The organism is Ancrocorticia populi, from assembly GCF_003123745.1.
GTDB classification, from domain to species: Bacteria; Actinomycetota; Actinomycetes; order Actinomycetales; family Actinomycetaceae; genus Ancrocorticia; species Ancrocorticia populi.
This window is the reverse complement of record NZ_QETB01000005.1, coordinates 57,672-275,323: the sequence shown is the minus strand read 5'-3', so window position 1 is coordinate 275,323 and position 217,652 is coordinate 57,672. Positions and strand designations below refer to the sequence as shown.

Sequence of the window (217,652 nt, the reverse complement as noted above, 5' to 3'; positions counted from 1 at the left end):
GCGAGCCATACGCTCCTCGTACAGGCGTACCGCTCGATCCTGAAGCTCGCGATCATACTTTCGTGGTGTCGACATGAGACTATCCTTCCGTGTTAGCACACATCTCCACCAGACCCCGGCCACTTCAGTCGGTGCGGCCCAGATTATCTAGGTGTTCCAGGTAGTCGGCATAGAGCCTTTTGCCGACACCGAGGCCGCGGGTGGTGGAGGCCACGGCGAAGAGGGTGAGCTCATCGGTCAACGCCGCACGAGTCTTTTTGCGCAGGTTCCGGTAGATGGGTCCGAAGGCGAAGTACTGGCGCATCGACTTCCACTGCGGCAGCCCGAGGATGCCGGCACGGAGCATATGCCCCCAACTCAGCAGCCCGTTCTTCACCCTGCCGCCCAAGGTTGGTTCTCCGTCGACTTGGCCCATGATGACGCCCACCACGCGACTGTCTTTGACGGCCACACGGGTCCAGGTGCTGGCCAGCAGACGTTCGCGCAGGTAGAGCTCCAGGGCGCTATCGAGCACCAGACGTCCTTTGACGTAGCGGTGGATATAGAACGCCTCGTTGACGATCTGCTTGATGTCTCCGGCGTCGGAGTCCTGGTAGGGGCGGTAAATGATCTCACTCATGTCTTCTCGTTCCTTCGTCGTCACAGGATGGTCGTGGTTTCGCGGTCACTGCGGGTCAACGCGACGAGGTCCGCTTCGAGGGCCTGGCTGTCGGCATCAGTCAGCACCGCTCCCCACAGCGGGGCACTGTTAGCCCCATCGGTGGCAGCGATCACCATTCGGGTGACCGCCGGATCCAAACCATCGTAGGACAGGGCTTTGCGCCACTTTGCGGCGTCAGCCTGGGCTAGTGCTTCTAGTTCGGGTTCGAACATCAGATGCGCGGCCAGAGCAATGTAGTCACGCAACCCGGTAAAGTCACCGGCGTGAGCGAAGCTGACCCGGATGTAGGCGCGAGTCAGCCTCCCCGGGCCAGGCTCCTCCTGGTCGGCGATCTCCTCCACCTGCACGCGGAACCGTTCCATCAGCTCGGTGGCCAGCCCGCTCAGCAGCGCTTCCTTGTTCGGGAAGTGATAGAGCAGCCCGCCTTTGGACACCCCAGCGGCCTCAGCAATGTCAGAGACCGGCACCGCGGTCCCGTGCCGACCGATCAACCGTGAAGCAGCATCCAGGATCAGCCGTCTGGTCTCGCCCGCTCCGCGTCCTGCCTTGCGCCCCATTTCAGGTCTCCTAAGTTCGCCAAACTACTCAAAACTATACCGGCGGGACGGTATAGTTTCAAGCTTGCGCCAGAGGGGCCCTGATAGCTATCGAATGCCAGAAATCGGAATTCGCGCACGGACGAGAGCAACGCCAAGTCGCCGCACGCTTGAGATATCAAAGCTGTGTTGACTCAGGGCGTTCAAACCTTGCTTGAAAGACGTGTCCACGCTGATCGGGTAACGTGACGAACTCACCAACACCAGCACCGTCGGCGATTACGGTTCCCGGACGAACCAGCGCTCCATTCGGCGAGTCTCGATCCTGCCCGCTGACCAGCTCCGCACGATGCTGTTTGGTACGGCGGTGACGTTGTTGCGGGCCGCACCACCGTCACCGTCATCCATCTCGACACCGGAAAAGTCCTCAGCGAGCACGACATCAACCCCAACCACACCTACTGGAGAAACAGACTCAAACCAGCAGGACGATGGCCCAAAAAATGGCTGATGTCCCGAGACATGAATGGCACATGTCTCGGGACATCACATTTGTGGGCCCAAAGGGACTCGAACCCCTGACATCCACGGTGTAAACGTGGCGCTCTAGCCAACTGAGCTATAGGCCCTCAGAATCACCCCGCCGTAACGAAGCGACTCCGAAATCATAGCAGCTAGGACATTCCCGCCGCTCTTCCAAATGATGTGAGGTACGCCTACCGGCGTTCACCTTGCGGGCTGAGCCGCACACCCATCCATGTGTCGGACACGGCCGCACTTGTTGTAGCAAGGAGGCCAGCGGTCTCGGCGGCTTCTTCGATGACGCTGGTTTCTACGTAGCCGAACTGGCGTGGCCCAGGCACCAACAGCCAGAGCACGGCATCCTCGGAGTCCATATTGGCTTTCATATCGAGGAATAGATCGGTGAGGTCATCAACGTCACCGTCCTCTTCGCGCCACCATCCCAGCGCAGCATCGGCGATGTCGGGGTAATCCTCATCGACGAGTTCACGCCCTACATCTCCTTCGATGGCTGAGCGTACGCCGAAATCGACGTCCTCGTCATAACCGAATTCTTGAACAACACTTCCCTTGGTGAAACCAAACGATCCCATGGCTATAAGCTCACCGTATTCGCGCCAAGATCGCAAGCGAGCAGGGCATTTTGAGCCAAAGATCCGCCATTGCAGGCGTCACAGAGACGCGTCTCACACGTCTGCGCACTTTTAGACGGAAAAGCGCGTTCAAAGACGCAGTATTGCTCACAAAGTTAGGCCACCCCATCGGGCCAATTGCGCGTTAGACTAGAACCATCCCGGGACTTTCGTCCACTCATCTGGGCGCCCCGGTTATTTGGCAAGTATGCCCAGCTTCGAAACGAGGGAGATTCTGTGAGCGAGCCGATGGAACTATCGCCGCTAATTAACGGTCAGTTAGGACTTGTGCCTGACATTGATCCGGAAGAGACTCAGGAATGGGTTGATTCACTCGATGATCTGATCGAAAACAGCGGTGGCCCCCGCGCCCGATACATCCTGATGAGCATGGAGCGCCACGCACGCCGCAAGCGCATCTACGTGCCCACCAACCTAGTGACCCCGTACATCAACACCATCCCGGTGGAGGATGAACCCTTCTACCCGGGCGATGAATCAATGGAACGCGAGTTCCGCCGGTGGGTTCGCTGGAACGCGGCCGTCCAGGTGACCCGCGCCCAGCGCCCCGGAGTTGCGGTAGGCGGACACATCTCCTCCTTCGCGGCTCAGGCCACGCTGTACGAAGTGGGCTACAACCACTTCTTCCGCGGCAAGAACCATCCAGGTGGCGGCGATCAGATCATGTTCCAGGGGCATTCCTCCCCCGGTAACTATTCCCGAGCTTTCTTGGAAGGCCGCCTCTCTGAAGAGGATCTGGACAGCTTCCGCCAGCAGAGCTCGCGCCCCTCCGGCGGCCGCGGCCTGCCCTCCTACCCGCACCCGCGCCAGATGCAAGACTTCTGGGAGTTCCCCACGGTGTCGCTCGGCATCGGCCCGGCATCCGCGATCTATCAGGCCTGGTACAACCGCTACCTGCATGAGCGCGACATCAAGGATACGAGCCAGCAGCACGTGTGGGCGTTCATGGGCGATGGCGAAATGGATGAGGTCGAATCTCGCGGCCTTCTCCAGCAAGCAGCCTCCCAGCAGCTCGATAACCTCACGTTCGTCATCAACTGTAATCTTCAGCGCCTAGACGGCCCGGTTCGCGGCAATGGAAAGATCATTCAGGAGCTCGAGGCCTTCTTTAAGGGCGCGGGCTGGAACGTCATCAAGGTGATCTGGGGCCGCGAGTGGGATCCGCTTCTGGAAGCGGACAAGGACCGTGCGCTCATCAACCTGATGAACACCACGCTGGACGGCGATTACCAAGGCTACAAGGCCAACGATGGTGCCTACGTTCGCGATGCCTTCTTCGGTCGCGATCCCCGCACCAAGGCCATGGTTGCCGATTGGACAGATGAGCAGATCTGGGCGCTCAAGCGCGGCGGCCACGATTACCGCAAGATCTACGCCGCCTACAAGGCTGCCCTCGAGCACAAGGGTCAGCCCACGGTGATCCTTGCCCATACGGTCAAGGGCTACCTACTGGGCCGCAACTTCGCCGGTAAGAACTCCACGCATCAGATGAAGAAGCTGAATTCTGCGGACCTCAAGGGCCTGCGCGATACGCTCCATCTGGACATCGACGATTCCAAGCTAGAAGATCCGTACACCGCCCCGTACTACCGCCCGGATAACTCCCATCCCACGATGGAGTACATCTTGGATAAGCGTGCGAACCTTGGCGGCTACCTGCCAGAGCGCCGCGTCACGTCTCAGGGCGTCACGCTCCCGGCTCAAAAGCACTTCGATGCGATTAAGACCGGCTCTGGTAAGCAGAAGGTGGCCACAACGATGGCCCTTGTGCGCATGATCAAGGACATGGTCAAGGACAAGGAGTTCGGCTACCGGGTTGTCCCGATCATCCCGGACGAGGCCCGCACGTTCGGCCTTGACGCGATGTTCCCCACGGCCAAGATCTTCAACACGCTGGGCCAGCACTACACCGCGGTTGATCACGAAATGCTGCTGTCCTACAAGGAGTCCACGAAGGGCCAGTTGATGCACACCGGCATCACCGAATCCGGTTCTACCGCGGCATTCACCGCGGTGGGCACCTCGTACGCCACGCACGGTATACCGATGGTTCCGTTCTACATCTTCTACTCGATGTTCGGATTCCAGCGCACTGGCGATCAGTTCTGGGCCGCTGCCGATCAGATGGCCCGAGGATTCATCATCGGCGCCACGGCTGGCCGCACCACGCTGACGGGCGAGGGCCTGCAGCACCTTGACGGCCACTCCCCCGTGATTGCCTCCACGAACCCTGCCACGGTGATCTACGATCCGGCTTACGCCTACGAGATCGCCCACATCGTTCAAGACGGCATCACCCGCATGTACGGCGATGGCTCGGACGGCCGCGATCAGGACGTCATGTACTACCTGACCGTGTACAACGAGCCCATTCACCAGCCCGCCGAACCCGAGAATGTTGACGCTGACGGCATCATCAAGGGAATCCATCAGATCCAGAGCGACGAAGGCGAAGGCCCCCGCGTCCAGCTTCTGGCCTCTGGCGTTGGCGTGCCGTGGGCAAATGACGCCAAGCGCATGCTGGCCGAGGATTGGGGCGTTTCCGCTGGAGTTTGGTCCGTGACCTCCTGGTATGAACTACGCCGCGAGGCCCTGAAGGCTGACGATCACAACTTCCTCCATCCCGAGGAAGAGCCTCAGGTTCCTTACCTCACACAGAAGCTGCAGGGCTCCGAGGGTCCGTTCGTTTCATCTTCGGACTTTGAGCATCAGGTTCAGGATTCGATCCGCCAGTGGATCCCGGGCAACTACTACACACTGGGCGCAGATGGCTTCGGCTTCTCTGATACCCGCCCGGCCGCCCGCCGCGATTTCAAGATTGATGCCGCGTCCATGGTGGTCCGTTCGCTTCAGGCCTTGGCTGACGAGGGCAAGATCGATCGCTCCGTGGTCAAGGAGGCCATTGATCGTTACGACCTGTTCAATGTCCGCGCGGCCGAACCTTCCACAGAGGAAGAGTAAGTAGGTTGGTTCGTCGTCGTCGTTTTTAGTTATTAGCGACGACGACGGACCCCAACCTCGTCCAACAACATATCTTCCAGCTCATCAACGGAGTGAGCAACGCGCCACGCAAGCGACCACTCGTCCGGGCCTCCAGCGCCCCAGGCCACGAGGATTGTGGCGATCCCATTGGCGTTGGCACCCTCAAGATCGTGTATGCGGTCCCCCACCATGATGGCGCCAGCTGTGTCATAGCCCTGCCGGCCCAGCTCGGAAAGGGCATCCTCCACACGGTGCTGTTTTTGGGCACGAGGATCACCGTCGTAGCTCCCACACACAACTTTCATGTATTGGCCCACCCCTAAGCGGTCCGCGAGCATACTGGCGTAATCCGTGCGCTTAGAGGTGGCTATCGCCATGGGGACGCCAGCCTGAGCCAGTGTTGCCACCATCTGCTTAATCCCCGGAAAGAGCAGAGTCTCATACATGTGCTCGCGGTAGTGGGCGCGGTAGGTCCTCACATACCGATGAACGTCATCGGCTCCCATCGCGGCGAAGGAATCCTCCAGCGGTGGCCCAATAAACTGTCGAAAAAACTCCGGCGGGTAGTCCCTACCCTGTTCTTGGCGCAGCGTGTGAATGTAAGAGTCAGTGATAACCGGAGCCGAATCGGCGAGGGTCCCGTCGAAATCAAAGAGTACGGGCTTCACAACTCGATCCCGGCCGTGCTCCCAGCACCTTCGCGTGAAATCTTGCGCTTGACGAGGTTTAGTACCGTTGTAGGTCCGTCAGTTCCGCACGGACCCTCCACCACGATATCCACGAAGTTGCCGAGTTCATCGTTCACTTCCCAGCCGTCCGTCATGGGCTCCTCATGCCCGGGAAGGATGAGCGAGGAGGCCAAGAGCGGCTCCCCCATCTCCCCCACGATGGCCTGAGTGATCTTGTGATCAGGAATTCGCACGCCCACCGTATGCTTCTTCGGGTTCAGAGTACGGCGCGGTACTTCCTTCGTTCCCTTCAGGATGAAGGTGTAGGGCCCGGGGGTTAACGACTTAGCCAGTCGGAAATCAGCGTTGTCCACAATCACGAACTGGCCGAGCTGGGCAAAGTTGTGGCACAGCATCGTAAAGTGGTGCTTATCGCTCACGTGGCGCAGGGTACGGATCCGTTCTAGGCCTTCTTTATTACCTAGAGCGCACACGAGCGCGTAGCCGGAATCAGTAGGGATAGCGGCTACATCTCCGTTCCTAAGCCGCTCCACAACCGAGGTAACGAGCCGTGGCTGGGGGTCAACTGGGTGAATCTCAATGTAGCGTGCCATTACAACTCCTCTGCGATATCGATGGCTGACCGTAGGGCGCGGATCTGTTCTGCGTGCCCTTCCTCAGGTAACTGCGCGAGGAAGGTTCGGGCCTCTCCCACACGGCCCGCTTCCAGCGCCGCTCGCACGATCTGCTCCCCTGCCTCGAACTCCTGATCCTCGGGGCGCCAGCGGCCGAGCCCCAGACCAAGAGCGGCGCTGGGCAGCCCCGCCTCGCGCAGCACTCGAATGCCGGCGGCTAGGGCCCGCCCAGAGGTCTCCCGGTCGGAGGCAACGGTCAGGCGCCGCAGTGCGCTTTCCCGGTCCGAATCCACAGAGAGGCGCGCCAGCTCAACCAACGGGTACCACGCGTCAGGAGAAGCTCCGATTTCCTCCGCTAGGGCCCACATCGCCAGATCCGCCGTAACATCGATAGTTCCCGTCACATCCGCCGTTAGAGGATCGGCGGCTTCCTTGTTCTCTTCGGCGTCGCGGACGATCTGAGCGAGTTCCTCAAAAGCCATGACGTCGTTAGGATTCTCGGAGAGGCGTTGCCGCAACTCCTCGGCGCGTTGGGCGCGCGAATCCGATGTAGGAGAGTTTTTCAGCAACCGCTGGACGATATCGAGGAAGGCCATACCCTGAGCCTATCCAATTGCGAACGGAGATGTGATGGAGTCTAAGGATCCGAGCCAAGTTTTATTCGACGCATTCGCCGAAGAAGGCCACGAGAACGTTAGCCTAGACTTCGCGCTGAGCGAAGTAGACCGGATAACTCGCTGGGTTGGCGCCCACGCGCTAGAGGAAGCGCTGAATGTGAAGCTTGCCGATCAGGACATTGAGGAGGCCCAGACGGCTGGCGATCTTGTGGAACTAGCCTCCCGCTCTTAACCCACCCTGTGGAGCCATCGCACGGGCGCTCCGGCGCCCGCGTAGCGGAAGGGCTCCAGCTCATCGTCCCACGCCTGTCCGAGCGCCAAATTAAGCAGACGCTGGAGCTCGGCCGGATCGCCCGCAGAGTTCTGCATGGCGGCACGGATCCGGTTTTCGGGCACCACAACGTTGCCTGTAAGGTCCGTTTGCGCGTAGAAGATACCAAGGCCCGGGGTGTGTGACCACCTGCCGCCCTCACTGGTTGCGGTGGGCTCTTCGGTGATCTCGTAGCGTAGGTGCTCCCACCCGCGGAACGCGGTGGCCAGCATCGCACCGGTGCCAGATTCACCCGTCCACGACGCCTCGCCGCGGTTCATGCCGGCCTGTGCGGGTTGTTCGGTCCACTCAAAGTTGATCCGGTATCCGAGCAGCTTTGATACCGCCCACTCAACGTGCTTTTGCACGGGAGGCGGTACCGAATGAATGAATATGACACCACGAGTGGCGTGTTTAGTGCTCATAGCATCTCTCCTGCGGCTGGGTAACTTTCCCTTTGCCACCCAAATCACAGGCTGCTAGCACATACTGTACTACAGGTCACGGATCGCGCGCATGGCCTTCTTGCGCTCGGAGCGTTCCAAGCGGTCGATGTAGAGGTGGCCATCCAGATGATCCACCTCGTGTTGGATGCATCGGCCCATGATCTCTTCGCCTTCGACGATCTTCTTCTTCCCATCAAGATCGATTCCCTCCGCGCGCGCGTACCATGAGCGCTTCGTTGGGAACCAGAGGTCGGGAACGGAGAGGCATCCTTCGTCGTCGTCCTGAAAATGATCCTCCGAAATCTCAACGATCACGGGGTTCAAGATGTAATCAACCACGCCGTCAATGTTCCACGAAAACGCGCGTAGGGATACCCCAATCTGGTTGGCGGCCAACCCGGCGCGGCCCTCATCATCCACATTCTCCAACAGGTCCTCAACGAGCGTCCGGACGCCGTGATTGATGTCCTTGATAGGAGCGCAGGGAGTGCGCAGGACGGGATCTCCAACTATACGAATCGCGCGGTAAGCCATAGGCTCAATTCTCGCACAACTGTAAGGCGCGCTGCCGCCGTTGAGGGGAAGAGAACACATGAAAAAAGCCCCTCGCTTGTGGCGAGGGGCCCTTGGCTCCCGCGACTGGATTCGAACCAGTAACCGTCCGATTAACAGTCGGATGCTCTGCCGTTGAGCTACGCGGGATCAACAACAGATAAAAGATTAGCAGAGTTCTACGCGCTAGCAAATTCGGGCGAACAGGGCGCCACCCCACAAATTGACCAACCCCTAGTCCTCGGTAATCCCCGTAATGTCGCGCAAAGATCGCTCCAAGGAGGCCACCGCATCGTTATCTTCCGGGCCCGATACGCCATCGATAATCACTTGTGTGAAGAGACTCTCATCGCCGCTACGGCGAACCATACCGCGCGCCACGGCCCCCGAAGGCAGGTCCGCTGCCTCTTGAAGCACAATCGAACGCTGGAGCCTTTCGCGGATCACATAGGCGATCTTCTGCTTGGCTTCCGGAGCGAATTGGATTCGCAGCGACTCTGCCCCATCTACGTAAGTGATGGTTATCTGGCGCTTTTCCTCGCTCCAGCTCGCGTTCTCGAAATCAGACCACTCGTGGCGAAGCGTTTCCTGCTCTGGTTGGGTCACCGCGAGCGCATCAGCAAAGGTCACCACGTAGCCGCCACCGTCAAGCTCCGCCCAGTCGATCGGCCGGCCGCCCAGCGCACTAACTTCCTCTGGCTTCTTCTTTCCAAACACGATGATCTCCTGTTCCCTAGGCGGTTTTCGCTAGATTACCCAGTTCGTGGGCGCCATCGGCGCACCAGTAAGCAGCACGTCAAGACCGTCTGCCGCCGATTTCAGCGAGCTCAGGTTCTGCCCGGCAAGGAAGCCAAGGATAAGGACCACAATGCCCGCGATGATCACGATAACTAGGCGCTTCTTCTGCACACGCTCCATGTAGGCGATCTCTTCGGGGGTCAGGCCCGATTCTGTGGGCTGACTCCCCGTTTCATCTTCGGGCGTTGGGAGCTCTTCGGCCACGTTTTCTCCTCCGCAGGGTAGGTTTCTCACTCAGGATAAGCCTACAGGGATTGGACATAGCCTTGAACGGTGCGGTCGGTCCGTTCTGGCGCTTAACCAACGGCCCCCAACGCTGATGCCAGCTTGGGGTGCAGCGCCAGATCGTATGTTCCCACGTACTCTTCCACATAGCCCTGGAACTGGCTCTTGAAGTGAAGCACACCCGCGTCCGAGGCATTCTCCGAGAAATCGCCGGTCACCCCGTACATGTTGTAGCGGTGAACATCGTGGCTTGTTGCCCATTCGAACATCGCCCTGTGTATGAGGTAAATGCCGTAGTAGCTCTGGAACTGTGCGTAGGCTCCGGATACGAGGTAAACGAGTTCGTGCGGCGAATGGACGAAGAGGCTCGCAGCCAAAACCACTTCATCTCCGTGCTCTTCTTGCACCGTGAGCGTCTCCTGCTCGCGGCGAGCCAGCACATCTAGGCGCGCCCGATGCTCCTTGAGTTGGTTCCGCTGCTTCTTGCCAAGCTGGCGACCTTCCGCCTCCGCTGCCACTTCGAGTTCGGCGAGTTTCTCAATCTTCGGCTCGATGCCTTCGCGTTCTTCCCGAATCTGAGCTAACGCTGCTTCCGTGTTCAGTACGGCCACGGGCATCATCATTTCATCGGTGCCAAGCTTCTGCATGAGGTCGCGGTAATAATGGAAAGCAGAATCCGAAACGGCGTGCATTTCAGTGCGCTCGGCGGTGTGCTCGAGCACTTTCTCCAGCACATCGAACTCATCGGGACCGTAGAAGCGGACCTCCACGCCGTTCGTTCCGGCTCTGTTAAAGCCGGTGCGGACTACCTGACCACAGGAGGCCATCGCCTCCTTGAAGCTCATGCCGGCGATATCTTTGACGTAGCTATACCGGATCTGAACATCGGAGGAATCATAGAATTCCTTCTGGAGGCGCTCTCCGCCAAGCTTGTTCATGACCGCATCGAACCGCCGTGCTAGTTCGGACTCTGGCCCCGGTTCACTCCCCTCGAACTGGCGCCTTACGATAAGCGGGGCCACCCGGATGGACAGCACACGATTATCCTTGCGCACGTGCCGCGTCAGGGCCTCAAAGAAGGCCTCTACCACCTCTGGGTTCTCATCGTCAGCCAACACCGGGCCGTAAGAGATCTGAGCCCGTAGGAACGCTTTCTTCCACGGCTGGTAGACGATCGTTGCCGCCGCGAGGATCTTCCCCGCTTCACTCAGCCCCACCCGCTCAACGCGATAGCCTTCGCCCGCACGAACCTCCCCGTACTCGGGAAGCTGAGTGAAAAAACAGCGCTCACATTGGCGAACAAACGCCGAGTAATCCTGCTCGGCAAGTACATCGAACTGCATGGGGCTCTCCTGACGGCAGATCTATTCCACCCAAACTATAACAATGACTATTCGGGAACGCGGCTATCCTTAGGCGTCCCGCTAAAACCCTGAAGCGGTAGGCTCCGGATAAAACGCCTTCATCTGGCGATACTGGTTCACGTAGCTGAGCGCCCGATAGGCGTGCCTCCTAGGGTTCCTATCCTTAGAATACGCCAGCGGATTAACGGTGTTCTTCTTAGCTATCTTCACCTGAGCGCGCAGATCAGCATCCGTAAGATACCTCTTGGAAGCCAGTGCCATAGGTATCACTGTGTAGATCCCGTCTCGCGTATTCGTCTGGTATTGGATCCTCTCACCGCGCATATCCGCAAGCATCGCCGCGGCCAGATCGATACCACCCACCTTTAGGTAGTAGTGCCCCCGTCCGATCCGTGGGTTCAAATCTAGCCAGTATTCCGTGCCGTCGCGCGGATCTATCTTGACGTCCAGCGAAAAGAAGCCTGTCAGCCCAACTGCCTGGACAATTCGTTTGCCCGTCTCAATGAGGTGATCGTTACTGTCCAGAAGAATCATCCCGGCATTCCCAATCAGAGACGGCACGTGGAGCCCTAGGAGAACCCGCCCAGAACCAGCCGCCGTGATCTGCCCCGAACGATCCACATAGCCGTTTACAACCCACTGAGTCGTATCATCACCGGGTATCAGCTCCTGAACCAACAGCTTGATCGGAACGTCGTTGTCGCGGAGCTTGTTGAAAAGCGCTAGTGCGTCCTCACGTGTGTTGACTGGAGTGACCTTCTTCAGCCCCTTGTGTAGGTACAGGTTGAGAAGGGTTCCGTCTTCTGGTTTAACGACGACGGGAAACCTCACACGGTCCAGCCCCTCACCCCAAGACTGAGGGTCAGTCAGATCCACACTCACGCTGGGAATCGTGGGTAGTCCAAGGGCCTCCAAAATGGCAGCCATAGACGTCTTAGAGTTGGCCGTCTTCACGGCCTCCTCGCTCGCGTAAGGAAGGAACCAACGGCCCTCAAGTTCGGCGCGGTGCTTGACGGCGTACTCAACGCCCTCGTCCGAGTTGACACACAGGATCAACCGCTCGTCTGGATGCTGTGCCGCAATTTCGTGCAGAAGGGCGATAAACGAATCCTCATGCCCAAGCGTGCCTCTGGGCACCATCATGATGTCGAAGATAGACGAATCGTTGATGGGCCCGCGGCGGATTTCGGACACAACCAGGCTCCGCAACCCGCTGTTCTCGTGAAAGATCCGCGCGAAGGCATAGTCCGCGATATCGAATCCAAACACGACAGGAAGAATCTTCGTCACTTGTTGATACCCAACTTTCTCAGAACGCCACGAGCCGGGCCCTCAAGAGAGACAAGCTCGGGCATCTTCCACAGTTTCATCAGTCCGAAGTACATGATCGTAAGGATCGGCGCAAGGACAATCATGACAAGGACCGATGACATGAAGCTTGCTTCAGGATGGAACACGCCAGTTGCCCAGCGCATGGCAAGGATCCCTATCAACCCCACCACCAGAGAGATGGCGAGCAACTTGAGGTGTGTGATCAGTATCCTCTTCCCGTCAATCCGCCCCATCTTGCCTCGCAGCGCGTATCCCAGCAAGAACGCGGCTCCCGTATTCGTCAGCGTCATGACAAGGCCAATGCCAACCACCACCCACTGCGGCGGAAGCAGCCCGCACACCGCGAATCCAATTACCCCGAGGACTTGGAAGGGCAGATTAAGGATGAACGCGAGGCGCGTATCCTCGAAGGCATAAAAGGCACGGTCCAGCACATTCACCGCACCGATACTGACTAGACCGAGGGCCATGGCAATGAGCACCCGCGAGAGGGTTATCGTTGCTTCCGGGGCGATCGTGGGTGCGATAAACCGCGAGGCTGGGACCGCCAGTACCACGATCAGTACTGTGCAAAGCAACATCAGAGTGGAGACCATTCTCAACGTCTTCGACGTATCCCGTCGCATGGCCACCATATTGCGGTCCGCCGCATGCTTCGCGAGGCGCGTGAACATTGCGGTGGAAATCGATACCACGATAAGCGAGGTAGGGATCGAGTAGATCGTGTAGGCGGAAGTATAGGTTGCGTTACCCGCAACCTCATCGAACGGGATACCCATCTGTTGGGCCCGTGCCGTTGCGCCCGCCGCCATATTCGATTGGACCATCGTGGGAACCATTCCACCAATCATGGAAAGCAGGATCCACCAGGAGGCTCGGCCAGCATCCCCGAGTCCGGAGCCGCGCCACTTGAAGTCCGGGCGATAGCTAAAGCCCAGCCTCCGCAGGGGCCAAATAAGGATCACTGCCTGCATTATGATGCCGAGTGTATGGACGCCACCTAGCATGGCGATTCGGGTCCCGTCCCAAATACCCGTGTCACCGGCCGTTGCGGGATCGTGGGAACCATAGATCCCCAGTATGAGAACTAGGCCGAGGATTGCGATGACGTTGTTGAGAGCGGGAGCCCACATGTAGGGCCCGAAGTTCTCACGCGCGTTGAGGATCTGCCCAAGAACCGTATACATCCCGTAGAAGAAGATCTGCGGCAGGCACCAGTAAGCAAACGCCACCGTGACGTCAAACCATGGCGCGTCCATCGTTGAGGCGAAGAGCTTGACCACCAGCGGCGCCGCCAGTGTGATGACCAAGGTCGCGAGTCCAAGTAGCACGATGGCCACTGTCAGGAGCTTGTTGATGAATGCCTGACCGTCATCGTCAGATTGCTTGGTTGCTCGCACGATAGCCGGGACCAGCACGGCGTTTACCAACCCACCGATGATCACCATGTAGATAAGGTTCGGAAGCTTGTTCGCCACATCGAAGGAGTTGGCCACGGGAGCGTTGACGCTTACAACCGCACCCAGCAAGATCGGCGAACGTACTAGACCAAGAACTCGTGAGACGAGCGTTCCAAGGAACATGATTGCCGAGGAGCGGGCAACGCTCTTCTGCTCTTCCTGGGGCGGCTCAGTCTGTTCCGGGCGCTGTTCGGGCTGTACCCGCGGTAGTTGGCCGGTCTGGCGCACCCTGTCCTCGCGCGCCGCGCCACGGCGGCGTCGGGGAGGATCATCCGGACGTTGGGTTGGGCGAACGATTGGGATTTCTGTTGTGACGTCGGTCCTCGCGGCGGCTGCCGAACGCATGGCATCGAAGCGATCGGATAGATTTCCCCGTCCTGAGCCGTCCTCAAAGTGACGGCCCAACGGTGGCTTCGGACGAAAAATCATGGTTCGATCGTAGCCTCTTATGTGGGCCTATGAAGCTATCTACGCGCTTTGGAAGGTTGATGTTCCCCACGCTGTTCTACCCGAACCGGCTCATCCCAGCCGTTTGATTCATCGTTTCCGCCATGATGAGCGAACAATTACTCGCGTTGTTCGTTCCCATTTGTGGGCGCTTTTGGTGGTGTTCTACCGTTTTATAACGACGACGGTTTCTTATCTCCCAATCATCTTTAATACCGTTTGGGTGCGTTTAGGTATTGTGTTTCGAATGATCGTTCGGTACACTAGGGGTAGAAAAATCATTCGGACATGTAGCAGTCTTTTTGGAAATACACGAGGAGGTGGGTGTGGTGACCACAGTGGAAGATCAGGCTGGTGGAAGGCAGGTGTGTGTTGGCCAGCTTGCCCTCCTCGATGCCATGTCGGATCCACACGTGCAGATCGTTCCTCCCTCAGAAGAGGAATATGCGGCACATGATGCGGCGTGGATGGCTGACTCAGCCGCTGTGCTGGCAATGTTCGCCGGTGAAGATGCCGACAGCGCCGTACAGGTCCTCTCCCTCATCCGGGACCTGCTGCACGGAACCTTGACCGCTGGTAGCGAGGGTGCATGTATTGACCAGATCCGATTGCTCGAAGACATTAAAAGCGCTGCCGCCGGGGCGCAAGTGCTTGCGACCGAAGAATTCCGGGGCACCCGTAACCTGAACGAACAGGCCCGCGGGGTCAAGCCGGAACAGCGAGCCAGGGGCATCGGGAGCGAAATCGGGCTCGCTAAGAGGGTCTCACCCCAGCAAGGATCAGCGGCGATCCGCACCGCATATACTCTCACCACCGACATGCCGAACGCTCTGACTGCCCTCTCGGACGGACGACTGTCGGAGTACACGGCGGGACTGGTGGTTAAAGAAACCAGTCATCTTGCCGCTGAAGCACGCAGCGCGATCGATACCCATATGGCACACCGCTACGGCAAGACCGGCTCTAGGCGCCTCGCGGGTGAAGTGCGGGCGTTGGCCCAGCAGGCCGACCCGGTTGCTTATATTAAAGCCCACGCCGCCTCCAAGAAGGCCCGAGCTGTATCGATACGCCCAGCACCTTCCGGGATGGCCTACCTGACCGCCCTACTACCATTAGGTCAAGCCTTCGCCTGTAAGAAAGCCCTGCATGACGCGGCCACCGCGATGGCGTTCTCGAAGGAGACTGTGGACCGGAGCCCGACCCAGTTAGAGGCCGACCTACTCGTCGAACGCCTCACCGGACAGTCCCACGCAGAGGCAGTCAACATCGAAGTCCAGCTCGTCATGAGCGACGAAACATTGCTCACCACCGCCACTCACGCCGACGCTTCTACCGCCAGTTCGGTTGGACCACGCATTGATAACACGGGCCGGCACGCCGAGGACATCTTCACCTCGGCATGGATGCCCGGTTTCGGTCCCATTCCCGCCGCAATCGCCCGGGACATGCTCGACCCAGTCCACGACCACGAGACACCGGCCCGTGTCTTCCTCCGCCGGGTCTTGACCGACCCAGTCACCGGCGAAATCACGAAGATCGACACCCGCAAACGCGAATTCACCGGCGCACTACGCCGCGCGTTGATCCTACGCGACGAGCAGTGCCGGAACCCGTGGTGTAACGCCCCTATCGCCCACCTGGACCACGCCCACCCCTTCGTCAGGAACGGGCGGACCAACGCCTCGAACGGGACCGGGCTCTGTGCCAGGTGTAACTACACCAAAGAAAACCCCGGCTGGCACCACACACCAACCGGACCCAGCACCCGGGAAGTCACCACCCCCACCAGCCACACCTATCGCTCAATCCCACCACCCATACTCCCGAGTCTCAACAGGCGAATCTAGAGAGATATAAGCGACCTCTGAATAGTGCCCCCAGCAGGACTTGAACCCGCGACCCAAGAATTATGAGTTCCTTGCTCTAACCAGCTGAGCTATGGGGGCGTATCCGTTTCCGGACCAGACCATCATACCGGCACATCCCCACCCAAACGCCAATCGGCGGGCCATTCAGCCAAGTTGTTCCTCACAGGCACGCCGCTGGGCCTCCAGCTCCATAAGGCGGGCGAAGAGTTCGCCGTAGCCGTTGTCGCTGGACGAGGTCCGCTGCAGCTCTGAGCGCAGGTCTGCAATCTGGCGGGTAATTCCCTGCTTGATAAGCGTGACGGATATGGACCACACGTAGTTCGCTAAGCGATCCGGGCGCGATTCGGGCAGGTCGTCAACGGAAAGCTGCGTGATGATCGGAGCCACCACGGAATCGGCTTGCTCGGCCACCTGCTCCACATACCATCCGGCGGCGTCCCGATCAGCCGCCGAGCCTTCGATTCCGCGCGAATTCAGGTACCTAACGCGGTCTGTAAAGCACCGTGTGCCTCCGGCCGCCCGAATCGCCTCGTGCACCCGGCGGTGCATAGGAACAGTGAAGGTCTGAGATGGCAGATCGTCCATCCCGGCCTGTGCCGCATACCCGGGAAGCTGCAGGAAGATCTCGAGTGCCTCGCGCTCAATGCGCTCCACCGGGTCGCGCACCACACGCAGAGGCGCGAGCATCGCGGGCTTTTCGACCGACTGATCCATGGCGGGCTCAGTGTAGGGGGTCTGGTGCGGTTGCCGAGCAGCGCCTCCCACTGCGGCGCGCACGGTGGATTCGTCCATGCCGAGCCAGCCTGCGAGCTGGCGCGTATACTCCCCGCGCAGTACGCGATCCCTGATCGAGGCCACCATGGGCGCTGCTGCACGCAGTCCAGCTGTACGCCCTTCGGCGGTTTCCAGTGGAATCCCCTTAAGTGTGGAGGTGATAGCAAACTCAAAGAGCGGACGCCTGCCATCAATGATCTGGCGGACGCCCTCGTCACCGTAGGCCATCCGGACCTCACAGGGGTCCATACCCTCCTGAGCAACGGCCACGAAGGTTTGAGCCGCAAAAGACTGGTCCTCTTGGAACGCCTTGAGGGCCGCCTTCTGGCCCGCCGCGTCCCCATCAAATGTGAAGATCACTTCCCCGCCGTACGCTCGGCCTGAGGAAAGCATGAGACCGGCCGCTGGATTGGCTCCATCCCCCAAGAGCCGGCGCACGATCTTCACGTGCTCGGTCCCGAATGCAGTTCCACACGTAGCAACGGCACACTCGATCCCAGCAAGTTGCGCCGCCATGACGTCCGTGTAGCCCTCCACCACAACGATGCGCTTCTCAGTCGCAATTGCTTTACGGGCAAGGTTCAGCCCGTACAACACCTGAGATTTCTTGTAGATCGGGGTTTCTGGAGTGTTGAGGTATTTGGGGCCTTTATCGTCGTCGTTCAACTTCCTCGCGCCGAACCCAATCGGATCGCCAGTAATCGAGAAAATGGGCCACATCAACCGGCCGCGGAAGCGATCATAAAGCCCGCGGTTACCTTGGGTTGCCAACCCAGACGCGGCGATCTCCTTCTCGGAAAAGCCGTGTTCGCGCAGCTCCTTGAGCACGCCGTCCCAAGAATCTGGTGAATATCCGATGGAATAGTGTTCGATGGCGTCACTATCGAAGCCGCGATCCGCCAGCATGGCCCGGCCTGCCTCGGCTTGAGGAGTGTGCAGAGCCTTCTGGTAGAAATCGATGGCTACTCGATGGGCATCAATCAGACGCGCGCGGTTCGGGCCAGCCGGGCCCTTCCTGTCCTGGCCGCCCTCATAGTGCAGCTCCACGCCGGCCTTGCGGGCCAGAAGCTCGACGGCCTCGACAAATGTGATGTGCTCGATCTTCTCCACGAACGAAAAGGCATCCCCACCTTCGCCGCAGCCGAAGCAGTGCCAGCGCCCCACGCTCGGGCGCACGTGAAAAGAGGGCGTCTTCTCATCGTGGAAGGGGCAGAGCCCCTGCTGGGAATCAACTCCACCCGGCCGAAGTGAAACGTAGCCGGCAACGATGTCCTCAATACGCGTGCGGGCACGAACCTCATCGATATCCTCGCGCCTGATTAACCCTGCCATAGCTCCAGTCTAGTTCCAGAACATGCCGCACAGGCGCGAGTGCCACTGCCGCGCTGATTGGTCCGTGAGGGAAGCCACCTGATCAACAACTACGCGCTGGCGTGCGGCCTCATCTGCCGGCTTCCACATGTCAAAGAAGTGCGGCTCCATCTGCTCGGGACTGGCTTGAAGCGCGTCCACGAGATCGAAAAGGAGCGTGCGCTGTTCGAAGTAAAGGGGTTCGGATTCGCGCGGCATCATCACGTATTCCACCGCGATCCCTTTAAGCACCGTGATCTCGTCTTGAGTCTCTTGGGGGATTACCACGTTGCCGTCGTAGCGCACGAGAGGGCCGGTTCCGTGGGCTGCGTAGGTGGCTTCGCACACTGAGGAGATGAAACGGCCGATGAGATCGCTGGTCAGGTCCTTCATCTGAGCCAGATCGCGGTAGGAGCCGGCAAACTGTGTTGGCCAATCCTCCTCGGCGATCAGCCGCTGCAGAGCCGCGCCCAGCCTGTCCGGACTTGGGTGGTTGTACCACGCGCAGGTTGCTTCGACTATCTGTGCCTGCTGGCTGGGATCACGCAGGGTATTGGGTGAAACGAACTCGCGCACCACCGCGTCCTCAACATCGTGCACGCAGTAGGCGATATCGTCCGCCAGATCCATGATCTGAGCCTCGATGCACTTGGCGTGGGCTGCAGCGCCATGAATCCACTCAAATACGGGTGCATCGTCCCGATAGACGTTGAACTTCTTGCTGCCGGAGGGGCTCTCGCCAGCGAACCACGGATACTTCAGCACAGCGTCTAGGCTGGCGCGGGTGAGGTTGAGACCGGCGGGTTCGCCTTCGGGCGTCAAGCGCTTGGGTTCAAGGCGGGTCAACAGCCGAAGCGTTTGGGCGTTGCCTTCAAATCCGCCGATGTCCTTTGCCACCTCATCGAGGGCGTGTTCCCCATTGTGGCCGAAGGGTGGGTGCCCCAGATCGTGGCACAGACATGCTGTTTCCACAATGTCCGGGTCGCAGCCAAGATTCTTGCCAAGGGATCTGCCGATCTGGGCTACCTCAAGCGAATGGGTGAGTCTGGTGCGAATGAAATCGTCCGATTCGGGACCCAACACTTGAGTCTTGGCCCCGAGCCGGCGCAGAGCAGAAGAGTGCAGCACCCGTGCCCGATCACGTTCAAACTCAGTTCGGCTTGGAGACTTCGCAGGTTCTGCAACCCACCGGGCCTGATCTGCCGGTCCATAATGCTCACTCACAGTGCGAGCCTACCCGTTTTCCGCGGCTATCCACCAGAAACGTTCACCTCGGCCAGCGCGATCTTCGCGCGCTGAGCCTCGCTGAGCTCTCGCGAATCGAGCCAGCCGTCTGGCAGATGTGGCTGCTTTGGACTGCCTGCGCGTCCACGCGGCCCTTCAGCGGCCTCGGGATACGGCTGGTCCCCCAGTTCCGCCAGGCGCTCTCTGAGTTCATCGAGTGTGGAGACCAAGGCGAGCGCATTGCGCGCACTGCCCCCAACCGAAAAACCCCGCAGATACCAGGCCATGTGCTTGCGAAGTTCGCGCAGCGCCCGGTGTTCATCCCCGTTAAAGTGGTCAATCGAGAGCTCGGCGTGGCGCACGATGATGGCGGCTACTTCGCTGAGCCGCGGGGACGCCCGGTGCTCACTCCCGTGGTAAAAGGCAGCCAGATCGTGGAACAGCCATGGGCGCCCTTGACAACCACGCCCCACTGCAACGCCGCGGCACCCGGTCTGCTCCATGATCGCCTTGGCATCCTCCACCTCAAAAACGTCACCATTGCCAAGTACGGGCAGGCTGGTGGCGGCAGTGAGTTCGCCTATCCGGTCCCAGTGGGCGTGGCCCGAATAGTGCTGAGCAGTAGTTCGGGCGTGAAGAGTGAGCCCCACGATCCCTGAATCCTCCGCGATACGAGCGGCGTCAAGGAAGGTAGTGTGTCCATCGTCCACCCCGATACGCACCTTGGCGGTTACGGGCACAACGAAGTCACGATCGCGGCTGGCTTCCTCCGAGGCTCGCACGGCCGCCTGAGTGAGATCTTCGAACAGGTCCGTCTTCCACGGAAGCGCAGATCCCCCGCCCTTGCGAGTAACCTTCGGGGCCGGGCAACCGAAGTTTAGATCAATGTGATCAGCCCGATTTTCCGCCACGAGGATGCGCACAGCCTCCGCCGTTGTTTTCGGTTCCACGCCGTATAGCTGGATCGATCGCACCGGGTCACCCGGATCCGGCTTGATCATATTCATAGTTTCGACGTTACGTTCCACGAGGGCGCGAGTAGTCACCATCTCGCATACCCAAAGGCCGGCGGGAGCAAAGGTACCGGGGCACTCCTGCCACGTATAACCGGCAGCCTTCAGCCCGCTCTCCCCCGCCTCCCGGCACAGCTGCCTAAAGGGAGGGTTGGTTACGCCAGCCATGGGCGCCAACATCACTGGGGTTCCCAGCGTGAGTGCTCCAAGTTGAACAGGCGCGCTCATTCGCCTTCCCCTTCCAATTCTAGATATGACGTAGACGGTGCCACGGGGGCCATCCATGCTGCAATGGCCGTGGTGATTGGAATGGCGAGCACCAGCCCCACCGAGGCAGTCAACGTTCGCGCAATCTCCTCAGAGATCTGACTCACCTGCAACAGATCCACGGTGGAGCGCTGCATGAGAGCGGCCGACATGAGGATCGGCAACGCCGTTCCCACATAGGCAAAGGCCAGCGTGTAGACGGTGGACGCGATGTGGTCACGTCCCACAGCCATTCCCTGGGTGAAAAGGCGACGCCGGGCCATCGCGGGATTTGCGGCGTGCAGCTCCCACACGGTGGAGACCTGTGTAATTGTCACGTCGTTGAGAGCTCCCAAACCTGCCAACAGCATGCCACACAGCAGGATCGAACTCATGTCTAGCCCCGGGAACTCTCCCATGAGGACCAGCGCATCATCACTGGATGTCCCCGTCAGGCGCATTGAGTCCACGGCCCAGAGTGAAACTCCCAGCGTAATTAGCAAACCTCCGAAAGTCCCCAGCACAGCGGTGGTAGTCCGAATGGAGATTCCGTGTGCTAGGTAGATCGAGGAGAACATCATTGCGGCGGCGCCCACGAGGATGACGGCTAGCGGTTGGGATCCGGACATGAGTGCGGGAAGGATAAACACTCCCACTATCCCCAGTGAAACCCCAAGCCCCACCATCGCCATGAGGCCCTTCAGACGGGCCACGATGAGGACCGAAAGGAGGTAGATACCCGCTAAGACAGCAAGAGGAACAGTCCGCACGAAATCGCTGAACGCGTATGGAGTGCCTGTATCAATCGCGTGAGGATTGAACGTGGCCCAGATGTTGTCACCAACAGCCAGCCCGTTCTGGACTATCTCATAGGGAACGTGAACGGGAACCTCAGCGCCATCGGTTTCCATGGTGATCGGGGTTTGGCCAGTTTCGTCCATCTCACCGATAGAAGTGATTACCCCGCTGGTCCGCTCCACGCCCGTGGCATTGATCGGAACGGAACCAACCAAACTCTCACCCCGCGGCCACATCACGATCAGCAGTACAGCTGTCACGATGGCTAGAGGCAGCACCAGCGCCGCAAGGATCCATCGAACCTTGCGGCGCTGGCCAAGCGAGAATACCCCGCTCACGTCATGGCTATGGGACACGCTGTCTTAGCAGCCCACCAACCGCGTGGCGAGGTAGGCCTGAACTTCGTCGATCGGGATGCGCACCTGTTCCATGGTGTCGCGATCGCGCACGGTCACGGCGTGGTCATCGAGCGAATCGAAGTCCACCGTGATGCAGTACGGCGTGCCGATCTCATCCTGACGGCGGTAGCGGCGGCCCACTGCTCCGGCGTCGTCAAAATCAACGTTCCAGAACTGGCGAAGCTTAGCCGCCAAGTCTCGCGCCATCGGCGAAAGCTTCTCGGAACGGGACAACGGCAAAACCGCAGCCTTAACCGGGGACAGCCTCGGATCGAGCTTGAGAACAACGCGCTTATCCACTCCGCCCTTCGTGTTGGGGGCCTCGTCCTCAACGTAAGCCTCCACGAGGAAGGCCATGAGCGAGCGGGTGAGGCCAGCGGCTGGCTCCACCACATACGGGGTCCAGCGCTCACCGGTAGCCTGATCGAAATAGGACAGGTCCTTACCCGAATGCTCGGAGTGCGTGGAAAGATCGAAATCGGTACGGTTGGCGATGCCTTCGAGCTCGCCCCAATCGGATCCGGCAAAGCCGAACTTGTACTCGATATCCACAGTGCGCTTGGAGTAATGCGAGAGCTTCTCCTGAGGATGCTCGTAGAAGCGCAGGTTCTCCGGGTCAATGCCCAGATTGACGTACCAATCGCGGCGCTGATCGATCCAGTACTGGTGCCATTCCTCGTCGGTTCCGGGCTCAACGAAAAACTCCATCTCCATCTGCTCGAATTCGCGAGTGCGGAAGATGAAGTTTCCGGGCGTGATCTCGTTGCGGAAGGATTTTCCGATCTGCCCAATACCGAACGGAGGCTTCCGGCGCGCGGAGGTCATGACGTTTTGGAAGTTAATGAAGATACCCTGAGCCGTTTCAGGACGCAGGTAGTGCAGGCCCGATTCATCCTCGACAGGGCCAAGGAAGGTCTTGAGCATCATGTTGAAGTCGCGAGGCTCGGTCCACTGGCCGCGGTTGCCGCAGTTCGGGCAGGGCAGGACGGAAAGCTCAACGGTATCTGGATCCTCGATGCCCTTGCGTTCGGCGTACTCTTCCTGCATCTGATCGAACCGGAAGCGCTTATGGCACGATAGGCATTCGGTGAGCGGATCGTTGAACACACCTACGTGGCCGGAGGCGATCCACACATCCTTGGGAAGGATGATGGAGGAGTCCAAGCCCACCACGTCATCACGCGATGTCACCATGTTCTTCCACCACTGGCGCTTGATGTTCTCCTTGAGCTCTACGCCAAGGGGGCCGTAATCCCACGCCGATCTGGTTCCGCCATAGATTTCCCCACATGGGAAGACGAAGCCACGGCGCTTAGCCAGTGCAATAACGTTATCGAGGCGCGATGGTGCCGGTTTGGCCATCTGCGATCTCCTTTCATGACGCATCTGGATGATGCGTGGTTCTGCCGCATCTGGGCGATGCAGATCCCAGCCATCCTATCTACTTGGCAGAGGGTGCGCGACGAAGGTCCGTGTGAGCTTCACAGCTCATGCAATTGACAATCATTCTCATTCAAGGTGATAATCATTCTCATGAAAAGACTCGTGGCGGCACTGGCCGCAGGAACCCTAGCGTTGACACTGGGCGCATGCTCATCCACCAATTCATCGGAATCTGACACGGAGGGCCTGACCGTTGCCACCTCCTTCTATCCCTTGGCTTGGCTGATCGAAAGCATCGGAGGCGATGACGTCACCGTTATTTCCATGACGCCTGCGAACGTGGAGCCGCACGATTACGAGCTATCGCCGTCCGATATTGCCAAGATGAACGAGGCGGACCTCGTGGTGTACGTGGAAGGGTTCCAACCTTCCATGGACGCTGCCGTTGAGCAGATTTCCGGCCCGGAAGTTCTCGAGTTGTCCGATTCCGTGGGCCTTCTCCCGTTAGAGGAAGATCATGGCGACGACGACGACGAAGCACACGAACATGATCACGGCAACCTTGATCCACACTTTTGGCTAGACCCTGAGCGGATGAGTGACGCCGGTGAGGCAATTGAGGAATCCTTGAGCCAAGCAGATTCCGCAAACGTGACAACCTATCAGGAGGGCCAAGAGACCGTTGCGGGCCAGCTCACGGATCTGGACACAGAGTTCGCTGATGGGTTGGCCACGTGCGAGCGCCAGACTATCGTGACAACCCACGCCGCCTTCGGGTACCTCACCAACCGCTACGGGCTCACCCAGGTGGCCATCTCGGGTATTGATCCGGAAGCCGAACCGAGCCCCGCTGACCTTGCCGCGATCAAGAGCACCATCGAGGAGACGGGAACAACGACGGTGTTCACCGAGGAGCTTGCCTCCCCAAAGACCGCCGAGGCCGTTGCCAGTGAGGCTGGCGCCGATCTCGCCACTCTGAACCCTCTCGAGTCTCAGCCCTCGGATGGAGATTACGTCTCGGGCATGGAAGCCAACCTTGCCGCGCTTCAGGGCGCATTGGGATGCAACTAAACTCGTTAATTGAAGAGAAATATGACAGCAATATCCACACGGGACCTTGACGTGATTCTCGGCTCCACACGAATCCTCCACAATGTCAGCGTGGAGGTTGCCGAAGGCGAGACCGTCGCGGTGCTTGGCGCCAACGGGTCCGGCAAATCGACGCTCATCCGAACGATGGTGGGGATTGTGCCGCCGAGCCGGGGCGGAGTCGAGATTTTCGGCACCGATATCCACAAGCGTGGGAGCGTTCCGTGGAGCCGGATGGGGTATGTTCCCCAGAGGGTAGCCACAGCCTCCGGTGTTCCAGCCACCGCGCTCGAGGTGGTGCGTTCTGGCTTGCTCGGACCGCGGAGCCTGTGGGCGGATCGTGGGCCAAGCGCCAAGCGCAAAGCTCTGGCAGCCCTTGGAGCCGTTGGGCTTGAAGATCGCGCCAACGATCACGTTCAAGTGTTTTCCGGCGGGCAATCACAGCGGGTTCTGATAGCTCGCGCCCTCGTGCGCCAGCCGGACCTCCTCATTCTTGACGAACCCCTGGCAGGGATCGATCGCGAATCCCGTGAACAATTGGCCGAAACTCTAGAGGGACTGCACCGGGCGGGCGTCACGATCGTGACCGTCCTGCACGATCTAGGGGAACTCGCCCCGCTCATCGATCACACCGTCGTGTTGGAAGACGGCCACGTGACCTTCGACGGCCCTCCCGTGGGTGCGCCCGGAGAACATGGTGAGGATCACCATCACGTGGATGCGGAACCCACACCGCACCACGCGCCGGTCCTGCGAACGGAGATTTCATGATTGAGATGCTCTCCTCTCCCCTCATGCAGCGAGCGCTTATCGTTGCGGTGCTCGTGGGCATCTCCGCACCCGTTGTGGGAACCTACCTAGTGCAGCGGGGCATGGCGCTCATGGGCGATGGTATCGGGCACATTTCGCTCACGGGAGTTGCACTCGGGTGGCTCGCGGCAGGAGCTATGGGGCTGTCTCCCAATGACGTGTTGGCCATCCCCGGCGCCATCGTTGCCTCGCTGATCGGAGCGATTCTGATTGAGGTTGTCCGTTCGCGTGGGCGGACAGGCGGAGACGTTGCGCTTGCCATGCTTTTCTACGGTGGGATCGCGGGAGGCGTCTTGCTAATCCGCATTGCCGGGGGCACCACCACCAATTTGACCAGCTATCTGTTCGGCTCCATCGCCACTGTTTCTACGGCAGATGTTCGATACACCGTGGCCCTTGCCGCCGTGATCCTCCTGATTGGCTTGGGGCTGCGCGGGCCTCTGTTCTTGCTCTCCCACGATGAAGAATTCGCGCGCTCTAGCGGGTTGCCCGTGCGGGCGTTGAACATCCTCGTGGCAGTAGTGGCCGCGCTGACCGTTTCGGTTTCGATGCGGGTGGTTGGAGTCCTATTGGTTTCTGCCATCATGATCGTTCCCGTTGCGGTGGCGCAGCTACTCTCCTCCTCATTCGTCCGGACGATGTACATCGCTCAAGCTATCGGGGTAGTTGCGTGCCTAGCCGGACTCATCATCACCTATCATGTGGCTGCGTCTCCGGGTGCCACGATTGTCATGCTGCTAATCGGGCTCTACGCCGTCGTGGCAATTACCAACCTCAGTATCGAAGGCGTGAGGCGATCCCGGCGCGCGGCGGTTGTCTCCAACGAGCCTTGTTCAAGGGAGTCAGATGACTAGCAGAAACACAGTTCAACGCACGGCAATCATTGAGCTGATGAAGAGCACACCCGAGTTCATCAGCGCTCAGGAGCTGCACGATCAGTTGTCAAGCATCGGACAGAAGATCGGACTTGCCACGGTGTACCGCACACTAACGTCGTTGGCGAATGAGGGGCGGCTGGACGTTCTGCGATCCGATTCAGAGACCCTGTATCGGCACTGCGATACCGAACGCCACCACCATCACATCGTGTGCACACAGTGTGGGCGGACGGTGGAAGTAGCGGCAGATCAGGTGGAAAAGTGGATGCAGGAGGCGGCCGCGAATTCGGGTTTCATCGTCACCGCCCACACAATCGAGATCTGGGGACTGTGCGCGCAATGTCAGGCTGCCCAAGCGTAACCGTCCCTAACCAACTGGCATTCTACAGCAGAGATAGCCTGAGTCGGGCCGCGAGTGTCGCAAACAATCTGGAACCACTACACTCTTGAGTATGTCCATACCCGACTTCATCAGTGACGGTCCGTTCATCGGGGTATATCTCTTCCTCTTCCTAGTAGTTTCGCTTCGATCTACAGCCACCTACGGTCTGGGACGCTACGGCCACCACCTCGTATTTAAGGCGCAGCAGCCAGGCGGAACCTTGTCTCTAAAGGTCTGGAACTGGACCCACTCGGAATCCACCCAGCACGGCATCGAGATTGTTCGAAGCCGCGGCCTCATTGCAATTCCCCTGTGCTTCCTCACTGTTGGCGTTCAGACAGTTGTATGCATTGGTGCCGGCGCATTCGGAGTTACGCTCGGGCGCTGGATTGTGGCTGCAACACCCGGCTGGCTCGCGTGGGCCGCCATCTATTCCACAGTGGGCTTTGCCGTGTGGGGTGCGATGCTCTCTGCCGCGGCCGGCTCCCCCGCCGGCATCGCGGCCATCTGCCTACTAGTTTTGGGTATCCTTGTGTACGTGAAGGTGCGCCAGTCCAAGCGCGAACCCGTCCTCAGCGAAGTCCAGGAGTGACAGTGAATTCCATCGAAGTATCTCTTCCCATCAAGCTCGGCCAGTTCGTGAAGCTCGCTTCACTCGCAGAAACCGGCGGTCAGGCGCGGGAGATGATCGAGATGGGCGATATCACCGTGAACGGCCAAGTGGAGACGCACCGCGGCCATCACCTCAGCAACGGCGATATCGTCTCCCTTATTCTGGCCGACGGCGAAATCGCCGTCGAGGTAGCCGCGATCTAGACGAAGCAATGACGCCCCAACAATACCTTCAGGTCTGAGATCATTCCTGCCGTGGGGCTCACATAGAACTGCCGATCAACCTGAACAACGGTTGTGGTGCCCGGTTTCTCAATGTGCAGCCGCACAGGCGCCTGCCCTGGATAAGAGCGCAGAACATCAGCTAAAGACCCCATAAGTTGGCCCGTACACATGCGTTCGGGCAACCGTAGATCCAGCGGCGAATCCGGCATGAGGTCATTGGAAGGCAACTGCATTCCCTGAGCCGAAAGCTGGATCGATCCGTCCCGCACCTGTACCCGGCAGGTGATGATAGCTACAGTGTCCTGCACCAGCATGGTAGAAACCGTCGGGTACGTTTGCGGGAAGAAGTTGATATCCGTGCTCCCCGAGAGATCCTCCAGAGTAACGGTGGCCCACAACTTGCCGTTCTTTTTCGAGACGCGCGGTTGAACAGACGTGATGAGTCCGGCAAGGGAAACCGTTGAGCCATCCACCGGCTCTTCGTCATTCATAAGGCGAACGATCGTGGTGTCCGCGGCACGATCAAGCACGTGCTCCATACCGGAGAGCGGGTGATCGGATACGTAGAGCCCCAACATGTCGCGCTCATGATCCAGCTTGACCTTCTTGTCCCACTCCGGAAGATCGGGGATCACTACGTCCACGCCGTTCCCAAGGTCCGCACCCGCACCACCGAAGAGATCGAACTGGCCGATAGCCTCATTCTTCTTTAATGACACGACCGAATCCACAGCCTCTTCCACGCGGGAAAGAAGTGCGCGGCGGGTGTAACCCATTGAATCGAAAGCACCAGCCTTCACAAGGCACTCGATGGCACGCTTGTTGCACACGGGAAGCGAAACCTTATCGAGGAAGTCCTGGAAGGATGTGAAGGCGCCCTTCTCCTCGCGTGCCTTGATAATGCCGTCCACAACGTTGGTCCCCACGTTACGTACCGCGGACAGCCCGACGCGGATCTGCTCCCCGGAGGCCGAGAAGTTGGCAAGAGACTCATTTACATCAGGGACCAGCACCTGAATGCCCATACGGTGGGCTTCGGCCAGATAGAGTGCGAGCTTATCCTTATTGTCCTTCTTCGAGGTGAGGACGGCGGCCATGTACTCCACCGGATAGTTCGCCTTAAGGTAGGCGGTCCAGTACGAGATCAGGCCGTAGCAGGCCGAATGCGAGCGGTTGAAGGCGTACTGAGCGAAGGGAACAAGAACGCCCCATAGAGTGTCTACGCACTCCTTGGAGTAGCCGTTATCCATCATGCCCTTGGAGAAGGCCTCGCGCTGCTTCTCCAACACATCAAGCTTCTTCTTGCCCATCGCCTTACGGAGCGTATCCGCTTCTCCCATGGTGAATCCGGCACAGGTTCGAGCAATCTGCATCACCTGCTCCTGATACACGATCAGGCCGTAGGTGGTACCCAGAATCTCCTGGAACGGTTCCGCCAGCTCCGGGTGGATCGCCTCGATCTTCTGAAGCCCGTTCTTGCGTAGCGCGTAGTTCGTGTGGGAGTTCATTCCCATCGGGCCGGGGCGGTACAGGGCACTCACAGCGGAGATGTCCTCAAACTCCGTGGGCTTCATCTGCTTCAGGAGCACGCGCATTCCCGCGCCATCTAGCTGGAAGATGCCGAGAGTCTCCGCCCGCTGCAAAAGCCCGAATGTGGCCGGATCCTCGAGGGAAACCGATTCGATCTTCAGGGGTTCCTTATCGTTCATCTCGATGTTGTGGAGGGCATCGTCAATGACGGTCAGGTTGGACAGCCCGAGGAAGTCCATCTTCAAGATCCCCAGTTCCTCGCACAACGGGTACTCGAACTGAGTGATGACGGCGCCATCCGCGGGGCGTTTCATCACGGGAATCACGTCCGTGAGGGGCACCGAACTCATGAGGATCGCGCAGGCGTGCACTCCCCACTGCCGGGTCAGCCCCTCTAGGCCCGAGGCCAGATCAAACACGCGCTTCGCATCCGGGTCCGTTTGGACGAGCTGCCGGAAATCTCCGGCCTCCTGATACCTGTCATTGTTCTCATCGAAAACGCCGGAAAGCGGAATGTCCTTGCCCTGAACGCCCGGGGGCAGGGCCTTCGTCATCCGCTCACCCATCTCGAAGGGATAGCCCTGAACGCGGGCCGCGTCCTTGAGTGCCTGCTTGGTTTTAATCGTCCCGAAGGTCACCACCTGAGAGACCTTGTCCGCCCCATACTTCTGCTCAACGTATTCGATCACTTCGCCACGGCGGCGCTCATCGAAGTCCACGTCAATATCGGGCATCGAGACACGCTCGGGGTTAAGGAATCGCTCGAACAGGAGATCGTACTTGATGGGATCAAGCTCGGTGATCTCTAGGGCGTAGGCAACCATCGAGCCCGCGCCGGACCCACGGCCGGGTCCCACCCGAATACCGTGCTCCTTCGCCCACTTGATGTAATCGGCCACCACGAGGAAGTATCCCGGGTACCCCATCTGGGTGATCACGCCCACCTCGTAATCGGCGCGTTCGCGCACATCCTGAGTAATGTTATCGCCGAACCTCAGGTGCAGGCCGCGCTCAACTTCCTTGACGAACCAGGACGTAATGTCCTCTCCGTCAGGGACGGGGAACACGGGCATATAGTTCGCGCCCTCATCGGCGGTGGTGAAGGAAACGTTGCACCGTTCGGCAACCATGAGCGTGTTCTCACAGGCACCCGGGACGTCACCAAACAGATCCCACATGTCTTGGCTGGAACGCAGGTGATATCCCGTCCCATCGAACGTGAAGCGGTTGGGATCTTGCAGGTTGGAGCCCGAGTTAATGCACAGCATGGCATCCTGGATTGCGCCGTCCCCCGGCCCCACGTAGTGCGAATCATTGGTGGCCAGAATCGGGGCATCGATCTTCTTGGCAAGCTCAATCAGATCGTTACGCACCCGCCGTTCGATCTCATTGTCATGATCCATCAATTCGACGAAGTAATTGTCCTTACCGAACAGATCCTGCATCTTGCCGGCGGCTTCGAGCGCTTCCTTGTGCTGGCCCAGCCGGAGGCGAACCTGAACCTCACCGGACGGGCACCCGGCCGTTGCAATCAGACCCTCGTGGTACTGCTCCAGCAGATCCATGTCCATACGAGGATACTTGCCCATCTGACCCTCTAGGGAGGCCTGAGACGCCATCCGGAATAGGTTGTGCATCCCAGTGTTGTTCTCAGACAGGAGCGTGAGGTGCGTGTACGTGCCGCGAGCAGACACATCATCGGGCCGCTGCGATTCATCACCCCAGAGCACGCGGTTAGAAGTAAACCGGGACGTTCCCGGTGTCAGGTAAGCTTCAATACCAACGATCGGCTTGATGTCAGCGGCCTTTGCCGCCTTGTAAAACTCATAGGCTCCAAAGCAGTACCCATGATCGGTGATCGCGACCGATTTCTGGCCTTGCGCCTTTGCCTCGGCCACCAGCTTCTTGACTTTCGAGGCACCATCCAACATTGAGTATTCCGTGTGGACGTGAAGATGAGCAAAATCCTGAGCCATGGTGACAGTCTAATAGGCCCGTCCCACACGTTATTCACCAGTGGATGAGAGACTCACCTCTTGCGCCATGTCCTCATGCCAGATTCCCGCATCAAGATAACGTTTTCCGCTCACGACACCGTAGCCACACGCCCGGTAGAACCCCATCGCCTGTTCCTGCGAAGACAGTTCGATCCGTACCCGCCCAAGGGTATCCGCGCAGCGCTCCAATGCAATCTCACGGGCGCGGTCCATAAGCTCCCGGCCCACGCCCGTCCCACGTGCGAGTCCCGAAACCGCCACCCGCCCGATATGGCAGTGACCGGCTTCTTCCGGGAGGATCCGCAGTGTCCCCACGTCCTTGCCGTCCACCACGGCAAGCAGGTGGATAGTTGAAGGGGCGGTATCAAGCTGATCCACCTCTTCGTCTAGGGGGACCTGCTGCTCATCAACAAATACCGCAAATCGGATCGCCCAACACCGTTCCAACTGGGCACGGGTGGTCACTAGCTCGATCATCGATATACCCCCTCACGCATCAATTCCAAGCAACGAGTCAGCTCCGGAGGATAATCCGAGGAAAATTCCACCCACTCCCCCGTTCCCGGGTGCAGGAAGCCCAAAGATACGGCGTGCAACCACTGGCGATCAAGACCCACCTTGGCGGAAAGCGTCGGATCCGCCCCGTACATCTCGTCTCCCACGCAGGGGTGCCCAATGCCAGACATGTGTACGCGGATCTGATGGGTGCGGCCCGTCTCAAGATGAACCTCCATGAGGGATCCGCCAGCCATGGCCTCGATGGTCTCGTAATGCGTAATGGATCGCCGTCCATCAGCGCGAATGCCCATCTTCCACTGGTGGCGGTGATCGCGTCCGGTCGGGGCGTCAATTGTACCGGCGATAGGATCTGGGTGCCCCTGCACAAGTGCGTGGTAGATCTTCTTAACAGTCCGGTCACGGAACGCCTGCTTCAGCACGGAGTATGCCCATTCCGATTTGGCAACCACCATGCAGCCGGACGTGCCGACATCCAGCCTATGGACGATGCCTTGACGCTCGGGCGGCCCAGAAGAGGCGAGCTGGACACCCTGAGCCATGAGCGCGCCGAGTACATCCGGACCCTCGAAGTTGAGCGATGGGTGAGCGGCGAGTCCGGCGGGTTTGTTGATCACTACGACGTCGTCGTCCTCAAACAAAACCGGCAAATCCACCAAAGTGGGCTTCGGGCGGACTACAACCGGATCCGGCACCACTACTTCGATAACTTGGCCTTCAATAAGGCGCTCTGACTTCGAAGTTGGTACGCCATCCACTAGAACCTCTCCGGAATCCACCAGCTTCGCGCAAGCGGATCGGGACAGGCCGGTCAATCGAGCCACCACGGAATCAACGCGATCCCCAACAAGCCCGTCGGGAACCGGATAGAACCTCCTATCCGGCATCCGCGTCCTCCTCCGGCTCCGGAACGCTCCGGAACGAGAAACCGATTAGGAGGATAACACCGATAACTAGCGCGGCGTCGGCAACGTTTCCGATGAACCAATCAGAGTAGGCCATGAAATCCACGACGTGACCGCGGAACGCACCTGGTGCGCGCACCAGACGATCAATCAGGTTACCCGCAGCGCCACCCCAGATGAGGCCAAGGCAGATTGCCCAAGGTAATGACGGGATCCGTTTGATGATAAACGGTATCGCGATCACAACGATCGCGGCGATGATTGTGAAGATGATGGTGGAATCCGTGCCGAGGGAGAAGGCTGCGCCTGAATTGAAAAACAGCTGGAATCCGAAGAAATCTCCTAGGACTGAGACACGTTGGCCGCTAGTGAGGGCAGACAGGGCCCACTGCTTTGTCAACTGATCCAGCAGGACGGTCGCTAGCGCAATCGCGCTGGCCCACAGTAGCCGCTTCTTAGAATCGCTCACTTCTCTCCTGCATCCACGACGAACGGCGGTAGCTCATGCTACCGCCGTTCGATTTAAAGACTCTTAGCCCTGAAGGCCATCTGCCCCGTTTTGCCCTACTTCCACGTTGCTGAGCAACGACTCCAAGTAGCTCTTGAGGCGTGTGCGGTAATCCCGCTCGAAATCGCGCAGCTCGGAGATCTTCCGCTCCAAGAGGCCACGCTCCTGCTCCAAAGCCGTCAATGTACGGTTGTACTGGTCCTGAGCATCGCCGAGGATCTGCTCGCTTTGAGCGTTCGCCTCCGAGATGATGCGATCACCTTCAGCCTTACCCTCACTCACGTGCTTATCGTGCAGCTCCTGAGCCATCGCAAGGAGACCAGTTGCCGATTCAGCATCGTGGGTCTGTGCCGGGAATGACGCAGTGGACGTTGCAGAATCGGGTGCAGGCGCAGCTTCACCGGATCCACCCTCGAGCTCAGTAGCCCGAGCCTGAGCTACCTTAAGCTGATTCTCCAGCTCGGCCTTATCCTTCGTGAGCTGGGCGATCGACTCGGCAACCTCATCGAGGAAAAAGTCGACTTCGTCCTGATCGTAGCCTTCTTCAAGCGACCTAGGCTCCTTGAAGCGCATATTGACGACGTCATGTTCCGTGAGCAGCGCCATGAGTGTTCACCTCTATGTTCTGAGTCAAGTTTCTTATGTGGCCCGTTTGAGTCACTTATAGGGAAAGCGTACCTGAAAAATGTGGCAAGTGTTCATGTAGTGATTAAAGTTGAGCGCGTCGTGTCTACATATAAGACAAATAGACGAATATCCGCTGAAGGAACTGGACGCCAATGAAGAGCAGCAGGAAGCCCATATCGAACTGGACAGCCCCCAGTCGCAGCGGCGGGATGAACTTTGCAAGGAACCGCAGAGGTGGGTCCGTTAGAGCAAAAACACCATTAGCTATGACTAAAAGCGCACCTGACGGCGCCCAATCTCTAGAAATATTAACGACAAGGTCGATAATAATTCGCGCCACGAGGACAATCGTATAGAGCCCGCACGCGAGCGCGAGCAGCGTGAAAAGTGTTCCCATATTAGAAAGCTGAGGATTCCTCGGAATGGCTCGTTTCAACAGTGACCTGATGCGGCGTCATGAGAAACACATCATTGGAGATCTTGTTCACCTTGCCGCGTAGGCCGTAGCACACGCCCATGGCGAAATCGAGAATGCGGCGGCGCTCTTGGTCTGGCGCTGCCGTCATGTTCAGGATCACCGGGATCCCCTTGCGGTATGGATCAGCAAACTCCTGACCGCCATCAATGGACTTCGGCCACACCGTGATGATACGTGCGATGTCTCCACCCGATGCGACTGGCCGAATCGGAGTAACATCCGCTTCCTGCTCGTCATCGAAGTAATCTACATCCGCGAAATCGTCTTCGTAATACTCATCCTCGTAACCGTCCTCCGCAATGGAGGCCTTGTTCACGAGCCGTTGGAATGCGTTCTTAGCCATAACTTTCCCTCTGCCAGTTCAGTTCCTGCAATTTTCAAGGTATTAGACCCGCCTTGCAACCATGGCGAGGTTAGCTAGGTGTGTCGCGAAAAACCTGCACTATGCCAATAAACCGGCCCGTCTTATTCGCGGTCTGGCTAGCACGGCGATACGAGAAGAAATCGGGCGATTCGCGAGTACAGATGCCCGTGTTGATCACATCCGCTACGCCCAAGGAGCTCAGCTGTGCGTGAATCCCCGCCGGGATATCGATTGAGGGCGTGCCCCAACTCGTGTTGCTGGCCGCTGCTTCCTCTATGCGCCGCGACTCCTCGCGCATCGGTTCGGGAACCTCGTAGCAATTTCCGCAGATCGATGGCCCAATGATCGCCGTGACGCGCTCTGGGCGGCCGAGCTTCGAGATAGCCACACCCACGATTCCGCCCATGAACCCTGCCCTACCCACATGAACGGCCGCAGCTGCAGGGGCATCGCTGCGAACAAGGAGGAGCGGGACGCAGTCCGCCACCATGACGCAGGCGGCCTCTGTTGAGGGGGCATGTGCGGGGACTAGGTGAGGTTCGGCGAGAATAAGGCCGTCGGTCCGCTCGAGGGTTTCACCGGGGCGCGCCTGGCCGATGCACGTGCCGTGCACCTGATCCATCCATCCGGGAAGCGCGCCGATCTCTAGAGCAAGGAGCTGCCGGTTCTGGTGGACAGATTCGGCGTGATCACCCACGTGGAAACCAAGGTTAAGGCTGGCAAACGGGCTGGCGGATACTCCTCCCAGCCTACTCGTGAAGCCCGCGCGCACTCGGCCCTCAGGAACTCGGCGGTCAACGGTCCACGATACGAGGTTCATCGGTTCCCCATCGGTGTACGGATATATGTGTTGGTGGCCCGCGCCAACCGGTGCGGGCCACCTGAAGTCAGACACCCGAGGATGTCCCATCGGCGCTGGTGCGCCGAAGGCTAATTTTCCCTAGTTCTCCTCAAAAAGGAACAGGGGAATGTCTAGATCGTTTGTTTCCCGTGCGGGAGCATCTTCCTCTACAACCGGCGGGACCGCGGGCGCATCCGCAACGGGGCGTGCCGGCGTTGCCACCGCAGGCTCCTCGCGCTTGGCAGCAGGCTGTTCGGCGGAGGCCGCCGGGGCCGAAGGCACCGCCTGATGGGTTTGATGCTGGCGAGGTTCGCGCACCAAGTGATCGATGTGCTCGTCGAAGCCGGCAGCAATCACCGTCACACGCACTTCGTCGCCAAGCGACTCATCAACGATTGTTCCGACGATGATGTTGGCGTTGGGATCAACGGATTCCTTAACGAGCCGTGCAGCACCGGACATCTCCTTCATAGAGAAGTCAGCCCCGGCCTGGAAGGAGAGAAGAACTCCGTGGGCACCATCGATGCTGGCCTCAAGGAGCGGCGAAGAGATGGCGTTCTCGGTAGCCCGCATCGCACGGTCTTCACCGCTAGCAGCACCTATTCCCATGAGCGCTGTACCCGCGTCCTTCATGATGGCCTTAACATCAGCAAAGTCGAGGTTAACGAGACCCGGGATCGTGATGAGATCCGAAATACCTTTGACCCCAGACCTCAGCACGTCATCTGCCAGATGGAAGGCTTCAATGATGGAGAGGTTATCCTCAGCAATCTCGAGGAGGCGATCGTTCGGGATAACGATGAGCGTGTCAACAGCCTTGCGTAGGGAATCAATACCGGCCATCGCATTGTTGGCGCGCTGTAGGCCCTCGAACTCAAACGGGCGGGTAACAACGCCAACGGTCAGGGCCTCAAGCTCCCGGGCAATCGACGCAACGATCGGAGCCGCACCGGTTCCGGTGCCTCCACCTTCGCCGGCCGTCACGAACACCATGTCCGATCCCTCGAGGGCGGCCCGGATAACTTCAACGTTTTCTTCTGCGGCGCGCTTTCCAATTGCGGGGTCCGCGCCCGCCCCAAGCCCACGGGATACATCGCGCCCAATATCGAGCTTAGTGTCCGCTTCGGACTTCACGAGGGACTGGCCATCCGTGTTCACCGCGATGAATTCCACGCCCACCAGACCGTCTTGGATCATGCGGTCAACGGCATTTACGCCGCCACCACCTACTCCAATCACTTTAATGTTTGCAGCATTGTTCATAGCTGGCATGGGCACTTCCTTTCAGACCTCAAGGAGAACTTGAGGTATTCCGTATCTGACTTCGCGGAAAAGGTAGAGGGAAGTACTGCTCAGTTCAATGACCGGCGCGGTGTGTCGTGCAATTGCCAGTAATCAGGTAGGAAAACTCCCCTCAGCCGGTCACCGGGGCGCTGGGCACAGAGACATCGTAGCTGGAGGCTCCCTGCGTCATGAGAACCGCTAGTACCTCCGCCTTGAACTCGTTGTTCTCTGAGCGCCCCCAAGTCACTTCGGCACCATCCTTCAGCTCTAGGGTCATTTGAAGGGCCTCCCCTACGGAGATGGATTCGACCTGGCTGCGTGTATCTGGTTCAAGGGAATCAAGCACATCGATCATTTTCGTGGCGGCCTCTCCAGCTGCATCTTGCCCTTTCGCGAGGCTAAGATGCGGGAGCTCGCTGGTTGCCTCCTCGGAAACGGGGATCCTCACGCCCTCGGCGTCGATTGCCACGCAGGTCTTGTCTTCGATCAGGCACGCGATCGGTTCTCGCAGGCTCAAGGTTACGTTCGCGCCGTTGGGAAGCTTCCCACCAACTTGAACGCTCTCAATGAGTGGGAATGTGCTGACTAGCCCCTCTTCAATATCTCCACTAGGAAGCCGGAGTACCGGCGCCCCCTCCCACTGAGTCATTGCTTCCTGCACCTGAGACGCGGTGAGGTCCGCCTGCGAATCGAGACCGCTCACCTCCACCTTGTCCGCCTTCAATCCAAGAAGGGGGGAGAATAGCAGGGCCCAAACGAGGATGACAACGGCGAGAATGCCTCCTCCGATTATCGCTGCTCGCTTAGCGATGAGCTTTCGCCGCTCAGCCTGCTTTTCCACGCGCCGTGCCGATAGCTCAGTCCTCTGGGGCGCCTTCCTTCTCCGGCGCGGCAGCCGCAACTTCGGAGCCGTCACCTTAGGGCGGCTTTCCTTCTTCGCAATCTCCGAACTGGCCTTGTGCTCAGGCTCCTCCGGGCTGGGCGTCGAAGCAGGTGTTCCCCACTTTCCCACCACAGATTTCGCCACACGCTGAGCTTCATCTGGGCTAAGTTCCGAGGTGGGCGCCGCATCTTGCCGGGCGCGCTGGACGGTCTCCCGGCTTATCTCCCCGCCCTCGTGCCGCTCGCTCGTGACGCCGAGGCTGTGCGGCTTCCTTGGCTGCTTGGGAGCTCTCATCGGTGCGCGATTCTCTCGAGGATCACCGGGCCTAGCTCAGTCACGTCACCCGCGCCGATTGTCAAGATCACATCACCCGCGCTAGCCACATCTGCCGCGTGGGCCGCAGCTTCTGCCCGATCCTCTACAAATTCGCCCCCGGCCATTAGATCCGAAATAAGGCTGCCTTCAACGCCCGGAATCGGATCCTCACGTGCAGCGTAGACGGCCGTGACGATGGCCCGATCGGCCAAGGAGAGCGCCTGAGCAAACTCCGCCGCGAAGTTCTGGGTTCGCGAATAAAGGTGCGGCTGGAACAGAGCGATCACACGGCCCTCGCCCGCGTATTCCCGTGCAGCCATCAGCGTTGCCTCAACTTCAGTCGGGTGATGGGCGTAATCGTCTATCACGGTGATCCCATCGGCTTCGCCCCGCTTCTCAAACCGGCGTCCGGTCCCGGAGAAGCTTGCTAATGCGCGCGCCACATCTGTCCCGGGGTATCCCAGCTCCGTGGCCGCTGCCCAGGTCCCCGCTGCGTTGAGGAGGTTATGTGCTCCCACAATCTGCAGCTCTACGTCATAGGATCCAGTCGAATCACTGAATACACCCCGGGCCCGGCCGCCGCTATGAGACTCCTCGCTGATCCGCACGTGACGCTCCGCCGTGCTCAACCCCTCGCCTCTGCCGTATGTCACGAGGCGAATTCCGGCCGTTGCGGCGCTAGCCGCCAACCGTGCCGCCCCGGGATCGTCCGTGCACGCAACCAGAAGGCCGCCGGGCACGAGCCGATGGGCGAACTCAACAAAGGCCTCTTCAAATGCCTGAGCTGTGCCGTAGTGATCAAGATGATCGGGCTCTACGTTGGTGACAATCTCCAATCGAGGTGAATAGTTCAGGAACGAGGCGTCTGATTCATCCGCCTCCGCAACGAAAACCGAGCCGCTTCCCCGATGTCCGCCAGCCCCAATCCCTGTCACCGTTCCGCCAATCGCCCACGAAGGATCGCCCTCCAATTCTCGGAGCACTGATGCGAGCATCGCAGACGTTGTTGTTTTTCCGTGTGCACCGGCAACCGCTACGAACTGGCGTCCACGCGAGGCCAGCGCGAGAGCTTCGGACCTGTGCATAATGCTCTGTCCCCGCATCCTCGCGATGGCGAGTTCCGGGTTAGATTCGCGAATGGCCGAGGAGGTCACCACCGTTGCATCTTCTGGAACGTTACTTGCGTCCTGCCCGATAAATACGTTGATTCCAAGACCCGCAAGATAGTCCGTTGTGGTGCTCGCTTTGGCATCGGAGCCCGAGATGTTCTGGCCTTCAGCAAGAAGAAGTTCGGCGACGACGGACATTCCCGCCCCACCGATTCCAATAAAGTAATAACCCAACGGGCTACCTCCCAACTTTCAGCACAAGATCGGCGAGCTTCTCCGCGGCGTCCACGGGGCTGACACCCCGGGCAGCCTCACCCATTCCCGCGAGCTTCTCAGGGGCGGCGAGGAGCGGGATAACCTGCTGGGTCATTACCTGAGCGTCAAACTGTTTGTCGCGGACTAGGAGTGCGCCACCGGCTCGGATGGAATCCGCCGCGTTCAGCTCCTGTTCGCCATTCCCGATGGCGAGTGGAACGAAGAACGCGGGGATACCTAGCGCGCTCAGTTCTGCCACGGTTCCCGCTCCAGAGCGGCACAGTACAAGGTCCGCTACGGCGTAGGCATTCTCCATCTCGGACAGGTAATCAAGTACGTGGTAATCAGGCATGGACTCAGTGGCCTGACGAATAGCTCCATCTTTGCCACGGCCCGTGAGGTGAAGCACCTGAACATCCGCGAGAAGCGGAAGGCACTGCTCAACCACTTCGTTCAGGTGCTGTGCCCCGAGCGATCCCCCGGTAACCACGAGCGTTGTCTTATCCGGGTCCAGCCCGAGTTTCTGTGCCGCACTCACGCGAGCCCCACGAGGATCGGTCAAACGCTCCCAAGCAAGCTCTGCGATTGCGGGACGCAACGGTAGGCCAATAGCCACAGTCTCGCCATCTCGCGCCTTAAGGGAGGTAGAGGGAAACGTCAGGGCTACCACCTTGGCGAACCGTGCGCCATAGCGATTGGCTAGCCCCTGCTTCGCATTCTGCTCGTGAATGATCACAGGGATGCCCCGGCGCCTAGCCGCGAGATACATGGGAGTGGAGACGAAGCCTCCAAAGCCCACCATCACATCGGCGTTTCTGTTGGTCAAGATCTCGTCCGCGTGCGATACGGCCGCGCGGAACCTGCTTGGGAAAGCCAACATGGCTCCATTTGGCCGGCGTGGAAACGGCACCTTCTCGATTGTGTCCAGTTCGATTCCCGCCGCAGGGACAAGATCAGTCTCTAAGCCCTCAGGGGTTCCGACGGCACTCACCTCGACACCTCGGCCCTGAAGCGCAATCGCCGTGGAGAGCAAAGGGTTCACGTGACCAGCTGTTCCCCCTCCGGCTAGAACAGCATGAATAGTTTCACTCATTTCACTTTCCCCTCTTCAATACGGCACGGGCACCTTCAGCGATGGATCCGTGGACCTTAAAGGAATCGCGTACACCCGGAACAGATAGCATTGCGGACACACTGACCCCGATCCCTAAAAGCGCCGCGATCACCGCGGTTCCGCCTTGGGACATGAACGGCAGTGGGACTCCAAAAACCGGCAGCAGCCCTGTCACTACCAGCATATTGGCGAACGCCTGTCCGCAGATCCAGACGGCAACAAGGCCCACGAGGATTCGGCCAAACTTGCTGGGGTGGTTCATGCTTACTCTGATGAGGCTCCACGCCAACAAAAGGAACATACAGATAACAAGCGCGCAGCCACCCAAACCGAGTTCTTCACCAACCACGGCGAAGATGTAATCGGTTTGCGCTTCTGCAAGGTTACCGGGCCATTTCTCAGCACCTGTTCCGAGGCCCGATCCGCCAATACCTCCCGAGCCAAATGCCCACAGCGCGAAGTCCGGTTGGGTGGGATGCTGCGAGTCTGGCATCGCAAACAGGTTTCCCACGAAGTCAAAGACACGGGTGCGCCGAGAGTCCGAGATAGCCACGAGGAAGCCGGCCATCACCATGATCGGTGCCCCGATCACCACGAAGTAGCGGCCTGGCATATCGGCAAGCCAGAAGGCTCCCGCGGCGATGAGGATGAAAATCAGGCCAGTTCCCAAATCGCCGCCCAACATGACACAGATGAAGGCGGCACCGGCCCCGATGCCGCTCGGCACCATGTAATCACGCCAACCCCGATGTTCGGCATGAAGTTTGGACAACTGGGCGGCCAGCCACACAATGGTTGCCACCTTGAGAAGCTCGGACGGCTGGAGCTGGACCCCACCAATCTTGATCCAGTTTTTGTTGCCTCCCACGCCCACACCAAGCGGGGTCAGAACTAACGCCTGAAGCAAAATGCCCAGTCCAAACATCCAGTTGGCGAGGCGTGAATACCAGTGCACGGGGATGAAGGAGCAGACACCCCCAACGGCCACACCAACCAGAGACAATATGAGGTGTGTATTGGCCGTGCGAAAGGCCCCAATTGACACGCTTTCGGCATCCCTAATGCCGGCTGGAGCCGTGGCAGAGTAGACCATGACCAGGCCAAGGGTTAGCAAGACAAATGATGCAATCAGAGTGGAGATAACCGATTGGCGCATGATGTCACGCACCTCGGATTCACCCGTTGCCCGGCGCAGCCACGTTATACGGGAAGATTCACCATCAGCCACGTATCCTCCGAACCGCATCCGCGAACGCGCTCCCCCGGGCTGCATAGGACGTGAATTGGTCCATAGAAGCCGATGCGGGAGCCAGCAACACCGTTGCTGGCTCCCGTGCTATCCGATGAGCAGCCTGAACGGCTTCCCCCATGGGATCGATCGAATCTGGCGCAATCCACTCCACTGGGAGGTCGGTACCCTCTAGGGCGTCCCGCCAGGGTTCCTGATCCTTCCCAATCACGATCACCGCTTGGAGCTTCTCGCGAACTTGATCCACCAAATCGTTGAATCGCGAGCCTTTTGCTTGCCCTCCGGCAATCCAGACCACCGATGAGTCCGCGCAGCCCATGATCGAGGCGCGTGCGGCGTGTGCGTTGGTTGCCTTGGAATCATCCACGTATGCAACGCCATCCACAGTGTCGATTAACTCGATCCGGTGGTGTCCCCCCTGGAAGGAGGAAAGGGCAGCGCGGATGGCCCGCGGTTCAACACCAGCGCTGCGTGCCAGCGCCGCCGCTGTAAGCGCGTCCCACACGATATGTGCCGGCAACTCAGTGCCACTGGGCGCGAGGTGCTCCAGATCGGAGAGCTCGAAAAGCTCCACACCCTCGTTCCATCGCGCCGTTCCGAATGCTCGATCCACAGCGATATCGTTGACTAGGCCAACATCGCCCACTGATGGAATACCAAGGGTCACGCCAACAGCGCGGGCGCCCTCAACCACATCGGCACCATCAACCATCGATTGAACACTCGAATCGCCAACGGGATAAACGCACGCGACCTGAGTGTTTTCATACACCCGAGCCTTTGCACTCCAGTACGCCTCACGGCTCCCGTGCCATTCCAGATGATCGTCGGCGATGTTAAGACAAGAGGCACCTATTGGTGAGACGCTATGGGTTGTTTTGAGCTGGAAAGACGAAAGCTCAACCGCAAAGGCGCGTGGTGCATCCTGATCCAACCGGGTCACTTCGGCTACTGCGGGTGAACCCACGTTGCCGATCGCTGCACCAGAAAGGCCCGCGTGCTGAAGAATTTCTGCCAGCATGGACACCGTGGTGGTTTTGCCATTCGTGCCGGTGACGCAGAGCCACGGAGCGTATGCTCCTTCTCTCGCCGCGCGGAGCTGCCAAGCGAGCTCGATCTCGCTCCACAGCGGGATTCCCGCATCCTCAAGAGTGGTGAAGAGAGGGCTGACCTCCCGGATGCCCGGGGCGAGGATGACAATGTCGGGTTGCCAGCGAAGGATCTCGTGAGCGAGTTTCACGGGATCTTCGTCGCTACCGGAGCGATCCACGCCGATCTCTAATGAATCGATGGCTTGTACGCTCGAATCCCACGCGCTCAGTATCGCGCCCGTGTGCTCGGACAGAGCCTCGAGACTGGCAACACCTGATTTCCCCAATCCGAGGATCGCGACCCGACGGCCGTTAAATGATTCTGCCGCGGGGATGTTCACTGCTGGGCCAGCCATTCAGCGTAGAAGATGCCCATGCCCACCACGGCGAAAAGGGCAGCAACGATCCAGAACCGGACCACGACGGTGACTTCCTTCCACCCCTTCAGCTCGAAGTGGTGATGGAGCGGCGCCATTCTAAAAATGCGCTTTCGCGTGAGTTTAAAGAATCCCACTTGGATAACGTCTGACATTACTTCGAGGAGATACACTCCGCCAATGATGATCGCGAGGAACTCGGTGTGGGTGAAGATGGACAAGCCCGCAAATGCGCCACCCAATGCGAGTGAGCCAGTATCTCCCATAAAGATCTGGGCGGGAGAAGTATTCCACCAAAGGAAGCCAAAGCATGCTCCAAGGACTGCGGCGGAGAATATCGCGAGGTCGCGCGGATCGCGAATGTCATAGCAACCCGGGCTTGCGCCAAGCACACCCTGACATGCCTGATTTGACTGCCACGTGGTCAAAATCGCGTAGGCGCCAAAGGCGACCATCGAGACTCCGGTGGCCAAGCCATCGAGGCCATCCGTCAAATTGACAGCGTTAGACCAGGCCGTGATAAGAAAGTTCGCCCAAATAACGAAGAGTACAAGCCCAATACCAGCGCCCCAAAAGGCCAAGTCTAGATTGGAGTCTCGGATGAAGGACAGCCTAGTTGAGGCGGGCGTCCTGTTATCCGCGTTCCTGAACTGCAGCGCCAAAACCGCGAACGTAATGCCAATGGCGGCCTGCCCGATGATCTTGGCCCACGGCGTCAGCCCCTCGGACTGTTTTTGCCGGATCTTCGAGAAGTCATCGAGAAAGCCTATGGCTCCAAGCCCAACCATGAGAAAGATGAGGAGAAGGCCCGAAGCGTTCGGGGCACGGCCAGAGGTTAGGTTAGCGATGCCGTAACCGAGCACGGTGGCCAAGATAATGATAAGGCCGCCCATCGTAGGCGTTCCGCGCTTCGTGAGGTGAGTTGTTGGCCCATCTTGACGAATGAACTGGCCATACTGGCGGGATACTAAGAACTTGATGAGGAGAGGGGTTCCTGCAAGGGAAATAATGAGGCTAACTGCCGCCGCAATCATGATCGCTAGCATCTAGGACTCCTTCCCAAACATGGCGTCCGCTACTCGCCACAGCCCAGATCCGTTCGAACCCTTGAGTAATACTGCATCTCCAGCCTGAAGCAGGTGACGCAGTACCCCGATGGCCTCTTCGGGACTCGCCGCACTAAACACGTCGATTCCCTCCGCAGTAGCAGCTACATCAAGAGTATGCGAATCCCCCACGCATATCATGATCGCTACGCCGGCGTCCTTTGCCACTTTCGCGAGCGCCGCGTGCTCGTCGTTAGTTGCATCCCCAAGTTCTAGCATGGCTCCGATAACGGCGATGCGTCGCCTTTCCCGGCCCAAGTGCCCGAGGGCAGCAAACCCTGCCCTCATCGAATCAGGATTTCCGTTGTATGAATCATCGATAAAGGTGATGCCGCTAATCGTGCGCACGTCCATACGGTGGGGGCTTGCAGGACCCGTTGTGGAAAGCACGCGAGCGATAGTGTGGAGGTCGATCCCCATAACGAGGGCCACTGTTGCCGCAGCAAGGGCATTGGAAACATGGTGGGCGCCCACCAGTCTGAGGTTTACGCTTTCACGCCCCACTGATGTGACAAGGGTGAAGCTTGCACGCCCAGCGGGATCCACGCGGACTGACTGAGCGGAGACATCTCCGTTTCCAGACGGTGAAAACGTGGTGACAGGACCCTTTGCCAGATCCCTCATCCCGAAAACGCGAGGATCGTCCGCGTTGAGCACAACGGGACCCCCAGCGCGAGTTCCCACCACCAGCTCGGACTTGGCCCGCGCTACGTTCTCAATTCCGCCAAATTCTCCCAGGTGGGCGCGCGCGACGATTAACACGGCGCATATGTCCGGCGGCGCGATACTCGTCAAGTATTCGATGTTGCCAATGTGATCGGCGCCCATCTCCAGCACCAGAGTGGCCGTAGACTCGTCAGCCTTCAGAGCCGTGAGGGGTAAGCCCAATTCATTGTTAAACGATCCTACGGGAGCAATGATCGGCCCCCGAGAGGCCAGAATCGAGGCCAGCAAATCCTTCGTGGTTGTCTTACCCACTGAACCGGTGATAGCCACAATCTTAAAATCGGGGCGGCCCGTTGCCCGGGTACGCTCAAGGTTAGCGCGCGCAAGATCTCCGATTGCCCGCTGAACGTCGGGTACCACGATAATCTGATCATCCTGCACACCACTCTGAGCTGCCGTAGCCGGGTCGCTGGTCAGTACCGCCACGGCACCCGCCTGAAGAGCATCACCAGCCAGAGCGGCGCCGTCCACACGCTCCCCCTTGATGGCGGCAAACACTGATCCCGGCTCAATGGTCCGAGTATCAGTGCTCAAGTCAGTCACAAGGGACTCACCGGAACCGGCGAACGTCCCGTGAACATCCTCCACCAACTGTCCAAGAGTTACGGCAATCACGCTGTCTTCTCCTCTGGGTCAACGTCCCGCTCTGCCAGAGCGCGGCGCGCTTCAACCCGATCATCCAGTTCAATCTTCTGGCCAGCAACTTCTTGAATCGTTTCGTGGCCTCTGCCGGCAAGGAGAATTGTATCGTCTGGGTGCGCCCGAAGAATTGCCTCGCGGATGGCGAGACGCCTATCAGCGATTTCCTCGATCTGCGCAGAATGCCCCTTCGCCCCCGAAAGAACTCCGGCGCGGATGACACCCGGATCCTCGTCGTGAGGATCGTCATCTGTAATGATGCCAACATCGGCAAGCCTGCCAACCGTAGCGCCCATGGCCGGGCGCTTACCCTTGTCACGTTCACCGGCGGACCCCGTTACAACGATGAGCCGCCCCCTAGTTGTTGGCCGCAGCGCAGTGATGGCCTTGGCAAGCGCATCGGTATTATGTGCAAAATCCACGATTACGCGCGGACGGGAGGAAATGGACTCCATTCGCCCAGGCACCTTCGGGTCCACAGCCTCCGGAAGCTCGGCCGCCGAAACCCCGCCCACCACGGCCATCGTGGCCGCCAGCGCGGCATTTGCCACGTTGAACTTCCCGGGTAGGGAGGTGGAAAAACGCAGGTGCTGGCCCGCATGGCTCACTAGGTCGATTGCAGTGGCCTCGGGCCGCTCCTCGATCTCGGCCAGATCCCATCCTTGAGCGCCATCCGGTAACGGCGATGTGAGCGCCAACGCGTACACATTCTCCGGTCTCAGCGTAGTCCTAGAGAGGTGCCAGAGACGTAGGCCCCATTCGTCGTCGGTACAAATAACAGCCTTTTCACACCGCATCGGCGTAAAAAGGGAAGCTTTCGCCTCAAAATAATTCTCTAGAGTGTGGTGGAAATCTAGGTGGTCCTGCGTAAGATTCGTAAAACCGGCGACGGAAAAGCATACCGGATCCGTGCGGCCCTGAGCCAGAGCGTGCGAGGAAGCTTCCATTACGAGGTCTGTGCCGCCACGCGAAACGAGGTCCGCCAGAACCCGCTGCAAGTCCGACGGCATCGGGGTGGTGAGCGCGGCTGGAATCTCGGACCCGGCAAGCCGTACAGCCACCGTCCCAATCAACCCGGTGGTTCGCCCCACCTTATTGAGAATATCGTCCAGCATGAAGGCGGTAGTGGTTTTCCCATTTGTCCCCGTGATGGCAAAGGATGTCAGGGATTGCGCCGGATTTCCATACACTTCGGCGGCGATCTCCCCAAGCCGCGCCGCAATGTCTGGGACCACCAGGAGCGGAGGAACCGTGCTCATCTGTTCGGTGATGATTTGCTCGCCCTCAGCATCCGTGGCGATCGCAACGGCGCCGCTAGCAACCGCGCCTTGTGCGAACGTAGCGCCGTGAACGTGCAGCCCCGGAACCGCGGCGAAGAGGGCGCCGGCTGGCACGGCGCGCGAGTCAGACGTCACCTCGGTGATCGTTGCCCCGCCCACGCTCTTCCCACCGGAAATCTCGGCTAGCCTAGCGAGCTCAGTCATTGTCCACATCCTCTCCCGGATACCACTGTAAACGCACGAGCGGCTCGGTTGAGGGAGGAATGCCCAACTGGCGCACCGCGAACGTTGTCACATCCTTAAATACTGGGGCAGCCACATCACCGCCGTAGCCAGCACCCGATGCGTCATAGACAGCCACGGCAATCGCGATCTGAGGGTCCTCAGCCGGCACAAGGCCAACGAACGTTCCCACGCGCCTCGTCAGGTTACCGTTTTCGTCTGGCACCTGCGCCGTACCAGTTTTTCCGGCGATATTGTAGCCGGGCACCTTGGCTCGCCAGCCCGTGGATTGCGAATCCGTGACAGCCTGCATCATCTCGATCATGGTATCGGCCGATTCGGGGGAAATCACCTGTTCGGATTCCTCGGCAACAGTGGGATGCTCGGTTCCATCGGCGTCTGTGACGGTATCCACGATGTGCACTGGAGCCTTCACGCCGCCATTACCGATCACGGAAACCATCTGCCCCAGCTGCAGCGTAGTGGCCGCCCATGCTTGGCCAAACATCGTGGTGTAGTGAGTGCGGTTATCCCACGTAGACGGATCGTGCAGGATACCCGCCGATTCCGCGGGAAGTTCAATGCCCGTCTTGGAGCCAATCCCGAACTTCTTCATGTAATCGAACCGAGTATCATCCGAGATCGTATCGCCGATCTGGATCAAGCCCGTGTTGTAAGAAAGCGCAAGGATACCCGCCACGGTCATGTCCTCAGTGGCGTGAGTTTCGTTGTCCTTGATAGTTTCACCGTTGGGCATAGTCAGCGTCGAGGAGACCGTGAACGTGGAGAGCGGTTCTACCTTCCCTTGGTCAACCGCGGCCGCGAACGTCATAAGCTTGCCAGTCGAACCCGGCTCAACCGGAGCAGACACCGCCCGCGAGCCCCAGTTCGAGGAATCCGTGTCAGAGAGGTTTGATGGGTCCGGGGTATCAGAGTCCGCAAGGGCCAGAACGCTACCGGTCCCGATTTCTATAACGACGGCGGACGCCCACTTTGCCCCCTGATCCTCCACCGTCTTATCCACGGCCGTCTCGAGGTTATCCTGCAAATCCCTGTTGATCGTCAGCATCACGTCGGAGCCGTCCACGGCCGGAGTCTCGGATCGATCCCCGTTGGGGAGAACCGCCCCTCCAGCTATCTGGACGCTCAGCTCTCCATCTTCACCAGTTAGGACATCGTTGAGCGAGCGCTCGATTCCCGCCTGCCCCTGAGCGGTCTCAACAGTGTCATCATCCGTGGCCTCGCCGGTCAGCCCGGTGTAACCCAGGACGTTGCCCGCGACCTTTCCGTTGGGATATTCGCGCTTCATGAACTGCTCCGGTTCAATGCCGGGGATACGGAGCGCGCGGATCTCGCGCCACAGTTCGGGCGAAATGTCTTTCTTCAAGTACACGAACGTGCGCTTTTCATCCCCGCCAAGAAGCTTGCCACCAAGCTCTGCCTCATCCATGTCCAGAAGCGGCGCTAACTCCTTGGCCGCGGCAGCTGCGCCCGTCCCAACCGGGACAACCTCGCCCGATTCGTCTTCCTCATACTTGATGTATTCGCCAATGAGCTTCTGGTTAACTGCAACATTGTAGCGTTCAACTGACGTTGCCATTACAGCACCCGATGAATCCACGATGCTCCCCCGCCTGGCTTGGAGCGTATAGGAACGGGTACGAAACTCGGCTGCCGATTCAGATAAGTCATCTGCTCGCACACCCTGCAGGTCCACCAGGCGGATACCCAGCACGATGGAGCATACAAGAAAAACCGTCAGCAACATCCGCAGCCGGCGGCTGTGAGTGGAGGGAGCCTTCAACCTAGCTGATAGAGATTGATGATCTGCCATGGATTACGGCTCCGTCTTCACCTCGTGTCCCGCCATTCTTAGTTCCCCGATCCATCCGCTGCATCTGGGAACTGCGCATCGGGATCTGCGGGTAAGACTACGCTACCCGTTGTCAGATCGAGATGACGGATGTCCTCCGCGGGCACGAGACCTAGCTCATTTGCGCGCTTCTGCAGGCCTTCTGGAGTGGAGATCCCCACAACCTGATCCGTCAAAGTAGCCTCCGTGGCGGCCGCTTCGTTGATCTGCTGATTGACGCTCTGAAGCTCGTAGGCGGACGCCACCATCTGGGTATTGAGGAAGAACACTGTGCCAAATGCGCCCAAAAACAGCGAGGCGCACAAGAGAATCGTTCCGTACAGACCGCGTGCTGGGGCCGGAGTTGGGACAAGAGCAAGCTTCGGAAGCCCTCCGATAACCTGGCGTTCACCAGATCGGCGCGGTGCACCCGCTGGAATAGCGCTCATGAACTCGTCCCTCCCTCTCGCAACCGCTCTGCGGCCCTCAGACGAACAGAAGCACTTCGCGAATTCTTCGAAGCCTCCCCTGAATCAGCTTTCATTGCCCCACGTGTGAGCAATCGCAGGTACGGTTCATGGCCCGGCAGCTCAACCGGCAGGCCCGGCGGCGTCGTGGACGTAGCTCCCGCGGCGAATTCACGCTTGACGATCTTGTCCTCGAGCGAATGGTAGGACTCCACTGCGATGCGTCCTCCTACTCTGATCGAAGAAATCGCACGTGGTATCGCACGCTCCAGCACCGCAAGCTCATCGTTTACTGCGATGCGAAGCGCTTGAAACGTACGCTTGGCAGGATTTCCACCGGTTCGGCGTGTGGCCGCCGGAATGGAGGCCTTCACTAAATCAGCCAACTGAGTGGTACGCGTAATGGGGGTTGTCTCACGTTCGTCCACGATCCGGCGGGCGATCCGCGAGGCGAAACGCTCTTCTCCGTAGTGAGACAGGATTCGCGTGATTTCACGGACGTCAGCGGTGGCCAGAATTTCTGCGGCCGTCTGCCCCGATTCCGTATCCATCCGCATATCCAGAGGTGCATCGTGCGAGTAGGAAAACCCGCGCTCCCGCTCATCAAGCTGAAGTGAGGAAACCCCAAGGTCCATGAGTACGGCGTCAACAGTGCCTAGCCCAGCTCCTTGATGCCCAAGCTCCTTCGCCACGGAATCGATTTGATCGTAGGTGGCTTGAACCGCCTGAAACCTTGAACCAAACTTGGCAAGGCGTTCGCTGGCAAGCTCGATGGCTTCGGGATCTCGATCGATCCCAATCACCGTGAGGTGCTCGAACCGTTGGAGGAAAGCTTCACTGTGCCCGCCCATACCGAGGGTGCCGTCAATCATGATCGGATGCTCGGTCTCAAGAGATGGCTCCAGAAGCTCGATACATTCCTCAAGGAGGACGGGAACGTGCAAGGCATCACCAGCTGCACGAGGGTGGGTAGATGGCTCCATCCGTGTCCTTCCTCCTTCCACACCCCCTCATGGCCGTCCTGAAAAGTGGGCCACTCCTGCCCCTCTGAAACTAGGGAATTGCCTCAGATTGGCAGGAGAGACCACCACTCAGGGCTAGAAAAGCCCGGGGATGACTTCATCCTCTCGATCGGCAAATGCCGATTCTTGCTCGGTCAAGTACTGGCTCCACGCAGTCTGGTCCCAGATTTCAATGCGATTCCCGGTACCAATAACCGAAAGCTCGCGCTGTAGCCCCGCATACGTCCGTAGGTTCGCGGGGATAGTGATCCTTCCTTGCTTATCGGGCACCTCATCAACGGCACCAGAAAGGAACACACGCAGATATGACCGCGCTTCCTTCGATGCCAAAGGTGCCTGACGCAACTGCTGCTGCATCGTTTCAAACTCGGCTAGTGGGAAAACATAGAGGCAGTGTTCTTGCCCGCGCGTCATGACCAGCCCGCCTTGGAGCTGCTCGCGATACTTCGCAGGAAGGATGATGCGTCCCTTGTCATCAAGCCGCGGCTCATACGTTCCAAGAAACACGATCCACCTCCCCTACGTTTCTAATTCCTCCACTTTACTCCACATTGCACCACAGACAAGACTGTTTTGGCTAGTAAATCACGCGAAGACGCTCAAAATTCAGGAAAAGACTAGGAACGGAAGCCAGTGAACCTAGCCAACGGTGTACGCCATGTACCGGGTAGCAGCACCGGAATGCACTGAGATAACTGGGTTTCTGGAACGATTGGCCGCACCATGTGGGCCAAGTGGAGGGAAGTGGAGGATCCTTTCACCTAGAGATCTGGTGTGATCTGGGGATCCCCTCTAGCCCTGATACGAAAAAAGGAGCCCGAAGGCTCCTCTTTCGCGTATCACGTACTAGCTAATCTATCGGCGGTCATCTTTCCGGCGTTGCCACTGTTCGGCCTGTCGCGACATAAATCCGCCACCACCGGAGGGACGCTGCTGCTTGGACTGGTGATTCTGACCCATAGGCCCGGGACGGAATCCTTCGCTGATGTACCAGAAGCCACCAAACATCACGATCACACCAAGAACTCCCACGATCACGAGTTCGAGGGCGATTCCGCCAACTAGGACGGCAATGCCAACTACGGCAACCAGCAATCCAAGGACGAGGTGCCGTATAGACATGCGCATTGAAGAATCGGCCGCAGGTGGCTCCGGTTTCAAGGTATCCGCAAACTTGGGATCCTCGTCAGCCAATTGGGCCTCAAGCTCCTCGAGCATCTTGCGCTCGTACTCGGAAAGAGGCATCTTTTCTCCTCATCGGTTGGTGTTCCCCTATCCTATCGCGTCAAGAGCAAACCGAGAAAGTTGAATCAATATCCCAGCTGCGGCCCAGGCAACTATTCGGCGGAATCTTCGCGGGGTTGGAGGAGGCTCCCGGGTGAGATCGCGCCACGCCCAAACTTGCGGTCCACGAGGTCCATCACGCCTTCGGCCTTCAGGCGTCGCGGATCATCGTCCCACGCGAGTTGGATACCATCACCAGTGCGTACCATCTGTTCGGCTCGTAGCCCGACCAGCCGGAGGCCATCGGCAGGAATGTGAACGGCGCTGAGAAGGCGCTTGGCAGCCAGATAGATCTCTTGGGCAACGTTGGACGGACTAGGGAGCGTTATGGAGCGCGTAATCGTGGTGAAATCTCCGAACCTCACTTTGATCGCGACAGTCCGTGCCAAAAGGCCACGTTCGCGTAAGCGCCGCGCTGTCGAGTGTGCCTGATCAAGGAGTATGGCCTCAATCTGCTCCACCTCACTAATCCGATCAAACAGCGTGACTTCCTTGCCTATCGATTTTTCCTCATGCGAAGGCATCACGGTTCGTGCGTCGATCCCCATGGACAGTGCGTACAGGTGGCGTCCGCTGGCCTCGCCCAGCAGTTGGATGAGGCGGCCTTGCCCAAGTGCTGCAAGGTCCCCGACAGTTTCCACACCCTGCTTTTCCAGCCGCTCTCGCGTACGCTCCCCCACGCCCCACAGCGCACCCACCGGCAGTTCCGCGAGGAAAGCAACCGTGGCGTCCTTCGGGATAAGCAGCAGCCCATCGGGCTTGGCGTGGGCGGAGGCGATCTTGGCCACATGCTTGGTGGCGGCGATTCCGGCGGAGGCTGGAACACCCACCTCGGCCCGGATCCTCTCGCGAATAGACTGGGCGATCTGAACGGGGCGCCCGAAGATCCGCTGGGCACCTGAGACATCAAGGAAAGCTTCATCCACAGATACCTGCTCGCGCAGCGGGGTGTACTCATCAAGGATCGCCATGATCTGCCTAGATACCTCACGGTAGCGTTCGCCGTTCGGCGGAATCATGAGCAGTTGCGGGCACACTCGTTTCGCCGCGCCCACCGGCATCGCAGAGTTCACGCCGTAGGAACGCGCTTCGTAGGAGGCTGCCGCCACGACTCCGCGCTCGGTGCCACCCACGGCAACGGGAAGCCCGGCTAATTCAGGGTGTTCTAGCAGCTCCACGGACACAAAAAACGCATCCATATCGATGTGGATGATGGGCGTGGCGGAATCATCACTGCCCCAGTCCCGGCGCGCTGAACTGGATCGTGGTGCACGTGACATCGTTCCTCCTCCTGTCCAGCCTACGCCACGGAAGTTGGTAGGGTGATTGCGTGACTCGCTCGAAAAACAATCGGCAGACTCGGCCCGATGGGCAACGATCCAAGCGAGGATCTAATCCCCTTGACCGGCTTCCAACCTCACCCGTAACTACCAGCTTTTCACTCGCTGAGGTTGGGCAGAGCCCATACCGCCCCAGCCTCATCACCCTGTATCTGGACGGTGCCGAGTCCTCTGCCCTAGACCTTGAGGATCCCACCTATCTCGAGTTCGAGTACATGCAGCACATCGATCTCATCATCGGGGCAACGCTGGGAGATTCCGTTCCGCTCCGCGCCTTGCACCTAGGTGCCGCCGGCTGCGCTCTAGCCCGCGCGTTAGACGCTCAACATCCCGGTTCTAGACAGCTTGCGATCGAGCTTGATTCTCAGTTGGCTGCCGGCGTGCGCGAGTGGTTCGATCTTCCGCCCTCGCCCCGCCTGCGGATCCGGGCCGATGAGGCCCGGCACGCCCTGGATACCACGAACGCAAAGTGGGACGTAGTAATCCGTGACGCATTCCGGGTTCGCGACGTCCCGCTTCAGCTCCGCACCTCAGAGTGTGTGCGGCGGGCCCATGAGGTGCTCAGCCCGGGCGGCCTCTACATCATGAACTCCATTGCCTCCACGGGCTTTACCCGCTTGGGAGAAGAAATCGCGACAGTTAGTGAGCACTTTCCTCACCTCATCGCGATCGTAGATCCCTCGATCCTCAAGGGCCGGCGCTTCGGCAACATTGTGATTGCTGCTTCCGATGAGGAGTTCCCCGTGGCCGAGATTTCGCGTCGCGTCCGCAAGCTCTCGCTTCCGGCCAGTGTGCTTGACACCGCGACTTTGCTCCGGAAGGCCGCCGGTTCGAAGGTTTTTACCGACGACGAATTACAGCCCGGCATCCTCTGGTCATCAGCCGAACCGTCAAACTAGTTCTTACCGAACCCCCACGAATGGCGCCCCCAGCGCTTTCCCTTGCCCGAATCAGACGAATCTGGGTCATCGGGGGATTGTTCATCTTGTGATTCGGGCTCATCCTTTTGCTCGGGCTCAGGCGTATCGTCCGGCTTGCCGCTCTGAGCATGGGGCGCCGATGGCGGCTGCCACCCGTTTCTGCCCTGATCTTGCTGGTCCGAGCGCCATGAACGGGCTCGTCGAATCTCATCGATCCTGCGAGCTAGCCCCTGTGGATCGAATTCGTTTTCCACGTGAGGGCGTTCGTTGGCCGAATCAACCTGAGCCAGGAACTGCTCGGCTGCCCGCCCGATCTCATCCACAGACGGGACCGTGTAGTCCATGTCGGGTGCGGAGACGAATCCGGGTGTATCGCCCTTTTCGTCATAGTCCTTCTCAAACGCCCCGATCACTTGCCCGAGTTCTTGATTCTCCTCTGCAAGTTCTACAAGTCGCTCGTTTTGCCGCGCAACATCATGCTGTAAATCCCCTACGGGGAAACGCAGCCCCGAGATCTTGCCCACCATCGACAGTGCGCCCACTGCACCGGACGAATAGTGATGACCTGCCAGATACATCGGTACGCGGACGGCAACGTTCGTCATTGGAATATCCAGCCGGGAGGCGTGATACTCCAAGTAATCAGCGAAGGATGCCTGGAACCAGAAATTGGCATCCAGACCATCGGACTGAGCGTCCGGCTTAGTAGAGCGCACCATCATGTCTGCGGCCCGAGTATGCGGAACGGGCGCGGGGATAGCGGTGAAAGAGTAAATAGACTGAACGCCAAAGCGCTCAACCACATCCAACATGTCAGCAACCAACGAATCCCAGTGAAAATCGGGCTCAGATCCGTATAGACGAAGGAACTCCGTCCCCTCAACGTCTTTAACAACGGATAGGGCTAGGCCCTCTCTCCACATGCCAGTGAGCTGGCCAGCCTGGTAGTTCACCCATGGGCGCTGCGCACGATAGTCAATGAGTGGATCCGAATCGATGTTGGCCGCAACCTCGCTATCGAGTGTGCCGAGGGAGCTCGCAACCAAGCGAGCTATTGATCCGGCATCCGTCGCTGGGTCAACAAGGTTCAGGACCAACGTGCCGATGTGACCCGGCAGGTCCTCAGGAAACGAGATGTATTTACCCATGACCAAACTCCTTTCGCCCTCCATTGTCTCATGCTAGAGAAAGTGCGCATTCAGCACATCTTGTTCCCATTCCCGCCGTGAGCGAAATACAGAAATGTGAGAGGCCTAATTGAACGTGGATGAGAAAGAGGGAACAATAGACAACCGGATTTTCACGGTCCCCACCCCTTGTGGCCCGGATATCGAGAGGAAACGTCTTGTCGGATACATCGAAACCGCGCGAGCGCGCGATCGCCCGTGAGCAAAGCTACGTTGACTCCGCTTATGATGCGCTTGATCGGCAACGGCTGGGTTACGAGAAACGGCTAGCGGGCGTTCGAACTCAGAGTGAGCTGGAGAGCGCAGGAGCGCGCACCGAACGCGATTCTTTCGCCACCCACTATGAAGATAACCTGCGCCGTATCCGCAATGTAGAGAACCGGCTGGTTCTGGGCAGACTCGATTTCCAAGACGGCTCGCTCGAGCATATCGGCCGCATCGGCCTGCGTGATGAGGATCAGGAGATACTTCTCCTTGATTGGCGTGCCCCACAAGCCGAACCGTTCTACCGGGCAACAGCCGCCCAACCCGGGCCCGTAGTGCGCCGTCGGCACATCCAGACGCGCCTACGTCAGGTCACGGGTATCGAGGACGAACTCCTCGACACTGAGACAGAGAATAGCTCTGACCTTGAGCTCACCGGTGAAGGCGCCCTCATGAGTGCGATGAGTCAGGCGCGCGACGGGAAGATGACGGATATCGTCGCCACGATTCAGGCCGAACAAGACCGCATCATCCGGGCCGATTCCACCGGGGTGCTCGTGGTCCAAGGAGGTCCGGGAACCGGTAAAACTGCGGTGGCATTGCACCGTGCAGCCTACCTTCTCTATGCCCAGCGCGAGCGTCTCTCACGATCCGGTGTGCTGGTTATTGGCCCCACACCTACGTTCTTGCGCTACATCGATCAGGTCCTGCCCTCACTCGGCGAATCAGACGTTGTGGCCACCACCATTGGTGGTCTCATGCCAGGTGTCAAGGTCACGGGACAAGACGCACCCCTCGCCAACCAGATCAAGTCGAGTCTGCTGTGGCGGGACATCGCTGGACGTGCCATCACTCAATTGCTGGAAAAGCCACTCGAACGTTCGAAGAGCTTCCTCATAGATTCGGAGAAGGTAACGTTGCGGCGCAGGGACGTGGAAGCGGCCCAGAAGAAGGCGCGCCGGTCCGAGCTGAAGCACAACGAATCTCGCGATATCTACGCAAGGGCGTTGGTGGAGAACCTAGCGCGTCAGGTGGCCACCGCCAAGGAGCTGGAGTTAGAAGATAACCAGTGGATCGTTGCCGATGTAGCGGCCAATCGGGATGCGCGGCGCGAGATCAACCTACACTGGCTACCCACCTCCCCTGTCCAACTATTAGAGAAGATCCTTGCTGACCCCGCGCGCCTCGCGAGCGTTGCCCCCGAGCTCTCTCAGACGGAAAGAGAAGCGCTATATCGTCCCCTAGGCAGCGTGGTGACGGAGGCGGATATTGCTATCATCGACGAGTTTGCTGAGCATCTTGGGAGCTTCTCCACCGATTTCGAGAAGCATCAGAGGGAGGCCGCGCAAGCTCGAGATGCTGAGCTCTCAGATTACGTGAGCGAGACGATGAGCGCCATGAATCTTGGTGGCGGAATCGTTGATGCGGACTTGCTCGCGGAGCGCGTGGGAGCTACCGGCCCGCAGTCAACGCTCGCCGAACGAGCATCAAGCGACAGGTCTTGGACGTATGGTCACGTTGTGGTGGACGAGGCACAGGAGCTTTCACCCATGCAGTGGGAGATGCTTATCAGGCGCTGCCCCACCCGATCCTTCACTGTGGTGGGAGATCTGGATCAGCGGCCGGTCGGTTCGCCGGCGGGTGGATGGAAAGAGCTGCTGGGCAGGCTAGCCCCTCAGAGCCACGAGGAAGAGCTCACGATTTCCTATCGCACACCCGGTACAGTTCTTCGTGCCGCATCCAAGACGCTCGGGGAGGCTGGATTCCCGGTGCGTAGCGTCCGCCCGGCTCGCGATATCAGCGGTAGCTTTACCGCACGGCCCACAGAGCCCAAGAACCTTATCCCGTCAACGATCAGTGCCGTTTCGGACTGGGCCCGATTCCTTGACGGGGAATACGGACCCGGCGGCGGAACCATCGCGGTGATTACCCCTGAAGCTCTCACAGGGCAGGTCAAGGACTCCCTCGTAGACTCCTCCGCGCTGGACCAATGGAGTATCAATACAAAGGGCACGGATGTGAGTTCTCGCATTCACGTGATCGATTCAGCCCAGGCGAAGGGTCTGGAATTCGATGTGGTGATTCTGATTGAGCCACGCGAGATCCTTGTGGAGGGGCCAGGAAACCTCTATGTGGCCATGACTCGCCCCACTCGGCAGCTCCACGTTATCCACTCCACGCCACTTCCCGAGGGCATGGAGGAAGCTGAGAACTAGGTACCAGTATGCGGGCCCGTTTGCTCTTGAGCACAAGCTCACGCAGAGTTAATCTGTGGCACGCATACTTCTTTTGGAAAACCCTCACGTTTCAGCCGATGATTTGTTCGCGCGCGCGGACCACGAAATCGTCCGGATTGATCATGCACTGCAAGGCCAAGAGCTGATCAAGGCGCTCGACGGCGTCCAGATGCTTGGTATTCGCTCAAAAACTGCCGTAACACGCGAGGTCATTGAGGCATGTCCCGAACTCGTGGCCATCGGCGCTTACTGCATCGGCACGAACCAGGTCGATTTGGAAGCCGCGAATGAATACGGTATCGCCGTATTCAACGCGCCTTATGCAAATACCCGATCCGTGGTTGAGCTAGCGCTGTGCGAGGCCATCGCTCTCACACGCCACCTCCCAGAGAAAAATGCCGTGCTTCACGACCGGGTATGGGAGAAGTCTGCGGCGGGCGCACATGAGGTCCGCGGCAAGACTCTCGGTATCGTCGGATACGGATCGATCGGATCCCAACTGTCCGTACTTGCTGAAGCCATGGGCATGCGAGTGCTCTTCTTCGATATCGCCGAGCGTCTAGCGATCGGCAACGCCCGGCGCCTGCGCAGCCTCGACGAACTGCTTGCCAGCTCCGATATCGTCTCTCTGCACGTTGACGGCCGTCCCACCAACCGGAACTTCTTCGGCCGCGACCAGATGGACAAGATGAAACCAGGAGCGATCCTCATCAATCTATCCCGCGGATCGATAGTTGATATCAACGCGCTGTCAGACAAGCTAGCCGATGGCTCCATCTCTGGAGCGGGCATCGATGTGTATCCTGACGAGCCGGACGCTAACGGTGATCCTTTTGATTCGCCACTTATCAGGTTCCCGAACGTCTTACTCACTCCGCACATCGGTGGTTCTACCGTGGAGGCGCAGGAATCCATCGGATACTTCGTGACGGGCAAGCTCATGGATTACTGGCGCAAGGGTGCTACCGAACTCTCCGTTAACCTTCCACACATTGCTTCCAGCCCTTCGGTCGATTCGCTTTATCGGGTGGCGTGGATTCATCACAACACTCCCGGAGCACTCGCCCGAGTCAATCAGGTATTCGCGACTGCCGGGGCCAACATCAACCGGCAGATTCTGGCAACAGCAGGTGAGATTGGGTACATGGTCACTGATCTCTCGGGAGAGCTGCCCGCGCATACCGTCCAGCACCTTTCGGATTCCGAACAGAATATTCGCCTTCGCGTTCTGAAGAGAGAGTACTAGGGGCCGTAACCACATAGAATGGGCACGCAGTTACAACGATAGGCAGGATTAATCCATGAGCCAAAGCGAAGCCGCACGTCCTCATTACGCCCCCGGCGTCCCGGCCGAGATTCCACCGGTCACGCAGACGATCGACCAGTTTCTCTTTCGCTCAACCGAGGAGTTTCCCGAGCGCATTGCGATCGATTTCTTAGGACGCACGTTCACCTATCGCGAGCTGCGGCACACGGTCCGCAAGGCACAGGCGGCGTTATATCGGGCAGGTGTGCGGCACGGGGACGTTGTGGGGCTGATTATGCCGAACTGTCCGCAGCACATCGTGGCCTTCTATGCGGTGCTTTCGCTCGGTGCCACAGTTGCCGAACACAACCCGCTTGCCCCTGCCAACGAACTCAACGAACAGCTGGAGCGCCACGGCGCCACCGTTGTGATTGCGTGGGAGCAAACGCTCGAGCGGCTCACGGAAGACTGCGATTTCCGCGGCCGCACCTACCTGTCCGTCGATCTTTCGGTGGCGCTGCCCTTCACTTCCCGGATGCTTCTTAAGCTCCCCGTCAAGGCCGCCAAGGAGCAGAAGCAGCGGCTGCGCGGCAACGTCCCGAGCGAGATCCTCTCCTTTGACCGAATTGTCAGCAAAGCGCCGCTCCTGCCACGCGAGACGGTACTTCAGCCACCCGAACTGGATGAAACCGCAATCCTCATTCACACGGGCGGAACAACAGGCGTACCCAAGGCAGTTCAGCTGACCCACCGCAACGTTGTTGCGAATGTGTCACAAACAACCCTGTGGGTAAACGGCATCCAGACCGGTAAGGAAACGTTTGCTGGAGTTCTCCCCTTCTTCCATGCCTTCGGCCTTCAGACGATCCTGGGCATCGGGATCTCTCAAGCAGCAACGCTGGTGATCCTGCCCAACTTTGACGTCCCAGCATTCCTTGCAGCCCAGAAGCGTCGGCCAATCTCGCTCTTCCCCGGGGTAGCACCCATGTACGCCCGCGTGCTTCAGGCTGCCGAATCCGACCAATCGGCAGATCTCTCATCGATCAGATGGGCCTTTTCAGGGGCCATGGCGCTTTCGCCCACGCTGGCGGCCGAATGGGAAGAAGCCACTGGCGGCCTGATTATTGAGGGTTACGGCATGTCTGAGGCCAGCCCCATCATCGCGGGCTCCCCAGTTTCCGCCGAGCGCCGCCCCTCAACTTTGGGGATACCCTTCCCCTCCACCGAGGTCCGGGTTGCAGATCCTGACGATCTGTCCAAGGACGCTGAAGGTACCGGAGAAATCCTCGTCAAGGGCCCTCAGGTCTTCCAAGGCTATTTGGGTGAGCCTGAGGAAACCGCCTCCGTGTTTCACGACGGCTGGCTCCGCACCGGAGATCTGGCCCGGTGGGACGATGGCTACCTCGTCATGGCCGATCGTGCCAAAGAGATGATCATTCAGGGCGGCTTCAATGTGTACCCAACTCAGGTTGAGGACGTTCTACGCGCCATGCCTGGCATTCGCGACGTGGCGGTTGTGGGCATGCCGGATGATGAGCGTGGCGAATCCGTTGTGGCAGCTCTGGTTCTAGAGCCCGATACCACTGTTGATCTGGACATGGTGCGGCGCTGGGCATACGATCGCCTCTCCCATTACGCCGTGCCTCGCTCCATCGCAGTAGTGGAAGATCTCCCCCGGTCCCAGCTTGGCAAAGTCATGCGCCGGTCCATTCGCGAGCAGCTAGAAGACTTCGAGCTCACTGCGGGCCAATGGCGCGCGAAAGCAACCGCGGCCACGGACAACGCTAGCAACGCGATTGAGAATCTAGCCGCGTCCCTCAGCCAGCAGTACAACGCCACACGCGATCAGCTGCAAGAATGGCTCAGCTCGCTCGGCGAATCGCTGGAGGGTATCCAAGAAAACCTGTCTGGCAAGGAGAGCGAAAAGGATCTCTCAGATGAGCTGCGCGGCAAGGGTATCTCTAAGGAAGCGTTTACGCAGTGGCTCAGCAAGCTAACGAAGGAAGATTAGTCCTGCGCCTGCTGGCTTTTGTGCTGGCGTAGTTCTTCGATCGCTTCCTCGAAATCATCCAAGGTTTCGAAGCTCGAATACACGGAAGCAAATCGCAGGTATGCGATATCGTCCAACTCCCGCAGCGGCTCGAGGATAGCCAACCCGATTTCGTGGGCGTCGATCTGTGAACTTCCCGATGCGCGCACCTTCTCCTCAACCTTTTGGGCTAGGAGCGCGAGATCATCCTCGCCAACTGGGCGCCCTTGGCACGCCTTGCCAACCCCAGCAATGATCTTCTCACGTGAGAAAGGCTCACTTGAGCCGGAGCGCTTGAGCACGATGAGGCTAGCGGTCTCCATCGTGGAGAAGCGTCTCTTACAGTTCGGGCATTCTCTCCGCCTGCGAATCGCTTGCCCATCATCAGTAGTACGGGAATCGATGACGCGGGAATCGGGATGGCGACAAAACGGACAATGCATGCCCAAAAGTGTAGCAAGCCCCACGGGAAACCTCCGCCTTAGGCTAAGCCACCACCAAATACATCCGCCAAGGGTGCCACCTGATCGGTCAGTCCGGCAGCGACACTGCCGGCATCGGGAGCAGACACCGTTGCCAGCACCATACCGAGCACAAGCAAGGCCATCCCGATTACCACCGCCGCGGCAACATTAAACGCAATGTCAAAGCCCGAACGGGGCTTAGGGCGCTCCTCAAGTCGCACGATGCGCAGCGGCTGTAGCTTAACCTCTTCTTCATGGACAAGCCTTAAGGGCGATTCCACAGCAACGAGCGGCTGAACACTCATAGCAACTCCTTCGAACTAACGTTCATCGAACACCTGTTTGTAGAGTACACCCAACCCGTTCGAGTGTCCAGAAGTTTTGTTCGAAACTTCGCAACACGGTAGAACAAGTGTTTGGCCTACGCCGATTGAGCGATTACTCTATAAATAGAAGTCAAACAGGTGGCTCCCACACCTTTTGGATCCAGGAAGGACCCTCGCCATGGCAAAGGACAAACTGACCAAGCGGCAGGCGGCCATGCTCGTCTGCATTCGTGACCATATGTTGCGTAACCACTACGCCCCTACCATCCGAGAGATCGGAGAGGAAGTTGGCCTTTCCTCAACGTCCTCGGTCAAGTACCAGTTGGACGCCCTAGCCGACAAGGGATACCTCATCCGTGATGCCCGCAGGCCACGCACCATGGAGCTAACAGCCGCTGGAAGGAACTACGGGCGGCAAAACGGGGAGGTGGCGGAGAGTGTCTTCTACCCCAATGTCACTCCGATCGACCGCGGTGAGCGCATTCAGTATCAGGATGGCGACGAATCCATTTCCCTACCCCCGGCCTCCAACGTTCCGGTAGTTGGCCGCATCGCCGCGGGCCAGCCCATTCTGGCCGAACAGCACATTGAAGATGTGTTCCCGCTCCCTCGCCAGCTCACCGGAACCGGTGAGCTCTTTGCTCTGAAGGTCAGCGGAGACTCAATGATTGAGGCAGCCATCTGTGACGGTGACTGGGTAATCGTACGGCGCCAGAAGACCGCGGAAAACGGTGAGATCGTTGCCGCCATGTTGGACGGCGAGGCCACGGTCAAGGTGCTTTCGCGCACGAGCAGGCACTTGACTCTCCTGCCGCGCAACGCCGCCTACTCCCCAATCCCCGCTGACGATGCTGAGATTCTCGGCCGGGTGGTCACCGTGCTGCGGTCCATCTAGTCGCCATGTTCATCCCCCAAGGGTCCAAATGAAGAAGGGTGGGAGCTTGTGCTCCCACCCTTCTTCATACTCAGATTGCGATGAGTTACATGCCAAACTTCGACGCTACGTGCCGGATAGAATCGGCCGAGGCCCGCAGCCCACGGTACTCATCGGGGGTGACAACCGGAACTAGCCTGCGCCCAACACCGGAGCGCCCAACGAGCGTAGGAACGGACATGCAAACGTCTGAGATACCCATCCAATCGTCAAGCAGCGTGGAAACGGGAAGAACGCGGCGCTCATCCCGCAGAATGGTGGTCACGATCTGCGCCACGGACAGGCCAATGGCGTAGTTGGTAGCTCCCTTGCCTTCGATGATCGAGTAGGCGGAATTCACAACTTCATGGTGGATCGCTTCCCGAAGGCTCTCGTCCAGCTTCCGGCCATCCACAGTCTCTCCCCACTGCAGGAGCGGAACTGCCCCGATGATGGCCGAAGACCAGAGCGGGATCTCCGAATCGCCGTGTTCACCAGCGATGTATGCGTGGACTGTCTGTGCGGAAACGCCGCAGTGTTGCGCAATCAGGTAGCGAAGGCGCGAGGAATCCAAAACCGTGCCCGATCCAAAGAAGTGATCCGGAGTCATGCCGGAAATCTTTAGGCCAGCGTAGGTAACCACATCAACGGGGTTGGACACTAGGAGGAAGATGGCGTTGGGTGCCTGCTCGACGGCCTTAGGAATAACATCCTTCATGATGTTGATCGTTGCACCGGCAAGATCCAGACGGGACTGGCCCGGCTTCTGCTTGGCACCAGCGGTAATCACCACAACATCGGCGTCCTTGATTACGGCCATATCGGACGAGCCTTCAACGGTGGAAACCGGTGCGAATTGGGAACCCTGAGCGATATCCAGCGCCTCGGCCTTAACCTTGGATTCGTTGATATCAAAGAGGGCGTACTCGCGCGCCACGCCTTTGATCATCGAGGCATAGACGCATGCGGATCCCACAGCGCCAGCGCCGATAACGGCCAGCTTTGATCCCTTATCGGGCATCACGGCTGCGGGGATTTCGGGATCAATAACGGGATTAACTTCCGGCGTGCCAGTCACAGCAACTCCTCACACATTCTTGGTAGTGGTTCACCCACCAGATACCAGTTTACGAAATCAATGGCTCTGGCGCTCCCCTAACTTGCAAATTCACGAGGCGGGTTCATCCGCATCGCGTAACCGAGCGAGCGCTTTGCGGACCACAGCCCCATCCGTAGTCCGCCACATGGGGGGCAGCGAGGCCAAGAGGTACCCGGCATACCGCGCCGTGCGTAGCCGTGGATCCAACACGGCCACCACTCCCCGGTCATCGTGACGCCGCACTAATCGTCCGGCTCCCTGCGCCAACAACAGCGCCGCGTGGGAGGCCGCCACCTGCATAAATCCATTGCCACCGGCCGCCCCCACCGATTGGGTACGCGCCTGGCCCAGCGGATCGTCAGGGCGTGGGAACGGGATACGATCGATGATCACGAGCCGAAGGGTTCGCCCCGGCACGTCAACGCCCTGCCACAGGGAGAGGGTACCGAAGAGGGAGGCTTCGTCGTCGTCGGCAAATTCTCTCACTAACGTGGGCAACTGGTCCTCGCCCTGAACCAGAATCGGGGTCTTCACCCGGTCCCTGACGTACTCTGCGGCCCGTTCGGCGCCGCGCCGGGACGTAAAAAGCCCGAGGGCGCCCCCACCACTGGCCTCAATCAGATCAACAATCTCATCGAGCTGCTCATCCCCGTACCCGTCGCGTCCGGGCGTGGGCAAGCTGTCCGCAACGTAGAGGATGCCTTGCTTAGCATGGTCGAAAGGCGAACCGACGTCTACGCCGTCCCACGGGCCCTGACTCGGGTAGGCGAAACCCACTTCGGTGGCCGCGTGTTCGAAGGATCCCCCGAGCGCGAGCGTGGCGGAGGTCAGGATGGCCGGCTTCCCCTCGAAGAGCTCATCAGCAAGCGAGCTCGAAACATCTAGCGGTGCCACATGGAGAGAGGGCCGATCATCAAACCCGTGCTGAACCCAGGTGACCAACTTGCCGCTTGCCCGCTCATCTGACAAGAGCCGCTCCACAACATCCGCGAGTTCTTGGACCCTGCCACGTGCCAAGGACTTCGCGGCGGCGTCCGTTTCGTTCTTTCCGGGCAAGTCCGCAACGTCCGCGTTGGCCTGCTGAAGTTCACCGAGCAGCGCCAGCAGGGCATCCGAGAGCTCCTCCGGGAGCCGGGTTAGCCGTCCCTCGTCCAGATCTGCGAGCGCCGTCCCGATCGCGTCCCCCGCCGCTTCCAAGTCCGTAGCCAAGATCTTCTCCCGCCGAAGCAGGCGCGCAAGCCCGGCTACTTCGGGCGCGGATATCGAGGACGTGAGTTGGCTCGTGACCCGATCCACCAGATCGTGAGCCTCGTCCACGATGAATGCGCTGGCTTCGGGGAGAACCGGTGTTCCAGCGCTCTGGATTCCGAGCATGGAGTGGTTGGTAACCACGATGTCTGATTCCTCCGCGGCCCCACGCGCTAGCAGAGGGAAGCACGAATCGCGCAACGGGCACTTCGTGCCAATGCACTCTGGCTTCGTCACGGAAACTTGGCGCCAGGCGCGTTCACTCACGCCGGGAACTAGATCGTCGCGATCTCCCGTGTCCGTGGACATCGCCCATTCGCGCAGACGGGTCACTTCCTCGCCTGTAGCCGTGGCACCATATTCGCCAGCCGCCCGCGATATCAGCGCATCTTCTTCGGGGTAGCCACCGGTTGCCTTTCGCAGGCACACGTAGTTGTTCCAACCCTTCAGCAGGCCAACCCGTGGAGTTTTGCCCAAGACGGAGGTGACCGCTCGGGCAACGCGGGGGGCATCGTGAAGCACGATCTGACGCTGGAGGGCCAGCGTTGCGGTGGAGACGATTACTCGCTCACCGGACGCCATCGACCACTCCATCGCGGGAGCTAGATATCCGATCGACTTTCCCGTGCCCGTTCCTGCTTGGACCAGCAAGTGCCCGTCGGAATCGAGAGCCTCCGAGACTAGCTCGATCATCTGGACTTGGCCCTCGCGCCGCGATCCGCCCAGATCCTCAACTACGGAATCGAGGATCTCCTCAACCGGTTTGCTCATTGGGCGGTAGCCTCGCGCAAGGCGGATTCAAGTTCTTGGGTGACTAGGGCGTGTACCCACGTACCTTCCTCGCGGTACTGGACAGGCTCTAGGAGCTTTCCCGCGTCATGGATACGTGAAAGAAGCGAACCATCAGTGTACGGAATCACCGTTGTCATTTCGATGGTCGGGTGTGGAAGGGCTTCTTCGATGGTGGAGCGAAGTTCGCCAAGCCCCTCCCCCGTAAGGCACGAGACGGCCACGCTCCTAGGGAATCGTGAACGCAGGGCGGCCAGATCCACCGGATCAGCAAGGTCCGATTTGGAGAGCACGATGATCTCGCGGGCCTCCGCGGTGCCCGGAACCTCGCGCAGGACTTCGTGGACCGCCTCAACCTGACCCACGGGGTCCTCATGAGAGGAATCCACGACGTGCAATAGAACGTCCGCTTCCCCAGCCTCCTCCAGCGTGGAGCGGAAGGCTTCCACTAGCTGGGTAGGCAGTTGGCGCACAAATCCCACGGTATCGGACATCGTGTATTCGCGGCCTTCGGAGGTTTTCACGCGGCGGACCGTGGGATCCAGCGTAGCGAACAAGGCGTTCTCTACGAGAACGCCAGCGCCGGTCAGCTTGTTCAAGAGAGAGGATTTACCTGCGTTCGTGTAGCCAACCACCGCCACCGAGGGGACGCCCGTGCGGCGGCGTTCCGAACGCTGCTGCTCGCGGGCCGGGCCCATCTTAGCGATGTCGCGCCGCAACTTGGCCATGCGGGTACGGATCCGGCGGCGATCCAATTCAATCTGGGTTTCGCCAGGTCCGCGCGATCCGATGCCGGCGCCACCGGCCACCCGGCCACCAGCCTGCCGAGACATTGATTCGCCCCATCCGCGCAGGCGGGGTAGAAGGTATTCGAGTTGGGCCAGCTCAACCTGTGCCTTGCCCTCGCGGGACTTGGCGTGGCGGGCGAAGATATCGAGGATCAGCGCGGTACGGTCAATAACCTTGACGCCTACCACGTCCTCCAAGGCGCGGCGCTGGGAAGGAGCCAATTCCGAATCCACGATAACCGTATCGGCGGAGAGCGTAGCAACCAGATCCGCCAGCTCGTGCGCCTTGCCCTTGCCAAGATACGTGCTCGGGTCAGGGGTATCTCGATGTTGAATCAGGCCATCCAGCACCTCCGATCCCGCAGTTTCTGCGAGCGCCGCTAGTTCCCGAAGCGAATCCTCGGCTTGGCTTTGGGTGGAATCTCCCCAAATACCCACTAGGACAACGCGTTCAAGGCGGACCTGACGGTACTCAATGTCAACGCCCTCTTCGCGTTCTGCCCCGGTCTCTAGCCCTTCAACTCGCTGTAGTGCGGTTCGTTCATCACGCTGAAAGCTATCTCCTGCCCAATCCCCGAAGTACGCCGGGTCTGCCTGTAGCGCCGTTCCGCGACCGGACCGAATATCGGCAACGGCGCCGTGGGCCGTCGCGGGTGAAGCGGGCGTGTTGTGTTGTGATTGCGTCATATGCTCCTTTAGTCGAATCCATTTTCTCATGCTTAGGGCTGATAGTGGGGATCGGTCGCTGAGATTCCGCTCCCAGCACTTGGTATCCTTGCACGGTGAGCACCGATCACTATTTTTCTGAGAATCCCGCGAGCGCGGGTCCCGAAACCGAACATGCCATTCACCTGCGCGATCGCCAATACAAGGTGGTCACCCAAGCCGGTGTGTTCTCCCACGAGAAAGTGGATAAGGGAACCGCCGTGCTACTCGATAAGGTGCCCGCACCCGAACTACCCCAAGGCGATCTCGCGGTGGACGTGGGATGCGGCTGGGGACCGATCACACTCGCGCTTGCGCGGGAGGCGGGCGGCGCCGAGGTATGGGGCGTGGACGTCAACGAACGTGCCCGTGAGCTCGCCGCAAAGAACCTTGAGCGGAACAACCTCAAAGGGCGCGTCTACTCCCCCGAGGAAGCCGAGGCCGCGCTGGCCGGGCGCCAGATCAACCTCATCTGGTCCAACCCGCCCGTGCGGATCGGCAAGGAGGCGCTCCACAACCTGCTGGTCACCTGGCTAGATCGCCTAGCACCGGACGGAACCGCCTACCTTGTGGTCCAAAAGAATCTGGGCGCCGATTCGCTGCAGCGCTGGCTCGTTGGCCAAGGGTATGGCTGCGAAAAGATCGCCTCTGCGAAGGGCTACCGGATTCTGGCTGTGTCTTCGCGGTGAGGGCATCTTCGCAGCATCACTTCATACTTTGACGTGCAAGAATGGCATGACAGGCATACAAACGAGGAGAAGACGATGAGCATCCTGACAGAGACCTTCACACTCAACAACGGTGTCACAATCCCCAAGGTTGGCTTTGGTACGTGGCAGATGCCCGAGGGCGCTGAGACCCAAGAAGCCGTGGCAAAGGCGCTATCCCTCGGCTACCGCCACGTGGACACGGCTCACGCTTATGGCAATGAAGGTTCGGTTGGGCGGGCCGTGCGCGCCTCAGGAATCGACCGCGAGGAACTGTTCGTGACCTCCAAGTTGCCGGCCCAAGTCAAAACTCGTGACGGTGCAACCAAGACCATCGAAGAGAGCCTTCGCTCGCTCGGCCTAGATTATATGGATCTCTACCTGATTCACGCGCCATGGCCGTGGGCAACCCCCGATCAGTCCGATGATGAAGGCAATCTTCAGGCTTGGAGCGCGCTCGAAGAGGCACATGCCGCGGGGCAGATTCGCGCTATCGGTATCTCAAACTTCGCGGTGCCGGACATGCAGAACATTCTCGATCACGGAGACATCATCCCGGCTGTCAACCAGATCCTCTACTATTGTGGCTTTACTCAGCCCATCAACACGTCGTTTGCACAGGACCACGGCATGGTGGTGGAAGCTTATTCGCCGCTGGCAACCGGCGGACTCTTAACAGACCGCACTATCAACGAGATTGCCCACGCACACGGCGTGACGCCCGCGCAGGTAGCCATCAGATTCTGCATCGAACAGTATGTTCTGCCACTGCCTAAGGCAACGTCCGAGGCTCATATTTCCGCCAACGCCCAGCTCGACTTCTCACTGAGCCCAGAAGAGATATCCGCGCTTGAGGCTCTACCAGACTCCAACTTCGCACGCAGTCATTTCGATTCGCAGCGTTAAGGCCGCGCGATCTTAAAGCAGCGTCACCTCGGCAACAAGCTGTGCGGGGCCGGTGAGGTAGGCCCGGCCCGCCTCGATTCGGACGGATAGGTCCCCGCCCGGCGAGTGGATCGGGACTGTACCCTCACTCTTGCCACGAAAGCGCAGGAGGGCAATCGCAACCGCACAGGTGCCGGTGCCGCACGCGAGGGTCTCCCCCACGCCACGTTCCAGAACCCGCATCCGGGCACGTACCGGATCAGGCACCACGAGCTCAAGGTTCGTGCCCTCGGTAGGGATCGGATCGTAGGTAGGGACGGCGTGCAGATCGGCTGCCTCAAGCTGTTCGCGGTCCCGCAGGATCACAACGGTGTGCGGATTGGGCATCGTGACGCTCAGCGCCTCGAACTCCCCGATTCCCGAGACCTCCACACGCGTATCGGCCCCGCTATCGCCGAGCGGCAGCCCGTACTCCCCCATATCCACCGTGTAGGTATCGGCGGACTCACGGCGCACCTTCTTGTTGCCGCCTCGGGTGGCCATCGTCAGGCTCTCACCCACATCCAGCTTTGAGAGGCCCGCGTTTGCGAGATAGTGCGCGAACACCCGGACGCCATTGCCGCACATTTCGGCGATAGATCCGTCCGCGTTTCGGTAGTCCATGAACCATTCAGGCAGGCCCACCGCATCCGCAAACTCGCCGGAGGCCGCGCTACGCACAACCCGGATCAGGCCGTCAGCCCCGATGCCGGTGTGGCGGTCGCACAAGACAGCGACATCCTCAGGCCCAAGATTGATGAGCCCGTCGGGATCGGGCACCATGATGAAATCGTTGCCCGCTCCGTGGCCTTTCGTGAGCTTGATGTTTGCCGGTATCACGGGAGCTACTTTACCGAATCGGCAATCCGTTTCGTTGCCGCCGAGATGTCCCCGTTTGAAAGATCAATCCACGTGAGCCTCGGATCTGCCTTAAACCATGTCCCCTGCTTTTTTGCTAGGCGTCGCGTGGCAAACGTGATGGATTCTGCCGCCTCATCGCGCGTCATTTTTCCGTCGATCACCGCGATGGCTTCCGCGTAGCCCGTGGCCCGCGAGGAGGTGGGGGCGTCCCGCAGCCCCCGATCGATAAGACCCCGGGTTTCGTCTAGCAGCCCCTGAGCGAACATCGTCTGAGTGCGTGCCTCGATAGATCCCTCAAGGAGTGCCATGTCGCGCGTGACAGCGAACGAAACGAGATCGGGATAGTGGCTCGTGTGCCTCGGAAACTTGGGGGTGAACGGCTGCCCGGTGGCGCGAATAACCTCGAGTGCCCGAATCACCCGGCGTTGGTTGCGCGAATCGATGGTCCGATAGGACTCCGGGTCCCTTTCCGCCAGTTCGGCTAGCAGATCGCTGTAGTTGTCCTCCGCTTGGGCTTCCAGCTGCGTCCTGATTACGGGATCACGTCCTGGAAACTCCAGTTCGTCAAGAAGCGCGGATACATAGAGTCCAGATCCGCCGACGACGACGGCAACCTTCCCACGCCGTTGGGTCTCCGCCAGATCCTCGCGGGCGTATCTCTGGTAGGACGCAACGCTCGCAACATCTTGAAGGTCCAAGACGTCCAGTTGATGGTGCGCAATTCCCCGACGCTCGCCTGGAGTGATCTTTGCCGTTCCAATGTCCATCCCGCGGTAGAGCTGCATGGCGTCCGCAGAGATGATCTCCACGTTTTCCGCTCCCCCGAGGGCGTCGGCAACCTCGATAGAAAGAGCGGTCTTGCCGCTGGCGGTTGGGCCAACGATGGAGATGATCACGGTAGGCTCCTAGGCGCCCACTCTAAGTGTGGGCAAACCAATCGAGACGGGCAACTTTCCTTCGGCCTCAGCCTGAAGTTCGGCCTTACGGGCCTCGTGCGAGGCCCAGGCATCACCGGCGCGAGTCTGGCGAACCTCGAAGAGCTCACCAGCCAGAGCTGAATCAGCAACGAGGTGATGTGGCGCCCCATGCGTCACGGTGGCTCGGACCATATCGCCCGGCCTTGGCCGATCCGCTTCGCTCAATTCTTCGGGAAGTGCCACGTGGACTAGTCGGTTATCCGCGGCTCGCCCAGAGACTCTATGGGTCTGGGCGTCCTTGCGTCCCTCGCTCGCGGAAACTAGTACTTCCACCTCACGGCCCACACGGGCAGTGTTTTCTTCTTCGGCGATTCTGCTTTGGAGGGCGATCAGGCGGTTGTACCGTTCCTTCACCACATCGGTGGGCACCTGCTCCTCCATATCCGCGGCAGGAGTTCCGGGGCGTGGCGAATACATGAACGTGAAAGCGTCAGAGAAGCGCGAGCGCTCCACTACGTCTAGGGTAGCCTGAAAATCTTCTTCCGTCTCACCGGGAAAGCCCACGATGATATCCGTGGTGATAGCGGCGTCCGGAATCAGCTCGCGTACTCGATCGATGATGCCGAGGAACTTCTTCGAACGATACGAGCGCCGCATGGCCCGCAGAATCCGATCCGATCCGGACTGTAGTGGCATGTGCAGCGACGGCATAACGTTGGGGGTCTCGGCCATCGCCTCAATGACGTCCTCGGTGAACGCTGCCGGATGAGGCGAGGTGAACCGCACCCGCTCTAGACCTTCAATCTGCCCGCACGCACGCAACAGCTTAGAGAACGCCTGACGGTCCCCGAAGCCCACTCCGTACGAGTTAACGTTTTGGCCGAGTAGGGTCACCTCGATGGCACCCTCAGAAACGAGCGCCTGAACCTCATTGAGAACCTCACCGGGACGGCGATCGCGTTCTTTGCCGCGAAGGTGCGGCACGATGCAGAACGTGCAGGTGTTGTTGCAACCCACGGAGATGGATACCCAGCCCGCGTAGGCGGATTCGCGTTTGGTAGGTAGCGTGGAGGGGAACACCTTGAGCGATTCTTCGATCTCTACCGCAGCCTCGTTATTGTGACGCGCTCTCTCTAGGAGAGCGGGCAGAACATCGAGGTTGTGCGTTCCCAGCACGGCGTCCACCCATGGCGCTCGCTCGACGATGCCTCCGCGCATCTGCTGAGCAAGGCAGCCTCCAACGGCAATCTGCATGCCGGGCCGTTCTCTCTTGACGGACGCGAGTTGGCCTAGATTACCGAAGAGGCGGTTTGAAGCATTCTCACGCACGGAACACGTATTGAGGATCACCACGTCCGCGCCCTGATCCCCGGCCTCCGTGGCGCGCTCAGCCTTGGCGGGCACGTCAGCCACCGGCACATAGCCAGCTTCTTGCATGAGCCCCGCGAGGCGCTCGGAATCGTGGACGTTCATTTGGCATCCGAGAGTGCGGATGGCGTAGGTACGTGGTAGTTCAGACATCGCACACTAGTCTAATCCAGCTCAAGCTCCACCTGCTCCCGTGCCTGGCGCAGCGCCGAACTGCACATACCGGAGCTAAAGCCCCGCCGCGCAAGCAGCGCGTACGTACGCCGGTTCAGTGTCTCGGGATTTCCACCGCCTGCCCGCAGCTTTTTTGAGGCCAACTCAACAGCCGCCTGGAACTCAGAATCAGGATCAATCTGCGTGATAACCCGCTCGATGATCTCCCGATCAACGCCCTTTTGCTCCAGCTCGGCAGCAATGGCACGCCGGGAGGCGCGCTTCTGAGTGAACCGCGTACGCGTGAGCACCTCGGCGAAATGCTCGTCATCGATCAGGCCGATCTCCTCGTAGTGGGAGAGCACTTCATCGATCACGTCCTCAGGCATTCCCTTGCGTACCAGCGTACGTTCCAGTTGTGCGCGCGAACGGTCCATCATGGCCAGCTGACGCGTCACGATGTCCCGTGCCAGCCGGCCCTGCTCCTCTCGGTCTAGTTCGCCGATCTCAGGCTTTCGCCTGGAAGCCATCAGAAATCAACATCCTCTGGTTCCCCGGCGCCCTCACCCGATTCCTCGCCTTGCCTGACGCCTACCTCAACGAGGATCTTGTTCTCGATCTCATCGGCCATCTCGGGATTGTCCTTAAGGAACTGGCGGACCTTCTCCTTACCCTGTCCCAGCTGATCACCCTCATAGGTGTACCACGCGCCGGACTTGCGAACGATGTTGAGCTGAACGCCCATATCAATGATGCCGCCCTCGCGGGATATTCCCTGCCCGTACATCATGTCAAACTCCGCCTGCTTGAACGGCGGGGCCATCTTGTTCTTCACAACCTTGACGCGGGTGCGGTTACCCACGGGCTCGTTGCCCTCCTTGAGGGTCTCAATTCGGCGCACGTCAAGACGCACGGACGAATAGAACTTCAGAGCCTTACCACCGGTGGTTGTTTCTGGGTTACCGAAGAAGACTCCGATCTTCTCGCGCAACTGATTAATGAAGATCGCGGTGGTGCCCGAAGCAGATAGCGCGCCAGTGATCTTCCGGAGGGCCTGACTCATGAGCCGTGCCTGCAAACCCACGTGGGAATCGCCCATCTCCCCTTCAATTTCCGCCTTGGGTACCAGAGCCGCCACGGAGTCAATCACAATGATGTCGAGTGCCCCAGAACGGATGAGCATATCCGCGATCTCCAAAGCCTGTTCACCGGTATCCGGTTGGGAGACGATAAGAGAATCGGTATCCACTCCAAGCTTTCGCGCATATTCAGGATCAAGCGCGTGCTCTGCGTCAATAAAGCCCGCGATGCCGCCGTTCTTCTGTGCGTTCGCAACACTGTGAAGTGCCACTGTGGTCTTTCCCGAGGATTCCGGTCCGTAGATCTCCACAACCCGTCCGCGCGGAAGCCCTCCAATGCCTAGGGCGATATCCAATGCAACGGAACCCGTAGGGATAACCTCTACCCGGTTAACCGGCTGATCGCCCAGCCGCATGACAGATCCCTTGCCAAACTGACGATCGATCTGGCCTAGCGCTGCGTCAAGCGCCTTCTCACGATTATCCGTGGTGGCCTGACTGACCTTTTCGGACTTGGTGGCATTCTTGCTCGCCATATCTCTTCCTTCACGTAGTTGCCACATAAGCGGCACATTGACAGAACAGGTCTGTGACCGCGCCGCCCTCTCCGAGCGGCACTCGAGATCTTATGTCCGACCTCCGACATAAACTGTGGCACCCGCGCCATCTGTGGATGAACGCGTGCCGAGTTGATCTGTGGACAAGCCTACGCACGAACGCGCGTTCGAAGCCAATTCCGAAAGGGCGTGTCGAAAAAACAGACCCGCCAGTACTGGCGGGTCTGTTTCATCGGGATATCCGATCACGTTCTTCGGGTTTGACGCGGTGTATGTAGTAATACCATTCGGGCAAATCCATCGCCCTACACATCGCTTCCCACACCTTCTGAGGAGCAGCACCTTCCGCTAACGCCTCGGCTGGACTCTTATCACCCAGCTCGAAGAGCACGAGGTCCTGTGTCAGGCTGGTGCCTCTCCCATCCGGGAAGGTCCACTGGACTGCGCTCCAGAACTCGGATTCTCTCACCGATGTAGCTTAGACATTTCGGCACGAACCATCTCATCGGGTACCGAATCGGGCACCCTCATGTGTGCCGGTACGCGGCCCTGAGAAAAGTCGATGCGGTCAGCAACGAGGCGGAGCACGTGGCTGAGTGGCACGTTCAGTGCGGTGCAGATTGACGAGAGAAGTTCAGAGGATGCTTCCTTCTGGCCGCGTTCAACCTCGGACAGGTATCCAAGAGAGACGCGGGCGTCGGAGGAAACCTCGCGAAGAGTGCGGCCCTGACGCTGGCGATATTCGCGCAGCACCTCTCCGAGTTCGCGGCGCAGCAACGCCTGCTCCTCGTGAGCTGGCTCGGGCATACGAACAATCTTCCGTGCAGTTCCTTGGTTCTTCCGGTTAACGCCGGTTCGTAGTTCCATGCTCATCACTATCCTCAACGTAACTGGTTGGGAATTCATTCCCGGGGATTCCAGCTACTTCATCTCCATGAACTTGAGTCATCTACGCTCAAGTATATCCCCTAACAAGTCCTACGATGCCAAGTATTCCTGTGGGGAACCTGAGAACGCCTGAAGTAGTTCATATGGGCGCGGCTACACGAGCGGTTAATCAGCTTCTTTCAGCGCCTCGTCAAGAAGCTGTATTGCTGCAGTAACGCTAGCTTCTCGGATTTCCCCGCGATTTCCTTGCAATTGCAGAAGTTTCGCCCGCTCACCGAGAGTTCCAGCTATGGCGATCCACACGGTTCCCGCCGGCTGCCCGTCAGCAGGCCCAGGCCCGGCCACCCCCGTTGTTGCCAATGCCACATTTGCGCTCAGGAGCTTCCGGGCCCCACGAGCCATCTGTAAGGCAACCTGTTCATCAACAGGGCCAGTGGCGTCAATCTGCTCGGGATCTACTCCTAGTACGCTCTCCTTAACGTCAGTAGCGTAACTGACCACTCCGCCGCGGAACACGGCGGAGACTCCCGGGACGTTCACAATACGTGCAGCGAGGCCACCCCCTGTTAGGGACTCGGCGCACCCCAGAGTGATGCCACGCTCAATGAGCTTGTGGATCGTCTCGTCTTCCCGCGTACTCACTCGCCATCACCTTCTTTGTGCTCGCGTGAGATTGCCCGGGCATCCCGCACGTACTGCACGGCTGAGGAAATGGAGAAGTAGAGGGCCACGGCTATCATCGCGTAGCAGATCCAAATGAGCGCCGTAGCAACGCCGCTAGGCAGGAAGCTGGCCCACGGGATCACGAGGCCGCCAATACCCAGAGACTGCATGAACATCTTGATCTTGCCGCCCTGTCCGGCCGCCATGACTTCTTGGCGCACCATGTACATGCGCATCAGTGTGATGGCTAGCTCCCGGCCGATCATGACAACCGTGACCCACCACCACAGGTGACCGTGGATCGAGAGCATGATAAGCGCGGCTCCGATGAGGAACTTATCCGCGATCGAATCGGCAAGCTTCCCGAAATCGGTTATGAGTCCCCTAGTGCGGGCAAGATGGCCATCTAGTTTATCGGTGAGCGCCGCCAGTGCGAAAATCCCCCATGCAGCCCAAGCCCGCCCGGGAGTATCCACCCAGTACACCCACACGAACACCGGCACAAGAATAAGCCGAAGAACCGTTAGTGCGTTGGCGATGTTGAGGACCGGAACGTTATCGGGCTCACCGTTGTTACTGCTCATTGCCTCAGCCTACCGCTTTGGCCATCAAGTACACTCGGAGGCAGTCAATTCGAGGAGGAATCCATGCGCAGGCTCTACACTCTCACAGTGGCTTTGGCCGCCGCGGCCCTCCTCACAGCGTGCAGCCCATCAACAACTCAGCAAGATCCCACTCCCACAGCAGCTTCCCCCACCAACTCCGAGGATGCCTCTGCCGCCCCGTCGCCCACCACCACAGCCAAGTCCTCGCAGCTCTCGATCGTCTCCAGTGGGGACATCCTCCCGCACCTCTCAGTCAATTACTATGCTCAGCAGGCGGCCGGCGGAGTGCTTGACTACGGCCCGCTCTTCGAGCAGATCACACCTTGGATTGACGGGGCGGATCTGGCGCTGTGCGCCCTCGAAGTACCGATCGTTGCTCCCGAGGAGGAACCCTCGAATTATCCCTCGTTCGGCGCTCCCACGGAGCTCGCCGCCTCCCTGCAGGAAATGGGATGGGATGGTTGCGCAACGGCCACGAACCATTCCATGGATCGCGGCTTTGACGGGGTTACCTCCACACTGGACGCGCTAGATGATGCTGGTCTTGGCCACCACGGCACTGGCCGGACTGAAGAGGAGGCTGGCCAAACCCAGTACTACACTCTCGAATCCGGTGGACGCGACGTTGTGGTTGCCCACCTTTCCGCCTCCACCTTGACGAACGGAATTCCGCTGCCAACCGATGCCGAATGGTCTTGGAACGTGGTTGGCGATCTGGGCCAGCGTAGCGTGGATGATCTGATCGATGACGCTGCCGCGGCTCGCGAGGCTGGTGCGGACCTCGTGGTTGTCTCGATGCACTGGGGCACCGAGTACGTGAGTGAGCCGATCGAGGAACAGACGGAGATCGCTGATCAGCTTGCCGAATCCGGCCAGGTTGATCTGGTCTTTGGCAACCACTCGCACGTGCCCGAGCCAGTAACACAGCTCGATGAGGGTCCGGGCGGCAACGGGATGTGGGTGGTGTGGTCCATGGGTAATACCATCTCGGGCCAGACAATCGAGAGCCACGGCTACGCGGTCATGGCTGGCCTACTGACCACGGCCACCGTGGATGTGCCCGCTGAGGGCCCAGCTGCCGTAAGCAACCTCGAATGGACCGCTATCACGCAGGATGATCGCTCGTATCATCTTTATCCGCTGAATGCCCTAGAAGATGGCTACACCGATAGCGGGCTGACTCTCAGCAAATCCGAGATCGCCGCCCGCGCCGATATCACCTACCCAGTGATGGAGTCCAGCGGCCCCCAGCGCACGGAGCCTCCTGAGGCTAGTTCCACCCTTGTAGACCAGACCCGTAAGTAGCCTCTGTTTCCGAACTCTGGATGCCTCCGAAGAAGAGCCATGTGATGGCGTGGTTGATATCTTTGGGGTATTGGCCGCTCTGGTCATCGCAGGCATGATCGTTGTCAACGTTGTGAACTCGAGCAGAACGCCCGAAGCGGCCGTTGAGCGCTACTTGGAGTTAATCGCGGACGGTAAGGGCAACGAAGCCACCGATCTTGTGGACCCTGGCGTGGCCAACCCCGAGCGGGCGATGCTGACCGATGAGGTGTCCGGTGAGGCGGACACCGAGATGACGGTCCTTGACGTACGGACCGTTTCGAAATTCGGCAAAGACGCTGAGGTAGAGGCTCGATACTCACTCAACGGGGAACACTTTACCTATACATTTTCAGTAATAGAGGGAAAGAAAGAACTACTATTCCTCAAGTCTTGGGACGTCCAGACCGCATTAGTGGCGGAAGTTAACCTCAACTCCGATTCCTTCGCTGCTCTAAACGTCGAAGGACAGAACGTCCCACTAGTTTCCGAATCCGAAAACTGGTACACCGCTACGCTGTACGCCTATCCCGGTACGTATACCGTAGCGGCCCCGAGCGGTGGTACCGAATACCTCACCGCCGATTCACAAGAGGTAAAGGTTGCCCCGACGCATCCCGATGATTACTTCACCGCAGACGTGTACGCAACACCGACGGACGCGGCCAAGGAGGCGGTGCTGCAGCAGGTGACTGATCAAATGGATTCCTGTGCAACAGTTGCCGGAAACCTCAACGAGTTGTGCCCCTACCCGGTTCAAAGCAAGACTCTCGCTTCTCTAGAGATAAAGTCCACCCCGACGGACTTCCTCAGCTTCGATTCGGGATACTTTGAGAGCGCCGAAGGGACGATCACTCTGGTTGATAATCCCTCCGATTGGGAGGAAGACCCCGAACCGTACGATGTGGATTCCACCCTCTACGGTGAATACCAGATTGATGCAGACGGTGAGCTCACTGTGACGATGGACGGCAACTACTACAGCTCGTGGTGAGCGGCCGTTTACCTACCGGTGAGCTGCCAGGCGTCCTCATCGCCGTCGTCGCCCTCATCCTCGTACCAATCGGCGCTCGCACTACGGGGCGCCTCCGCTAGTGGATCACTCGCGTACCGGTTGTCAACAACTTCGGTGGCGTCCGCAGCGCCCTCCGAGTCTTCATCCCCATCGAAGATCGATTCGCGCTCCCCACGGAGCATAGCCAACGCGTTATCCAAGTACTCCGGCGAAACCAGAACGTCGCGGGCCTTGGAGCCCTCAGAAGCTCCCACAATCTCATACTGCTCCAGCAAATCCATCATGCGCCCTGCCTTGGCAAAACCGATACGCAACTTGCGCTGAAGCATGGAGGTGGAACCGAACTGGGTGGTCACAACGATCTCAGCAGCCTGTAGGAGCACCTCAAGATCGTCGCCGATCTCCTCGCGCTGCTTCTTCTTTTCCTGGACTTCCTCGAAATCGTCACGGTAATGCGGTTGGAGCTGCGCCTTACACTCGGCAACCACGCGCTCGATCTCTTCCTCGTCCACCCAAGCACCCTGCAAACGGATCGGCTTCGAGGCGCCCGCTGGCATGAACAGGGCGTCGCCCTGCCCGATCAGCTTCTCAGCTCCAGACATGTCCAAAATGGTGCGCGAATCGGCAAGTGAGGACGTCATGAACGCGAGACGCGAGGGGATGTTCGCCTTGATGAGGCCCGTGACCACGTCCACCGAAGGCCGCTGAGTGGCAAGCACCAGATGGATTCCGGCGGCGCGGGCCAGCTGAGTAATGCGCTGGATGGAGGCCTCAACATCACGCGGAGCAACCATCATCATGTCCGCAAGCTCGTCCACCACAACCAGCAGATACGGGTAGGGCGTGAGCTTCCTGTTCGGATTCTGCGGCGTGACGTTTCCGGCCCGGACCGCCTCATTGAAATCATCGATGTTTTTGAAGTGATAGGCCGCCATATCGTCATAGCGGGCGTCCATCTCCTTGACCACCCATTCGAGGGCCTCCGCGGCCTTCTTCGGATTCGTGATGATCGGGGTAATGAGGTGGGGGATCCCCGCGTAGATCGTCAGCTCCACACGCTTGGGATCCACGAGAATCAGCCGCACTTGATCCGGGGTAGAGCGCATCATGATCGAGGTGATCATCGAGTTGATAAAGGAGGATTTGCCAGCTCCCGTCGCGCCCGCCACGAGAAGATGCGGCATCTTGGCAAGGTTCGCAACCACGAACTTGCCTTCGACGTTCTTACCCACGCCCACTGTGAGCGGATGCGTGGCGCGTGCGGCCACCTGAGAGCGCAGCACGTCGCCTAGCAGCACCGTCTCGCGATCCGCGTTGGGGATCTCGATGCCAATCGCGGACTTGCCGGGGATCGGCGAAAGGATGCGGACATCGGCGGAGGCTACCGCGTAGGAGATGTTGTTGGACAGTGCGGTGATGCGCTCTACCTTCACACCGGGCCCAAGCTCTACCTCGTATTGGGTAACCGTGGGGCCACGGGAGAAGCCAACAACCTGTGCATTGATGCCGAACTCGGTAAAGACCTGAGTCAGGCGATCTACCACGTGATCGTTTGCCTCAGTACGCTCGGCGTGCTCGGCACCATGCTTGAGTGATTCTTCAGAAGGTAGCGTGTAGGTGACGGACGGATCCAGAACGAGCTGCTGGCCAGCAGGGATTACCGATGTGGAATCCGGGGCCGGGAGCCCAGCCGGATCAGTACCCTCGATTGGCTCGGGGCTGGGCGCTGGCTTGGGCGCGCCCTTCTTCTTGGCGCCTTGAGCCTTCTGACGGTCAAGAACCCGTGTGGCCGCGGCATCATCGGCGCCTTCCGTGGCGTCTAAGACCTTCGTTTCGTCAGGAGCATCGGAGGAACCGGACTTCTTCTTGCGAGGTAGGAGCCGCGAACGGCGCGGGACCTCCTCCTCGTCAACCGCGTGCGCCGAATCGTAGGGAACCGAGGCCGTGCCGCCCCTGTTGGCGAACTGTTCCGTCTCGGCTTCGCCGTCTTCTTCCGGAGACTTCGAGCGGACCTTCTGCCAGAGCTGGTGGACCGTGGTATTGGTCATGTACAGCAGCGCGAAGACGAGGAGGAGGACGAGAACCGGGTAAGCGCCATACGGCGAGAGTAGAGTACGAAGCGAGGCACCAACGCCCCAACCGAGCAGGCCACCCGCACCTTCAATCCCCTCGAAATCATCGACGGGGCTGGCTGGTGCCATGATCAGGTGCAGTATTCCGGCGATCGAGACGACGATGAGCGAGAGTCCGATTCCGATTCTCTTATTTGTGGGCGTCGGGGATGTGCGGAAGACCTGAACTGCTACAACTACGAGCAAAATGGGAACGAAGATGGACAGGGCGCCCACGGCGCCAGCGGTCACGTGGTGGATCAGAGTTCCGAGCAGGCCAGAAAGCCCGAACCATTCGCGCAGTGCCACGATGATGGCAAGCGCGAGGACGCCAAAAGAAATCCCTTCGCGCTTCAGGGCGCTCATGGGTTCGCGAGACTGTTCCTCCGCTTTCTTCTTCGGGGAGGAAGTACTCGTCTTCTTCTTGTTGGCGTCTCTGGGTACTCGTGGACTCACACCATTTACCCTAGCGCCGCACACGCCCCGCGGTGCACCCCGGCACGCCGCCGAGGGGCGCACACCACGCTAGACAGTAACAACCGTGGGGATAATCATCGGCGAACGACGCAACTTACGGGAAGCCCACCGGCCAACCACACGACGCATTGCCTGCTGCATGCCGTAGGTGTCCGATCCCTTCTCCAGAGCTTCCTGGAGAGCCACTGTGACCTCGGGCAGGATATCGTCAAACACGGACTGGTCCTCGGCCATGGCGCGAGCCTGAATATGCGGACCCGTAATGATCTGCTCCTCGGACTGGTCCACTACCGCGAAGATCGCAATGAAGCCTTCCTCGGACAGCGTGCGGCGGTCCTTCAGCTCGGACTCGGTAATGTCACCAACTGATGAGCCATCCACGTAAATCTCGTGGTAGGGAACGGAGCCGACAAGCGACACCTCGCCATCCTGCATGTCAATCACCGAGCCGTTTTCCGCGAGAATCACGTTCTCCGGCGGAACGCCCGTCTTCACGGCGATTCCGCCGTTGGCCACCTGATGGCGGACCTCCCCGTGGATCGGCAAAGCGTAGGCGGGCTCCAGGATGTTGTAGCAGTACAGGAGTTCGCCTTGAGCGGCGTGGCCGGACACGTGAACTTTCGCGTTGCCTTGATGCACCACGTGCGCACCGAGCTTCATGAGGCCGTTGATCAGCCGATACACGGAGTTTTCGTTGCCGGGAATGAGCGAGGAGGCGAACAGGACAGTGTCCCCGCCGCCCACGCTGATCTTCGGATGGCTCTTGTTAGCGATACGCGCCAGCACGGCCATCGGCTCACCCTGAGAACCGGTGGACATGTAGACCCGCTGGTTATCCGGCAGATCCCGCATATCTCCGAGATCACGGAGCACGCCGTCTGGAACCTCCAAGTAGCCCAATTCCGAGGCCAAGCCCATGTTACGCACCATAGAACGGCCAACGAAGGCCACCTTCCGCCCGTGACGCGCCGCTGCGTTCAGCACCTGCTGGACGCGATGGACGTGAGAGGAGAAGGAGGCCACCACAATCTTGCCCGTGGCGCGAGCAAACACATCGTCGATAACCGGGCCAATCTCTGACTCGGATCTGACAAACCCGGGAACCTCGGCATTCGTGGAATCACACATGAAGAGATCCACGCCCTCTTCACCAGCCTTGGCGAACGCACGCAGATCGGTCAGACGCCCATCAAGAGGTAGCTGATCCATCTTGAAATCGCCAGTAATAAGGATATTGCCCTCGGCAGTGCGCACAAATACGGCGAGCGCATCGGGGATCGAGTGGTTCACCGCGATGAACTCCATCTCGAAGGGCCCAACCTTTTCCACGTCGCCTTCCACTACAACGTGGGAGTGAGCGCGTATGCGGTGCTCTTGCAGCTTCGCCTCAATAAAGGCGATAGTCAACTGGGATCCGATAACGGGGATATCCGGGCGGAGCTTGAGCAGGTAAGGCACGGCGCCGATGTGATCCTCGTGGCCGTGGGTGAGCACGATGGCCTCGATATCCTTGACGCGATCCTTCAGGTAATCGATATCCGGAAGGATAAGGTCAACACCGGGCTGGCTTTCTTCGGGGAACAACACCCCGCAGTCCACCACTACGAGCTTGCCGCGGTATTCAAGGACGTTACAGTTTCGCCCGACCTCGCCAAGCCCACCAAGTGGAACAATTCGAACAGTGTTATCAGTAGGGGGCGCGGGCATTACGTGGTTAGTCACCTGCCCATTGTCTCATGCGAATGGCCCATCCGCCGTATCGGTTGCGAACGCAACCTCCTCTATGGACTTCTCCCCCGTCTTCAAATCGGTGAGATCGCCGAGGTAACGCAACACCTCTGTGACCATCGCGGCAGCTGGTACCGCGAGGAATGCGCCGATAATCCCAAACAGCCCGCTACCCACGGTAACGGACAAAAGGATCACAGCCGCATGCATCTTCATAGCCTTCGATTGCAGCACCGGCTGGAGGATATTACCCTCCAATTGCTGGACGGCGATGATAAGAATCAGCACGGCCACCGCGGTAGTGAATCCGTTGGCCACGAGGGCGATCAGCACCGCGAGCGCACCAGCCGTAAAGGCACCCACAATCGGAATGAACCCACCAAAGAAGGTAATGATCGCGAGCGGACCGGCCAGTGGGACGCTCATAAAGACAAGGCCGAGTCCGATGAAGAAGGCATCAATAAAGCTCACAATCGCCTGCGTACGGATGAAGCCTCCAAGGGTCTTCCAGCACCGCGTGGCCACCTCGCTCAGGTGCCAGCCCACGCGCCGGCCCGCCACCCGCCGGACCATTGGGAGGAACTGGTCGCCGTCCTTGAGGAAGAAGAAGGTGAGCACAATAACCATAACCAGCGTAACAATCACAGAGGTGGCAGCGGACGCACCGGAAAGGGCGGTCTCAGTGATCGTGGAGGCCTGACTCTTAATCCACTCTTGGGCCTGTTCAATAAAACTATCGAGTTGTGCTGTGTCAAGGTTTAACGGTGGCCCAGCGATCCAATCGAGCACCTGCTCAACGCCCTCAGTCCCGCGGTCATAAAGATCCCGGGCCTGAGAGGCAACCGATGGCGCGATTGCGACGAAGATTGCCCCGATGGCCACGAAGAAACCCACGATCGTGGTGAGCACAGCGAGCGCCGGTGGAAAGTGCCACCCGCGGAGCCGCCGGACTAGGGGCCACAAAATGGTGCATAGGATGATCGAGAGGACAACCGGCAGGATGCCGGACCACACCACGGAGGCTACTTCCCCCAGAACCCAAGCGGCCGCCGCGATCACGAGTAGCCGCAGGCACCATCCCGCGAGCCAGCGGCCAGATCGCCCGATCGCATCCCCGCGATCCATAGCGAGCCCGTCTGCCGGGTGGCTCTCGGGTTCAGAGCCCACAAGAGCATCGGCGAAATCGCGTTCTGACGTCGCTGTCTGGACAGTCTCTTCCGTTTCGTCTTCTAGGCTGACGTCTTCTGGACTGACCTCTGGCTCCGTGTTCTCTTCACTCACGAGGATCATTGTGCCGCACGTTGCGGCCAGTTGCTACATAAGTCCTTGTTCGCGCAGGGTATCGGCCAGCTCGGCCAGCTGGGCCTTGGAGGCACCAACCAGTGGCAAACGGAGTGTAGCAGAGGGGATAACGCCCGTGAGCTTCAGCGCCTCCTTTGCCATGACGGCACCCTGACCGCCACCCATAATCGCGTCGATCACTGGAAGCTGCTTGGCCGCTTCAGCGCGCGCCGTGGGCAAATCACCCGAATCCACTGCGCTCACGAGATCGCGAAGCTGGCTCGCGATGACGTGGCCAGCCACCGAGATCACACCAGAGGCCCCATGGGCGAGCCAGGCGAAGTTCAGGCCGTCGTCGCCCGAATAATACTCAAGCCCCGTCTGCCGCATCTTCACGAAACCGGCGGGAACATCTCCTGTGGCATCCTTAACCCCTAAAATACGGGGGTGCTCCGCAAGCCGGCGAAGCGTATCGAACTCCAACTTAACCCCGGTACGGCCCGGAATGTCATAAATCATCACGGGCAAATCAGTAGCCTCGGTAATCGCGAGGATATGTTGGTACACACCTTCCTGGGAAGGCCGGTTGTAATAAGGAGCGACGACGAGGAGTCCGTCCGCACCGGACTCCTGCGCACCCTGAGCAATTCGCACCGCGTGGGCCGTATCGTTCGAACCCGCGCCCGCCATCACGAACGCCCGATCCTTGATCGCCGCCTTGACCTCCCGAACAAGCTCATCCTTCTCCGGCTGATGGGTGGTGGGAGACTCGCCCGTGGTGCCCGAGAGCAGGATGGAATCACACCCCTCGCTGACGAGGTGATCGGCCAGCTTGACAGCCGAATCAATATCGAGGGAACCATCCTCGTGGAAGGGCGACACCATTGCCACAGAAACAGATCCAAATACACGTGCCGGAAGTGTAGTGAGCTCAGTCATGCCCCTGACCCTACCGCGCAAGCACTGGCAGCGGGTAGCCATGTCCAGATTCTTGCCCACATTTTTCTGATAGCAATTTGACAAATACCTAAATGTTGCTTGAAACACGTTTTTCTGTCTGTTACGTTAAACATATTCCTTTTTCGCTCTGAGCAGCAGAAAAGAGAAAATGAGGTAAGAATCAAATCCATCTCCCCGAAACAGACAAGAAGCGCTCAAGGAATTGATCGCCAATCGAAACACTCAGGAGAAATACGATGAAAATTAAAAGAAGCATTGGTATAGCAACGTTTGCCTTTGGATCACTAGCTATTGTGGGAAGCGCGGTTGCTTCCCCTTCCCTTCAAGAAACACAGCATTCTTTGGAGGTAGCCGATTTAACACCCGCCATTACACAATTGGCTGCCGACCAGGCGACCGTACCTGATTGGTTGGTGGAATCCGGAGTGGATCCTGAATCTATCCGCAACGTCGGAACATCAGAATTCGGTGAACACTGGATTGCTTCAGATCCTGATGGCAACATATGCATCGCAACACAACTTGGCGAAGAATCCCAAGATAACTGGATCGGGAGCGTTGGATGCACATCACCAATGGCATTTTACGAACATGGAGCCGCTGTCAGCTTGAATGGAGAGGGGTTTGACGGTACGGCCGCCTACATGCTGCCGCCCGATATTGACTCTAGCACGCTAACATCTTCAAAAGATGTTCAGATCCTCGCAGATACACCGCAAGTAATTGCTGTGAGCAGTATCGATCAGTCGGCCGCACTGCGGGATATCGAGATTCCGCGAGCAGATGGTACCGCCGTTCAGCTACCAGAGCTTGATACGGAGTAATGATATGACTCGCAGCAGAGACATCCTTTACGGTGTAGTGGCCGCGCTCATCGCGGCACTAGCTGTCGGAATCTTAGCGATCCGCGTTGAAGCCATCCAAACTGGAGTTACTGTTGATTGGGGCAATCAGATTGACGGTATCACCGAGGTAGGAAATCCATGGCTGCAACACCTTGCTATCGCCATCGTATGCGGACTTGTCCTCTATCCATTATTGAGCGGATCACGAACAAAGAACACGTGGGAAGGGCCAGTGACACTAGCAGTTGTACTGATTCTTCTTGCAGTATGGGCCCATGCCACCGCAGATTATTCGTCGGGTGAAGGCATCGCGGAGATGTACAAACTCGGCTCAGGCGCCCGAATGGAGGGCAACGCCATCATCACCTGGCTACGCTTTGGCGGCCTGAACCCCGCGATCCATGCGACCGCAGTTGCAAGTGCGTTGATAGGTGTACTTGCCTTTGGAAACCAAGAGAAGACTCGAAAGGAATAGCCTCATGAAACGTACTAGATTCAACGCTTTGCTTGGTGCAGCTGTAGTTACTCTGGCCGGGATCTCGCTTTCTCCCGCCGCAAATGCTGCCTACACAAGCTATTTCAACGGAAGTGTGGCAATGGGTGCCGAAAAGCAAAGCACAACGCAGTCTTCACTCATTGGTGGGCGGGTTCAATCTCCAGGCTATAACGGACCAGGAACGCTCCACATAACATCGTTCCATCCCGCTCCTGGATATAGGGAAGTCGCCAGCACGAGTGGTGGCGCTGGAGATTCTTCGTGGGTCAGTTTGTCACACGCTAAAGACACCAATGTGAATAGCAAATGCTCGTGGAACGCTGGTTCCAATATTGGTCCGATGAAGCTGAGCTGTCAGTACAACAAATAGCTCCAACCTCTGACAAAGCAAATAGACTGATTTCCTAATGTTAATAGGTGGACTGGTGTCCTGTTGCGTTGTGCGACAGGACACCAGTCCACCTTCTCGGTGAGGAGGAATTGTTCTGTTTTTTGTTAACTGGACCGAGGATCTACCTACCGAATTAACTCGTTGCGCCCGTCCAACCACCGCTGAGACCTTGAGAGTTTCGAGTCCGGTGTTCGAAGCTTCGCAGCGTTTGGCCACGTAATGTTTATCGGTTCTTCATAGTTGGAGGTGTAGGAAATGAATACCAGACGCTGTTTGTGTGTCGGCGTGGCGCAAAGAAGGCCTTACAGTGAGAATCGAAGTTGTCTTGGAGGCTCCTCGGAACGCCCTAGTCCGCAGGTTTCCTCATAAGCCGTCTGGATGGCAACCGACTACTCTGCTCTGCATCTACGCACCTGAAGCCACAAATGCACAGAATACAGCCATGTGCGGCATCAGGATACGAAGGCAGCGCCTACCTCGCACGAAATCTATTCCCTGACTAGGCTGTTCTGCGGTCTTTGGAGCGAGCCGTGTGCCAGCATCTCATGTTGTTCGTGTCGCTGAGTGTTTGGCCGTGTCCTAGGATTCCGAGAACGCCACTGTGATCGCTGGACGACGGCGGATTCATCGATAGCCCTGAGCACTTCGGAGGCGTGGACGCCATCGGGGTTAACGAAGACGTCCGTCGGTACACGTGCAAGAGCGGCAAGTACGGCATCGTCAACATCAATCTCACGCCCCTGACGGGCAAAACGGGCTCGGCACGCTTGATCGACATGGTCTAGCGGCGCTCGAAGAGCATCTCCAAGGCACAGCTCAAAGACAGACCTCAAGACTGGCGCGACTCCGTAGTAGTCATGGCGATGAACGGATGTTCAGCGGCTCCAAGACCACCGCCGAGACTCAACTACCTAACTCGAACGAACCCATTAACCCCATCCACGTGGTCCAACTTATAGGGAATGCTCTAGACCGGAATTGGCAGCGCATCCAACTGGATACCACCGGCACCACGGTCGCAAGGGTGATTTGCTCTGCGGAATTTGCCGGATCCAGTACACCGGTAGACGACGTGCTGACGAACAAACAGAGGACCAAGCTTATGGTCGCCCTCACCGACGACAAGTGCGCACAGGTCGAGGCGGGCGACTTGTGGCGTCTATCAAGATGTGTCGTGAACGCCTACCAGCACTCGACCTAATAGAGTGCAAACGCATCATGGCCCAGATCATCGATGTCGTCAGCGATGCAACAACCAAGGTCCTCAGCGAGGTCATGAAGCTGGAACGCACTCTCAAACGCTGAGCTGTGGATATTCTGGCATATTTCGATCGCTCTGGAACATCGAATCTCCCCGCCCAAGCGATCGACGGCAGACTTGAACACCTGTACATCTGCGCCCTCAGACTTCAGGACCTAGCCAACTACATAGCCCGCAGGCTGTTGTGGCCCCGTGGCTTCAGATGCCAATTACACGGCCAAATCCGAGGAACCGCCAATACCAACCTTCACCGTCAAGATGTGCCGAGCAAACTCTTGAATGCTCGTTATGACCATAGACAGAACTGTTAGATTGTAACTGAAGCTCTTTGAATTCTCATGCTGAATACTCTCGTCAACTGCGAGAGAGGCTGACAGTGGACCAATCCACCTGTTAGCCATCCGATGGCTAACAGGTAGATATCACCTACTCCAAGAAACCGCAGTCAGGAACCGTGATCGGACTGTTAGGATACTCAGTCGCAAAGCAGCCGGGGAGCGTCCATTCACGGTTTCTATTAACCACGATTTGACTTTGCTGCCCACCGCTCGCCGGGAAGCTTCGCTCTGTGTTCAACCCCATGCAGGCACTACCAGGTTCTTGTCCTAGATCATTACAGTCGTTCGAAACCGCTTGAGCGTACGCGCTGAACTTGGTGGAGCTTTCAACACCAACCTCTCCCACCACACGGGTCATCAATTCAGTAACACCAGAGTCACCTGCGGGAAGATTCTGAGGGTAGCCAATGCCTACGGTAATCGACTGCTCGCCACATCCGTCTGTTAGATCGTCCCAATCGAAATATGCACCAACTCCGCTCAACGATCCACCTTGAGGATCGTAGAAGTCCCACGCAATGTTTCCCGCTTTCGACGACCAGAACAATTCACGGAAATTCGTTGGCAAACAAGCCGGACGTGTCCCGGCTGTCTTGTGGCTGGTGTGTTGCATCAGATCATTTTCCATTCCCCAGTCGGATGGCATATTCGAAGGTTTACGCTCGGCGTACCACCGGTGCAGTTGTGCAACTGCAGCTTGTCCGTCGATATTCTGAGCCCAGATCTGAGTGAACTGCGGTGCCCACACAGCCTCGGCTGCCCGCGCATCCACAGCAGGCGGTTGGTCACTTTTCGTGTCTCGCGCTGCAGTGGCCATTGCTCCATGCTCAGAAGGCGCTTCGGGGGTAACAGCTTTCGCTTTGTCAAACTCTCCTTCCAAGGCGTCGGCGTTAACCTCATCTGTCGTCAAGTCTTGGGTTTCGCTTTGACTCTCACTACTCTCTAGAATGACTTCGGTTACGGCAGGTTGAACGCCGTAATCTCGCTCAAAGTCTGAGAGGTACTGCTCTACGGTGTACTTTTCTCCAGGGAATACTTCTCCAACCAACCCCGGTTGTTCAATCCTGAATCCTACGACTTCAGGAATACCTGCCCCAATCTCCGATGCCTCAGGCAGAGAGATCGGGTGCGCAAGGACTACGTGCTCTGCCTCTTGTGATGATCTAGGCGCCGAGTCATTGGGCATAACGCTAACTAAACTTGCCTGTTGGTCGTTGGCAAGTCCTTCCGGGGACGCACCGGCTGTTGTACCTACACCAAGCGCAAGAACCAGCAAAAATGCGGCTCCAGCCCCAAAGAAGCATCTATTGTTCTTCATCCCATCTTCAACCTGTTAGTGACTCTCAACACATTTAGGTTAAGCCCATTTAACTAGGTTCCACAAATTGGTCCACAAAATATGTTCCTGGCGTAGCGTGGAAGTATTGCGGCAAGCAGGATTGCACATGCCACAGAATTACCCAGATGTTTGTTATAAAGAGATACGAAAACAGGGCATCATAGGATCCGTAAAACATTGGTCGGAGATCCCGTCTCATCTCAGTTTGGAGTAGACAGTGAAAACGCTGAAAAGGTTCGCTACTCTCATTCTTGGTATCGGCGCACTTGTCTCCCTTGGAATGTGCACGCTTGTCCCGATTTCGGACATGCGTTCCGCCGGATCTCCAGCTGTGGCCTGCATAGAGATAGGTGGTACCCCTAACGGAGTCTCGGAGATGACGGTCCCGGATGCCGAATGGAGGATGTTGCCACCCTCGGTCGTCTGCGAATGGCCAACAGAAACGGGGCAGTTCATCACAACCGTAGAACCTCTCACTCCGTTCAGTTTCCCTCTCTTACTTGGAGTTCAAGTCGCATTCCTGATGGCGATCTATTTGCAACGCCGATTGAGAAAACCTACAGGCACAGACACCTAGCGCTGGCGTTCAAACCAAGCTTGCAGGCCACTGACCGTCCGCAACTTGAGGTCCGGGCTGGCGAGCAACCGGCCATCCACTGTCATGAAAACGGTGTTGAGCTCAGGATGCTGGGCGTCTAGGTGCATGGCCGCACTTAGTCCCATCGCAAGATAGGCGGTGGAGAAGGCCTCGCACGCCATACCATCGGCGCCCGTGACCACAACGCCGCATAGATCGGTGAGGGCGGGCGTGCCCGTGTCTGGGTTCAGCACGTGGCTGCGGCGCCGCTGGGCACCGATTCTCGTGCCGGGATCGGCGGAAACCGCGAGCGCCCCTAATTCCAGAGTCAGGGACCCGATGCGGTCCGGGCCGTGCCACGGACTCGCCAACCCGATCGTTGCGGGCGCGCCAGCTACGGAAATCGAGGATGTTCCAAGGGATACCAGAACATCGGTGGCCCCCATGCTTCGAGCAAGGTCACGCAGCTGATCGGCGGCGTATCCCTTCGCGATGCCGCCCAGATCAACGGGGCGCTCGGGAGCGTCAAGGATGCGGCACCGTGGCCCGTCTATTTCGATCTTGCCGCGCGTTGGCCGCGGCTTGGCGGCGTCTCCGCCAGCGATGGCCTCCCACTCGCGCATCTGGCGGCCAACAAGCACGCTGAAATGACCGCCAGTCTGGTGCTCATAGAGCTTGGCGGCACCCAACACGGCAGCGGTATCCGAGGACACCTCAACCCACTGGCTACCAAGACGAGATACCTCGGAATCCTCGCGAAACCTCGTCATGAGGCGCTCGAGGTGCCGCACTTTCTGATGGAGTGCTGCCGCAATACCGTGATTGTTCCCCGCCCAGGCAACCCGTAACAGAGTGCCCATGGTAGGGAACGTTGCCGAATGAGGCCGTTGGACGCTGGGGCGAAAGGAGCGATCGTCCATCAGGTCTTTATCAGGCGTTTGCGATGGCGTCTTCTACGGCGCCTTGGAAAAGGCGGTAGGACAGGGAGGCGCCGGCGATGGAATCCACCGTATTTTGGTCTCCCTCTTCCTCAAACTCACTCACGTATGTTTGCTCGGCATCGATGGCGTTCTGGGCACGCTGGTAAAAGTCCTTGTCCGCCACAGTGCCATCGGCCTTGAGCCCGTAGTTCTCATCGTGAGCGGTGCCATCCTCATCGAAGGCAGTGAACGTGACATCGGACAGGGCACCGCCAGCTACGGTGAATTCCACGACGCCATATGTGCCATCATCTTCGGCTGGCGAGGTCCCGGTGTACGTCCCGTCCGCTAGGGCATTCGCCGGATCGGCCGAGCTACCACCGCCCCCGCAGCCTGCAAGGAGCGCAGCACCAATCAGTCCAACGGCCAGTCCGATCCGATTACTCTGCTTCGTCACGGTTCTTCTGTCCCTTCGTTGGAGTGCCATCCACGCCGATAACTTCGCGGGCAATGCGCCCGTGCTCCAGAATGATCTGGCGCTCTCCTTGGGCGGCTACCTCGGCATCGTGAGTCACCACGATGAGAGTTGTTCCGCCGTCGTGGAGTTGATGGAAGAAATCGATGACGATGCGCTCGTTTACCTCGTCCAGGTTACCCGTGGGCTCGTCCGCGAGAATCACGTCCGGATGGTTGATCAGGGCGCGGGCAACGCACACACGCTGCTGCTCACCGCCTGAAAGCTCGCGCGGCAAGTGCGTTGCGCGATCCTTCATCCCCACACGCTCTAACGCATCGAGGGCCTCCTGACTATCCGGCATTGAGTGGTAGTACTGGGCAAGCTCCACGTTTTCCACGGCGTTCAGGTGCTGAACCAGATGGAACTGCTGGAACACGAGCCCAATCTTGTTACGCCGAACGTTGGCAAGCTCGGGTTCGCCCATTTTGTCCAGCCGGTCGCCTTCAAGCAACACAGTGCCCTCCGTCGGGCTGTCCATACATCCCATGATGTTCATGAGTGTGGACTTGCCGGAGCCGGAAGGTCCCACGATGGAGATCCATTCGCCCCGCCTGATGTCCAGGCTTACATCGTCCAACGCCGCGAGAGAGCCGTAGCGCCGGCTGACATTTTGAATGGAGTAGATCGATTCGTCTGTTGTGGCCATTACTCCCCACCTAGTACATCTACGGGATTAATTCTGGAAATACGGCGGGCCGGAGCTAGGCTCCCCACCACCGCAATAATGACGGAGAAAATCAGGGTGAGTGGAATAACCCACCACGATATGCTGATTTTGACGGCAAACGCCTCCATCGATATGAAGTTGGCCATCCAGATGCCAACCGCAGAGCCTACCGCCCCGCCGATGATACCCAGAAGCACCGATTCGCCAATGAACTCGCGCGTGATATCTCGCGCTACCGCGCCGAGGGCCTTCTTCAGGCCGATTTCTCGGGACCTCTCGGACACAACCGCGTTGAGCGTGGCGGAAATCGAGATGAGCGTCAGCACGCAGATGATGGCACTCACGATCCAGATGAGGGTCTGGAGGGTTTGGGCAATACCTGATTCGGATTCGGTCATTCGGCGAACAACCTCGCCTTCCATGCCCGAATCCTCGTCCGTCAGCTGATCGGCAATCTGCGTGAGGACCTCGCCCTTTGCATTCACCGAATATTCGATGAGGTTGTACTGGGCATCTGCGCCGGTGAACTCGCTGAGGGTATCGAATCCCATGACGATCAGCTCATCTTCGGCCCCGCCGGTGTGCAAGATCCCCGATACGGTCAGGTTTTCTGCCGCACCATCGTCTGTGGTGGGCTCAGAAAGGCCTACCGTCTCCCCCACCTTGAACCGGTAGGTTTCGGCTACCTTTTCTCCAACGAGAATTTCACCGGTTTCTGCCGGCTCCTTTCCGTCGATCTCCCAGTAGGGGCGCACCTTCTGCGCATCGTCCAGTTCTGTTCCCATCACGGAGATGGGCTGCTGGTTGTACACCAGGTTGGTGTATTGGTAGGGCGCACGCCCAAGATTTTCGCCGACGGCGGCATCTGCCTCCGCCAAACTATCGTCAGTCAGGCTATCGGAACCAGAGGGAACAACAATCAGATTGGCCCCGTATGAGCGAAGCTCCTTTTGCATCTGTGCGGGCACCGTGTAGGCGATGAGTCCCAGTCCCGCCAGTGTGGCTGCGCCTACGGCAATAGATAGGGACGCGATGAGGACTCGCGAGAGCCGCCCAAAGAACGAGCGCGTGATCATGCGCAAATACATTTGTGTATGGCTATTCATCTCATCACCTCCCGTGAAGAACTTGCGCTGGCTTGAGCTTGAGCAGGTATCGCATCGAGGGCAAACACCCCAAGATCACCGTGACAAAGATGATGAGGATCATGACGGGGATGAGCATCGGACGGATCGTTATCCCTGATCCGAACACAAGGTGGCCCACTATTTGGGCTAAGCCCACGCCGGCAAAGAAGCCCAGTACACCGCCGATGAGGGCAACCACAAATGTTTCCGTCAGGATCGTGGCCACCACGTTCTTGTTTCGGGCCCCGAGGGCCTTCATGAGGCCCACTTCCTTGGACCGTTCCATCACTGAGGCGGTCACGAGGTTCGCGATGCCCAGTGAGGCCGCCACCATGGCGAAAACAGCTACCACTGTCATGATGAGCTGTGTTTTGCCCAGAATTTCACCTTCCGTGTCCGCTACCTGCCGCACGGCACTCGCATCCACGTTCGTCATCGTCTCTTCGATTTGATAGGCGATTGAACTCACGTAGGCCGTGCAATACCACGTTTCCCATTCGCTCAGCGATAGCGTTGAGGGATCCCGCGCGGCGCGGCGCGCAAGATCGTTATCGGGCGTGGTGATTGCACGCACCTCAACCTTTTCCACATCACCGTCTCGCCCAGCAATCGATTGGGCCATATCGAGGGGAACGAAGAGCTGGCGATCTTCGTCCGATCCGGCCTGAATGATTCCCGCGATCGTGACATCGTAAGCCTGGCCATCAGCGGATACGGTGATCGTATCGCCGGCTTCCCATCCGTTGGCCGAGGCAAGCCTAGAGCCAGCCATCGCTTGATCGTCTGTTGCCCACGAGCCTGTGACGTCCCACCAGTCCCGCATGTGCTTGATGCCGGTTTCCACTTCCTCGCCAGTCTTGGTGGCGAGGAAGTGGTTGAACCATGTGCCAACAACGGTCACATCCTGGTTATCAACACTTGCAGACGTGGTCAAGAATGGCGTGAAGTCCTCGATGTTGTGACCCCAGAAGATCGTCTTGAGGTTACCCAGCTCATCCTCTCGGATCGCTCCTTGAGTTGTTGGGGCATCAACGTCATACATGTCCGAGACGATTGAAGCGCCCTGCGGAACGATCTGAATGTTGGCACCGAATGAGCTCAGCTCGGACTGGACCTTATCGCTCACATCCATCATGACGGCAAACATTGAGGTTGTCAGGCCAGATCCGAGCAAGATCGTGAGCGCGATCATCAGGCGTTTATTGACCTGGCGACGCAACGCACGGTTGATCATCCTCCAAAAAAACATTGTTAACTCTTAAACACCGAAACGTGGCTCTCGAGCTCCTCCACGGAGAACTTGAGCTTGTTTCCATCGATTTCGTACGTGATCGGTATCGGGTTGCATCCTCCGGCAAACCCGATGGTCTGGACGTTCATCATGACGTCGCATTCGCGGCAGATGACCTTACCCTTATCTTCGTAATAGCCTGAATCTCCGCAGATCTCACAGGCATCAAGTCCGGTGCCGAATGCACTCTCGTTTTTCTTGATGACGATGAACCGGACCTCGGTCGAATCCTTGGCCTCGTATGCGAACCGGTGAAGGTGCCCGTCGCTCACAAGATCTCGGGCAACGGTAACCCAATCGCCGTCAACCGTAGAGGGTTCGATTTCGGAGAGCTCCGGCACATACTCGGCGCGGGTCTTCCCCACTGTCAGCGCCCCCACGAACAGTACGGAACCCACAACGGACAGGCTAAGGAACTTGCGCCGGGAGATTTGATCGGCCTTCCGGGCCCGCCGCTCCGCGGCATTCTTGAACGGACCGCGGGGGTGAGTCCACAGGGCAATGATTCCGGGAACGGAGACAAGGAACGCAAGAGATATCTGAGTGGCTGCCTCGTTCTGTTGGATCCACAGAACCCAGCTGAACACAAGATTGCTGCGCGGAACCATCTGGCGTGTGGCAAACTGCTGATAGAGCAGGATCGCACGCGGAAGCACCATGGCAGCAAAAACGATGGTGGTGACGGCGGTGCGCACATACCAGGGAACCCGCGCGGCGGATACGACGTATCCCCAAGCAGCAACGATCACGAGCACCGTACCAAGGACGTAGCCAGCGAGGCGCAGAAGGCTATCCGTATCGAGGATGCCGGACCCCATCTGGACAATTCCAGAGGTATTGAAGAAGTAGGTGAAGCCGTAAGAGACCCCGGCAGTCACGATGGCGATAAGGCTCGTCACGGTGAGCAGATGGTGGCGCCACGTCTGCTCAATATCGTGAAGGTCCCGGCCACCAAAGAGCCACACGGCCACTAAGAAGGCCACGATGGCGAGGAACGTCACTGGACCAACGTAGGCATTAAACGTTGGGACATCGATGAGTTTGGTATTGAGGCGCAAGAACGCGACGACGGCTCCACCAATGAGTCCCACGACGCTGACCACCACCGTCCAACGCGCAACGATGCGGCGTTCTCGTGGTGAATAGGCGCGGCTGGCAAGCAAGATAGCCAGCGCAAGGCACAGCGGCAAGGCGCTTTGGACCGAGGTAACAAACAGTTTCAGCATGTGCGTGATAGACCTTAGAAAATCATCCGATCAACTTTGCAGCTATCAGCGGCGGCGCGATCCGTAGCGCGCCGCCGCTGCTTCTCCAGAAGGAGAACAGGGACTTAGATCAGCTGACCGTCCCACTGCCAGTTCTTGAACTCAAACTTCAGCGGCTCGTCCCAGAAACGGCCCTTAACGCCGGACGAATCGTTGCCCGTATGGAGCATGAAATCGTCAGCCGGGGAGGTGACGGTCAACGACACATCGTAGTTACCGGGCTCGAGCGAGATGTTGTTTCCATAGTGCGGGCCGTCGGAGGCGATCATCGGCATCATGGTTCCCAGATCGGTTTCCTCACCCGTATCGGTGTTGGTCACAACGGCCTTGATGTCGAGGTAAGGCAGGAACTGGTCCGCCTCGTATCCCCATTCGGTGGCTTCGTCCGTTGTGGCGATATCGATCTCGAAGTGCATATCCGATTCTGAAGCAGCTGGCATGGCCATGGAGCCCTGCTCTAGATCAATCGCCTGGAAGTAGACGGCATCTACCGTTAGCGGGCCATCGGTCTGAGGGCCCGAATCTCCCACAGGGAGTTCGTTGATGCCCGCGGTGTCCTTCTCATCATCCGCAACGGCTGCGGTGGTTTCCTCGGCGGTGTCCGCGCTGTCATCGTCAGACGAGCATGCGCTAAGAGAGAAGGCCATCGTTGCTGCGGCCACTAAGGCTAGAAACTTCTTGTTCTTCACCTTGTTTCCTTTCATTTCGTGTGGGTGGCTGCAGGGTCATCCTGTGTGGCCTGCTGCCTAGATTGGTTGGCGCTCCGGCGTTGGAGGACCGCGAGAATCACCAGAATGATAATCACGAATGCCTGAGCTGCCAACGTTTCGACGGTTGGGTAGAGACCCAACCAACTCACCTCGGGCACACCGCCAACTGCGGTGGCGTGCACGAGAGTTGCGTCTTGGAATTCCTTGATGGCCCCACCGGCGATGGTGACAGCGAGAATTCCAAGGAGTACTGATGTCCACTTGAAGAACGCCTTCATCGGTAGGCGTACTCCGAATACCCAGATGAGGGTGAACATGATCGCCAAGATGATCACGGCTGCTCCAATGCCTAGCCACATCTTGGCGTGATCCGCCCCCGTCTTGCTGGCGGCGATGATCGGGCTAAAGAAGAGGATCGTCTCCGCACCCTCGCGAAGCACCGCGAGGAATGCCACAGATGCTAGGGCGAATACTCCACCAGAGGACGTGCCTTCGCCTGCTGTGTGCTCAATGTACTTCTGCCATTTATTGCCCGATGATTTCGAGAGGATCCAGTTAGACACCCAGATGAGCATGACTACCGCGAGCAAGCCCGTGACGCCCTCGATTACCTCTTGCCCGAAGCCAGTAGCGGCAGAACTGGTGATCTTCGAGAAAGCGAAGGCGAGGCCGATGGAAATCGCGAGCGCTCCAGCAACTCCCACGAGGATGCCTACCAGCTGATCCTTACGTCCTGCCTTCATCGCATAGGTGACCACCGCGGCAACTACGAGCAGTGCCTCTGCACCTTCACGAAGCAGGATCGCGAACGAGGCCCAGAATCCAGTCCAGCCGAGTTCGCCGGAGGAGGTCAATGCGTCGAGTTCGGTTGCATCTTCAGTCAGGGCAGAAATCAGTTCGTCTGCCTTGGCGTTGAACTCATCGACGGATATTTCGCCATCTCGCCCCGTCTGGCGAAGCTGAGTAAACATGCTCTCGACCTCGCTGACTCGGCTCTGGCCGATGTAGGAGATCGTCGCCTTCTCAAGACCATCCGCTTCATAGTGGGCAAGGTAGGCATCGCGAGCCGCGTTCGCCGCTGTGCTGTAATCGCCCGCGGCATAGGCCGTTTTTGCGGCTTCAACCTGATCGATCGATCGGGTGGCTACGCGGGACCATTTGTCATTAATCTCGGGAGCATCCTTCAGGTCAGCTACATTTGTTTGGAGGAGTTCAATCGTTTCGCTCGTCGCAGCTTCGATCTCTTCCTGAGAGACACCGTTCTGGCTCAAGTCCCGGAGGGACAGGAGCTGGGATACAAAGGCATCGCTGCGATCTTCACCCAAACGGTGATCGATCTCAGCTTCCATCCCGCTAACTTGGTGGATCTCGTAATAAGCCTGCCGGATTGACGTTTCAACGCCGGAAATGTCCTCAGCAGCGTACTGATCTGGGATTTGCTCGATCTTCTCGATCATCTGGTCCGCGTAGGAATCCCAGTCCTTATCTGCCGCATACGACGGGGAGGAGAGGAAAGGTAAGAATACGATGCATAGCGCAATGACCATCGCGAACATACCACCGCGGCCCGCCAGTGGGCGCAGCTTTACCAGCTTCAGTTCAGACACTTGGTGCAATCCCCCATCGATTCCATCTTTAAGTCAGGTACGCCTAACCTCATGCTCTGAGAGCAACTGCGAGCAGGGACTAATGTCCGCATCGTCCATTAATGAGGCTGTGACTTGGCTCGCTCCCTGTATCGCGTATCCTAGAGACATGGGAAACCACGTTTTTGTCCGGCCCGCAACGGCACTAGACGCACAGTTTATTGGGGCCATTCACGCCCAAACCATGCACGATGCCATCGTGGCGGCATTGGGGAAGGATCCCGAGCCAGAAATTGCTCAGGTGTTTGTGCCCGAGGCCTTTTCGCGCCAATGGGAGCAGGCCATCACCGATCTCCCCAGCCCCGAGCACGCGGTCCTGACCGCGGTGGATGAGGGGAAGGTAGTGGGATTTGCCGCCGTCTCCCCCACCCATGTGGAAGCCGCGGATGGTGAAGAACCTGAGGAAGAACTTCCCGTCGTCGTCGAAATAACCGCCCTAGAGGTACCCCCGGAAAACGGGCGCGCGGGACACGGATCCCGTCTCTTGGCCGCAGCAACGGATCTGGCCAGCGAACAGGGCGCAACCATTGTGCAAATGTGGGTGCTGGCCGGAGATGACGCGCACACGGACTTCCTTCACAGCGCTGGCTTTGCGCCAACGGGCCTCCGGCGGAGCATGCAAATCGGATCAGAAGAGGCCACGGAGCACTGCTGGTACGCAATGCTCTCTGACGCCTAGATGCCCATTACCTCGTCGAGGCCGTAGGTGAGGCCGCCACGCCCGATAACAGCGCGCACCGCGAGCAGCACACCAGGCATGAAGCTGGAACGATCGAAAGAATCCTGGCGGATCACCATCTGCTCGCCGGGGTTACCTAGGAGGACTTCCTCGTGGGCATTCAGGCCGCGCAGCCGCACCGCGTGAACACTCACGCCATCGATCTTGGCCCCGCGCGCGCCGGCCGGATCAGTCTCCGTTGCGTCCGGGCTTTCCGGGAGGTCCCCACGCGCCGCAGCAACGCGCTGAGCCGTAGTCTTGGCCGTCCCAGAAGGAGCATCCACCTTGTCCGGGTGGTGCATTTCGATCACTTCAACCGATTCGAAGTAGGGCGCCGCCTTTTCCGCAAAGCTCATGACGAGGACTGCGGAAAGTGCGTAGTTGGGAGCAATGATGACGGAGCGGCCCGTTTCTTCGGCCTTGGTTCGAACCCCGGCCAGAGTTTCTTCGTTCCATCCCGTTGTGCCGACAACTACGTCAACCCCCGCCTCCAACACCGCGTGCACGTTAGCCTCGGTCACTGAGGGAACCGTGAAATCTACGGCGACTTCAGCGCCGTTCAACGAACCTGTATCAAGTGTATCGCCCACATCGAGGCGTGCCACGAGGTTCATGTCCGGCGCATCCTCGACGGCCGAACAGACGGTTGTACCCATGCGCCCCTGGGCGCCTATCACTGCGACGTTGATCATAGGCACTAGCCTACCGCGGGACCCACCGTAACCAGCGAACGCGGCTGAGAAGCGATGAACTGGGCAACCTCTTGGACGTCCGCGGCCGTGACAGCGCGGGCCTTGCGCAGTAGTTCGGACTGGGAGGTGAGCGAGCCCCGAATCAGCTCCGCGTTTCCCAACCGGTTCATGTGGGAGCTCAAGTGCTCATTAGAAAAGATGATCTCGGCCCGAATCCTGCGGTAGGCCGATTCCACCTCGGCATCGCTCACTCCGTCTGCGGCGATCTCCTCGAGGCAGGCTGCCAACAGCGTGGCCACCTCGGATGCGTTGGCCACCGCACATCCTGCGTACATGCCGTACATTCCGCCTTCTGGGAACAGGCTCGGGAATGAGTACGTCGAGTAGGCCAAACCCCGCTCTTCACGAATCTTCTGGAAGAGGCGTGACGAGGTACCGCCGCCCAGAATCGCGTTCATGGCGAAAAGCGCACGGCGCCGCTCATCGAAAAGGTCAAAGCTAGGGGCCGCGAGAATCACGGCGGCTTGTTCGACGGGGCGCTCAATATACCGGGTTGCGGGTTCCACTGGCGCGATCAGTGAGGCGGTACGCCGGGGTTCGGGAACTCCGGGGCCGCTCATGTCCCAGCCGCCGGCCTCTAGCTCGGCGTGCACACGTTCGCACAGTTGCTCGTGATCCACCGCTCCGGCGGCGGTGACTACCAGTTCGCTCGGGCCGTACATCGCCGAATAATGATTGTGGAGGCTCTCGTTGGCCAAGGCGCTCACGGATTCGCGGGTACCACCCACGGGGCGTCCTAGCGGGTGATCGCCAAACACCATGGAGGTGATGGCCTCGTGAGCAACTTCAGCGGCGTCATCGTTGTACATCGAGAGCTCTTCGAGGATCACCCCGCGCTCCATCTCCATATCGCCAGCGTCCAGCCGCGCGCCAGTGACCATATCGCTCAGAAGGTTGAGGCTGGGGGCCACATCTTGCTCGAAACAGTGGCCGTAATAGCAGGTGTACTGCTTGGCGGTGGCGGCGTTGAAATCTCCGCCCAGATAATCGATGCGCTCTGCGATCTCCTTGGCACCACGATTGCGTGTGCCTTTGAACAGGAGATGCTCTAAAAAGTGAGTGGATCCGCGGGCCTCATCGCCCTCGTCACGTGAGCCGGCACCGATCCACAGGCCGATACTGGTGGAATGGGAATGGGGAATTCTCTCGCTCAGGACCCGCACACCGCCGGGAAGGACGGAGCGGCGCAGGAGCTTTCCCTCTTCCTCTAGGGATAAACCACCCCGCGAAAAATCCAGATCAAGGGGCGCTTCAGTGTAATCGATAGATTCGCTCACCCCTCCAGCCTAACCGAGGCAGCGGGTCATATGCCTAGATTGCGGCCAATCCCACGGCATGACTGTGGGCCCCAACGCTCTTTCGAACGTTGGGGCCCACAGCTGCACTTGGTGCCTAGTACTTACTCGGCGTCAGAGGAGCCTTCGTGCGTACGGCGGCGCTGGCGGGAGCCACGGCGCGAACCGCGCTCGGGACGCTCGCGGCGTGGCTGCTCCTGCTTCTGCTCTTCAGCGGGGGCTTCTTCTTCGCCCTCGACAACCGCGTGAAGCGAGATCTTGCCACGCTGATCCAGCTCGGCAATTTCCACCTCTACGCGATCTCCGACGTTGAGGACATCCTCCACGTTCTCCACACGCTTGCCGCCAACGAGGCGGCGAATCTGGGAGATGTGGAGGAGGCCGTCGCGGCCCGGGGTCAGGGAAACGAATGCACCGAACGTGGTGGTCTTGACCACTGTTCCGATGTAGCGCTCTCCGGCTTCGGGCAACTGGGGGTTGGCGATCGCGTTGATCGTGGTGCGGGCGGCCTCTGCGGAGGTCCCGTCCGATGCACCGATGAACACGGTGCCATCGTCCTCGATCGAAATGTCGGCGCCAGTATCCTCTTGGATCTGGTTGATCATCTTGCCCTTGGGCCCGATCACTTCGCCAATCTTATCTACCGGGATCTTCACCGAGATAATGCGAGGTGCGGTCTCTGCCATCTCGTCCGGGCCATCGATGGCTTCGCTCATGAGGTCCAGAATCGCGAAGCGTGCATCGCGGGCCTGGCTGAGAGCGGCGTCAAGAACGGCGGCGGGGATGCCAGCCAGCTTGGTGTCCAGCTGAAGGGCCGTTACGTACTCGCGAGTTCCGGCAACCTTGAAGTCCATATCGCCAAGCGCGTCCTCTGCACCGAGGATGTCGGTGAGGGAGACGTAGCGGGTTTCACCGTCGATCACGTCGGACACGAGGCCCATAGCGATTCCGGCCACGGGGGCCTTGAGCGGAACGCCCGCGTTCAGAAGCGAGAGCGTAGAGGCGCAGACCGAGCCCATCGAGGAGGAACCGTTCGATCCCATGGTCTCAGAGACCTGTCGGATCGCGTAGGGGAACTCCTCGCGCTCGGGTAGCTGGGACTCCAGAGCGATCTCTGCGAGGTGACCGTGGCCGATCTCGCGACGCTTGGGGGAACCAACTCGGCCGGTCTCACCGGTGGAGTAAGGCGGGAAGTTGTAGTGGTGGATGTAGCGCTTGCGGGTGACCGGAGAAAGGTTATCCAGCTGCTGCTCCATCTTGAGCATGTTGAGCGTGGTGACACCCAGAATCTGGGTCTCGCCGCGCTGGAACAGAGCGGAGCCGTGTACGCGTGGGAGCACGCCGGCCTCTGCCGAGATCGAGCGGATCTCAACGGGGGTACGGCCGTCCATACGCACGCCCTCGGTCAGCACGTGGCGGCGCATGACCTGCTTGAAGTTGGCGTTCACGGCGAGGGCAAGCATGCCCTCTTCCTCCGGGAACTGCTCGGCAAGCTCGGACACAACGGCCGAGGTGAGCTCGTTAAGAGCATCATCACGTTCAGCCTTGGCAACGATGCCGAGGATCGGCTGGAAGCGATCGCCAACCTGCTTCTCTACGGCAGCGTACTGCTCTTCCGTGTAATCGGGGAAGAACGGGTAATCGCCGGTGGGCTTCGCATACTTCTCGATGAGCTCAAGCTGAGCCTCGCACAGGGTGCGGATGACCGGCTTGGCCGCGTTCAGGCCCTGAGCCACAACGTCTTCGGTGGGCTTGGCGCCACCGGACTTGATCGTGGCATCGGCGTTCTCAGGAGCTGAGGCTTCCACCATCATGATGGCAACGTCATCTTCGGTGAGGCGGCCAGCAACCGACATGGAGAATGTGGCGCGATCCAGCTCGCTCCAGTGCGGGAAGGCGATCCACTGGCCATCAACAAGGGCCATGCGGGTGCCACCAACTGGGCCGGAGAACGGCAGACCAGCGAGTGAAGTGGATAGCGATGCGGCGTTGATCGCAAGCACATCGTACTGATCATCCGGATGAATGGACATTACGGTGGCAACGATCTGGACCTCGTTACGCATGCCCTTCTTGAAGGCGGGACGCAGCGGGCGATCGATCTGGCGGGCAGCCAGAATCGCCTCCGTGCCAGGACGGCCCTCACGCCGGAAGAACGATCCGGGGATGTTGCCAGCAGCGTAGGAGCGCTCCTCAACATCAACGGTCAGCGGGAAGAAATCGAAGTGTTCCTTCGGCTTGCTGGACGCCGTGGTGGCGGAGAAGACGGTTGTCTCTCCGTCCAAGTAGGCGAGAGCCGAGCCGTTGGCCTGCTGGGCTAGCCGGCCGATCTCGAAGCGAATGTTGCGTGTGCCGAAATTGCCGTTATCAATAACGGCTTCTGAACTATGTACGTCAGGACCCTCCACAGGGACCCCTTTCTTATCTTGGCACGGCCATCAGTTGAAACCCACGGAAACCTTCCGGAGGACACAACCGACAACCGGGCCTAATTCAACTTGTAGAAATACAGTAAACGGCCCGGGCTAGGCCCGGGCCGTCACTTCGTCACCGGCGCAGGCCGAGACGGGAAATCAATGAACGGTAACGCTCAATATCTTCTTCGGCAAGGTATGCCAGAAGGCGCTTGCGCTGGCCGATGAGAAGCATCAGACCACGACGTGAGTGGTGATCGTGATGATGAGTGCGGAAATGCTCCGTAAGTTCGCTGATTCGTGCACTCAGAAGTGCTACCTGAACCTCAGGTGAACCGGTATCGCCCTCATGCGTTGCATACTCAGCGATGATCTTCTGCTTTTCTTCAGGCTTCAGGGCCATGTTTCTCCTTTAAGGTTCCGTTGCACGGAGCTCCGGGGCATGTTCTCCCAGGCAATGACGCATCCGTGGCCGATCTGACGGCTCCGCTAGTCTAACACTGGTAAATACGTGCGAGTCCTTGCTCCAAGTGTGAAGTTGCACGCCGCACTAAATCGCCGTGACCTCATCGGGATCAACACGCCCTGCGGTTGGCACGCCCAGAGTTAAGGCCGTATTGCGCAGATCCTCATCCATCTGGGAGAGCAGCCCGTCCACCGATTCGAAGGAAACCATCGGGCGAAGGCGCTTAATGAAATCAACGGCTAGCTCTTCGCCGTAGAGGTTGAGATCAGCACGGCCCAGCACGTGGGCTTCAACCGTGCGTTCAACACCATCGAACTGCGGGTTTGTGCCTACGGAGATGGCGGCCGGGAGGTATTCGGCCGCACTTGTGCCGGGTACGTTTCTCACCAGCCATCCGGCATACACACCATCGGCTGGGATCTCGCCCAACTCCTCGCCTTTGAGATTAGCGGTGGGAAAACCCAATTCTCGCCCACGCTGGAATCCGTGCACTACGGCGCCGCGTAGGCGGTGGGGCCTGCCCAAGATTTCTGCAGCCTTTTCTACGTCACCCGCGGCTAACAGCTCGCGCACCCATGTCGAGGACCACCGGCGTCCAGCGGGTTCGCCAAGATCATTGAGGAGGATCACCTCGAAGCCGAGTTTGCTGCCCATATCGATCAGCAGGTCCCCATCCCCGGCGTTGTTCCTGCCGAATCGGGCATCCTCGCCCACCACGATGAGGCTCGCGTGCAGGCCACCCACGAGTTGATCGCGCACGAAGGATTCAGCGGTGGCCTGAGCGTAATCAAGCGTGTAGTGCTGAACGTATACGGCATTGATTCCGGCAGCCGCTAGGCGATCGATGCGATCCTCCAGAGTCGCAACCAACTTGACCGGATGATCCGGACGGTGCACGGTAGCCGGATGCGGGTCAAATGTGAGGGCAACGGACCTTTGCCCCCGTTCCCGGGCGTTGCGCACCGTCTCGGAGAGCACCGCGTGGTGCCCGCGGTGGACTCCGTCAAACACGCCCACAGTCACAACAGTTGGGCCGAGGTCCGCGGGAATATCCTCGGGGTGGCGCCAGACGTCTATTCTGTTCACTTGGACGCCCGCAGCCCCAAATTCAATCGACCATCAGATAGGTCAGCGAATCCCTGAGCCGCCTTTTCCTTGGCTGCAGGGCCGTCAGTGTGGCGAGCAGGACCGCCAGCTTGCCGGGCCCCCGATCCGTGGCCGCCGCACGCTCCGCCGCAACCGCACGTGGATTCTTGCTTCTTCTCATTACTCACGAGTCATACCTTATCGCTTCGGTGGCCCCTCACTGCACGAGTAAGAGATCCGGTTTCATTTTCGATCCGCGCCGGGAGATCAGAGCGACGGCTCGGCCGTTGCATAATGCTGCCGCAGGGGTGTTTTCAGTCTCGCGTCCCGCGATGAACTGGCCGTGGGCAAGCGCGGTTGCTTCTTCCTCGCTCACCTCCACGCACGGCAAGAGCTGGGTACAGAGTGTTGTTATACCGACGACGGGAAGTTCCTCCCCGGCTCGAACCAAGCTCGCGAGCTGAGCCACCGAGTTGGCTTGCCCAACCTCCCATGCTCCAACCCGGGTTCGCCGAAGGAAAGTCAAATGAGCACCGGTTCCGAGCGAATCTCCGACATCACGGGCAAGCGCGCGAACGTAGGTGCCTGCCGAACACCGGACCAAAACGTCCACGTCCAGCACGGGCGTTACCCCGTGCAGTGCCGGGCGGGGTTCACCCACCCGCTCGAATCCTTCGATGTGCACGGGCCTGGCAGCAAGTTCAACCTGCTCACCGGCCCGCACGCGGGCATACGCCCGCTGGCCATCCACCTTCACCGCGCTCACGGAGCTCGGACGCTGCTGGACATCTCCACGTAGCTGCCCGATGGCTCGATCGATCGCAGATGTATCCGATCCGAGGCTCGAAACTCCGCGCACGGCGGTCACCTCGCCCTCGGCGTCCTCGGTGTGGGTGTTCACACCCAGCCGGATGGTCGCGCGGTACTCCTTGTCCGCGCCCGTGACGTACTGCAGCAGTTTCGTTGCCTTACCGATGCCGATGCACAGCACTCCCGTGGCCATGGGATCGAGGGTTCCTGCGTGTCCCACCTTTCGAGTGGCCGCTAATCGCCGCATCGCTCCAACCACATCGTGGCTGGTGACGCCCTGATCCTTATCCACGACGATCAGCCCGTCGGGCGCAGTTGCCTCAGCGCGAGGCAACTCACCCCAGGGCCGTGGCGGCCGGTCAGGCATCTAACTCGTCGCCCTCAATATCCTCGGGCTTGCGGTAGGGATCGGACTCCCCCGCCCACGCAGCTCCCTCGGCGGTCTTCGCAATCTGCTCATCACGGAACTTTGCCGCTGTCAGGGCATCCTCGAAGGTTCGGGCAGACTCCGGCAGTGCGTCCGCAACGAACTCAATCGTTGGTGTCAGGCGAAGACCCAGCTGGTGGCCCACCTGCGAGCGAATGTTCCCCTTGGCCGATTCGAGACCGCGCCGGGCATCTGCCTGCTTCTGGTGATCGCCGTAAACGGTGTAATAGACCGTTGCATGCTGGAGATCGCCGGTCACCTTGACATCGGTGATCGTGACCATGTCCAGCCGGGGATCCTTCAGTCGTGTTGTCACAAGGGAGGCAACAATCTGCTGGATGCGCCCCGCGATACGTGTTGCTCGTGGATTTGGCATGATGCCACCTTTCGGTCGAAACGGCGGGCCACCACTAGGGTAGCCCGCCGCCGATGCTTGCGCGATATGTTAGTCGCGCGCCTTCTCCTGCATTTCGAAGGTTTCGATAATATCGCCTTCTTGGATGTCCTTGTGGCCAAGCGTGATACCACACTCGTAGCCCTCGCGGACCTCCGTAACATCGTCCTTCTCGCGGCGAAGCGAGGCGATCTCCAGTTCTGGAGCAATCACAACGCCATCGCGGACCAAGCGAGCCTTTGTGCCGCGCTTGATCGTGCCGGAGCGCACGATAGAACCAGCAATATTGCCGAACTTGCCTGAACGGAAGACCTGACGGATCTCCGCGCTTCCCAGCTGGACTTCCTGATAGATGGGCTTGAGCATGCCCTTGAGAGCATCCTCCACATCCTCGATCGCCTTGTAGATCACCGAGTAGAACTTCATCTCGATACCCTCGCTGTCAGCAAGCTCCTGAACGCGCTCGGCGGGCCGAACGTTGAAGCCGATGATGACCGCGTTATCCACGGTGGCAAGGTTGACGTCATTCTGAGTGATGGCGCCAACGCCGCGGTGGATGATCTGCAGCTGAACTTCATCGCTGACCTCGACCTCCAGAAGAGAGGACTCCAGTGCTTCGACAGAACCGGAGGCGTCACCCTTGAGGATGAGGTTGAGCGTCTGGACCGTGCCTTCCTTAAGCGCCTCGTTGAGGTTCTCGAGGGAGACGCGCTTGCGGCGCTTGGCCAGTGTCGCGGCACGCTTGGCGGCCTCTCGTTTATCAGCGATCTGACGGGCCGTGCGATCATCGCTCGCAACGATAAAGCTATCGCCTGCGGACGGAACCGCGGACATGCCGAGGATCTGGACGGGACGCGACGGCCCCGCCTCTTCCACGTTAGCTCCAGACTCATCAAACATAGCGCGAACGCGACCGTGAGCGGCGCCCACAACAAGTGGATCGCCAACTCGCAGAGTGCCGGTTTCAACTAGTGCGGTGACAACCGCTCCACGGCCCTGATCCAGCTTTGCCTCGATGGCAACGCCACGAGCGGGCCTGTCCGGATTGGCCTTCGGATCAACCTCTGCGTCAGACGTGTAGAGCACGGCCTCCAGCAGATCGTCGATACCGGTGCGCTGCTTCGCGGAAATATCCACGAACATCGTATCGCCACCGTATTCCTCGGCAACCAAACCATATTCGGTCAGCTGTGCGCGCACCTTGGCGGGGTTGGCCCCCTCCACGTCGATCTTGTTGACCGCAACCACGATCTTGACTCCGGCGGACTGAGCATGGTTCAACGCTTCAACCGTCTGGGGCATCACGCCGTCATCTGCCGCAACCACGAGGATCGCAACGTCCGTAATGTCGGCACCGCGAGCACGCATCTGCGTGAACGCCTCGTGACCAGGGGTATCGATGAAGGTGATGGCACGATCCGTGTCCTCATAATCGATGTGCACCTGATAAGCGCCGATGTGCTGGGTAATGCCGCCGTGTTCGGTCTCCAACACGCGTGCGTGGCGGATCGCGTCCAACAGCTTGGTCTTACCGTGATCAACGTGGCCCATAACCGTGACAACCGGCGGGCGTGCGACAAGGTTCTCATCGTCTTCTGCAGCCTCTTCGGCATCCAGATCGATATCAAACTGCTCGAGGATCTCGCGATCCTCGTCCTCAGCGGACATTACCTGAACGTCGTATCCCAGTTCTGCGCCTAGCAGCTTGAACGTGTCCTCGTCCAGCGACTGGTTCATGGTTGCCATCTCGCCCATACGGAACAAGACGGTGATCAGTGCTGCGGGATCCGCGCCGATACGCTCCGCGAAGTCCCCAAGAGAGGCGCCTTGGCGCACACGCACAACGGTGGTGCCATCGCCGTGGGGAACCTGAACACCCTGAACCATGGGCGAACTCTGGTTCTCCCATTCTTCGCGCTTGACCCGCTTGGACTTGCGCCCACGGGTGGGGCGCCCTCCTTGACGGCCGAACGCGCCGGCGGTTGAACCGCCACGCGACTTACCACCGGAACGGGTGAAGCCACCACCGGTACCCGGACGGCCACCACGGCCACCGCCGCTATTGCCGCCGCGCCCACGGCCTCCACCACGGCTGGGTGAAGAAGGCTGCTGCTCCAAATGATTAGGCATCATGTTGGGGCTGGGGCGAGGACCGCTCGGGCGTGCCTTACCCGCGCCGCCGGAGCGCGAACCGCCGCCCTGCGGGCGCGGGCCGCCGCCTTGGCCTCCGCCTGGACGGGGCATTCCCTGATTCGAAGCGAACGGGTTGTTACCCGGACGCGGAGCATGGGGACGCGGACCGGCTGGGCGGGGCATTCCCTGATTCGAAGCGAACGGGTTGTTACCCGGACGCGGAGCGGAATTGCGTCCGCCACCGCGCTGACCATCGTTCTTGTGACGCCGATCATCGCGACGGCGATCATCACGCTTGGGCTTCGGCGCGTGCGGCTTAGGTGCCGATTTGGCGGCCGACTGTGCGGCGGACTTCGGTGTAATTGGTGAACCACTCGCCTGTGTGGGGTGCGGCTCAGCAGACTCGGTCTTCTCTTCCGCTACTGGCTCCGCAGGGGCGGGCTTAGCCTCAGTTTCAGCGGGCTTGGCCTCAGGTTCAGGCTTTGGCGCAGCAGGCTTAGGGCCTGGCTTCGCCTTGGATTTCGGGGCGGCCTTCTTAGGCTCGCTCTTCTCAGCCTCACCGCTTGGCTTTGCCTTCTTGGCGGCAGGCTTCTTGTTGGAAAGCTCGGGATGAGCTTCCACGTATTCGCGTGCTTTTCGCACAACAGGTGCCTCGATTGTTGACGAGGCTGATTTGACGAACTCACCGGATTCCTTGAGCACTTCGAGCAAGTTCTTACTCGTAATGCCCAATTCTTTCGCGAGCTCATGGACGCGTAACTTGGCCACAGTTCTCCTTCGTAGGGTCTGCGCCACGCGTCAGACCCTTATTGCTGGCAGCTCATCGCTGGGTACTCATTGGGTGCCCATCGGGTTCCTACCCGCTTTCTTTTTCTCGGGTCAGCTCGGGCGCATCCACGCCTGAGCTCTTGTTGTCTAGCCATCGGCTTACGGGCTCACAATCCAGCCCGCTCTTGCGGAAGGCTCGATCAAATCCATGAGTCCGTATTGCACGGTTCAAGCAGCTTGAATTCGGATGAATCCACGCTCCCCTACCCGCAGCATTGCCCTTCTCATCTACCTGACAGGCAGTGTTAACGGCAACGATCCGAACTAGATGTTTCACGGCATCGACCTCACGGCAGCCCACGCATGTGCGCTGTGTTTGAGTCACAGAGGCTCCCACCTATTGGTCAACCGTATGTATCCTAACGTGTTTGGGCACAAAATGCCCACGGCCGAGCGCAAGGTCACTCAATGGCCGGATAGAGGGCTAGATCTCCTGCTCCTCCTCCGCCAGAGGATCCTCCGACTTCTTGCGAATGTCAATGGACCAGCCGGTCAGCTTAGCTGCGAGCCGAACGTTCTGTGCCTCTTTCCCAATGGCAAGTGAAGTCTGCTCATCCGGGACAATGGCGCGGGCCTGCCGCTGATCGCGGGAGAGGATATCCACACGCAAAACCTTTGCCGGGGAAAGGGAGGCAGCGATAAACGTTGCCTGATCATCGTCATAATCAACGATATCGATCTTTTCCCCATTGAGCTCTGTGGTGATGGCACGTACGCGCTGACCGTTATGGCCGATGCAGGCACCCTTAGCGTTGAGATCGGCATCAGCCGTCCACACAGCCACCTTGGAGCGGTGACCAGCTTCGCGCGCCAGAGCAACCAGTTCTACCGTACCGTCCTGAATTTCGGGAACTTCCTGCTCGAAGAGTCGACGGACGAAATCTGGGTGGCTGCGCGAAAGCCTCACTGAGGCGCCGCGCGGAGTCACGGTTACATCCAGCACGAGCGCTCGAATGTGATCGCCATGATGGAAATGTTCGGTTGGAACCTGCTCCTCGGAGCGCAGTACCGCTTCGTGTTCACCCACATCCACGCGGATGTCGCGGGATTCGCTGCGTGTACTGGCCTGCTGGACCACGCCGGAAACGATTTCGCCCTGCTTGCCCTTGAATGAGCCGAGCACGCGATCCGATTCGGCATCCCGCAGGCGCTGAGCGATGATCGACTTTGCAGTGGCCGTCGCGATTCGCCCGAAATCTCCTGGAGTATCGTCGAACTCCCCGATCTTGTTGCCCTCATCGTCAACCTCGGGTGCCCACACAGTCACTTTGCCGGTTGTCCGGTCCATTTCTACGCGGGCTTCACGGATAGCTCCGGGCACACGCTGGTAGGCGTGCAACAGGGCATCCTCGATGGCCTCGACCAAGACGCCAACGCTGATTCCCAGCTCACTCTCCACGATGCGGAGTTCATTCATCTGAATATCCATGGCGTTTCCCTAGTCCTCCGAGTCCGCTTGAGAATTGCTCAGTTCAACGTGAACGCGCGCGCTCTCAATATCTGACAACGCCCAAGTATATGTTCCTTCATCGCCTTTGAGGTACAGAGTGTCTCCCTCAACCGATTCGAGGCGCCCGATCTTCGCAGTTCCGTCAGCACCTCGGATGGAGATGAGCCGTCCAACAGAACGGGAGAAATGACGCGGCGTTGTCAGCACCCGATCAGCCCCGGGCGTTGAGACTTCAAGCGTGTAGGCGCCTTCAACAAGATCCACATCGTCCAGCCTAGCTGAGATCAGCCGCGAAACGGCCCCGAGTGAATCCGAATCTACTCCGCCCGGGCCGTCGGGCAGATCTACCACGATCTTCACAACCGCCCGGTTCCCGGCCCTGCCCACTTTAACGGACTCCAAATAGAGATTCTCTCCGGTCACGATGGGTTCAATAGCCACAGCGATCGACGACGACAGTGCGTCATTGTCGCGGCGCTTATCGGTATGCGGCTTGCGATTACGTTGTGAGGACTTTGCCATGGGGTCAAGACTACCCGCCCCCATAGCGTCCGTTGAAATGAGTCCTTCGTGTGTAACAACACCCGGCATGGCAAGATGGCAGCATGCAGCAATCACAGGAGAAGGGCTCAACCCTCCGATTCATCGTTGGAGTCCTCATCGGAATCGCCATTTTCGCCGGAGCCATCGTGGCAATGGGCGGCCGCTGGGAAAATGTGGATCTCACCCCCGAAGAACCCACAGCCGAAGAAAGTGCCCGCCAGTCACTGGCCGTTGAAGCTCGCAACATCAGCGATTCTGCTCAACATCTCCTCGATTCATCTCCAGATTCGATGGAACTTGCTGCGATCCATGACACCGCTTCCGCCTACGTAGAACAGTTAGGCGGAGTATGGGTACCGTGGCCCTCCGGCGCCCCGTCCGGATATACCAACCCGCCCCTAGAGACGGCGGCACCAGCCGAAGCCTCAGGAGATCAACTGCTGACGGCCCTAGAGGAGTTCTCGGACTCCGCCCTAGCAACCATGGATTCGGCCGAACCGGAAAGCCAGACACTGCTGGCCTCGATGGCCCTCAGCTCGAAGCTCTTGGCGGGCAACTACGCGGATAGCAGAGGCTCCAGTGCAAGCTGCGGAGAGCTGGACATCACCGCGGCTGCCCAAGTGTCCGCCACCCCCGAACTCCTGACCGTGGCAGATAACTCGCGTCAGTGGATCGAAACGGACACGGCCCGCATGGACTCCGATTCTAGGGAAGCAGAAGTTGCCCGAGTCGAATCCCTGAACTCCTTCATCGAGGCGATGCTAGCCACCGGCCTAGCTGATGATCGCGAGGCGTTCGCAGCTTACCCCACACTCTCCGAGGAAGAGACCTATACGCAGGTGGGACTGAGCGACCTTTCGAGTTCACTCGTCTCCGCAGCAGCGAGCGCCAGTGGAGATGATCGCAGCGCGATTATCTCCTACGCCTGCTCGCTGTATGTAAGCCCGGCAGAGCGTTCCGCGGCCCTGCCATTCCCCGGCCTAACTACGCCTTAAACTCCGCGAACTTCGCAACGGCCTCGCCCACGGGAACCTCAACGCGTTCCCCGGTGCGCCGGCTACGCAGCTCCACGGTGCCATCGGCAAGCCCGCGGCCCACCACCACACCATATGGAACGCCAAGCAACTCGAAGTCCTTGAACTTCACGCCGGCAGAAACCTTCTTGCGGTCATCGACCAACACCTCGATACCTTCGGCCTCAAATTCGCGAGCAAGCGCGTCCGCCTTCTCGAAAAGCTCATCGCCCTTGCCCGTCACGAGGATCTGTACGGTAGCCGGAGCGATCTCCTCGGGCCACACGAGCCCAGCCTCATCGTGGTTGAACTCCGCTAGCGCGGCCAATGTCCGCGTCACGCCCAGTCCATAGGAACCCATGGTGACGATCTGACTCTTGCCGTTCTGGTCGAGCACCTTGAGGTCAAGGGCCTCGGAGTACTTCCGGCCCAGTTCGAAGATGTGGCCGAGTTCGATACCGCGAGCGATCTCAAGCGGTCCCGAGCCATCAGGGGCCTCATCTCCGGCCACTACCTCCGCGGCCTCGATGGTTCCGTCCGCTTCGAAGTCGCGGCCGTACACGAGATTGAAGACGTGCTTGTTGGGCTCGTTGGCGCCGGTGATCCATGCGCTGCCACGGGCCACGTGAGGATCGATGAGGTAGCGTAGCGCCATCGGTTCATCCTCGGAGCGCCGCGCGCTTTGCGGCCCGATTACCTCTGGGCCGATATACCCCGGTACTAGTTCGGGGAACGCCTTGAGATCCTCGGGCGTTGCCATCTCTACTTCGGCGGGGGCAAGGGACGCCTCCACGCGCTTCATATCCACATCGCGCTCACCCGGTAGCCCGATGATGAGGAGCTCGCGCTCCCCCGCTGGGTGCGTCAAGGTCACCACAACGTTCTTCAGGGTGTCTGCGGCCTCCCATGCACGGTCAACGCGGGGACGCAGATCATTGGCCACCGCCACAAGAGTCTCAATGGTTGTCGCGTCGGGCGTATCCACCGGCTCCGGCGCTGGAACACCCGCGTAATCCAGCTCCGGCAGTGGCGGCGTCGTGACGGCTTCCGTGTTGGCGGTGTAGCCGCCCGGAGAGCGAACGAAAGTGTCCTCGCCGATCTCGCACGGGAACAGGAACTCCTCGGAGCGCGATCCGCCCATAGCCCCGGACATTGCCCGGCAGATGGCGATGGGCAGCCCCAGCCTCTGGAAGATCTTCTGATAGGACTCACGCATGGTGAAGTAGGTGGCGTCAAGCCCGTCGTCGTCGATATTAAACGAGTAGGCGTCCTTCATCACGAACTCGCGCCCACGAATAACCCCCGCCCTCGGGCGGGCCTCGTCCCGGTACTTCGTCTGAATCTGGTACAAAACAACCGGAAGATCCTTGTATGAGGAGTACAGATCCTTGACGAGAAGCGTAAACATCTCCTCGTGGGTTGGCGCCAGAAGATAATCGGCTTCCTTGCGGTCTTTCAGCTTAAACACGGTGGGCCCGTACTCAGTCCAGCGGTTTGTAGCCTCATAGGGCTCGCGCGGAAGAAGGCCTGGAAAAAGCACCTCTTGGGCACCCATGGCGTCCATCTCTTCGCGGACGATCGTCTCCAGCTTGGAGAGGACCTTCAGCCCGAGCGGCAACCACGTGTAGATTCCAGGGGCGACCCGGCGGATATAACTACCCCTGACAAGGAGCTTGTGGCTTGCCACCTCTGCATCGGCAGGATCCTCGCGCAGGGTGCGGACAAATAGCGTAGACATTCTGAGCACGTCACTAGCATACTCAACCAAGCCGATTTGCCTAATATCAGACCGCGCATCGGCCCTAGAGCAACACCGTTGCCCATTCACCCACGATGCGGAAGCCAACACGCTGATATACCTTGACAGCGGCCGGGTTGAAATCGTTGACGTACAGCGCAACCAACGGACTGAAGGTAGCGCGCACCTGATCCACAACGGACGCCATAGCCGCCCCACCAATACCCCGGTTTCGCATGTCGGGAGCCACCCACACACCCTGAATCTGGGACACCCCGCCAGCCAGAGCCCCCACATCCGCTTTGAAAATCACACGCGATCCCGGGCCATCCAACGCAGGGCCAAGCTTCACGTACGTCATGCCATCGCGAATCAGACGCGCCGCGCGGCTCGCGTATGAATTGCCGTAAGCGGTGGGATCGTAGCCTACCTCCTCGGTGAACATGGCAACGGATGCGGGAAGAACAAGCCCGTGTTCGGCCGGGCGCGCCGGGCGGACCTCGGGATCGGGCTCCAAGAGCGGAGGATGATCGATCACCATGGAGAACTGACGCGGCCTCACCTCGCGCGCGGGCCCCCACGTATACTGCAACAGATCCCAGAGGCTGAGGACCTGATCGGCCGGGCCCACGAGCGAACCGCCCAGCTTTCCGTGCCCCAACACAGTATTGGCCAAGCTCTCCAAGCCATCGCTGTCAAAGCCCAAAGGAATAAGGTTGCCCGAATCCCAGGCAAGCGCCTGGATGTCGCGGCTTCCTGGTGCCAGCTGCGCGAGCGCGCTGGAAGGGCCGATCCCCATACGGTCAACATTTGCGCGAGCCAGCACGGAATCTACCGGGTTCCGATCAAGGAACTCGATCGCTCTGGATTTGTCCGCTCCGTACAAGCGGCGCAGAGCCGTGGTAGATCTACTTGGCCAACGCATCAAACTCCAACCTGGGTGGTTAGTACGCCACCACGTCTACATGTCCATCGCTGCCTTCGCCCATATCCTCCGCCATCTGATTGGCGTAGCGCAGCAGCGTCTCAACAATGGCATCCTCGCGCACGGTTTCCACCACTTTCCCGCGTACAAAAATCTGGCCCTTGCCGTTACCGGAAGCACACCCGAGATCCGCCTCGCGCGCCTCCCCCGGTCCGTTCACCACGCAGCCCATCACTGCCACGCGGATGGGGGCGGTGATGTCCTTCAGACCATTTTCGACCTTTTCGGCAAGCTCCCACACATCAACCTGGGCGCGGCCGCATGAGGGACACGAGACGATCTCCATCTTGCGCTCGCGCAGTCCCATGTATTCCAAAATCTTCGTACCCACCTTGACCTCCTCAACGGGAGGCGCGGACAGGGAGACTCGGATAGTATCGCCGATTCCCTCGGCCAGAAGCGCTCCGAACGCGGTGGCAGACTTAATGGTGCCTTGGAAGGCAGGGCCGGCCTCCGTCACACCTAGGTGCAACGGCCAATCCCCCTGCTCAGAAAGCTGGCGGTATGCCTCCACCATCGTCACCACGTTGTGGTGTTTAACAGAGATCTTGAAATCCTTAAATCCCTGCTCCTCGAACAGGCTCGCCTCCCACACCGCCGATTCCACGAGCGCCTCGGGGGTTGCCGATCCGTACTTCTTCAGCAGCCGCGGATCCAGCGATCCAGCGTTAACGCCGATACGCAACGAGACCCCGTGGTCCGTTGCGGCCTCGCAAATCTCCTTGACGCGATCGTCAAACTTGCGGATGTTTCCTGGGTTGACGCGCACGGCGCCACAGCCGGCTTCGATGGCGGCGAAGACGTACTTGGGCTGGAAATGGATATCCGCAATCACGGGGATACGCGACTGCTTCGCGATAATGGGGAGCGCCTCGGCATCCTTATCGGTTGGGCACGCCACGCGCACGATATCGCAGCCAGCCGCCGTTAGCTCGGCAATCTGCTGGAGCGTGGCTCCGATATCATGCGTTTTCGTGGTTGTCATTGACTGCACGGAAACAGGCGCGCTGCCGCCCACGGCAACGTCACCAACCTGAATCTGACGGGTCGTTTTTCGTGGGGCCAGCACGGGGGCTTCGGGGCGCACGCTTGGCATTCCTAGAGCAATACTCACGCGCCCCAGTATTCCACTTTCTCCAGCGAGGTGGGAGTCAGAAGATCGGGTTGACAATGTCTGCAACAATCAGGAGAACAGTCATGAGAATAAAGGCGAAAGCCACGATATAGCCGAATGGCATGAGGCGCGCGATGTCAACGGGGCCTGGATCTGGTTTCCCTCGCAGCTGAGCGAAGCGGCGTCGCACTCCTTCGTAGGCGGCACCCACGATATGCCCGCCGTCTAATGGGAGCAGCGGAAGCAGGTTGAAGAGGAAGAGGCTGATGTTAAGTGAGGCGATAAGGAGGAGCAGGTCACCTATCCGAGCCGATAACCCATAGGCGTCCTGATCGGAGCTCGTGATGTTCCCGGCAAGATCGGCCGCCCCCACGATGCCCATAACACCGCTTGACGCCCGGTCATCCCCCGTAATCAGCCCGGTCGCGGTATTCCATAGGTCTCCAGGCAGTTTCGCGATTACCTGCGCGGTACCGCTTGTGAGATCCCACAGTTCGCCCGGGATTTCGGTAAGGGACACGCGTTCGTGGGTGTAGGCCGGGCCAATACCCACGTAGGGTCGTTGTTCGGTCAAGACTTCGCCGTTGGCATCCGTAGCCACTTCGCCGTTTTCGCCGACGACGGGACGTTCCGCCAATGTCGGCGTAACAACAAGGGTCTTCTCTGTGCCATCGCGCTCAACCACAACGTTGACGGGATTCGCGTCACCCGCCGCGATAGTCTGCTGGATATCGTCCCAATCAGAAACGGGCGTGCCGTCCCACGAGACAATGACGTCCTCCGGCATAATCCCGGCCTGCGCCCCTGGAGCGGGTGGATCACCCTCTTCACACCTATCGGAATCGGTGACGCACGTGCTCACCGTGGAGATCTGATTGGAAGGTTGAAGAATGCCAATGCCACAGAACACCACCGCGAGCAGCACGCCGGCGATAAGGAAGTTCATGACCGGGCCGCCAAACATGACGATAAGGCGCTTGCCAGCGCCGAGCCTCCAGAATGCATGGGGTTCCTCGGTGAGGGTAAGTTCGGCGGCGCTCGCGCGGCGGGTTTCTTCGGCGATAGTCACTTCGCCCTTGCGATTGACCTGCTTACGGCTTTCTGCGCCGGGCCATACCATTCCTGCAAGCCGGACGTAGCCGCCCAACGGAAGAGCTTTCAACCCGTACTCCGTACCACCCTTCGTGGTGGACCAGATCGTTGGGCCGAACCCAATGAAGTACTGGGGAACCTTAACGCCAAACTTCTTGGCTGGAAGCAGATGTCCCACTTCGTGTAGCCCAACTGATACCAGAAGGCCAACAATCAATAAGAGGATTCCGGGAAGCGATCCCACAATCTATCGCCTCCTGAGTTAAGCGCGGCGTGCCATCACCTCATGGGCGCGTGAGCGTGCCCATCTTTCGGTGCCAAGCACCGTTTCCAGATCGAGGATGCCTCGTTCTCCTGAGAATTCACTCAAAACCTCGGACACGGTATCTGTGATGCTGAGGTATGGGAGCTTGCCCTCCAAGAAGGCGGCCACGCATTCCTCGTTGGCGGCGTTGAGGACTGCCGGGTGCAACGGTGAGGCTGTCACCGCTGCCCGGGCCAGGGACACAGCGGGAAAAGTCTCATCGTCAAGAGGCTCAAAAGTCCACGAAACGGGCGCATCCCACGCGTTGGGCGTGCTGATTTGCTCTAGCCGCTCGGGCCACGAGAGCCCAAGCGCGATCGGCAGGCGCATGTCTGGCGGCGATGCCTGCGCGATTGTTGCCCCATCGGCGAACTCCACCATGGAGTGGATCACCGATTGGGGATGCACAACCGGCACGATGTTTTCCGGGGCCACATCGAAAAGGTAGGCGGCCTCGATGAGTTCCAGCCCCTTGTTCATGAGTGTCGAGGAGTTGATGGTGACCACGGGTCCCATCTTCCACGTAGGGTGGTCTAGTGCCTCGGCGGGCGTCACGCGCGCGAGTTCGCTGCGATGGCGGCCCCGGAATGGCCCTCCCGAGGCGGTCAGGATGATTCGCTTGACCTCGCTGGTCCCATCCACGTGTTGCGAACACAGGCCGCGGTGATGCACGCCCGAACGCAGAGATTGGACGATGGCCGAATGCTCGGAATCCACAGGCACGATCTGGCCCGGGCGCACCATCGCCTCTGCAATGAGGCCGCCACCCACCACGAGTGATTCCTTATTGGCGAGTGCAAGAGTGACTCCGCTAGCTAAGGCCGCGAGTGTTGGACGCAGACCCACAGATCCGGTGATGCCGTTGAGCACCACCGTTTGGACTGGGTCAACGGGCCGATTCTGCCCAGCGCCGGCCGCGATTTCAGACATCGCGTCTGGCCCGCCGATCACGCGCGCGCTCGCGCCCAGATGCTCACTCAGCTCGGGAACGCGCGCCTCATCTGCTACCGCAACAACCGGAACTGCGAATTCTTGTACCTGTTGGGCTAGGAGATCAAGGTTGGCACCGCCTGCACCAAGGGCCACCACATCGTAGCGTGCCCTATTACGCCGTATAACATCGAGCGCCTGCGTGCCGATCGATCCGGTGGAGCCGAGGATGATAACGCTGCGTGTTCGCGATGATTCAGTCACGGCCCGGCCCCTATTCCACGGCAACAAGGACCGTGATAGCTCGCTCGATGTACACATCCACTACGGAGACGTCGTAGCCCTTACTATCCTTGGCCTGATCAAACACGGCGTCTCGTAGTTCGCTCGACGTCAGAGAACGCTTACCGTCAAAGTATTCCATGAGCCGATCCATGAGCTCATCGACATCCGATTTGAGGTAGCCCCATCCCGTGGCATCAGAAAAGCGTTCCCCTTGGGGGCGGAGCAGGCGCGGATAAAGGCTCTTGGCATCCTCATAGGTCTTGTTTAACCACGTGCTTTCACCGCGCTCACGCACCACGTTGGCGCGCCTGCGCTGAATAAAGGCTGCTTCGAGGCGATCCATCGCCGCATCAACAAGCTTTGGGTCATAGCCGTGGCGCACGCGAGAGAAACCTGCGTTGCGGACAGACTGTTCGTTCAGATCGTAGTTCCCCCGCCCCGCATAGGCCGTTTTAGCTTCGGCTAGGAATTCGTCAACTTCAATAGGGTCATAGCCCCAACCAAAGCGGCCAACACGCTCGAAGGTATCGTTACTCATCAGCCTCGTGCTCCTCCCCATTATTAATCGCGGCCATCACCCGCTCGGCCGCTGCAGCAGCCTTCTGGGCACGGGCAGAATTTCCCTTGACCTCGGCGGCAAGCTGCCCGCATGCGCCATCGATATCAGAACCACGGGTATCCCGGATGGTTGTAGGGATACCTGAGGCTTCAAGAGTATCAACGAAAACCTGTTGGGTTTCCGGCAGGCTCGCCGTCCAAATGGATCCGGGAGTTGGGTTCAACGGAATTGGATTGACATGAACCCAGCCGCGGCCACGCGCGTTCAACTCATCAGCAAGAAGCTGGGCGCGCCACTGGTGATCGTTCATGTCTTTGATGAGTGCGTATTCGATCGAAACACGCCGCCCGGTCTTTTCGAAGTAGCGGCGCGCCGAATCCAGCAGCTTCTTCACATTGAAGCGGGAGTTCAGTGGAATCAGCGGATCACGCAAGCCGTCATCGGGAGCGTGAAGAGATACGGCAAGCGTTACGGGAAGGCCCTCATCGGCAAGCTTGTCGATAAGGGGAACCATGCCCACCGTGGATACGGTGACGCCGCGAGCAGAGATACCTAGTCCAGACGGGGACGGCTCGATCATGCGGTGCAGGGCGGCCTGAACCTGACGCCAGTTCGCCAGCGGTTCTCCCATTCCCATAAAGACGATGTTGGACACGTGGGTGGGCCCACCGGCCAGATCCCCAGATTCGGCGGCCACCATGCCCATTCTGACCTGTTCAACGATCTCCCCGGTGGACAGGTTGCGGGTAAGCCCTCCCTGTCCGGTGGCGCAGAATGGACAGGCCATCCCGCAGCCCGCCTGAGACGAGATGCACAGCGTGGCGCGCCCCGGATAGCGCATGAGGACCGTTTCCACCATCGCACCATCAAACATCCGCCAGAGTGACTTAATGGTCTTTCCCTGATCGGCCCGAAGATCGCGAACCTTCGTCAGAAGGGGCGGCAGAAAGGAGTCAACGATCTCCTCTCGCTTACCGGCCGGAAGATCGCTCATCGCATCAGCCGTGGCCTCGTGGCGCTCAAAGTAGTGGCGCGAGAGCTGGTCCGCACGGAAAGCTGGCAAACCCGCCTCTTTCATGGCCTTCTTACGTGCGTCAAGAGTGAGGTCCGCAAGGTGCGTGGGCGGCTTGCCCTTGCTTGCGGGCTTCATGGTGAAAACGGGCATGGGGCCCGATTCAACTGCGGGCATCACTTGCCGCGTGGATGCCTTCGGATACTTCGGAGAATTCATAGCCCTGCTATTGTCCCACGGAAGGCCGCCTTGCGGGATGTGGCAGTGCTCCTACCATGACATGATGAGGTAGCAGAATGGCGCCCACATAAGTATCGAATCAATACGATCCATCATGCCGCCGTGGCCAGGAAAGATCGATCCCATGTCCTTCACGCCCAGATCGCGCTTCAGTAGGGACTCGCACAGATCGCCCAAGGTGGAGCATGCTACCGCCGCAAAAGCCACGATTAGCGCTAAATACCAAGGCTGGCCAAGAACGCCGTACACCAGCACGAGCGCCACCGCCAGAGCACAAACTACGGAACCCGCGAACCCTTCCCACGATTTCTTAGGAGAAATACTGGGGCTCATGGGGTGCTTACCCCAAAGGACTCCGAATGCCCAGCCGCCGGTATCGTTCGCTACAGGCATGAGGATGAGCAACGTGACCATCCATACCGGATCATTCAGAAACGCGAGGGCAACCGCAAAGCACCCGAGCAAGGCAATCCAGGCCAGAGCAAAGATCGCCGCCAGAACATCCCGGGGCGCCCGCTCAGAGCCGTCGATTACGCACCATAGGAACACAGCCGCAACCGAGAGCAGGAAGGCGATCAGTCCCCCGCCCAAGCCCTCGATCCAAGTGGCCGCAACCATCGTGATCGCCCCAACCCACTGTGGCACTACCGGAATGCGTACGTTACGCGCGAGGAAGGCGCCAGCGATCTCCCAAAGGCCAATGCAGATCGCAACGGCCACCAGAACCGCGAAGAGCTCCATGCGCCACAGTACTGAGAGCGCAACAAGTCCCAGTAGAACAACTGCCGTAGGTACGGCGGCTTTAAGGTTTCGCCCCGCCTTGGAGGTTGATTTAGCCGGAGGCTGAGGAGGGTGAGGGGCAAGCCGTTCAAACACCGGTTAGACCTCTAGAAGATCCTTCTCCTTGGCCTCAAGCAGCTTATCCACCTGATCCACGAAACGCTTCGTGAGCTGGTCAAGTTCGGATTCGGCGCGCACAACGTCATCTTCGCCAGCGTCCCCATCCTTCTTAATCTTGTCTAGGGCTTCCTTCGCCTTGCGGCGAATGGAGCGGATTGAGACTCGGGCGTCCTCTGCCTTCGCCTTAGCCATCTTCACGTAGTCCTTGCGGCGCTCTTCGGTCAGAGAGGGCAGCACGCATCGGATCACGTTGCCATCATCCGTGGGATTCACACCCAGATCCGCGGCCCGAATGGCCTTATCGATTGCGGCCATCGCCGTGCGGTCAAACGGGCTGATCAGCACGGTACGTGCCTCGGGAACCGTCACCGAAGCGAGCTGCTGGAGCGGTGTGGGCGCGCCGTAGTAATCCACGAGTATTGGCGTGAACATACCAGCGTTGGCCCGTCCGGACCGGATATTGGTGAAATCATGGCGGGCCACATCAATGGCCTTCTCCATCTTCTCCTCGGCTTCAAGGAGCTCATCATCGATCATTACTACTCTTCCTCCTGCTTATCTTCAGTGACAAGCGTACCGATCTTCTCGCCGCGAAGCGCTCGGGTCACATTGGTTGATTCGCCCATACCGAAAACGCGCATGGTCAGGTGATTGTCGCGGCACAGCGAAAATGCCGCTGCGTCCACCACGCGCAGGCCCTGAGCTAGGGCATCGCCGTAGGTGAGACACTCCAGTTTCTGAGCGGTGGGGTCCAGCTTAGGATCCGCGCTATAGATCCCGTCAACGCCGTTCTTCCCCACAAGGATCTCATCGCAGTGCAGCTCTAGAGCGCGCTGAGCGGAGACGGTATCCGTGGAGAAGTAGGGCATTCCCGCGCCCGCACCGAAGATGACCACGCGTCCTTTCTCCAAATGGCGAATAGCCCGGAGCGGAACATAAGGTTCGGCGATCTGCGTCATCTGGATGGCGGTCTGTACACGAGCTGGCGTTCCCGTTTTTTCAATGAAGTCCTGAAGCGCGATCGCGTTCATCACGGTGCCCAGCATGCCCATGTAGTCCGCGCGCGCACGGTCCATACCGCGCTGCTGGAGTTCGGGGCCGCGGAAGAAGTTCCCGCCGCCCACCACGATGGCAACCTGAACGCCATCGGCCACCGCCTCAGAGATTTCGCCCGCGATGCGAGTCAGAACGTCAGCATCGAGCCCAACGGCACCTCCGCCAAACATTTCGCCTGAAACCTTTAGTAGTACACGCCGCACGCTATCCTCGTTGTGATCGCCTAATACTGAGCTCACGGGCTAATTCCTTTCATTAGGATGATGCCGGGGAGCAGATGCCCGTCAGTAAGCCTACCAGCGAGCACAGCGTTTGCCCCACTACCGCCAGACTTCTAGAATTCGCTCCTCGTCCAAATCCCGCATGTAATGTAGCGGATCCACGCCGTTTTCCAACACATAGTCGGTCAGAAGCTCCCGGACCACTTCACATAACTCGCCCGCTTCCCACGGCTTAGCAACGTAGTAGTCCAAGTGAGCCTTGTTAACCGCCCGCACAGTATCGTCCAAATACGCTTGCCCGGTCACAAGAATCTTCTTGGCGTCCGAAACTCGATCGTCTTCCGAGAGGGAAATAAGGAAATCCACCCCGTCCCGATCAGGTAGCCGATGATCGGACAAGACGAGCGCAAGCTCATCCTCCGATTGGACGATCTCCTCCACTACATCCCACGCGTCCGCATAGCTTTCAGCAGACTCAAGCTGGAACCGATCGGCGAACGGTTGAAGATCGCGTTCGAGCGCATGGCGCACCTCGGGTTCATCCTCGAGGATGAGAATACACAATGTCATGAGGGCCTCCTCGCCGGACATCGCCGTCTTTCTACTACAGGGTGAGTTTAGATAACGCCGAGCATATCCCATAAATGAGGCATGACGAACGCCAACAGCACAACCCCAACTCCACCAATGACCAAGCCCACCTTGACCATGTCCTTGGTCTGAACTGCGCCGGTGGAATAAGCGATTGCGTTGGGTGGCGTGGAAATCGGCAGAAGCACTCCCATGGAACACGCTAGTGCCACAACAACGGCAATTTGGGCGGTAGTACCTTCCAGTCCCGAAGAGATACCGATCGCCATAGGGATCAGCAGATTGGCCGCAGCCGAATTAGACAAGAACACACCAACAACCGCTGTCAGCGCCGCCAGAGCCAAGAACACAACGGAGGAGGGAATAGACTCCCACGCAATCGAACCGATCAGCCATTCGTCCAGCCCCGTCAGCCCAACACCACTTCCTAGAGCAATACCACCGGCCACCAGCCAAAGGATCGGCCAATCCAGCTTGCGGATATCACCTCCGTTCATTACACCCAGCAACAAGAGCGCAACAACTGGCAGGAATCCCACGGTATTTGAGGAAACGCCGTGCAGGGGCTCGGTCATCCACAACACAATCGTTGTGATCGCGACGATATAGAAAGCGATCGCCCGCTTAGACGTGTTGAACTTAGCGAAAGTGTCTATTTCCATCTTGAGGTCCGCTGGGATAAACGAGAACGCGATAAACGCCCACACCGCGATCATCATGATGATCGCCAGCGGAACCGCGGCAATCATCCATTCAACGAACGTGATGTGGATTCCATTGTTTTCCAGTGCTGCCAACGCGATGGCGTTTGGAGGTGAGCTCACGGGCGTGGAAATACCACTCACGTTCGCCGCCGCCGGGATCGAGAGCGCTAGGCCCGCCCTCGCCTTTCCCTCCGGAAGCGCCTTCATCACGGGAATCACCACCGCGAACATGGCGGCGGTGGTAGCAGTGTTAGACATGAACATGCCCAACAACGCGGTGATGGCCATGACGCCCAACACCGTCAAGCGAGCGCTTTTCAGGAACGGCCGCAACAGTACGGCCGCGAGAGCTCTATCTACCCTGAACTTTGCGGCACAATCGGCCAGAAGAAAGCCACCCATGAACAGGATGATGACGGGGTTAGACAGGGAGTTAAAGAATGTTTCGGCGCTCGGAGCGTCCTCTGCTACGGGCAGGATCGCCTGATCGGAGATCAAGAGCACCTGAGCAAATATCACCGCTACCGCAGTTGCATAAAGGGGCACCGCCTCGGTTGCCCACAAGAGGATGGCGGCGATGAAGATACCCAGCATGCGCTCGCCCGCTGGTCCTAGACCTGGGATGTCCACCAAGAGCGGGATGAGGAGGCCAAAGCCCGCCCCAACGCGCCCCAGTAGCTGGGACCGCGTGAGGCGGGACTTGGCTCGGCGCTTTTTGAGTTTGGACCGCGTACTGATTTCTGCTTCGCCCGTGCGATGCCGTTCTGCGACCTTCCGGCGGAATCCCCGAAACGGCTTGGCGTTCCCGTCTGATTTTGAAGGCGGGATGGTATTCATGGTGGGCTGAGTCCTCACGTTGAGCGGATGACCGCCACCAGTTTACACGATGACCATATTTTCCCCGACGACGACGTCACCTCTCACGCCATACTCACCACACACCGATAATGTTCCACCAAGCAGTCCCGATCACAAGCCAGACAACAAGGTGCATTACTCCAATGATGAGGCCGTTCACCCACCACGCCCGGAGTTCAACATAGCCGGACCCAAAGTAGATTGGCGCCGGACCGTTTCCGTAATGGGTAAGGCAACCCATGATGGTTGGCAAAGCGCCTAGGAAAACTACGAGCGGTACCGCTGGAAGCCCAAGGGCCAACCCGACCGCGAGGAATACGGCGAACATCGAAGCTGCATGCGCAGTTCCAGATGCGAACAAGTAGTGGGAGAGAGCGTAGACCACTGTGAGCGCAACAAAGGCGATAATTGGACTCATTCCTTGCGCTTCCAGCCATCCACCCACGCCGTCTCCGAACCACGAAATGAATCCGGTGGTGTTAAGGTAAGTTCCCATCATAACCAGCGCAGCGAACCACACAAGGGTGTCCCATGCGGCCTTTTCAGACTTCATGTCTTCCCAAGTGAGCGCCCTACCAATGAGCAGAGCAGCAAGCCCGATGAAGGCAACCGTGGTGGCGTTGAGAATGTCCGCGCCGAACACCCAAAGGACGATGATCACAACGAATACTGCAAGGGTTGTCCATTCGGGTCTCGTGACCTTCCCGAGTTCCTTGAGCTTCTCCACAGCTTCCTTGGGCGCCTCTGGGGTCTTCTTCACTTCAGGAGGATAGGTGAAGTAGAGGATAATCGGCACCAGAATGACGCCAATGATACCCGGCAGCAAAGCTGCCATCAGCCACCCGGTCCACGAGATATCCACACCTTGCTCCATGGCAAGTTGAACTGCCATGGCATTTGGCGCCGCACCCGTGAGGAAAATGACCGAGACGGCCAGATCCATGTTGTATCCAGTGAGCGCTAGGTAGGAACCAACCTTTCGGTGCGTGGACGGATCCTCCGTATGCGAGCCAGCCTGCTCGGCAATCGACTTGGTGATCGGGTAGACGATTCCGCCAGCGCGGGCCGTGTTCGAGGGGATGAAGGGAGAAAGAGCCAGATCCGTCAGTCCCAGCCCGTAAGCTAGACCAATTGTGCTCTTACCAAATACCCGGATGAACAAGTAGGCGAGCCTCTCACCCAACCCCGACTTTACAACGCTTCGCGCGATAAAGAAGGCCGAGACGATGAGCCAGATGGTCGCGTTGGAGAACCCACTGAGCGATGCCTCAATGGACCCCTTGGCGTCCCCGGGGACCAGAACCTGAGTTCCGGCGCAAAGCGCCATGGCCACGACAGACAGCGAACCCATCGGGGCGGCCTTCATGATGATGCCTACGATGGTTGCGAGGAAGATGGCAAAAAGGTGCCAAGCGTTGTCTTCAAGGCCGTTCGGCGTGGGGATCAGCCATAGAGCTACGCCCAATAGAACGCATATTGCAAGTTTAAGCGGGCTAACTTCCGCCTTGAGCTTCCCGGCCGCCGAAGTAGCAGTGGCCTGAGCGCTCATTTAATGTACCTAACCTTTTCGTACAAGGACGGGAGAACAGCATCCTTCCTGATGTTGTACTCAACCTTCTTCTGCTCGAAGATGTTGTTGCCCTGTGTATCGATCGAAACGATGAGCGGTCCAAACTGCTTGACACGTAGAACCCATAGCGATTCCGGCATACCAAGTTCGGGCCAATACCTGCCTTCAACTTCCTCTACGGACGTAGCAGCGATCACCGCGTTGCCCGCAGGGAACACGCAGTGAAGCGCCTTGTATTCTGTGCATCCGCGTTCGGTGTTAGGACCCATGCCTCCCTTGCCAACAACTAGCCTCACACCGGTCTTACGGATGAACTCGTCCTCGAACTTCTCCATCCTCATCGAGGTTGTGGGGCCAACCGATACACACTCGTACTTTTCTTCCTCGCCCTCATTTTGGCCTGATACCTGCCGCATGATCGGGCCTGCATGCAAGATGGCACCCTCGGAGATATCGATGGGCAGCTCACGATCTAATTCAACAACACGTCGGTGAGGAACGTCCCGGCACGTCACAATGTATCCGTCGAGGAATACAACGTCCCCGACACGAAGATCTTCAACATCTTCCGGCTTGATTGGTGTGGTCAGTGTGGTGGTCACAACTCCATCCCCTTGTGTGTGAGTAGCTCATAGCTAAGATCGCTTTTGATTCGAATTGTTCCGCGGCGGTGCGACCAACAACCGGTGTTGACCGCAACCGAGAGAACCGATGGATGGCGTGCAGAGTTCTCGATGTGTACTCCCATGACGGAGCGGTTCCCACCAAGGCCCTGAGGCCCAAGTCCGATGGAATCAATCGCATCCTTTAACAGGACTTCAAGCTCAGCGGCCTTCGAATTGGCCGAATGGCTTCCGACTGGACGCATGAGTGCCGCTTTGGACATGTAGGCGGCAGAATCGATGGACGTACCGATACCCACTCCCACAAGCAATGGCGGGCATGCATTCACGCCGTACGACGTCATGACATCAAGCACAAACTTGACGGCGGCCTCGTAGCCTTCGCCTGGCATCAGAGTCTTACCCTGTCCCGGGAGGGAGCAGCCACCGCCGGCCAGATAGACGTCCACTTCCAGTTCATCCGAGTTCGAGATCATCTGGGAGTAGATCCATGGCGACTTGGTTCCGGTGTTGGTACCAGTGTTCACTTCCTCAAACGTCTCAACTGAGTTGAGACGCAGTGGAGCATCTGCTGTGGCCTTATCAACTGCCTTTTCCAAAACATCTTCCATGACATCGATGTACGGAAAATGTGTTCCCACGCGCATGAACATCTGAACAAGCCCGGTATCTTGGCATGAAGGGCGCCGCAGATCCCATGCGAGATTCTGGTTCTTCACCATCGTCTCATAGATCATCTTGGCCATCGGCTGATCTTCTTCCTCAGCCAATTCGCGGAGCTTCTCTGTCACATCATCAGGTAATTTTTGGCTGACGATCGTCGTGAACGTCCCGATCATATCGATTAGACGTGCAGCTCCATCATCTAGCTCCATGCCCGGTTGGCTCTCAACCTGTGTACTCATAACCCGAGACCTCCCTTGCTATAGGTGGGGTATGTGTACTCCTAGTATTTCGAGGACCGCCAGACGGCGCTGTGCTGATCTTCGGCAAGAGACACTCTGATGCTCGCACTAACACCGTGTGCGCGAACACACTAAGGCAGCCGCGACAAAAGAATTCCCCAGACAATTCGGCGTGTTTTCAGGGCTTCGCGCGTAAACGGCAAACTAGGAGGACCAGCAGTTCCGAATTAATGCCCATTCAGCTTGGGCTACTGCACTCCGGAGAGCTTCTCGAGACGAGAGATCAGATCATGGGCCAAATCGATTGACTCGGCAATCGATCCCTCCACCAGTGGTCCAAGCGCCGGACGTGGGCACACGCTGGGGCAGGACCCCGCCATCTGAGCGAAGCTCCGAAGTACCCGATTGATTCTCTCACTGGAGCGAGGAATAAACTGCTCGTGGAACGACTCATCGACCAGTTGGATCCGGTCACCAAGCTCGCGCAAATGCTGCCGGTACTGCGATGGGGTCTTACCAAACGCTTGGTGAAAAGCGGCGTTAAACGATTTCACTTCGGGAAACCCGCTTTCTATCGCCACATCGCTGATACGTTTTCCCGTCTGGCTAAGTTCGGTGACCGCGTGTGCCAGCCGGACTCGGCGAATATACGCCGAGGTTGTCATCCCGAGAGTCTGACTGAACAGCTCGGATACGTAACTCGGAAAGTATCCCGTAACCTCGCTGAGCTGTTTGAGCGTAATCCGTTCACAGTGGTGCCGTTCAATGTACGCCGTGGCTCGGGTCAGCGCGGTATCACGCCCAATCGTGTCAGCTCGGAGTGTGGGCGCCTCTTCTACCACAAAGTGTTCGAAGAGTAACTGAACAACCCGAGCAAGCCCCGACTCATACGAGGCGATAGCTCCCGGAGAATCTGCGGGGGTGCCCAGCATCATGCCCGCGAGAATTCGCCGCAATTCGGTGAATCCGGGGTCCGACCGAGTGACGGGGGTACTCCGGCAAGCGAAAGTCTGCGCCGCACCGTCAGGTGTGAAGCCTGCCAAGTAAGACTGGTCCAAGTGGAGGAGGAGTACTACAGAGTTCGGCGTCTTGGCGAGCGTTGCGTGCCCTTCACCCGAGTTAATGAGGACGAGATCCCCAGGCCCCAAAACCGATGTTGATCCATCTGCACATACTTCAACCTCACCGGTCAGAACGAGCAGCAATTCGAGAGCGGGGTGCCAATTATAGTGATAGGAGCCGATTTCATACACATATTGCCATGCGTGGATCCCACGTGAGGGCGCGAGATGCTCATAATAGAACTCATCGTTTCTGCCCTGTCCCATGGCTCCAGTGTGCGCTGGCAACAGCGAAAATACGTGGGCCAATGGTCTCACCATGGAGCGGACAACGCCTTCATCCAGCGGCGGTACATCGGCGCCGCCCAGTCAGGATCTACGGACAAGGCAAAGGAGAGGCATCCCCCAACATAGCCGATCATCGCCGACGGATCATCGAAGCCCCTGTGATCGGCGTGGTGGCGAACGCCAAAGCCCTCAACGCCGCGCACGTGCTGCTCAATCCTCCTCCTGATTTCGGGAAGAAGCCGCACGTTGTTTTCCGTTACCAGAAGCCCCAAGACCACATGCCTCGCCCCAGGCGGGACCACGTGCGTCTTCTTCTTGTGCACCTGAAAGCCGCAGCTCTGCACGACTCCAGTCACTTGGCTAATGAGGTCACTCGCGCGCACGCGATCGAAACCATCGCGTGTAGAGAACGTAAGATCGTCGCTGTATCGGGTATAGGTGATACCTCTATCCCCCAACAGTCCAGAGAGGGCGCGGTCAATCCGTGTGGCCACGGCATTCGCGAGCGCTCCCGATGTTGGCGCACCCTGCGGGAGCACTCCGATGGTTCCGGAAACGTAAGAGGGCACGGCCGTGTAACGAAAGCCTGGTGCACGGGTGGACGATTTCATTTCTTCACGTGTGCACAAACGCGCCATTTCGAGGCTTATGAGACGCTCATACCCAAGGTCACGGAACACCTTGTAAACGCGTTGTTCGGTTACCGTCCCGAAGAAGTTATGGATATCCATCTTGACGAGCCAGCGGGCTCCCACGTGGGCCTTCGCGCAGTGAGCAATGGAGCGGCCCCTGCGGTACGCATAGCTCGCACTGTGCTCATCGAGTCCGTCCAACACATTGTGCAGGATCCAGCGTTGTACATGCATGAGTGGCGGCTCGGGAGCCGAGATGGGGCGTACCCCTCCCCCGCGTTTAGCTCGCTGTAGGCTCATATAGGGGTCCGTGCGCCTCTCCACGATGGACCTGAGGTACCAATACGGGGTTTCAGTGAGCGTGGCAAGCTCACCGAGGCTTGCTACGCTAGCCGGGTCTTTGCTCATGAGAATGCCTCCTGGGCCAGTGGAGGATCGCAACTAACTTTGATCTCGACGTTGTCAAACGGAGAGTTGCCGGAACGGGGCGGGACGGCAGGTAGATGCGTAGCAGATAGCTGCCGCCGCCCAACCATTGCGGAAGCTCTTCCGTAGAGCACGGTCAGCCGCACCCCAGATTGAGGGGAATCCCCTCAACCCTTCGAGCCAGAAAACTGGCACAACCGCTTCGCTGCGATCTCTCCAACTGGTTCAATAAGCCTATACCGCAGTGACTGGCGTGTGAAGGGAAAAGTGGCAGGCTTCGTGACAGACTAGGTTTCATGCGCGCAATTATGACGGTCACCGGTATTGACCACACAGGCATCATCGCGGCAATCGCGACCGGGCTCGCCGAACACGATGCCAACATCACCAACGTCTCACAGACGCTCATGGGCGAATACTTCACCATGATCCTCCAAGTGGACTTCGAGGAAACCGATATCACGCTGCCAGAGCTTCAGGCCGCCATGAGCAAGATCGGTACAAGCATCGGAATGGAAGTTCACATGCAGTCCGAAGCCATCTTCAACGCAATGCACAGCCTGTAGGGAGGATCTTGTCAATGGCCATGGACACGGCTGACAACATCTTGGAGACCATCCAGATGATCTCCGAGGATAGACTCGATATCCGCACCGTCACGATGGGTATCTCCCTCATGGATTGCGCCGATAGCGACGGGGAAAGGGCCCGTACCCGCTGCTTTGACCGCATCACCGCGCAGGCTGCTCGCCTCGTTGAGGTGTGCGAGGAACTCGAAGCCGAGCTGGGCATTCCTATTATCAACAAGCGGATTTCCGTCACCCCTATTGCACTCGTTGCAGCAGCCTCACACGAATCCGACCTACTCCCGTGGGCCCGAATGCTCGATGACGCCGGAAAACAGGCCGGCGTAGATTTCATTGGAGGATTCTCGGCTCTGGTAGAGAAGGGTGCCACATCCTCCGATCAGAATCTCATCTCCTCGATTCCGCAAGCCCTGGCCCAGACGGATATCGTGTGTTCCTCGGTGAACATCGGATCCTCCCGCGCCGGTATCAACATGCATGCCGTTGCCGATATGGGACGCGCCATCGTAGAAACCGCGTCACAATCAGAGGGCGGCCTAGGCGCGGCGAAGCTGGTGGTGTTTGCTAACTCCGTTGGGGACAACCCCTTCATGGCCGGTGCCTTCCATGGACCCGAAATGCCCGACTGCGTGGTCTCGGTTGGGGTATCCGGCCCCGGAGTAATCAAACGTGCCATCGAGGCCGTGCCCGACGCTCCTTTTGACATAGTTGCCGAAGCGGTTAAGAAGGCCGCCTTCAAGGTGACCCGAATGGGTGAGCTGGTGGGCAACCTCGCAGCGGAGCGTCTAGGTGTCAAGTTCGGTATCGTGGACCTCTCGCTGGCACCCACGGCCGAAGTGGGAGATTCCGTAGCCCGCGCTCTCGAGGCCATGGGCATCGAACGAGTTGGTGCTCACGGGACAACAGCGGCACTCGCCCTGCTCAACGATGCGGTGAAGAAGGGCGGTCTCATGGCCTGCTCCCACGTGGGGGGCCTCTCCGGATCGTTCATCCCCGTGTCCGAGGATGAAGGAATGATTGAGGCTGCCGCGATGGGAGCTATCTCGCTCGCGAAGCTCGAAGCGATGACGGCTATCTGCTCCGTGGGGCTGGACATGGTGGCTGTACCCGGCGATACGCCCGCGTCTGCCATCGCCGGCATGATTGCTGATGAGGCCGCCATCGGAGTCATGAATCATAAGACCACCGCGGTCCGCGTGATCCCCGCACCCGGCACTCAGGAAGGCGATATGGTCGAATTCGGTGGGCTCTTAGGGCAGGCTCCCGTCATGCCCGTCAGCCCGTACTCCTCTGAGGCCTTCATTGCTCGCGGCGGTATCATTCCCGCACCCGTGCACGGTTTCAAGAACTGAGGGGCGATTCGTCGTCGTCGACAATGAAAAAGCCGGGGTACATGACGTACCCCGGCTTTCTAGCTACTAGCGCCGATTACTCAGCGGAAGCACCCACGCGCAGGCGAACAAAGCCAGTGACCTTGCCGCCGGCGGCCTTAGCAACCTGGCCCACGGAGACCTTGGGATCGCGAGCGAAGCCCTGATCCTCCAGCACCACGGACTTGTAGAAACCGTTCATGCGGCCCTCAACGATCTTCGGGACAGCCTTCTCGGGCTTGCCCTCGGCGATCGTGGTTTCGGTGGCGATGCGGGTCTCGTTATCCACGACATCCTGCGGAACCGATTCACGGTTCAGGTAGGAGGGGGACAGAGCCGCGATGTGCACAGCGATATCGTGAGCAACGGATGCTGCTCCTGCATCGGTGGACACAAGAACACCAACCTGCGGCGGCAGATCTGGGTTCGTGCGGTGCATGTAAGCCTCAACGTGCGCACCTTCAAGAACCTCGACGTGAGAGATTTCCATCTTCTCGCCGATGATGGCAATCATGCCATCAATGCGGTCCTTAACCGTGCCCTCGCCCAGCTTGGCGCCAAGGAGGGAATCAACGTCAGAAGCACCCGAAACCACAGCGGCTTCGATGATCTCTTCCGACATCTCGATGAACTTCTCATTCTTAGCCACGAAGTCAGTCTCCGCGTTCACCTCAACGAGCACGCCGCGCTGGCCTGCCGCAGAATCGCGAACTGCGGACACTACCAAGCCGTTCGCGGCCGTGCGGCCCTCACGCTTGGAAATGGACTTCATGCCCTTGACTCGAAGGATCTCCTCGGCTGCGGTGACATCGCCATCCGCTTCGTCGAGAGCCTTCTTCACGTCCATCATGCCTGCGCCGGTCTTGTCACGCAGCGCCTTGACGTCAGCAACAGTAAAGTTTGCCATCTACGTTCTTTCTACTGAGTTTTCGGGGAATCAGGCCTGAGGAGCGTCCGCTGCGGGAGCTTCTTCTGCCTCTGCCGCGGGAGCTTCTTCTGCAGCCGGAGTCTCTTCAGCTGCGGGTGCCTCTTCGGCCGCGGGAGCCTCTTCGCCTTCACTGGCAGCGAGAATCTCGCGCTCCCACTCGGGCATGGGCTCTTCCTCAGTGGCAGCTCCGCCGCCACGTGCCAAAAGGCCATCAGCCACGGCATCAGCAATCACGCGGGTCAACAAGCCAACGGCGCCAATGGCATCGTCATTGCCGGGGATCGCGTAATTGACATCATCCGGATCACAGTTGGTATCGAGGATGGCAACAACGGGGATATTGAGCTTGTGTGCCTCAGCAACTGCCAAGTGCTCCTTGTTGGTGTCAACGATCCACACGGCCGAGGGAACCTTGGTCATGTCGCGGATACCGCCGAGCGTACGCTCGAGCTTTTCCTTCTCGCGGCGCATCATGAGGAGTTCCTTCTTGGTGCGGCCAGATCCTGCCACATCGTCGAAGTCAATGAGCTCCAGCTCCTTGAGGCGGGAGATACGCTTGGAGACTGTCTGGAAGTTGGTCAGCATGCCGCCGAGCCAGCGCTCGTTCACGTAGGGCATGCCAACGCGCTCAGCCTGCTCCTTGACGGCCGTCTGAGCCTGCTTCTTCGTGCCAACGAAAAGGATGTTGCCACCGTGAGCAACGGTCTCCTTGACGAAGTCGTAGGTCTTGTTGATGTAATCAACGGTCTGCTGGAGATCGATGATGTAGATCGAGTTACGATCGGTGAGGATGTAACGCTTCATCTTCGGGTTCCAGCGGCGGGTCTGATGCCCGAAGTGGACACCAGCTTCAAGCAGCTGGCGCATGGTAACGACTGCCATGGTCGTCCTTTCTCAGGCGCGCGTGTGCGCGCGGTTTGGTTTGTACATCGGGCGGTTGCTCGATGCCCTAGTGCCCCACCGGCCACCTCTCTGACGAGACCGTGGAGGCCGAGCGCCCCGCCGAAGCGAAGCGAAAAAGGCACGCGAAGTCAGCCAGCTCACGCTAGCTGCCCATCAAGTTTATCCGAGGCGGGCTCCGCCATCTAGGCGGGAAGGGGTATCAAATGGTGTTCTTGGCTACATACCCGGGGCGCCGAGGTTTCCCCAAGCATGTTTCGTGTGAGGTCTGTCCACAGGGAGACGGACGGCGGCTGGCGATGGATCGCGTACCTGAGATGCTCGTCACATGAGAGCACCAATGACTTTAGGGGCCGCCGCTATTCTCCTTTCCTCTGCCGCGTGGCTATGGACAGTTCAGCCGTCTATGGATAACCAGGAAGAGCCTACCGAGTCTTCCCGGGCCGCGACATCCTCGGCCGAGGCAGGTTTGCAGACTATGGCGCAGGGGGCCAACCCCTCACAAGACTTTCAGTGGCCCAGCGGGTCCGAGGTACCTGTGATTCGGAAGTTCAACAATCCATCCGAGCGGTGGCTGCCGGGCCATCGAGGGGTGGACTTGGGAATGTCGGAGGCAGCGGACATCAAGGCTGCAGCATCCGGCACCGTCATGTACGCGGGGCGGCTCTCCGACCGCAACGTAGTCTCCATCGAGCACCAGAACGGACTCCGAACCACATACGAGCCAGTGACCCCGACCGTCAAGAAGGGCGAATCAGTAGCCCGAGGGCAAGTAATCGGCCAGCTCGATTCTGGCCATCTCGCGGGTTCCTGGGTTCTACACTGGGGTGCGAAGTATTCTGGGGACCGCTACATCAACCCGCTCTCCCTCTTGGACTACTCCCCAATCAGACTGTGGGAGTAGTCAGGCGCGCGGGTGAGCCTGAACGAAGCTCTGGCGTAGGCGTTCGGCGCTCACGTGTGTGTAGCGCTGGGTTGTTGCGAGCGATTCGTGTCCCAAAATCTCCTGAACCGTTCGCAAATCCGATCCCCCGTCCAGCAGATGGGTGGCTGCCGAATGCCGCAGATCGTGGGGAGAGATGTCAGGAACGCCCGCCTGACTTGCGAGCCTATGTACGGTGTCACGCACCGTGCGCGGATTGATTCTCTTTCCACGTGCGCCCACGAAAAGCGCCTTTTCAGTGGCGGGCCCACCAGACGTAGGTGCGGCAACCAGTTGGCTTCGAACATCAAGGTAGGCCATGAGCGCACGCATTGCGGGGACTCCGTATGGGGCGATCCGTTCCTTGTTCCCCTTGCCAATCACCCGGACCGTGGAGTCCGGCCGGAGCGAGGATACGTCTAGTTCACATAGTTCACTGACCCGTAGACCCGCCGCGTAAAGCAGTTCCAACATCGCCGAATCTCTCACGTGGAGTGGATCGCCATCGGCGGCGCGATCGTGGACGAACCCGAGGAGGTCTCGGGCTTGATCTTGGGTGAGGACGTGCGGAAGCTCGTTAGAGGCGCGCGGTGCCTTCAGCCGGGCCGCCGCATCCACATCCGTAAATCCACTGCGGTACAGCCACGAGGAAAAGGTGCGGATAGAGGCGGAGTGCCGCGCCATCGAGGAACGGGCCTCCCCGCTGCTTGCTTCGGCCAGCCAAGAACGCACGTCCTCGAGGTTAAGCCCAGATAGATCGATGGGCTCACCCGGGTCCGCATCGATTGACCGCGTGATGAAAGCGCACAGCGAACGCGCCTCATAGAGGTAGGCCACCACCGTATTCTCGGAAAGCCCACGCCTAAGCCGCAATTCTCGCTCGTATTGAGAGAGCAGTTCGTTGATCATCACCCGTTGTCCCACTCTTCCAGCTTAGTTGCTCGGCCCGGCACGGTTGGCTATCACGCACTCCTCTTGGCAAGGCGCCATTTCCCGCCTACCGATTCGGCGATCCCCTCCATCTCTAGGTTTCCCAGTCCCCTCATCGTTTCTTGCGCGCTCAGTCCGGCAGTGGCCGCTATCTTCTGGAGTGTTGCCGCGTGTGTGACGGGCAATGCATCCTGCACACGCAAAGAGAGAGGGTTGTTTGTAGGTCCTCTTCGGTAAACAACGTCCAGCGCCCCCTGGACACCGTTGGCGATAGATGTATAGCCCAAGAGCTCCGCAGCTTCGGCCGCCGTGGTGATACAGGTGGCGTTTTCACGTAGGAGGCGATGGCATCCCGCAGATCGCACGGAGGTGAGCGGGCCAGGTATCGCCCCCACCTCGTGCCCGATCTCGAGCGCATGCCGAGCGGTGTTGATCGCGCCCGATCGATAGGGGGCTTCAGCAACCACGGTGGCGCGCGTGATACCAGCGATGATCCTATTTCTCGCGAGAAAGCGATGCCTGTGTGGCGACGCCCCCGGGGGAACCTCTGACAGCAAGAGTCCGCCCCCGTTCAACATGGCAGAGAACAGGTTCTCATTGCGCAACGGATAGGGCCGATCAATCCCGCCCGCCAGAACCGCAATCGTTCGCCCCTGAGCCTGTAGAGCTCCCCGATGGGCGGCCGCGTCGATACCGAAGGCGCCACCCGAAACAATTACCACCCCCATCTTCGCCAGTTCAAAGGCGAAATCGGTTGCAACGCGGCTGCCGTATTGGGAAGCATCGCGAGTTCCCACGATGGCGATGCTAGGGCTGGCGAGAGCAGTCACGTCACCTCGGTACCAGAGGCCGAGCGGACGGCGCTCCCCGAGATCTTCGAGGCTCTGGGGCCAGTTAGGATCCGACGGAATAAGGAAGCCTCCCAGCCCTTGCATGGTCCGCCGATCGCGCTGAAAAGCATCATCGCTTATCCGCCCGGCCCAACGTTCGGCCACCTGCGCGTATTCTCCCCAGTCAGATCTCTTCTTAGGAGCTCTGAGCCACTCAAGCGCCCCGGCGTATCCCCTCTCTTCGATGAGCTGGTACGCCCGAACATCCTCGCCTTCGCATATCCGGGTCCATGCCATGGCGGCATCGCGTTCACTGAGGCTAGACATGGGACACTCCCCGTGATCGCAGTGCGAAGGCCTCATGTATATCCTCCTCCGCGGGGCTCTCACGCCCGGCAAGATCGGCAAGAGTCCACGCCACGCGAAGTATCTTTGCCACGCTCCTCATGGAGAGCTGGCCAGTGACCAGCACATTATTGATGAGATCATCGGCGCGATCCGGCAAAACGGTGTTGTCACGCAACCATGCGGGCGAGGCCTCGGAATTCTTCGTCCATCCCGAACTCTCGAGCCTGCTCACCATCCGCTCCTGCGCACCATAAACACGTTCGGCAACTAGCCGGGAAGGTTCACCGATGCTAGGCGAGGCAAGCTGAGCCCGCGAGAGCCTGTGTAGCACGATATTGAGATCGAACCGATCTAGCATGGGCCCACCGATGCGTCGGAAGTAGTCCCTACGTTCACGGGGACTACATGTGCACTGCAGAGAATCCTCATAAAACATGCCACATCGGCAGGGGTTAGCGGAGCCAATCAATTGGAACTTCGAGGGGAAACGAACCGAATGCTTGGCTCGGTGAATATCTATGTAACCTTCCTCCATCGGCTGACGGAGTGCCTGCAACACCGAACGGGGAAACTCTGGGAGCTCGTCGAGGTACAGTACACCGCGGTGCGATCGCGAAATCGCTCCCGGCCGCGGATTCGTTCCTCCGCCAATGAGTGCTATCGCGCTCGCGGTGTGGTGTGGAGTGCTCATCGGAGGAATACGCGAGAGCGCTCCGGCAAAATCCCCGGCAGCCGATGCAATCGTGGCCACCTCAACCGCCTCCGCGGTGGTCAGCGGTGGCAGGATCCCCGGGAGACACCCCACTAGCATTGACTTCCCAATTCCTGCCGAACCAGTCATAAGAAGATGGTGTCCGCCAGCAGCGGCAATCTCTAGCGCCCTGCGCGCCTCTTCTTGGCCGCGAACGTCCTCGAGGTCAGGGATTAATGGAGCAGGCACCGTGCCAGTGGCATCGATTTCCGGTCTCTCAGGCACACCCGCGCAATCCACCCCGGCGTCCTGTGCAACTTGGCTCAGATGCCACAGTGCTGAGACATGTACCTGAGCAAGCGTGGCTTCACCTCGAGATCCATATGGAACAACGAGGTGTGCATCGGGGCGGCGCGCCGCCCAGAGAGCAGCCGGAAGGATTCCCCGCACCTGTCGCACTGATCCATCCAGCCCGAGTTCCCCGATCCACGTGATGTTCTCGCTTACCCTCCAAGAAGACATTGCGGAGATGATTGCCACTGCGATACCAAGGTCAAAGCCCGTCCCAGATTTGGGAGTATCGGCGGGTGATAAGTTGACCGTAACTCGGGCGGTCGGGAAAGAAATACCTGCCGCGGCGAAGGCCGCCCTGATTCGCTCTCTCGATTCCGATACGGCGGCATCTGGAAGCCCAACAATCGTAAAGGCCGGCAACCCGCGTAGGAGCGCTACCTCAATCCGAACACCATGGCCCTCCACCCCCAGAATCGAGACGGCGTGTGCGATCCCAAGTTTCATAAGACTCCCTCGATATGGCAGAGGTTCCATGAATGGTCCGCGGATACCGTGATAGCAATGACGTCAATTTCAAGGAGTTCGGCATGCATGTTGTGAGTAGAGATCCAGAATGCCAAGAGTTGGCGCAACCGTGCCAATTTGGCCCGAGAAATGGACTCAATGGCCGGGACACGGCCATGATCGCGGCGCGTCTTTACTTCGCACGCGAATATCGAACCGCGGGCGGGATCGTAACAGATGAGATCAATCTCCCCGCGCCGGCAGCGCCAGTTCCGCTCTAGAATCTGGATGCTTCTGGCCCTGAGGTGGCGATAGGCCACCTCTTCTCCCCACACACCAAGTTCTTGTGTGGTGGATCCGCATCTTAACTCCGGCGGATCCCACTCCTTGCCAAGATCAATTTGCTCATCCCGATAAGGTGGTCGAAGAATGTGGGGCGTTTCTACTGCCGAACTCGCTGTACTCATGCTTCAAGCAAAGCCGACCGCTAGTGCTTACACGGCCACCGTCGCCTCCCCTGTGGAGAAAGACCACACGAAGGCTCACTGGGGAAACGCCGGGAACCTAATCCGTGATATCAAGCTCCCGGGTGATGTCCTGTTTGTTGAGCTCCTCAACGTTCACGTCTTTGAACGTCACAACCCGTACTGAGCGAACGAACCGGCTGGAGCGGTAGATATCCCATACCCACGCATCCGTTAAGTTCACTTCGAAGAATACGTCTCCACCCCCGGAGGCGCGGACTTTCACGTCCACGTCATTAGCAAGGTAGAAACGCCGCTCCGTCTCCACAACAAACCGGAAGATCTTGATTACATCCCGATACTCGCGGTACAGGGCAAGTTCGGAATCGGATTCGAAACTCTCGATGTCACTCACTGCTTTTGCCTCCCACTCCCGGTAGTTTCCACGATTGTCTGTGCAGCTGGCACGGGCCAAGCTGGCTGAGCGCCTCGATATGGGTCGGGGACGAATACCCTTTGTTCTTAGCCCAATCGTAACGCGGGTAGCCTTGGGACAGATCGCTCATGAGATGGTCGCGTTCCACCTTTGCCGCCACGGAAGCCGCGGCAACAACGGCGCAGTTCGCATCGCCCTTCACCTGAGTATGTACAGGTAGATTCGGTAGCTCCCCCGGATCCCAGAGGCTTGCAGCAGACCACCAGTCATGCGTGCCATCAAGCAGTATCGCGTCCGGAGCGTGGCCGCGTTCGGCGAGCTGCCGATAAGCCGCCCCCGCCGCCGCGCGCAACGCCCCGATAATCCCTAGGCGATCAACGATTTCGGGTCCCGCGTGCCCAACGGCCAAATCAACGGGCCACTGCCTGCACTGCTCTACAATCCGCTCTCGCGCTCCAGCGGAAAGCATCTTGGAATCACGTAGTCCCGCCGGAAATTCGTCTGGGGTTGTCCCATCCACTACAGCGATCCCCACGCTGACGGGACCGGCGAGCGCCCCGCGCCCTACCTCGTCCACTCCGCCCAGCCGCGCCTCTGGTCCAACGCCAGATTTAAGCTTGGCCAGCATGGCTAGTTCGAGTTCGCGTGTGGGTACCTTAATCACCATTAGACGGAACTGACTCAAATGATTCTGTGTGCCCCGTCCCGCCTATCCGGGAGAACGGGTAGAAGATGGACCAAACCCTGCCCTCCACGTTGTCCACGGGCACGAACCCATTGCCTTCCACCAGTTCGTGGTAGCGGGAATCCTGTGAATTCGAGCGATTATCCCCCATCACCCACAGCTCTCCATCGGGAACGGTCACGCTAAACTCTTGAAGTGAGGGCTCCATCCCGGGGGCTAGGTAGTCCTCTTGGATGGGCTCACCATTGACGGTAAGCAGACCCTGGTCGGTACAGCACGCCACTTCATCGCCACCAATCCCGATAACGCGCTTAACTAAGTGATGCCCGCTATCCTGCGGGAGCAGGCCAACTGCCTGAAGCACATCAGAGGTCAGTCTCTGGAAGCCACCGCGGGTATCGGGCTGTTCATCCAGCCACCCCCCGGGGTCAACAAACACAACGATGTCCCCGCGATGGATATCCTCCGCGTCACGCGCTAGGCGATTCACGGCGATCCGATCGTTTTCCTGAAGGGTCTGCTCCATCGAACCCGAGGGCACGTAATACGCCTGCATGAGGAAGGCTTTGATCAGCACGGAAAGTAGTAGGGCGGCGGCGATCACGCCAACGAATTCGAGGACACTGCGTAGCAATGAGGATTTGTTCTCCTCGGCCCCGCTTTCCTCGTCTTCAGCATTAGCCTCGGTCTCCTCCGGTGGCCTGCGAACGGGATCCTTTGGTGAGGGCCGGCTAATATCTGCTTCGTTCAACGGGTCTGGAGGAAATGAGGGAGGTAACTCATCTGCCATTACGTGCCCCTTTCCTGCTGCCACTCAGATGCTACCCAATTTAGTTCGGGCTTCGCGCGCGCCACGGCGTGAGGAGATGAGTCTCTCCTCATACCCCCTAAACACGTGTGGGGCCCCATCGGGACCCCACACGAGAAAAACGCTGCCTACTAGGAGCGGCGCTCCTTGATCTTCGCGGCCTTACCGTGGCGATCACGCAGGTAGTAAAGCTTCGCGCGGCGAACGATGCCACGAGAAACAACTTCGATCGATTCAATCGTCGGCGAGTGGAGCGGGAATGTACGTTCAACGCCTACACCGAAGGACATCTTGCGAACAATGAAAGTCTCACGAACGCCTGCGCCGGAACGGGCAAGCACAACACCAGTGAAAGCCTGAGCGCGGGTCCGGTTGCCTTCAACAACCTTCACGTTCACGCGTACAGTATCGCCGGGACGGAATTCTGGGATATCGCTGCGCAGGGACGCTGCATCAACAAAATCGAGAGTCTGCATCTTTCTTCACTTTCCGCTCGTGCACGCAGGTCACAAGCGATCTCGGAGCACACGAGGTGCTGGCGATTAAAGCTCACCGATGCGCGACCCCCTGCGGCAGGTCCAGCGCACTGTAATGGCGAGAAGCCTATTAATTATGGCATACGCAATCCTCGAGCAAAAACAATATCGTGGTTGTCTTGCTCACCTACCATGAATCGGCGCTCGCCTACTTCCTCAAAACCGAGCTTGCGGTAGGCGTGGCGTGCCCGCCGGTTTGCCGCGTTGGTTCCTAGGAAAACACCCGGATTGTCCCATTGATCGCATGCTTGGGCCAGCTCGGCAATCGCGTAATCCCAGAGCATCTGGGCACCGCCGGTTCCGCGCCAGTCCCGATCAATGTAGAACTTGGAGAGTTCCGTCAACGGGCCACGGCGTTCGGCGCCATCGATGAGGGCATCAACGGGAGCCCCCTCATCGAGCCCCGCAACACCATCCGCTTCAGGCACAATCGCCAAGGTATAGCCAATCAGGCCCTCCTGCCCGGCATCGAGCACACACACCTGACAGTGTTCGTCGGCTAGATAGCCCCGGAATGATTCGAGCGAGAGATTCTTCCCGATAAAACTCTCCACGGATTCTCTTCGCAGATAGGCTGGCGCCGCATCCGGGAAGGTTCGGGCCGCTAAGTCAGTCAGTCCACACAAATCCTTGTGCTCCGCCACTCGCGCATGAACCTTCACCGGATGCTCCGCCCCGCGAGGGGTGAGGTAGCCGAGCCGCGAAAGTGTTGCACGATCCTTCTTATCAAGCCCTTCTGCATCAATCACCGGGATCATATCGGGCCGCCGCGTGGCGGTCTTTTCGAGGGCTCGGTCCTTCCGCCATCTGGCGGCTGCTCCGTGATCTCCGGAGAGCAGAACCTCGGGGATATGCGCGTCCCGCCACGAGACGGGCCGGGTATAGACGGGATATTCGAGAAGCCCGGCCGCACCGTGGGATTCCTCTACAAGGGATTCTGGATTGCCCACCATCCCCGGCAGAAGCCGCCCCACGGCCTCTACGAGTGCCACCGCAGCCACCTCGCCACCGTTAAGCACGTAGTCACCAAGTGAATACTCGATCACCCGGACGCCCTTGGCCCCATAATGTTCGGCCACCCGTGCGTCGATTCCCTCGTAGCGCCCGCAGGCCACGATCACATGCTCGGCCTCGCGCGCGATCCGTTCGCATGTGCGTTGAGTGAGTGGGTAGCCAGATGGGGTTGGTATCGCGAGTACGGTTGGGCCGACGACGACGTTTTCGCCGCCATCTGGCTCCATGACCGCATCAATTGCCTTGCCCCATACATCTGGGCGCATCACCATTCCCGCTCCGCCACCGGCCGGGGTATCGTCCACGGTTCTGTGTGGATCGTCCGTCCAATCCCGCAGATCGTGGCAGCCGATCGAAAGGATCCCGCGCTCCTGCGCTTTCCCGATCAGCGAGAGATCTAGGACGCGGAAGAACTCAGGAAATACGGAGATGATGTCAAATCTCATCAATGTCCATCTCTTCCTCGCTAAACAGGCCGGCCGGCGCATCAACCACCACGCACTCATCGTCCAGATCAACCTCGGTCACGATGTCTTTGACGAACGGAACGCGGGTGATGATTCCATCCGGTTCACGAACTACAAGGAGATCTTGAGCTGGCATCGGCTCCAGACCAATTACCTCGCCGAGCGTGTAACCGTCAGGGTCTAGTACCTCTAATCCCTTCAGTTCGTGGGCGTACCAAGCATTATCCTCGCTACCATCTTCCTCGTCTGTTTCGATGACCAGCTTGGTACCGGCTAAGGCCTCAGCCCCGCTTCGATCGTGACACTCCTCGAAGATGACATGGAGGCTGCCCTTGTGGGTACGTGTGCGCTCAACGGTCAAGGGGCCAAATTCTGGAGGCTCCGTCTCCAGCATGGAGCCAACGGCTAGGCGCTTGTCTGGCGAATCTGTCCGGACGTCTAAGCGGACTTCTCCCTTGAGCCCGTGGGGCGCCCCGATAATCGCAACGGTTAGTTGCACCTAGTTCTCCTGTCGAAAGTGTGCTTGTAAAAAACCGGCCCGCAACCAAAGGCTGGGGCCGGTTCTTTTCGCGAAGTTAGCGTTGATCGGTTTCGATCACGTCAACGCGCACAGAGCCCTTACCGGACAGTGCGCCAATAACGGATCGAAGCGCCTTCGCTGTGCGCCCATTGCGTCCAATGACGCGCCCGAGATCTTCGGGATTCACCCGAACCTCGAGGAGCTCACCACGGCGGGTATTACGTGACCGCACCGTAACATCGTCAGGGGAATCAACGATTCCACGAACGAGGTGCTCCAGGGCTTCAGCAAGCATCAGGCTTCCTCTCCGGCTTCTTCTTCGGCGGACTCTGCTTCGGCGGCCTTCGCGGCCGAAGCAGCAGCACGCTGCTTCTCAGCATCGTTCTGTACGGAATCAACAGCGGACTTACGCGCTGCCTCAACATCTACGGTGTCCTTGACCTTGAGACGGCCTTCAGCCCCGGGCAAGCCCTTGAACTTCTGCCAGTCGCCGGTAATCTTAAGCTGCTGCTTGACAGTATCCGAGGGCTGAGCACCAACAGAAAGCCAGTACTGCGCACGCTCGGAATCAATCTTAATAAGCGAAGGATTCTCGGTAGGCTGGTAAACGCCGATCTCCTCGATCACAGCACCGTCACGGCGCTTACGGGAATCGACAACAACAACACGGTAGAAGGGTGCACGGATCTTACCCATGCGCTTCAAACGAATCTTGACTGCCACTTTTGTGGTCACTCCTGGTTCTATCTTGGGGTGAACTCGCCATCAGGACGGGGGACCATCCGATGAAGAATTCGACAAGGGCGCACCGAAGTTGAGAGGGACTCCGCTTTGCCCAAGTACAACGCATCATTCTGCCAGAATCTGCGCCCCCACGGCAATTGCTTCCACGAAGCATCACGGTGTCCTCTCCCACAGAACTGATTCGGGCCTCCGAACATCGTGTCATCGGCTTCATTCGCCATGGCACGCTTGGATCCCCTAATCCGATGCACCACAATGTCTAGGTGGCAATTTCCGATCAGCATCAGCACCCCCGATCCCTCGTCCGGTTCGCTTGGCTCTCCATAGCGGCAGCAATTATCACGCTTTCTCTGAAGACTGGTGCCTACCTTCTCACAGGCTCCGTTGGCCTACTCTCCGATGCCGCGGAATCGGTGGTGAATGTTGTTGCCGCCCTCGTGGCGCTGCTAGCCCTGATCCAGGCGGAAAAGCCCGCCGATTCACGCTTCACCTATGGGCGGTCTAAGGCAGAGTACTTCTCGGCAGCTGTTGAGGGCGCAATGATATTTGCCGCGGCTCTCTTCATCATCGGTAGTGCCATACACCGCATCGTCAACCCGCAACCCATCGAGAACGTGGGCACGGGCCTCCTCATCTCGGTGGCTGCGTCCGTTCTGAACGGCGCCGTGGGGTTGATTCTGATTCGGGCGGGAAAGAAGTACTCCTCTCCCACCTTGAACGCAGACGGCCGTCATCTCATGACCGATGTTGCCACCAGCGCTGGCGTTCTGGTAGGAATCGGGCTTGTTGGCATCACACAGTGGGACGTTCTGGACCCGATTGTCGCGCTGGTTGTAGGTGTGAACATCACGGTGACGGGCATCCGGCTCATCAGTCAGTCACTCCAGGGCCTGATGGACGTCACGCTGCCCGCCGAACACAACGAAGCCATCATCAAGGTACTACAGAGCTTTTCCAACGATGACGTCACCTTCCACGGGCTACAGACCCGCGTTTCCGGCCGGGAGTCATATGCCAATGTAGACCTGCTGATCCCCGGAGAATGGAGCGTTCGCCGGGGCCACGATCTGGCGGAAACCGTCAAGACGGAGATGAAGCGCGCCGTTCCAGATCTTGGCGTCCTCATCCACGTGGAACCGATCGAAGATCCCAGCTCGTACGAGGATATCCCAGACGGGTTCGTACCAATCCCGGGGTTCTAGCGCAGGAACCGCTGCAGCTCTTCCATGCTGGCAGGGTCAAGCGACTGCTGCTGCTTGGCGCCGCCGCCAAATGCACTGCCCTGATTATCCTGCGTCTTGAGATTCTCTTGGGCTGCTTCCTCTGCCGCCTGGCGAGCGCGCTTCGCGGGATTGCCCGAGCGGCCCTTTTTGTTGCCCGAGCTCTTCTTCTTCGCTCGCTTGGCCTTACGCGATCCGCCTGCCCCAGCACCGGGCATTCCTGGCATTCCCGGCATACCGGGCATTCCCCCGCCGCGGGAGGCCTGCACCATGAACTTCTTGGCCTGCATGAAACGGTCGATGAATGAGTTGATCTCCTGAACGGTGGTACCCGAACCGTTCGCAATGCGCAGGCGGCGCGATCCGTTGAGGATTTTCGGATCGTCCCGTTCGGCGGGAGTCATGGAATTAACGATCGCTTCGATCCGATCCACTGAGCTCTCATCAAAAGCATCGAGCGCATCGCGGTACTGGCCCATGCCCGGCATCATTCCCATGAGCTTCTTCATTGAGCCCATGCGCTTGAGCTGGTGCAGCTGCTCAATGAAATCGGTGAGCGTGAAGTCTCCACCGGCCATCTTTGTGGCCAGCTCGGCCTGCTGCTGTTCGTCCCAGGTTCGTTCGGCCTGCTCAATGAGCGTGAGAATATCGCCCATATCGAGGATGCGAGAGGCCATGCGATCCGCATGGAACCGCTCGAAATCTTCGAGCTTCTCGCCATTGGAGGCAAACAGGATCGGCTTGCCAGTGACACCACGAACCGAAAGCGCAGCACCGCCGCGGGTATCGCCGTCCAGTTTCGAGATCACCACGCCGGTGAATCCCACGCCCTCTTGGAAGGCGTTCGCCGTGGCTACAGCGTCCTGCCCGATCATGGCGTCTACCACGAACAGGGTCTCGTTGGGGTGCACAGCATCGCGAATATCGATCGCCTGCTGCATCATCTCCTGATCAACGCCCAGCCGGCCCGCAGTGTCCACAACCACCACGTCGTATCCGTTGGTCTTACCAAACTCCACGCCGGTCCTGGCAACCTCCACCGGATCGCCCACGCCATTGCCCGGTTCGGGCGCCCAGACGTCCACATCGGCGCGCGTGCCCACAACCTCCAACTGCTGAACCGCGTTCGGGCGCTGGAGATCGGAGGCAACTAGTAAGACTTTGTGCTCGCGTTCTCGCAGCCACAGGCCAAGCTTTCCGGCCAGCGTGGTTTTACCAGCTCCCTGGAGGCCCGCGAGCATAATGACGGTTGGCGGGGTTTGCGCCATGTTGAGATCACGGGTTTGCCCGCCCAAGATCTCCACCAGTTCATCATTGACGATCCGGACAACCTGCTGACCAGGATTCAGCGCCTGAGAGGCGAGCGCTCCCGTTGCATTCTCGCGGACCGCGGACGTGAACGAACGCACCACGGGCAGCGCCACGTCCGCGTCCAAGAGGGCGCGGCGAATCTCGCTAATTGTTTGCTCAACGTCCGAGGCGGTGAGGCGCCCCTTGGAGCGCAAGTTCTTAAACGAGCCGGTAATGCGGTCGGAAAGCGTATCGAACACTGGCCTACCTTCGAGTTGCGGATTGCGGACAATAGACTGCCCACCATCCTACGCTAGGCGGACTGGTCCGGCCTATGCACGAGGCTGCTGTACGCCTCACTTACCAATGAGGTAACCAGGCTGGCCTTCCACGGCCCCCATGCCTCCGGCTTGCACGAGGAGGCGTCCGCCCCAGTCAACAGGTGCAGGCACACGAGCAGTTCCGGATCTGCGTCGACGGCGTTCGAGAGTATCTCCCACGTTGCTGGATCGTAGGGATCCTCGGACGTGGCGAGATCCCCCAGTAGGAGGTGGTGGCGCGTAAGCGTCTCCACCTCGCGTACTACCTCACGTGAGTATCCCATCGGCGCGAGTATCTCCGATACCATCTCCGCCCCGCGTTCAGCGTGATTCGGGAACCCAGGGCGCTTGCCAATATCGTGAAAGAAGGCGGACAGGAGTAGTGCCGAACGGCGCCCCGCCGTTAACGTTCCAAGCCCCTGCCCTTCAACGCTCACCATGCCAGGCACAAGAGACGCTACTTCAAACTGGTGCCGATCCACGGTATGACGGTGGATGACCGATCGCTGGGGCAGGTTTCGGATCTCCGCCCATCGCGGAACCATCTCCGTCAAAAGCCCCGCGGTATCGAGAGCCTCCCACACAGAGATCTGGTTTCTCCCAGATCCAAGAACTCGCTCGAACTGCTCGCGATTCCAATCCTCGTGAGCCGCACGCCCGGCCCCGGCGCGCTGCATGTGGACGAGCGTGCCCAATCGAATCGGTAAGTCGCGCTGCGCGGCCTCCCCCACCAGTGCCCACAAAACAGCGGGATCATCGGGGCCGGCCTGCCCAGTCAGCACCAGTTCTCCCGCAAGTTCGCCCACCCCGGCTGCAACTTCCTTCAACCGCGGAGGAACGGCACGGCCGCGCACGAACCGCGGCCCACGCCACCGCCCGGTCGGAGCCAGCCGGCCCGAGGCCCTCCGCTTTACGTCCGAATACGCCGCGCGGATAGTGCGCGCAGCCTCGGATACAGCTGCCAAGAGCTCATCCGCCGGATCAGCGCCGCCGCTCCCCAAAAAACCCAGCATCTGGGCAACATCGTCTTGGTATGCCAAACGAAGCACGTTCTGGTGGCGCCCGGTGGAAATCGCGAGCGCGTCACGAACGTCCAAGAGAAACTCGTAGGAATCCTCGTAGTTGATAGAGGGGCGTTCGGCCAGCCAAGAGGCCACGACGGCCTTGATGAGGAGCGCATCGCGCATACCTCCGGCTGCTTCCTTGAGGTCCCCCTCAATCAGGTACGCAAGCCGCCCAAAAGTCGCGCGCCGCCCCCGCTGCTCCGCAACGATGTCATCGAAACGCAGCCGCGCTCCGGCCCGCCAATCGGCCAGAACGGTAGACGCCGCTTCTTGCACAATCTCACCGTCACCCGCGATAACTCGCAGGTCAAGCAGGGCCATGGACGCCGAAAGGTCCGCCTTGGCCACTCCCCGGCAGTCCTTGATGGATCGCACCGAGTGATCAAGCTCTAGATTGGCATCCCAAATCGGATACCACAGGTCATTTGAGAGTCCCGTGATACCGCCGGAAAGCTCGGGGTGGGCGCCGTCGTCGTGAATAAGAACTAAATCCAAATCGGACTGGGGCCCGGTATCCCGGCGCCCCAGAGAACCAACCGCGGCAAGTCCGATCCCTGAAACCTGGCCATGAACGCCCTGATTATCTAGAGCTTGGTCCCACAAAACTTGGACGGCGGCGTCGATGTCTTGGCTCCAACGCTCTCGTGAGGCACGCCCAACAGTTGCTGGCCGTGCCTCACGAAGAGTTTTCAAGTTAGAGCGCATCCTCGCCCGAGTCACCGGTTCGTACCCGGATCACCTCTTCCACGGGAGTGATCCAGATCTTGCCGTCTCCGATCCGGCCGGAGCGCGCCGCCCCGGCTAGGGTCAGTGCCAGTTCAGAGGCCTGATCGTCCGCACACACGAGCTCGATCTTGACCTTGGGCAGAAGATCCACGGTGTATTCGGCGCCACGGTAAACCTCGGTGTGGCCGCGCTGGCGTCCATATCCGTTCACCTGAGAAACCGTCATTCCCTTAACGCCCTCGGCCATGACGGCCTTCTTAACCTCGTCGAGGCGGTGGGGCTGAATAATTGCGGTAACAAGCTTCATGTTCAGATCTCCTTCGAGTATGCGCCAACTAGCTGATCGTATGCGGATTCACCGTGTTCTGCTGAATCGATCCCGCGTTCCTCATCCTCTTCACTGACGCGCCATCCCATCGTTGCCTTGATGGCAAATCCGATGATGGCGGTAACCACTCCAGAGTAAATGATAGCCACCAACGCGATCGCGATTTGGACAACCAACTGCTTGATACCGCCGCCGTAGAACAGGCCGGTATCGGTTGCGAACAGGCCAACCAGAACAGTTCCGATGAGTCCACCAACAAGGTGCACTCCCACCACGTCTAATGAATCGTCGTAGCCGAACTTCGTCTTGAGAGACACGGCCAGCGAGCACACGGCTCCGGCGATGGCACCCAGCATGATCGCACCGAATGGGCTCACGGATCCAGCAGCCGGCGTGATGGCTACGAGCCCCGCTACAACTCCGGAGGCCGCACCAAGCGCGGTCATGTGACCGAATCGGATCTTCTCCGTGAGGATCCATCCGAGGATAGCGGCGGCGGTAGCGGAGGTGGTGTTCACCCACGCTAGGCCGGCAGCGCCGTCAGCAGTGAATGCTGACCCCGCGTTAAATCCGAACCATCCGAACCAGAGCAGGGCAGCACCCAGCATGACGAACGGGATGTTGTGCGGGCGGAAGGCCCCTTCTCCGAAGCCCTTCCGTTTGCCGATGATGAGCGCCAGAGCTAGGGCCGCTACACCGGCGTTGATGTGTACAACGGTACCGCCAGCGAAGTCGATCGGCGCAACGGTGGCCGCCCCATCCGTAGTGCCAAAGAGCATCGCCGCCAAGCCGTTCTCCGAATCGGAGAGGAATCCGCCACCCCAAACCATGTGTGCCATTGGGAAGTAGGCCAGCGTGGCCCACAGTCCGGCAAACACGAGCCAGGAGGAGAACTTGGAGCGGTCCGCAATGGCGCCGGAAATCAGCGCCACAGTGATGATCGCGAAGGTGGCTTGGAATGCCACGCCCACAATCGCGGGTACGCCAAGATCATCTAGGAGGAACTCACCTCCATCGCCATAAATGAGGCCGGAAAGGTTAAAACCGTCAAAGGGGTTGGCGAAGATCCCGCCAACCGAGCTCTCCCCGTAGCTCATTGAGTATCCCCACAGCGGATAGATCACGCCGATGACGGCCATTGTGCCGATGGACATCATCATCATGTTGAGAACGGACTTCGTTCGGCTCATTCCCCCGTAGAAGAATGCGAGTGCAGGCGTCATAAGCAGCACGAGGGATGCCGAGGTTAGCATCCACGCGGTCGCGCCCGTGTCCAGGGCTTCCATGGTGGCCTCCTTGCGTCCGGCACGTTCGGCCGGCTCCGTGCCACCAAGATTTCCCTAACGCCGTTTCACTGTGGAGGCGTGTTCGTTTCGGGTATGTAACAGTTAGGCGCCCAGAAGGGCATCCACGAAACCTTCCGGATCGAAAGGCGCGAGATCATCCGCGCCCTCGCCCAGTCCCACGAACTTCACTGGGACACCCAGTTCGCGTTGCACCGCAATGACAATGCCGCCCTTTGCGGTACCGTCCAGCTTGGTCAGGACGATCCCTGTAATTCCTGTAACTTCCGCGAAAACTTTCGCCTGCTGAAGGCCGTTTTGGCCCGTTGTGGCGTCCAACACAAGGAGAACTTCACCTACGGGGGTGGTCCGCTCCATGACGCGCTTGATCTTCCCCAGTTCGTCCATAAGGCCAGCTTTGTTCTGGAGGCGCCCGGCGGTATCGACGACGACGACATCACTACCCTTATCACTCGCCGTCTTCACCGCTTCGAAGGCCACCGAGGCGGGGTCAGCGCCCTCGCGATCAGAGCGCACCACCTCCACTCCCACACGTTCGCCCCACGTGGCCAGCTGGTCTGCTGCGGCCGCGCGGAACGTATCTGCCGCTCCCAGAATCACTGTTTTCTCTTCGGCAACCAGAAGGCGGGCGAGCTTGCCCACCGTTGTGGTCTTACCCGTGCCATTAACACCAACCATCAAGATGGCGGCAGGTTGGCTCTTTCCTTCCTCATCCGCCACGGGATCCGTGGCCAGAGACCTGTCCATCGAGGGATCCACCAGGCCGAGGAGCTGTTCGCGGAGGATCTCACGCACACGCTCGGCATCACGGGTTCCCTCCACCTTCGTCTGAGTCTTGAGTGCATCCATGATCTGGCTTGTGGGGTCCAGTCCCACGTCCGCCATGAGGAGCGTATCTTCGATTTCTTCCCAGTCCTCCGGGGAAAGGTCCCCGCGCGAGACAATGCTAAGAATCGATTGGCCAAGGCCGCCCGATCGTGCAAGGCGGGCGCGCAGGCGTTGCATGCGCGAAGGCACCGATTCCGGTAGCTCGATCGCTGGAACGGTAAGTTCGGGCGCTTCTTCGGCTTCTGGGGCTTGCGGAGCTTCGGGCGCTGGTTCTGCGGGCGATTCTTCACCTACTGGCAGCGTGGGAGGCTCCGGGGCCGCTTCCAGCTCCTCGCGGCGGCGATTCTTCACCACGAAAAGTGCCACTACCCCGATGAGTAGAAGCGCGGCTATGACGATGAGGACGATGTTCTGAGTTTCCACGGTCCCAGTCTTGCGCAATCAGTCAGCCATTTTCTACACCCCAATATCCCCCACATGTGAACTAAAACACTTAGGGTAGTGAGTATCGCATTCAAAGATGAATCTGAAAGGTGGCGCTATGCGCGCTTTGGTCAAGCCTCACAAGGGCCCCGGGCTGGAACTTCGCGATGTCCCGGAACCTCACACGGGACGTTCGGAGGTGAAGATACGGGTATTACGAACCGGCCTGTGTGGAACCGATCTCCACATCGAATCGTGGGACGATTTCGCGCAAGCCCACGTGTCCCCCGGCCAAATCATCGGCCACGAGTTCTACGGCGAGATCGTCGAGGTTGGCGCCTCCGTACCCGAGGGTGAAGGCATTGATGAACTTCACGTGGGCCAACGCGTATCTGTGGAAGGACACGTGGTGTGCCGGCGCTGTTCGAACTGCCGGCGCGGGCGTCACCACATGTGCCTTCGCACGAAGTCCGTGGGCGTTGATCGCGATGGTGCCTTTGCCGATTACGTAGTGGTTCCGGCTCGTAACGTGTGGGTACAGCCCGATGAAATCGATCCGGATCTGGGCGCCCTCTTCGATCCGTTCGGGAACGCCGTACACACGGCTTTCCAGTATCCACTGGCCACGGAAGACGTATTGATTTCGGGCGCGGGGCCGATCGGCACGATGGCCGCCGCGATTGCCCAACAGATCGGCGGCCGCCAAATTGTTCTCACGGATATCAATCCGGCGCGGCTCGAACTTGCCAGCGGGATCGGGGTCACCACAGTCAACGTTGCTGAGGAGGATCTTCGCGGCGTAATGGCGGCCTTGGGTATCCGCGAGGGGTTTGACGTGGGCCTAGAGATGTCTGGCAGCCCGGCGGCCATGGCTCAGATGATCGAGCTGTGCAATTTCGGCGCGAACATCGCGATGCTTGGGCTTCCCTCGGGGCCATACTCCATCGATTGGAACACCGTCATCACGCGGATGCTTACCCTGCAGGGCGTGTATGGCCGAATGATGTTTGATACCTGGTTCAAAGCCACGAACCTCCTCACGAGTTTCCCCGGCCTGCGCGAGCAGGTCCGTTCCCTTATTACCCATAGGTTGCCCGCACAGCAGTGGCAGGAAGCATTCGATATAGCCCGCTCCGGGAGTAGCGGCAAAGTGATTATGGATTGGAGTGTGTGATGTTTAATATCGCTGAAGAAATTGCAGCAGATCTGGATCAGATTCGCGCCGGGGGCCTCTATAAAGCGGAGCGTCCGATTACTTCTCCTCAATCCGCACACATCGCCACGGACTTGGGTGAATGCCTGAACTTCTGCGCGAATAACTACCTTGGTCTTGCTGACCATCCCGATATTATTTCTGCGGCCAAGACTGGGCTAGACGAATTTGGCTACGGCACGGCATCAGTGCGCTTCATCTGCGGGACCCAGATGATTCACCGAGAGCTGGAATCCGCGATTGCCTCCTTTGTGGGCATGGAGGACTCAATTCTGTTCTCCTCGTGTTTCGATGCGAACGGTGGGGTTTTCGAGGTGCTCCTTGGAGCAGAGGACGCCGTGGTATCAGACGCGCTTAACCACGCCTCGATCATTGATGGCATCCGGCTGTGCAAGGCACGGCGCTTCCGCTACCAGAACTCAGACATGGATGATCTGCGGGCCAAACTGGAAGAGGCACAGGCAGGCGGTGCGCGGCGGATCCTCATCGCCACAGACGGCGTGTTCTCAATGGATGGATATTTTGCCAAGCTGCCCGAAATCTGCGATCTCGCGGATGAATATGGCGCCCTCGTGTTGGTTGATGATTCTCACGCAACAGGAGTTGTGGGAGAGCATGGCGCGGGAACCCCCTCTATGTTCGGGGTGGCGGACCGCGTGGATATTCTGACCGGGACGTTGGGTAAGGCCCTCGGCGGCGCCTCGGGCGGGTATGTGGCCGGGCCACACCTAGTCATCGAGCTACTCAAGCAGCGGGCACGCCCCTACCTATTCTCGAATGCCGTTGCACCCAGCGTTGTTGCCGGGTCCTTGCAAGCGTTGGAACTTGCGCGAAACGGCGATCACCTGCGCCGGCGAATTGACCGGAACGCACGTCTCTTCCGCTCGCTCATGGAGGAAGCAGATTTCACCCTTCTTCCCGGGAATCATCCGATTGTCGCGGTGATGTTCCCCGGCAACGACGGTGCGCGCCAAGCAAGCGATATCGCTTCGGCCATGCTCAATCGTGGTGTCTACGTGACTGGCTTTTCCTACCCCGTAGTGCCTTTGGGGCAGGCCCGAATTCGAGTCCAACTTTCGGCTGCGCACAGTGAGGATGACGTCCGTGAGTGTGTGCAGGCGTTCATCGCCTGCCGTGCAGAGGTTAACGAGACGAGTTAGGCTTCCTCGGGAGTGGCTGAGCTGGCCGCGCTGCGGCGGAACTTTCCCGCCGCCGAAACCGCGGAAGCCGTGATGTTCTCGGCTGCTCCGCGCTCGAATGACACAACCTCGTTCCACACCTGCCCAATCTCATCTGGACTGTAGGTGCCGCCAGCATCTACCGGGAAGTCTGCAAGATCTCCGAGCCGGCCATCAATCATGTGGACGTCAAAATGGTCATTCACGTCAAGCTCATCGGCCTGCCATGCCGCCACCGAATCGGAGACCCAACCCGTCATATTTCGTGAACGGAGGAAGAGCAGGCAAAGGTAAGAAACGATAACCGCGAGAACAACCAGCATAATCAAGATTGCGACAACCACGTGTTCTATTATTCACTAATCTCGCCCTCGGCGGAAGGGACTACACGGATGTAGCAATGAGATTGCTACCACGCTTTTTAGGCGCGAACACGCCAATATAACGAAAATGTATCATCCAGTTTCAGCACAATAACACTGCGCTCTGGAGTGCCCTCGTGGGACGTGGTCTTAGCGACACCTACGAACCGGTTGCCTCGGTCAGTTCGGAAAGCCTCTGCGAGATCACGGAAGACACTCCCGAATCCTGCATCGAAATGCCGTACAGTGTATCCGCGATTTCCATCGTCCGCTTCTGGTGCGTAATCACAAGCAATTGAGAGTTTTGCTGAAGTTCGCGAAACACATCAAGAAGCCGCGAAAGGTTCGTATCATCGAGGGCCGCCTCCACCTCGTCCATCACATAGAAAGGTGATGGGCGCGCCATAAAGATAGCGACGAGGAAGGCGATTGCGGTGAGCGAACGCTCCCCTCCCGATAGCAGAGAGAGCCGCTTGACGCGCTTACCCGGTGGGCGGGCCTCGATCTCTATGCCGGTTGTCAGTGGGTTATCGGGGTCTGTAAGCACCAGACGGCCCTCTCCCCCCGGGAAAAGCCGTGCGAACACTTCGATGAACGTTGCCGAAACATCGGCCAGTGCCTGCGTGAGAATTTCGTGCACGTGGCGATCTACATCCTTGACGATACTAAGCAGGTCCTCACGGGACTTCTTCAAGTCGGCAAGCTGATCGCTGAGGTAGCGCTGGCGCTCCTCCAGCGCGGCATGCTCTTCGAGCGCCAGCGGATTGATCTTCCCCAACCGCGCGATCGCTCGCTCAGCCTTTCCAAGGCGCTGCTCCTGCTCGGCACGGACGTATGGAACCTCTCCATCGGGCATAGGTACCGGGAGCTGTGGGCCATATTCGTCAACTAGCACCTGAGCATCAATTCCTAGCTCCTGAGAAGCCCGCGCCGCGAGCTGCTCGTATCGCAGACGGTACTCCGCTTGCATGAGCTCGCTTTGATGGCCAGAATCTGCAAGTTTTGCCGCCTCCTGCTGCAAGGCATCCAGTTCACGCCGATTGTCCGCCAATTGGTTTTCAATGCCTTCTTGGTCCCCTAATCGTAGGGCGCGTTCGCTCACTACCGATTCGCGCAGTGACTGCACCGCAGCTAGCGCGCGGGCACAGTTACCGGCCACCTGCTCTGCAACATGAGATGCTTCCTCACGCCGGAACGCAGCACGCTTAGCCCGCGCAATCCGATCCTCAGCGGCTTCGGCCTGCCGCATGAGGGCCTCAGACTTGCCAGTAACGGCGCGCAAGCGCTCCTCGCTGGTTCGTAGGGTAAGCCGTGCCTCCGTCTCTCGCTGACGCTCGGAACGCGTGGCCTCGTGGGCTCCTCCCATACCCTCTTGAAGTTCGGCCAGTTGCAACGTGGCTTCATCGGCAGATTCGGGTTGATCGTGTTCCTGCATTCGGGAAAGCTCCACGCGCCGGTCACTCAGTTCCGCCTCGATAGCCGCTGTGCGATCAGCGTTACGCTGCGATTCGGCCTTCGCGTTCTCCTCAAGCTGCTGGGCGTAGCGCAGCTGGGATTTCTGCTCGTTGTATGCTGCCACGGTCTCCTGTTGTTGGGCCTCGAACGCCTCTACGCGTGTGGTTAGCGAGGCTACTTCGGCCTTCACTCCTTCGAGCGCTTCACGCACAGTGTTAAGGTTCTGGGCGGCCTCAGCCACGGCGTCCCGCGCTGCCTCGTAGGCGCTCTTCCGCGCCAGAACCGATGGCGATTCCCCGCCTGCCGAAACGTGGTGGGCCGTCATCACGTCTCCAACGGCGGTAACCGCACGCGGGGCACCCGATCTCACCAACTCGTAAGCCGTCTCAGCATCCGCTGCAAGGACTGTCCCGGCAATCCAACCAGCGAGCGCCGCTCGAACTTCCTCGGGTGCCTCGATCGCGTCTATCGCTCTGATGGCCTTGGTTGCCGGCAACCTAAGTGTCTTGATCGCGCGGGTGGCGCTATCTGCTGCAGCCTCTGCGGATTCATCCGCATGGGCATTCCCGAGTACCGTCATCACAACGTGGCCCTGATTCGCCTCCCGCAACTGCGCCAGAATCTCCATCGCCCGATCGAGGTCCGGGAGGATCAAGCCTCCAGCAGCACCCAACAGCGCAACGTCTAGCGCCGATTCCCAGCCGGACCGTGCCCCAAGTGATTGTGCTAGAAGCTTGGCATCATGCCCATGTTCCATAACCCATGCGGTGGCGTCCTCCGGTTCAAGGGACATGAACAGTACATCTACCCTTGAGGATAAGCTGGCCAGCTCCTCGCGTGCCGCCTGTTCCTCGCCGCGGAGCTCACGCAAGCGCTCTCGCGATTCGGTGAGCTGACTCATGGCCTCGTCATACTCTGGCGAACGCTCATCCGATTCGAGGAGAGCCAACCCCTCCGCGATCTCCGTCGCCTTCTCTGCGGCAGCCGCTGCACGATCGTGAGCACTCTGAGAGGAAACGGATACGCGCTCATGTTCAGCCGTCAGTGCCTCGATTCGCGCCTGAGTGGTGGAGATCTTGCCCTGATGCCGTACAGCCCTCTCCCTACTCTGGGCTATCTCCTTATTCAGCCGGGAGATCTCCTGCTCTAGCTCCCGCTCTTTGCTCTCCAGCTGTTCGCGCAACGCCACATGTATCTCAAGGTCCGCGGCGGCTTCGCGAACCGAGCTATTGAGCTGTTCTTCTTCAGTGCGCGCACGTTCCGCGCGTTCGCGAATCTCACTTGGCTGCTCGCCCCGATAGTCCGGGCTGGCTGCCTGCGCGAGCGACCTTTGCCGCTCACGCGCTAAATCTCCGAGCGACCTATAGCGTTCTTCGAGGGATCCCAGCTTCTCCGCCTGCTGGCCCAGATAGGCCGTTGCCGGGCGTGACTGCGATGCAAGGTGTTCTAACTGGCTGAGCTCAGAGCGTGCCTCCTCCAGCTTCTGGGAGTTCTCCGCCCGCGCGGCCGCAATCTTTTGATCGTTGACCGAATGGGAGGCAAGCCGAGCCTGCTGTTGCGCCAGGTCATCGGCAAGAATTCTGGCCTTGGCATCGCGCAGTTCAGCCTGAATTACGCCGGCTTTGCGGGCCGCATCTGCTTGCCGGGCGAGCGGGCCCATCTGCCGACGCAACTCAACCGTGAGGTCCTCTATTCGAGTAAGAGATCCCTGCATTGAATCAAGCTTACGTAGCGCCTTTTCTTTTCGCTTGCGGTGTTTGAGGAGCCCGGCCGCCTCTTCCACGAAGCCCCGCCGGTCCTCCGCTGAGGAAGTCAGAACCTCGTCGAGCTTTCCCTGCCCGATGATCACGTGCATCTCCTTGCCCATACCGGTATCGGAGAGCAACTCTTGGATATCGAGGAGACGGCACGCTGTCCCGTTGATCGCATATTCCGATCCACCTGATCGGAAGAGGGTGCGCGAGATAGTGACCTCGCGGTAATCGATTGGTAGGGCACCATCCGAGTTGTCAATGCTCAGCGACACTTCGGCGCGCCCCAGTGCGGGTTTTTGGGAGGTGCCGGCGAAGATGACGTCCGCCATCGCTCCCCCGCGCATGTTCTTGGCGCCCTGTTCACCCATTACCCAGGCAAGCGCATCAACAACATTGGATTTGCCCGAACCGTTGGGGCCAACAACACAATTAATCCCCGGTTCGAAACGCATGGTTGTTGACGAGGCAAAGGACTTGAAGCCCCGAAGCGTCAAAGATTTAAGGTACATGCACGGATCCTCACGAAAGGGAGGAACCCGCCGCGAGGGCCGGGTTCCTCCCTTCTGTGAATGGTTATTACGAGAGCCCGCCGGCTATGGCTGCAGCAATCCTCTTGACTGATTCCTCGGATCCACGGTCCGGGCTAGAGACAATGACGCGCTCACCCTTCTGAACCCCGAGGAGCAAGATCTCCATCATGGAATCGCCAGCCACGTTGTTGATGAAGATCCTTACCGGCTCTTCCATCACCAACTGTGCGAGAACTGCGGCCGGACGGGCGTGAAGTCCCGCATCGTCCACTACCATGACCTGAGTCTGAAAACCGTCCGATGTCTTTTCCTCGGTGTGTTCCTTCTCCGGGAGCTTGTAATCACGCCAGTAAGCCAACGCGGAAGCGATTGCACGCACTACCTGAGCGAGGCGCGCACCTCCCTGCGCGGCCGCAGTTCCAGAAACCGATCCTTCGAGGAAGGGACCGGGACCCATCACGCGGCGTGGCGTCCCATCGGAGGCATTGATGCCAGCCTCAACCGCCATTTCGGCTGCCATACGGGCCGAACCAAGATCCGCCATGATGATGACCCGTTCACAGTTGATCTCTACGGTATCGCACGCATCGAGAACCTGAGCAACATCGGTTCCAAAGCCCCCGTCAGAGTTTCCTCCAACGGGAACTATCTGCACATCCGGTGCCATCTCCGCGGCCAGCTTAGCGACGGCTTCGGCCGCCTCCTTTGAATGAGAAACTAATACGAATCCGATTGTCATGCTTTATCAGCCGCCTTCAATGCTGCGTCGAGTAGATAGGATGATGAGACCGCTCCGGGATCAAGATGACCCGCGGACCGCTCCCCTAAATATGAAGCTCGCCCTTTGGTTGCTACCATATCGAGCGTGTTCTGAGCTCCGTTGGCCGCGGCACTTGCCGCCGCCTGAAGAACGCCCACGCAATCGGCACCCGATTGGGCTGCCTCCTGCGCGGCGCGTGAGGCCGGTGCCCATGCATCGACCATCGTCTTTTCGCCCTCGGTTGCCCGCCCACGAGCTTGAATACCAGCGCTCGCAGCCTCAATCATCGCGGCAACGTCGCCAGCCTCCATCGCGGGCTTCGCCGCCGAGGATAATCTCAGATAGGCCGTTCCGAGGAGCGGACCTGCTGCCCCTCCAACTTTAGACATGAGGGTCATGGCAATCGTGCGGAAGGTCTGGGCTGGATCTTCCTGCGGAGTCTGACTCAGCGCCTCAGATACTGCCGTGAATCCACGGTCAAGGTTCTCACCATGATCAGCATCCCCGATTGCTCGGTCGAGTGCCGTGAGTTCCTCTCGGTGGGTTTGAGCGGCCCTGGTGGCCAGCTCCGTCCACCGTAGAACCCACTCTTGATTCAGAGCCATTCTCAGCATCCCTTTCGCCATGCCGGCGTGTGAACTGGCGCGTCCCAGAGTGCCAGCACGTTCTCGTCCGCTTTGGCGATCGTGATGGACACGCCTTCCATGTCCAAACTAGTCACGTAATTGCCAACGAGGTTACGAGCAATAACGATTCCCGCATCGTCCAAACGCTGCGCTACGCGCCGGAACACGATATCGAGTTGGTATCCGGGAGTTGCACCCATGCCGTTAACTAGCAAGATAACGGCATCACCCGCGTCCAGAGGCTTATCCGCGAGGATGGCGTCCATGAGCTGATCAGTCAGCTCATCGGCGCTCGCCATATCAACGCGTGACCGCCCTGGCTCGCCGTGAATCCCAACTCCCAGCTCAACCTCTTGGTCCGACAGCTCGAAGCCCGGTTCACCCACGTGAGGCAACGTGCACCCTCGCAGGGCGAGCCCCATCGAACGTACCGACTCAGCCATGGCGTTAGCCGCCGCCTCTACCTCGTCGAGAGAGCCACCGGATGCGGCAACTGCGCCAGCAACCTTCTCCACGAGAAGCGTTCCCGCAACCCCGCGCCGTCCAGCGGTAAACGTGGAATCCTCAACCGCAACGTCATCGGCAACGAGCACGCTGCGTACCTCGTGTCCGCTCGCTTCTGCAAGTTCGGCAGCCATCTCGAAGTTGAGGACGTCTCCGGTGTAGTTTTTCACGATGCACACCACACCGGCACCGTTGTCAGCACCTTCGATTGCAGCAAGAACCGCGTCCGGCGTGGGAGAGGTAAACATCGGACCAGGCACGGCAGCATCAAGCATTCCGTCCCCAACGAATCCCGCGTGAAGCGGTTCGTGGCCCGAACCTCCACCCGAAACCACTGCGACTCCCTGGCGGGGCGCCGCACGTCCCACCCAGTTGGGATCCTTGTACAGAGATACAAGATCGGAGTTTGCACGTGCAAATCCCTCTAGTACTTCTACAACAACGTCTTGAGGATTATTAATTAATGCCTTCACTGGTGTGCCTCCCTGCAATCGCCAGTGGCTTGCCTATCAGGCAAACCAAAGAGCAATTTCTCTTTCTGCGTTTTCGGGACTGTCGGACGCGTGAACGATGTTCTCGACATTCCCATCTCCCCAATCGCGGGCAAGATCGCCACGGATTGTTCCCGGAGCCGCACTGGTTGGATCGGTGGCTCCGGCGAGGTTGCGAACGCCCTTTACGATCTGCGCACCGTTGAAGACGGCGGCCACGATCGGCCCGGACGTCATGTAGGACACGATGTCAGGATAGAAGGGCTTATCAACCAACTCGTTGTAATGCTCGGCTAGAAGGTCCGATGTGGCGTTCTTCCAAGCGATGTTTTCTAGGGTGTACCCCTTGGCTTCGATGCGGCGCAGAACCTCTCCAACGAGGTTACGACGAACACCATCTGGCTTGACCAAAATCAAAATGCGTTCTGTACTCATGGGATTTATTGTCTCACCTCACAGTACGATTTATGGGCCGTTTGTCTGCCCTTGATCAATTCAGTGATGCCACACGCATCGCCACAATCATATGCGCTGCGTCACGAAACTAACAGCAGGAGTTCTACGCCCCGTCGGGAGCTGGCTTGCCCATGAGCGTTCGCGCCTCGGCAACAAGCTGAATGGAGCCGGTAACAATAACGGCGGGAGAGACCATCGGCTCGGAATCATCGGATTCGGCGATACCCGCGGCCTCATCGATCGCCGAAAGGAGATCGTCCACCCGATGTACACGGTCAGGCCCAAACACTCGACGAGCAATCTCCTCGAGTTCCTCGCTCGGCATAGCACGGTCAGACGGCATACCCGTCACCACAACCTCTTCAAGGACGGGTTCCATCTCTCCGAGATAACTCTCTACGTCCTTATCAGCCATCATGGCGATAACACCTACTCGGCGCCCCGGGTAGTACTCATCAAGAGCGCGTGCCGTCGCTGCGGCCCCATGGGGGTTATGAGCGGCATCCACTACCACCGTGGGCGATGAGCGGACCACTTCCAAACGCCCGGGTGAGGACACTGACATGAGTGCGTGTTCCACCACGAGGCCATCAAGCGCTTGTCCCCCGAAGAAGGACTCGACTGCGGTGATGGCCAGCACCGCGTTATCCGCTTGGTAATCGCCTCGCAGTGCCAGAGGAATGTCCTCGTACCGCGCAGCCGGGGTCTGGACCGAAATAAGCTGGCCGCCAACGGCGGTCTCACGCGAGATCACGTGCATACTAGGCCCAGCCATTACTAGCTGAGCCCCTACTTCGGCGGCACGATCAATCGCCATCTGCCCAACCGTCTCCGTCTGCTCAGCGCACACGAATACGCTGCCGGCCTTGACGATGCCCAGCTTCTCGTGCGCGATGTCCTCAATGGCGGATCCGAGCCAACGCTCGTGGTCCATCGCCACGGGAGCGAGTACCGCAACATCCGCATCAATGACGTTGGTGGCGTCCCACAGGCCGCCCATCCCAACTTCCACCACGGCCACATCGATAGGCGCCGCAGCGAACGCGGTGTATGCCATAACAGTGAACACCTCAAAGAAGCTCATCCGAGGCCCACCGCTGGCAACCGATGCCGCATCCACCATCTCGATGAAGGGTGAGACATCCTCCCACGCCTGAACGAACGCGTCGCGTGAAATGGCTATTCCGTCGATGCAGATCCGCTCGCGCACCGTTGTCAGGTGTGGGGACGTGAAACGTCCGGTTCGCAAACCTCGCTCGCGCAGCAACGCCTCGATCATCCGGGCGGAAGACGTCTTCCCATTGGTCCCCGTAATATGGATCGCCCGGAAGGAATCCTGCGGGTTGCCCATAAGGTCCAGGCAATCCCGTACGCGGTCCAAAGACGGCTGCACCTTGTGCTCGGGCGCCCTAGTGAGAATCGATCGGTAAATCCGATCCACTTCCATGTCCGCCGAGAGGTCGTCAGCCATCTCTTGGGTGGGATCGGGACCGTCCTCCTGCGCGATCTCATCCACGATGGAGGGATCAGGACCAGCGATCAAGCCGGAGGACACAACTGCCTTGATGGCGGCATCGAACTCCGCATCTTCGTGCTCCTCGGCACTTGCGGCGCTTGGCGTACTGGTCTGATCATCCATAGCGTTACCCATTGGACTTAGCGCTCCACCTTTTCTACGTGAACCTGAATATCGCTGGCCCCGCCGGCCACCGAGGCCGCGAGGGCAAGAGTTTCGGAGCTGATGAACTCCAGATGGCTCTGAACCGCCGCAACTCGATCGTCTGGGACGGTCAGTGTCAAGGCGATACGATCTGCCACGTGCAGTCCGGCGCGCTTGCGCTCATCCTGCACCGCACGAACGACGTCGCGGGCATACCCTTCGGCTTCTAGCTCCGCATCGATCTCCGTATCGAGTGCGATGAAGGCGCCCGAAGGCAGCATCGAGGCCACGCTTCCCTCTTCGGACACAACCTGACTGGTGAGGGTGTACTGGCCCTCGCCCAAAACCACGCCGTCGCCCACATTGAGCCGTACCCCGCCGTCAACTTCCTCCCAGTCGCCTTGCTTGGCGGCTTTGAATAACGCGGAGGTCAGTTTACGCATGGCCGGATCCAGCTCACGCGGCAAGACTGCGAGCTCATGATTCACCTTCATGCCCGAAGACTCAACGTCCTTGAGCGCCACGGACTTCACGTTCACCTCACCCGCAATGAGGCCGGTGTAGTCACTCAGATCCTGATCGGTCACAACCGTCAGCGTGCGAAGCGGCTGGCGCACACGCAGCTTATGCGTTTTCCGCAGCGAATGCGCGGCGGAAACAATGGAGCGGACCTCATCCATCTGCGCCAACAGTGCATCGTCGGCCACTGATTCGGGGAGCTCCGGCCAATCCGTCAGGTGCACCGAGCGTCCACCGGTCAGCCCACGCCAGATCTCCTCGGAGAGCAGCGGAAGTAGCGGAGCAGAAACCTCGCTAAGCACCTTGAGCGCGGTGTAAAGAGTATCGAACGCCTGAGTATCCTCGCTCCAGAAGCGATCGCGCGAGGTGCGCACGTACCAGTTCGTCAGGATGTCGAGGTACTCGCGCACGCCAGCGGTTGCCTCCGGAATGTCATAGGCGTCCAGCAGCTCGCGCACGGAATCGGACAGACGCTTCGTATGTGCCAGCAGGTAGCGGTCCTGAACGTCCAGTCCAGCCACATCCGCCGCGTCTACTTCCTTGGCCACATAACCATCACCATCGTTGCAGGCTCCTGCGTACAGCGTGAAGAAGTAGTAGGCGTTCCACAGAGGAAGGATGATCTGGCGAACGGTATCGCGGATCGCATCCTCGGTCACGATCAGGTTTCCGCCGCGAACCACCGGCGAGCTCATCAGGAACCAGCGCATGGCGTCCGAACCGTATTCGTCAAACACGCGCAGCGGATCGGGATAGTTGCGCAGGGACTTGCTCATCTTCCGCCCGTCATCCCCCAGAACGATGCCGTGGGAAACGCAGTTGAGGAAGGACGGCTTATCGAAGATCGCTGTGGCCAGCACGTGGAGGTTGTAGAACCATCCGCGAGTCTGCCCGATGTACTCAACGATGAAATCGCCCGGGTAATGATCTTCGAACCAGTCCTGGTTCTCGAACGGGTAGTGCACCTGCGCGTAGGGCATGGATCCGGAATCGAACCACGTGTCCAACACGTCCGGCACGCGCCGCATCGTGGACTTGCCTGTGGGATCATCCGGGTTCGGCCGAACGAGCTCGTCAATGTAGGGCCGGTGGAAGTCCACTTCGCCGTCGTCGTTACGCGGAACGCGCCCGAAGTCTCCCTCAATCTCCGCAAGGGAACCGTAAACGTCCACACGAGGATACTCTGGGTTATCGGACTTCCATACGGGGATAGGGGAACCCCAGAACCTCGTACGGGAGATGGACCAATCGCGAGCGCCAGCGAGCCAGTTACCGAAGATGCCGTCCTTGATATGTTCGGGCACCCAGGTGATCTGCTGGTTGAGTTCAACCATGCGGTCGCGGAACTCGGTCACGGCCACGAACCAGGAGCTCACGGCCTTGTAGATGAGGGGCTCGCGGCAGCGCCAGCAGTGGGGATAGGAGTGGGTGTAGGAGGCCTGCTTGACCAAAACCGCACGCTCGGCCCCGTCCCGGCCTGCCAGATTCCCGGTCCCGTCGCGCAGATCGGCAATCACGAGGCGGTTCGCGTCAAACACCTGCTCGCCGGCATAGTCCGGCACCTCGGAGGTGAACTTGCCGCTATCGTCTACTGGCACAACGGGGCGGATGCCGAGGGCGCGGCATGCGTTCATGTCATCTTCACCGAAGGCTGGTGCGATGTGGACAAGGCCGGTGCCGTCCTCAGTGGTGACGAAATCGCCGGGGATGATGGTCCATGCGTTTGGGCCGGGAGCCTCACCTTCGGCGCGGCGCTCGGGCGTATCGAAGTAGTCAAAGATCGGGGCGTAGCGCCGCCCGACCAGCTCGGAGCCCTTGAAGCGCGCGAGCACCTCGGGTTCCTCGCCAAGCTCCTTCGCGTAGGACGGCAGAAGCGCCTCGGCCAGAACGACACTTTCGCCCGCGAGCACACCCTCGGACGGGCGGACCGTCACGTAATCGATATCCGGGCCCACCGCGATGGCAAGGTTTGAGGGCAGCGTCCACGGTGTGGTGGTCCAGATCAGCGCCAGCTCACCGGTCTCAAGGCGCAGGCCCACCGTGACCGTCTGATCGGTGCGATCCTGATAGATGTCATCATCCATCTTGAGCTCATGGTTGGCCAGCGGGGTTTCATCGTTCCAGCAGTATGGCAGAACCCGGAAGCCGTCATAGATCAGCCCCTTGTCATACATCTGTTTGAACGCCCAGATCACCGATTCCATGAACTCGGCGTCCATGGTCTTGTAATCGTTCTCGAAATCCACCCAGCGCGCCTGCCGCGTCACGTAATGCTGCCACTCGGTTGCGTACTTCATGACGCCCCCGCGGGCCGCTTCGTTGAACGCGCGGATGCCGATACCGTTCGGTCCCTCGATCTCCGATTTATCGGTGATCCCAAGGGTCTTTTCCGCTTCTAGTTCGGCGGGCAGGCCGTGCGTATCCCAGCCAAAGCGGCGCTCCACGTGCTTGCCGCGCATCGTCTGGTAGCGCCCCACCACGTCCTTGACGTAGCCGGTCAACAGGTGGCCGTAGTGCGGCAGGCCGTTGGCAAATGGCGGGCCGTCATAGAAAACGAACTCGTTGGAGCCGTTGGGGCCGGCGGGACGGTTATCAATCGATGCTTGGAAGGTGCCGTCCTTTTCCCAATACGCCAGCACCTCCTCTTCCATCTGCGGGAATGAAGGTGACGCGCTCACATCGCCATCGCGGTGGAGCGGGTAGTGGGCTTGCTCGGCCATGTCTCTCCTCGTCGTGTTCTGCCACACGAGGACGATCCGGCTTCTCGCCAGGCCGCGGTACCACCTCGCTTGCCGCTGCCGCGGCCGCTCATTGGGGACGATTCGAGTCCATCCGTCCGGTTCTACTAGGGCGCCGTTTTATTGACGACGACGGCAACCCGTTCTTCCGAATGCTCCCCGGTGATACCTAGACGTCAAGCGTCTAGCCGGATCAACACAACTGGGGCCAGTGTAGCCGTGTGGGCTCACCGGCTTCCACTCCCCGGGGGTGTGCGGTTTGCTACTTGATCCCTACTTGATCGAATCCAGCGCCGTGCGCGGGATCTTCGCGGGAGCGGCGTCCGGTTCGCGGGCCACCGTCCAGCTGTTGGCTTGGGCCACGGGGCGCACCTGAACCAGATCGATATTCACGTGCTTGGGACGGGATAAGGTCCAGAAGATGATGTCTGCGATGTCCTCGGCCACCAGCGGCTCGGCAACTCCTTGATAGACCTTCTCGGCTGCAGCTTCCCCGCCCAGGCGGTTCTTCGAAAACTCTTCCGTCTTCACCATTCCTGGCGCGATCTCAACGATGCGGACGGGTTCTCCCACCAGCTCGATTCGCAGCGTGTTGGCGATCATGCGCTCCGCGTGCTTGGCGGCCGTATAGCCGGCGCCCCCGGGATAGGTTTCGTGGGCGGCTGTGGACGTGAGGAACACTAGATCGCCGCCTTTCTCCCTGAACTGAGGTAGGAGTGCTTGCGTGAGGCGCAGGGTGGCAATCACGTTGATCTCGTACATCCGCTGCCAATCGGTGACCTTGCCCTCGGCCACGGGGTCTTGGCCGAGTGCACCGCCGGCAACATTGACTAGGCCGGCAACCGGGCCATCTCCGAGGAATGCGACCAGAGCATCGATATCCTCTTGCTTGGTCAGATCCGCGGCGAAATGGCTGCATCCCGTCTGCTCCGACAGGCTGGTAAGCCGGGCCTCGCGGCGAGCCGTTGCTATAACCTCGTAACCTTCTGCCGTCAGGCGCCGAACCGTGGCCTCTCCGATCCCGGTTGATGCTCCTGTTACAACGATCCTTGCCATGATGTCCTCCCGTTTTCGTTAGCCATATTCCACCACGTTTTGCCGCGTCTCGCTGTATCCCCAGATGCCCGTGCGCGAAAGTTTTCCACAGATGGCGTGACGTCAGAGTTGCGCGCGGCGGCACTCTCCCATACTGACCTCATGACGGAATATCGAGTCTTTTCCCGGAGCGAACTCCTCGCCCAGTACAGCTCACGCGAGATTGGAGAGTTCGTGGCAGCGGGGCTACTCCAAAGAATTAATCGAGGGTGGTACACGCTCGAATTGGCTGCCTGTCAGGATGCGCCGCCCACGGGCTCTGGGTACCAACATTTCGAGGAACACACGTTGTGTATAGCGATGGGCGCAAGCCGTGCCTCGGCTCGGATTACATCGTTCATCATTCCTCCGGGCCTCTTCCCGCATCTGCCGTCTGCACCCTATCCGATTGCATTACTCAAGTCTGGAAGCACCACGATTCAGAAACCGGGCTGGTTGTAGCCGAATCCGGCATCAATTTAGGTCTCCTAGCGCGCGGGGAAATCGCTACAATCATCGCCGAATTACCACAACGCACCCAAGTTGTCCGGCACTACCTAGATTGGGCCCAATCCGGCAGCGAGACGCGTGTTCGTTACCTCTTTCAGCGGATGGGCGTGAAGGTTCGGGCGCAAGTGGAGATCGATGGCGTGGGGCGTGTTGACCTAGTGGTAGGCGACTGCCTCGTAGTGCAGTGCGACAGAAAGAGACACCACTCAAATCGGTACACATATGAGCAAGACCGGAGGCGCGACCTTGCACTCCGGGATCTGGGTTTCACCGTGACTCAGTTGAGCTATAAACAGATCTGGGACCAGTGGGAGGCAACCCAGCAATCGCTCAGGCGGCAGATCCGACGGCACGAACACCGGGCGGCTCGTAACCAGCAGGCCTATTTTGCCTCACTCACGGGATTCTGTCCTTGAATAATGCGTTAGGCTCGTTATATACGAGGCAATGTCAACATTCAAGAATGAAACGTGCTGATCGGGAGGAAAAGCGATGATCGGGTTCATTGGAGCTGGCGCGATGGGGAGCGCCATCATGCAGGGGGCTATGAGCAAGGGGCATTCTGACATCGTGTTCGCTGAGGCGAACGAAGAACGGGCCCGCGCGCTAACCGAGGAGACTGGTGCGCGCCATGCCACCAACATCGAGGTTGTCCAGGAGGCCAGCGTGGTGATTCTGGCGGTCAAGCCGAACGTCATCAGCTCGGTGCTGGACGAGATCGCGAGCGCAGCCGGCTCCACCGTGTTGGTATCCATCGCGGCGGGAACTACCATCGAAACCCTCGCCGCCCACCTCGAGCCCGGCCAGCCGATCGTCCGCGTAATGCCAAACGTAGCCGCGCAGATTGGCCAATCGATGAGTGCCCTGTGCCCGAACGATCACGTCTCCGCGGACCAGCTCGCTGAAGTCCAAGAAGTGTTTGATGCCGTAGGGCAGACGGAGATTCTCGCGGAGAAGGATTTTGCAACGTTCGCCGCGATCGCGGGTTGTTCGCCGGCCTTCACCTTCGAGTACATCGATGCGATGGCCCGCGCAGCCGTGGCCAACGGCCTACCTAAGGCTCAGGCCGTGCGGATCGCCACCCAGGCGGTAGTAGGAGCGGCCTCGCTAGTTCAAGAGCGCGCCGAGACCCCAGCGAACCTCGCTGACCTGGTCCAATCCCCCGGCGGCACTACGGTTGCCGGCGTGGTAGCGCTAGAGGAAGCGGGCTTTGGGCGCGCCACGGTCAAGGGTGTTCAAGCCGCAATCGACCGCGATATCGCGCTCCAAGGCAACTAGTCCTCCCACTTCAGGATCCCCTGAGCCCCACGGATAACCGCAACGGGGCAGTCGGGGAATTGGTTCATCGCTAACCCTCCCATCGCGGCCAGCGAATCAACGATGGCCTCGCCAGCCTCGGTTGTTAGATCGATCCCGGCGCTCCCGAGGGCCACATCCCGCCGGCCGCGCCCCCGCGAGCGTTCCTTTTCGGACCCAGAGATGATCACACCGGGACGCCCACCAAAACGTGCGGCGAATCCGCGCCGGATCGTTGCTGCCTCCTCATCGGGGTTCTCTGGCCGGAAAAGCGCCATCCGCCGGGGCACATTCCGGAACATGAGGAGGTTGCGGGAATCGAATTCCTCGAACCGCTCCACCATGAGTTCGTCACGATGCGTGTACCGTCCCTGCGCTTTCGCGATGATCTTGCCCGCGATCACAATGACGTCGTCGCCCCAAACGGATAGTCCTCCGTCCGGCCAGACGAGTGTGTTCAGGGATGCGGAGATAACGGCGCATACGTCGTCACCCATCGTGAGGGCAGGGATGCCGCGAACTGGGGCCACCATGTACATGTGTCATAGCCTACTTGTCCGGCGCCCAGCTGGGGGAAGCGCTTCGTTCGTGGGAGAATACTCAACATGACTGATTCGACGAATAAGAAGCGGTCCGAACTCCTCGCTCACACGGAGGTACCGGATCGTGCGAACCTCGATGGCATCGAAGAGCGGTGGACCAGCCGCTGGGACGATGAGCAGACCTACGCGTTCGATCGGAGCGCCACACGTGAGACGGTGTATTCGATCGATACTCCCCCGCCGACGGTTTCGGGTTCGCTCCACATCGGTCACGTATTCTCTTACACGCACACCGATACGGTTGCGCGCTACCAGCGCATGCGCGGCAAGTCCGTGTTCTACCCCATGGGCTGGGATGATAATGGCCTACCCACCGAGCGCCGCGTCCAGAACTACTATGGCGTGCGCTGCGATCCCTCACTTCCGTACGATCCGGACTTCGTCGCGCCGCACGATGGCGGCGACGGCAAGTCCATTAAGTTCGCCGATCAGCAGCCGATCTCACGCCGTAACTTCATCGAGCTCTGCTGGAAGCTGACGGAAACCGATGAGGGCCAGTTCGAGGAGCTGTGGCGCCGCCTCGGCCTTTCCGTAGATTGGCATCAGCATTATCAGACTATCGGCGCGAAGGCTCAGAAAGTTGCTCAGGCCGCATTCCTGAAGAACCTAGAGCGTGGCGAGGCCTATCAGGACCAGGCCCCAGGCTTGTGGGATGTCACATTCCAGACCGCGGTTGCTCAGGCGGAGCTTGAAGCCCGCGAATACCCCGGCGCCTACCACGCCGTTGCCTTCCACGGTGAGGATGGCGAGGACGTCATCATCGAAACCACTCGCCCCGAGCTTCTGCCCGCGTGCGTGGCCCTTATCGCCCATCCCGATGACGATCGCTACCAGCACCTGTTCGGAACCTACGTAACCTCTCCGGTGTTCGGCGTGCGACTGCCCGTTGTGGCCCACCCTGCGGCGGAGATGGACAAGGGCGCCGGCATCGCCATGTGCTGTACGTTCGGTGACCTCACGGACGTCCAGTGGTGGCGCGAACTCTCACTGCCCACTCGCCCAGTTCTGGGGAAGGATGGCCGAATCATCCGCGATACCCCGGACTGGATCACAGATCCGTCCGGACGCGAGATGTACGAGCAGATGGCTGGCAAGACCACCTTCTCCGCCCGCAAGGCGCTCGTTGAGGCGCTTCAGGCTTCCGGCGAGATGATTGGCGAAGCCAAGCCCACCCAGCGCATGACGAACTTCTTCGAGAAGGGCGATAAGCCGCTCGAAATCGTCACCTCCCGCCAGTGGTACATCCGCAACGGCGGCCGCCCTTACGCAGAAGCTAATGGCAAGGATCTGCGCAAGAACCTGATCTCGGCCGGTAACGAGCTCGCCTTCCACCCCGATTTCATGCACGTGCGTTATGACAACTGGGTCAACGGCCTTAACACCGATTGGCTCGTGTCCCGCCAGCGCTTCTTCGGCGTGCCCATCCCGGTTTGGTACAAGGTATCCGATAACGGCGAGGTCCAGTTCGATTCGGTGATCGCCCCGGCCCCTGATCAGCTCCCGATCGATCCGTCCAGCGACGTCCCGGCGGGCTACACCGCGGACCAGCGCGACCAGCCCGGCGGATTCTCCGGCGAGATTGACATTATGGATACGTGGGCTACGTCTTCGCTTAGTGCGCAGATCGTTTCCGGTTGGTTGAACGACGACGATTTGTTCCAGCGCGTCTACCCGATGGATCTTCGTCCTCAGGGTCAGGATATTATCCGCACTTGGCTGTTTAGCTCAATGGTGCGGGCACACCTCGAATTCGGGGAGAACCCGTGGAAGCGGGCGGCGATCTCGGGCTGGATTCTTGACCCCGATCATAAGAAGATGTCCAAGTCCAAGGGCAACGTGGTCACACCGATGAATCTGCTTGAAAAGCATGGTTCGGATGCGGTGCGCTACTGGGCCGCCTCGGCGCGCCTAGGCGTTGACGCTGCGTTTGACGAGCAGCAGATGAAGATCGGGCGCCGCCTCGCCATGAAGGTTCTCAACGCCTCGAAGTTCGCTCTGTCCATGGCTGGCGAGGGCGCTGCGGTTGATCTGGATCCCTCGGCCGTGACCGAACCCGTGGATCGCGCAGTTCTGGCAGGTTTGGCGGACGTGGTGGAAGGAGCAACCAAGGCCTTCGATTCCTATGATCACACTCGCGCGCTCGAACTGACAGAAACCTACTTCTGGACGTTCTGCGACGATTATCTCGAGCTGGTCAAGGACCGCGCTTACTCGGATGATCCCGCGGCCAAATCCGCTCAGGTTGCCCTGAACATCGCGGTGGACACCTTCCTCCGCCTGTTGGCTCCGTTCATCCCGTTTGCCACCGAAGAGGTCTGGTCCTGGTATCGCACATCTTCAGTGCACCTAGCATCTTGGCCCGAGGTGGAGCCACTCCGGCAGGCGGGCGCGGGCGCTGATCCCGAGCTTATTCGAGTGGCTGGCGAGGCCCTGACCGTGCTGCGCAAGGTAAAGTCGGAGAACAAGGTCTCTCAGCGCACCTCGTACGCGTGGGTGAACCTCGCGGTTGATTCGGCAGATAGGGACTTGCTGGATCTGGTCCACGGCGATCTGGTCAAGGCGGCCCACGTGCGCGGCGAACTCGGAATTGAGAATTCCGAAGGCGGCGACGTAACGATTGGCGCTTACGAGCTAGACCCGCCCGAGCCTAAGAAGCCGCGGAAGTAGCGGACCGAAAGCCGAAGGTCACTGCACACACTGTGAGGAGCGAGAAGCAAAACATTACCGTGCCAACTGATAGCGGGGAGATTGCGCCACCGATTTGAACAAGTGGGGCCGTTGAAGCCGCAACAAGCGCTTGGCCTGTTCCGATCACCGCAGATCCACTGCCCTGAGACTCCCGTGGGAGAGCCGCCAGCCCGAGGCTGGTGAGATTCGGCAACACGTGTGCAACCCCAAGCGACGCAATAGTCACTGCGCCCACAAACAGGGCGAGATTGGGATAAAGAAGGCCGCTGACAGTCGCAGCCAGACATCCGGCAACCAACGCGTATGTTCCCGCAATAGTGAGTTGACGCTGTGTAAATCGTCCCAGTAGGCGGGCGTTGATCGCCGAACCCGATACCATCGCGAGCGCGTTGATCGTAAAAACAAGGCCGTATCCGGTCTGACTCAGCCCGAAGACGCTCTGGAGTACAAATGATGATCCTGAGATATAGGCGAAAAGCACACCGAAGGCCGTCACGAAGCCTAAAGCAAAGCACAGGAAAGGCCCAGATCTCAGGACATCAAGAGGTGCGGTCATTGCCCGTCCCACGGAGATTCGGGCCCGCCGTTCACCCGGAAGAGTCTCAGGCACAATGAAGATGGCGAAGACCAACAGGATAGCCGAGTACCCTGCAATCACCCACATGATGCCTCGCCAGCCAATCACCCCCGCGAGGAGCGATCCGAGCACTGGCGCAACGATCGGCAGCACACCCTGAATCATCATCATGAGTGAGAGCTGCTTGGCCAGCCGGAAGCCCCGTGACGTATCCGCCACGATAGCCCGCCCGAGCACTGCCCCGGAAGCCGTCCCTAAACCTTGGATGAGCCGGGCAAGCCACAGGAGTTCGATCGTCGGTGCCACCGCGGCGAGCACGCTACCCGCCACCGCGAGAACTGTTCCCCCGAGAAGTAGGCCGCGGCGCCCCCACAGGTCAGAGAGTGCTCCGATCAGATACTGGCCCACGCCGAATCCGAGCATGAACAGAGTGATAGTGAGCTGAACAGCACCGGAGGAGACGCCAAACTCGCTCCTCATCGCAGGGAATGCCGCCAGATACATGTCCGTGGCCAGCGGGGATGCCCCTGTCAGGCACGCAACCACTATGACGATGTTTAGCGGGGTTCCTTCCGCCGAACTGCTGTTAGCTTTTGACACGGCGCCAAGTATAACGCTAATGGAAGAGGCCCAGCGCTAGCCGTGCACCAGGCCCGTGATCGCCGCAATCACCTGTTCATAGGTAGCATCCTGAGAGCGGAACTCCCCGTTAATACGGCCGTGGCGCAGCACGATGATCCGGTCCGCTACGGCCCGTACATCCTGAAGGTTGTGGCTGATCAAGATGACGCCTTTGCCCATCTCGCGTAGCCCCTCGATGTAGTTGAGAACATCTGCAGTTTGGGAGACGGAGAGGGAGGCAGTTGGTTCATCCATGACAAGGATTCTCGGATCGGCCACGAGGGTGCGTGCAATGGCGACACCTTGGCGCTGGCCACCGGAAAGCTCTACCAACGGAGTGTGCACATCGGGGATTCTGCCCCCGAGTTGGTCTAGGTACCCGTGCGCTAGCCGATCCATCTCTTTGACATCGAGTAGGCCATTGCTCCCCGTGATCTCACGCCCAAGGAAGATATTGGACGTCACGTCAAGGTTTTCGCAGAGTGCCAACTGCTGATAAACAGTGGCAATTCCGTGTGCAAAGGCCTCGCGTGGTGACGCCAAGGCAACAGGTTCGCCGTCCACCAAGATCCGTCCCACGGTAGGTGTGAGTGCTCCGGCAACCATCTGAGCAACTGTCGATTTCCCGGCCGCGTTGTCCCCAACTAGGGCAACAACTTCGTGGCTGTAGACGGAGAAGCTCACATCGTTGACTGCCTGAACGGCCCCGAAGTGTTTTGTCAGATGCTCAACCTGCAGGATTGGCGTCCGGGTCACGATTTCACCGCCTTATTCGCTCGCTCTTGTTCATCGTAGGCGAGCGTCAACGCTCCCACGAGTTCAGATTGCCCCTGAAGTGGCGCTGCCACAAAGGTAACGGTACCAGCGAGGAGTGGCCTGCTCTCAACTGCATCACGCATCGGCCCAAGGAAGAGATCTCCAGTGTTGGAGAGTTCCCCTCCAACCACAACCCTAGAAGATGCGAGCGCGGTCAGTTGATCCGCCAGAACAGCGCCGATCTGAGCTCCCGCATCGCCCACCACCTGCCGGCAACCGATATCACCAGCATTGGCTTCCCGAATAACATCACCAAGTGACGAGTACCCGCGCGAGAGCCTAAGCGATTCCACCAGAACGTCCGCCCCCACTACCGTATTCAGGCAGCCGCGCCCACCACAGTTACAGATGAGTCCGGCCGGATCCACCTGGATGTGCCCGATTTCTCCGGCGCCCCCACGAGTACCCCGGTACAGTCTTCCACCAATGATGATGCCGGCCCCCGTGGTATAGGAGGCGCACACGTAAATCCCGTTCTTGACCCCGCGCAGACCTCCGCGGCGTGATTCTGCAACGGCGGCTGCGTTCGCATCGTTATCAACACTTACGGGCCGGTTCAAGCGACGTCCCAACACCGGCGCGATCTCAATGTCCTCCCACCCCGGAAGAATGCCTGGAACTGAGATCATTCCCGTTTCGGGGTCCACCGGTGCGGCAACGCATACACCCACTGCCCTCAACTCATCCACACTTGCGCCCAGATCCTCAATCAATTCCACGATGAGGAGAGCAGCGCGGTCCAAAGTGGTATCAGCTCTATGTGCCTGTGGTAGTGGCATGTTCTTCGTGCGTTGAACGTTGAGCGACGGATCGGAGATCGCGATTCTCAGCGAGCGCCGCCCCACTTGGACTCCGGCGAGGAGTCCTGTTTGGCGGGCAAGGGACACCAACTGTGCCCGCCTACCAGAATGCACAGTGCTCTCAGTACGGAACATACCCTCAGCAACGAGGCGTTTGACCGTATTCGAGATCGTGGCAGGAGATAGGCCGGTAGCGGCAGTCAGCTCAACTTGGGTGATATGTCCGTACTTACGAACGGTTTCCACAACTCGAGCCGTATTGGCTTCACGTAATGAAGCTTGCGATCCGGGTCCTGTAGTCACGGTCTAACGCTATCATCACTTGTGATTTACCGTCGTCCGTCTCCACCGCAACTTCCTCGCGGGTCCGCCGGTAAACCCCTAGAACCGCGACACCCGCTTCCATAGGTTCGCCCTCAAACGCCGGGCATTTCCGCGAAAAAACACCGGTACACTCAACACATTGGAAACTCCTGAAAAACTCATCAAAGCAATTTGCCTTTACAGCTTGAAGTCAAAGCGCCAAGTGTCTATGCTTCCCAGATAGAACGAATTCCTCGTTCTGTTCCCACAAAGAAGCGCGGGAGTTTATATGGCAAAGCAGCCTCCCCCAATCCTAGAGATGCGTAACATCGTCAAGGAATTCCCTGGCGTGCGCGCTCTAGATAACGTCACCATGACGGTCCAGACAGGGGACATTCACTCCATCTGTGGAGAAAACGGCGCGGGTAAATCCACGCTTATGAAGGTCCTCTCGGGAGTCCACCCCACTGGCACATATCAAGGTGAAATCTACTTCAACGGTGAGCCGGTGAAGTTTCACAACATCAAGGCTTCGGAAGAAGCCGGAATCGTCATCATCCATCAGGAGCTTGCACTGATTCCGGAGCTTTCGGTGACGGAAAACGTGTTCATGGGTTCGGAGATCCGGACACGTGGCCTCATCGATTGGGACGAGGAGCGGCGTGTCACCACCGGCCTCCTTGACCACATTGGCCTTGATATCGATCCCAACACCCCGATCAAGAATCTTGGCGTTGGCCAGCAGCAGATGGTGGAGATCGCCAAGGCGCTGTCCAAGGACGTTAAGCTCCTCATCTTTGATGAGCCTACATCGGCCCTCAATGAGGAAGATTCCGCTAACCTTCTGGAACTCATGCGAGACCTCAAGTCCCGCGGGATTACCTGCATCATGATTTCGCACAAACTCAATGAGATTGCTGCGATTTCGGACGCGGTTACCGTGCTCCGTGACGGCAAGACGGTTGAGACCTACCCGGTGGTTGCCGGAAAGGTAGACGAGGACCGAATCATCCGTTCGATGGTGGGCCGGTCACTCGATAACCGCTTCCCCGATCACTCGCCCAACTATGGCGAGACGATGTTCGAGGTCAAGGACTGGACGGTTGTTCACGAGACGATCCCCGATCGCCTCGCGGCCGATCACTCATCCTTCACCGTACGGGCGGGCGAGGTTGTTGGCTTCGCGGGCCTCATGGGCGCCGGACGAACCGAGCTAGCACGCTCGCTCTTCGGTAACTCCTACGGCCAGTTCCTTGGCGGCCAAATGTGGCTGAACGGCGAGGAGCTGAAACTCAAGAACGTCCAGCACGCTATTCGCAGGGGAATTGCCTATGTTCCCGAGGATCGCAAGACTCTGGGCCTTAACCTCCTCGATTCTGTTGAGAAGACAGTGGTGAGCGCAAACCTTGAGGCGATCGTTCACGGCGGCCTTTTGAATCTGGACGAGCAAACTCAGGTTGCCGAACAGTACCGCGAAGAGCTCCGCATCAAAACGCCAAGCGTGCGCGCAGGCGTTTCCACGCTCTCGGGAGGAAACCAGCAGAAGGTTGTTCTAGCAAAGTGGATGTACCCAGACCCCAACCTCCTGATCTTGGACGAACCCACGCGAGGTATCGATGTGGGTGCCAAGTTCGAGATTTACAAGCTGATCTATAAGCTTGCCGATCAAGGGCGCGGCGTTATCGTCATCTCCTCGGAGCTTCCGGAACTACTCGGCATTTGCGATCGCATCTACACGATCTGCGAAGGCGAAATCACGGGCGTCACCAATGCCCGCGAAACAAACCAAGAGGAACTCATGCGCCTCATGACCCTCACCTCAACCACCGCTACTGACCCAGATGCCACGGATGATACTGACGTCCCGATTGGCGAGGGCGTTAACTGACAAGGACTCACAAGATGAAAAGACTGAGAGAACTCCTCGGGGGCAATCTTCAGCAATACACAATGGTATTGGCGCTGGTTGTTCTTGTTGTTATCTTCGAACTCGCTTCCGGTGGCAAAATGCTCACCCCGTCCAACTTCCAGAATCTGATCTCGGGCAACGCCTACGTTCTGGTGCTCGCGATCGGCATGGTCATGGTGATTGTGGTTGGCCACATCGATCTGTCCGTGGGTTCGGTTTCGGGCCTGGTGGGCATGGTTGTGGCCATCAGCTGCCGCGACTTTGGTGTGCCGTGGTGGGTTGGCCTACTGATTGGCCTCGCCACCGGTATTGCCGTGGGCTGTTGGCATGGCTTCTGGCTCGCCCAAATGGGTATTCCAGGGTTCATTACCACGCTGGCGGGCCTACTGGCTTTCCGTGGCCTAGTCATCTGGATCTCCGGCTCGATTTCCGCACCGGTTCCCTCCGAGTTCAAGACCCTCGGAGCTGGCTATATGCCCGAATGGGGACCCGGCTGGACGATGATGAACAACTCCACCCTACTTCTCGGCATCATCGGAATCGCCTACCTGGTATGGTCCCAGTTCCACAAGCGCGCCAAGGAACTCAAGCGCGGCAACGATGCTCCGATCTGGATACCAGCGACCCGCTCCGTGGCAATCGTCGTAGTGATCGGATACCTCACGTGGCTGTTCGGCTCCGGCCGTCCGGGAACCTCCTTCCCAATCCCAGGTGTGATCTTGTCGGTACTGGTGATCGTTTACCACATCATCACCCAGCGCACCACATTCGGCCGTCACGTCTACGCAGTGGGCGGCAACCGCGCGGCGGCTGCCCTCTCCGGCGTCAACACGAAGAAGACCTACTTCTTGGTCATGCTCAACATGTCCTTCCTCGCGGCCATCGCAGGCATCCTCTTCGTTGGGCGTGCCACCTCGGCCGGCCCGCAGGACGGCAACATGTGGGAGCTTGACGCCATTGCGGCCGTCTTCATTGGCGGCGCCGCAGTATCTGGCGGTATCGGAACCGTATTCGGCTCCGTTATCGGTGGCCTAGTCATGGCGGTCCTCAATAACGGCCTGATGCTCATGGGCGTCGGCCAGGACAAGACGGCCGTTATCAAGGGCCTCGTGCTCCTCATTGCCGTAGCGTTCGATGTGTACAACAAAAACCACGGCAAGCCATCAATCTCCGGCCATCTAGCTAAGAAGATGCAGGCCGGTAAGGGCGGAGAACCCGAAACGGTTCTCTCCCCGGCAAGCGCTGCAGCAACCTCAGCCAGCGCAGAGCCAGGTTCGGCGCCGGCATCCGGCCCCATCGAGCCCGACTCAAATCCGAATGATCCGATACCACCAACAACGAAATAACAAACACCAACCCTTCTGAAAGGAACACAATGAAGCGACGTTTCACAGGGCTAGCTGCAATCGCAGCGGCAACGGCACTTACGCTAAGCGCTTGCTCTTCCGATAATGGCCGCGGCTCAGAGTCCAATGACGATGCCACTGACGATGCAGCGGTAACTGTCTCCGAAGGCGCCACCGTTGGCGTTTCGCTTCCATGGCTGGGCACCCAGAACTGGAAGGAAGCAGACACGATCTTCAAGGCAGACCTTGCTGAGGCTGGCTACAACCCGATCGTTCAGGCTGGCGATAACAAGGTTGCCAATCAGCAGTCTCAGATCCAGGCCATGGTTGAGCAGGGCGCTGAGGTTCTGGTTGTTGGCCCGATTGACGGCACACAGCTCGGCACCGTACTTGAGGATGCTCAGGCTGCCGGCATCACGATCATCGGCTACGACCGCATGATTGAGAATACCGAAGCCGTTGACGGCGTTGTCCAGTTCGGCTCCGTCAAGACCGGTGAGTTCCAGGCGGAGGCACTGCTCCAGGGTCTTGAAGAGGAGAAGGGCGAGGCTCCCTACAACATCGAGCTGTTCGCTGGCGGCCCGGCCGATCCTAACGCTCAGCTGTTCTTCGATGGCGCCATGAGCGTGCTCCAGCCGAAGATCGATGATGGCACCCTCGAGGTTGTCTCTGGCCAGACTGATTTCACGCAGGCCGCAACCCAGGACTGGGATAACGGCAAGGCCCAGTCCCGTATGGATTCCCTGCTTTCCGGCAACTACGCGGATAAGGAAATCGACGGCGTTCTGTCCCCGAACGATGGTATTGCTCGCGCAATCATCACGTCCGCTGAGCAGGCCGGTCAGGATATCCCGGTTGTGTCCGGTCTTGACGCTGAGAACGAGTCCATCGCATGGATCGCATCTGGCAAGCAGTACTCCACGGTTGCCAAGCCCACTCAGGAGCTCGTTGATCAGACCATGGAGATCATCGATTCCCTCGCTGCTGGCGATGGAATGCCCGAGGCTAACGATTCCGCGGATAACGGCGTGAAGGACGTTGACGTTTACGCCCTTGAACCCACGGTTGTGACGCAGTCCAACCTCGAAGAGTTCTTCGCTGATAACGATGACGTCATGGAAATCATCAACGATAACAAGTAGTTGATCCCAGATTGAGTGGGTGGGTACCCGTTGGTGCCCACCCACTTTTTTGTTTGCCGACGACGATTTCCTACCCGAGCAGCCCCGCTCGCTCAAAGCTCTTCCCCAGCAGGTGCTCATCGAGGAAAGCAATGAACGTCTCGTACCAGATCTGTGCGTTGGCGGGCTTCAAGATCCAGTGGCCCTCATCTGGGAAGTAGAGGAACTTGTTCCCCGCTTCGGGGTGCAGCCGCTGCAGATCCTGCCACAGTTCAAGGGCCTGGTTGAAGGGAACTCGGTAGTCCTTATCCCCGTGGATCACGAGCATGGGTGCCTCGATCTTCTGGGCTGAAAGGTGCGGGGACCACAGGCTGGCCTGCGTACCGCCGGTGGGCAGCTCCCCCATCATCCACGTGTACCACTCACCGTTGTCCGTTGCCTTGCTCATGGTCTCGATGTCCCATAGTCCGGCGTGAGTCACGATGCACTTGAAGCGCGTGCCCGTATGGCCGGCCACCCAGTTCGCCATGTATCCGCCGTAAGATCCCCCTGCGAATCCTTGCCGGGCCTCATCAATGTCCGGGCGCGCGATGGCCGCGTCCGCGAGCACCATGATGTCCGTGAACGGCTCGTTACCCAAAGCGTCGTGGCCACGGGAGACCATCTTTTTGCCGTAGCCGGTGGAGATTCCAGGATCGGGCATGAGCACCGCATAGCCTCGGGCCACGAACGGCCACGGGTTCCAGCGCCACGTCCAATCGTTCCACGATCCCCACGGGCCACCGTGCGCAAACACCACGAGCGGGCTTGGCTCGTCCGATTCCGGCACCGCCAGCCACGCCCGTAGCTGTGTGCCATCGAGCGCGGTTGCGGAGATCTCGGTGAGTTCACCGGGGAGCTCAAGATCATCTGTCAAACTCGGCGTCTCGGTTACTGCCCCGCTCTCCGGATCAATGAACACAACTCCCGGCGGCTCTGCCAAAGAGGAGCGCAGCGCCACCAGTTGACCAGCTGAGTAGCTAAGAGAGGAGTAGGCGTATTCGTCGTCGTCGGTAACTAATGTCCCCTCCCCGTTCTCAAGGCGGTAAATACCGCCGCGCCCAACGCGATTCGCGGTAATAAACAACTCCCCGGAATCGGTGATGACGGCACCGGTGGCGGATTCCTCGAAACGGTCTGTCAGCGGCATCAGCTTGCCGATGGCGATCTCATAACGCAGGAGCCCATCGTCCACAACTTGGCCGGCGCGTGGCGGGAGGTAGGAGCCGAGCAGTGCCCAACTGCCGTCAGGAGCAACGGCCTCGATGCCGTAGGACAACTCCGGATCAGCGGCTACCAAAACCGGCTCGCCACTCTCGCGGATACACCACACCTGAGAAGCGCTAGTGATATCGTGCCGGGCGTTCATTGTCAGCAGGAGCGTCGTGCCGTCCCGGCTGGCTTCCACAGATCCTAGCTTCCATTCGTCCACGCCCTCGGGCGCCTCGGGCAGATCTACCTCGGTCAGCTCCAGTTCATCTTCCCCGTATAGTTCGGGCAACGGAGCAACGTAGAGGTGGCGAACGGTCGGGCCGCAATCCTCGTTCCAGCGGCGAATCGGGAAGGAATCATAGAGCACCGCGTTCGTTTTGGCCTCGGAGCGTTGCTTGGCCAGATCATCGGATTCGCTAAGCAATTCTGCGGAGGGCATGAGCGAAGCGGTGACTACAATACCCGTGTCCGTCACGGTGAAGGAGTCCACTCCCTCGAAGCGACGCAACACGACGCGGGCCTCGCCGGACGGCGGGAGCATCCATACCGCCGCACCCTTTTCCTCCTCCTTGCCGTCCTTGCGGGTGAAGTAGACCTCGCCACGCGCGCCGATCGCGAGCAAACTGGCCGATTCACTGCCGTGAGTGAGATAGCGGGTGGAGGTGGGCTCCACACGCACCAGCTGCGTAATAAACGCGGAGCCCTTCTCATCCGGCTCGCTCACCGTTGCTACAACAGTGCCCGAGCGATGGGCGGCAAGGCCAGCGACGCGTCTGGAGCGGACAAAAGCGGGAATGTTATCGAAAGATGACGTCATATTGTCATGCTACATCCGCGAAACCTACGATAAGGTTGGCTAGCAACAGCGCACACTTCACGAGAGGCAGATCTTCGCTGATGAGTTCATCCGAGCGCCGCGTATCTTTCACGCCCGGCAAAATCAAGATCACGGACGAAATGAATATCCCGTGGGTATTTCGCCAGATTGCACGGGATAAGCCGGGTCAGGTGGTGATCGAGCGCAAGTCCTCAATTAACACATGGGTTCCCGTCCAGTGGAAGCAGTTTGAGGACGATTACCGGGCAGTGGCCCGCGGACTCATCACGCTGGGCGTGAAGCCGGGCGATCGCATCGGCATCATGAGCCACACGCGCTACGAGTTCACGCTCTTTGACATGGCGATTTGGTCCGCCGGTGCGCTGGGTGTGCCGATCTACGAAACCGATTCCACCGATCAGGCCCAGTGGATCATCGAGGATTCCCACCTGCGGTTCGTGGTGTGCGAGACGTTCCAGATGGCTTCGATTTTGAAGCCGTTGGTTGAGAAGTTTGACTACTTGGAACAAGTTTTTGTGATCGACGACGACGCCCAGGGCAAGATCGCCGGACTGGGACGCCTCGAAGATGAGCCAGAGATTGATCGCCGCATCGATAACATTCACGCCGATGATCTAGCCACCATCATTTACACATCCGGCACCACTGGGAATCCCAAGGGCGCCAAGCTGAGCCACCGCAACCTTCTTGCTGTGGCGATCAACGGGCCGCTGGACGATAACCTGGCCCACATCGTCTCCGGCAATCAGCGCACCCTGCTCTTCCTGCCGATGGCACACGTGTTTGCGCGGTTCATCAACCTCATGGCGATGTACATCGGCAACGTGATCGGGTATTCGCCAGACACCCGCAATCTTGTCACGGACATGCAGACGTTCAAGCCCACCTACGTACTGGCCGTTCCGCGCGTGTTTGAGAAGATCTACAACGCGGCCGATGCCAAGGCAGGCCACGGGGTGAAGCTCCGGTTGTTCCGCCATTACGCCAAGGTGGCCATCAACTATTCGCGCGCTCTGGAGACCGAGGAAGGACCGAGCGCAGCGCTGAAGGCGGCGCATCATATCGGTGATCGGCTGGTCTACCAGCAGCTTCGCAGCATCACCGGCGGGCACCTAAAGAACGCCATCTCCGGCGGCGCACCGCTAGGCGAGCGGCTCGGCCACTTCTTCCGTGCAGTGGGCATTACAGTGTACGAGGGCTACGGGCTCACTGAAACCTCGGCGCCCACCTGCGTCAACGTTCCCGGCGCCATCAAGGTGGGATCCGTAGGGCGTGCCTACCCCAGCTGCCGTGTCACTACCGATGAAGAAGGCGAGATCCTTGCTAAGGGCGATCACATCTTCGTTGGCTACAACAACAACGAGGAAGCCACAAAGGCGACCTTCACCGAAGATGGCTGGTTCCGTACCGGCGATCTCGGGCACGTGGATGACGATGGCTTCGTGTGGGTGACGGGCCGCAAGAAGGAAATTATCGTGACCGCTGGCGGCAAGAACGTTGCCCCTGCAGTCCTTGAGGATCGGCTGCGCGGGCACCCACTCATCTCCCAGATCGTGGTGGTAGGTGATCAGCGCCCGTTCATCTCCGCGCTGGTCACCGTTGATGCCGAGATGCTACCTGGATGGCTAAAAAACCACGGTTTTGATGCGCTCACCGTTGGCGAGGCCGTCAAGGATCCTCAGGTGCTCGCCTCGATCGATCGCGCCATCAAGCGTGCCAATGAGGCGGTTTCGCGCGCCGAATCGATCCGCAAGTTCACGGTGCTTCCTATCGATTTCACCACGGACAACGGGTACCTCACCCCGTCCCTCAAGGTGAAGCGCAACCTCGTGCTCAAGGATTTCGCGGACACGATCGATAAGATCTACGAAAAGTAGCGCCTAACTGGCGAGCGTGTGGACATGGTCTGCTTCGCTCGCCAGCCGCTCATCGTGGGTTGCGATGAGGACACACGCACCGCGTCCTGCAGCCTTCCGGAGAAGCCCCGTGATGATCTCACGGTTTTCAGCGTCCAGTGAGGCCGTGGGTTCGTCAGCGAAGATGTAGCTGGCCTCTTTGTATAGAGCGCGCGCGATTCCCACACGCTGTTTTTCTCCTCCTGAGAGCACAGAGGCGGCATCCTTCGCTCGGCCTGAAAGCCCCACCACTTCGAGGATCTCGGTGAGCCGATCGTCGGTGTAGGGCCGGTTCCGGAACAGACTTCCAGCCTTGAGCGTGGTGTTGTAGGCCACGCTTTCATCCGATATGAGGCCATAATCCTGATAGATGAAGGCCGCCTTTTTCTGCCAGAACTTGAGCCGGCGGCGATCGGGCCACGCAGCCGCTTCCTGTCCATCAAGGTAGATCTGGCCATCCGTAGGTTTCAAAAGTAGGCCAAGGCAATTGAGCAACGTAGTCTTCCCGGACCCGGATGGACCCACAAGGGCCGTCATCTCCCCCATATTCGCCACTAGATTCTCGCCGGAGAGAACCACATGTTTACCGATCAAAACGCGTAGTTTCGTTGCCTGAATACTCACGATGTTTTGTCCTTAATCTTCCCGGTGAATGACGGCGGTCCATGCGGATTTTTGAGCCGCCACGTGGACACCGATGGATAATGGAATATAGAGGAGCACGATGATCCCGGCGGTGATGACAACCTGTATAGGCGCAAGATCGTACATTGCGAAGGAAAGCCAGCCGGCGAAAGTTGCTGCAGCCACGACAATCCCAATATCGGACGTGACGCGCCAACGTTGAATATGGCGGAATGGTGCTCCACTACTGTGACGAATAAAGATCCGCCGCCTATTCTGCTCACTCCACAGGAGGGCGCCTTGCGTAAGGTTAATGAGCAGCGCCGCCACGGCCAAGACGATGGACACACTTCCGATACGGGCCTCGTCATCGTACTTCTGCGCCGTATCGAGTATCTGGTCTGCAACGTTATCGATGGAACCGATGTATTGCGCCGTATCAGTGTTATCAATCAGTTCCCGGAGCACAGAGGCATCGGTGAATACAATCTGGCCGTTGGAGACCAAGGCGTCAAGGACTCCATCGACGGCGAATGCCTGCGAGAGGTCATCGACCATAACAATGAGCGGATGATCGGCGTGCACCGCATTTCCCCGGTCGGCCTGCGAGCCGATCACAGGAAGCGGTTCTGAGGAAGCTGAAAGGGTGTACCAGCTTGAATTCTCCTCGACAGAGTCTTCCGTACGTTCCCACACCTGAAGATTATCCTCGACCTCCCCAGCTAGACCGTCAGCCACTGAGTGCCGTTCAACCGGTTCTAGTTCGATGTCTTGCTTCCATAAGTCCACGAACTCACGGTTTGTAACGATCACATGATCAAATTCCGAAGACTCGACCTCCACCATATCCGCCATCTGATCGAGGCTGAGCGACATCGCCGCGATGCCTTTACTCTCCGCTCCCTTCACGAGCTCGTCGAAGCGCGCTAGGTAGGTTTCATCCCCGGAAAGAGTAGCTTCAGACGAAACCACCATAATACGCACTACGGAGCTGGCATCTTCCCATGTTGATGCTTCCGAATGCGCCTGCCTAGCCGTCTGCGTGTAAAACAGGGCAAAGGGAATAGACACGAGGGCAACCGCTACAGAAGCCACGCGCAAAACAACTCCGATTCGGGACACTGAACGCCAGGGCGTCTCCCTCGATGCAGCAAGCGCTACCCGTGGCCGCGTGACAAGCGAAAGAACGGCGAAGATACAGAACATCAGGAGCATGACTGCCGCAAGCAATGCGAGTGACCACGCGCCTACAATCGGCACGCGCCCCACCCCCATGACCACCGCAACACCAACGAGTGCTACGAGCCACCCAACGAGGCACCACGCGATTGCCGTCCGAACAAGCACCCACAGGTCGAGAGTATGTATCCGCCACGGGGCCACGCCGCCCTGCAACCGGATGTTTCGGGAGTGCCCGCGAGAATAGAACCACATGGTACTGACAGAGATAAATAGGATTAGCACGCTCGCTACGGCAAGTCCTGAGCCAGAGCCGTTGATTGTGGCCATAAGCGCTGCCCGTGACGATTGCTGATTGTGGTCCTGCAGAGACAAGCCAACGTTATCCGCCCATTGGTAAAAGGCTTTCACATCTGGCGCTTCTGCTTTCATGACGTAATATCCGTCAAGCGGCCGGTCACCTAGTTCGCTTACTGGGTAGACTTCACCTTGGACATTCGGATCGAACCAGAGATAGCTACCTGTCTTTGGCTTCCGATCGCCAAACCAAAATAGGTTCTTGACTACCTGTTGCTCGGAAGAATCCGAGGAAACCTTCGCAAGTACCACGTCATGATCTACTGCGAATGCATTGAGGCCGTCAATGAGGTTGGCCTTTGTGAGTTCCGAGTCGTGTGTATCTATGGTCAATCCGTTATTTGTGTCCGCAGGAAAGGCCGATTGGCTCTCCTGAATCGATCCGACTGCAAGAACACAAACACATACGGACAATAGAGCAGAAACCACCCGTACAACCGTTCTTAACACAAGACTTCCAATCCACAAGGGTGGCCGCCCTCATTGACGGCTACAAGAAGGTACTCTCAGGCTTAATAGAGCCGGTAGTGATATCTATATCCGGTCCAAGCAGCCCCTTGTTTTTCAGCAATAGACTTCTTGCCTGCCGCTGTCTTAATTGACTTCGCCTGTACGTTCCCATTTCGAGTGATCGAAGAACCATGGGACTTATCCACGGTGTAGTACGAGAAAGCTATACCAACACCCTTCTTTCCATATTCCCAAGTACCACCTTCAGCTGGATACTGCACCGCTGCGAGAGCAGATCCTCCTGCACCGAGACTCAATACGACCGCCATTACCGCGGCCCTGATCCTATTTTTCATTTGGATTACCCCTCTGTAATAGCGTCAGTATCGCAGTCTTGAGATACTGGAGCCTCTGCTAAACGCCAGCGAGTCAGCTTCAAGCTCCATTTCACTGTATACCCGGGGGGTGCGATTCAACCGAAATATCGAATTAACGTTACAGCTATTGCCACGCGTTTGACCCGGGAGGCAGCATGTTGTAGCCCTGTCACTGCGGCGAACGATCATGCGCACTGCCGTAGCGAACAGCGCCGCAGTTGCTACCGCCTGAACGGAGCTCGTGACAGCGTTATCCAAGTCCATGAGTACTTGTATCTTTAATGGAGCGTACGAATCGGGCGCGTCGCCAAAGTCCGCGACGGCGAACGGGTAGAGCGCCATAACGAACGCTTGCCCACGGGCCTGCCGCGCCACACACCACGAGGTACATCGGCATAAAGTACAGCAAACCGATAAAGATCATCCATCCGCCCGAGCTTCCCAGAAAAAGATGGCCGAACGGCACCCAGACAGCACCTAGCATCAGGAGGCCGGAAAGGTTTCCAATCGCCTTGCTGAAGTCTGAGAGGTCTCGTCCCGAATCGTAGCCTATTGATCGCCTTCAGAAAGATCAGCGGCAATTTCCTCATGGTGCTGGATAACCTCAGCAACAATGAATTTAAGGAACTTTTCGGCGAACACGGGGTCTAGTCCCGCCTCAGCTGCTAGCTCTCGCAGCCGATTGATCTGGCGCTCTTCCCGAGCGGGGTCCGATGCCGGCAAGCCTCGTTCTGCCTTGAGTACTCCTACCCGCTGGGTACACCGGAAGCGCTCCGCCAAGATATGGATCAATGCGGCGTCAAGGTTATCGATCGTTTGGCGATACGCGTCTAGTTCAGCGGGGATGTCTGGCTGGTTTGCCTCTGGCATACAAACTCCTTCACTAAGCGCTTTGGCCCGCCTTCTTCTTTGACCGGAGAACGAGCTTTGGCTCGGCGCCCGAAGTCACGCATCCATCTTCGAACACGACTTCTTGGACGTCACTACGTGATGGTAGCTCGAACATCTGCTCACTGAGCACCCGTTCCAGAATGGAGCGCAAGCCGCGCGCGCCGGTGCCACGGGACATGGCCTCTGCGGCCATCTCGCGCAGGGCGTCCTCGGTGAACGTGAGCTTTACTCCGTCCAGCTCGAACATGCGCTCGTACTGCTTAACCAGCGCGTTGCGTGGCTGCGTGAGGATGCGAACCAGATCGTCTTCGGACAGGGCGTCAACCGTAGCCAGTACGGGTAAGCGGCCCACCAGCTCGGGAATTAGGCCGAACTTGTGCAAATCATCGGGGTTGACCTCGCTAAGCACTTCCTCATCGCTGCCTTGAAGCTCGGCGCCGAAGCCAATCCCGCGGCGCCCCGCACGCGAGGAGATAATCTCTTCAAGGCCGGCGAACGCACCAGCACAAATGAAGAGAATATTGGAGGTATCTATCTGGACGAACTCCTGCTGAGGGTGCTTGCGCCCGCCCTGGGGAGGCACCGAGGCGACCGTACCCTCAATAATCTTGAGAAGCGCCTGCTGAACACCTTCACCCGACACATCGCGAGTGATGGAAGGGTTCTCGGACTTACGGGTGATCTTATCGATCTCATCTACATAGATGATGCCCATCTCCGCACGCTTGATGTCATCATCAGCGGCTTGAATAAGTTTGAGAAGGATATTCTCTACGTCCTCCCCCACGTATCCTGCCTCTGTCAGCGCGGTGGCGTCCGCAATGGCAAACGGAACGTCGAGCATCTTGGCAAGGGACTGAGCAAGGTACGTTTTGCCGGTTCCGGTGGGGCCGAGGAGGAGGATGTTCGCCTTGCCGATCTGCACGTCCTCTTCGGTGTGACGCTGGGGACGGGACTGGGCGCGAATACGCTTGTAGTGGTTGTACACGGCCACAGCGAGGGTTCGCTTAGCGGCGTTCTGCCCCACCACGTACTCATCGAGGAACGAGTAGATTTCCGTAGGCTTGGGCAGCGAATCCAGCGAAAACGCAGAAGCCTGTTCTTCTTGGAGCTCCTCCGCAATGATCTCATTGCAGAGCTCAACACATTCCGTACAGATGTAGACACCAGAGCCCGTAATGAGCTTACGGACTTGGCGCTGGCTCTTCTGACAGAACGAGCACTTGAGCATATCGGCTGCATCGGCCGTACGCGGCATAAGAACTCCTCGGGTGCGTGTTACTAAACCAGCTTCTATTTCACACCATCACGGCCCCGACGTCACGCCCCCACGCCCAAGTCACCTTAGGCGTGGGGGGCGGCAGACTAACCTATTTAGGCCTGCGGTTGAATCTTGCGGGAAACAAGCACCTGATCTACAAGGCCATATTCCTTTGCGGCCTCCGCGGTCAGGATCTTATCGCGCTGAATATCAGCGGCGATCTGCTCAGATGTCTTCCTACCACCAGTGTGGAACGCCAAGGTATCGCACAGCCATGTGGTCATGCGGTCCAGTTCATCGGCCACGATGGCAATATCCGACGCCTGTCCCTGCATACCTTCCATGGCGGGCTGATGGATCAGCACGCGTGCATTCGGAAGCGCGAGCCGGCGTCCGGGCGAACCCGCAGCCAGCAGCACGGCAGCAGCAGAAGCCGCCTGGCCCAAGCACACCGTCTGGATCTCGGGCTTGATGTACTGCATCGTGTCGTAAATCGCCGTCAGCGCGGTGAACGAGCCACCGGGCGAATTGATATACATGGTGATGGGCGAATCGGGGTCCTGAGACTCCAACACGAGCAGCTGCGCCATGACATCGTCCGCTGACGCGTCATCAACCTGAACACCCAGGAAAATAATGCGGTCCTCGAACAGCTTGGCGTAAGGATCCTGACGCTTATAGCCGTATGGCGTGCGCTCCTCAAAGTTTGGGAGAACGTAGCGCGAGGACGGCATCTGGCCAGCAGTTCCCTCTGGCATTGTTGAATTAAGACTCATGTTCATCTGCGCTTACTCCTCTGACGATCCGAGATTGAGCGACGAGGCATTCGCAATGATGCTATCCACGAAGCCGTAATCGAGCGCCTCCTGAGCCGTGAACCAACGGTCACGATCGGAATCGGTAATAATCTGCTCCACGGTTTTACCCGTATTTGCGGCCGTAATAGCGGATAGCTCTTGTTTCATACCAAGAATGAGATCCGCATTGATGCGGATATCGATAGCCGTTCCACCAGCGCCTCCGGCGGGCTGATGCATCAGGACGCGGGTGTGCGGCGTCAAGAAGCGCTTGCCCTTGGCACCCGAGCTCAGCAAGAACTGGCCCATGGACGCGCACATTCCCATGCCCACTGTGACCACATCGGGGCCAACGTACTGCATGGTGTCATAAATCGCCATACCCGCGGTTACTGAACCGCCGGGAGAGTTGATGTATAGGAAAATATCCTTCTCGGGATCCTCTGCGGCCAGCAGCATCAGCTGCGCACAGATGACGTTCGCATTATCGTCACGAACCTCGGATCCGAGCCAAATGATTCGCTCCTTGAGGAGCCGGTTATAAACGGCATCGCCCAGGCCCAAGCCTGTGTCTTTGCCGTCTCCTGCCAATTGTGGCGTGGTGCTCACTAGGTGTCCTTCCTCATCCGGAATCTTCCGGGTTGCTCCGAGGCAACCCCCGGACTTTTACACCCAAAACCATATCGCTTGGTACGCCCGCTTTCACGGCTCAGGGCCCTGTTTTCGCTTTGGGCACGAAGCAACACTCTTGGGGACGAAAATGGGGCCCCGCGGTTTCGCGGAGCCCCACCTTCAACTACCTTGCTAGCTGAGCTTGGCAATAACGCTCTTGCGAGCCTTACCGGCCTTCTCAGCCTCGAGGATGCGAGCGCGCTCGGCGTCATCCACGCTGGAAGCGTAAGCCAGTACCTCGTCCACCTTGGCGGTAGAAGGATCGAACAGCTCGGTGCTCTCGGCGGCGGGCTCCTCGGCCTCAGTGGTCTGAGCGGTGGGAGCAGCAGCTTTTGCAGGCTGAGCCGCGAAGTCCGGCACTTCCTCGCCTTCGGCGGCTTCGCCAACAACGTCGGTCACGTTCAACTCGTTACCATCGCTGTCTACAACCTTGGCCAGACGCAGCGCGGAAATCAGGGCCTTGCCGCGAGTGAGCTCACCAGCGAAGGCGCCGATTTGGTTCGTCTGGGCAGCAGCCTGAATGAACTGGTTCGGATCCATGCCGTAGTTCTGGGCCTGCTCCATCATGAAGGAGAACAGCTCGTTCTGATCGGGCTGAGTCTTGAACATTTCGGAGAGCTTATCCAGCATCATCTGGTCGCGCAGCGCGGATTCAATATCGCCACGGATCTCTTCGGCGTGGGGATCGTCAGATTCCTTGCCCTCCTGCTCAAGATGGTTAGCAACTTCCTGCTCAACAACCGAGGCCGGGATCGGGAAGTCTGCGCCATCGCGAAGAGTCTCAAGGAGCTGGTCGCGGGCGGCGTACACCTGATTGGTCTGCTTGTCCTTGGCAACCTGCTCGTGCAGATCGTCCTTGAGCTCGTCAATCGTGTCAAACTCGGAGGCGAGCTGAGCGAAATCATCGTCAGCTTCGGGGAGCTCCTGCTCCTGAACGGCTTCGACGGTGACGGTCACGTCACCGTCTTCGCCCTCATGCTCGCCACCGGCGATCTTTGAGGTGAAGGAGGTGGTTTCGCCAGCAGAAAGGCCAACGAGTGCCTCATCAATGCCGTCCAGCATCGTGCCGGAGCCGATCTGGTAAGAAACGCCGGAAACCGAATCGATCTCTTCACCGTCAACCTCGGCGGTCATATCGATGGTCACGAAGTCGCCATCAGCGGCGGCGCGCTCCACGTCCTTCAGGGTTCCGAAGCGCTCACGCAGGGAGGTGAGGCGCTCCTCGGTATCCTCATCGGTCACTGCTACCGAATCAACGGTCAGCGTGATGCCAGCCGGATCTGGGATCACGATCTCGGGACGAACATCCACGGTCACCGCGAACACGAGATCGGATTCGTCACCACGATCAACGGGAACGGCGGTGACGTCAACCTCGGGCTGAGACATAGGCACAAGTTCATTCTCGCGGACAGCTTCAGAATAGTAGCCATCGAGCGAGTTGTTGACGGCATCTTCCACGATCGCGCCACGGCCAAACTGTGCCTCAAGAACACGGGTTGGAACATGGCCCTTACGGAAGCCAGGAATGTTGACCTGCTTGCCGATTTCCTTTGCGGAACGCTCGATAGCAGGCTTGAACTCCTCGAACGGCACCTCAATGGTCACCTTGACCTTGGTGGGCTCGAGAATCTCGACGGAGCTCTTCACAGGGTTTCTCCACTCAGTTGAGAAGGGGTGGCTAGCCACCCGGACGTATTCGGGGGATGCCAAAGACATCCATTTTTCGCGGGCGCCGCACACTGGGTGCGCGCATACCGGTTAATCTTACGCCAGTTCGTGGGCCCACTGCGATTCGAATATGCGAGAGAGCGCACACATCTGGCGGGTTAGTGTCCGTCGTCGTCGTTAAACCGACTATAACCCAACTCACAATTTTGGGCTGCTGACAAGGGACCTACGGCCGTGTACTCTTTCTTCTCGCCCCTTCGAGCCCTGAGGATTTCTATGCTCTGGACCCTAGTCCGAAAATACACGAAACCCTATCTTCGTCTCATTGCGTTGGCCGTTGTTCTGCAACTGGCCTCTACTCTGGCCACCCTGTACCTGCCCAGCCTCAACGCCCGCATCATCGATGAAGGCGTTGTCCAGGGCGATACGGCCTTTATCTGGCGGGTTGGCGGCCTCATGCTTGCCGTTGCCTTCGGGCAGGTGGTCAGCGCAGTGCTTGCCGTATGGTGCGGCTCGCGCGTTGCCATGGCGGCCGGGCGCGATATACGCACCGGCGTTTACCAGCGAGTCGATTCCTTCTCCGCAAACGATGTTTCTCGATTCGGGGCAGCAACCCTCATCACGCGCGGCACGAACGATGTTCAGCAGGTCCAACTCATTATTCTTATGGGCCTGAACTTCATGGTTATGGTTCCCATCATGTCCATCGGTGGGATCATCATGGCAGTACAGGAGGATCCGGGGCTTTCGTGGCTGGTGTGGGTATCAGTTCCGGTACTCCTCATCATTGTTGGGCTACTGGTGCGCCTCCTGATGCCGCTGTTCACGCGGATGCAGGGCAACATCGATTCGATCAACGGAGTGATGCGCGAGCAGATCATGGGGATCCGCGTTGTTCGTGCTTTCGTGCGGGAAGACCACGAGACTGGGCGTTTTACTGACGCCAACGCTATCCTCACTGATACGTCCGTGCGGATTGGGCGTCTATTCATCCTCATGGGCCCCATCATCACGATGGTCCTTCATCTCGCGACGGCCGCCGTACTTTGGTTCGGCGGGCACCGGGTAGATCAGGGCCTCGTGCAGGTAGGCTCTCTTACCGCTTTCATGCAGTACCTTCTGCAGATCCTCGTAGCCGTCATGATGGGCACGTTCATGTTCATGATGTTCCCCCGCGCGGTCGTGTGCGCGCGCCGCATCGGCGACGTGTTAGATACGTCCAGCTCGATGATGGAGCCAGAAGAGCCCGTGGAGCTGGAAGCTCCTCGCGGGGAGGTGGAGTTCCGCGGAGTTTCCTACGCGTATCCGGGCGCCGAAGTTCCCGTTCTGGATACATTGAGCTTCACGGTGGAAGCCGGAACCACCACCGCCATCATTGGGGCCACCGGTTCCGGCAAGTCCACTCTGGTAAACCTCCTCCCGAGATTGCAAGATGCCACGTCCGGAGAGGTGATTATTGACGGCGCACCTGTGACAGCGCTGAGCAGGACCACCATCACCGAGTCCGTAGGATTCGTTCCCCAGCGTCCGTACTTGTTCTCCGGCACCGTGCGATCAAATCTCCATTTTGGAGCACCTGATGCCACCGACGAAGAGATGTGGCGCGCTCTCGAGACGGCGCAGGCCGCAGACTTCGTTCGTGAGCAGGGCGGCCTCAACTACTCTATCTCTCAGGGCGGCACCAACGTTTCCGGAGGCCAGCGCCAACGCCTGTGTATTGCCCGTGCGCTCGTGAGCCGGCCACGCGTTTATGTTTTCGACGATTCTTTCTCTGCTCTAGACGTTGCAACCGATGCCCGCCTAAGGGCGGCACTGCCTAACTACACCGAGGGCGCCACCATGATTATCGTGGCCCAGAGGGTCTCCACCATCACAAACGCGGACCAGATTCTGGTGCTGGAGAACGGCGCGATCGCCGCCCGCGGCACCCACGAACAGCTTCTAACATCCTCCACCACCTATCAGGAAATCGTGAATTCCCAGCTCAGCGAGGAGAACGCCGTATGAAGCCCTCCCCTTCCGACTCCGAATCTCTGTCCCTGAGCGAGACCGAAATCGACGAGCTCTCCCAGAACGTCACCGATTTCGAAGGGGGCCCGCCGCGCAAAGCCAAGGCATTCTGGCCGTCGGCCATCCGCCTGTTCAAGACGTTTGGGGCACACCCGGTCGGTATGTCGTTCGTCTTTGTGATGATTCTGATCGCGGTCGTGTTCAACGTGTGGGCTCCCAACATTCTAGGCGACGCCATGAACGTCATCTTTGGTGGCGTTGTCTCGTCCCAGATGCCGGAAGGCGCAACTGCCACCCAAGTAATTGAAGGCCTGCGAGCTTCTGGCCAAGACCAAATCGCTGACATGCTCTCTGGCATGGACTTCGTACCCGGAGCTGGCATTGCCTTCGGTGACCTGGCCCGGCTCATCGGAATCGTGCTGGGAATGTACGTGATTGCCCAGCTGTTCATGTGGCTTCAGGGCCGCCTCCTCAATGACATCGTTATGAAGATCGTGTACCAGCTCCGCCAGGACATTGAGCGCAAGGTCAACCACCTCCCGCTCAAGTACTTCGATAAGCGGCAACGGGGAGACATCCTCTCGCGCACCACGAACGATGTGGACAACGTTCAAGCCGCACTGCAGCAGGCATTCACGAGTTTGGTGTACTGCGTGCTCACCGTGATCGGCATCGTCGCGATGATGTTCTATCTGTCGTGGCAGATGGCTCTCATCGCACTGATCGCACTGCCACTCTCTGGGTTGGTTGTAGGAATCGTCGGAACGAAATCGCAGAAACTGTTCGCGGACCAGTGGCGTCACACCGGCCGCCTGAATGGCACCATCGAGGAATCCTTCACTGGACACGAGATCATCACCGCCTTCGGCCGCCAAGAACTCATGGGTGAGCAGTTCGGCGAACGCAATGAGGCGCTCTATGAGGCATCCTTCAAGGCGCAATTCTACTCCGGCATGATCATGCCGATCATGCAGTGGGTCAACCAACTCGGCTACGTGGGGATCGCAGTTGTTGGCGCCCTTCGGGTGGCCTCCGGAACGATGACACTTGGCGCTGTGACGGCGTTCATCCAGTACTCGCGGGAGTTCAATCAGCCCTTGGGCGAGGTTGCATCGATGGCGAACATGCTCATTTCCGGGGTTGCTTCAGCCGAGCGCATTTTCGAGCTACTGGATGCCGAGGAAGAAGAACCCGATCCCCAGAACGCCTCCACGCTCACTACCCCCGTTCGTGGAAAGGTCGAGTTCAGGGACGTCGATTTCGCCTATTCCCCTGACCAGCCGCTTATTGAAAACCTCTCGCTCAAGGCGTTACCCGGTCAAACTATCGCGATCGTTGGCCCCACGGGCGCGGGCAAAACCACTCTTGTCAACCTCCTCATGCGCTTCTACGAAGTAAATAGTGGAGCCATCTTCATCGATGACGTGGATACCCAGACCGTCCGCCGTTCCGTCTTGCGCAGCCAGATTGGCATGGTTCTCCAGGATGCAGTTCTTTTTGAAGGCACCATTATGGAAAACATCCGCTACGGACGTTTGGACGCTACCGACGACGACGTACTCGCCGCCTCCCGCGCCACCTACGTTGATCGGTTCGTGCGTTCGCTGCCTGATGGTTATCAGACAATCATAAGCGATGAGGCATCCAACATCTCCGCCGGTGAGCGACAGCTAGTCACCATCGCCCGCGCATTCTTGGCGGAGCCTGCACTACTCATCCTCGACGAGGCAACGTCTTCTGTAGACACCCGCACCGAGGTGTTGGTCCAGGAAGCGATGGCGGCACTGCGTGCAGAACGTACCTCGTTCGTTATTGCCCATCGCCTTTCCACAATTCGTGATGCCCACACAATCCTCGTCATGGAGGAAGGCAGCATCGTGGAGCAGGGCAATCACGAGCAACTCATGGAGAGTCAGGGTGCTTATTACCGCCTCTTCATGTCACAGTTCGCTGGCACTGCCGAATGAGCGTTCGCTTGTGCGTAAGTTAGGCGACTGCGATCAGTGCGATACCCGTAGCAACCACTCCCGCACCCACGATGCGGCGTAACGGATTGGGCTCCTTGTAGATCCACCAGGCGAGCAGCGCTCCAAACACGATCGAGGTCTCCCTCACCGGCGCCACCACAGAGACCGGCGAGGACTGCAGGACAAACAGCACCGTGACGTATGCGAGCGGAGACAAGATCCCAGCAATCACCACTTCCCGGCGGTCCAGCAACCAAGTGCTCGTGAACTTCTGACGCCTACGGATTACTCCGGGCGCCATCAAGATCGACTGGGCAATACATGCGCAGCCGTAATAAAGGAGTGGTGGATTGGCTAATGCGGATACCGAGTAGTCATCCCACAGTGTGTAACTGGCAATTGCCACACCTGTTGCTACGCCGTAGATCAAGCCAGTGGCTGATCCGCGCTGGATTAGGTCAGCGCCCGTCACCACGATTATTCCGGCAATGATCACGAGGCCGCCAATCAGTGCCAAGTTATCGGGGCGGTCCCCCAGAATCGTGACAGCAATAATCACAGTTAGGAGAGGCCCGGTTCCTCGGGCGACGGGATATACCACGCCTAGGTCTGCCTTCGAGTAGCCGGTTTGGAGCAGCATCGAGTAGAAGATGTGGATGATTCCCGAAACGGCCGCGGCCACAAGTAGCCTGCGCACGTCAACGCCATCTGCACCAACAATTAGACCGAGCGGCAAACACATGACTCCAGCCAGAGTGAAGTACATCCAGACGAAGATTGTTGGCTCGCCCTTTGAATTCTTTGCGGCCATATTCCACACCGCATGGCTCAGTGCAGCAAACAGCACGAGTACCAAAGCGATTGGAGACATATGAAGAGGCTACTGGAAATCCGGAAACCTATTGGGGAAAGTGGAGCGAATGACGGGAATCGAACCCGCGTAATCTGCTTGGAAGGCAGAGGCTCTACCATTGAGCTACATTCGCGTGCCCGAATAGTTTAACAGTTTGCCGCGCGAGCACGCACCTTGAGCAAGTGTGATCTAACCCCATGCCAAAATGACGGCTCGCGAGGTGCGGGCCCAGTAAATTTGTCCTAGTATGAGCTAGTCCCTCTGGGACAACGGGGTATGGCGCAGTTGGTAGCGCGCCCGCTTTGGGAGCGGGAGGCCGTGGGTTCAAGTCCCGCTACCCCGACGAAATCTGAGCGAAGAGAGCATCGATGCTCTCTTCCGAAGATGAGGATGGGGCTGAAGGCGCGAAGCGCTAAACACCCCGTCCGACGAGAACGTCCGATGATTTTTCTTCGAGACGTTCGTAAACCTCTCTAATTCCTTCTTGTCAGACTTGGCACTATGGGTGGTGCTTGGCTTTGGTAGGTGTGGCCTGTGGGTGTGGTGATGTTTCGGGTGCTGGTGTTGGTGGGGGTGTGGTGCCAGCCGGGGTTTTCTTTGGTGTAGTTACAGCGGGCGCAGAGCCCGGTCCCGTTGCCAGCGCTTGTGTGGCCGCCTTTGGCGAACGGGTGGGCGTGGTCTAAATGGGCGATGGGTGCGTTACACCATGGGGTCCGGCACTGCTGATCACGCAGAACCAACGCCCGACGGATCGCCCCGGTGAATTCGCGTTTCCGGGTGTCGATCTTCGTGATGTCGCCGGTGACCGGATCGGTCAACACTCGCCGTAGAAACACCCTAGCTGGGCTCTGGTGATCATGGACCGGGTCAAGCATGTCCCGCGCGAGTGCTGCAGGGATGGGACCATAGCCGGGCATCCACGCGGCAGTAAACACATCCTCGGCGTGCCGACCCGTATTATCAATGACCGGAGAGACGGAAGCAGTATGCCCCGGAGTCTGAACTGTGCTGGTGGTGCCGAGCAATGTTTCGTCAGTCATGACCAACTGGACTTCGATGTTGACTGCCTCAGCATGGGCTTGCCCCGTCAGGCGCTGGACGAGCAGGTCGGCTTCGAGCTGGGCCGGGCCAGCCTGCACGGTCTCCTCGCTGAAGGCCATAGAGGTGGCCGCCTCGTGGAGGGCTTTCTTACAAGCAAAAGCCTGCCCTAACGGTAGTAGGGCGGTCAGGTAGGCCATCCCCGACGGTGCCGGACGTATGCTCACCGCCCGAGCAGACTTAGCCAGAGCGTGGGCTTTCATATAAGCCACTGGGTCGGCCTGCTGGGCTACGGCCCGGACCTCACCGGCCAGACGGCGCGAGCCGGTCTTTCCGTAGCGGGGTGCCATATGCCGATCGATCGCGGTTTTGCCTGCCGGGTCCAGGTGGCTGGTTTCTTTGACCACCAGCCCCACCGTGTACTCCGACAGTCGCCCGTCGCACAGTGCTTCTAACGCGTGGGGCATGTCGGTGGTGAGAGTGTGGGCGGTGCGGACCGCTGCGGATCCTTGCTGGGGTGAAACCCTCCTAGCGAGTCCGATCTCGCTGCCGATGCCTCTAGCTCGCTGTTCCAGCTTGATACCAGCATCTGCCTCGGCCTGGTCACGACGATGGCGAAACTCCTCGGTCGCCACCACCTGGGCTGCGGCGGCGGCGCTTTTAATGTCCTCCAGGAGGCGGATCTGATCAATACAGGCCGCCTCGCTACCAGCAGCCAGCTGCCCGCGCAGCAAGTCCCGTACGATCTGCAGGACCCGCACGGCCCCGTCGGCGTCTTGGGAAACAGTCGTGGTGAGCACGGCGGCTGATTCGCCTACCCAGTCGATATCGTGTGCTGCGTAATCTTCTTCGGAGGGTGGTGCGGGGTGGTGCTCGGCCCACGCTTCAGGGACCCACGCATCCGATTCACGGGCCGTATCCTCAACCGCTGTCACCACGCCCACCCCCTCGTGCCTACCAAGAAACTGTCACATGTCCGAATGATTGTTCTACCCCTAGTTTACCGAACGACCATTCGAAACACAATGCCTAAACACACCCAAACGTTATTAAAGGTGATTGGGAGATAAGAAACCGTCGTCGTTATAAAACGGTAGAACACCACCAGAAGCAGCCCTAAGAAATAGCTAAAGCTCGGCCCCAGAAAGATCGGCAGCGCGCGAGTCCTCGACGCCAAGCGCCTCGACAACACGTGCGGAAATGTCCAGAGGCTCAGGCTGTTAGTCGGCTGACCTTGCGCCACTCCTCGGCTGTGCCAACTCAGCCTCACTGAAAGCCTCATGAACTTCGCGTAGCACGCCTTCCATAGCGCGGCGCGCACCTTCGGGATTTCCTTCAAACACGGCTTCCGCTACCGCTTGGTGGCCATCAAGCGCCTGAGGCTTTGGCTGAGCAGGCATTAGTCCGAGTTCAGTGCGCCCCTGAAGCACCACCGCAACTAGGTCCGCCAGTGCCGCAAACATCTCATTCCCGGAGGACCGTAGGAGAAGGGTATGAAACTCGATGTCATAGCCGAGGAATTCATCCAAGAGCCCCGCCTCACCAGTACGTCGCATTTCGGAGGCCAGTGGTAGAAGGCGCGCCCGGGTGTGAACGGAAGCGAAGCGCGCAGTGCCCTCGGCCGCCTGAGGTTCGACGGCAAGCCTTAGCTGCGTGAGCGAATAGATCTGAGCCTCGCGATCCGTGGAATGCAGCCTCCAGTCAATGAGCTGGGCATCTAGCACATTCCACGATTCCATTCCCTGAGCAGTGAGTCCAAGCCGGCGGCGAGTTTGGACGAGACCAAGAGCCTCAAGCTGGCGAGAAGCCTCACGCGCCACGGTTCGCGACACACCAAACCGACTCTGGATTTCTTCAAGTGTTCGAGAAGTTCCGGTCTCCCACTCGCCATCAATAATTTCGACGCCGAGCTTCTGCGAAATGTCGTGATGGAGCAGATTCCCCGCTTCGTTTGCCATGGTATGAAACTCCTGAATCCCTGCGACGATAGTCCTCTAAGCATACCGTCCGAAAGTTAGGTCATACACTTTGTGTAATTAAGACTCTCTTTTTATATACAAAGCTTCTCATATACGCTAGGGTCGCCGTAAGGAAAGCAGTGGAGCTCAAATTGGAAGGTCGACGATGATCACTTCACGTAGCACTACAGAACCAACAATCATGGAATGTCCCATCGGCGTAGTTGGCACGGGCGTGATGGGAGCAAGCCTTGCTCGCAACCTCGAACGCAATTTGAAACAACCTATCGCGATATTTGACCTCAATCAGGAAAAGGTTGATGTACTTCTAGCTCAACACCCCGAGGCAGATCTTCGCGGCTTCTCGGAGGTCGGCGAGTTCGTGGGATCTCTCAAACATCCACAGGTCGTCCTTCTGATGGTCCCCGCAGGAAAGCCCGTTGAAGCGGCGCTTGCCTCACTGTGTGCGGAACTCGAACCGGGTGCCATGGTGATCGACGGTGGCAACACACATTACATCGAGACCGAAAAACACATCGCCTACGCCGCCCAGCACGGCATCAAGTTCATCGGGATGGGCGTTTCCGGCGGCGAACAAGGTGCCCTCTGGGGGCCTTCGCTTATGCTCGGCGGCGATCCTAGCGTCTGGGAAGCACTCAAACCACTCCTCGAACCCATAGCAGCGAAAGCGGAAGACGGCCAGCCTTGCGTGACTCTCGTGGGGTCGGGCGCATCTGGCCACTTCACCAAAATGGTCCATAACGGAATCGAATATGCAGATATCGAGCTGATCTCGGAGGCCTACACGCTGCTGCGTTCCGCCGGTCTCACAACCAAAGAAGTGGCCACGGAGCTCTCCTCATGGAACCAAGGGAAGAACCGCTCCTTCCTCTTAGAGTCAGCGGTGGAAGTGCTCTCGGTCAAGGACCCCACCCACGAGGGTTCTCTGGTGGACCACATTCTCGATCAAGCTAAAGGAAAAGGAACCGGCGCATGGACCGTCATGGCCGGAGCGGATTACGGGGTTGCCGTTAGCATCATCGGAGCATCAACGTTCGTCCGCTCAGCTTCATCCGCGGTACGTGAGCGGGAGGCATGGCTCCACCCAGAAGGGGAACAAACTCCCAGACTCAACGTCTCCCCCACAACTATCCGCGATGCATACTTCACGGCTAGGCTCATCGCCTACCAGCAGGGGATGTCACTCCTTGCGGCGGCTTCCGCCGAGAACAACTGGGGAATCAATCTAGCGGACATTAGCAGAATTTGGCGGGCCGGCTGCATTATCCGGGCGGGTTTCTTGGGAGATATCTCCGCGATATACGAGAATGATCCTGAAAGCGCTTCCTTCACGGCAACCGAGCCGTTCCGTGGGCAAGTGATTGCTGGCATGCACTCACTACGCCAGACAGTGGCAGGCGCAAGCCTCGCGGCCATTCCGATTCCAGCTCTGGCCACTTCGCTCAACCACCAAACACTGCTCGAAACCCCACGCCTCTCCACCGCGCTAGTCCAGCTACTCCGAGACTACTTCGGAGCGCACACCTTCGAACGCACAGACGCCGCAGGCAGCTTCCATATTGTCTGGGAAGATGACCGCCAACAAATCCAAACCTCCAGCTAGAGGACGATCGTCCGAACCAAGGTTAGGAACTACCCCAAAATCACCAAGAAGATTACAAAACAACTTCCATTCACTGGACTAGGAAGGTCGAAGATGACTACCACACATTTGATCGTGATGGGCGTGGCGGGCTGCGGAAAGTCCACAATCGCCCAAGAGATCGCCGATCGGCTCGGCTGGAGCCTCGCCGAAGGCGACGAACTCCATCCACAAGCCAACATCGACAAGATGAGCGCTGGCACGCCCCTGACAGACGAGGACCGGTGGCCCTGGCTGGATCTGATAGTCGATTGGACAAAAACGCAAGCAGAACAGGGGCAATCTACCGTAGTGACTTGCTCGGCCCTGCGCCGCTCCTACCGGGACCGCCTCTCAGCAGCCCCCGGAAAGACCTATTTCGTCCATCTGGCCGGCACGAAGGAACTCCTTACCGCCCGGATGAACGCCCGCAAGGGGCACTTCATGCCACCCGCGCTCCTCGATTCTCAGCTGGACACCCTCGAACAACTAGAGACGGACGAACTTGGCGTCGTCGTCGATATTGACGCGGACGTGGACACCATCGTTGCCGTCGCACTTTCCGAACTGGAAAAGCTCGGCGCTATCAACCAAACAACAACAACCAACTAGGAGAACTCATGACGGGACAATTAGTCCTTGCCGCACTTGCCGGCATTGCGACAATCGTTATCCTGATCGTTTGGGTCAAAATACATCCCTTCCTCGCACTGATGGCCGGATCGGGCGTCATGGCGATTGCGGCAGGCGTGAACTACGTAGACCTTTTCGCTAGCTTCACAACGGGTGTGGGCAACACGATTTCCGGTACGGGCCTTCTCATCGTGCTCGGATCGATCATCGGCACCCTCATGGTCGGATCCGGTGGCGCAGATGCTATCGTTGACACGATCCTCGATAAGACACCGGTCAAACGACTGCCTTGGGCTATGGCGCTCATCGCGTTCGTGATCGGCATCCCGCTCTTCTTTGAGGTGGGCGTGGTTATCCTCATCCCCGTGGTGATGTTCGCGGCCCGCCGCGCCAAGCAACCCGCCATCCTCGTGGGAATCCCAGCACTAGCGGGCCTCTCGGTTCTGCATGCCCTCGTGCCGCCCCACCCCGGTCCACTAATCGCGATTGACAGCCTTGGCGCCAACCTTGGTATGACGCTCGGCTTCGGCCTCATCATCGCTATCCCCACCGTGATCCTCTCCGGTCCGCTTCTGGCCAAGCCCATGGCTAGGTGGGTTCCTGTGCGAGCGAACGAGGATTTCCTCGGAGCCAAGGGAGCCAAGGAAGGCGCCAAGCGCCCAAACTTCGGTGTTTCGATCTTCGTGATTCTCCTGCCCGTTTTGCTCATGCTTGCCCGCACCATCATTGAGGTGGGCGGCTGGGAAGGATCCGCCTTTGGCAAAGCCATCGTATTCGTTGGAACGCCACTTATTGCTCTAACGATCACCGCTGTTGTGGCGATGTTCGCCTTCGGATACACGATCGGTAAGTCCCGCGACGAAGTCAATGATCTAGTCGGTTCCTCCTTCGGACCCATCGCTGGCATCCTCCTCATCGTTGCCGCAGGTGGCGGCTTCAAGGAGACGCTCGTTGATTCAGGTATCGCGGACGTTATCGCTGACACACTCGTCTCGTGGGATCTTCCAGTCCTCATCGCTGGTTGGCTCGTGGCGGTGTTCATCCGCCTCGCAACGGGATCGGCCACGGTGGCCACCATTACCGCCAGCGGCATTATGGCACCCATCGCCGCCGGACTCCCGGCCACAGAAACCGCTCTGTTGGTGCTCGCAATCGGGTCCGGTTCGGTGTTCTTCAGCCATGTTAACGATGCCGGCTTCTGGCTGGTTAAGGAGTACTTCGGCATGACGGTTGGCCAAACGATCAAGACTTGGTCACTGATGGAAACGGCTGTCTCCGTATTCGGCCTAGCCTTCGTGATGGTGGCAGACATCTTCATATAAGACTGGGCGGATGCCGCCTGCGCTGCTATGTGGCCGTGCGGCATCCGCTCCTTCTTTCCCCATGCCGCCGAGTCCAAATGCGGCACGTGTACCTTTTACGGCGTGGTGGAATACAAGAGCATATGCGCCGCCCCGTTATTTCCGACGACGACGAATCCTCCCTCTCTTTTATCTCCGCTCCCACGTTTGTTGCTGACTGCGGCTGGGACGCGATCTCTTCGGACGCTGGAGGATCTTGTGGCTGCCTAAGGATTGGGCGGCTGTTACCAAGCTCGCTCAAGAGTGTCAGGTACTGGCTCCTTCGAACTCATAGAAGTCGCTTGATGCCAGAGGCGATGCCGCCTCCGGCTCCCAGCGCCACAGCCAGCTCCATGAGCCCGTTGGGCTCGTAGGGGCTGGAGAAGAAGCCACAATCAATGGCCTTATCAGTTAGGAAAGTATTGGAGTGCTGCGCGGCCTCGGGATGGTGAACGTCCCACAGAAGGAGCGCAGCCATCAGGGTGGCAGAGGTATCCGCGGCAAGGGGCGGCATCCCTAGTTGCTCTAGGCCTGCATAGGCGGTCTTCAGCGTCCTGTTGCTCGTGACGGACCGGGTGAGGGACATCGGGCCAACGTTGAATGAGACGTCACGTCCGGCCTCCCACTCGACGGTTGCTCGCCACCTTCCGATTCTCTTCGCCGCGGCATAATTCGGGCCCTGCACATCAACGAATCCGGGGTACACGCCCCCGATCCGGCCAGGACGCACGCGCCGAACGGCAGCAAACCCCGAGACGGTCTTGGCAAGTGCTCCACTACCCAACACAGCCCGCGGCTCCCCCTCCAGCCGGTACGCATCGGTGGGGCTCCCGATCCAGGCCAGCATCGTGTCTGAACGCACCTCGCACACGAGCCGCTCTACGACGTCGGCCCCAGCGGCCGCCAACAAAAAGGCTGAACCGGGGGCGTACAACGAATCAACGGTCACCAGCCGCCCAGGTAGCTCAGCGATCCAGCCGGCCACCCTCTCGGGCGCGTCCACAACATCGCTCGCCCCCTCGGGAGAAAGGTAGAGCCTCCCAGTACCTTTTTGGGCCGCGCCCAAAAGACCGGCCCTCCGCTTGGAGCTTGGCCGTACCACGGCCGCGACGTCACAGCCCCACTGAAGGAGCTGGCGGGCAGGCGAAAGTTCGGCCCCCGCGCCAAGACACACGAAGGTGATCCCTTCGGCCCGGAGTAGGGCCGGATTGGCGATCACATCACTCAGCGCGGTATATGCGCCCGGCTGCAGCATGCCGTCCTTGTGCCACTGGTGCAGCCTGTCCGAAAACGGCAATCCTGTGGTGGCGCCACCGGCGCCAGCGCCCACCACAACGCCGCCGCCATCCCCACCGGGATCCTTGATGACGGCCTCGGAGAGCGTCCGGCCATCGGCGAAATGCACGATAGAGCCGAGCGCCTCCAAGCCCGCCTCGGCACAGTCATGCCCACGCTCCGGCGCATCAAACCAGCTCATCTCCTCCATGGCATCGCGGTAGTGCTTTCGCCACGGCACGGAGCTCTCAACCTTCTCTCGCAGGCGCGGCAGGCCCACGGATGCCCCGGCACACATCCCCTGGCACACGGCCGTGCTGCTTGACCGGCCGTCGCGTCGGGGTAGCACGATCGCCCCACCAGTGTCCTGCTGACCGGCCGATCCACGCCCTCCCGAATACCGCAAATGAACCAGATCCCGCCCGGTTCCCGAGTCAATCACGGCGAAATTCTCATCATCCATGGCCACGAGTTCAAGAGCAGCGGGCAAGAGCACCGGGGCGCGGAACGCGGCTGCACCACGGCAGGGTTCGGCCCCAGTAAGCCCAAGCTCGCAGGCCGCCCACGCGTCAACAGCCGCACCGTGGAGGATCACAGAGCGATAGCCGAAAGCTCGCGCGCTCACCTTTGACACGTGAATCGGGTTAATGTCTCCGGTGGCGTGAGCCCATTTCTTGCTAATCTGCGGGCCAAACCTTCCCACCGCGAGCGCATGGCGCTGCCCAATTTCAAGGTGCCCGGTACGTCCTACTCCAAAATCCTCGCGGAGGCGGGGAGCGCTGCGAGCTAGCTCGGGCGCCGCCCCGGCAGCCCCCAGCTCACCCTTACCCGACTTATCCAGATAGTTCGTACATTCCGTGTAGCAGACGATGCCCTCGCGTGAGAGCGTGCATTCGACCGTGACGGTGGCGCCCGAACGGTCGCGTCCCACCGCCGCAACTCGGGCCTTTAGTATCAGCTCGCCCGGCCCCACCGGCGCATCCAAACTCCACGCTTGGCTGGTCACCACTGTCCCGAGAGGCTGGACTGGCAGCCGAGGGTCCGCAAGCAACTCGAGGCTCACCGGGAAACACAGGGCATGGAGGAGTGCGGGTGAGAGCCATTCTCCAGAAGCCGCGCCAAAAACGCCAGCAATCTCACCGCGTAGCTCTCTCGAGGCATTGACCGTCCGGGTCAGCTCAGGCAAGTCCCCCGCCGGCATTCCGCCCCGCCGAACCACCTTTGTGGCAGAGCTACCGATGACTTTTCCGAGTTCTGTGAGTTTCATGCCGCCTCCTTGTACCTTCCCCAAGGATAGCGCCCACGCGAAAGAACCCGGCCACCTTTCAGGTAACCGGGTTCTTTCTGAACGTTTAACTAGTCCGCGAGCAAGCCATTCTTGTAAGCCTTAGCGAGCTTACGGGGAATGCGCACTTCGCGGCCCTGAACGCGGACGGTCTGGAGGTTAGGAACCTCAGCCTTCCACTGGGAACGGCGAGAGCGGGTATTGCTGCGGGACATCTTGAACTTAGGTACTGCCATGATGCCGCTCCTCTCGATTCTCTGACTGCCCGGTAGCAGCCATCTGTCTAACCGCATTGCCTGAGGCAATACGCACAAGTGTTTACTGTACCCGAGTTGGCCCACGCCCGCTATTCCGGGGGCGGACTTTGCCCGGCCCAACCTAGAGTACTTGATCACATCGCCGCATAGAATAGGCGGGTGAGCGAACTCGTACTACCTCAGGGCGCGTGCCTGACCGGCGAATTGGAGATCAAGAGATCGCGCTTCGTTGCCGAAGTCTCCCGCATCGATTCGCCGGAGCAGGCCCGGGAGCGAATCGGTGCGCGACGTTCCCAGTTTCCCGATGCACGGCATCATTGCACGGGCTTCGTGGTATCCATCCGTGGTTCTTCCCCAGTTTTACATTCGTCCGACGACGGCGAACCCTCCGGCACGGCCGGCCGTCCCATACTCGATACGCTCGTCGGAATGGGGCTTACCGACGCGGTGGCGATTGTAAGCAGGTATTTCGGTGGAACGCTACTCGGCACCGGCGGGCTGGTGCGCGCCTACTCGGGTGCGGTCAGGCAAACGCTCGAAGGCGCGGAGCTACTTACCCGGGAGGTCGTACCTGTTTGGAGCGCCATCCTGCCCCACAAGGATGCCGGACGCTACATCTCAGAGCTGGGCAACACGGGGTTTGATGGAACGCCCGAATATCTTGCCGAGGGCGTCAGGCTGGACATTCCAACAGCCCACGGTCAGAAGCTCACCACTCTTCTCGCCCAGCTCTCCGGCGGGACCATTCGGCCAGACGCCTCCGGAGAGGCGGCTCACGAGCGTCCATGGGGCGGGATTTCTAACGGAATAGCAGTAAAAAATCTTAAACTCTAGACATAAACCCTATTTTGTGGTTGGTTAGTTCCAAGCGCAAGAAATAAATAAGGAGATCCCTCAATGGCAAAGATCTATCAGGACGCAACCGAGCTCGTGGGCGGCACGCCGCTCGTTCGCATCAATCGCCTCGCTGGCGATTCTGAGGCGACAGTTCTTGCAAAGCTCGAGTTCTACAACCCCGCTAACTCGGTTAAGGACCGCATCGGCGTAGCGATCGTGGATGCCGCCGAGAAGGCTGGCGCGCTCTCTGAAGGCGGCACGATCGTCGAGGCCACCTCTGGCAACACCGGCATCGGGTTGGCTTGGGTGGGTGCCGTACGCGGTTACCACGTGATCCTGACAATGCCCTCCTCCATGTCCAAGGAGCGCCGCGCCCTCCTGCGTGCTTTCGGTGCCGAACTAGTCCTCACCGAGCCAGCCGGCGGCATGAAGGGCGCCGTTGACAAGGCTAACGAGCTTGTAGAGAGCATCCCCGGAGCCATCCTCGCTTCCCAGTTTGCCAACGAGGCCAATCCTGCCATCCATGAGGCCACCACAGGTGAGGAGATCTGGGCCGATACCGATGGCAAGATCGATTACTTCGTCTCCGGAATCGGCACTGGCGGCACCATCACGGGCGCCGGGCGCGCACTGCGCAAGCACAACCCGGATGTCAAGATCGTGGCCGTCGAGCCTGCCGAATCTCCCCTACTCTCCGAAGGCAAGGCTGGCCCCCACAAGATTCAGGGCATCGGCGCCAACTTCGTGCCGGACGTTCTGGACACGGATCTGTATGACGAAGTAATTGCCGTATCTGGTGATGTCGCAATTGCGACCGCTCGCGACTCGGCCACTCAAGAGGGCCTGCTCGTGGGTATCTCCTCGGGTGCCGCGCTCTACGCAGCGCTCCAGATCGCGAAGCGCCCGGAGGCCGCAGGCAAGACCATCGTGGCAATTATCCCGGACTTCGGCGAGCGCTACCTCTCCACGCCTCTCTTCGAGGGCCTGCTGGACTAATAGCTGTTGGGAGTGGCTAGGTTCCCGGGCACTGTCCGGGAGTCAGCCACTCCCAGTAGTCTCCGTTAACCGCTTTGTCCACCATGTCCTCGGGCATGCCATCCTTGGCAGTCACGATGAACTCAAGCAGATCCGAGTCCTCCAAATAATCGCCTGTGCCACAGGCGGTCAGGATGACGTAGCCGGAGTCTTCCCAGTTAGTCTGAGCGTTGAAGGACTCGCTTTCATCAACTCCGCTAACTGGAACAGACAAGTCTTGAACAACCACGTTTCGATCTTCGAGGAGTTCGTCGTACGTGTAGCCTATATCGCTGGTTTCTTTTCCCCAGAACTCGTTCATCGAGGTCTGTTCATCCTCACTTGTTCCGCACCCTGACAGGGCAACAATACAAGCAGCTCCTGCGATGATCCTTTTTGCTCGTGTCATTGCGCCGCTACCCACAAGCGATATCACTTCGACATGGGTTGAAGGCGTAAAGCCAGCCCGAAGTCTGAGTATCAACGAGCTCACGCCCCTTATAGTATGTCAGTTTCTTTACCCTGTACTTGTGACGTGAACCCATCGAGTAGCCGCGCCACACCTCACCTTTCTTCATGGCGGGAGAGTTGCAAACAACCGTTGTTGTGGTCGTCTTCGCAGCTGAAATTCCGAGCTGACCCGCTGCGCAATTTCGAGTTACCCCGAGCGAGAGATTTATCGTTCTATTGAGCGTCTTACCCTTACCAATGTTGCAGGTTCCACCATTCTTCAAAATAGTGCATGAGGCGAATTGTGGGCCTTTTTGACTCTTCTTCACGCTTTTGTTCGCCATTCTGTAATGTGTTACGTAATCGCTTTGAGGTTCGACCGTCTGGCCTTCAGAACCAGCAACTGATAGTGAATCTGTTGGGTCAACAGCGAGGCTATAGTTTCGCTCCGCTTCTTCCCGTTCTTGTTGGGACGCTGGTATTTCCGTCAAACTGTAATCTACGCCCTCGCCACCCGCTGGCGAATCATCAGATTCAGACGCCACCGCTATAGGGGGGTAGTAGAAACCAACAAAGCCGCGACAAACGCGGCGATTAGACGTCGTTTCATTTCTCAATCCTCCAAAGATGAGTTTTCGAGGTTTGCAATTTCAACCTAACCATTTCCTATGAGCTAACTCATAGGCGTTCGGTCCTACTCATTAAGAGGGAAAATTGTCCAGTCTGAGGAGATCTTGGGACATTACGCGCCCAGATGGCACAATTGGCTGCACGGCTTATCGCCGGGCGTCCAATGAGAGGAACTGGGATGGGTGCACATCTCAACAAGTTTGTTCGGGTCCTGAACGATGATCTGCAGGCTGCCTGTGATCACGATCCGGCTGCCCGCAACCGGTTAGAGGTGGCACTTGCCTACCCCGGCGTCCACGCCGTGTGGGGTTATCGCCTAGCCCACGCCGTCTGGAAGCGCGGCGGCGCTTTCAAGCTTCCCGCCCGCCTATTCTCACAGCTGGTCCGCGGAATCACCGGCATTGAGATTCATCCTGGTGCCCAGATCGGGCCACGACTCTTTATCGATCACGGCATGGGCGTGGTAATCGGCGAGACTTCGCAGATTGGCCGCGATTGCATGCTTTACCATGGCGTCACGCTAGGCGGTACATCATTGACCGCCACGAAGCGCCACCCAACGCTGGGCGACGGTGTAGTGGTGGGTGCGGGAGCTAAAGTACTCGGCCCCGTAACTATCGGAGATAAGGCTCGTATCGGAGCAAACGCCGTCGTCGTTAGGGATCTACCCGCACACCACACGGCGGTGGGCGTCCCAGCAAGCTACCGGGACCACGCCGCACCCGCCTACACCATCGATCCGGCTATCTATATCTAGCCGCTACTTCTTGGTTTTGTCCTCGTATTCGGTCAGGAGATCAACGCGCGCCTGATGGCGATCCTCTTCGCTCCACGGGGTCTCGAGGAAGGTCTTGATGAGCGTCCACGCCTCTTCCGGGGCGTGCTGGCGCGCACCGATGCCAATCACGTTTGCATTGTTGTGCTCGCGGCCAAGCGCGGCTGTGTCCTGATTCCAGGCGAGGATCGCGCGTGCGCCCTTCACCTTATTAGCGGCGATTTGTTCGCCGTTGCCCGAACCGCCAATGACGATGCCGAGTGAACCCGGATCCGCCACCACTGCCTCCGCGCAAGGGATGCACATGGTGGGGTAATGGTCCAAGGAATCGTAGGTTGTGGCGCCGTGATCTACTACCTCGTAGCCGGCTTCCTTGAGCTTCGGGATAACGTACTCTCTTAGTTCGAATCCTGCATGATCCGATGCAATATGTACTCGCATGCGGCCCATTCTAATCGCATTCCTTTCGCGCAGTGGAGAAATGTGGGTGCCGATGGGCTGCGGTGCGTATGCTAATTTGCATGACCACATCGAACATTCACCTTCAGCGTGTGCTGGAGGCAGCAGATCCCAACGTGCGTATCCAAGATGACCTGTTCCGTGCAGTGAACGGAACCTGGCTGGATACCTACGAGATCCCCGCCGATCTTTCCTCGGATGGCTCCTTCACTGCCCTGCACATTCAGGCAGAGGAGCAGGTACGCGACATCATCGAGGAGATCTCCGCAAAGAACCCCACCGAGGGCGAGGCTCAAAAGGTTGCCAGCTTCTTTAACTCGTGGATGAACACCGAGTCCGCCAACGCCAAGGGAACCGAGCCTTTGGCCGGGGACATTCAGGCAATTAACCGGGCAACCTCCAAGGATGAGCTGGCGGTGGCCGTCGGTTCGCTCATGCCCACGGGGGTCGGGACATTCTTCGGCATCAATGTGGATACCGATCTGAACGATCCCGAGCGATACGTGGCGTTCCTTTTCCAAGCTGGCATCGGACTGCCGGACGAGGCCTACTATCGCGAGCCTCAGTTCGCCGAGGTGCTGGAGAAATACCGGGCATTTACCACCAGCTTCATGAAGCTGGGCTATGGACTCACCGATGCCGTGGCCGAAACCGAATCCGCGACCGTGTTCGGACTGGAAAAGGCGTTTGCCGCCACCCATATGAACGTGGTGGATTCGCGCGACACGGACAAGATCAACAACCCGATGTCTTGGAATGAATTCGTGGCATCGGCGCCGGGATTCAACTGGGCGGGCGCCATGAAGGCAGCTGGCTTCACGGAGGACAAGCTGGCCAACGTGATCGTCATGACGCCGGACGCTCTGGCTGGCAGCGCGCGGGTGTGGGCCGAGACTCCGCTCGACGATCTCAAGGAGTACAGCCGCTGGCGGGTGCTCCGCGGGCGTTCCAATGTGCTGACCGAGGAGATCGATCGCGCCAACTTCGATTTTTACGGGCGCGTTCTGTCCGGCACCACCGAACAGCGTGCGCGCTGGAAGCGTGGCGTGCAGTTAGTGAACGGGTCTCTGGGAGAGGCCGTGGGCAAGCTCTACGTTGAGCGCCACTTCCCGCCGGATCACAAGGCAGCCATGCTCCAGTTGGTTGATGATCTGCTGGAGGCCTACCGCCAGTCCATCCGCGGGCTCGACTGGATGGGTTCGGACACTAAGACCAAAGCCCTTGAGAAGGTAGATTCCTTCGTCACCAAGATCGGCTACCCGGACAAGTGGCTGGACTATTCTGCGCTGACGATCGGCGATGATCTGGTGGAGAACCTCCGTCAGATCAACCAGTTCGAATTCAACCGCGGCATCGAGAAGCTGGGCAAGCCCATGGATCGGTCCGAATGGTTCATGTCCCCGCAAACCGTCAACGCCTACTACAACCCGGTGTGGAACGAGATCGTGTTCCCCGCGGCCATCCTCCAGTTCCCGTTCTTTGATCCCGAGCGCGACGATTCGTTCAACTACGGTGGGATCGGCGCCGTGATCGGCCACGAGATCGGGCACGGCTTCGACGATCAGGGTTCCAAGTACGATGCCAGCGGGGCGCTCCACAACTGGTGGACCGAAACGGATCGCACCGAGTTTGAGAAGCGCACCAGCGCGCTTGTGAACCAATACGAGCAGTACATTCCTGAGCAGTTCGGGCCGGACAGCCCGCATCACGTTCAGGGCGCGCTCACTCTTGGTGAGAACATCGGTGACTTGGGCGGCCTGTCTATCGGACTCAAGGCTTACGCCATCGCACTTGCCCGGGCGGGCCAAACGCTAGAGGATGCGCCGGAGATCGATCGCTACACCGCCACCCAGCGCGTGCTGCTCTCCTACGCACGGATTTGGCAGGAGAAGCGCCGCAGCGAACTCTTGGAGACGCTGATCGCCACCGATCCCCACTCCCCCGCGGAATTCCGCTGCAACGGCGTAGTCAAGAACGTTGATGCCTTCGCCGAGGCGTTCGGCGTTGAGGCTGGCGATGCGCTGTATCTGGATCCCGAGGAGCGCGTGCGGATCTGGTAGGCCCTAATCGAAGATCGGCCCGACGTCCCGCGAGCGCTTCAGCTCGAAGAATCCGGGGGTGTGGGCGAGTGCTAGGCATCCGTCCCACAACCGGAGGGCGTCTTCGCCGTGCGGCGCTGGGGAGATGACGGGCCCGAAGAAGGCCACACCGTCGATCGCGATGATGGGTACGCCCACCTCATCGCCAACGAGCTCCAACCCAGCATGGGTGGATTCGGCAACGGCATCTTCGAAATCGGCGAACCGATCCATGATGTCGGCCGCGGCACCAGAAGCAGTGAGCGCCTCACTAATCGCGATCGGATCGTTCACCCGGCCTTCTGAGTGATAGAGCCTGCCTAGCGTTTCGTAGAAGCGTCCAAGGGTCTCGTTACCCTCTTCGGCGGCTACGCCGGCAGCAACCTGTGCGCCCATGCGGCCCTCCTCAACGTGCTCGCGGTAATTCTCGGGAATATCCTTGTCCTCATTTAGGACGGCTAGCGAGAACGGCTTCCACTGGATATCGAGATCCCGAGCCTCAGCCACCTCAACCAACCATCGCGACGTAATCCACGTCCAGGGGCAGGACGCATCGAACCAAAACTCAACCTGTGTACTCATATCTCCATAGAACACCGGATCAGCCTAAGTCGCAAGGATTCACTGACCTCGCGTAATCTTATCTATGGACTATTCATAGAAGGCGCCGCCCAACAGGCTAGGCGCGGTTAGGACACTCATGCCAGGCACAAACCTGCAGCGCACCGAAGCCATGGAGCGCTCAAGTATCGTCTCAACTCATCATTATCGGGTAGATCTGGATCTGACGGTTTCGGACACAACCTTCACGGCCATCACGGAGATCGATTTCTCGGCCAAGTCCGGAGCATCCACCTTCCTTGACATCATCGCCAACTCGGTTGAGGCTGTAAACCTCAACGGCACGGCGCTGGATCCGGCCGCGTTCGCCGATTCTCGCTTCCCGCTCACGGACCTCGCGGAGGAAAACACCGTGCGCGTGGAGTCCACGATGGACTACTCCCGCACGGGCGAGGGCCTGCACCGTTACGTGGATCCCGCGGACGGAGAGGCCTACCTCTACTCTCAGTTCGAGGTGGCTGATGCCCGCCGCGTGTTCGCCAACTTTGAGCAACCGGATCTCAAGGCGGACTTCACCTTCACCGTGAAGGCACCGGAAAGCTGGCGCGTGTTCTCGAACTCCCCCAGCCCCGAGCCCGTCCCGGCAGGCGACGGCACCGCGACGTGGAGCTTTACGCCCACCGAGCGCATGTCCACCTACCTAACCTCGATCATCGCGGGCCCCTACGATGGGTATAGCAATGATTCGTACCATAGCGTTGACGGCCGCGATATTCCGCTGGGCGTGTGGGCCCGCAAGTCCCTCAAGGAGTACTTGGACCCTGAGGAGCTGTTCCTCATCACGAAGCAGGGCTTCGAGTTTTATGAGGCCAACTACGGCTTCCCCTACCCGTTCCGTAAGTACGATCAGATTTTCTGCCCCGAATACAACGCGGGCGCCATGGAACATCCCGGCAACGTGACGATCGTGGAATCCTACGTATTCCGCACCAAGCCCACGGGTGCGATGATCGATCGCCGCCTTATCACCATTCTGCACGAGCAGGCCCACATGTGGTTCGGCGATCTGGTCACCATGAAGTGGTGGGACGATCTCTGGCTGAACGAATCGTTCGCCGAGTACATGAGCCACCTCGCCGCCGTCAACAACACGGCGCTCACGGACGCGTGGGTCACCTTCCTCGCTTCCGAGAAGTCATGGGCCACGCAGGAGGACCAGCTACCCTCTACTCACCCGATCGCGGCCGACGCCGTAGATATCGAGACCGTACTCATCAACTTCGACGGCATCACGTACGGCAAGGGCGCGTCCGTGCTCAAGCAACTCGTGGCGTGGGTGGGCCAAGAGGAGTTCCTTGCCGGCGTGCGCGCGTACATCCAGCAGAATGCTTGGGGCAACGCCACACTCAAGGATCTGTTGGTTGAGTTGGAGAAGTCCTCCGGACGCGATCTGTCCGAATGGACGAAGTTGTGGCTTGAAGAGTCCGGCGTGAACGTACTTTCCCCAGTTATTTCTACCGACGACGACGGAGTGGTCCAGTCCCTTTCCATCCTCCAAGAGTCCGATGGCCGTTCCTCGCTTCGCCCGCACCGCATCGGTGTTGGCGGCTACGATCTGGTTGGCGGACGCCTTGTGCGCACTATCAGCACGGAGCTGGATATCGCTGGCGAAACCACCGAGGTCCCAGAATTCGCTGGCAAGAAGCGCGCCGCACTCATCTTGGTGAATGACGGTGACTACGCCTACGGCAAGATTCGGATGGACGAAGATTCGCTAGACACTGCGATCGAGCATCTGGACGCGTTCGACGATCATCTGGCCCGTACTCAGGTGCTGCTCTCGGCTTGGAACATGTGCCGCGACGGCCTGCTTTCGGCCACCGCTTTCACTGCCATTGTGCTCAAGGCACTGCCGGATGAAACCGACGGCACTGTGTTGCGTCAGGTTATCGCCCAGTTGGGCACCGCCACGAACCTCTACTCAGCACCCGCGGGCCGCGAGAATCTCAAGCTTCAGGTTGCGAACCAGATCTTCCAGATCCTCGATTCGGCCGAACCCGGCTCGGACAATCAGCTACAGATCGCTAGTGCTGCCATGCGGTTTGCCGTGACCGATGAACAGTTTGGCCGCGTCCGCGGCTGGCTGGACGGTGTAGGCGTTCCCGAGGGTTATGAAGTTGACGCGGAGGTTCGTTGGCTCATCCATGTGGCACTGGCCGCCGCCGGTTACATCGGTGAGGACGAGATTGCCGCCGAATACGAGCGCGATAACACCTCATACGGCCAGATCTACTCCGCGCAGGCTCGTGGCGCCCTCCCCAACCCTGAGGTGCGCGAGCAGGTATGGGCGGACATCACCGGCGATACGGTATCCAACACAGTTCAGCGCAACCTCTGCTTGGGTATCTCGCGCTCCTCGGCCGAATCCCTCGTCCCGTATGCCGAACGCTACTTCGCCGATGCCGAAGCCCAGTGGGATAACCACACCGTAGAAATCGCGAAGAACATGTTGGAGTACGCGTTCCCGATCCAGCTCACCGGCCGCACTGATCTTGGTGTTGACCTCGTGGGGCTAGGAGAGGAATGGTTGGCCGAGCATGCGGGCGCCGCACCGGCGTGCGTGCGCCTAGTCTCTGAATCGGTTGATCTGGCAGCGCGCGCCCTCAAGGCGCAGGAAGTGGACGCCACCGTCTAATCCGGGATTGCGTCAGATCTCTGAGTGGCCAAGCGGGCAGCCATTTGGCTGCCCGCTTCGTCATCGTTATTAATCTAAGCGCTACTGCTCTACGTGGAGGAAGGGCTTACCGGCCTCCACCTTCGGACCCTCCGCCACGATGGAGACTGCGTTCTTGTCCGCCCCAACCACAACGATGGGCGAGCACAGCGAGTAGCCCTCTTCGGTCGCGACGCTCGTATTCCACAACACCAGCGGCTGGCCTTGCGTTACCTCTTGCCCGTCCTTGACCAGAACGTCGAAGCCCTCGCCATCGAGTTCGCACGTATCCAACCCAAGGTGAACCAGCACGCCCATGCCATCACCCGAATCGATGAGGACTCCGTGGGCCTGAACCTTGCGGACGGTGCCCGCGCAAGGAGCCACAACCGTGAGCCCACCGGGGAACGGAGCAATGGCGGCGCCCGGGCCAACCATCATGGCAGAAAACACGGGATCGGGAACGTCCCGCATGGGAATGATCTCCCCTGAAACTGGCGCGGCAATTACCAGCGTCATTGGCTTACCTTTCGATGCTACTCGTTAGTGAGTTCGCTGATGGCCTCACCAAGATCATCTGCCTCCGGGCCAACAACAACCTGGACTACCTGACCCTGCAGCACCACGCCGAATGCGCCAGACTCACGAAGCCCTGATTCGTTGACCTTCTCAGGATCGTTGACAACAACGCGTAAACGGGTGATACACGGTTCGAGGCTCTTCAGATTGTCTGAGCCACCAAGCGCGTGAAGTATACCTTCAGCCTTCGTCATCTCTCTACTCCAGTTCGGTTAGTGCTTCTCTGGCACCAGACTACCCCGGTTATGAGCGACTTGCGGAGAGTTCCTTCTTGAAACGTTGCAGGAGGGAGTTGAGACGTGGATTCTTAGCCAGATCCTCCACCAGAACGAGGTTTTCTGAGCTATCCGTGAGCGGCACGCGCCAGTTCTCATACTCCTGATCTGTTCCCGGAACGTTCTGCGCCTTCCGTTCACCCACCGCGTCCGTGAGCGAGATCGCCAACAGTTGAGCGGGAGTGCGGGCGATATAGCAGTGCATCGCCTCGATGATCTCACGTTCGGTCGGGATATCGGACAGCAGGCCGAATTCCCTCAGGCGATCCACCATGCGGCCGCGCTCCGCTAGCGCGTCTGTGCGCACCTCCTCCACCGGCTCCGTAAGCAGGTGGAGCCGATCACGCAGATCCACGTGCTCGCCCGCCAAATAACCTGCCAGAGGGGGCAGATCGTGGGTGTCTACCGTGACGAGGGACTGGGCGCGGAACTCCTCCGGGCGCTTGAACTGGCCATCCTGATTCTGTTCGAACCACAGGACAGACGTGCCCAGAATGCCGCGCGCATTAAGATAATCGCGAACCCAAGGCTCTACGTTGCCTAGATCCTCGCCTACTACCACAGCATCGGCACGTTGGGCCTCAAGCATGAGCACACCCAGCATCGCGTCGTGATCAAAGCGCACGTAAGCTCCATCCGAGGCACCGTTACCCTCGGGGATCCACCACAGGCGGAAGAGTCCCATCACGTGATCCACTCTCACGGCTCCAGCATGGCGTAGAACCGTTCGGGCCATATCGCGCAGAGGAGCGTAGGCCAAGCGTCGCAGCGAATCCGGACGCCATGGCGGCTGGGACCAGTTCTGACCCAATTGATTGTACATATCCGGCGGTGCACCAACGGTTACACCATCAGCGAATGCTTCCGGCAGCGACCACGTATCCGAGCCGCAGGCATGCACGCCCACCGCGAGATCGTGAAAGATACCAATGTGCATGCCCGAAGAGAGCGCAGAGCGCTGAGCCTCAGCGAGCTGATCATCAATCACCCACTGCATCCAAGCGTAAAAATCGATCCGCTCTGACAGGGCTGCGCGTTCGGCCGAGGCCTGCGGGGTTGCCGGGCTCCGGAGCGCTTCCGGGAAATCCTCACCGTACTTCTCGCGCAGCGCACACCAGAAGGCAAAGTTCTCGAGGCCGCTTCCCT

Annotated in this window: 197 protein-coding genes and 5 tRNA genes (1 of these 202 only partly in view); 47 read left to right on the top strand and 155 right to left on the bottom strand. The window is 59.1% G+C overall.

The genetic code is table 11. From position 1 onward, the window contains the following. Positions 1-124 precede the first annotated feature (124 nt). From DD236_RS10505 to DD236_RS10485, 5 genes are all read right to left on the bottom strand, one after another. On the bottom strand, positions 125-619 hold the full coding sequence (locus DD236_RS10505) for a GNAT family N-acetyltransferase (protein WP_109094340.1): 495 nt from the start codon (positions 617-619) through the stop codon (positions 125-127). 20 nt (positions 620-639) lie between these two features. Next, the gene (locus DD236_RS10500; protein WP_109094339.1) at positions 640-1,218 is read right to left on the bottom strand and encodes a TetR/AcrR family transcriptional regulator; all 579 of its coding nucleotides are present in this window, start codon (positions 1,216-1,218) and stop codon (positions 640-642) included. A gap of 258 nt (positions 1,219-1,476) precedes the next feature. After that, entirely contained in the window at positions 1,477-1,653 is a 177-nt protein-coding gene (locus DD236_RS12085; RefSeq protein WP_165819899.1) for a hypothetical protein, read from the bottom strand. Positions 1,654-1,752: 99 nt separating this feature from the next. Then, positions 1,753-1,826: transfer RNA gene (locus DD236_RS10490), tRNA-Val, on the bottom strand. 87 nt (positions 1,827-1,913) lie between these two features. Then, positions 1,914-2,312 carry a DUF3052 domain-containing protein gene (locus tag DD236_RS10485; protein ID WP_109094338.1) on the bottom strand — a complete coding sequence of 133 codons (399 nt, stop codon included), beginning with the start codon at positions 2,310-2,312 and terminating at the stop codon, positions 1,914-1,916. Between the two features lie 276 nt (positions 2,313-2,588). On the opposite strand from DD236_RS10485, the gene aceE reads away from it, so the two are divergent. Further along, a complete protein-coding gene (gene aceE / locus DD236_RS10480) occupies positions 2,589-5,333 on the top strand; it encodes a pyruvate dehydrogenase (acetyl-transferring), homodimeric type (protein ID WP_109094337.1) in 2,745 nt (914 codons plus the stop codon). Positions 5,334-5,365: 32 nt separating this feature from the next. On the opposite strand, the gene DD236_RS10475 is transcribed toward aceE, so the two are convergent. From DD236_RS10475 to DD236_RS10465, 3 genes are read right to left on the bottom strand one after another with little or no spacing between them, the layout of a single operon-like run. After that, positions 5,366-6,022, bottom strand: coding sequence for an HAD family hydrolase (locus DD236_RS10475; RefSeq protein ID WP_109094336.1), 657 nt, complete (start codon positions 6,020-6,022; stop codon positions 5,366-5,368). Next, on the bottom strand, positions 6,019-6,636 hold the full coding sequence (locus DD236_RS10470) for an L-threonylcarbamoyladenylate synthase (protein WP_109094335.1): 618 nt from the start codon (positions 6,634-6,636) through the stop codon (positions 6,019-6,021). The genes DD236_RS10475 and DD236_RS10470 overlap by 4 nt, the downstream gene beginning before the upstream one ends. Further along, positions 6,636-7,253 (bottom strand): hypothetical protein, encoded by a 618-nt coding sequence (locus DD236_RS10465; RefSeq protein WP_109094334.1) that lies wholly within the window; start codon positions 7,251-7,253, stop codon positions 6,636-6,638. The genes DD236_RS10470 and DD236_RS10465 overlap by 1 nt, the downstream gene beginning before the upstream one ends. 34 nt (positions 7,254-7,287) lie before the next feature. Here DD236_RS10465 and DD236_RS10460 point away from each other — a divergent pair, with 34 nt between their 5' ends. Next, positions 7,288-7,506, top strand: coding sequence for a hypothetical protein (locus tag DD236_RS10460; protein ID WP_109094333.1), 219 nt, complete (start codon positions 7,288-7,290; stop codon positions 7,504-7,506). Here DD236_RS10460 and DD236_RS10455 read toward each other — a convergent pair. The 8 genes from DD236_RS10455 to murJ all read right to left on the bottom strand — a co-directional run bounded on the left by DD236_RS10455 (position 7,503) and on the right by murJ (position 14,190). Continuing rightward, entirely contained in the window at positions 7,503-8,009 is a 507-nt protein-coding gene (locus DD236_RS10455) for a DUF3145 domain-containing protein (RefSeq protein ID WP_109094332.1), read from the bottom strand. The two genes, DD236_RS10460 and DD236_RS10455, sit on opposite strands and share 4 nt — an antisense overlap. Positions 8,010-8,078: 69 nt before the next feature. Continuing rightward, complete coding sequence (gene def, locus DD236_RS10450; RefSeq protein WP_109094331.1) at positions 8,079-8,564, bottom strand: peptide deformylase; 486 nt, start codon at positions 8,562-8,564, stop codon at positions 8,079-8,081. Positions 8,565-8,657: 93 nt separating this feature from the next. Further along, positions 8,658-8,732: transfer RNA gene (locus DD236_RS10445), tRNA-Asn, on the bottom strand. 84 nt (positions 8,733-8,816) lie between these two features. Continuing rightward, positions 8,817-9,299, bottom strand: coding sequence for a hypothetical protein (locus DD236_RS10440; protein ID WP_109094330.1), 483 nt, complete (start codon positions 9,297-9,299; stop codon positions 8,817-8,819). A 30-nt stretch (positions 9,300-9,329) separates the two neighbouring features. Further along, positions 9,330-9,584, bottom strand: a complete 255-nt coding sequence (locus DD236_RS10435; protein WP_109094329.1) for a hypothetical protein — start codon at positions 9,582-9,584, stop codon at positions 9,330-9,332. 92 nt (positions 9,585-9,676) lie between these two features. After that, on the bottom strand, positions 9,677-10,948 hold the full coding sequence (locus tag DD236_RS10430; protein ID WP_109094328.1) for a peptidoglycan bridge formation glycyltransferase FemA/FemB family protein: 1,272 nt from the start codon (positions 10,946-10,948) through the stop codon (positions 9,677-9,679). A gap of 81 nt (positions 10,949-11,029) precedes the next feature. Continuing rightward, on the bottom strand, positions 11,030-12,259 hold the full coding sequence (locus tag DD236_RS10425; RefSeq protein ID WP_109094327.1) for a carboxylate--amine ligase: 1,230 nt from the start codon (positions 12,257-12,259) through the stop codon (positions 11,030-11,032). Beyond that, positions 12,256-14,190, bottom strand: a complete 1,935-nt coding sequence (gene murJ, locus DD236_RS10420) for a murein biosynthesis integral membrane protein MurJ (RefSeq protein ID WP_243410293.1) — start codon at positions 14,188-14,190, stop codon at positions 12,256-12,258. Before murJ ends, DD236_RS10425 begins: the two co-directional genes overlap by 4 nt. Before the next feature lie 344 nt (positions 14,191-14,534). Between murJ and DD236_RS10415 the strand changes: the two genes are divergently transcribed. Further along, entirely contained in the window at positions 14,535-16,055 is a 1,521-nt protein-coding gene (locus DD236_RS10415) for an HNH endonuclease (protein WP_109094326.1), read from the top strand. Positions 16,056-16,080: 25 nt separating this feature from the next. On the opposite strand, the gene DD236_RS10410 is transcribed toward DD236_RS10415, so the two are convergent. The 6 genes from DD236_RS10410 to DD236_RS10385 form a co-directional block, all read right to left on the bottom strand. Then, positions 16,081-16,154, bottom strand: a tRNA-Ile gene (locus DD236_RS10410). Positions 16,155-16,220: 66 nt separating this feature from the next. Beyond that, complete coding sequence (dnaG, locus tag DD236_RS10405) at positions 16,221-18,182, bottom strand: DNA primase (protein WP_109094325.1); 1,962 nt, start codon at positions 18,180-18,182, stop codon at positions 16,221-16,223. Between the two features lie 9 nt (positions 18,183-18,191). Continuing rightward, positions 18,192-19,424: a deoxyguanosinetriphosphate triphosphohydrolase gene (locus DD236_RS10400; protein ID WP_109094324.1), complete on the bottom strand. Its 1,233-nt coding sequence runs from the start codon at positions 19,422-19,424 to the stop codon at positions 18,192-18,194. A 26-nt stretch (positions 19,425-19,450) separates the two neighbouring features. Continuing rightward, entirely contained in the window at positions 19,451-20,665 is a 1,215-nt protein-coding gene (gene dusB / locus DD236_RS10395) for a tRNA dihydrouridine synthase DusB (protein ID WP_109094323.1), read from the bottom strand. Then, the gene (locus DD236_RS10390) at positions 20,662-21,819 is read right to left on the bottom strand and encodes a YibE/F family protein (RefSeq protein ID WP_243410292.1); all 1,158 of its coding nucleotides are present in this window, start codon (positions 21,817-21,819) and stop codon (positions 20,662-20,664) included. The genes dusB and DD236_RS10390 overlap by 4 nt, the downstream gene beginning before the upstream one ends. Before the next feature lie 24 nt (positions 21,820-21,843). Next, complete coding sequence (locus tag DD236_RS10385) at positions 21,844-23,241, bottom strand: glycine--tRNA ligase (protein ID WP_109094322.1); 1,398 nt, start codon at positions 23,239-23,241, stop codon at positions 21,844-21,846. A 171-nt stretch (positions 23,242-23,412) separates the two neighbouring features. Between DD236_RS10385 and DD236_RS10380 the strand changes: the two genes are divergently transcribed. The 6 genes from DD236_RS10380 (at position 23,413) to DD236_RS12335 (ending at position 27,237) form a co-directional block, all read left to right on the top strand. After that, positions 23,413-24,333 carry a metal ABC transporter substrate-binding protein gene (locus DD236_RS10380; RefSeq protein ID WP_109094321.1) on the top strand — a complete coding sequence of 307 codons (921 nt, stop codon included), beginning with the start codon at positions 23,413-23,415 and terminating at the stop codon, positions 24,331-24,333. Between the two features lie 21 nt (positions 24,334-24,354). Continuing rightward, positions 24,355-25,122, top strand: a complete 768-nt coding sequence (locus tag DD236_RS10375) for a metal ABC transporter ATP-binding protein (RefSeq protein ID WP_109094320.1) — start codon at positions 24,355-24,357, stop codon at positions 25,120-25,122. After that, complete coding sequence (locus DD236_RS10370) at positions 25,119-26,015, top strand: metal ABC transporter permease (protein WP_109094319.1); 897 nt, start codon at positions 25,119-25,121, stop codon at positions 26,013-26,015. Before DD236_RS10375 ends, DD236_RS10370 begins: the two co-directional genes overlap by 4 nt. Beyond that, the gene (locus tag DD236_RS10365) at positions 26,008-26,400 is read left to right on the top strand and encodes a Fur family transcriptional regulator (RefSeq protein WP_109094318.1); all 393 of its coding nucleotides are present in this window, start codon (positions 26,008-26,010) and stop codon (positions 26,398-26,400) included. The genes DD236_RS10370 and DD236_RS10365 overlap by 8 nt, the downstream gene beginning before the upstream one ends. A 91-nt stretch (positions 26,401-26,491) precedes the next feature. After that, positions 26,492-27,013, top strand: a complete 522-nt coding sequence (locus tag DD236_RS12340) for an SNARE-associated domain-containing protein (RefSeq protein WP_243410291.1) — start codon at positions 26,492-26,494, stop codon at positions 27,011-27,013. Continuing rightward, positions 27,010-27,237: an RNA-binding S4 domain-containing protein gene (locus tag DD236_RS12335; protein WP_243410290.1), complete on the top strand. Its 228-nt coding sequence runs from the start codon at positions 27,010-27,012 to the stop codon at positions 27,235-27,237. The genes DD236_RS12340 and DD236_RS12335 overlap by 4 nt, the downstream gene beginning before the upstream one ends. Here DD236_RS12335 and dnaE read toward each other — a convergent pair. From dnaE to dinB, 23 genes are all read right to left on the bottom strand, one after another. Next, positions 27,234-30,764: a DNA polymerase III subunit alpha gene (gene dnaE, locus DD236_RS10355; RefSeq protein ID WP_109094316.1), complete on the bottom strand. Its 3,531-nt coding sequence runs from the start codon at positions 30,762-30,764 to the stop codon at positions 27,234-27,236. The two genes, DD236_RS12335 and dnaE, sit on opposite strands and share 4 nt — an antisense overlap. A gap of 30 nt (positions 30,765-30,794) precedes the next feature. Then, positions 30,795-31,262: a GNAT family N-acetyltransferase gene (locus DD236_RS10350; protein WP_109094315.1), complete on the bottom strand. Its 468-nt coding sequence runs from the start codon at positions 31,260-31,262 to the stop codon at positions 30,795-30,797. Beyond that, entirely contained in the window at positions 31,259-32,188 is a 930-nt protein-coding gene (locus tag DD236_RS10345) for an RluA family pseudouridine synthase (RefSeq protein WP_109094314.1), read from the bottom strand. The genes DD236_RS10350 and DD236_RS10345 overlap by 4 nt, the downstream gene beginning before the upstream one ends. After that, positions 32,178-32,675, bottom strand: a complete 498-nt coding sequence (gene lspA / locus DD236_RS10340) for a signal peptidase II (protein WP_243410289.1) — start codon at positions 32,673-32,675, stop codon at positions 32,178-32,180. Before lspA ends, DD236_RS10345 begins: the two co-directional genes overlap by 11 nt. A 63-nt stretch (positions 32,676-32,738) precedes the next feature. Beyond that, a complete protein-coding gene (locus tag DD236_RS10335; RefSeq protein WP_109094313.1) occupies positions 32,739-33,320 on the bottom strand; it encodes a DivIVA domain-containing protein in 582 nt (193 codons plus the stop codon). A gap of 124 nt (positions 33,321-33,444) precedes the next feature. After that, positions 33,445-33,738 (bottom strand): YggT family protein, encoded by a 294-nt coding sequence (locus DD236_RS10330; protein WP_109094312.1) that lies wholly within the window; start codon positions 33,736-33,738, stop codon positions 33,445-33,447. 1 nt (position 33,739) lies between these two features. After that, positions 33,740-34,162, bottom strand: a complete 423-nt coding sequence (locus tag DD236_RS10325; RefSeq protein WP_109094311.1) for a cell division protein SepF — start codon at positions 34,160-34,162, stop codon at positions 33,740-33,742. Between the two features lie 70 nt (positions 34,163-34,232). After that, positions 34,233-35,003, bottom strand: a complete 771-nt coding sequence (locus DD236_RS10320) for a purine nucleoside phosphorylase YfiH/LACC1 family protein (RefSeq protein ID WP_109094310.1) — start codon at positions 35,001-35,003, stop codon at positions 34,233-34,235. A gap of 120 nt (positions 35,004-35,123) precedes the next feature. Then, entirely contained in the window at positions 35,124-36,296 is a 1,173-nt protein-coding gene (gene ftsZ / locus DD236_RS10315; RefSeq protein WP_109094309.1) for a cell division protein FtsZ, read from the bottom strand. Positions 36,297-36,438: 142 nt separating this feature from the next. Next, positions 36,439-37,485 carry a cell division protein FtsQ/DivIB gene (locus DD236_RS10310; RefSeq protein ID WP_109094308.1) on the bottom strand — a complete coding sequence of 349 codons (1,047 nt, stop codon included), beginning with the start codon at positions 37,483-37,485 and terminating at the stop codon, positions 36,439-36,441. Further along, positions 37,482-38,849, bottom strand: coding sequence for a UDP-N-acetylmuramate--L-alanine ligase (murC, locus tag DD236_RS10305; protein WP_109094307.1), 1,368 nt, complete (start codon positions 38,847-38,849; stop codon positions 37,482-37,484). Before murC ends, DD236_RS10310 begins: the two co-directional genes overlap by 4 nt. A 4-nt stretch (positions 38,850-38,853) precedes the next feature. Continuing rightward, positions 38,854-39,963: an undecaprenyldiphospho-muramoylpentapeptide beta-N-acetylglucosaminyltransferase gene (gene murG / locus DD236_RS10300; protein ID WP_109094306.1), complete on the bottom strand. Its 1,110-nt coding sequence runs from the start codon at positions 39,961-39,963 to the stop codon at positions 38,854-38,856. Position 39,964: 1 nt separating this feature from the next. Continuing rightward, positions 39,965-41,212: an FtsW/RodA/SpoVE family cell cycle protein gene (locus tag DD236_RS10295; RefSeq protein WP_243410288.1), complete on the bottom strand. Its 1,248-nt coding sequence runs from the start codon at positions 41,210-41,212 to the stop codon at positions 39,965-39,967. Beyond that, on the bottom strand, positions 41,205-42,680 hold the full coding sequence (gene murD, locus DD236_RS10290; protein ID WP_109094304.1) for a UDP-N-acetylmuramoyl-L-alanine--D-glutamate ligase: 1,476 nt from the start codon (positions 42,678-42,680) through the stop codon (positions 41,205-41,207). The genes DD236_RS10295 and murD overlap by 8 nt, the downstream gene beginning before the upstream one ends. After that, positions 42,662-43,747, bottom strand: coding sequence for a phospho-N-acetylmuramoyl-pentapeptide-transferase (gene mraY, locus DD236_RS10285; protein ID WP_109094303.1), 1,086 nt, complete (start codon positions 43,745-43,747; stop codon positions 42,662-42,664). The genes murD and mraY overlap by 19 nt, the downstream gene beginning before the upstream one ends. Next, complete coding sequence (locus DD236_RS10280; RefSeq protein ID WP_109094302.1) at positions 43,748-45,148, bottom strand: UDP-N-acetylmuramoyl-tripeptide--D-alanyl-D-alanine ligase; 1,401 nt, start codon at positions 45,146-45,148, stop codon at positions 43,748-43,750. Then, positions 45,145-46,656 carry a UDP-N-acetylmuramoyl-L-alanyl-D-glutamate--2,6-diaminopimelate ligase gene (locus DD236_RS10275; RefSeq protein ID WP_243410284.1) on the bottom strand — a complete coding sequence of 504 codons (1,512 nt, stop codon included), beginning with the start codon at positions 46,654-46,656 and terminating at the stop codon, positions 45,145-45,147. Before DD236_RS10275 ends, DD236_RS10280 begins: the two co-directional genes overlap by 4 nt. After that, the gene (locus DD236_RS10270; RefSeq protein ID WP_109094300.1) at positions 46,649-48,508 is read right to left on the bottom strand and encodes a peptidoglycan D,D-transpeptidase FtsI family protein; all 1,860 of its coding nucleotides are present in this window, start codon (positions 48,506-48,508) and stop codon (positions 46,649-46,651) included. The genes DD236_RS10275 and DD236_RS10270 overlap by 8 nt, the downstream gene beginning before the upstream one ends. Positions 48,509-48,546: 38 nt before the next feature. Then, positions 48,547-48,975 (bottom strand): cell division protein FtsL, encoded by a 429-nt coding sequence (ftsL, locus tag DD236_RS10265; RefSeq protein WP_109094299.1) that lies wholly within the window; start codon positions 48,973-48,975, stop codon positions 48,547-48,549. Further along, on the bottom strand, positions 48,972-49,976 hold the full coding sequence (gene rsmH / locus DD236_RS10260) for a 16S rRNA (cytosine(1402)-N(4))-methyltransferase RsmH (protein ID WP_109094298.1): 1,005 nt from the start codon (positions 49,974-49,976) through the stop codon (positions 48,972-48,974). Before rsmH ends, ftsL begins: the two co-directional genes overlap by 4 nt. Positions 49,977-50,090: 114 nt before the next feature. After that, positions 50,091-50,522, bottom strand: a complete 432-nt coding sequence (mraZ, locus tag DD236_RS10255; RefSeq protein WP_109094297.1) for a division/cell wall cluster transcriptional repressor MraZ — start codon at positions 50,520-50,522, stop codon at positions 50,091-50,093. Positions 50,523-50,870: 348 nt separating this feature from the next. Continuing rightward, positions 50,871-51,260: a DUF3040 domain-containing protein gene (locus DD236_RS10250; protein ID WP_109094296.1), complete on the bottom strand. Its 390-nt coding sequence runs from the start codon at positions 51,258-51,260 to the stop codon at positions 50,871-50,873. A 92-nt stretch (positions 51,261-51,352) separates the two neighbouring features. Continuing rightward, positions 51,353-52,579: a DNA polymerase IV gene (gene dinB, locus DD236_RS10245; RefSeq protein WP_109094295.1), complete on the bottom strand. Its 1,227-nt coding sequence runs from the start codon at positions 52,577-52,579 to the stop codon at positions 51,353-51,355. Positions 52,580-52,629: 50 nt separating this feature from the next. Here dinB and DD236_RS10240 point away from each other — a divergent pair, with 50 nt between their 5' ends. Beyond that, entirely contained in the window at positions 52,630-53,538 is a 909-nt protein-coding gene (locus tag DD236_RS10240) for a spermidine synthase (protein WP_165819898.1), read from the top strand. On the opposite strand, the gene DD236_RS10235 is transcribed toward DD236_RS10240, so the two are convergent. After that, on the bottom strand, positions 53,535-54,707 hold the full coding sequence (locus DD236_RS10235; RefSeq protein WP_165819897.1) for a PAC2 family protein: 1,173 nt from the start codon (positions 54,705-54,707) through the stop codon (positions 53,535-53,537). The genes DD236_RS10240 and DD236_RS10235 overlap by 4 nt on opposite strands. Before the next feature lie 197 nt (positions 54,708-54,904). Between DD236_RS10235 and DD236_RS10230 the strand changes: the two genes are divergently transcribed. Genes DD236_RS10230 through DD236_RS10220 form a run of 3 tightly spaced genes read left to right on the top strand, consistent with a single transcriptional unit; the run spans position 54,905 to position 60,444 of the window. Continuing rightward, the gene (locus tag DD236_RS10230) at positions 54,905-57,166 is read left to right on the top strand and encodes a HelD family protein (RefSeq protein ID WP_109094293.1); all 2,262 of its coding nucleotides are present in this window, start codon (positions 54,905-54,907) and stop codon (positions 57,164-57,166) included. A gap of 55 nt (positions 57,167-57,221) precedes the next feature. After that, on the top strand, positions 57,222-58,433 hold the full coding sequence (serA, locus tag DD236_RS10225) for a phosphoglycerate dehydrogenase (protein ID WP_109094292.1): 1,212 nt from the start codon (positions 57,222-57,224) through the stop codon (positions 58,431-58,433). A gap of 55 nt (positions 58,434-58,488) precedes the next feature. Continuing rightward, positions 58,489-60,444 carry an AMP-binding protein gene (locus DD236_RS10220; RefSeq protein WP_109094291.1) on the top strand — a complete coding sequence of 652 codons (1,956 nt, stop codon included), beginning with the start codon at positions 58,489-58,491 and terminating at the stop codon, positions 60,442-60,444. Here DD236_RS10220 and nrdR read toward each other — a convergent pair. Together nrdR and DD236_RS10210 are read right to left on the bottom strand one after the other, a co-directional pair. Continuing rightward, entirely contained in the window at positions 60,441-60,905 is a 465-nt protein-coding gene (gene nrdR / locus DD236_RS10215) for a transcriptional regulator NrdR (RefSeq protein WP_109094358.1), read from the bottom strand. The two genes, DD236_RS10220 and nrdR, sit on opposite strands and share 4 nt — an antisense overlap. A 38-nt stretch (positions 60,906-60,943) precedes the next feature. Continuing rightward, the gene (locus tag DD236_RS10210; protein ID WP_109094290.1) at positions 60,944-61,231 is read right to left on the bottom strand and encodes a hypothetical protein; all 288 of its coding nucleotides are present in this window, start codon (positions 61,229-61,231) and stop codon (positions 60,944-60,946) included. A gap of 199 nt (positions 61,232-61,430) precedes the next feature. Here DD236_RS10210 and lexA point away from each other — a divergent pair, with 199 nt between their 5' ends. Further along, on the top strand, positions 61,431-62,147 hold the full coding sequence (gene lexA, locus DD236_RS10205; RefSeq protein ID WP_109094289.1) for a transcriptional repressor LexA: 717 nt from the start codon (positions 61,431-61,433) through the stop codon (positions 62,145-62,147). Between the two features lie 85 nt (positions 62,148-62,232). On the opposite strand, the gene DD236_RS10200 is transcribed toward lexA, so the two are convergent. From DD236_RS10200 to hflX, 3 genes are all read right to left on the bottom strand, one after another. Further along, positions 62,233-63,186 carry an L-lactate dehydrogenase gene (locus DD236_RS10200; RefSeq protein ID WP_109094357.1) on the bottom strand — a complete coding sequence of 318 codons (954 nt, stop codon included), beginning with the start codon at positions 63,184-63,186 and terminating at the stop codon, positions 62,233-62,235. A 147-nt stretch (positions 63,187-63,333) separates the two neighbouring features. Next, positions 63,334-65,283, bottom strand: coding sequence for an ATP-dependent DNA helicase (locus tag DD236_RS10195; RefSeq protein WP_109094288.1), 1,950 nt, complete (start codon positions 65,281-65,283; stop codon positions 63,334-63,336). Then, a complete protein-coding gene (gene hflX, locus DD236_RS10190; RefSeq protein ID WP_207785792.1) occupies positions 65,280-66,776 on the bottom strand; it encodes a GTPase HflX in 1,497 nt (498 codons plus the stop codon). Before hflX ends, DD236_RS10195 begins: the two co-directional genes overlap by 4 nt. A gap of 95 nt (positions 66,777-66,871) precedes the next feature. On the opposite strand from hflX, the gene DD236_RS10185 reads away from it, so the two are divergent. Beyond that, complete coding sequence (locus tag DD236_RS10185; protein WP_109094286.1) at positions 66,872-67,483, top strand: class I SAM-dependent methyltransferase; 612 nt, start codon at positions 66,872-66,874, stop codon at positions 67,481-67,483. Between the two features lie 75 nt (positions 67,484-67,558). Beyond that, positions 67,559-68,407: an aldo/keto reductase gene (locus DD236_RS10180; RefSeq protein WP_109094285.1), complete on the top strand. Its 849-nt coding sequence runs from the start codon at positions 67,559-67,561 to the stop codon at positions 68,405-68,407. Positions 68,408-68,419: 12 nt separating this feature from the next. Here the strand turns inward: DD236_RS10180 and dapF are convergent, their stop codons facing one another. The 9 genes from dapF to pgsA all read right to left on the bottom strand — a co-directional run bounded on the left by dapF (position 68,420) and on the right by pgsA (position 75,495). Further along, positions 68,420-69,265, bottom strand: a complete 846-nt coding sequence (dapF, locus tag DD236_RS10175) for a diaminopimelate epimerase (protein WP_243410277.1) — start codon at positions 69,263-69,265, stop codon at positions 68,420-68,422. Positions 69,266-69,270: 5 nt separating this feature from the next. Further along, positions 69,271-70,182: a tRNA (adenosine(37)-N6)-dimethylallyltransferase MiaA gene (miaA, locus tag DD236_RS10170; RefSeq protein ID WP_109094284.1), complete on the bottom strand. Its 912-nt coding sequence runs from the start codon at positions 70,180-70,182 to the stop codon at positions 69,271-69,273. A 9-nt stretch (positions 70,183-70,191) separates the two neighbouring features. Next, a complete protein-coding gene (miaB, locus tag DD236_RS10165; protein ID WP_109094283.1) occupies positions 70,192-71,724 on the bottom strand; it encodes a tRNA (N6-isopentenyl adenosine(37)-C2)-methylthiotransferase MiaB in 1,533 nt (510 codons plus the stop codon). Positions 71,725-71,735: 11 nt separating this feature from the next. Further along, positions 71,736-72,254 (bottom strand): regulatory protein RecX, encoded by a 519-nt coding sequence (locus tag DD236_RS10160; RefSeq protein WP_109094282.1) that lies wholly within the window; start codon positions 72,252-72,254, stop codon positions 71,736-71,738. Next, entirely contained in the window at positions 72,254-73,339 is a 1,086-nt protein-coding gene (recA, locus tag DD236_RS10155) for a recombinase RecA (RefSeq protein ID WP_109094281.1), read from the bottom strand. The genes DD236_RS10160 and recA overlap by 1 nt, the downstream gene beginning before the upstream one ends. Before the next feature lie 250 nt (positions 73,340-73,589). Continuing rightward, positions 73,590-73,829 (bottom strand): DUF3046 domain-containing protein, encoded by a 240-nt coding sequence (locus DD236_RS10150; RefSeq protein ID WP_109094280.1) that lies wholly within the window; start codon positions 73,827-73,829, stop codon positions 73,590-73,592. After that, entirely contained in the window at positions 73,826-74,233 is a 408-nt protein-coding gene (locus tag DD236_RS10145) for a helix-turn-helix domain-containing protein (RefSeq protein ID WP_109094279.1), read from the bottom strand. The genes DD236_RS10150 and DD236_RS10145 overlap by 4 nt, the downstream gene beginning before the upstream one ends. 180 nt (positions 74,234-74,413) lie before the next feature. Next, positions 74,414-74,890 carry a CinA family protein gene (locus DD236_RS10140; protein WP_109094278.1) on the bottom strand — a complete coding sequence of 159 codons (477 nt, stop codon included), beginning with the start codon at positions 74,888-74,890 and terminating at the stop codon, positions 74,414-74,416. Continuing rightward, positions 74,887-75,495, bottom strand: coding sequence for a CDP-diacylglycerol--glycerol-3-phosphate 3-phosphatidyltransferase (pgsA, locus tag DD236_RS10135; protein ID WP_109094277.1), 609 nt, complete (start codon positions 75,493-75,495; stop codon positions 74,887-74,889). The genes DD236_RS10140 and pgsA overlap by 4 nt, the downstream gene beginning before the upstream one ends. Before the next feature lie 63 nt (positions 75,496-75,558). Here pgsA and DD236_RS10130 point away from each other — a divergent pair, with 63 nt between their 5' ends. Continuing rightward, positions 75,559-76,821, top strand: a complete 1,263-nt coding sequence (locus DD236_RS10130; protein ID WP_109094276.1) for a CapA family protein — start codon at positions 75,559-75,561, stop codon at positions 76,819-76,821. 49 nt (positions 76,822-76,870) lie between these two features. Further along, positions 76,871-77,833: a hypothetical protein gene (locus DD236_RS10125; RefSeq protein ID WP_109094275.1), complete on the top strand. Its 963-nt coding sequence runs from the start codon at positions 76,871-76,873 to the stop codon at positions 77,831-77,833. 8 nt (positions 77,834-77,841) lie between these two features. Here DD236_RS10125 and DD236_RS10120 read toward each other — a convergent pair whose 3' ends face one another. The 4 genes from DD236_RS10120 to dapA form a co-directional block, all read right to left on the bottom strand. Further along, positions 77,842-80,421: a DNA translocase FtsK 4TM domain-containing protein gene (locus DD236_RS10120; RefSeq protein WP_423716466.1), complete on the bottom strand. Its 2,580-nt coding sequence runs from the start codon at positions 80,419-80,421 to the stop codon at positions 77,842-77,844. A gap of 69 nt (positions 80,422-80,490) precedes the next feature. Continuing rightward, positions 80,491-82,149: a ribonuclease J gene (locus DD236_RS10115; RefSeq protein WP_109094273.1), complete on the bottom strand. Its 1,659-nt coding sequence runs from the start codon at positions 82,147-82,149 to the stop codon at positions 80,491-80,493. 27 nt (positions 82,150-82,176) lie between these two features. Then, entirely contained in the window at positions 82,177-83,451 is a 1,275-nt protein-coding gene (locus DD236_RS10110) for an AI-2E family transporter (protein ID WP_207785791.1), read from the bottom strand. 33 nt (positions 83,452-83,484) lie between these two features. Then, complete coding sequence (dapA, locus tag DD236_RS10105; RefSeq protein ID WP_109094271.1) at positions 83,485-84,390, bottom strand: 4-hydroxy-tetrahydrodipicolinate synthase; 906 nt, start codon at positions 84,388-84,390, stop codon at positions 83,485-83,487. Between the two features lie 257 nt (positions 84,391-84,647). Here dapA and DD236_RS10100 point away from each other — a divergent pair, with 257 nt between their 5' ends. The 3 genes from DD236_RS10100 to DD236_RS11975 are packed head-to-tail and all read left to right on the top strand — an operon-like array spanning position 84,648 to position 86,122. Beyond that, positions 84,648-85,235: a hypothetical protein gene (locus DD236_RS10100; RefSeq protein ID WP_109094270.1), complete on the top strand. Its 588-nt coding sequence runs from the start codon at positions 84,648-84,650 to the stop codon at positions 85,233-85,235. 4 nt (positions 85,236-85,239) lie between these two features. Then, entirely contained in the window at positions 85,240-85,731 is a 492-nt protein-coding gene (locus DD236_RS10095; RefSeq protein ID WP_109094269.1) for a hypothetical protein, read from the top strand. Between the two features lie 4 nt (positions 85,732-85,735). Further along, the gene (locus tag DD236_RS11975; RefSeq protein WP_133246093.1) at positions 85,736-86,122 is read left to right on the top strand and encodes a hypothetical protein; all 387 of its coding nucleotides are present in this window, start codon (positions 85,736-85,738) and stop codon (positions 86,120-86,122) included. 1,708 nt (positions 86,123-87,830) lie between these two features. On the opposite strand, the gene DD236_RS10075 is transcribed toward DD236_RS11975, so the two are convergent. The 9 genes from DD236_RS10075 to DD236_RS10030 all read right to left on the bottom strand — a co-directional run bounded on the left by DD236_RS10075 (position 87,831) and on the right by DD236_RS10030 (position 97,762). Beyond that, positions 87,831-89,060: a hypothetical protein gene (locus DD236_RS10075; RefSeq protein ID WP_109094265.1), complete on the bottom strand. Its 1,230-nt coding sequence runs from the start codon at positions 89,058-89,060 to the stop codon at positions 87,831-87,833. A gap of 594 nt (positions 89,061-89,654) precedes the next feature. Beyond that, positions 89,655-90,518 (bottom strand): FAD:protein FMN transferase, encoded by an 864-nt coding sequence (locus tag DD236_RS10065; RefSeq protein WP_165819896.1) that lies wholly within the window; start codon positions 90,516-90,518, stop codon positions 89,655-89,657. Positions 90,519-90,588: 70 nt separating this feature from the next. Next, entirely contained in the window at positions 90,589-91,035 is a 447-nt protein-coding gene (locus DD236_RS10060; protein WP_243410271.1) for an FMN-binding protein, read from the bottom strand. Continuing rightward, positions 91,019-91,741 (bottom strand): ABC transporter ATP-binding protein, encoded by a 723-nt coding sequence (locus DD236_RS10055; RefSeq protein ID WP_109094261.1) that lies wholly within the window; start codon positions 91,739-91,741, stop codon positions 91,019-91,021. Before DD236_RS10055 ends, DD236_RS10060 begins: the two co-directional genes overlap by 17 nt. After that, positions 91,741-92,868: an ABC transporter permease gene (locus DD236_RS10050; RefSeq protein WP_243410264.1), complete on the bottom strand. Its 1,128-nt coding sequence runs from the start codon at positions 92,866-92,868 to the stop codon at positions 91,741-91,743. Before DD236_RS10050 ends, DD236_RS10055 begins: the two co-directional genes overlap by 1 nt. Before the next feature lie 4 nt (positions 92,869-92,872). Then, on the bottom strand, positions 92,873-94,138 hold the full coding sequence (locus DD236_RS10045) for an ABC transporter permease (RefSeq protein WP_109094259.1): 1,266 nt from the start codon (positions 94,136-94,138) through the stop codon (positions 92,873-92,875). A gap of 2 nt (positions 94,139-94,140) precedes the next feature. Then, positions 94,141-95,406 carry a DUF2318 domain-containing protein gene (locus tag DD236_RS10040; protein WP_109094258.1) on the bottom strand — a complete coding sequence of 422 codons (1,266 nt, stop codon included), beginning with the start codon at positions 95,404-95,406 and terminating at the stop codon, positions 94,141-94,143. Positions 95,407-95,510: 104 nt separating this feature from the next. Beyond that, positions 95,511-96,134, bottom strand: a complete 624-nt coding sequence (locus DD236_RS10035; protein WP_243410256.1) for an iron transporter — start codon at positions 96,132-96,134, stop codon at positions 95,511-95,513. 11 nt (positions 96,135-96,145) lie between these two features. Further along, positions 96,146-97,762 carry an FTR1 family iron permease gene (locus tag DD236_RS10030; protein WP_207785790.1) on the bottom strand — a complete coding sequence of 539 codons (1,617 nt, stop codon included), beginning with the start codon at positions 97,760-97,762 and terminating at the stop codon, positions 96,146-96,148. Positions 97,763-97,910: 148 nt separating this feature from the next. On the opposite strand from DD236_RS10030, the gene DD236_RS10025 reads away from it, so the two are divergent. Next, on the top strand, positions 97,911-98,480 hold the full coding sequence (locus DD236_RS10025) for a GNAT family N-acetyltransferase (RefSeq protein WP_165819895.1): 570 nt from the start codon (positions 97,911-97,913) through the stop codon (positions 98,478-98,480). On the opposite strand, the gene dapB is transcribed toward DD236_RS10025, so the two are convergent. From dapB to DD236_RS09970, 12 genes are all read right to left on the bottom strand, one after another. After that, positions 98,477-99,211, bottom strand: a complete 735-nt coding sequence (gene dapB / locus DD236_RS10020; RefSeq protein WP_109094254.1) for a 4-hydroxy-tetrahydrodipicolinate reductase — start codon at positions 99,209-99,211, stop codon at positions 98,477-98,479. The genes DD236_RS10025 and dapB overlap by 4 nt on opposite strands. A gap of 5 nt (positions 99,212-99,216) precedes the next feature. Continuing rightward, positions 99,217-100,548: a M16 family metallopeptidase gene (locus tag DD236_RS10015; RefSeq protein ID WP_243410254.1), complete on the bottom strand. Its 1,332-nt coding sequence runs from the start codon at positions 100,546-100,548 to the stop codon at positions 99,217-99,219. Positions 100,549-100,670: 122 nt separating this feature from the next. Further along, the gene (locus tag DD236_RS10010; RefSeq protein ID WP_109094253.1) at positions 100,671-102,974 is read right to left on the bottom strand and encodes a polyribonucleotide nucleotidyltransferase; all 2,304 of its coding nucleotides are present in this window, start codon (positions 102,972-102,974) and stop codon (positions 100,671-100,673) included. 139 nt (positions 102,975-103,113) lie between these two features. Further along, positions 103,114-103,383 carry a 30S ribosomal protein S15 gene (gene rpsO, locus DD236_RS10005; RefSeq protein ID WP_109094252.1) on the bottom strand — a complete coding sequence of 90 codons (270 nt, stop codon included), beginning with the start codon at positions 103,381-103,383 and terminating at the stop codon, positions 103,114-103,116. Positions 103,384-103,530: 147 nt separating this feature from the next. Further along, positions 103,531-104,523 (bottom strand): bifunctional riboflavin kinase/FAD synthetase, encoded by a 993-nt coding sequence (locus DD236_RS10000; RefSeq protein ID WP_109094354.1) that lies wholly within the window; start codon positions 104,521-104,523, stop codon positions 103,531-103,533. Positions 104,524-104,554: 31 nt separating this feature from the next. Then, positions 104,555-104,713 carry a hypothetical protein gene (locus DD236_RS12080; protein ID WP_165819894.1) on the bottom strand — a complete coding sequence of 53 codons (159 nt, stop codon included), beginning with the start codon at positions 104,711-104,713 and terminating at the stop codon, positions 104,555-104,557. Between the two features lie 36 nt (positions 104,714-104,749). Next, on the bottom strand, positions 104,750-105,709 hold the full coding sequence (gene truB / locus DD236_RS09995) for a tRNA pseudouridine(55) synthase TruB (protein WP_109094251.1): 960 nt from the start codon (positions 105,707-105,709) through the stop codon (positions 104,750-104,752). Then, positions 105,702-106,145: a 30S ribosome-binding factor RbfA gene (gene rbfA / locus DD236_RS09990; protein ID WP_109094250.1), complete on the bottom strand. Its 444-nt coding sequence runs from the start codon at positions 106,143-106,145 to the stop codon at positions 105,702-105,704. Before rbfA ends, truB begins: the two co-directional genes overlap by 8 nt. Positions 106,146-106,214: 69 nt before the next feature. Continuing rightward, the gene (gene infB / locus DD236_RS09985) at positions 106,215-109,064 is read right to left on the bottom strand and encodes a translation initiation factor IF-2 (protein ID WP_109094249.1); all 2,850 of its coding nucleotides are present in this window, start codon (positions 109,062-109,064) and stop codon (positions 106,215-106,217) included. Between the two features lie 88 nt (positions 109,065-109,152). Beyond that, complete coding sequence (locus tag DD236_RS12470) at positions 109,153-109,425, bottom strand: YlxR family protein (protein WP_423716468.1); 273 nt, start codon at positions 109,423-109,425, stop codon at positions 109,153-109,155. A 123-nt stretch (positions 109,426-109,548) separates the two neighbouring features. Beyond that, positions 109,549-110,553: a transcription termination factor NusA gene (gene nusA, locus DD236_RS09975; RefSeq protein WP_109094247.1), complete on the bottom strand. Its 1,005-nt coding sequence runs from the start codon at positions 110,551-110,553 to the stop codon at positions 109,549-109,551. 9 nt (positions 110,554-110,562) lie between these two features. Next, complete coding sequence (locus DD236_RS09970; protein WP_109094246.1) at positions 110,563-111,096, bottom strand: ribosome maturation factor RimP; 534 nt, start codon at positions 111,094-111,096, stop codon at positions 110,563-110,565. A gap of 83 nt (positions 111,097-111,179) precedes the next feature. On the opposite strand from DD236_RS09970, the gene DD236_RS09965 reads away from it, so the two are divergent. Next, positions 111,180-112,112: a hypothetical protein gene (locus tag DD236_RS09965; protein WP_109094245.1), complete on the top strand. Its 933-nt coding sequence runs from the start codon at positions 111,180-111,182 to the stop codon at positions 112,110-112,112. Here the strand turns inward: DD236_RS09965 and DD236_RS09960 are convergent. The 17 genes from DD236_RS09960 to DD236_RS09880 form a co-directional block, all read right to left on the bottom strand. Further along, the gene (locus DD236_RS09960; RefSeq protein WP_243410247.1) at positions 112,102-113,868 is read right to left on the bottom strand and encodes a proline--tRNA ligase; all 1,767 of its coding nucleotides are present in this window, start codon (positions 113,866-113,868) and stop codon (positions 112,102-112,104) included. The genes DD236_RS09965 and DD236_RS09960 overlap by 11 nt on opposite strands. 64 nt (positions 113,869-113,932) lie before the next feature. After that, complete coding sequence (locus DD236_RS09955; protein WP_109094244.1) at positions 113,933-114,793, bottom strand: GNAT family N-acetyltransferase; 861 nt, start codon at positions 114,791-114,793, stop codon at positions 113,933-113,935. A 19-nt stretch (positions 114,794-114,812) separates the two neighbouring features. Next, entirely contained in the window at positions 114,813-115,949 is a 1,137-nt protein-coding gene (gene ispG, locus DD236_RS09950) for a flavodoxin-dependent (E)-4-hydroxy-3-methylbut-2-enyl-diphosphate synthase (RefSeq protein WP_109094243.1), read from the bottom strand. Between the two features lie 55 nt (positions 115,950-116,004). Further along, positions 116,005-117,303, bottom strand: a complete 1,299-nt coding sequence (locus DD236_RS09945; RefSeq protein ID WP_109094242.1) for a M50 family metallopeptidase — start codon at positions 117,301-117,303, stop codon at positions 116,005-116,007. A gap of 18 nt (positions 117,304-117,321) precedes the next feature. Next, the gene (gene dxr, locus DD236_RS09940; protein WP_243410239.1) at positions 117,322-118,557 is read right to left on the bottom strand and encodes a 1-deoxy-D-xylulose-5-phosphate reductoisomerase; all 1,236 of its coding nucleotides are present in this window, start codon (positions 118,555-118,557) and stop codon (positions 117,322-117,324) included. A gap of 10 nt (positions 118,558-118,567) precedes the next feature. After that, on the bottom strand, positions 118,568-119,116 hold the full coding sequence (locus DD236_RS09935) for a DivIVA domain-containing protein (protein ID WP_109094240.1): 549 nt from the start codon (positions 119,114-119,116) through the stop codon (positions 118,568-118,570). Beyond that, complete coding sequence (gene rlmN / locus DD236_RS09930) at positions 119,109-120,368, bottom strand: dual-specificity RNA methyltransferase RlmN (protein WP_423716465.1); 1,260 nt, start codon at positions 120,366-120,368, stop codon at positions 119,109-119,111. The genes DD236_RS09935 and rlmN overlap by 8 nt, the downstream gene beginning before the upstream one ends. A gap of 51 nt (positions 120,369-120,419) precedes the next feature. Continuing rightward, positions 120,420-121,265 (bottom strand): phosphatidate cytidylyltransferase, encoded by an 846-nt coding sequence (locus DD236_RS09925; RefSeq protein WP_109094239.1) that lies wholly within the window; start codon positions 121,263-121,265, stop codon positions 120,420-120,422. A 3-nt stretch (positions 121,266-121,268) separates the two neighbouring features. Further along, a complete protein-coding gene (gene frr, locus DD236_RS09920; protein WP_109094238.1) occupies positions 121,269-121,826 on the bottom strand; it encodes a ribosome recycling factor in 558 nt (185 codons plus the stop codon). 2 nt (positions 121,827-121,828) lie between these two features. Then, positions 121,829-122,584: a UMP kinase gene (gene pyrH / locus DD236_RS09915; RefSeq protein WP_109094237.1), complete on the bottom strand. Its 756-nt coding sequence runs from the start codon at positions 122,582-122,584 to the stop codon at positions 121,829-121,831. A gap of 81 nt (positions 122,585-122,665) precedes the next feature. Continuing rightward, the gene (locus DD236_RS09910) at positions 122,666-123,136 is read right to left on the bottom strand and encodes a response regulator (RefSeq protein ID WP_109094351.1); all 471 of its coding nucleotides are present in this window, start codon (positions 123,134-123,136) and stop codon (positions 122,666-122,668) included. A 47-nt stretch (positions 123,137-123,183) separates the two neighbouring features. Further along, positions 123,184-124,698 carry an SLC13 family permease gene (locus tag DD236_RS09905; RefSeq protein WP_109094236.1) on the bottom strand — a complete coding sequence of 505 codons (1,515 nt, stop codon included), beginning with the start codon at positions 124,696-124,698 and terminating at the stop codon, positions 123,184-123,186. Positions 124,699-124,792: 94 nt separating this feature from the next. Beyond that, positions 124,793-126,268, bottom strand: a complete 1,476-nt coding sequence (locus DD236_RS09900; protein WP_109094235.1) for an anion permease — start codon at positions 126,266-126,268, stop codon at positions 124,793-124,795. Continuing rightward, positions 126,265-126,891, bottom strand: a complete 627-nt coding sequence (gene ttdB, locus DD236_RS09895) for a L(+)-tartrate dehydratase subunit beta (protein WP_109094234.1) — start codon at positions 126,889-126,891, stop codon at positions 126,265-126,267. The genes DD236_RS09900 and ttdB overlap by 4 nt, the downstream gene beginning before the upstream one ends. Beyond that, positions 126,888-127,817 carry a L(+)-tartrate dehydratase subunit alpha gene (gene ttdA, locus DD236_RS09890; protein ID WP_207785789.1) on the bottom strand — a complete coding sequence of 310 codons (930 nt, stop codon included), beginning with the start codon at positions 127,815-127,817 and terminating at the stop codon, positions 126,888-126,890. Before ttdA ends, ttdB begins: the two co-directional genes overlap by 4 nt. 248 nt (positions 127,818-128,065) lie before the next feature. Then, positions 128,066-129,145 carry a helix-turn-helix domain-containing protein gene (locus DD236_RS09885; RefSeq protein WP_165819892.1) on the bottom strand — a complete coding sequence of 360 codons (1,080 nt, stop codon included), beginning with the start codon at positions 129,143-129,145 and terminating at the stop codon, positions 128,066-128,068. A gap of 47 nt (positions 129,146-129,192) precedes the next feature. Beyond that, positions 129,193-130,206, bottom strand: coding sequence for a reverse transcriptase family protein (locus DD236_RS09880; RefSeq protein WP_109094232.1), 1,014 nt, complete (start codon positions 130,204-130,206; stop codon positions 129,193-129,195). A 314-nt stretch (positions 130,207-130,520) separates the two neighbouring features. Here DD236_RS09880 and DD236_RS09875 point away from each other — a divergent pair, with 314 nt between their 5' ends. Continuing rightward, the gene (locus DD236_RS09875) at positions 130,521-130,790 is read left to right on the top strand and encodes an ACT domain-containing protein (protein WP_109094231.1); all 270 of its coding nucleotides are present in this window, start codon (positions 130,521-130,523) and stop codon (positions 130,788-130,790) included. Between the two features lie 14 nt (positions 130,791-130,804). Then, positions 130,805-132,163: a PFL family protein gene (locus DD236_RS09870; RefSeq protein ID WP_243410233.1), complete on the top strand. Its 1,359-nt coding sequence runs from the start codon at positions 130,805-130,807 to the stop codon at positions 132,161-132,163. A gap of 76 nt (positions 132,164-132,239) precedes the next feature. Here DD236_RS09870 and tsf read toward each other — a convergent pair whose 3' ends face one another. Continuing rightward, positions 132,240-133,088, bottom strand: coding sequence for a translation elongation factor Ts (tsf, locus tag DD236_RS09865; protein WP_109094230.1), 849 nt, complete (start codon positions 133,086-133,088; stop codon positions 132,240-132,242). Positions 133,089-133,118: 30 nt separating this feature from the next. After that, entirely contained in the window at positions 133,119-133,991 is an 873-nt protein-coding gene (rpsB, locus tag DD236_RS09860) for a 30S ribosomal protein S2 (RefSeq protein ID WP_109094229.1), read from the bottom strand. A gap of 346 nt (positions 133,992-134,337) precedes the next feature. On the opposite strand from rpsB, the gene DD236_RS12330 reads away from it, so the two are divergent. Continuing rightward, positions 134,338-134,913, top strand: coding sequence for a M23 family metallopeptidase (locus DD236_RS12330; RefSeq protein WP_109094228.1), 576 nt, complete (start codon positions 134,338-134,340; stop codon positions 134,911-134,913). On the opposite strand, the gene DD236_RS09850 is transcribed toward DD236_RS12330, so the two are convergent. The 12 genes from DD236_RS09850 to rpsP form a co-directional block, all read right to left on the bottom strand. Next, complete coding sequence (locus DD236_RS09850; RefSeq protein WP_109094227.1) at positions 134,914-135,840, bottom strand: tyrosine recombinase XerC; 927 nt, start codon at positions 135,838-135,840, stop codon at positions 134,914-134,916. 53 nt (positions 135,841-135,893) lie between these two features. Further along, a complete protein-coding gene (gene dprA / locus DD236_RS09845) occupies positions 135,894-137,018 on the bottom strand; it encodes a DNA-processing protein DprA (protein ID WP_165819891.1) in 1,125 nt (374 codons plus the stop codon). After that, on the bottom strand, positions 137,011-138,528 hold the full coding sequence (locus DD236_RS09840; RefSeq protein WP_109094225.1) for a YifB family Mg chelatase-like AAA ATPase: 1,518 nt from the start codon (positions 138,526-138,528) through the stop codon (positions 137,011-137,013). The genes dprA and DD236_RS09840 overlap by 8 nt, the downstream gene beginning before the upstream one ends. Then, complete coding sequence (locus tag DD236_RS09835) at positions 138,525-138,995, bottom strand: YraN family protein (RefSeq protein WP_109094224.1); 471 nt, start codon at positions 138,993-138,995, stop codon at positions 138,525-138,527. The genes DD236_RS09840 and DD236_RS09835 overlap by 4 nt, the downstream gene beginning before the upstream one ends. Before the next feature lie 97 nt (positions 138,996-139,092). Next, on the bottom strand, positions 139,093-139,407 hold the full coding sequence (locus DD236_RS09830) for a DUF2469 domain-containing protein (RefSeq protein ID WP_109094223.1): 315 nt from the start codon (positions 139,405-139,407) through the stop codon (positions 139,093-139,095). Further along, entirely contained in the window at positions 139,400-140,095 is a 696-nt protein-coding gene (locus tag DD236_RS09825; RefSeq protein ID WP_109094222.1) for a ribonuclease HII, read from the bottom strand. The genes DD236_RS09830 and DD236_RS09825 overlap by 8 nt, the downstream gene beginning before the upstream one ends. Then, positions 140,085-140,903 (bottom strand): signal peptidase I, encoded by an 819-nt coding sequence (lepB, locus tag DD236_RS09820; RefSeq protein WP_109094221.1) that lies wholly within the window; start codon positions 140,901-140,903, stop codon positions 140,085-140,087. The genes DD236_RS09825 and lepB overlap by 11 nt, the downstream gene beginning before the upstream one ends. Positions 140,904-141,052: 149 nt before the next feature. Beyond that, positions 141,053-141,397, bottom strand: coding sequence for a 50S ribosomal protein L19 (gene rplS / locus DD236_RS09815; protein ID WP_109094220.1), 345 nt, complete (start codon positions 141,395-141,397; stop codon positions 141,053-141,055). Positions 141,398-141,531: 134 nt separating this feature from the next. Continuing rightward, positions 141,532-142,917: a tRNA (guanosine(37)-N1)-methyltransferase TrmD gene (trmD, locus tag DD236_RS09810; RefSeq protein ID WP_109094219.1), complete on the bottom strand. Its 1,386-nt coding sequence runs from the start codon at positions 142,915-142,917 to the stop codon at positions 141,532-141,534. Further along, positions 142,907-143,437: a ribosome maturation factor RimM gene (rimM, locus tag DD236_RS09805; RefSeq protein ID WP_109094218.1), complete on the bottom strand. Its 531-nt coding sequence runs from the start codon at positions 143,435-143,437 to the stop codon at positions 142,907-142,909. The genes trmD and rimM overlap by 11 nt, the downstream gene beginning before the upstream one ends. 76 nt (positions 143,438-143,513) lie before the next feature. Then, positions 143,514-143,753 (bottom strand): RNA-binding protein, encoded by a 240-nt coding sequence (locus tag DD236_RS09800; RefSeq protein ID WP_109094217.1) that lies wholly within the window; start codon positions 143,751-143,753, stop codon positions 143,514-143,516. Continuing rightward, the gene (gene rpsP, locus DD236_RS09795) at positions 143,753-144,181 is read right to left on the bottom strand and encodes a 30S ribosomal protein S16 (protein WP_109094216.1); all 429 of its coding nucleotides are present in this window, start codon (positions 144,179-144,181) and stop codon (positions 143,753-143,755) included. The genes DD236_RS09800 and rpsP overlap by 1 nt, the downstream gene beginning before the upstream one ends. Positions 144,182-144,471: 290 nt before the next feature. Here rpsP and DD236_RS09790 point away from each other — a divergent pair, with 290 nt between their 5' ends. Further along, on the top strand, positions 144,472-145,404 hold the full coding sequence (locus DD236_RS09790; protein WP_109094348.1) for a cation diffusion facilitator family transporter: 933 nt from the start codon (positions 144,472-144,474) through the stop codon (positions 145,402-145,404). On the opposite strand, the gene ffh is transcribed toward DD236_RS09790, so the two are convergent. The 5 genes from ffh to ftsY form a co-directional block, all read right to left on the bottom strand. Next, positions 145,401-146,972, bottom strand: coding sequence for a signal recognition particle protein (ffh, locus tag DD236_RS09785; RefSeq protein WP_109094215.1), 1,572 nt, complete (start codon positions 146,970-146,972; stop codon positions 145,401-145,403). The genes DD236_RS09790 and ffh overlap by 4 nt on opposite strands. Positions 146,973-147,025: 53 nt before the next feature. Next, positions 147,026-148,789: a [protein-PII] uridylyltransferase family protein gene (locus tag DD236_RS09780; RefSeq protein WP_165819890.1), complete on the bottom strand. Its 1,764-nt coding sequence runs from the start codon at positions 148,787-148,789 to the stop codon at positions 147,026-147,028. A gap of 1 nt (position 148,790) precedes the next feature. Next, a complete protein-coding gene (locus tag DD236_RS09775; protein WP_109094213.1) occupies positions 148,791-149,129 on the bottom strand; it encodes a P-II family nitrogen regulator in 339 nt (112 codons plus the stop codon). A gap of 2 nt (positions 149,130-149,131) precedes the next feature. Next, complete coding sequence (locus DD236_RS09770; RefSeq protein WP_109094212.1) at positions 149,132-150,436, bottom strand: ammonium transporter; 1,305 nt, start codon at positions 150,434-150,436, stop codon at positions 149,132-149,134. A 102-nt stretch (positions 150,437-150,538) separates the two neighbouring features. Beyond that, a complete protein-coding gene (gene ftsY / locus DD236_RS09765) occupies positions 150,539-151,705 on the bottom strand; it encodes a signal recognition particle-docking protein FtsY (RefSeq protein ID WP_109094211.1) in 1,167 nt (388 codons plus the stop codon). A gap of 97 nt (positions 151,706-151,802) precedes the next feature. On the opposite strand from ftsY, the gene tdh reads away from it, so the two are divergent. Beyond that, positions 151,803-152,879: an L-threonine 3-dehydrogenase gene (tdh, locus tag DD236_RS09760; protein ID WP_243410232.1), complete on the top strand. Its 1,077-nt coding sequence runs from the start codon at positions 151,803-151,805 to the stop codon at positions 152,877-152,879. Beyond that, positions 152,879-154,078 (top strand): glycine C-acetyltransferase, encoded by a 1,200-nt coding sequence (locus DD236_RS09755; protein ID WP_109094209.1) that lies wholly within the window; start codon positions 152,879-152,881, stop codon positions 154,076-154,078. Before tdh ends, DD236_RS09755 begins: the two co-directional genes overlap by 1 nt. Here DD236_RS09755 and DD236_RS09750 read toward each other — a convergent pair. From DD236_RS09750 to DD236_RS09710, 9 genes are all read right to left on the bottom strand, one after another. After that, the gene (locus tag DD236_RS09750; RefSeq protein WP_109094208.1) at positions 154,075-154,440 is read right to left on the bottom strand and encodes a hypothetical protein; all 366 of its coding nucleotides are present in this window, start codon (positions 154,438-154,440) and stop codon (positions 154,075-154,077) included. The two genes, DD236_RS09755 and DD236_RS09750, sit on opposite strands and share 4 nt — an antisense overlap. Positions 154,441-154,618: 178 nt before the next feature. After that, positions 154,619-158,176, bottom strand: coding sequence for a chromosome segregation protein SMC (smc, locus tag DD236_RS09745; protein ID WP_109094207.1), 3,558 nt, complete (start codon positions 158,174-158,176; stop codon positions 154,619-154,621). Between the two features lie 67 nt (positions 158,177-158,243). Further along, positions 158,244-158,936 carry an HPr family phosphocarrier protein gene (locus DD236_RS09740; protein WP_109094206.1) on the bottom strand — a complete coding sequence of 231 codons (693 nt, stop codon included), beginning with the start codon at positions 158,934-158,936 and terminating at the stop codon, positions 158,244-158,246. After that, positions 158,933-159,562 carry a dihydroxyacetone kinase subunit DhaL gene (gene dhaL, locus DD236_RS09735; protein ID WP_109094205.1) on the bottom strand — a complete coding sequence of 210 codons (630 nt, stop codon included), beginning with the start codon at positions 159,560-159,562 and terminating at the stop codon, positions 158,933-158,935. The genes DD236_RS09740 and dhaL overlap by 4 nt, the downstream gene beginning before the upstream one ends. 2 nt (positions 159,563-159,564) lie before the next feature. Then, a complete protein-coding gene (gene dhaK / locus DD236_RS09730) occupies positions 159,565-160,560 on the bottom strand; it encodes a dihydroxyacetone kinase subunit DhaK (protein WP_109094204.1) in 996 nt (331 codons plus the stop codon). 36 nt (positions 160,561-160,596) lie between these two features. Continuing rightward, positions 160,597-161,013 (bottom strand): nucleoside-diphosphate kinase, encoded by a 417-nt coding sequence (gene ndk, locus DD236_RS09725; RefSeq protein WP_109094203.1) that lies wholly within the window; start codon positions 161,011-161,013, stop codon positions 160,597-160,599. A 124-nt stretch (positions 161,014-161,137) separates the two neighbouring features. Then, the gene (locus DD236_RS09720; RefSeq protein ID WP_109094202.1) at positions 161,138-162,685 is read right to left on the bottom strand and encodes a bifunctional folylpolyglutamate synthase/dihydrofolate synthase; all 1,548 of its coding nucleotides are present in this window, start codon (positions 162,683-162,685) and stop codon (positions 161,138-161,140) included. A 5-nt stretch (positions 162,686-162,690) separates the two neighbouring features. Continuing rightward, on the bottom strand, positions 162,691-165,933 hold the full coding sequence (gene ileS / locus DD236_RS09715; RefSeq protein ID WP_109094201.1) for an isoleucine--tRNA ligase: 3,243 nt from the start codon (positions 165,931-165,933) through the stop codon (positions 162,691-162,693). Positions 165,934-166,224: 291 nt separating this feature from the next. Next, entirely contained in the window at positions 166,225-167,007 is a 783-nt protein-coding gene (locus DD236_RS09710; RefSeq protein WP_109094200.1) for an SDR family NAD(P)-dependent oxidoreductase, read from the bottom strand. Between the two features lie 329 nt (positions 167,008-167,336). Here DD236_RS09710 and DD236_RS09705 point away from each other — a divergent pair, with 329 nt between their 5' ends. Continuing rightward, positions 167,337-167,951, top strand: a complete 615-nt coding sequence (locus DD236_RS09705) for an endonuclease domain-containing protein (RefSeq protein ID WP_109094199.1) — start codon at positions 167,337-167,339, stop codon at positions 167,949-167,951. A 76-nt stretch (positions 167,952-168,027) separates the two neighbouring features. Then, positions 168,028-168,813, top strand: coding sequence for a pyrroline-5-carboxylate reductase (proC, locus tag DD236_RS09700; RefSeq protein ID WP_109094198.1), 786 nt, complete (start codon positions 168,028-168,030; stop codon positions 168,811-168,813). Here proC and DD236_RS09695 read toward each other — a convergent pair. Further along, positions 168,810-169,370, bottom strand: coding sequence for a coenzyme F420-0:L-glutamate ligase (locus DD236_RS09695; RefSeq protein WP_109094197.1), 561 nt, complete (start codon positions 169,368-169,370; stop codon positions 168,810-168,812). The genes proC and DD236_RS09695 overlap by 4 nt on opposite strands. Before the next feature lie 66 nt (positions 169,371-169,436). Here DD236_RS09695 and valS point away from each other — a divergent pair, with 66 nt between their 5' ends. Beyond that, a complete protein-coding gene (gene valS / locus DD236_RS09690; protein WP_109094196.1) occupies positions 169,437-172,100 on the top strand; it encodes a valine--tRNA ligase in 2,664 nt (887 codons plus the stop codon). On the opposite strand, the gene DD236_RS09685 is transcribed toward valS, so the two are convergent. Genes DD236_RS09685 through DD236_RS09675 form a run of 3 tightly spaced genes read right to left on the bottom strand, consistent with a single transcriptional unit; the run spans position 172,081 to position 175,238 of the window. After that, positions 172,081-173,298: a multidrug effflux MFS transporter gene (locus DD236_RS09685; RefSeq protein WP_165819889.1), complete on the bottom strand. Its 1,218-nt coding sequence runs from the start codon at positions 173,296-173,298 to the stop codon at positions 172,081-172,083. The two genes, valS and DD236_RS09685, sit on opposite strands and share 20 nt — an antisense overlap. A 36-nt stretch (positions 173,299-173,334) precedes the next feature. Beyond that, the gene (locus DD236_RS09680) at positions 173,335-174,075 is read right to left on the bottom strand and encodes an ATP-binding cassette domain-containing protein (protein WP_109094194.1); all 741 of its coding nucleotides are present in this window, start codon (positions 174,073-174,075) and stop codon (positions 173,335-173,337) included. Then, positions 174,072-175,238 (bottom strand): ROK family transcriptional regulator, encoded by a 1,167-nt coding sequence (locus tag DD236_RS09675; protein WP_109094193.1) that lies wholly within the window; start codon positions 175,236-175,238, stop codon positions 174,072-174,074. Before DD236_RS09675 ends, DD236_RS09680 begins: the two co-directional genes overlap by 4 nt. 289 nt (positions 175,239-175,527) lie before the next feature. Here DD236_RS09675 and DD236_RS09670 point away from each other — a divergent pair, with 289 nt between their 5' ends. The 3 genes from DD236_RS09670 to DD236_RS09660 are packed head-to-tail and all read left to right on the top strand — an operon-like array spanning position 175,528 to position 179,635. Beyond that, positions 175,528-177,126: a sugar ABC transporter ATP-binding protein gene (locus DD236_RS09670; protein ID WP_109094192.1), complete on the top strand. Its 1,599-nt coding sequence runs from the start codon at positions 175,528-175,530 to the stop codon at positions 177,124-177,126. Positions 177,127-177,140: 14 nt separating this feature from the next. Beyond that, positions 177,141-178,493: a multiple monosaccharide ABC transporter permease gene (mmsB, locus tag DD236_RS09665; RefSeq protein WP_109094191.1), complete on the top strand. Its 1,353-nt coding sequence runs from the start codon at positions 177,141-177,143 to the stop codon at positions 178,491-178,493. 29 nt (positions 178,494-178,522) lie between these two features. Further along, positions 178,523-179,635, top strand: a complete 1,113-nt coding sequence (locus DD236_RS09660) for a substrate-binding domain-containing protein (RefSeq protein ID WP_109094190.1) — start codon at positions 178,523-178,525, stop codon at positions 179,633-179,635. Between the two features lie 70 nt (positions 179,636-179,705). Here the strand turns inward: DD236_RS09660 and DD236_RS09655 are convergent, their stop codons facing one another. Beyond that, entirely contained in the window at positions 179,706-181,682 is a 1,977-nt protein-coding gene (locus tag DD236_RS09655; protein WP_109094189.1) for an alpha/beta hydrolase family protein, read from the bottom strand. Positions 181,683-181,762: 80 nt separating this feature from the next. Between DD236_RS09655 and DD236_RS09650 the strand changes: the two genes are divergently transcribed. Beyond that, a complete protein-coding gene (locus DD236_RS09650) occupies positions 181,763-183,580 on the top strand; it encodes an AMP-dependent synthetase/ligase (protein WP_109094188.1) in 1,818 nt (605 codons plus the stop codon). A gap of 3 nt (positions 183,581-183,583) precedes the next feature. Here the strand turns inward: DD236_RS09650 and DD236_RS09645 are convergent, their stop codons facing one another. From DD236_RS09645 to tig, 8 genes are all read right to left on the bottom strand, one after another. After that, positions 183,584-184,222 (bottom strand): ABC transporter ATP-binding protein, encoded by a 639-nt coding sequence (locus DD236_RS09645; RefSeq protein ID WP_109094187.1) that lies wholly within the window; start codon positions 184,220-184,222, stop codon positions 183,584-183,586. A 12-nt stretch (positions 184,223-184,234) separates the two neighbouring features. Further along, a complete protein-coding gene (locus DD236_RS09640; RefSeq protein WP_133246092.1) occupies positions 184,235-186,091 on the bottom strand; it encodes a hypothetical protein in 1,857 nt (618 codons plus the stop codon). A gap of 179 nt (positions 186,092-186,270) precedes the next feature. Next, positions 186,271-186,564: a lactococcin 972 family bacteriocin gene (locus DD236_RS09635; RefSeq protein WP_207785788.1), complete on the bottom strand. Its 294-nt coding sequence runs from the start codon at positions 186,562-186,564 to the stop codon at positions 186,271-186,273. 570 nt (positions 186,565-187,134) lie between these two features. Further along, entirely contained in the window at positions 187,135-187,455 is a 321-nt protein-coding gene (locus DD236_RS09625) for a chorismate mutase (RefSeq protein ID WP_109094184.1), read from the bottom strand. Between the two features lie 13 nt (positions 187,456-187,468). Continuing rightward, positions 187,469-188,734: an ATP-dependent Clp protease ATP-binding subunit ClpX gene (gene clpX / locus DD236_RS09620; protein WP_109094183.1), complete on the bottom strand. Its 1,266-nt coding sequence runs from the start codon at positions 188,732-188,734 to the stop codon at positions 187,469-187,471. Positions 188,735-188,850: 116 nt separating this feature from the next. Beyond that, the gene (locus DD236_RS09615) at positions 188,851-189,495 is read right to left on the bottom strand and encodes an ATP-dependent Clp protease proteolytic subunit (protein ID WP_109094346.1); all 645 of its coding nucleotides are present in this window, start codon (positions 189,493-189,495) and stop codon (positions 188,851-188,853) included. Between the two features lie 30 nt (positions 189,496-189,525). Next, positions 189,526-190,143 (bottom strand): ATP-dependent Clp protease proteolytic subunit, encoded by a 618-nt coding sequence (locus DD236_RS09610; RefSeq protein ID WP_109094182.1) that lies wholly within the window; start codon positions 190,141-190,143, stop codon positions 189,526-189,528. 195 nt (positions 190,144-190,338) lie between these two features. Then, entirely contained in the window at positions 190,339-191,856 is a 1,518-nt protein-coding gene (gene tig / locus DD236_RS09605; protein WP_109094181.1) for a trigger factor, read from the bottom strand. A gap of 297 nt (positions 191,857-192,153) precedes the next feature. On the opposite strand from tig, the gene DD236_RS09600 reads away from it, so the two are divergent. Next, entirely contained in the window at positions 192,154-193,884 is a 1,731-nt protein-coding gene (locus tag DD236_RS09600) for an ABC transporter ATP-binding protein (protein ID WP_109094180.1), read from the top strand. After that, entirely contained in the window at positions 193,881-195,854 is a 1,974-nt protein-coding gene (locus DD236_RS09595; RefSeq protein WP_109094179.1) for an ABC transporter ATP-binding protein, read from the top strand. Before DD236_RS09600 ends, DD236_RS09595 begins: the two co-directional genes overlap by 4 nt. 19 nt (positions 195,855-195,873) lie before the next feature. Here the strand turns inward: DD236_RS09595 and DD236_RS09590 are convergent, their stop codons facing one another. Both DD236_RS09590 and DD236_RS09585 read right to left on the bottom strand, forming a co-directional pair. Continuing rightward, entirely contained in the window at positions 195,874-196,725 is an 852-nt protein-coding gene (locus tag DD236_RS09590; protein WP_109094178.1) for a DMT family transporter, read from the bottom strand. Between the two features lie 41 nt (positions 196,726-196,766). Then, a tRNA-Gly gene (locus DD236_RS09585) sits at positions 196,767-196,840 on the bottom strand. Between the two features lie 137 nt (positions 196,841-196,977). On the opposite strand from DD236_RS09585, the gene DD236_RS09580 reads away from it, so the two are divergent. Continuing rightward, positions 196,978-197,050: transfer RNA gene (locus tag DD236_RS09580), tRNA-Pro, on the top strand. 130 nt (positions 197,051-197,180) lie between these two features. Here DD236_RS09580 and DD236_RS09575 read toward each other — a convergent pair. Together DD236_RS09575 and DD236_RS09570 are read right to left on the bottom strand one after the other, a co-directional pair. Next, the gene (locus DD236_RS09575) at positions 197,181-198,683 is read right to left on the bottom strand and encodes an HNH endonuclease (RefSeq protein ID WP_165819888.1); all 1,503 of its coding nucleotides are present in this window, start codon (positions 198,681-198,683) and stop codon (positions 197,181-197,183) included. Between the two features lie 282 nt (positions 198,684-198,965). After that, on the bottom strand, positions 198,966-199,703 hold the full coding sequence (locus DD236_RS09570) for a FadR/GntR family transcriptional regulator (RefSeq protein WP_109094176.1): 738 nt from the start codon (positions 199,701-199,703) through the stop codon (positions 198,966-198,968). 202 nt (positions 199,704-199,905) lie between these two features. Here DD236_RS09570 and gndA point away from each other — a divergent pair, with 202 nt between their 5' ends. From gndA to DD236_RS09555, 3 genes are all read left to right on the top strand, one after another. Further along, complete coding sequence (gene gndA / locus DD236_RS09565) at positions 199,906-201,327, top strand: NADP-dependent phosphogluconate dehydrogenase (protein ID WP_165819887.1); 1,422 nt, start codon at positions 199,906-199,908, stop codon at positions 201,325-201,327. Positions 201,328-201,420: 93 nt separating this feature from the next. Next, positions 201,421-201,957, top strand: coding sequence for a gluconokinase (locus DD236_RS09560; RefSeq protein ID WP_109094174.1), 537 nt, complete (start codon positions 201,421-201,423; stop codon positions 201,955-201,957). 8 nt (positions 201,958-201,965) lie between these two features. After that, positions 201,966-203,300: a GntP family permease gene (locus DD236_RS09555; protein WP_109094173.1), complete on the top strand. Its 1,335-nt coding sequence runs from the start codon at positions 201,966-201,968 to the stop codon at positions 203,298-203,300. A 307-nt stretch (positions 203,301-203,607) separates the two neighbouring features. Here the strand turns inward: DD236_RS09555 and DD236_RS09550 are convergent, their stop codons facing one another. Both DD236_RS09550 and rpmF read right to left on the bottom strand, forming a co-directional pair. Next, complete coding sequence (locus DD236_RS09550) at positions 203,608-205,860, bottom strand: hotdog family protein (protein ID WP_109094172.1); 2,253 nt, start codon at positions 205,858-205,860, stop codon at positions 203,608-203,610. Between the two features lie 89 nt (positions 205,861-205,949). Continuing rightward, positions 205,950-206,114 (bottom strand): 50S ribosomal protein L32, encoded by a 165-nt coding sequence (gene rpmF / locus DD236_RS09545; protein ID WP_109094171.1) that lies wholly within the window; start codon positions 206,112-206,114, stop codon positions 205,950-205,952. Between the two features lie 180 nt (positions 206,115-206,294). Between rpmF and DD236_RS09540 the strand changes: the two genes are divergently transcribed. Beyond that, a complete protein-coding gene (locus tag DD236_RS09540; RefSeq protein WP_109094170.1) occupies positions 206,295-206,969 on the top strand; it encodes an IMPACT family protein in 675 nt (224 codons plus the stop codon). Between the two features lie 63 nt (positions 206,970-207,032). After that, positions 207,033-207,968 carry a cysteine synthase A gene (gene cysK / locus DD236_RS09535; protein ID WP_109094169.1) on the top strand — a complete coding sequence of 312 codons (936 nt, stop codon included), beginning with the start codon at positions 207,033-207,035 and terminating at the stop codon, positions 207,966-207,968. Positions 207,969-207,984: 16 nt separating this feature from the next. Here the strand turns inward: cysK and DD236_RS09530 are convergent, their stop codons facing one another. Continuing rightward, positions 207,985-208,308: a hypothetical protein gene (locus DD236_RS09530; protein ID WP_109094168.1), complete on the bottom strand. Its 324-nt coding sequence runs from the start codon at positions 208,306-208,308 to the stop codon at positions 207,985-207,987. A gap of 936 nt (positions 208,309-209,244) precedes the next feature. On the opposite strand from DD236_RS09530, the gene epsC reads away from it, so the two are divergent. Continuing rightward, the gene (epsC, locus tag DD236_RS09525; protein ID WP_109094167.1) at positions 209,245-209,823 is read left to right on the top strand and encodes a serine O-acetyltransferase EpsC; all 579 of its coding nucleotides are present in this window, start codon (positions 209,245-209,247) and stop codon (positions 209,821-209,823) included. 3 nt (positions 209,824-209,826) lie between these two features. Here the strand turns inward: epsC and DD236_RS09520 are convergent, their stop codons facing one another. Next, positions 209,827-210,282, bottom strand: a complete 456-nt coding sequence (locus DD236_RS09520; protein ID WP_109094345.1) for a ribose-5-phosphate isomerase — start codon at positions 210,280-210,282, stop codon at positions 209,827-209,829. A gap of 80 nt (positions 210,283-210,362) precedes the next feature. Between DD236_RS09520 and DD236_RS09515 the strand changes: the two genes are divergently transcribed. After that, positions 210,363-212,360, top strand: coding sequence for a M13 family metallopeptidase (locus DD236_RS09515; protein WP_109094344.1), 1,998 nt, complete (start codon positions 210,363-210,365; stop codon positions 212,358-212,360). A 3-nt stretch (positions 212,361-212,363) separates the two neighbouring features. Here DD236_RS09515 and DD236_RS09510 read toward each other — a convergent pair whose 3' ends face one another. Next, positions 212,364-212,960 carry a mycothiol-dependent nitroreductase Rv2466c family protein gene (locus DD236_RS09510; RefSeq protein WP_109094166.1) on the bottom strand — a complete coding sequence of 199 codons (597 nt, stop codon included), beginning with the start codon at positions 212,958-212,960 and terminating at the stop codon, positions 212,364-212,366. Between the two features lie 118 nt (positions 212,961-213,078). On the opposite strand from DD236_RS09510, the gene pepN reads away from it, so the two are divergent. Next, complete coding sequence (pepN, locus tag DD236_RS09505; protein WP_109094165.1) at positions 213,079-215,634, top strand: aminopeptidase N; 2,556 nt, start codon at positions 213,079-213,081, stop codon at positions 215,632-215,634. Between the two features lie 81 nt (positions 215,635-215,715). Here the strand turns inward: pepN and DD236_RS09500 are convergent, their stop codons facing one another. The 3 genes in view from DD236_RS09500 to malQ are tightly spaced (at most 49 nt apart) and all read right to left on the bottom strand, a layout consistent with a single transcriptional unit that may run on beyond the window. Next, entirely contained in the window at positions 215,716-216,171 is a 456-nt protein-coding gene (locus DD236_RS09500; RefSeq protein ID WP_109094164.1) for a PTS sugar transporter subunit IIA, read from the bottom strand. Positions 216,172-216,188: 17 nt separating this feature from the next. Then, the gene (locus tag DD236_RS09495) at positions 216,189-216,425 is read right to left on the bottom strand and encodes a PTS sugar transporter subunit IIB (protein ID WP_109094163.1); all 237 of its coding nucleotides are present in this window, start codon (positions 216,423-216,425) and stop codon (positions 216,189-216,191) included. A 49-nt stretch (positions 216,426-216,474) separates the two neighbouring features. After that, positions 216,475-217,652 carry the 3' portion of a 4-alpha-glucanotransferase gene (gene malQ / locus DD236_RS09490; protein WP_109094162.1) on the bottom strand. The gene runs 970 nt beyond the window's last position, so the window shows 1,178 of its 2,148 coding nt (coding positions 971-2,148); the start codon falls outside the window, past its right edge; its stop codon occupies positions 216,475-216,477.

Excerpts from the sequence above, each read along its gene's own strand:
- DD236_RS10505 (WP_109094340.1), bottom strand. The coding sequence starts at position 619 with ATGAGTGAGATCATTTACCGCCCCTACCAGGACTCCGACGCCGGAGAC.
- DD236_RS10500 (WP_109094339.1), bottom strand. The coding sequence starts at position 1,218 with ATGGGGCGCAAGGCAGGACGCGGAGCGGGCGAGACCAGACGGCTGATC.
- DD236_RS10485 (WP_109094338.1), bottom strand. The coding sequence starts at position 2,312 with ATGGGATCGTTTGGTTTCACCAAGGGAAGTGTTGTTCAAGAATTCGGT.
- DD236_RS10470 (WP_109094335.1), bottom strand. The coding sequence starts at position 6,636 with ATGGCACGCTACATTGAGATTCACCCAGTTGACCCCCAGCCACGGCTC.
- DD236_RS10465 (WP_109094334.1), bottom strand. The coding sequence starts at position 7,253 with ATGGCCTTCCTCGATATCGTCCAGCGGTTGCTGAAAAACTCTCCTACA.
- DD236_RS10460 (WP_109094333.1), top strand. The coding sequence starts at position 7,288 with ATGGAGTCTAAGGATCCGAGCCAAGTTTTATTCGACGCATTCGCCGAA.
- DD236_RS10455 (WP_109094332.1), bottom strand. The coding sequence starts at position 8,009 with ATGAGCACTAAACACGCCACTCGTGGTGTCATATTCATTCATTCGGTA.
- def (WP_109094331.1), bottom strand. The coding sequence starts at position 8,564 with ATGGCTTACCGCGCGATTCGTATAGTTGGAGATCCCGTCCTGCGCACT.
- DD236_RS10430 (WP_109094328.1), bottom strand. The coding sequence starts at position 10,948 with ATGCAGTTCGATGTACTTGCCGAGCAGGATTACTCGGCGTTTGTTCGC.
- murJ (WP_243410293.1), bottom strand. The coding sequence starts at position 14,190 with ATGATTTTTCGTCCGAAGCCACCGTTGGGCCGTCACTTTGAGGACGGC.
- dnaG (WP_109094325.1), bottom strand. The coding sequence starts at position 18,182 with ATGGCAGGGTTAATCAGGCGCGAGGATATCGATGAGGTTCGTGCCCGC.
- dusB (WP_109094323.1), bottom strand. The coding sequence starts at position 20,665 with ATGAGCGCGCCTGTTCAACTTGGAGCACTCACGCTGGGAACCCCAGTG.
- DD236_RS10385 (WP_109094322.1), bottom strand. The coding sequence starts at position 23,241 with ATGGCCAAACCGGCACCATCGCGCCTCGATAACGTTATTGCACTGGCT.
- DD236_RS10380 (WP_109094321.1), top strand. The coding sequence starts at position 23,413 with ATGAAAAGACTCGTGGCGGCACTGGCCGCAGGAACCCTAGCGTTGACA.
- DD236_RS10375 (WP_109094320.1), top strand. The coding sequence starts at position 24,355 with ATGACAGCAATATCCACACGGGACCTTGACGTGATTCTCGGCTCCACA.
- DD236_RS10370 (WP_109094319.1), top strand. The coding sequence starts at position 25,119 with ATGATTGAGATGCTCTCCTCTCCCCTCATGCAGCGAGCGCTTATCGTT.
- DD236_RS10365 (WP_109094318.1), top strand. The coding sequence starts at position 26,008 with ATGACTAGCAGAAACACAGTTCAACGCACGGCAATCATTGAGCTGATG.
- DD236_RS12340 (WP_243410291.1), top strand. The coding sequence starts at position 26,492 with ATGTCCATACCCGACTTCATCAGTGACGGTCCGTTCATCGGGGTATAT.
- dnaE (WP_109094316.1), bottom strand. The coding sequence starts at position 30,764 with ATGGCTCAGGATTTTGCTCATCTTCACGTCCACACGGAATACTCAATG.
- DD236_RS10350 (WP_109094315.1), bottom strand. The coding sequence starts at position 31,262 with ATGATCGAGCTAGTGACCACCCGTGCCCAGTTGGAACGGTGTTGGGCG.
- DD236_RS10345 (WP_109094314.1), bottom strand. The coding sequence starts at position 32,188 with ATGCCGGATAGGAGGTTCTATCCGGTTCCCGACGGGCTTGTTGGGGAT.
- DD236_RS10335 (WP_109094313.1), bottom strand. The coding sequence starts at position 33,320 with ATGGCGCTGCTCACGGAACATGACGTCGTCAATATGCGCTTCAAGGAG.
- DD236_RS10330 (WP_109094312.1), bottom strand. The coding sequence starts at position 33,738 with ATGGGAACACTTTTCACGCTGCTCGCGCTCGCGTGCGGGCTCTATACG.
- DD236_RS10325 (WP_109094311.1), bottom strand. The coding sequence starts at position 34,162 with ATGGCTAAGAACGCATTCCAACGGCTCGTGAACAAGGCCTCCATTGCG.
- DD236_RS10320 (WP_109094310.1), bottom strand. The coding sequence starts at position 35,003 with ATGAACCTCGTATCGTGGACCGTTGACCGCCGAGTTCCTGAGGGCCGA.
- ftsZ (WP_109094309.1), bottom strand. The coding sequence starts at position 36,296 with ATGCCAGCTATGAACAATGCTGCAAACATTAAAGTGATTGGAGTAGGT.
- DD236_RS10310 (WP_109094308.1), bottom strand. The coding sequence starts at position 37,485 with ATGAGAGCTCCCAAGCAGCCAAGGAAGCCGCACAGCCTCGGCGTCACG.
- murG (WP_109094306.1), bottom strand. The coding sequence starts at position 39,963 with ATGAGTGAAACTATTCATGCTGTTCTAGCCGGAGGGGGAACAGCTGGT.
- murD (WP_109094304.1), bottom strand. The coding sequence starts at position 42,680 with ATGGCTGGCCCAGCAGTGAACATCCCCGCGGCAGAATCATTTAACGGC.
- mraY (WP_109094303.1), bottom strand. The coding sequence starts at position 43,747 with ATGCTAGCGATCATGATTGCGGCGGCAGTTAGCCTCATTATTTCCCTT.
- DD236_RS10275 (WP_243410284.1), bottom strand. The coding sequence starts at position 46,656 with ATGACTGAGCTCGCTAGGCTAGCCGAGATTTCCGGTGGGAAGAGCGTG.
- DD236_RS10270 (WP_109094300.1), bottom strand. The coding sequence starts at position 48,508 with ATGGCAGATCATCAATCTCTATCAGCTAGGTTGAAGGCTCCCTCCACT.
- ftsL (WP_109094299.1), bottom strand. The coding sequence starts at position 48,975 with ATGAGCGCTATTCCAGCGGGTGCACCGCGCCGATCTGGTGAACGCCAG.
- rsmH (WP_109094298.1), bottom strand. The coding sequence starts at position 49,976 with ATGGAGCCATCTACCCACCCTCGTGCAGCTGGTGATGCCTTGCACGTT.
- DD236_RS10250 (WP_109094296.1), bottom strand. The coding sequence starts at position 51,260 with ATGCCTCTTTCCGAGTACGAGCGCAAGATGCTCGAGGAGCTTGAGGCC.
- dinB (WP_109094295.1), bottom strand. The coding sequence starts at position 52,579 with ATGTCACGTGCACCACGATCCAGTTCAGCGCGCCGGGACTGGGGCAGT.
- DD236_RS10235 (WP_165819897.1), bottom strand. The coding sequence starts at position 54,707 with ATGGGTAAATACATCTCGTTTCCTGAGGACCTGCCGGGTCACATCGGC.
- DD236_RS10220 (WP_109094291.1), top strand. The coding sequence starts at position 58,489 with ATGAGCCAAAGCGAAGCCGCACGTCCTCATTACGCCCCCGGCGTCCCG.
- nrdR (WP_109094358.1), bottom strand. The coding sequence starts at position 60,905 with ATGCATTGTCCGTTTTGTCGCCATCCCGATTCCCGCGTCATCGATTCC.
- DD236_RS10210 (WP_109094290.1), bottom strand. The coding sequence starts at position 61,231 with ATGAGTGTTCAGCCGCTCGTTGCTGTGGAATCGCCCTTAAGGCTTGTC.
- lexA (WP_109094289.1), top strand. The coding sequence starts at position 61,431 with ATGGCAAAGGACAAACTGACCAAGCGGCAGGCGGCCATGCTCGTCTGC.
- DD236_RS10200 (WP_109094357.1), bottom strand. The coding sequence starts at position 63,186 with ATGCCCGATAAGGGATCAAAGCTGGCCGTTATCGGCGCTGGCGCTGTG.
- DD236_RS10195 (WP_109094288.1), bottom strand. The coding sequence starts at position 65,283 with ATGAGCAAACCGGTTGAGGAGATCCTCGATTCCGTAGTTGAGGATCTG.
- hflX (WP_207785792.1), bottom strand. The coding sequence starts at position 66,776 with ATGACGCAATCACAACACAACACGCCCGCTTCACCCGCGACGGCCCAC.
- DD236_RS10180 (WP_109094285.1), top strand. The coding sequence starts at position 67,559 with ATGAGCATCCTGACAGAGACCTTCACACTCAACAACGGTGTCACAATC.
- miaB (WP_109094283.1), bottom strand. The coding sequence starts at position 71,724 with ATGTCTGAACTACCACGTACCTACGCCATCCGCACTCTCGGATGCCAA.
- DD236_RS10160 (WP_109094282.1), bottom strand. The coding sequence starts at position 72,254 with ATGGCTTCCAGGCGAAAGCCTGAGATCGGCGAACTAGACCGAGAGGAG.
- recA (WP_109094281.1), bottom strand. The coding sequence starts at position 73,339 with ATGGCGAGCAAGAATGCCACCAAGTCCGAAAAGGTCAGTCAGGCCACC.
- DD236_RS10145 (WP_109094279.1), bottom strand. The coding sequence starts at position 74,233 with ATGAGCATGGAACTACGAACCGGCGTTAACCGGAAGAACCAAGGAACT.
- pgsA (WP_109094277.1), bottom strand. The coding sequence starts at position 75,495 with ATGAGCAGTAACAACGGTGAGCCCGATAACGTTCCGGTCCTCAACATC.
- DD236_RS10130 (WP_109094276.1), top strand. The coding sequence starts at position 75,559 with ATGCGCAGGCTCTACACTCTCACAGTGGCTTTGGCCGCCGCGGCCCTC.
- DD236_RS10115 (WP_109094273.1), bottom strand. The coding sequence starts at position 82,149 with ATGCCCGCGCCCCCTACTGATAACACTGTTCGAATTGTTCCACTTGGT.
- dapA (WP_109094271.1), bottom strand. The coding sequence starts at position 84,390 with ATGACTGAGCTCACTACACTTCCGGCACGTGTATTTGGATCTGTTTCT.
- DD236_RS10100 (WP_109094270.1), top strand. The coding sequence starts at position 84,648 with ATGAAAATTAAAAGAAGCATTGGTATAGCAACGTTTGCCTTTGGATCA.
- DD236_RS10095 (WP_109094269.1), top strand. The coding sequence starts at position 85,240 with ATGACTCGCAGCAGAGACATCCTTTACGGTGTAGTGGCCGCGCTCATC.
- DD236_RS11975 (WP_133246093.1), top strand. The coding sequence starts at position 85,736 with ATGAAACGTACTAGATTCAACGCTTTGCTTGGTGCAGCTGTAGTTACT.
- DD236_RS10075 (WP_109094265.1), bottom strand. The coding sequence starts at position 89,060 with ATGAAGAACAATAGATGCTTCTTTGGGGCTGGAGCCGCATTTTTGCTG.
- DD236_RS10065 (WP_165819896.1), bottom strand. The coding sequence starts at position 90,518 with ATGGGCACTCTGTTACGGGTTGCCTGGGCGGGGAACAATCACGGTATT.
- DD236_RS10055 (WP_109094261.1), bottom strand. The coding sequence starts at position 91,741 with ATGGCCACAACAGACGAATCGATCTACTCCATTCAAAATGTCAGCCGG.
- DD236_RS10050 (WP_243410264.1), bottom strand. The coding sequence starts at position 92,868 with ATGAATAGCCATACACAAATGTATTTGCGCATGATCACGCGCTCGTTC.
- DD236_RS10045 (WP_109094259.1), bottom strand. The coding sequence starts at position 94,138 with ATGTTTTTTTGGAGGATGATCAACCGTGCGTTGCGTCGCCAGGTCAAT.
- DD236_RS10040 (WP_109094258.1), bottom strand. The coding sequence starts at position 95,406 with ATGCTGAAACTGTTTGTTACCTCGGTCCAAAGCGCCTTGCCGCTGTGC.
- DD236_RS10025 (WP_165819895.1), top strand. The coding sequence starts at position 97,911 with ATGGGAAACCACGTTTTTGTCCGGCCCGCAACGGCACTAGACGCACAG.
- dapB (WP_109094254.1), bottom strand. The coding sequence starts at position 99,211 with ATGATCAACGTCGCAGTGATAGGCGCCCAGGGGCGCATGGGTACAACC.
- rpsO (WP_109094252.1), bottom strand. The coding sequence starts at position 103,383 with ATGGCCCTGAAGCCTGAAGAAAAGCAGAAGATCATCGCTGAGTATGCA.
- DD236_RS12080 (WP_165819894.1), bottom strand. The coding sequence starts at position 104,713 with ATGAGAAGAAGCAAGAATCCACGTGCGGTTGCGGCGGAGCGTGCGGCG.
- truB (WP_109094251.1), bottom strand. The coding sequence starts at position 105,709 with ATGCCTGACCGGCCGCCACGGCCCTGGGGTGAGTTGCCTCGCGCTGAG.
- rbfA (WP_109094250.1), bottom strand. The coding sequence starts at position 106,145 with ATGCCAAATCCACGAGCAACACGTATCGCGGGGCGCATCCAGCAGATT.
- nusA (WP_109094247.1), bottom strand. The coding sequence starts at position 110,553 with ATGGATATTCAGATGAATGAACTCCGCATCGTGGAGAGTGAGCTGGGA.
- DD236_RS09970 (WP_109094246.1), bottom strand. The coding sequence starts at position 111,096 with ATGGCAAAGTCCTCACAACGTAATCGCAAGCCGCATACCGATAAGCGC.
- DD236_RS09965 (WP_109094245.1), top strand. The coding sequence starts at position 111,180 with ATGCAGCAATCACAGGAGAAGGGCTCAACCCTCCGATTCATCGTTGGA.
- DD236_RS09960 (WP_243410247.1), bottom strand. The coding sequence starts at position 113,868 with ATGTCTACGCTATTTGTCCGCACCCTGCGCGAGGATCCTGCCGATGCA.
- DD236_RS09955 (WP_109094244.1), bottom strand. The coding sequence starts at position 114,793 with ATGCGTTGGCCAAGTAGATCTACCACGGCTCTGCGCCGCTTGTACGGA.
- ispG (WP_109094243.1), bottom strand. The coding sequence starts at position 115,949 with ATGCCAAGCGTGCGCCCCGAAGCCCCCGTGCTGGCCCCACGAAAAACG.
- DD236_RS09935 (WP_109094240.1), bottom strand. The coding sequence starts at position 119,116 with ATGAGTAACGATACCTTCGAGCGTGTTGGCCGCTTTGGTTGGGGCTAT.
- rlmN (WP_423716465.1), bottom strand. The coding sequence starts at position 120,368 with ATGAATTCTCCGAAGTATCCGAAGGCATCCACGCGGCAAGTGATGCCC.
- frr (WP_109094238.1), bottom strand. The coding sequence starts at position 121,826 with ATGATCGATGATGAGCTCCTTGAAGCCGAGGAGAAGATGGAGAAGGCC.
- DD236_RS09910 (WP_109094351.1), bottom strand. The coding sequence starts at position 123,136 with ATGACATTGTGTATTCTCATCCTCGAGGATGAACCCGAGGTGCGCCAT.
- DD236_RS09905 (WP_109094236.1), bottom strand. The coding sequence starts at position 124,698 with ATGAATACCATCCCGCCTTCAAAATCAGACGGGAACGCCAAGCCGTTT.
- DD236_RS09900 (WP_109094235.1), bottom strand. The coding sequence starts at position 126,268 with ATGAGCGCTCAGGCCACTGCTACTTCGGCGGCCGGGAAGCTCAAGGCG.
- ttdA (WP_207785789.1), bottom strand. The coding sequence starts at position 127,817 with ATGAGTACACAGGTTGAGAGCCAACCGGGCATGGAGCTAGATGATGGA.
- DD236_RS09885 (WP_165819892.1), bottom strand. The coding sequence starts at position 129,145 with ATGGGACAGGGCAGAAACGATGAGTTCTATTATGAGCATCTCGCGCCC.
- DD236_RS09880 (WP_109094232.1), bottom strand. The coding sequence starts at position 130,206 with ATGAGCAAAGACCCGGCTAGCGTAGCAAGCCTCGGTGAGCTTGCCACG.
- DD236_RS09875 (WP_109094231.1), top strand. The coding sequence starts at position 130,521 with ATGCGCGCAATTATGACGGTCACCGGTATTGACCACACAGGCATCATC.
- DD236_RS09870 (WP_243410233.1), top strand. The coding sequence starts at position 130,805 with ATGGCCATGGACACGGCTGACAACATCTTGGAGACCATCCAGATGATC.
- tsf (WP_109094230.1), bottom strand. The coding sequence starts at position 133,088 with ATGGCAAACTTTACTGTTGCTGACGTCAAGGCGCTGCGTGACAAGACC.
- rpsB (WP_109094229.1), bottom strand. The coding sequence starts at position 133,991 with ATGGCAGTCGTTACCATGCGCCAGCTGCTTGAAGCTGGTGTCCACTTC.
- DD236_RS12330 (WP_109094228.1), top strand. The coding sequence starts at position 134,338 with ATGAGAGCACCAATGACTTTAGGGGCCGCCGCTATTCTCCTTTCCTCT.
- DD236_RS09850 (WP_109094227.1), bottom strand. The coding sequence starts at position 135,840 with ATGATCAACGAACTGCTCTCTCAATACGAGCGAGAATTGCGGCTTAGG.
- dprA (WP_165819891.1), bottom strand. The coding sequence starts at position 137,018 with ATGTCTAGCCTCAGTGAACGCGATGCCGCCATGGCATGGACCCGGATA.
- DD236_RS09840 (WP_109094225.1), bottom strand. The coding sequence starts at position 138,528 with ATGAAACTTGGGATCGCACACGCCGTCTCGATTCTGGGGGTGGAGGGC.
- DD236_RS09835 (WP_109094224.1), bottom strand. The coding sequence starts at position 138,995 with ATGAGTACAGCGAGTTCGGCAGTAGAAACGCCCCACATTCTTCGACCA.
- DD236_RS09825 (WP_109094222.1), bottom strand. The coding sequence starts at position 140,095 with ATGGTGATTAAGGTACCCACACGCGAACTCGAACTAGCCATGCTGGCC.
- lepB (WP_109094221.1), bottom strand. The coding sequence starts at position 140,903 with ATGGCAGATGAGTTACCTCCCTCATTTCCTCCAGACCCGTTGAACGAA.
- rplS (WP_109094220.1), bottom strand. The coding sequence starts at position 141,397 with ATGCAGACTCTCGATTTTGTTGATGCAGCGTCCCTGCGCAGCGATATC.
- trmD (WP_109094219.1), bottom strand. The coding sequence starts at position 142,917 with ATGAGATTTGACATCATCTCCGTATTTCCTGAGTTCTTCCGCGTCCTA.
- DD236_RS09800 (WP_109094217.1), bottom strand. The coding sequence starts at position 143,753 with ATGCTTGCTGAAGCCCTGGAGCACCTCGTTCGTGGAATCGTTGATTCC.
- DD236_RS09775 (WP_109094213.1), bottom strand. The coding sequence starts at position 149,129 with ATGAAGCTTGTTACCGCAATTATTCAGCCCCACCGCCTCGACGAGGTT.
- DD236_RS09770 (WP_109094212.1), bottom strand. The coding sequence starts at position 150,436 with ATGGAAGCCCTGGACACGGGCGCGACCGCGTGGATGCTAACCTCGGCA.
- tdh (WP_243410232.1), top strand. The coding sequence starts at position 151,803 with ATGAATCTGAAAGGTGGCGCTATGCGCGCTTTGGTCAAGCCTCACAAG.
- DD236_RS09755 (WP_109094209.1), top strand. The coding sequence starts at position 152,879 with ATGTTTAATATCGCTGAAGAAATTGCAGCAGATCTGGATCAGATTCGC.
- smc (WP_109094207.1), bottom strand. The coding sequence starts at position 158,176 with ATGTACCTTAAATCTTTGACGCTTCGGGGCTTCAAGTCCTTTGCCTCG.
- DD236_RS09740 (WP_109094206.1), bottom strand. The coding sequence starts at position 158,936 with ATGACAATCGGATTCGTATTAGTTTCTCATTCAAAGGAGGCGGCCGAA.
- dhaL (WP_109094205.1), bottom strand. The coding sequence starts at position 159,562 with ATGGCTCTGAATCAAGAGTGGGTTCTACGGTGGACGGAGCTGGCCACC.
- ndk (WP_109094203.1), bottom strand. The coding sequence starts at position 161,013 with ATGAGTACAGAACGCATTTTGATTTTGGTCAAGCCAGATGGTGTTCGT.
- DD236_RS09720 (WP_109094202.1), bottom strand. The coding sequence starts at position 162,685 with ATGGGTAACGCTATGGATGATCAGACCAGTACGCCAAGCGCCGCAAGT.
- ileS (WP_109094201.1), bottom strand. The coding sequence starts at position 165,933 with ATGGCCGAGCAAGCCCACTACCCGCTCCACCGCGATGGCGATGTGAGC.
- DD236_RS09710 (WP_109094200.1), bottom strand. The coding sequence starts at position 167,007 with ATGGCAAGGATCGTTGTAACAGGAGCATCAACCGGGATCGGAGAGGCC.
- proC (WP_109094198.1), top strand. The coding sequence starts at position 168,028 with ATGATCGGGTTCATTGGAGCTGGCGCGATGGGGAGCGCCATCATGCAG.
- DD236_RS09695 (WP_109094197.1), bottom strand. The coding sequence starts at position 169,370 with ATGTACATGGTGGCCCCAGTTCGCGGCATCCCTGCCCTCACGATGGGT.
- valS (WP_109094196.1), top strand. The coding sequence starts at position 169,437 with ATGACTGATTCGACGAATAAGAAGCGGTCCGAACTCCTCGCTCACACG.
- DD236_RS09670 (WP_109094192.1), top strand. The coding sequence starts at position 175,528 with ATGGCAAAGCAGCCTCCCCCAATCCTAGAGATGCGTAACATCGTCAAG.
- mmsB (WP_109094191.1), top strand. The coding sequence starts at position 177,141 with ATGAAAAGACTGAGAGAACTCCTCGGGGGCAATCTTCAGCAATACACA.
- DD236_RS09660 (WP_109094190.1), top strand. The coding sequence starts at position 178,523 with ATGAAGCGACGTTTCACAGGGCTAGCTGCAATCGCAGCGGCAACGGCA.
- DD236_RS09655 (WP_109094189.1), bottom strand. The coding sequence starts at position 181,682 with ATGACGTCATCTTTCGATAACATTCCCGCTTTTGTCCGCTCCAGACGC.
- DD236_RS09650 (WP_109094188.1), top strand. The coding sequence starts at position 181,763 with ATGAGTTCATCCGAGCGCCGCGTATCTTTCACGCCCGGCAAAATCAAG.
- DD236_RS09635 (WP_207785788.1), bottom strand. The coding sequence starts at position 186,564 with ATGAAAAATAGGATCAGGGCCGCGGTAATGGCGGTCGTATTGAGTCTC.
- DD236_RS09625 (WP_109094184.1), bottom strand. The coding sequence starts at position 187,455 with ATGCCAGAGGCAAACCAGCCAGACATCCCCGCTGAACTAGACGCGTAT.
- clpX (WP_109094183.1), bottom strand. The coding sequence starts at position 188,734 with ATGCCGCGTACGGCCGATGCAGCCGATATGCTCAAGTGCTCGTTCTGT.
- DD236_RS09615 (WP_109094346.1), bottom strand. The coding sequence starts at position 189,495 with ATGCCAGAGGGAACTGCTGGCCAGATGCCGTCCTCGCGCTACGTTCTC.
- DD236_RS09600 (WP_109094180.1), top strand. The coding sequence starts at position 192,154 with ATGCTCTGGACCCTAGTCCGAAAATACACGAAACCCTATCTTCGTCTC.
- DD236_RS09595 (WP_109094179.1), top strand. The coding sequence starts at position 193,881 with ATGAAGCCCTCCCCTTCCGACTCCGAATCTCTGTCCCTGAGCGAGACC.
- DD236_RS09590 (WP_109094178.1), bottom strand. The coding sequence starts at position 196,725 with ATGTCTCCAATCGCTTTGGTACTCGTGCTGTTTGCTGCACTGAGCCAT.
- DD236_RS09570 (WP_109094176.1), bottom strand. The coding sequence starts at position 199,703 with ATGGCAAACGAAGCGGGGAATCTGCTCCATCACGACATTTCGCAGAAG.
- gndA (WP_165819887.1), top strand. The coding sequence starts at position 199,906 with ATGGAATGTCCCATCGGCGTAGTTGGCACGGGCGTGATGGGAGCAAGC.
- DD236_RS09560 (WP_109094174.1), top strand. The coding sequence starts at position 201,421 with ATGACTACCACACATTTGATCGTGATGGGCGTGGCGGGCTGCGGAAAG.
- DD236_RS09555 (WP_109094173.1), top strand. The coding sequence starts at position 201,966 with ATGACGGGACAATTAGTCCTTGCCGCACTTGCCGGCATTGCGACAATC.
- DD236_RS09550 (WP_109094172.1), bottom strand. The coding sequence starts at position 205,860 with ATGAAACTCACAGAACTCGGAAAAGTCATCGGTAGCTCTGCCACAAAG.
- rpmF (WP_109094171.1), bottom strand. The coding sequence starts at position 206,114 with ATGGCAGTACCTAAGTTCAAGATGTCCCGCAGCAATACCCGCTCTCGC.
- cysK (WP_109094169.1), top strand. The coding sequence starts at position 207,033 with ATGGCAAAGATCTATCAGGACGCAACCGAGCTCGTGGGCGGCACGCCG.
- DD236_RS09530 (WP_109094168.1), bottom strand. The coding sequence starts at position 208,308 with ATGAACGAGTTCTGGGGAAAAGAAACCAGCGATATAGGCTACACGTAC.
- epsC (WP_109094167.1), top strand. The coding sequence starts at position 209,245 with ATGGGTGCACATCTCAACAAGTTTGTTCGGGTCCTGAACGATGATCTG.
- DD236_RS09520 (WP_109094345.1), bottom strand. The coding sequence starts at position 210,282 with ATGCGAGTACATATTGCATCGGATCATGCAGGATTCGAACTAAGAGAG.
- DD236_RS09515 (WP_109094344.1), top strand. The coding sequence starts at position 210,363 with ATGACCACATCGAACATTCACCTTCAGCGTGTGCTGGAGGCAGCAGAT.
- DD236_RS09510 (WP_109094166.1), bottom strand. The coding sequence starts at position 212,960 with ATGAGTACACAGGTTGAGTTTTGGTTCGATGCGTCCTGCCCCTGGACG.
- pepN (WP_109094165.1), top strand. The coding sequence starts at position 213,079 with ATGCCAGGCACAAACCTGCAGCGCACCGAAGCCATGGAGCGCTCAAGT.
- DD236_RS09500 (WP_109094164.1), bottom strand. The coding sequence starts at position 216,171 with ATGACGCTGGTAATTGCCGCGCCAGTTTCAGGGGAGATCATTCCCATG.
- DD236_RS09495 (WP_109094163.1), bottom strand. The coding sequence starts at position 216,425 with ATGACGAAGGCTGAAGGTATACTTCACGCGCTTGGTGGCTCAGACAAT.